This is a genomic window from Pedobacter africanus, assembly GCF_040548825.1.
GTDB classification, from domain to species: Bacteria; Bacteroidota; Bacteroidia; order Sphingobacteriales; family Sphingobacteriaceae; genus Pedobacter; species Pedobacter africanus_A.
The window spans coordinates 634,144-864,829 of record NZ_JBEPSL010000001.1 but is presented as its reverse complement, the minus strand read 5'-3'; the positions used below and the strand labels follow the sequence as shown (position 1 = coordinate 864,829).

The window sequence follows — 230,686 nt, the reverse complement described above, 5'->3', positions numbered from 1 at the left end:
AGAAAGGTACTTTCCCGGCCAGGATAGAATTGTAAAAAGTTAAATGAATAGATCAACTAACCTTAACCAACGGAATATGAAGCATATTTTACCAGAAGATTGCCTTACTTAACGCAGTATTACTCCTTTAGACAAGAAAGGCCAGAAGTGATTGCAACACAACTGGCCAATATCTGTCAAAATGATAATCAGGAAACCATCAACTTAACAGCCTAAACAAATGTATAAAAATTATATCAACAAACCTGATATACTTAACCGGTATGTCTATAAGATACTGCTTATAATGCGCCTAACCACCGTTATATTAATAATCAGCATGTTACAGGTAAGTGCTTCTACCCTGGCGCAAAAATTCACCTACGTAAAAAAACAGGTGCCTTTATCTCAGGTATTTAAAGAGGTAAAGAAACAAACCGGATACAATATCCTTTGGAACGAGCGAAGTATGAATGCCAATCAGCTTATCGATGCCAATTTCAGGAAATCGAGTATACAGGACGTATTGAACCAGTGCATTGGCAAGCTCCCCCTCTCCTTTTCAATTGACGGCAAAATGGTTTTTATCAAGCAGAAAGAGAACGAACCTTCGCTTGTAGATAAAGTGATGGATTTGTTTAAGTTGATTGATGTAAGAGGTAAGGTTGTTGATGAAAAAAATGAGCCCTTGGTTGGTGCCATAATAAAAGTTAAAGGCGGAACTGCCTCTATAGCTACGAATTCAGATGGAGAATTTCTGTTAAAGAATATAGAAGAAAATACAACGTTACAAATCTCTTTTATGGGCTATCAGCCTCAAGAAATAAAAGCTATAAAAAACATAGGTGTTATCATATTAAAAATCAGCGTTGACAGGCTACAAGAAGTCCAAATAAATGCTGGTTATTATACTGTACCAGATAAAGAAAGAACTGGAGCAATCTCAAGAATAACCTCAAAAGATATTGAAAAACAACCAGTCAACAACATATTACAGGCGATGCAGGCTAATATTCCTGGAATGCAAATAGTTCAAACTACCGGTTTACCGGGCGGTGGTTTTTCAATAAGAATTAGAGGGCAAAACAGTATTTCGAATGGAAGTGAACCATTTTATATTATTGATGGGGTTCCTTTTACCTCAGTTGGTTTGGGAGGATCTAAGGACGGCATTTATTCAACACGAGGAGCTAATCCCCTCGCTAGTATAAATCCTAACGATATCGAAAGCATCGAGATTCTTAAAGATGCTGACGCTACTGCGATCTATGGTTCTAGAGGAGCAAACGGCGTAGTTCTAGTTACAACAAAACGAGGCAAAATTGGAAAGGCTAAGGCTTCTTTTTCAATTAATCAAGGTATTTCAAAAGTAGGCAAGAAATTAGATTTGATGAATACTGATGAATATTTGGATATGCGAAAAGAAGCTTTTGCAAACGATAAGTTAACTCCTTCAACTACAGATTATGATATAAACGGTACTTGGGATCAAAGTAGATATACAGATTGGCAAAAAGAGTTAATTGGTGGAACAGCACCAATTACAAATATTCTAGCATCCCTTTCAGGAGGAGCTAATAACATAACTTTTTTGGTGGGCGCTAATTATTATATCGAAGGTACGGTATTTCCCGGTGAACATTCATATAAAAGAGGGGCAGGTAATTTTAGTTTGCAGTATACTTCGGACAATAAAAAATTGAGGGCATCATTTGACTCAAATTATAGTCAAATTAATAGTAATTTATTTACCACAGATCTAACACAATTTATCCGATTAGTTCCAAACTATCCGACACTTCTCGACGAAAAAGGCCGATTGAATTGGGATTATAATGAAAGTGGTGTGGCTAGAATGTATATGAATCCGATAGCTGAAACCCAAAGACCTTTCAACGCTAAGACAAATAATCTCATAAGCAATGCACTGGTTAGTTACAACATAATCTCTGATTTGAAGGTACAGGCAAGCATGGGGTATACCAAAATGGATAGGCGTGAAATCAGTATGCTACCACTTACAACATTTAGCCCCGCCTTTAATTATGGTTCTGCCCAAAGGCAATCATTTTTCACGAATAATTCGCTCAACAGCTGGATCACAGAAGCCCAGGCCAATTGGAGCAAACAAATTGGAATGGGAAAACTCGATATGTTAGTAGGCACGACTTTTCAGCAAAATATTACGGAAGGACAAGAAGTACAAGGGTCGGGATATACAAGTGATGCGTTAATGGGAAATATTGCGGCAGCATCAATTTTGACAGTGAGCGCTAGAACATATTTACAATATCGGTACACTGCTATATTTGGTAGAGTTAACTATATTTTTCGCGATAAATATATTCTTAATGCAACAGCTAGAAGGGACGGAAGTAGCCGTTTCGGGACTGATAATCGCTTTGCGAATTTTGGTGCAATAGGTGCTGCCTGGCTTGTCAGTAATGAAAATTGTTTTAAAGATAATCTGCCATTTGTGAGTTTCGCCAAATTACGTGGCAGCTATGGTATCACTGGGAATGATCAAATAGGTGATTATGCTTATATTAGTTTATGGAGGCCATCAGGCACATATCAGGGAGTGTCTTCTGTCATTCCTTCTCAGCTACGAAATCCGAATTTAGCTTGGGAAGTTAACAAAAAGCTTGAAATAGCATTAGAATTAGGGTTCCTGAAGGATAAGATCAATCTATCTATAGACCATTATAGAAACCATTCTTCAAATCAACTGCTTTTGACGTCACTTACGCCAAGTACTGGTTTTGCAAGTTTTAGAGATAACCTACCTGCAAAAGTTATTAATACTGGTTGGGAATTTACATTAAATACAAATAACTATTCTAAAGGTAAGTTTACGTGGTCTACTTCAATTAATTTAACTATTCCGAAGAACAAGTTAGAATCATATCCGGGATTAACAACTAGCTCTCAAGCTGGAGCATATGAAATTGGCTATCCCCTTACGATCAAAAAATTATATAACACATATGTTGATGGTCAAAGTGGTTTAAGTGTTATTGAAGATTACGACAAAAATGGTGTTATTGAATTCATTAAAGATGCTCGTAATATACGCTTCATTGGACGCGATTATTATGGTGGCCTCCAAAACTCTCTATCCCATAACGGAATTCAATTAGATTTTTTATTTCAATTTGTAAAGCAATCAGGGCTAAGTTCTGCACATTTTCTTCCTGCAGGAATGTTTTTTGCGTCAAGTCCAGTTGGAAATCAAACAAGTGATGTTGCAGATCATTGGAGAAATCCAGGAGATAATTCAAGATTTCAAAAATACACCACATCATTCTCAGCATTCTCGACTCATAGCAATGCCGTCAGTTCTGGAAGTCTTGCTATCGAAGACGCTTCATTTATAAGACTAAAGAACATTTCAATTTCCTACAATTTACCTACAAAGTTCATACAAAAACTAAAAATAAGTAATGCCAGGTTTTTTCTGCAGGGACAGAATCTATTAACTATTACAAGTTACAAAGGTTTAGATCCAGAAACGCTCAGCGCCAATAACCTCCCATCCCTTCAGGTATTTTCTGCCGGGCTACAGCTCACACTTTAACCACAAAATCATGCAAAAAATCACTAAAAAAAATATGCCTTTTTTAAAATCTTTATTATGCGAGATAGAATGGTCGGAATTAATAAACAAAATCGGTAGAACCCCGATTCTTATCTTATTGATAAATGGTATACTTTTTATGTCATCGTGTAAAAAGTTTTTAGAAATTGATTCACCAAAAGATTCAATTACTCCTAGTGAACTTTTTGCAAATAATGAAATTGCCACTTCTACTGTGACTGGTATCTATAGCCGAATAATGGCAACAACACTTAATCCATTTTCTGGAAGCGAGCAATCCGTAGGTGTATTAGCTGGACTTTCAGCTGACGAATTGAAAAGTCATAATCCTTTACATGAAGCCTTTTATAGAAATGAAGTTCCTTCAAGCAGTGGTTATATTGAAGCCGTATGGAACAATGTATATTCTGGTATTTATTCAGCAAATTCTATATTGGAAGGTCTTCAGAGCCCAAATGGTTTGAGTGATGATGTCAGGAAGCAACTTGAAGGTGAAGTAAAATTTATTAGGGCATTTAGCTATTTCTATCTTGTAAATCTTTTTGGAGACGTCCCTTTAAATCTTACCTCAGATTATAGAGTTAATAAAATAGCATCAAAGGCTTCGAAGCAGAAAATTTACGATCAGATTATCGCTGATTTAAATGATGCAGAAAATCTTCTTTCTTCATCTTATGTAACTAATGAGCGGGTTAGGCCAAATAAATGGGTAGCAAAAGCTATGTTAGCGAGAGTATATCTTTATTTAGAAAACTGGGATCTTGCTGCTCAAAAGGCTAAAGAAGTAATAGATCAAAAGCCCACATACGAATTAATGGACGATTTAGACAAAATATTTTTAAAAAACAGTAAGGAAGCTATATGGCAATTAATGCCAAATGCGGGAAGCAATACTAGGGATGGCGCAGTGTATGTTCTAGTCAGTACCCCAGCCAATATATCTCTTTCCGAAGGGCTTATGAAGATTTTTGAAACTGGCGACAATAGAAAAGTAAAGTGGACAGGAATATATACAAATTCAACGGGTACATACAACTATCCTTATAAATATAAGATCAGAACAACTACAAATGGAATAGTATCAGAGTATTCAATGGTCATCCGATTGGCAGAGTTATATTTAATTAGAGCTGAAGCAAGAATTAATAATGGAAATGTTTCATTGGGCATTACAGATCTGAATGTGATTAGACAAAGGCCATTACCAAACGGAACCCCATCCAATTCAATTCCCGCCCTCCCATTAGACTTGAATAAATCTGATGCTTTATTAGCACTTGAAAAGGAACGACGGATAGAATTGTTTTGTGAATGGGGTCACAGATGGTTGGATCTTAAGAGGAGTGGTCGAGCCTCAACCGTTCTTTCTCCATTAAAGGGAATTACATGGAAAGATACCGATGTATTATATCCACTACCTAATGCTGAAATTACTGGTAATCCAAATTCTGGCCAGAATTTGGGGTACTAGTCTATTACTAAAACTCTTAATCAAACTTATGAAAAAGCTAATCATCCATGTTTTATTTTTTTTGTCCTTTACAAACCATCCAGTATCTGGACAAGTTATAGGTAACTCAAAGGCAGCGATTGTTTTACATCCTTCGGCCAATGAAGAAATGCCTGATAGCATCCTAGTTAAAGTTTTTAATGGAATTGTCGAGTCTAATTTGGAAAATATCGTCTTAAAAAAAAATGCTACCGGTGACTTTCTGCTATACTTACCAAAAAATCAGCCTATTATTCCTTTTCAGATTACCGCTTTTTATGACTTTGAAAAAAGAGACATCCAAAGTTCAGATATTTTGTATGCTGAACCTGCAGACCACTTGGTAATTACTTTCAAAAAAAATTCAAATCCAAAATCGAGTTTTATGAACTTGATTTTGGATTTTTCGGGGCCTAAATCTGAGAAATATAAAGTTCTAACTCTTTTAAATGATAGAAATAGAGATTTTTTATCTAATCAAAAGAAAAAAAACGATCTTCTTAAAGATGATTTAAAAGATTCAGATTTTTATAAATCAACAAAGTTTAGAGAATTTCTAAACGTATTATTCGAAGACATTAAAGTTGATCTTTTGAAAAACAATGCTTCTATAATAGAAAATGAAGCTCTGCTAGGAGCGAATATTTCAACATTTTTCAAATACGAATTAAGTTCTTATAATAACTTCCGCTATTACATTAATTTGCTTCTCGACAGCTTTAACAGTAAAGAGGCAAAACAATTGCTTAGTGATTTCTATTTTTCAAAAATTACTTTTTTACGCCCTATTTCTACTGACCCTTTGATAAAATATAGTCGAAATTACAAATTAAGCAGATCCTTTGATGCTATGTTTGAGGTAAAATTAAAAAAATTAGGAAATTTTTATGCCTTTACCGATCAATACAATGAAATTAAGAAAATGGACAATGGTGCTTTAAAAGAATGTCTTCTAACGCAAATATTTACCTACCCATTACTCAGTCAATATATTTCAGACAATTCCAGCAGAGACTCTTGTTTAAATGAAGCTCTTAAAATTGTTTCTATGCCCGAACTTAAAGAGGCACTCCGTTCACAATTATTATTTTCAAAAGGAAGCAAGATATATGACTTTTCTTTTCAGGATACCTCAGGAAATTTTGTTAGTCTAAAAAGCATGGTAGGAAAAGTCTTTATGATTGACTTTTCATTTCTCGGATGTTCTGGTTGTGCACTTTTTTCGGAAAAGTTTAGAGAGAAAGTTCATCCAGAATTCATCAATAATCCGAAATTTAAAATCCTTAGTGTCAACACCGATAATACTAGAGAAAAATGGTTTAAAGCTATTAGGAGTAAGAAGTTTAGTCAGGAAGGGGCTATTGAGTTAACTACAGGAAATATTTCGTGGAACCATCCTATGCTTAAATACTACAATGCAAACGCTTTCCCTTTTATTCTATTGGTCAATAAAGATGGGAAGCTGATCTCAAGAATAACACTATTGGATATTTACGTAAATAGTGCAGGTGTGGCAAAAATGATCAGAGACTCTTTAACAGCTATTTAGAATTTAAAGGCCAGCCTACTGCTGACCTTTAAATACCTTATCCTACTTATGGTACAATGTTCAGATTGTAGGCTGCATCTTGTGAAGGCACAGCTTGTCCTTCAAGATCACCGATATTGTAGTAAATTGTACCCAATGATGAACATAGAGGGCTTGGATTAGCAAGACAATCAAATGTAGTTCCACCAGTTGGAGTTGAACGGAAAGGTTTTTGAGCGAACGCGCTGCCAACAGCCACTACGGCTACTAATGCAGCAAAAATGATTCTTTTCATTTTGTTTTAATTTATGGTTGTTTACCTACTCTTTTCCAGGTTTTCGGCTTTCCCTGATTTAATTGCGCAATAAATATTTTTTAATAGATTTTTGAATATTCTAAAGGATGTTCACGCTCTGATTTTGTAGACAGCTATTATGTCCTGATAAATAACCGCAATTGTATTTTTAAATATGGCTATATCTGTTAATCTCTTTCTTTCTATTTTAGGTAGATAGAAACTATATTCATATTTTCCTTCTTGCAACCCGTAAACATCAATTACGATTGAATTATCAAAATCACTATCTTTTTCATTATCAGCTTTTAAAGCTGACTGAATAAAGACTAAATTGTTTCCTTGAGCTACTTTTTTGTTTACTTGCCGAGGAGGTTTCAGGTGCGTTGTAACGTTATTAACTTTCTTCAATGACAGGTCCGCATGCGTTACTGTATCGATCGTTTTTGCAAAGTATTTAGCATTTAAATTGGAATCAAGCCTGATAAACTGTCCGCGATAGTAGTAAACATATATCAGTTGTTTAGTATTATCATCATAATTAAAAAAGCCATCTGTGCAAAAAATCCCATCAATTTGTTTCTCTGGAATAAATTCGCTGATCTTTTTCCCATCCCAACTTACTTTTTTCAAAACCTTTCTTTTATTTCCATGATCCATCATTTCGCTGCTAATTATAAAGGAATTTGGCGTAATCGCTTTAGACTGGTAAAAATATTGTGAGTCTATTTCCTTCCTTGACACATTTTTTAAATCGTTACTAAACTTATAGCCCATTCGAGATTTCCCATCTAAAAGAACAATATTAGAACTAGCGAACGTATAAGAAGTGATTCCAGGAGATTTTTCCTTGTCAGATGGTAATTTAACAGAAAACTCTTTTACTTGTGACAAATCAAGAGGAAAATTCACCATTTCGAGGGGATTTCTAAAATCATAAAGGGTTATTTGATTTTGAGTTATATTAGCAAATTGGTAACTATCCTTTCTTAATCGTAACTGCGTTAGATATTTAGTTTTATTCAAGACAAATTTGCGTTCGAATCCGTTCTTTTCACGCTTATCCCATTTTGAATATTGATATAACCCAGTTATTACTACAATACTTAGAAAAAATAATACAGAGAAGATTTTAGCTTTTTTCATAATGAAACTAATTAGTTTTATTTTGTACCAATACTGTGATCATAGATTTATTATGCTTTCGAATTTATTGTTTAATTTAAAATGAGATTTAAATTGTATGCGGGGTCACCATCAGGCACACGCTCTCCTTCCAACGGTCCTGAGTTATAATAAACTGGATAAAATGAAATGCATAAAGGATGTGGTGCAGATATACAATCAAATACAGACCCCCCGGGCGCAGATGTGGCTCGAAAACTCTGCGAAAGAGTGCTATTGGCAGCTACTGTAACTACTAGTATAGCAAAAACAATTCTTTTCATAATTCTATAAATTTGCGTCTAGCCGAGTGTTTTAGGCTTAATTTTAGTTTGTAGCAAAATCCCCAAGATTGCTAATATTATAAAGACAATGTTGAATATAAAGTGCTCAGACCATTTCATATTTTCAAGGACACCTCCGCAAGAACAAGGTATGAAGTCACTAAAGTTCAAAATCGCGTAGATGTAAAAGGTAAACAGTGACATTAACATAAAGGCAGCATAGAGCCCTGCGGTAATTGTTTTTTTAATCAATAGCATAATGGAGATTACAATCTCCAATCCTGGCACCAGCCATACCAATACACTTGCAAAATCCGTTATAATTGGTGACTTACTGATCTGCAGCTGAAATTTATCGTACTCGAGAAGCTTACTAGTAGCCGCATATAAAAACAACAATACAAACAGGTAACAAATTACATCTACCACTACCCTTCTCGTCTTATCCGACATCCATCCTTTCGAGTGCTTATTCAATGTTGTTTCCATTTTAATAATTTTTGTCATTATTTAATTTCACTATTCAAGCTGCGAGAGAGAAAAGTAAACCTAGGCTGGCTCTCGCTACCAGCCTGGCCTACTCTTCAGTAAAGATTAAAAAACAATATAGTGACGGCTTATAAATGGCAGGTTTCATATAGGTGTTGTTTTAAGAATGCGTTAATAATAAGTCAGTTTTTCTTTTCTAATTTATACCTCAAAGTTACTGCATCTTCAAGGGGGGCGTTATCAACAGGATTACAAAAAAATGTAATCCTGTTTACGTTACTTAGCTGGCTTTCTTATTGTTAGACCGGGTCTGCAAAATAATCCCGGTAACAGCAATCAGCACAAATACAACATTAAACAACAGGTGGCCGTTCCAGCCCATGTTTTTCAGCAACCCATCACATGCACATGGAAGGTGCCCGCTAAAATTTAAAATAACAATGATGTAAAGGGCAAACATCACCATCAATCCGCAGGCAGCATAAAGACCTATCAGCTTGGTCCGGGGAATAAACAGCAGCACTGCGGTGATAATTTTTATAGCGGGCCCTGCCAGTGCAATTGCGGCAGCAAAGCCGGTTAATGCTGGAGATTGCTCCAGTTGTAATTTGAACTTTTCAAAGTCCATCAGTTTGTTTATGGCAGCATAAATCCATAACAGAACGAGTAAGAACGACAAGAGGTTAACGATATAATTTTTTTTCATGATTAGGGATAAAAAAATGGTTTTGGTTTGGACTAGCAAAATTACGCCTCTTCTGCAGGCAGCGTTAGCAACAGGATTACAAAAAAGTGTAATCCTGTTTACTGCTAATCTATTTCGGCAAAAGCCATTTTCTTTAATTGCGCATAATATCCCTGCCTGGTCAGGCTTACGTGCATAGCCACAGCTTCTTTGCCTGCAACTTTTATAAACAGCGGGTTTTCAGCTTCAAATTCCTGCACCCGCTGCAACGGCGGCTTGTTTAAAAGCTGGGTACGGTAATGATAGTATCTTTCGTTGCATGCTGTAATTTCCTGCACTTTAGCTTTAATTACAGGATGGGCATCCATCAGTTTAAGCAGATCAGTAAAAGCTATAGAAAGTACTTCGCCCGCTTCCAGTATTTCGATGTAATCTGTACGGGGCTCCTTATGCAAAAAGCTGCTGCTATCGATAGCAAATTCCCGCTTTTTCCAGATACGGGTGCCCCACTTACATTGTTTGTTTTTACAATAGTAATAAGCCTGTACCATCGAGTCGACAGAAAACCATAAACGGCCCTCTTCAAAAGAACCAGGTCTTTCCAATATCTGCCGCCCTATTGCTGTATGCAAATGGCACATAACATATAAACTATTTATTAGTTTTTCATCTGTTGAGGGTTGATTAAAAAATGGAATAATTTGTTCATCAATCAATTGTTTTTTGTAGGTATCCATGGGTTTGAGATTGTTAAGGTGCTTTCTTTTAAAAAGCGAGGGTTAAAAAAATGGAGCGTGATGGATAGATATATTAACAGAATTTTATGCTTGCTTAAATCCTTTGCTGATGATGTGCAATGCGCTATAGAGGGTGTAATTCAATTTATGACAGATCACTTCAGGTGTCGGGCCAGCCTCAATAAACCTGATCAGGTCCTTCATGCGGATGGTGCCAATACAACGGCCATCTCTTTGGAGCGGCAGGGATTTGCAATGGTGCGTAGCCATAATATTTATAGCTTCATAAACCAATTGATCCTGATCAAGTACTATTGGCTTCCAAGCCTTTAACACTTCTACAATGTCCTTTGTCAGATCAGGTCCGTAATTCTTTTGACAGTCAATCATCTTTAGTGTATTTTTTGTAAAAAAATTAGTGTCTCAACAAACTTTAATAAAGTTCAACAGTTTATTTGAGGATAATTGAACGCACTTATAAGATTTTTGCTGAATGCAATTTATAATCTCTTTTTATTTTTAATCTTTTAGTTTACATTTGATTAAGATTATCAACTCTCAATTAATGCTCAAAATATGAAGAATAAATACAGTATGAACTGGGTAATTCCGAATTTAGACAAAGCCAAATGCACAAGTCAGATTGAGGAATTCATCATCGATTTAATAAAAATCAAGAACCTCCAGCCTGGAGACCACCTGCCCGCATACCGATCTTTAGCAAAGCTCAATCAGATTAGTGAAAGTTCAGTAAGAAGGGCTTACATCAAACTAATCGATGGCAACTGGCTGGCCAGCAATCCAGGCTCCGGTACTATTGTTTCCGCCAATAATCCTTCAGAAGATATCCCACACAGAACTTCGGGTTTTACAGAACACTTCCCGGCCGGACTGATATACATCAATAAAAAAGAGGATATTTTCCAACCAGCCTTTATAGAAGCACCATTTGTTGCCGTTGGTACAGATTTTCCCAGCCCTGCGGCCTTTCCTGAAGACAAGTTTTCCGAATATTACAATCGCTTCCGCGAAGAAAGTCGAAAGCTGAGCCAGGCAGAACTATTAAATACCTACGATGCCAGGTATTTGAAAGACAATATGGTAGATTATTTAAACCGTAAACGGGGCTTCGGGTTAAAATACAATATGCTGGATGTAGTTAAGGGCAGAAAAAGTACACTCGACAGGGTGTTTAAAATTCTGATCAATACCGGTGATGTGGTGATCAACACCTCCCCTCACGACTCAAAATTACTAGCTGCATTGTTAAAGCGCAATGCCAACGTATTTACCATCAGCCGCAGAGATCCCGACTTTATAGAACGCATAGAACAGATGCTGAAACACACCAGGGTAAGGGCGATACACATCAGGCCTCAATGCAGCTTTCCTGAAAGTTTTACATTGTCCGAAGATAGCTGTAAACAGCTTGTACAATTGGCAAAAAAACACCGGATGTGCATTATTGAGGAAGAGGATGACCACGAATTCTGGTACAGCACTACCCCCTATAAACCATTGGCCTGTTATGATCACGATGGTTTTGTAATTTATATGGCCGCCCTAAGCAAGGCCACTTCTGATGCGCAATCCTTACGCGCTGTAGTGGCATCGGTTCAATTTATCAATGAACTGCAGACCCTGCCCGCCCAACCTATAGAAGAAAGGGACATTATTAAAGAACAGGCTTTTGCCGAAATGATAGCCAAAGGTGACATGGCCGACTATGCCAGGCAGATCAGGTTACAATCAAAAACCTATCGCGATGAACTGCACCTGATCCTGAACCACTATCTGCACAAGTTTGTAACCTATGCCATACCGGAACATGGCCTTACTTTCTGGCTCAAATTCGATGAGAAGTTTGACCTGAACGTAATGCTAAAAAAGCTGGACGATGGCGGCATCCCTGTACCCTACCATCCCAACAACCAGAAAACTTCCATCAAAACCAATCACATGATGCTGGGTTTTGGCGCTTTTGACATCAACGAAGCAGAAGGCGGAGCAAAGATGCTGAATATGGTATTCAGTGAAGCTTCATCCTGAGACCCAAGCCCCTACCTGTATCTCTATCCTTCGGGCTTTCCTGCGCGTTCTTCTCAAAAGTCCAGGACATTCCCCGAAATATTTTTTGAAAGCCTTGCCAAAGTAATGCGCATCTGAATACCCGCTCAAAGCTGCAATTTCAAAAATTGATTTCCTGGTGGTCAACAGCAGTTCAAGCGCATAGTCCATTCTCAGTTTAATAACCTGCGTGTGGAGCGGCATTCCGAAAGTAACATCGGCCAAACGGGCCATAGTCCTTTCAGAGACAAAAAACCGGGAAGCGAGTTCAGGCATCTTCTCTACCACATCAGAATTAAAGTTTTGCTTTACGAAAGCAGAGATCTCAGCACTTTTCTGATTGCGGTATTGTAACTTACTATAATACTTATTGATACATCCACTGATAAAGTTATAGGCAGCATCATCAGGATCATCGCCAGGCCTGTCCATCTTCCTCAAGGCAGCAAATAAACTTCGGCCAATACCAATGGCCGGAAGACTCATCTGCCTTGCCGCTGGATTGGAAACTGCAGCAGTAATGGCATTCAGCTCGGGTAATTTCTGGCATTTGTACATTAACCAGTCTGTTCTAAAAGTAATCAGCATGATCCGGTTTACTCCGGCGGAGACCTTTCTACGGTAATTTCCCACAGGTTTGTAGCACAAATAACAGCTGTTCTTTTTCAGCTCAACATACATAAAGATTGCCGGTTCGGGTACAGAATAATCTATCTCAATGTCGCGCTTTACCGTACAATCAAACAGTTCAATATGTGCATGGTAATGACTGACAGATTGAACTGTTACTTTGGCTTCCGCTTGAGCAGCAGCCAGGTGAAGTTTGATGGATGATCGCATTTTTTACTTTTATTACGATCAAAGCCCGGCTATGGCCTCGTTTTTTTGAGATTTTTTTACTTACAGATCTCTTTGATGATGATATAAACCCCCATAACCAGCACAAACCAGCCAAAAGCAGGCTTCAGCTTTTTCCCATCTATCCTGCCCGAAATGCTGGTTCCTATAAAAACACCGGCCATGGCAATCAGCGTAACGCGCAGCAGAAAAGCCCAGTCTACCAGGTTGCTGCCAAAAGAAGTAAAGAACCCAAATAAGGAATTCAGCGCTATAATCACCAGGGAAGTTCCAATAGCTTTCTTAATCGGCATTTTTAATCCGTTAACCAATACCGGGATGATCAGAAATCCGCCGCCGGCACCTACCAGGCCGGTTACAAAGCCTACCAAAAGCCCTTGTACAAAAACCTGCAGGTAATTGGGTTCCGTATTTTCTTCTTCCAGATCAGCCAGTTTACGCTGTCTGATCATGCTGTAAGACGCCACAATCATTAAAACCGCAAAAAGTACCATCAGTAAAATGCTCCTGGTTACGGTGAAATCCCCAATGCTGAAAACCTCCTGAGGGATAGCCGGTACAACGTACCTTCGGGTAAAAAAAACAGCCGCAATAGAAGGGATGCCAAATATCATGGCCGTTCTTACGGTGATCAATCCCTTTTTAAAATAGGATATAGAACCAATCGCACTCGTAGTACCCACCACAAACAGGGAATAGGCAGTAGCCAGAACCGCATCTATACTAAACAGATAAACGAGTACAGGCACGGTGAGGATGCTCCCCCCTCCGCCAATAAGCCCTAGTGACAATCCGATAAAGATTGACGAAAAATAGCCAGCGATTTCCATTGAATAATAAGTATCCTGCAAATCTATTCCAATATTTACAATTGGAGGTAAGCTATTTTGTAATTAAACTTAAAAACCTGCTTTCTTATACAAGCCAAATTCGCTAAGTGTAATGCATACAGGCGATTGGGTAATGTTCAGCTTTAATTTATTTGTAGTCACCGGCTGCTCCAGTTTTGCCAGTTTTTTTGCACCTATGCTTTTACCTTCATAAACCGTTTTCCAGGCATTACCTTCCCATATCTGGATATTATAGCCTTCTATGCGCTGCCCTAGCGGGATGTATTCCTGTAAACTGATGATATCGAAAGTCTGAGGGCCTTTCAGGTCCATTTCCAGACTTGCCTGATGCACCGGATCAGTAGTTGCCCAGAAAGTCTGTTTATTGCCATCCAACAACAAAGCGCTATGGTATTTGGCACCCCTGGTATTGCTGGCTTTAATAACGGCTCCCTTGGCCAGGTTGTTGGCAAATGTTGTTTTAACCATAGCGCCAAAATCCTTTAACGAAGCCACATCGTCTTCGTGCAACTGCCCACGGGTATCGGGTGCTAAACCAAGATCCAGTCCGGCTCCACGCCCCACACTTTTAAGGTAAAGGTCAAAAAGGGCCTCGGGGCTCCTGGGCTTTTCTTTAGCATGATAAAACCAACCCTTCCTCAATGGCACATCGCATTCTGCCGGCATCCAGAATTTACCATTCCTGATGCCTTCAGGACTTTGCGGATAATTAGCCTGTCCCGGAACAGCTTCGTTTTTGCCTTCAGGAGCCATCGGGGTAAAGGTAGCCCAGCTGGTTTCGGCAGCCGTTCCTTTTTCATTGCCTACCCATCGTACATCCAGCCCCACATCGCTAAATATATTCGCCATTGGCTGCATTCTCCGGGTAATACCCCAGGTATTTTTCCAGTCGTAATAAACCGTATTGTCTATGCTTCTCTTTTCACGCGCCCCGCCATAGTAACCATCGCCACCATTGGCTCCATCGTGCCAGCTCATAAAAAGCTGACCGTAATTACTGTACAGTTCCTTTAGCTGTGCCTGATAAATGGCCAGGTAGTTTGCCGTTCCGTACTGAGGATTGTTGCGGTCCCAGGGCGAGCAGTAAACGCCAAACTTTAAGCCGTATTTCCGGGCAGCCAGCTGTACCTCTTTAACCAAATCGCCCTTACCATTTCTGAAAGGACTTTTACTGATATTATAGGGCGTTGTTTTGGTAGGCCAAAGTGCAAAACCATCATGGTGCTTGGCCACCAGAATAATCCCCCTCATTCCACCAGCTTTTGCCGACCTCACAATTTGCTCAGCATCAAAGTTACTCGGGTTAAAAATTTTCGGATCGGCATCACCATACCCCCATTCCTTATCTTCAAAAGTAGTAGGTGTAAAATGGATCAGTCCGTAAACTTCTATATCATGCCAGGCCAGCTGCCTTTTTGAAGGGAGCGCACCGTAGGGTTTAATGGTCTGCTGTGCCGAAACAGTACCTGAGATTAACAACAAAATTGTAAGCAATCTTTTCATATTTTCAAATTCAAATGTGTATTCACCTTCAAATTTAAAGGTATTTCCATCACCAGATTCAACAATATTGGCTTTAAATGCTATGATTTTGGCATTAGAATATTCAGCCGCTCTTCTTCCAGGTCAATCTGGTACAATTGCCGCCGGATAATTTCCTCATCAATAGCCGGGTCTTTATTCAGCTCAGCCAGGTACTCCCGCTGGCATTCCAGCAATTCCATAAATACAGTTATCGTTTTTTTGTCCAGCCATTCGTCCTCATCGGCAGCTTTCGACTTTTCTTCCCAATGCTTGAGGATCTTTTGCAGGCCCGCATGATCCTGCAGCTCGCCCTCATATTTATCTTTGAGGTATTTATACACATGTGACCTTAAACCTCTTTTCATCTTTTTGACGGTCTCCTCTTCGGTATTTTCAGCGTAGGCGTCAAACAGCCTGCTGCGTTTGATGAAATAAGGCAGGGTAAGCCCCTGTACCACCAGCGTAAGCAGGATCACCACAAAGGTGATGAATAAAATCAGGTGCCGGTGAGGGAAAGCATCTCCGCCATCCAAAGTAACCGGGATAGCCAGCGCCGCAGCAAGCGAAACCACCCCCCGCATGCCCGTCCAGCCTAGTAAAAGCGGCATCATAAATCGCCGTCTTTTAGAGCCCGCATGAGGCATTACAGATCGGCGAAAGATCAATGTTGCAATCATTGCGCCATAGGAACTGATGATCCGGGCAGCAATCAAGACTCCGGTTACCATCACTCCGTAGCCAATTGCCGTAGAAAGTGGCGTTCCATCGGCACGCAGCCCTGCAACAATCTCGGGGAGGTACAGACCAATGATCAGAAAAACAATACCGTTAAGAATAAACACAAAACTCTCCCAAACACTTGAGCCCTTAATGCGACTGGTACTGTTCAGAAAAAACAACCTTCTGTTAGCCATAAACAGCCCCCCACTTACTACCGCCAATACACCCGAGCTGTGCAGCTGCTCGGCTACCAGGTACATAAAATAGGGTTCTATTAGTGTAAATGCAGTATCGGAGGGTGCATCTGTGGGAAGTCTTTTGTGCGCCTGAACAAATATCCAACCCAATAACAAACCAATGCCTACACCGCCCAGCACCATCCATAAGAAACTGAGTGAGGCATCCTGCCAGATGAACTGCCCCGTACCAACAGCAACCGCCGCGAACCTGAAAATGATCAGTGAAGAAGCATCATTCAACAGGCTTTCCCCTTCCAGAATGGCCGAAGTTGATCTGGGGACCTTTACAAATTTCATGATCGCACCGGTACTTACTGCATCAGGTGGCGAAACAATACCACCCAGCACAAAACCCAGTGCTATGGTAAAGCCCGGAATAAAGTAATTGGTAACCAGAGCTACAGACAAAGCCGTAAAGAATACCACCAGAAAAGCAAAACTGCCAATAATGCGCCACCATTTCTTCATCTCTTTAAAAGAGATAGACCAGGCAGCCTCAAACAACAGTGGCGGCAGGAATATAAAAAAAATCAGATCAGGGTTGATCTTGATGACAGGCAGTCCGGGTATGAAACTAATGACCAATCCGGCTACCACCAGCAATATGGGATAAGCAATTTTTAGTTTGTCGGCCCATATTTCCAGCAGCACAATGGCCGCAATCATCAAGAGTAAAAAGGGCAAGATTGTGTGCATACTAATTCTTAAAAGGATATTGCAGGTAAATGATGACCAGGTTAAGCAATAAAAATGGCAGTTCAATAGCTGCACCTTTTAAATTTTTGTCCAACAGGTCTAAACAGATGATCAGCAAAATTCCCGCAGCCATTATAAAATTGCCCCATACAAAAGTTTTGGGGAACAAAATCAATACCGCGGCAATCATCGTGACGGCTCCATTAATCATAATACCGGCTTTTGAAAAACCCCATTTACCGAACATTTCCAGCATTTCCGGTTTTACCGAAAACATTGCATAGCCTTGTTTAAGCCCCATAAATACGGCCACAAGCATCAGGATAACATTTATAATCTTCAACATAATATAAAAATAACAGTTATCAATCAATTTTGCATCACCTTTGGCACCGAAGCCGGAATTTAATACGAGAATGGATAAAGCCCAAATACACCTGAAAATCTGGGGATTGACATAAAACACCCAGGCTAAAAAAACAATAAAGGGGCCTGTACCGCAATCTTATACATTTCTTCAGAACAAAAAAAACTACCAGTCCGGATCAACCCTGAAGCCCTTGCCGCCAAACCTCGAGATGTTATAACTCAATCCAAAAGTAAATACCCTGGTAACCTGGTTTGTACGCTGATCTATTATGGAACTGCCCGAAACAGACCGGCCCAGGTTATTTCCCTGGTTCAGTAAATCGTTACCATTGGCGTTCAGACTAAGCGACTGGTCTCTGAAAAACTTTCTGCTGATGCCCGCATTGATGATAAAAGGATTGGTGTTGGCCATAGCATAACCCGAATTGATGCTTTTTGTGCCGCTAAAATTCAAATGCCAGGTCTTTTTAAACCTCCATACGCCCGAACAGGACATAGAAAGTCGCTGAACATCTTTAAAATTATCGCTGAGTCCCTCTCCCCTGTTTTTACTTAGGTTATAATTCAGATAGGTATCAAGCGTAAGCTTATCTAAATTCAGGGAACCGTTCATATTGGCAGAATAGCTGTGGCTCCGGTATAAAACCCGACCATTTACCTGACCCAGTACATCGGCTATAGAATTCTGGTTCAGGGCATTGTTATTTGAACTGAAATTATAACTTACCCCGGCCCCGGCCCTTACCCGCTTTAAATTAAATGTTGCATTCAAACGCTGGGCAGCATTAAGGCCCTTACCAAACTCCTTTTTATTGTTAAAAAAAACAGCCTTGTTAGAGATGCCGAAACTACCGGAATAGGAAACCGAATATTTATTCTTTTTAAAGGGCAGGTTTAATGCATAATTGCTGTTCGCATCGTAATTTCCGTTGGTGTTTTCGTAACGCGTTTCCTGTTTTAAGCTATTTAGCGTATCAGCTATCAGCAACACATTGTTCACAATCTCGTTTCGTACAGTGCTAAAACTTAGTCCCGTTTGCAGAGAGGCGCCTGTTGTAATGTTTACATAGTTGTAACTGGCGTTAACACCATGACTAAATGAAGGTTTCAGGTTGGGGTTACCAATTACGGTGTTTTGTAAATTCTCAGCATTTCTGATCGGCCTTAACTGGTTTATCGCAGGGTTGGTGTTTCGGCCGTTATAATTAAGGCTTAGGGATTTGCCTTTGGCAAAGGTTCGGCTCAGGTTAATACCTGGTGAATAGTTCAGGCTGTTATTCCTGATCTTTTGCCCCAAATGGAGATAATTATTGCTGATTAAATTGGGGCTGGCATTCACTCCGAAACTATAACGCATCTTTTTATTGGTATACCCATAATTTAAACCTATGCTCTGGTTAATAAATACAGAATTAAAATCGGTGCTCAATGAATCTACAAATGCCGGCAGCTTGCCCAGGCTATCTAATACATAGGTTTGCACGGTGCCTGCGCTTCTGCCTGCAGAGAGTTTATAGTTTAAGCTTAACCTTTGGATGGCCAAGGTATCTTTTGGTTTCTTTAAAGCCATGCTGTAACTGAAACCAAAACTAAAATTCTGGTTGTTGTTATCGGTAATCAGGTTCCTGTTCAGCAGGGAATCTTTTTCTAAACGCTGGGTTATTTTATCGTAATACAGGGTATTGGTACTAATCAACTGATCGGAATGGCTGGAAGAACTGGAAATACCAAAGTTGGCCGATAAGCTGCTCCCTTTCTTTTTCATGAGTTTGGATAAATTCAGGCTGGCACTAACATTTGGTGATCTGTTGGCCGACTGGTTAACGTTGTTAAAGTCTTGTTTAATTACTCCCCACTGGTTGTTTAATGAAGTGCTGTTGTTTTCGCCATCATTATAGCCGGCCTGTACGCCACCATCCAGGAAAATCTTTTTAGTCCTGTAATTGAGATTCGCGCCAAGGCCATGGTTGTTGTTCCTGTTTTCGCCATTGCCCAAGGTCTTATTGTAAAAAGTACCCGCAGGATTTAAAGTCTCTACAGTTCTTTCGTTGCTAAAGGCATTTCCATTGCGGCCATAGTTGTAATTTACGCCATAATTCAATTTTTCATTGACCCGATCGGAATGAGAAGCATTCAGCTGCATAGACTGCGCTGTTCCGGCGCCGTTGTTCGAAGTTCTGTAGTTCAGCCCCCCACTACTTTGCCTGGTATCTTTCCATAAGTTCATGTTTCCGCCACCTCCAATCTGGTCATTCGTTCCGCTATTCAGGTTTGCATGGCCAAATTTGCCATTGTTCATCCCCGGCTTGGTTACGATATTCAGCATTTTAACAGGTTCACCCATTTTAATTCCTGTAAAATTTGCCTCATCCCCAAAGTCGTCAATAACCTGGATCTTAGATACAATACCAGCCGGTAGCCTGGCAATAAAATCCTTCACATTACTGGTAAAAAAATCTTTGCCATTTACCCTCAGCTTAGTCATCTCCTTACCCATGGTTTTAACGTTGTAATCCTTATCCACATCAAGCCCCGGGAGTTGCTTCAACAGATCGGCCACATTATCGCCTTCCAGCACGTTGTAAGCACCGGCATTATACTCAACGGTGTCCTGCATTACCCTTACCGGATTTGGTTTGCCTTGTATCACCACTTCTTTGAGTGTCTGCGCATCCTGCTTCAGTACAAGTTCTCCAAGTTTCAATACTTTTTTGTCGCCAAAAGAATAGTTTCCTTTAAAAACTTTATACCCAAGGGCGCTGATCCCCAGCACAAAAGATCCGGCCTTTATCTTTGTAAAGCTGAAATTTCCGTAGTCATCGGTAGTTGTACGTAAAGTGTCTTTATCAAGGATCAGTATTACATTGGCATCTTTAACGGCAGTGTTGCTGCTATCGGCAACACTGCCGTTAACCCGTCTGTTATTTTGTGCGTAAGCACTAATGCTGCAGAAAAGCAACATTATTAAAACTGTAGTACTGATGAATTTTTGCGTTAATTCAATCATTTATAAAAAAGCTCAGCCAATAAGCTATCAAATTGGCCTGGCCAATATCTGTATTCTTAAATGATTTTGCATGGTAAAGTCGATAAAAATCTGGTTTAGTAGGTTATTCTTTCAAAACGATATCAATCATGGCCGACAGCTCGTTCAGTACAGAAGCCTTATCTGTACGGCTGTTACTTGCCCTGAACCGGATGAAGCCCTCTTTATCAATCACAAATTTTGCAGGGATGGCTTTTACACCATATTGTTTCACTGCCAGTTCTTTATTTTCGCTGCCTTGCTTGTCGTAAAGCACATTAAAGGTATAATGGTGCTGGTCCATCAACTCCTCCACATTCTTTTCAAAACCAGCTTTGGTTTCCCAGGTATTGATGAATAAAAATTCAACATCCTTGTTGTCTTTATAATGGTCAATTGTGGCCTGCATGCCCGGAAAAGACTGCACACAAGGCACACACCAGGTAGCCCAGAAATCGAGCACAACCACTTTGCCTTTATAATCGGCCAGGTTAACCAATTGCCCCTTGCGGTTATAAAGCGAAAACAGAGGCGCCTTTTCCTTAACCATTGTTGTTTTTAAATGATCGGTCAGCTGCTTTTGTTTTCCGGCAAGTAAACCGCTCAGGTATTCCTCAAAATCAGCATTGCTTCCATTTAACATGGTGTACAGGTCTTTGGCCATTTCCAGCACTGGTGGCGTCTGCGGATTTGCCCTCAGGTACCTGTCCAGCGCCAGAAAAGCATATAATTTTTCTCCTTTGCTCACCCTGGCCTTTGCCAGTGTCAATACCAGTTGCTGGCAGTTCATGCCCGTATAATTGTATTCTTCCAGCAAGTCGGCCGTCAGCTTTACAACTTCGTTATACTTTCCGGATGACAACAACGCTGACGAATAGGTATCTACGATGCTGCCATAGTACATAGCTGCAAAGCCCTTCCTCGTTTTTGGATCGGTCGAAACCTTAGCTTCCCTGCTTAATTTTAAAGCAGGGCCCAGGTATTGTACAGCAGCAGAAACCTGATTGCGGTCCATAAAATCTTTGCCCACATTGTACAAGGCTACGGCTTTTAAGTTCGGTTCCTGCAACAGGTCCAGGTAATGGTCCATTTTTTCTTTATTTCCGGCCTTGGAAAAACGCTGCACAAGGGTCAAAAGCGCAAAATTATAGCGTTCCTGCTGTTTTGCACTATAGGTAGCGGCCGGATAAGCCTTCAACCAGTTTAAATAGCTCTTTTCAACTTCGGCTATAGGAGGCTCCGGTTTTGCCCCAAAAATCTTGTCATAGGCCAGATCGCGCGCCATTACCCCCTTCGGAAATTTTTTAAGCATTCCCTTTTCTACAGCCGCAGCAGTATCGGCACTGCCCATTGCTTTATAAAGTTTTAATGCCAGCAGCAGGTTCTCTTCATCTGCACTTTGCATCAGGGCCTCGGCCTCTGCTTTCAAAATTGCTTTAGATTCCATGGTATTTTCTGTTAGTTTCTGGTTCAGGTAATTCAAAAGGTTATCCCTGCCAACAGATTTATTTAAGGAAACCAGTCCAGAAGTTTTGCTGCCCAGGGCAGTCTCCAGCAGCTTTTTGAGTTCATCACTATGCCCGCTGGTACGGAGCAGGATATTCCCCTTAGGGTCTACCAGGATTTTTGTAGGATAAGAACTGATGCCGAAAAGCTTTACCAGGTTATTTTCTGTTGTATTGAGCACATGTATCCAGTTGATCTGGTCTTCGGCTATTGCCTTCTTCCATTGCTTCTGCTGATTTTCCATAGTTCCGCTTTCAAAAGCAATTCCCAATATTTCCAGTCCTTTTGGTTTGTACTGTTCGTAAATGGCTTTTAGTTCGGGGTGACTGGCCCTGCAGGGCTGGCACCAGCTTCCCCAGAAATCGATCAGCAGGTATTTGCCCTCCAGCTTCCGGGAGTTAAAGGACTTGCCATTGATGTCCTGTACCTCAAACGCCGGGACAACAGCGCCTTTTGCAGTCGCATTGGCTGCGTCCAGTTTTGCATATAAAGCTTTCCATTCCGGACTATCCTTATAGACTGTTGCCATTTGTTTTAACTGCTTAAACGCCGCTTCATTGCCCAGTTCCGTGTAATAGCTTTCAAATACCATCAATGCCGAAAAGGTATTGCGGTGTTGCGCTGTAAACTGCTTTTTAAAGGCCTTCAGTTGGGCCGACAAACCGGCTATTTCCGCTTCTGCCTGGTGTACTTTTTCAGTCCCGGCTGACTGCGAATATTTGATTTTGGTCTGTGCCCAGATCTGCTGGTGCGTTTGCCGTTCTTTGGCAGCATAACTATCGTACAACCTGATTTCAGCATCGCTGGCTTTCAGCGACAGGTCAAGCGGATTGTTAAAATCTGCTGTTACAGTAACCGCTGTTCCTCCTTTGATCAGGAACTGCGGGGCAGGTTGCGGAACAAAGCTCTTGCCCGATTTAATCAGATTATGGACAGAGGTAATGTATAACACAGCTCTACTGTAGCCCTTTAAAGGCAAACGGAATTCGTAAACACCTTTAATGGGTTTCGCACTTAAAACAAATTTGGATTCGTTGTTCGGGCTGTACATCAACCTTACGGGATAGTTCGTAGTATCCTTACTTTTTATCCTTACTACCGCGGTATCCCCGGGGATGTTCTGGCTGGCAGCATAAGCCTGCGCATGCAGGCCTATGCTGATCAGCACTATACTCACTAACTTAATTAAATTAACTGACATGGTTTATGGGTTATCGGGCATAGATGGATTAAAGTTCAGGATCATCGGCGGAATTCTTAGCGTTAAGCGGTTTTTGCTTAAGGTATAGGTTTGTCCTCCTATTGTCCGCGTTCCGCGGATGTTATTGTATTGGGTATCATCAAACAATCGGCGCATATCGAGCCACCTTCTGCCGGTGGCCGCAAATTCAAGGATACGTTCGCGCAGGATGAGTTTAACCAACTCCTGCTGTCCTGTATATTGCACCTGTGCTGTCGCATCAGGCATGCGGTTTTTCCGTAAAGTTTCCAGGTCATTTTCTGCATCTGTAAGTTGTCCGCCACGTGCCTCGCATTCTGCCTTCATCAGGTACAGGTTAGGCAGTGTTGGCCCCAGGTTTACAGATAAAGGAGCTGCTCTCTGATAACCCGGCAACTGCACTGAAGAAGAAAACAGGCTCTTATCGCTAAATGCTTTTCTGCGCTGATCATCTGCTCCAAATAACGCATATGTTTCAGGGGTCAGCATAACCAGGTTACTGAACGCGCTGGAAAGCGGGGCAGTGCTCTGCTTTGCAAAAATGGTTTCAAAGCTGTCAAAAGGAGTTGGAAAACCAGCCAGACCAGAGTTTGGGGCAAGTGCATTGTACCAATCATTAACTTTGGTGTTGTAGTTGTACAATGAAATGGGCACTTTGCTCGAGCCAAGCAGCTCAAATGCTTTATTGAGGGGAGCAAGTGCCTCCTGGTATTTTCCCATATTGAAATAAACTTCTGCCAGGATGCTGTAAGCAGCCAGCTGCCCTATCCTTCCTTTGTTTATGGTATTGGGATTTAAGCTGGGGATTGCCCCGGTAATTTCAGTGGTAATGAAATCATACACCTCTTTTACTGAAGCCCGTTTAAAGCCTTTGGTTTCAGTATCCGCTTCCGTTACAATTGGCACCCCAGGATCTGTAGCAGCTGTAGCCTGGCTAAAGGGTTTGGCAAAAAACTGGGCCGCCCAAAAATGCATATAAGCCCTGGCTACCCTGGCTTCTGCCTGCAAAGCCTTTTTCTCTGCCTCGGTACCATCTTCGGCATTCATTACCCCATTGACTATTACATTGTATACATAGTTATGTGAATAAAAGGCACCCCACTCTGAAGCGTTGGTTTCGGGCAAATAAATATTATCGGCCCATTTGTAGCTGTTCTGATTGATCAGGCTGAAGTTCTGGAAAGTAGCCGGATTGGCTATCATGTCATCAGACATATAAAAAGGGGCTTCTACCTCGCCCATTAGACTGAAAGAAAAGCCCAGCTCACCTGTTACTGCATTGGTGGTGGCCGTTATCCTTAAATTCTGAAAATTATTGATTAAGGAATTGTTGAAAAGACCGTTGTAATGCTCTATTTTTTTGGCCAGGGCTTTTCCTTTAGGTTCTATCTCGAGGAATTTTTTACATCCTGTAAATACAGTGCAGATTAGGATGAGCACCGCTATTTTTTTCATTGAAATATTCATTGGAATATATTTTTTGCTGATCATTAAAAAGAAAGGTTTAGCCCCAGGGTATAAAATGCCGGGTTAACTTTTAACCTCGTTCCTTGCGACAAATCGTAGTACTCCGGATCTATCCCCCTGTCATTTTTTGTCCAAAGCAATACATTGGTGACCTGGGCATATACCCTGGCCTTTTGCAAATGCAGTTTAGACAAGCCTGATTTGAACAGATCGTACGACAAGGTCAGGTCCCTCAGGCGTATATAAGAAGCGCTGATGATATTGACATCGCTCCGGTTATAAAAAGACGTGGTCCTTTGGCTGAGGCTTGTGGTTTCACTTGGGATGTATTTAGGCACATCGGTATTTGCCTCATCGCCAGGGTTCTGCCACCTTTCGTTAAAATTGCTTTGGATATTGCCAAGCAGCCTTCCTGAATAAAACCGGTTCGCATCAGCACGCATTACATTACCCAGATTATACACAATCAGGCCCGACAGCGTAAAATCCTTGTAGCGGAAGGTATTGGTTATCCCCCCATACCATAAGGGTTGCGTACTTCCCTGGTAATAGGTATCGGCTAAAGCCAGCTGGTTGGTAAACATACCGGTACTGCCATCCTGCTTATATACCATTGGGTTTCCGTCGGCATTTAAACCTGCATACTTATAGGCAAACAGGCTGTAGGCAGAGTAGCCTTCAATAAAACCACCGTTTGTCTTCGAATCGACCGTCAACGCAACAGGCCGCTTTAAAGAAACCACTTTATTTTTGTTGTGGGAAATGTTAAAGTTGGTTGTCCAGCTGAACTCATTCTGGCTGATGTTTCTGCTGTTGATTGAAATTTCGACCCCTTTGTTGCGCATTTCCCCCAAATTACCATAAGCGCTGGTCCAGCCGGTTGTTGGATCTAAGGGACGATCACCCAGCAAATTAGGTGTTTTTTTGCTGTAATAATCTACTGTTCCCGAAATCCGCTGGTCGAGCAATTCAAAATCAACACCTAAGTTTAAAGACCTTGTTTCTTCCCATACCAGGCGGTTATTGGCCGGACTGATGATCACATATCCTGTACCCAGGCCGGCATAAGTTGGACTGTTGCTGGCATAAAGGACATCGGCAACCCCGCCTTTGCCCACAGCTGGCGAATTACCTGCAATACCGTAAGTACCTCTTAACATCAGTTTACTGATCAGCTCAGACTTGAAAAAATCCTCCCGATCCATGTTCCAGCTCAGACCCACACTCCAGATGGGTTTATTCTGGCTGCTTTTGGATTTACCGAAAAGGTTAGACTGATCGTAGCGCAAACTCCCATTAAAATTATACCTGTTCTTGTACGCATAGGCTAAATTTCCATAAAAGGAAATAAAGCGAAATTCATCTTCGGCCCTGGTAATTGGTACCGATCTAAGGGTGTTTCTGCTGCTCGTTCCCGCTGGTAATATTGCACCGGTAGCGCCGGTAGCAGGAATACCAGGATTCTCCAGATCTTTTTGGTTATAGGCGGTATAGGTCTGCGTCTGGAAATCATAACCCCTGGTTAAGGTCCGGGTCGCATCAAAAAGTGTACTTTTAACCTCTTGTCCGGCCAGTGCCGTAATCTGGTGATCACCGGTTTGCAGATTGTAATCGAGCTGGTTCCTGATGGTCCTGGCGGTCACATTTAACTTATTGGTAGCATAATGCCCGCCTGTTCTTGGCAAAAGAGATACCGGTTCGGCTCCCGCTGCAGGGATCGGTGTAAACTGCACAACCTCCAAACGTACCCTATAGGCATTCTGATCGTAAAAATTGTAACCATCGTCTATAGTTTTCTGGTACTGGCCCCGGGTTGTAAAACTAAGCCCTTTGTACAGGTTCACTTTTAGTCCAGCATTTACCCTGGCTGCCAAAACACTGTTGTCGTTACGGTTATAATTCAACTCATTTAAAGGAACGTTGTCAAGGCTGATCTTGCTTCTCTGTTCTGCAGTACTTCTGTAAGCATCAGTCATATATAAATAACTATGCGACAAAGGTTTTCCATTTCCATCTGCAAAAAGTGCGTAAGGCACATAGTTATCCAAACCGCTTACAAAAGGCGTTGGATAAGAGATATTGTTCAGCACCCGGTTTTTCTCGTACGACATATTACCGGTCAGATCCAGCGTAAGCCATTTGGCCAGTTTCCATTCTTCCCGTAAATTAAAGTTATACCTGTCGCGTGTCGATTTGTCGGCATTGTCGTACCTGCTATAGGCCAGCGAACCAAAGAATTTATTGAACCTGCCCCCACCAGACAGCGTTACACTGTGTGAACTGAGCATGGCCTGCTGATAAAAATTTTTATCGATCTGCTCCCTGTTGGATAAATTGGCCAGGGAATCCCAGCGCTGATTGGCAAGCGCCTCTGTACCTGGATTGGCTTTCAGATCGTAGAAGATCTTTTCATGCGGATATATCCGGGGATAATTTCCGTTACTAAAGGCATTCACTGTATTGAAAGGAAATGCGGTAAGGTAATTGCTGTTCTGGAACAGTTGTTTGGCAGCAGCAATATACTCCTGGCCCGACATGAGGTTTAAGCTGCTGTAATCTGGCATTCCTTTAAAGGAAACAAAGCCATCGTAAGCGATATTAATTTTACTGCTGTTGTATTCCCCTGATTTGGTCGTAATCACAATTACCCCATTTGCAGCCTGCGCACCCCATATAGATGCTGCTGTTGCATCTTTTAAGACAGTGATATCCTTCACATCCGCCGGGTTCACCAGGGATTCTATGTTACGGTATTCGGCTACAGGCACACCATCCAGTACAATTAAAGGTTGACGGCTAAGATTGACAGAACTCACGCCCCGCAGCACCAGCTTGTCGTTACCCTGACCGTAATTTACAGCAAGTCCGGGGACCAGGCCTTCCAGGCGGTCTACCACATTCATGCCGGTGCTTTTTTGGGCCATTTTTCCCGCATCTACATGTGCAAAAGAACCGGTACTCCTGTCTTTCGGAAGCGTTTGGTAACCGGTCGAGATCACAAATACTTCGCTCAGTTCACCACTGGAAAGTTCCAGTGAAATACGGGGCATGTTTTTAGCTACCTTAACTTCCCGGGTACGATAGCCCAGGTAGGAAATTTCGAGAACTGCATTTTCATCTACATTTCTGAAGTTAAACTCGCCGTTATTATCGGTAACTACTACGCGATTGGTTCCCTTAACCTTAACGGTGGCACCGCTCAGCGCATTCCCATCCGCATCCACCACTGTTCCGCGTACGTCAATATCTGCAAAAGCGCCAAGTACCTTATCCAGAAAGCTGGGGGCCTTCTTTTTGATGGACACGATATTTCCTTTAATGGTATAGGTAATGTCCAGTCCCGCTAACGCCACACGCAGGGCATCGGGCAGACTGGCATTTTTTAAGCTGATGTTAACTGACGGAGCCGATGAAAGCACATTGCCATCGTAGTAAAAATCATAGCCGCTCTGCTTGCGGATTTCCTTCAGCACTGCCTCAAGGGATGCTTTTTTTTTATCCATTGTAATGCGCTGGCCAAATGTTGCTGCACTGACCTGCATCAGGGATGCTATTAATATCACGGTGGTTAGTCGCATAACTAGCAATAGTTTACGGTACAGCCTTAGCGCCATACCCCGGTTTGTGGTATAAATTCTATACATTTGTATTGGTTTGGTTATGCAGTACGCCCTGAACTTTCCACGGTGCGGGCAACTGCGGTTTACATAATTAATTGTGGCCAAACTATAACCAGATCCTTTCCAGGATCTGGTTTGTTCCCCTCCCTCTGGTTTTTTATGGTAAGTTTCTCTGCATAGTTTCCTGTTTTTTCTGGTTATCGGTTATTTTGGATTATTTGAATACAATAACTTTTCGTCCTTCTACCTTAAAGTGCACCTGTTCGGTAGCTTCTATGGACTGTAATATCTCGGAGAGCTTTTTATTTCTTGAAATCCAGCCACCAGCTTCTGTAATATCGGAGACGGAGGCGTCGTAAACCACTTCTACATTGTACCAACGGGCAATTTTACGCATCGCGGTTTTGAAGTTCACATGGTTCAGGTAAAAATCGCCCTGCTTCCAGTCCATCACCTGCTCCAGGTTGGCTTGGGCGACCTTTAGACTGCCTTGCCGATTAATGGCCTGCTGCCCGGGGCTAATGATCACGCTTTGCCCGGCTTTACCCGCTGCAACCCGCACGCTTCCTTCCAATAAGGTAGTAGTCGCCACAGGCTCGTCAGCATAGCTGTTGATATTAAAATGCGTACCCAGTACCTGAACCTCCTGCCCTCCCGTTTCTACTATAAAAGGACTGTTTTTATTTTTTGTTACTTCAAAATAAGCCTCACCTTCCAGCTTTACCCTACGCTCCTGCTGCCCTTTGTTCCCATTTAAGGAAGCGGCATAGGTCAACTTTGAATCTGCATTTAACCAAACCATAGTGCCATCCGACAAACGAACCTGGTAGGTTTCTCCCCGTGCGGTGGCCAGGGTATTTACCTTATGATCATTAGCCCCCGCAGCTACCTCGTATACCAGTTTGCCATCTGCCTGCTTAGTGATCATGACACCGGCTTCCTTAGCCAGCTCTCCTTTGCTGGCATTGCTCAATGCGATTTGTTTACCGTTGGCCAGCGTAAGGGTTGCGCCTACCTTTCCTGGTGCTGCATCAGCCGCGTATACCGAAGTAGCTTTGAAACCTGAATTTTGTTTGTTTAACAGAAAGTACAATCCTGAGCCTGCAATTAAAATAACAGAAGCTGCAACTGTCAGGCGTCTCCAAAGCCTAACCGGTCTTTTTTGCTGGACAACCGAAGTTACCTGCAGGTATATTTTATTTGCTTCTTCTGCAGTCATGGGCTGAACATCCGAATCCGGGGCCATCCAAACTTCCTCCGCGAGATCTGAAAACTCAGCATCAAGGTTAGGGTCATTTACCAGGCTTTTCAATTCAGACAGTTCCCTGGCTGTGATATTGCCAGACAGGTACTGCAAACGCAAATAGCTTAATCTTTCTTTGTTCATGTTTAGCCGGGGCATGCTGCCCATTTAAATTGAAGTCGGACGACAAAAAGAATCGAGGTAATGAGATTCAAAAAAAATTAAAATAATTTCAAAATCACCAGTAAAACGGCTACATCTGTATTTTTGAGCACGTGGGCACGCAGAAATTTTAAAGCTAGCTTCATGTGCGTTTGTACGGTTCCATGAGAAATACCCAATTGCCGGGCGGCCTCTTCATATTTAAGTCCTTGTTGCTGACAAAGCTTATATACCTGCTGCTGCTGGGCCGGAAGCTGGCTGATCCCTTCGGCCAGAATGTTCCTGGCCTCCCGCATCAGGATGCCTTCTTCGGTCTCATTATGCCCGTCAATATAAGCCGTTGCCAATGCCCTTACAGATTTTTCCTGCAATATTTTTGCACGAAAAACATCAATAGCCTTACGCTTGGCAATGGTTTTCAGGTAAGCTTCCACATGGTGAATGTGCTTAAGCTTATAGCCCAGCTCCCAAAGGTGGAGCATCGTTTCCTGCACAATTTCCTGTGCCGATTCTTTGTCCTGTATCCATTTGAAGGCAAAGTTATAAACCTGCCTGTAGTACTGGTCGTAAATCACCTTAAAAGCCAAATGGTCGCCCTCCGCTATTTTAGCCAGTAACTCAGCTTCTTCATGAAGGGGTTTAATTACCATGGTGATCTGCCTCAGCCCTTAATATAGGGATACCGGGGCCAATATTAAGAATTATTAATAAAAAATTAATATACAACTCACATTAAGCAAACGCCATTTTAACAGTTTTGCTCCGGTAAATTTTTTCTGAAGTGGATTACACCCATACAACCGATCATGCATTACTGGAACGTTGTCAGCACGATGATGTTAAGGCCTATAATGAGTTTTTTAGCCGGCATTCCGCCCGCTTATACAAACAGGCCCTGCGTTATATCCCCAACGAAAATATTGCTGAAGAGCTAATGCTCGATCTGCTTTTCGACATCTGGGAGAAAAGACATACCAGGAAAATTGAGGGCGAGGTGGGTGCATACCTTTACCGCTACATGCGCAATAAGATTGTAGATCAGCGCCGTAAAATGGTTACCGCTGTAACAGCTATTGAGCAAACCACACTCACAGAAACCCTGGCCGACCGCAGACTTGCCGATCATCAGCTCATGGCAGCCGATGCAGACGGACTATACCAGGATGTGCTGCAGGCCCTTTCGCCTCAGCGCCGTCGTGTGTTCCAGCTGAGCCGGGAAGAACGGCTTACCTACCCGGAGATTGCCAGAGAAATGAACCTATCGGTAAATACTGTAGAAAACTACATGTCATCTGCACTGGAAACCTTCCGCAGCCGCACAAAAAAATACCTGGCCATCTAGCCTGAATATTTTTTTTCATTTTCCGTAGGTGGTATGCCTCTCCTTTTTACGAGTAGTATCATAAGAAGGATATTTAAAGGCTATGGAAGAGCAAACCAGACTATTATTCATCAGGTTCCTGAACCATCAGTGCAGTACTGCAGAAGAACAACAGGTAAACCAGCTTCTGGAAGATCCAGATATGATGGCGTACCTGCACCAGCTGATGGACGAACAGGATGCCCAGGCAGCGCAGCAAACAGCATTGCATAACGATGTAGCTGCCGCAAAAATGGAAAGCTGGCAGCAGCAGATCAATGAAAGGATTGCTGATGGTTCCGCTGCTGTGCCGTTAATGCGCAGGATATCCTGGTTGCGCTACGCCGCAGTATTTACCGGTTTTGTACTACTGGCAGGTGTGGCATGGCTGTTCACAGGCCCCCAAGCTGCAGATAACAGGGAGCTGGCACAACAAACAGACATCCTTCCTGGCGGGCATAAAGCTACCTTAACCCTGGCCAACGGCTCGATCATCTCATTGGAAGATGCAAAAAGCGGAGCGATTGCCACGGAGGACGGAATGCGGATAGAAAAAACGAAAGACGGCAATATCCTGTATAGTGTAGCCAAGGGTAATACACAACAGGCCCGGACTACAAATACCATCGCTACACCAAAAGGCGGGCAATACCAGGTTACCCTGCCCGATGGGACAAAGGCCTGGCTGAATGCCGCTTCTTCATTGAGCTACCCTTTGCATTTTGATGCAAAAGAACGTCGGGTAAAAATGACCGGAGAAGCCTATTTTGAAGTAACAAAAAATAAAACCAGGCCCTTCATTGTAGAAACCGACCAGCAGGAAATACAGGTTTTAGGTACCCATTTTAATGTAAATGCCTACCCCGATGAAGGTATGGTAAAAACTACCCTGGTAGAAGGCAGCGTTCGGGTACGGGCCAGAAATGGGCAATCTGCACTGTTAAAACCCGGGCAACAAGCCATCTTAAACAGGGATATTCAGGTAAAGGAAGCGGACATTGCTCAACAGCTGGCCTGGAAGAACGGGGATTTTATATTCAGGGGCGAAACCCTCGAAAGCGTATTGCGGCAGGTGTCGCGCTGGTACGATATAGAAGTGGAATACCCGCATCAGCTGGGCAACATGCGCTTTAACGGGATGGTGTCGCGCACACAACCACTTTCTACCATTATAGAAATGATACAATCCACAAAAAAAGCAACAGCAACATTAAAAGGAAGGAGGCTTATCGTGACCGACTAATACCAGCATACGAACGGTAAGCCCAAAAAAAGCCAAAGGTGCTGGGAACACCTCTGGCAGTATTGTTAAAGCTTATCGAAAATATTGAAGCTACAACATCATCAACTCATTTTAACATTAACAAAAATATGAATTTTTATCAATGCATGCGTGTTATGAAAATCACCATGATATTAATAACCTGTTTGCTGATACAGGTCAATGCCGCCAGCTATGCGCAGCGCATCAACCTGAACAGGCAGAACAGCAGTATCCACTCCATATTGGAAGAAATCAGAAAGCAAAGCAAATATGATTTCTTTTACGATACCGAACTTTTTAACGATGCCCGGCCGGTAAGCATTCAGCTAAAAAATGCTACTGTAGAACAGGTGCTCAATGCCTGTTTTGCCAATCAGCCTTATAGCTATACGGTAAAGAACATGCTTGTGGTAGTTACCAAAGCAGAAACGCCGGTAATACCCAATGCTGCAAGGCAGCAACCCGGGCGCATTAGCGGTAAGGTATTGGACAATCGTGGCGAAGCCCTTCCGGGAGCCAGTGTTAAACTGCTCCAGGGCGGCCAGGCAGTACAAAGCAATACCGATGGCAGCTACAATTTCAGCATAGCCCCGGGTACTTATACCCTGGAAGCCAGCTACGTATCCTTTCAGAGCAAACGTATTACTGATGTGGTAGTTAAAGCGGGCGAACTGACCAGGCTCGACATTGTGCTGACTGCCATTACCAGCACATTAGACCAGGTGGTAGTAACTGCCAGCTTCAAAAAAGAAAGCATCAACGCACTATATACCCGCCAGAAAAACGAAGCCGGCATTTCCAATGGTATCTCGGCAGAACAGATTGCTGCGCTGCCCGATAAAAACATTGGCGAGACCCTGAAAAGGATCTCGGGCGTAAGTACCAACGACAACCGCCGGGTAGTGGTGCGGGGGATTGCAGAGCGGTATAACCTGGCCATGATGGACGGTGCTACCCTGCCCAGCACAGATGTGCAGATACGGGATTTCGAGTTTGACATTGTGCCGGTTAACCTGATTGACAATGTGATTGTGTCCAAAACCGCTACACCCGATCTCAGCTTCGGTTTTGGTGGCGGACTGATCCAGATCAATACACTGGCCATCCCCGATAAGAATTTCAATAATTTCAGTTTCGGCGGCAAATACATCAAAGGCAGTACCGGCAAAGATTTCCTGGGTTATGGTCGCGGCAAAAACGATTACCTGGGTTTCGATGATGGCGTAAGGGACCATTTTCCAAAAGACATCATGGTGTTTACCAGCCAGAATTACATCCCTACCAACCCCGGCGCAATACCACCAAAGGGCGTTACCCCCATCACACCGGCCATGATTGCAGAACAGAACAAAAGGATTGGCGGATTGGAAAGAGCGGGTACAAGGGTATATACTGCACTACCCGGCCAAAACTATCAGTTTAGCCTGGGCCGTAGTTACGACCTTAAAAACAGCCGCATTGGTTTTGTGGGCTCGCTGAGTTACCGCAATGAACAATCTAATGAAGACATTTCGCAGTTTGGCCGCGGCAACTGGGAAAAACTGAGCAACAAGATCATTAACACGGAAACAGGCCAGGAGGTTGACCCTACCTTTGCCAATCAATACAATTTCAATACCAGCTGGGGTGCCCTGCTCAATATGGGCTGGAGTTCCAAAAATCATAAAATCACCTCACGTAATTTTTATTCGCGTGTGTTCAGCAACCAGTTCTCGCGCATTGTAGGCTGGGGGAACGAGATTGGCCGCGAAGGGTTTCCCGAAATCCGTGAATACGACCGCCCGAAATTTATTGACCTGCTCCAGAACCGCATCAACGGTGAACATACCTTTGGCGCTTTCCGTTTCGACTGGAATGTTTCCCGAAATAAGCTTGTTAACCTGGAAAAAGATGCCATAGAAGCCTGGTTGGGGCCCACCAAAACCATGAACGGAATCATATACAATGTGATGCCCAGCGCCATCACTAACCCCGGAGGCGGTACTTTTAACAGGGCCCAATACAAATACGATGAAGTAAATAAAGCTGCCGAAGCTGCTTTGAATTACAATTTCAACATTGCAGGTTTAAAGCAGGTGGCCAAAACCGGCTATCAGTACATGCAGCGCGAGGGCACCTACGACTGGACACTGTTGCCTATTGGTTCCGTAAAGCCCGGTGGCATTTACCCTTATGTACCCGTGCAGGAATGGAGCAAGTACCTGGAATTTAAAGACCCGCAAAGCGACCTCTTCTATTATCCGGCAGGATTCTCCTACAATGGTTACCAGGGCAAAAATAAAAACCAGGCGGTATATGCCATGCTGGATAACCGTTTTACAAAATGGCTGCGCCTGGTATGGGGTGCCAGGGCCGAGTACTACAAATACGAATGGATTAAAAACGGTGTAAACGACCTGGCTACCAGGAACCTGATTGAGCAAAGCGAAAAGCGTCAATTTGTAGACCCCGGAACCGGGAAAATTGTATCTGCTTTTGCCGATCCGGAGCATGAAGAAAAGACCTGGCGCTACCTGCCCTCGGCCAGCATGACCATCACCCCGTTAAAAGAGCTTAACCTGAGGGCTGCTTACTCACAATCTGTAGTAAGACCGGCATTGATAGAAAACTCCCGCATGATCCGCTACGATCCGGGTATTGCCGCTTACCGCAGCAACCAGGGTGCTTTATCTACGCTGATAGACCACTATGATGTTCGGGTAGAATGGTACCCTAAGCCTGGAGAGGTATTATCATTCGGTTATTTCTATAAATATTTTGATAAACCTGTTGAGATCTACCGCAATCAGCCCGACAATACCGGAAGGGTATATGTGGTTACACAAAACTCTCAATGGGCAAAGGTAAGCGGCTGGGAATTTGACCTCCGCAAAAGCTTTGGCTTTGTAAAACCGGAATGGAAGTTCCTGGACGACATTTACCTGAGCGGTAACCTTACCCTCCAGAATTCAGAGGTGCAGGCCAGTACCTTTGTTGGAAAAAGCATGACCGATGATAAATACGGCCGAAGTTTTGAGTACCGTACCAGGCAGATGATCCGCGAAAAAAGACCGCTGTATGGCCAGGTGCCCGTATTGTACAATATCGCCCTGCAGTACGATGGCCCTCGTTTCGGCGCCAACATCGCCTTTAACCATATGGGTTACAAAACATTTGCTACCGGAATATTACCCAGCATCGTAGAATATGAACGCCCGCGCAACCAGCTGGATGCCCAGTTGAGCTATAATTTTTTAAGAGACAAAAAATTAAAAGCAAAACTGAACATGAGTAACCTCCTGAACAATCCTTATCGCTTCTTTATCAACAGCGAAGCAACCTATAAACTACTGGATAAATGGAAAGACATGAACCTGTCTGCAATTACCGCAACGGGTGTGTCAGACTGGGCCGATATCTACGAATGGAAATATGGTTTTTCTCAGAAATACGAAGAGGGGTATTACGAGACCTCAGCTGATGGAAAAACCAAAACAAGGATTGGTGACAAGGATACATTTTTCCGTAAAGTAGGCAGCTCGTTCAGCCTGTCGGTTTCTTATGCTTTCTAAACGATTTCAATCATCAAAAATTAAGACCATGAAGATCACAAATATATTTTACGCCGCATGCACAGGAATATTCCTGCTGGCGCAAACTGCCTGCAATAAAGGCGGAGATAACTTTTTATACAAGGGCGATATGCTGCCCGTTACGGTAAAAGGCTATAACAGCGACGGTAAAGACCTCCTGGTAAAACTGGATACTGTAAAGTTTCCGGCGTACATCACCAGCGGCCGTTTCAACATGAGCGGAGCTTATCTGTTTCCGCCAAACCAGAACACCGTGAAGCTGAGCATCACAGAAACGGAAAGCGGAAAACCTGTATTGGAAAAGGAACTGAAAAAAGCAGACGGGGCGGCAACAATCAGCTTCTTTTACATGAACGGCAAGGTAAATGATATGCCTGAAATACCGGCAGCAGAGGAAGGTAAAATTAAAGTAAGCTATATGTTTAAGCCTACGGTTACCAACTATTCAGAACCTGTAGACATTGTACTGGGAAAATACTACTGGACACCTAAGGTATTTGAAGAACTGGGGCGGATTAAAAATGCCAAACCTTACGAATTCAGTAATCCGGTTACCATCCCAACCTTCTCTACTGTTGGGCAGCAGTATAACGGGCAAAATACCATTGTTTCTTTTGTGGTATATATATACAAGGCAGGTACCAACCAGCTTTACACAGAAGGAACAGCTTATACCTGGCATGCCACCTCTTCTACCGCGCCTAAACCGGCATCATCGGCTACTTCTTCCAAGCTGTATATTTTCAGTGAAGGTCCTGTAGGCGACAGCATGCGGTTTAACAAAGATTTAGAACTATAAAAGACAGAAAATGAAATCCATAACCCATTATATAAAAACCACAATACCATTATTATTGCTGCTGACCACATTTTCTGCCTGCAATAAAGAAGACATGACCGGCCAGAAAGCCATACAGGTAGTGATAAACGGCTACAACGGCAGTGCCGACGAACTCGAAATTGTGATAGATACAGCCCGATACGACAAAACCGTTTCGAATGGAAAATTTGTGCTTAAGCCCGCATCAATATTCGACTTTAATGCAGTACACACTTACCCTATGGCAAAAAAACCGGGCATCTTAAGCATCAAAAACCCGGTAAGCGGCAAGGTACTGTTCACTAAGCCACTACCGGAAAGCGGCACAAAGGCCATTTTTAATTTCATCTACATAGATGGTAAAGAAATTGGCCTCAATGCCCCGGCTGCAGATGCCAGTACAAATAAACTGGGTTTTTACATGCACTACACAGAAAACAACGATCCGGTTGATATTTTCCTGTATAGAAAGGACGAAACCAACGGACAGGAGTACCGCGAATATCTGGCGAAGAATGTGTTGCCAGGAACCTGGGTATATTTCAATTATTTGCCAAGCGCAAACTTTGATCATAAAAATGAAGTGGGCAAGGCTGACATTTGTTTTACCAAGGCCGGAACAACAGATCAATGGGCTTTCCAGGACGATGAGAAACAGAGTAAAACTTCAGTTTTTGGAATGGGCTTTCCGCTTGCCGGAGAAAAAGGTCTGGTACAATCTTATTTTGTTACCCCAGGCGCTTCGAGCCTGGACCGGGTGCGCTTGTTTTTCCACCCAGACAGGGTACAGTAGTTTGTCGCTAAGCTTTTGATGAAAACAAAACATCCCGTTGATTTTAGCGGGATGTTTTAAAATTTTAAGTGCACCAGGCTTAAGAAGTATGGCAAACCCGACGGGAGGAGGCCCGGATTATCCTTATTTTATTACAACCAGACCAACAACTGTTAAAAAAATTGTAGTACCAAAAGGAACCAGACTAAACTAAGTATTACTGGGTTTATTGACATCATTCGGTTTTTCCGGGGATGGGTAAATAGCCTATGATACCGAAGCCAAAAACAACTTTCTCCTTTGGCCTCCGGAAAAACAATCTATCGTTATGGATGTTAATAAAAAATGACACAAACTACTCAGATTATCATCCACGCAGCAAGGATCGGCAACATCGAAGTACTGCAGGAACTGATCCGTCAGCATACAGATGTAAACTCCAGAGATGAGAAAGGATACACGCCACTGATTATCGCCTGCTATAACAACCAGTACCAGGCTGCCAGATTATTGCTGGAAGCAGGTGCAGATGTAGATGCACAGGATTATGGCGGCAATACGGCTCTAATGGGCGTTGCCTTTAAAGGCTACAAGGAAATTGCTGCGCTTTTAATCAGTAAAGGGGCAAGTTTAAACCTACAGCATGGCAATGGCGGAACAGCATTGATGTTTGCCGCTATGTTTGGCAGAAACGACCTCTTGCAACTCTTATTGGACAATGGGGCAGATAAAACCCTGCTGGACGTTCGCGGACTTTCTGTTTTAGACCTGGCCGCCCAGCAGGGCAATGAAGCCGCTATTGAAATACTTCAGCGCTAAGCAGGAACCTGGCGTGGTTTTTCCCGCTCCCAGAAGCGATGCTGCGCTATGGCCTGAATAAATTGCTTGGCCAGTTTAGCAGGGTCATTTCCCATAACTATACCTTCTTTAAGCACCGTTTCATCTGAAAAATCTTCGGGCAGTTTTCTAGAAAAATAGGTTGCCTCCAGCACCTGTATGGCATGGTCATCTGCAGCGATAGCCTTACAGTGCTTAAACGCTTCGTTTAAAAAATGGACTGCATTTGCTTCTGCCTCCAAAGTGGCTACGCTATTTGTTCCTCCTGGCACATACACTGCATCATAAAGCACCGAAGCTGCGGTCAGAAAGCTCTCATCAACTGGAATCTCAGCATTATCGGCGGCAACCAGCAGCCCTAATTTTGGCGCAATTACCTGAACTACCCCACCTGCTGCGATGATTGCAGATTTAACTGTTGTTAATGAATTTGCATCTACCCCATCGGCAGCCAAAATCGCAATTTTACGGCTCTTAATGCTATTTTTCACTGTTCCGGCCATACTCAATGCGGCAGAGGTTTTAAGTTTACCCTCAACCATTAAAGGCTGGTAATCCAACGGATCGCCATCAGCAGGGATACTATGGTTAATCGGCTGCTCTGGCTTCTTTGGTTTTTTCAAGCCAAGTGCAAAAGCCACCTGGGTGGCCAGTCCTTCATCCACCAGAGACAAAATCCCAATCATACGCTGTCGGATGGCTACTGTTTTTACTTTACCCAGCTCAAAACTAAGCGCATCAATTATATGGTTCTTTTCAGGATCAGACTGACTGTTAAAAAATAGCTTGGCCTGACTGAAATGATCAAAAAAACTCTTGCTTCTGGCCCTTACCTTTTTGGCGTCTATGCGTTCCTGGTAGGAAGTAAAACCTCCGTCAGCAGCCTTGACCTGCTGAGGATCATTATTGCTAAGAGAGTTTGGTCCGTAACTGGTTTTACCTCTGTTGATCGTTTGACGCATGTAACCGTCCCTTTGGTTATTATGGACAGGCACGACAGGACGGTTTATGGGAATTTCATGGAAATTAGGTCCGCCCAGGCGGATCAGTTGCGTATCTGTATAGGAAAATAACCTACCCTGCAATAAAGGATCGTTGGTGAAATCTATACCAGGTACAATATGGCCCACATGAAAAGCTACCTGTTCTGTTTCGGCAAAGAAATTCTCCGGGTTTCTGTTCAGTGTCATTTTGCCTATACGTTGTACCGGAACCAATTCTTCGGGAATAATTTTGGTAGGATCAAGCAAGTCAAATTCAAACTTAAACTCATCTGCTTCTGGTACAATCTGCACACCTAGTTCCCACTCTGGAAAAGCACCGCTCTCGATTGCTTCCCAAAGATCTCGGCGATGAAAGTCAGGATCCTTTCCGGATATATTCTGCGCTTCGTCCCAGGCCACAGAATGCACACCAAGCAATGGTTTCCAGTGGAATTTTACGAAACTTGCTTCCCCCTTATCATTGATAAAGCGGAATGTATGTACCCCAAATCCTTCCATCATACGCAAACTGCGGGGGATGGCCCTGTCGCTCATCAGCCACATGATCATATGTGTAGATTCAGGCATCAGCGAAATAAAATCCCAAAAAGTATCGTGCGCAGACGCGGCTTGCGGTATTTCATTGTCAGGTTCAGGTTTAACCGCATGCACCAGATCAGGAAACTTCATCGCATCCTGAATAAAAAATACAGGCATATTGTTGCCTACCAGATCAAAATTCCCTTGTTGTGTATAAAATTTAACCGCAAAGCCACGCACATCTCTTGCCAGATCCGTAGACCCTCTGGACCCGGCAACGGTGGAAAAACGTACAAATACCGGTGTCTCGGTTTCTGTATCATTTAAAAAGCCGGCTTTGGTAACGCTTCCGAGGGATTTATACAGTTTAAACACACCATGGGCACCGGACCCCCTGGCATGCACAATACGTTCCGGAATACGTTCGTGATCAAAGTGTGTGATCTTCTCTCTAAGGATAAAATCCTCGAGCAAGGTAGCCCCGCGTTCTCCTGCTTTAAGAGAATGCTGATCGTCATTGATCTTTACGCCATGATCTGTTGTCATAGGTTCCCCTGCTGCATCTGCTGTATGCCCCTGCAGGGATCTGGTTTTTTCATTTTCAGGTTGATTTCCAGGTTTTACCTGAGTATCTTTTTTTGCCATTGAATTAGATTTAAAAGTGGTAGATTTTTAATGCAGTGCTAATTCAACATATTGAAATAGAGATTGTTTAGTTTTTTTTTGTTTAATTTTTTATTGTATTTTCTTAAACAATCTTATCACCTTACTGTTGTATACATACTCAGGTTTTAAAAAGCTTCTGCTTTTATTTTTAGCAAAAACTTTTCTTTTAATAAAGTCTAAACAAATCTTAAAGTTGCTGGTTAATTAGCCCGCAACGAAGATGTAGCGGGCAATCATTAAAACATAAATACTACTGAAAAAACAAATTGTTTAACTAATGAAAAACTAAAAATTATGGCAACTACAACAAAAACAGGTGCAAAAGGCACCAGCAAATCAAGAACGGGAAAAATGGAAAATTCAGAGTTCCATGAGTTCTTTGTGGACGAACTGAAAGACATTTATTGGGCTGAGAAACATCTTTCGAAAGCACTCCCTAAAATGAAAAAAGCAGCAACCAGCCCAGAGCTTGCTGACGCTTTTGAAAAGCATGCGCAGGAAACAAATGAGCACATCGCTACTTTGGAACAGGTTTTTCAGCTACTGGATGAAAAAGCCCAGGCAAAAAAATGTGATGCGATGGAAGGCCTGGTAAAAGAAGCCGAGAGTATCATTGAAGATACAGATTCGGGTACATTGATCCGTGATGCAGGTCTGATCCTGGCCGCACAGAAAGTAGAACATTATGAAATCGCCACCTATGGCACACTGGTAGTTTTTGCACAAAATATGGGGCATACGGATGTTGCAGAACTACTGCAATTTACCCTTGACAATGAAAAAGCTACGGATGTGGCCCTGACTGAAATTGCAGTTAGCGCGGTTAATGAGCAGGCTGCAGCAGAATAACCGCGATTTCTTTTACAAAAATTAGGCTATTGTTTACCTAGGCTTATGCCCTGGGTAAACAATTTTTGAAACCCAAAGCTATTCAGATTCAGTCGCTATTTCTGAGCAGAGACCAGCAACATCATTGGCCTTCGGAGTTCATCTTTCATTTCTGGAATGTCATTTAGCATTTGCTCATCGGGCATAGGTTCTTTAACCTCCACAATTTTGAACTGCGCATTGATCAGCGTATTTATATAGGTAGCATAGGTTCTATGGTATTTTGTAATTTGTTCCCCTAAAAACACGGTGTCCCTTTTTCCTTCATCAAAGTAATTGTCAACCGGCCAATGGAGTTTCTCGCCAGATTCATCATAAGCCCAATCCTGTGTGCCCTCTGCAGTAAAAACCGGATGCTCAACCGAAAAAACCAACATTCCTCCTGGTCGGAGCCAGCTGTATATATTGTGAATGAGTTTGTCAAAAGATTGGATATAATGAAAGGTAAGCGAACTAAATACCAGGTCAAAACTCTCAGCAGGATACATAGCATCTTCCAAAGCTATCCTTTCGTACTGAATTCCTTCAATGTTGTTGATCTGCCCCGCCTTTTCCAGCATTCTATCAGAAATATCTACGCCTACAACAGATTTCGCCCCGTTTTCCATAAAATACCTGCAATGCCACCCAAAACCGCAGCCCAAGTCAAGCACTGCTTTTTCACGAAGGTCGGGAAGCATAGTTCTTAAAACATACCACTCCCCCGCGCCTTCCAATCCTTTTTGGGAACGGTTCATTTTTGAGTACTGCTGAAAAAAGGCAGGGTCATCGTATTTATTTTCTTTCATCTCATTTTGTTTTCCGTATTCAGCTCAAAAATAAATAAAATGCCTTAGCGACAGGCATTACTTTCTGGCAGTACAGTAGCCAACGGTTTGTGATAAAATATAGTATGCATTTCATGTGCTCCAGGTTCAACAAAACCTCGTTTTATTTCTATTCTGTTCAATGACTTACACTGAACAAAATGAACAAAACTCAACAGACAATAAAACTTATTAGTTTACAACATTTTATCAGCACATCATCCCGTTTATAAGAATATAAGCTTCCTCCTTACAGTTCAAAACTGAACAACATGAACAATAATTAACACCCCTTTCTGGGCTAATTTTGAAAGGACGAAAAAAACTGTCCTAATTGTATCAGGGATGGGATTAAAAGGAAAAATGTTCATGCTCTCACTTAATCTAAAGATCATAACGAAATACTGGCTTTTACTATTGGTTTTAATGGTAATGGTTGGTGGTGTGAATGAGGTTAAGGGGCAAAGAATTTATGCTACAACGGTTACTAAAATAGGAACCACTACAGGGGTAACCATTACCAATGAAACAAAAGCAGCAGCTAGTTCCCCGGGCACTTCACCACCATCGTCAACTCCTCCATTAGCCAATATCTCTGCAACAGGAACAGGTGGATTAACAGGCTCAGCTGTTACAGGCTGGATCGGGCTGGGTTTTTCGTCTATCCCTTCCAATACAATTGTATACATTAAAGTATCAAACATAACTTATCTGAATACTGGCGGTTCAATTACTGCACAGGCCTACAACAATACAACACTTGCGACAGGAAGTTCTTTTAGTGTTATAACTGCTGCTGATGGTTCAATATACTACGCAGTTTCTGCAACCAGCACATTTAATACAGTTCGTTTAAATGTAACAGGGAATGGTGGCCTCATTCCCGGAGCCGGAACTGCGAGTACTGATGTTGTCTATGCTTTTTACAACACTACAAATACAGCTGATTGTGGGTTGGTGTTAGGAACCAATGGCGTTAATGTTTCAACTCCAGAAAGGGCAATAGACGGAAGCAGGACAACCTTTTCTACACTTACACCCGGTGCATTATTAAGTTCAGCGAATCAGAATTTTTATTTCTCCAGTCCATCAAACACTACAGACGAAGTAAAAATGACTATTTCAGCGCCAGCTGCCGTTCTATCAGTGGGTTTGCTAAACAACGTTACTGTTTCTGCATACAATGGAAGTTCAACCACCGCAGTCTGGACAGCCGGTTTGGGAAATCTCCTGAGCGCTGATTTACTGGGCCTTTTAAGTAATGCAACCCCTATTACCTTTTCTGTAGCCCCGGGAATTGCTTTTGACCGGGTAACCATCAACTTCGGATCTGTATTAAATCTGTTTTCGAATTTATATGTTCATGAGATAGAAAGAACACCGCAAAAACCATTATTCACGCCTGCAACTTTACAAAATGTAACCGCATGTCCGGATGTTTCGACAATTTTAGCACCCGATGTACCTGCCGCCGGCAACACTTTTAAATGGTATGATGCAGCAACAGACGGCACTTTATTGTCGACCGGGAACAGTTATACCGTAAATCCCATAGTAAATACTACATACTATGTTGCAACAGCTAAATCGGGCTGTAGCAATGAATCGACAAGGGTTCCGGTAACAGTAACGGTAAATACTATAAACGGTGGTGTAATTGCCGCCAATCAAACCATATGTAGCAATTCTATACCTGCCGCTTTTACCAGCACTACGGCAGCAACAGTTAACGCCGGTGGTAGTGCAGCAACTTACCAATGGCAAAAATCAACAGACAATATTGCTTTTACCAATATAAACCTTGCTACGAATGAGACATTTACTGAAACTGTAGCCCTGACACAAACTACCTATTATAGACGGGTGGCTTCCTCAGCATTAAACAGTATAAACTGTTCGGCCAACAGCAATGTAATTACAATAATGCTAAAACCGCTCCCAGATCTTACAAGTATACTAACCCCTTCGGTTTGCAGTGGAACAAATTTCTCTTATGCAGCTACAAGTAGTCTTGGCAGCACAAGTTTTTCATGGACCAGGGCATTAACAAGCGGAATAAGTAACCCAGCGGGTTCAGGTAGTTCCAATCAAATCAACGAAATACTCGTAAACACAACACAATTGCCCATAAATGTAACCTATGTTTTCACGCTAACCAGCGATGGTTGTCCAAAATCAACTAATGTAATTGTAAAAGTTAACCCTAAACCGCAAGCACCTCACATCGTATCACAATAAAAAAATAAATATTCAACTTAAAATTAAAATCATGAAAAAGACAAGTAGAAAAATCAAATTAATTCTGGCATTTTGCTCAATGTTCCTGTTGCCAATTGCAGCATTAGCCGATCCTGCGATCTATGTTTGTAGTACAGGTACAGTTACATTGGCTTATACAGGCGCTTATACCTTGACTACCGGCGATCAAACTGTATGGCAAAAAGTTGATGCCGGAGGTACCGCCATTTCAGGATCAGCAGCAGTTGTAAAAACGTACAATGGAACCGCTGGTTCTGAAAATTTAACTGTAACCGGGGGCACAGAACTTGACGCAGCCGGTAGTCACTATTGGAGAGTGCATGTCATCAGCGCATCGGGAGCAAGTTGTACCGGTGATCCTTCTGATCCAATCGAGGTATATATGTTACCAGCATATACAGTTACCGTTACGCCACAAACAGCATCTTATTGTATCGACGGAACTACAAACACTACAAAAACAGTTATTAGTTCTTTAGCAACTCCTGCAAATTCAGCTACACTTCCTACTGGTGTTGATTTTAGCTATGCCTGGGTAACGGTACCGGGTTCAGGCGTAGGTGCAGTAGACGGTAGTGATTCCAAAAAATTCAATATGACTACTACAACTGCCGGCAGCTATACTGTTACTTCTAATGTAACCTATACGGTACCAGCAGGTAAAACACTAAAATCACCAGGAGGAACTCCATGTACAGAATCTGCAAATACAACGGTTACTGTAACTGCTAAACCTGCTAAACCAGTTATTTCAGTCTCTTAATGTCTGAATAGCGCCTCCATATTAATTGAACCCTACATGTCTAACAGAAAAACCAATTTTGTGTCAAGTCTGCTGTTGCTTAGTGCAACGGCAGGCTTTGCGCAATCTGGTGGCCAGCAAACAGTAACCGTCCCTCAAGGATCATCTGTAAAGCTAAAGGCCAATTCTGTTAATGCAGCAACCTTCCAGTGGATCAAAGACGGCGCAGCTATTGCCGGTGCTACCGCAGCAGATTATACGGTTTTAGAAGGTGGAAAATACAACGTTGTCTCCTTCAATGCCCAGGGTTGCGCGTCCGACATCTCTGACCCTGTAGTGGTCAATATCGGCCCCGCCCCGGTGCTTACCGCCGATCTGATGATCAGCAAAAATGCCGAATCAAGGGCCGTTACCATCAACGATACTTTTGAATACCTCATTCAGGTTAAAAACAATGGAACTGCAGATGCCACCCAGGTTAAGGTCAGGGATGTCCTGCCCGAGGAGCTCATTTTCCAGCAGCTCATTACTCCCATGCTGGGCTATGCCAATTACAGTCCGGGCAACCGTACCATCCTGTGGGAGATCAGCAAACTGGATAACGGACAAATGGCCGACCTGCGGATAAAGGTAAAAGCTGCCAAACCCGGTGTCATCAAAAATACAGCTACCGTAACCGCATCGGAAACCGATCCCGATCTCCAGAACAACAGTGCAACAGACAGCAAACCTATAGCGGGAATAATCATCCCTAATGTTTTTACACCAAATGGAGATGGCCTGAACGATACCTTTAAAATTCCAGGGCTGGAACTGTATGAGGCTAATGAGCTGACCATAGTAAACCGCTGGGGAGGTACGGTATACGATAAAAAAGGATACACCAACGACTGGGCTGCAACTGGCTTAAATGAAGGAACATATTTCTACCTGCTGAAAGTAAAAACCGCAACAAACAAATGGGAAGTTTATAAAGGCTATGTTACGATACTCCGCAACAAATAACAGGAAACAACTGATCCTGTCGATACTCGTCATTTGCATGGCGCTTAAAGCCAGTGCCCAGCAAGACAGCCAGTTTACACAGTATGTGTTCAATGGCCTCCATATCAATCCGGCCTACGCGGGTTACAAGGAAGATATCTATGTACAGTCTTTCTACCGCTCGCAATGGGAAGGTGTTAAAGGCGCCCCCAAAAGCTTTTCACTGGCTGCCGATGGCGCATTTCATGATGGCAACGTGGGCCTCGGCCTCATCCTTTCCAACGACCAGGTAGGTGCGCAAAGTTACCTTACTGCTTATGCCAATTATGCCTACCGGATCCGGTTGAATGACGATGGTTCATCCAGGCTGGCCTTTGGAATTGCTGCCGGCCTGATGCAGCTGGGCATGGATGGAAACAAGCTCGACAATTATGACCCGGCAGATGGGCTGATCCCTTTTGGTGCGCAGACCAATACCGTACCTGATGCACGTTTTGGGGTTTATTATGCCAGCGAAAAATTCTTCGCGGGCTTTTCTGCCACCAATGTACTGGCCAGGTACATGTCAAAAAAAAATACCGAAAACAGAATGGTCCCCGTACCGCAGCCGCATTTTTACCTTACCGCAGGAACCATGCTGAACCTGAACGAAGACATCCGGTTTAAGCCTGTCATTTTAATTAAAGACGATACCAAAGGGCCTTCTGCTGTCGATTTAAATGCATTTTTTCTATTTAAAGAGAATTTTTGGATAGGTGGTTTTTACAGGACATCCTTTGATCTTTACAAAAAGAATTACCAGCAAACCGATCTTTCCAGGCAAAATGCCATTGGTGCCATTGTTGAAGTTTTTGCTTCTCAAAACCTCAGGATAGGCTATTCTTATGATTATTCCTTAAACAAACTGCGCAGCTACAATTACGGCAGTCACGAAATATCTGCTGGTTTTTACATCAACCGGCGAAACAGCAGTAGCGACAGACAACTAAGATGCTATAAGTTTTAGGCCTTTGTAAAACTATTGAGCGGCTATATTGTATATTTAATCAGATATAGCTTTAACCAATGCCAGCAAAACCTGAAAGCAGCATTATCATTATTGGAGGCGGCCTTGCCGGCTTAACTTGCGCCCTGCATCTGCTTAAAGAGGGCTTTGACGTTATCGTTGTTGAAAAGCAAAGCTATCCCCATCATAAAGTTTGTGGCGAATACATTTCCAACGAGGTACTGCCCTATCTGCAATGGCTGGATGCCGATCCAATTATACTTAAGCCTGCTCCCATCACACGGCTTTCCATTTCCTCTCTTAATGGAAAAGTTATTGGCAGTGCGCTTCCGCTTGGCGGCTTCGGACTGAGCCGCTTTGCCCTTGATAACTTTTTATATGAAAAAGCAGTTCAAAGGGGTTGCAAACTAATAAAGGACCAGGTAACCGACGTTACATTTAAACAAAACGAATTTGAAATAACTACAGCCAGCAACGGCATGTTAAAAACAAAGCTCGCTATTGGCGCCTTTGGCAAACGTTCGGCCTTAGATCAGAAACTTTCCCGCAGTTTCATACAGCGAAAGTCGCCCTGGCTGGCTGTAAAAGCCCATTACAGTGGAATAATCCCGTCCGACCTGGTACAGCTCCACAATTTTACCGGTGGTTATTGCGGGGTTTCGCTCGTAGAAGACAATCGCATCAACATCTGCTACCTCGCGGCTTACCAAAGTTTTAAGCAACACAAAAACATTATGGATTTCCAGCAAAAGGTCCTTTACGCCAACCCTTTCCTGAAAAAGATTTTTGAAGAAAGTACTATGCTGTTTGAGCAACCGATGAGCATCAGCCAGCTTTCTTTCGAAAAAAAAGAACTGATCTGTGCGCATATACTCATGATAGGTGATACCGCAGGGCTCATCCATCCGCTGTGCGGTAACGGTATGGCCATGGCCATACACAGTGCAAAAATTTGTGCTGAACTGAGCACTGCTTATCTGAAAGGTTACCTGAGTTCCAGGCAGGATATGGAACTACAGTACATTAACCGCTGGAACCAAAACTTTAAGAACCGCTTAGTGATGGGCAGGATTTTATCGGGAGTTATGCAAAAGGACAGTTTATTTAAACCCATGCAGGGCATACTCAACAGATTTCCTGCCTTGCTGCCTTCAATTGTTAGGCACACACACGGAAAGCCCATTTATTAGATGATTATAGATACCACCAACAGAAGCGAAGTTGCCGAAACCATGGACGATTTTTCTATGGAAGGAGAAATACTGAAAGATGCACTCGATAAAATTGCCCGGATAAACCAGCTGCTGGGTGGAAATAAAGTAACGTTAAACGGTCTCAAACAACTGATAAACAAACAGAATAGAGAACGGGAAATCAGCATTCTGGATGTAGGTTGTGGCAATGGCGATATGCTCAGGTTCCTGGCTGACTATGCAGGTAAGAAAGGTCTGAAATTTAAGCTGACAGGAATAGATGCCAATGCATTTACCATTGGCCATGCCAGGCAGTTGTCTGTAAACTATACCCAGATCAGCTACCGTTGCGCAGATATATCCGAGGAACTTAAACAAGATCAGACCTATGATGTTATACTCTGTACCCTAACCCTGCACCATTTCAAAAACACGGAATTGCTGCAGCTGATGGCCGGATTTAAAAGCAAAACAAATATGGGTATAGTGGTTAATGATCTGCACAGAAGCGCAATAGCTTATTACCTGTTTATGGCCATTTGTTTTGTGTTCGGGCTCAATAAGATGTCGAGAGATGACGGCCTGATATCTATTTTAAGAGGCTTTAAAAAAAAGGAACTGCTTACTTTTTCCAAGCAGTTAAACCTTAAAAATTATACGCTCCGCTGGTGCTGGGCTTTCCGCTACCAATGGGTAATTGCAACAATATGAAGGTAAAAATTAAAACAGTTAGCAGCCAGAGCCCCCAATATTCCAGGACAACGGCAGAGATACTGCCTTTTCTGGAAGGATGGCTCACGGGGCAAGACCCGCGCTTTATCCGGAAAGTAAAGAAGGTCTTTGAAAATGCGGGGGTAGACAGGCGTTACTCCATCATGTCGCCCGAAGCCGTTTTCAGCGATAGCTCTTTTGAAGAAAGGAACCGGATCTACATCAGGGAAGGCATTGAACTGGCGAAGCTTTGTTTACAGCAGGCCTTAATCAAAGCAGACTGGGCCGCGCAGGATCTGGATTATATCATCACCGTAAGTTGTACAGGCATCATGATCCCCTCCATAGATGCATACCTCATCAATGAACTTAAGTTAAAACAAGACATTGTGCGCCTGCCCGTAACTGAAATGGGCTGCGCAGCCGGGGTTTCAGGAATCATTTACGCCAGGAATTTCTTAAAAGCCAATCCGGGCAGCCGCGCAGCTGTAATTGCCATGGAATCGCCCACAGCAACGTTCCAGCTCAACGATTTTTCTATGGCCAATATCGTAAGTGCCGCAATTTTTGGCGATGGGGCAGCCTGCGTATTGTTGTCTTCACATGAAAATGAAAGCGGACCTGAAATTATTGACGATGAGATGTACCATTTTTACAATGCCACACAAATGATGGGTTTCGACCTGAGCCATACGGGTTTGAAAATGGTACTGGATGTTGCTGTACCCGAAAATATAGAAAAACATTTCCCGGATATCATTCATCCCTTTCTGGCAAAAAACAATTTAAAAATAGAAAACATTGACCACCTGATATTTCATCCCGGAGGAAAAAAAATTATTCAGACAGTTGAAGCCTTATTTGGTAAATTAGGCAAAAATATAAACGAGACTAAAAATATTTTACGCGAATACGGAAATATGTCGAGCGCCACAGTATTGTATGTATTGGAAAGATATATGCATGGAGCGGCAAAGACTGGCGATACCGGCTTAATGCTCAGCTTCGGCCCGGGCTTTTCGGCGCAAAGAATATTGTTAAAATGGTAAAAAAAGCAACATGAACAAACAAGAGATTTTAGCACACCTGCCCTATTCCAAACCCTTTTTATTTGTAGACGAGCTGGAAGAAATTGACGAGAATGGCGTTAAGGGTTCCTATACATTTGATGCCGGGCTCGATTTTTATAAAGGCCATTTTAAAGACAACCCGGTTACCCCGGGCGTAATTTTAACGGAAACCATGGCACAGATTGGCCTGGTTTGTCTGGGTATCTACTTATCCGGAACTGCAGAAGGTGGATTGCCCGGGCATGTCATGCTGACCTCTACCGCCATTGATTTCATGAAACCGGTTTTCCCGGGAGAAAAAGTAACTGTAACTGCCCAAAAGGTATACTTCCGCTTTAAAAAGCTGAACTGTACGGTACAAATGACCAATGCTGCCGGTGAGGTGGTTTGTAAAGGAACCATAGCCGGCATGGTAACCAACAGGATGAATGGCTAAACGTGTGGTCATAACCGGCTTGGGTGTTGTTGCACCAAATGGGGTTGGCTTAACCGCGTTTACCGAAGCCATTAAAAATGGTACTTCGGGCATCAGGCACGATCCGGAGCTGGAGCGGTTGCAGTTCTCCTGCCAGATTGCGGGAAAACCTGAATTGCCCCCGGAACTGGTTGCCAGGTACATGACCGAACTGGAACTTAGAAACTTTAACAGTACAGGCATTCTATATGGCCTGATTGCCGGTATGGATGCCTGGACAGATGCACGGCTGCCTATAGAAAATAAGGAAGAGCCCGACTGGGAAAGCGGGACTATATTTGGCATGGGCACCTCGGGCATTGATAAATTCAGGGAGTCCATTTACAAAGTGGATGACCTGCAGGTGCGTAAACTAGGCAGCAGTGTAGTGGCGCAAACTATGGCTAGTGGCATCAGTGCCTGGCTGGGCGGAAAGCTGGGACTGGGCAACCAGGTGAGCAGCAACTCTTCTGCCTGCACAACCGGCACAGAAAGCATTTTAATGGCTTATGAACGCATCAAAAGCGGGCAGGCAACAAGGATGCTTGCCGGCAGTACAAGCGATAGCGGCCCTTATATCTGGGCCGGATTTGACGCCATGAAAGTATGTACTTTTAAACACAACCAGGAGCCCGAAAAAGGATCGAGGCCCATGAGTGCCAGTGCCAGCGGTTTTGTACCAGGCAGCGGAGCAGCAGCCTTTGTACTGGAAAGCCTGGAAAGTGCAATGGAAAGGGGTGCTTTTATTTACGCCGAAGTAATGGGTGGTAATATCAATTCTGGTGGACAAAGAGGTAATGGCAGCATGACTGCCCCCAATAGCCTTGCCATACAACGCTGCATACAAACTGCCATTCAAAACGCAGGTATCCAGGCCAATGATATTGATGCCATTAACGGGCATCTCACGGCCACAGCAAAAGATGCACTGGAAGTGCAGAACTGGAGCATTGCACTGAACAGAAAAGGCAGCGATTTCCCTTATATCAATAGCCTGAAAGCCATGACCGGGCATTGTTTAAGTGCTTCAGGAAGTATAGAATGTCTGGCTTCAATATTACAATTACAGCAGGGTTTTATTTTCCCATCCCTTAACTGTGAAGACCTGCACCCCGAAATTGCTGCTTTAATAGATAAAAATAAGGTGCCACAGCAAATTCTTTACAAAAACATTGATATATTAGTTAAGGCAAGCTTCGGGTTTGGTGATGTAAACGCTTGTATCATCTTTAAAAAGTACTAAAATGGAGAGAGAAGAGCTCATTGTAAGGCTTAAAGCTATTGTTGCCCCTTACACCCATGATGCAGCCGCCCTGGCAAACATCGGCCCCGATACCGATTTTATTAAAGACCTTAAAATCAATTCTGCCAACCTGGTAGATGTGGTGCTGGATGTGGAAGAGGAGTTCGATATCGAGATCGATAACCTGGAAATGGCACGCATGCTGAATGTAACAGCAACCCTTGAAATTATTGAGGCTAAACTGAAAGCACTTGATAGGTAATGACATCGTTGATTTAGGCCAGGCTGCAAAAGAAAGCAACTGGCAAAGAAAAGGTTATCTTGACAAGATTTTTACGGCCGAGGAGCGCTTCCTGATCAGTACGGCAGGAGATCCGGGGATCATGGTATGGCTGCTTTGGACCATGAAAGAATCTGCCTATAAAGTGCACAGCCGGGAAACAAAGATCAGGACCTTCACACCTGGCTGCATTGCCTGCAGCAACCTTATTCTGCTATCGGAAATTGCTACCGGAAATGTAAACTACGAAGATCAGAACTATTTTACGGCAAGCAGTATCCATGAAAATTACATCCATACCATCGCAGCACAACACAAGACAGTGCTTAAGGAAGCCTGCATCCGGATCAGCCTCTATGACCCCTTAAATGTTGACTATAAAAGTACCCAACCTGACTGTGTAAGCCACCACGGCAGTTACCTGGCCCTTATTTACCTTAATCGGCATCCACCAGGTTCTCCTCAATCAGCAGGCTGATGATCCCGTCTACCAGACCAACCTTTGGCACATAGATCTGTTTGATGCCTGTCCATTTTAGCAAAGTAATGTAGATCTCACAGGCCGGGATAATTACATCGGCACGATCAGGATTTAAGCCAAATACACTGATGCGCTCTTTAAGTGAATGTGAGTTGAGCTGATTGTAAAGGGCTTTCAGCTTGAGGAAGGTAAGCGGCATGCCTTCTTTTTCATCCGACATGCGGAACAGCTTATTGATGTTGCCGCCTGTACCTATGCCAGCCAGGTTTTTGAGTGATTTGGTGTGCTCCTTAACCCAGTTCTTCATTTCCTCCCAGGTTTCGTCCTTATCCTGGTTGTCCAGAATACGGATGGTACCGATATCAAAGGACTTGGAGGCTACGGGAACCCGGTTTACAAAAACAGAAAGTTCAGTACTTCCCCCGCCTACATCAATATACAGGTAGCTTTTTTTAATGTCCAGGTTTTCTTCAATATGATTGGCATAGATGATGTTGGCTTCACGCTGCCCTTCTATGATCTCCAGGTCTACATCTGTCAGTTTTTTGATCTTTTTAATGATCTCGGCCCCGTTCTGGGCTTCGCGCATAGCAGAAGTGGCACAGGCCAGGTATGCAGATACATGATATACTTCCATCAGATTCTTAAAGGCAGTCATGGTTTTCAGCAATTCCTCTACCTTACGGTCTGATATGCGATGGTCAAGAAAAGCGTCATCCCCCAAACGCAGAGGAACCCTTACCAGGGTATTTTTCTTAAATCCATAACCGTTCTCAGTTTTGGAAATATCGGCAATTAATAACCTGACCGCATTTGAACCTATATCTATGGCAGCATATCTTAACATTGGCTTTATTGATGTTTGTTTTTTAAATAATTATAGGTCTGCACCTGCGCCCTAATTTTGGTTTTTAAATTGTTTTTATGGTATTTATTGTTGTTCAGGCGGGTAACGTCACGCGCCTTAACATTGTCCTGCAATTGAAACTCAATGATATCCCTGATCTCCTGTTTCACCTCTTCATCCAGCACCGGGAAACCGACTTCTACCCTATGCTCAAAATTCCGGCTCATCAGATCGGCTGAAGAAAGAAACATCTCCTCCTTGCCGTTATTTCCAAAAATAAACACCCTGGCATGCTCCAGAAATTTATCAATGATACTGATCACCGTGATGTTCATGCTGAAATCCGGAACTCCGGGTACCAGCGTGCAAATACCTCGTACAATCAGCTTTACCTTAACCCCGGCATTACTGGCCTCATATAGTTTCTCAACGATACCTTCATCGGCGAGGCTATTGACTTTCAAGATCATGTAGGCAGGTTTACCCTGTCTGGCAATCTTGATTTCCCGGTCTATCAGGTGATAAAACTTATTTCTCGACTCAAGTGGGGAAACAATCAGATGTTTAAAATCTTTGGTGACGGTCTTCTTGTTCAGTGCCTTAAAGAGTTTGAGCAGATCTGTGGTAATCTCTTTTCTTGAAGTAAAAATACTGTGGTCGCAATACAGCTTGGCGGTCTTTTCGTTAAAGTTTCCTGTAGCCAGGTTTGCATAATATACCGCCCTGCCCTTTTCCATTCTTTTCACCAGGCATATTTTAGAATGCACTTTATAATCCGTAAGTCCGTAGTTTACGTTTACCCCCTCTTCCTGCAAACGGTTGGTCCAGAATATATTGGCCTGTTCATCAAACCTGGCCTTTAACTCTACCAGGCAGTTTACCGTTTTGCCGTTCTTGGCCGCATTGATCAGGGCATTGATAACCCTTGAATTCTCAGCAAGGCGATAAAGGGTAATGTTGATCTCGGTTACCTTAGGGTCAATAGCTGCCTCACGCAGGAAAAGGATAATGTAATCGTAAGACTGGTAAGGCAAATTGATCAGGTAGTCTTTCCCCTGCAATTTGTTAAAAATGCTTTCTGTGCGGTGCAATCCATGCACTTTAAGCGGTACATTCGGTTTATATTCCAGGTCCTGGCTCCCTACATTCGGAAAAGCGATAAAATCACCAAAACGATGGTACCTGTTTCCCGGAATAAGGCCCTCGGCCTCAATTTTCATTTTACTGATCAGCACGGTCAGCATTTCAAAAGGCATTTCCGTATCATACAGTAAACGCATCGGCTTACCTTTTTTACGTTTATCCAGGCTGGCCTTCAGCTCTTCAATAAACTTGTCGCTGATGTTTTTATCGATATCCAGTTCAGCATCCCTGGTCAGCTGTATAGAAAAGGCATCCAGGTTATCGTAATTGAACACATAAAAAATATCGTCCATACAATATTTAATGATGTCTTCTGCAAGGATAATAAACTTTAACCCATTGGTTTCAGGCAGTACAAGAAAGCGGGGAAGGTCTGGAGGGAGTTCTACCAATGCATATTTTTCACTCTTTGTTTTACCACCTGATGTTTTGGACAAGCGTACAAAAAAATACAGGTAGCGGTCCTTAAGCTCCGGAAAGGGCTTATCCAGGTCAATCATGATGGGTACCAGGTTAGACAAGATCCTGTCCCTGAAATGATTTCTGACAAATTCTCCCCTGGAAACATTTAATTGGGTATCGTTTAGGATAAAGATGCGGTTCTGGGCCAGCTCATTGATCAGCGTGGCCTTAAACAGCTGCTCAAACTTCCGCTCCTGTTTTACAACAATGTTTTTGATTTCATTTAAGATCTTTTTAGGGTTGAAGCCCAGCAATGCTTTCGATTTATCGTTCAGATTGCTCAGCCTGCTTAACGTAGCCACCCTTACCCGGTAAAACTCTTCCAGGTTAGAAGAAAAAATAGACAAGAATTTTATACGCTCTATCAAAGGAACGGTTTCATCCGCTGCCTCCTGTAAAACGCGCTCATTAAAATATAACCAACTGATCTCTCTGTTTAGAAATGGAGCCTTCTTCTTTGTCATTTAAAAAATCAAAAAAATCCCTGTTAAAAACAGGGATGCTCAAAACTGCGAATTCTATTGTTAAGTAATTGTTAATTATCAAGTAATTATGCAATTCTTAATTAACATCTGCTATTTCTTTTCTGCGTCAGTCTTTACCGGAGCTACAGCAGCAGCTCCATTGGTAGCTGGTGCAGCAGTGGCAGTAGGTGCAGGTGCTTTTGCAGGAACAGGTTTTGCCGCTGCTGCCGAAGATGCTGCAGGCTTAGCAGCTACAGGCTTGCTGGCAGCCGGACTTGCTTTTTTAACAGGTGCTTTTGCTCCAGCTGGTTTGGCCGCGGCAGGCTTAGCCGCTGCTTTAACCACTGGTTTTGTGGCGGCTGCTTTTTTTACAGGTGCTTTTGCAAGAGGTTTAGTGGCAGGCTTAGCCGGGGCTTTCACAGCAGCGCTAACTTCTTGTTTCACCGTTGCAGCTTTTGCTGCTACTGCCGAAGCTGCTGTTTTAGCTTTGGCTGCTACTTTAGCTGCTGGTTTTGCAATGGCACTGGCGGCTTTCTCTTCTGTAGCAATGGCCGCAACCTTAACGCTTTGGACTACCGGTTTAACTCTGGCTACCGCAGCTTTTACGGTCTTCTGCGCTTTCTTTGCGTCCTTAGCCACTACTTTTTTAACAGCAGTAACTTTCTTTTCCGCTTTTTTTACGTTTTTTTTATTCGCAGCCTTGGCTTCTTCTATCGTTTCGTTAACCGCGGCTTTAACACTTTTAAACTTCTTACTTAACTTCTTGGCAACAAATTTACTTACTATAGCAATATCCTCTCCTATCTTCTCTGCATCCTGTCCTAAATTTTTAACAGTTTCCATGATCTTTTCTGTTAAACTTTTCTCCAATTGCTTCTTCGCAGTTTTTTTTGCTGCTGCTTTTTGTGCTCTGGCTTTTTTGGCTTTCATAATTACAGGTTTTAGTTTGTTAGTGCTTATGCTAACAGGGGTTTTATGAATTTGTTTTTTATATATTTGTGCTTTTTACCCTAAAGCTATAATAATCATGCCCACTTTCGATATTGTAAGCAAAGTAGACGCGCAAACATTTGATAACGCGATGAACAATGCCAAAAAGGAGATCCTCAACCGTTACGATTTCAGCACTTCAAAAAGTACGATCGAGCACGATAAAAAAACCAATGTGATTACCGTAGTGACGGAAGATGACATGCGTTTAAAGGCTATTCAGGATGCCATCATCTCACGGATGATCAAACAAAACCTGGATGCCAAAAGCCTGGACTTTGGTAAAGAACAATATGCATCCGGCAACATGATCCGCAAGGAAATCTCAGTAAAAGAAGGCATAGATAAAGAAACAGCAAAAAAAATTGTGGCAAAAATTAAAGCAAGCGGACTAAAAGTTCAGGCCTCTATGATGGAAGACCAGGTACGTGTACAAAGCAAAAGCATCGACGATTTGCAAAAGGTTATTGCGCTTTGCAGACAGGAAGATTTTGGTCAGCCTTTACAGTTTATCAATATGAGGAACTAGCCTGTGTTGGTAAACCTTTCAGCCTGTTTAACCCATAAGTAAAAAAATAATTACACAGACAGTTCTGAACAAGACTGACCCAATTGCTATACAGCTGTATTAAACGGTTTTTACATCGCTTTCGCTGTAGTCTTCAATATCGGTGATATAGCCGTTCAGGATTAAGAAATCGAACAGTGGTTTTGCATCGGGTGTTACCGGCATATTGGCGCTGGTAATTACAGCATTCGTCTTTTTATCGAGGAAAGGATAGGCAAACAATTTCACGTTTTTGCTGAACATATCGCTCACATAACTCAGCAGCTGACTGGAATAATTCTCGCCGAAATTGCTGGAATTGAACACAAATTTTAAGTTGTTGATATTGGTCGATATCCCGACGCTTTTTGGCCTGCAGCGGTCCAGATATTTTGCCAGCTTATTGTGCCGTGCAAAATTGGATACTATAACCTTGTTTCCGGTTTTACACATCTCCTCGGCCCGTTTGGCAACTGCGCGCAGGTCTATATCGTGCATTTCCTCGCCGGCAGATAAAACATTAGACATCAATACCTCGATCAGCACGCTCAGGTTGTCTTCCTGCACATTTTCGGTACGTACAAACTGGTCTACCGCCTTGTTCAACATACTGAAGTTAGGATTAGATTTCTGTGCATATTTGGTGCGCAAAATCATGATGTCCTTTTTATACAGCAGGTCTTTAGGCAAACAAGGTTTACCATTGGCATCAAATATCGCAGCATCCGAAAAATCCTTAACAATCAGGTACAGGTTAAGCAGGATGTTATCTGCATCCTTAAATATAGGGCCGTTGACAGAGATCAGGTCAATCTCAACCGAACCAACCGTTAAATTATCGGCCAGCGATTCAATCATCGCTTTGCGGTCGTGGTTATAATAATAAGCTGCATAGACCAGGTTTACCCCTATGATTCCCAGCACATTCTGCTGCAGGGCAGCATCGGTATCCAGTAAACGGACATGAAAAAAGATCTCGTTTGGTTCCCCGCCCGGCTCGGCCTGAAAGCGGATGCCGATCCAACCATGCGGATCGTTGGATTTGTTGTAGTTTAAGGTGGTAACCGTATCGGCAAAAGCAAAAAAAGCTCGTTCCTCGTACTTCTCTGTATTTAAACGTTCAGTAAGCAGGCTGAATTCATGGCTGAGCATCTTTAACAACCTCGACTGGCTTACATACCTTCCCGAAGGTTCCACACCATAAATCGCATCACTAAAAGTCATGTCGTACGCCGACATGGTTTTAGCTACCGTACCTGATGCAGCACCAGCAGTAAAAAAATTACGGGCTACCTCCTGCCCCGCACCAATCTCCGCAAAGGTTCCGTAAATCTTAGGGTTTAAGTTAATCTTTAAAGCTTTACGCTTGGTATCAAGGATCTCTCTTTCCATACTGCAAAATTAAGCAAACAGGCCGGATTTCAGCGAGTAATTTTGCTTTCTTAAATTCGATGGGTTTCGTGCTAAATCACTACCTTGGTTCTCAGATGCTAAAGGTTAAAAGTCTGGACATACAATTCTTAAACAAGGAAGACAAATCCTGGTTTAAGGCGGTCAATAACGTAAATTTCGGGGTTGAAAAGGGTAAAGTGCTGGGTATAGTAGGCGAATCGGGCTCAGGAAAATCTGTCACCTCCTTCTCTATCATGCGCCTGCACGACCCACAGGGAACAAAAACTGAGGGCAATATTGATTTTGAGCATATCAACCTGCTCAATTTATCTGCCGAAGAGATCAGGAAATACAGGGGCAATAAAATTGCCATGATTTTCCAGGAGCCCATGACCTCTCTGAACCCCGTTTTTACCTGCGGTTACCAGGTAAAAGAAGCCATCATGCTGCACCAGAAAGTAGATAAAAACATCGCAAAGGAAAAAACCATTGCTTTGTTTAAAGAGGTTCAGCTGCCGAGACCGGAACAGATATTTGACAGCTATCCGCACCAGCTTTCGGGCGGACAAAAACAAAGGGTAATGATTGCCATGGCCCTAAGCTGTAACCCCGAATTGCTGATTGCCGATGAACCGACCACAGCGCTGGATGTTACCGTTCAGCAAACCATACTGCAGCTGCTGCTAAAACTTAAGGAAGAACGCGGAATGGCCATGATCTTTATTTCGCATGACCTTGCAGTGATCAGTGAAATTGCAGATGAAGTTGCAGTAATGTATAAAGGACAGATTGTTGAACAAGGGGCAGCGGCAACCTTATTCAACACACCCCAGCACGCCTATACCAAAGGTTTGCTGGCCTGCCGGCCTTCACCACAGCGCCTGCTGAAAAAACTGCCGGTAGTGGCCGATTTCCTGAATGACGATAAGGATACGGCCCTGGCCCACCTGCTGGAAGTTAACAGCTATACCTCAGCAGAAATTGTTCGGCGACGGGAAGAACTTTACAACCAGCCCCCTTTGCTGCAGGTAAAGCAGCTTTGCACCTGGTACCCTATAAATAAAGGCCTGTTTGGCAAAACAAGCAGTTATGTAAAGGCAGTGGACGACATCAGTTTTGATGTGTTCCCAGGCGAAACTTTAGGCCTTGTAGGAGAATCTGGATGCGGAAAAACAACTTTGGGCCGGAGTATATTGCGGCTGGTGGAGCCTACCTCGGGCCAGCTGCTGTTTGATGGGACCGACCTGGGCGCACTGAATACATCAGCACTCCGGAAAATGAGAAAAGACATACAGATCATCTTTCAGGATCCCTATTCCTCACTTAATCCCCGCTTAACAGTTGGCAATGCGCTCATGGAACCCTTACAGGTGCATGAAATGTTCGAAAACAATGAGCAGCGAAGGGCACACGTATTGAATTTACTGAACCGGGTAGACCTGAAGCCCGAATATTTTAACAGATACCCACATGAATTTTCGGGTGGACAACGCCAGCGTATTGTGATTGCGCGCGCACTGGCTTTACAACCCAGGTTTATCATCTGCGACGAGTCGGTATCTGCCCTGGATGTTTCGGTTCAGGCCCAGGTGCTCAATCTGCTCAGGGAACTGCAGCAGGAATTCGGGCTCACCTATATTTTTATTTCGCACGACCTGGCTGTGGTAAAACACATTTCAGACCGCATGCTGGTGATGAACAAAGGCAGGATTGAGGAACAGGGCTTTCCCGAAGATATTTACCATAATCCACAGGCAGATTACACCAAACGCCTGATTGCCGCCATCCCCGGAAACCGAGCTTTAGGATAGTTTGTTTTCCTTTGTGCCATGAAGTGTGGCAGATAACCTGATCAGGGCAGTATTGATGGCTCTCCTGATTTCCCGCTCCTTTACCTTATCGTACCTTTTCAGCAGGATCATCACCTTAAATATGACCACATCTTTATTGATGGCAATCGTTTTAACGGTTAGCCCCCCTTCCACTACGTTTTCAGAATAACTGTGGATCACCTTATTTAAATGGTTTTCCAGGTATTCCGGTGTAAAGCCATTGGCCAGCGACATATCGAACTCTATGCTGAGTTTTTTGGTGTTTTGTTTAGACTGGTTTACAATCACCGAACTAAAGGCCAGTGAATTGGGAATGATCACCATATCGCTGTCCTCGTTCTGCAGGATCATATTGATCAGCGTAATGTCCAGGATTTTCCCTTCATGGTCCCCTATTCTGATGTGATCGCCCAGCGAAAGCCGGTCAGAGAACATAATGATCAACCCATTGATCATGTTATTGATATAGTCTTTAAAAGTAACGGCAATAGCAGCCGCAACGATAGAAACGCTGAAGATAAATCTATCGAGGGTAATATCAAATAAAGTGACTGCCGCAACAACCATAAAAACAGTATTCAGTATGGATTCAATCCTGTTGATCCCCAGTATAAAATTATCCTTTACATTGCTTTTAAATTTATGCTTGCGGATGTACCAATAGATGATAATCAATCTTACAACTGATATGATCAGGCTCGGCCCTAGAAATACCATTACTGCCCCGGCTGTTTTTTCGATACCCGGATAATTGATATATAACAAAGGTTTGTTGATGTAAAAATAGACCAGAAATAAGTAGACAACAGCTTTACCAAAAATCATCAAAAGCTCCTTGCCCGTTTTTCTTTCTCTGTCTTCAATCATTTTTAGTCGTTTTAAGTTAAACCATGTACAGGTAATCAAAGGTACAAAATACAACAATACTCGCTTCAAATTGTTACCTTCGGGAGATTCATAAATAGATTATGGCAAAAAAGAAATCCTCTCATCTGGAAGTCGTTTTAATCCAACTGATTAGCGATGTATTGCAGAAAAGCAATAAAGAAGCCCTGAATTACAAACAGGTTTCGGCGAAACTGAACATCACCGACGCTGAATCCAGGGAAACCATACAGGACATACTTAAGGCCCAGGCCCGCAAAGGTGTATTTGCCGAACCCGAAAAAGGTAAATACAGGTTAAAAGACCTCAAAACATTCCTCACTGGTAAGGTAGATATGACAACTGATGGTTCCGCATTTGTGATTCCTGACGATGAGTTTGAAAAAGATGTATTTGTTTCGGCACGAAAACTTCACACTGCCCTGCATGGCGACAAGGTAAAAGTTTATATCTACGCCAAGAAAAGCGGGCGCAAAAATGAAGGAGAGGTTGTAGAGATCATTGAACGTGCAAAAACCGATTTCATAGGGGTTATCCGCATATCGGAACGTTATGCTTTTGTAAACATAGACGACCGCAAAATGCTGCACGATATATTTGTTCCGCTAAGCGATCTTAACGGGGCAAAGAACGGGCAGAAAGTACAGGTGAGCATTGCCGAATGGCCTGAAGGGGCCAAAAACCCAATCGGCAGAATTATGCACATCCTGGGCGAGCAGGGTGAGAACAATACCGAGATGAATGCCATCCTGGCCCAATACGGCTTTCCACTCAGCTTCCCGGCCGAAGTGGAAAACGAGGCCAATGCCATTCCCGAGCAGGTAAGTGCAGCCGAAATCAAAGGTCGCAGGGATTTCAGGAACACCGTTACCTTTACAATAGATCCGGCAGATGCCAAAGATTTTGACGATGCCATTTCCTTTAAAACCCTTGACAATGGCAATTACGAAGTAGGCGTACACATTGCCGATGTTTCGCATTACGTAAAACCCAACAGTAGCCTGGATAAGGAAGCCTATGCCAGGGCCACCTCGGTATACCTGGTAGACCGCGTAATCCCGATGCTGCCTGAACGTTTAAGCAATGGGGTCTGTTCTTTACGGCCAAATGAAGACAAACTTTGTTTTGCGGCTGTATTTGAGCTCGACGATAAGGCTAACGTGGTGACCGAATGGTTTGGCCGAACGGTGATCCATTCCGACCGCCGTTTTAGCTATGAGGAGGCCCAGGAGGTGATAGAAACCAAAACAGGGGATTATGCTGCAGAAATTCTTAAGCTCAATGAGCTGGCCTATATACTGCGCGACAGGAAATTCAAAAACGGGGCCATCAGTTTTGAAAGTACGGAAGTAAAATTTAAGCTTGATGAGCATGGCAAACCCATTGGCGTGTATGTCAAAGAACGCAAAGATGCCCATAAGCTGATAGAGGATTTTATGCTGCTGGCCAATAAAAAAGTAGCTGAATTCATCGCTAAAAAAGGCAAGGGCAAACAGAAATATACTTTCGTTTACCGCTCGCACGATTCGCCAAACCTGGAAAACCTGGGCAGCTTTGCCCTGTTTGCCGCACGCTTTGGTTACAAGATCAATATGAAATCGGACAAGGAGATTGCGAAATCCCTGAACTACCTGATGGAAGATGTGGAAGGTAAGAAAGAACAGAACGTGCTGACCCAGCTGGCCATCAGATCTATGGCCAAAGCCATTTACACCACCAAGAAAACAAGTCATTACGGCCTGGCATTCGACCACTATACCCACTTTACTTCGCCTATCCGCAGGTACCCTGACGTGATGGTACACCGCCTGCTTGCTGCATACCTGAACAACGAAAAATCGGCCAATGAGGAAGAATACGAAGTAGCTGCCTCGCATTCCTCAGCTATGGAAAAACGCGCTGCCGATGCAGAACGTGCATCCATTAAATACAAACAGGCTGAGTACCTGGAAGAAAATGTGGGCAATATTTATTCCGGCATCATATCGGGCGTTACCGAATGGGGAATGTATGTGGAGCTGACCGAAAACAAGTGTGAAGGTATGATCAGGTTAAGGGACATCACAGACGACTTTTATGTGCTCGACGAAAAAAATTACTGTATAGTTGGTCAGCGTAAACAGAAGAAATACCAGCTGGGCGATGAAGTACAGGTAAAAGTAAAAAAAGTAGACCTCTCCAAACGTCAGATCGATTTCTCTTTAATTCAACAATAAAAAATGCCCCGGGCAAACCCTTTTTAAGCTAATGTATACCCCAAACCGATTGCAGGAAAATATAGAAAACGCTATTCAGAACATCCAGTACCCGGCCCAACCGGAAAGACTTTATCAGCCCATACGTTATATCATGAGCCTGGGCGGCAAAAGGATAAGACCCGCATTGACCTTAATGGCAGCCGATCTGTTTGGAGCGGCTATAGAAAAAGCAATGCCCGCTGCCCTGGCCATTGAAACCTTTCATAATTTTACGCTGATCCATGACGATATCATGGACAATGCACCCCTGCGAAGGGGCAGACAAACCGTTCATGAAAAATGGGGCGTAAACAACGCGATCCTGAGTGGCGATGTGATGATGGTAGAGGCCAACAAACACCTCTCGATGTTGGACAGCGCAGTATTGAAAGATGCACTGGCAACCTTTAATACCACTGCACAGGGTGTTTGCGAAGGGCAGCAGCTGGATATGGAATTTGAGGAACTGCAAACGGTAAGCATTCCCGAGTACATCAACATGATCCGTCTCAAAACTGCCGTACTATTGGGTGGGGCCATGAAGTTGGGCGCTCAGGTGGCCGGAGCTACCAGCATACAGGCTGGTCAGCTGTACCAGTTCGGGGTCAACCTCGGAATCGCTTTTCAGCTGCAGGACGACATCCTGGATGTATATGGCGATCCGGAAAAATTTGGCAAACAGGTTGGCGGGGATATCATCGCCAATAAAAAAACACTGATGCTCCTGAAACTTAAAGAACTGGCCAATCCTGCTGACCTGGCTGAACTGGAAAGCCAAAGCAACAATAAAAACCATGCAGAGAAGATAAATAACATCACAGCACTTTACGACAGGTATAACATCAGAGAACTGGCCAGCATAGAAATGAGACACTACTCCGATCTGGCATTTAACGCATTAAGTAGTCTGGATGTGCAGGAAGACAGAAAGTCGCAGTTGTATGAACTTGCAGACCTGCTGATGAGCAGGGAACACTAATTCTGCTTGTCATTCTGTGCAATGATTTCCACAATTGATGCCCCAATTGCGGGCTTTTTATCGGAGTAAACCATTACAACAATCAGCTTTTCTTCAAAAAAGATGGAGTATTTGACAATATATTCCACTTTTCTATAATACACGGATATAAGATAGATTTTATGGAGCCATATTTGCGAGACGAATATGGGAGCAAATAAACTATTACTTATGGAAGAAATTCTATCAAAGAAAGACATCGGCGAACGTATCAGGGTTTTGCGGATAACAAATGGTCTTTCGCAAGCATTCATTGCCAATATATTGAATTTATCAAGAAGTAATTATTCACAGATAGAGCTAGGCAATCAGTACCCTACGTTCAACACTTTACATGAGATCGCCAGGTATTATAGCAAAACTTACGAGTGGCTGTTGCACGGCGAAGAACCTCCTAAGTCAGCGACTGAACACCCTGCGAAAATAGACCTGATTATAAATGATCTTGAAACCTCGTTCCGGAGTTTTTCCATGTCTTTAAAAAGGCTGGAGCAGGAACTAAACCACATTAAATCAAGAAGGGCCAAAGTAAGGGCCTGAGCATTTACTAAAATAAAAAAAGGGTCATAACATTTGTTATGACCCTTTTTTATGACGTAATGCCAGTAATTATTCTGCAGGAGTTGCTTCTGCTTCAGTACCTTCAGTTTCAGCTTTAACAGCTTTCTTTGCAGGTGCTTTTTTAGCAGGTGCTTTTTCAGCGCTCTCAGCTTTAACTTCTTTAACAGGAGCAGCAGCTTTGGCAGCTTTAGCAGCAGGTGCTTTTTTCTCTGCAACCGGAGCAGCTACAACTGCAGGTAATACAGAAACATATGATTTATTGTCTTGTTTCTTTTTGAAAATTACAGTACCATCTACTAAAGCGAATAAAGTATGATCTTTACCGATACCTACTCCTTTATCAGGATGATGTTTTGTACCACGCTGACGTACCAAAATGTTTCCGGCGATAGCTTCCTGACCACCAAAGATTTTGATACCTAAACGTTTGCTATGCGATTCACGTCCGTTTCTGGAACTACCGGCTCCTTTTTTATGTGCCATCTTGTTTTATATTTTATCAACTACCTTATGAGGTAACCTTATGTTTAACAATAATTATAAACTGATACCAGAGATCTGGATCTTAGTGAAATACTGACGGTGACCATTTTTCTTTTTGTAACCTTTTCTGCGTTTCTTTTTGAAAACGATTACTTTATCACCTTTTAAATGAGACACGATTTTAGCTGAAACTGTTGCGCCTTTCAATGCAGGAGCTCCTACAGAGATTTTACCACCGTCTTCAACCAACAATACATTGTCAAATTCAATACTAGCGCCTTCATCCCCTTGTAAACGGTGTACAAAAAGGTGCTGGTCTTTTGCAACTTTGAATTGCTGTCCTGCTATATTTACTATTGCGTACATTGTTAATTAATTATTATTTTTAAATTGTTTATTTTTATCGAGGTGCAAATATAGAACTTTATTTTCTAAATACACAACTCATTTAGTTTTTTAAAGCTTCTTTCTTTCCGTACCGTTCTTCCGCATCATTAATACTCTGCATCAGCAGGGTTTTCATCTGCTCGGCCAGCCCTTTCAGTTTCTGTATTTCTGCATAATCTGTAAGATACACTACCTTTTTCGACTTGGTCTTGTAATTGAACACCATCACATAGCGCAATACTTTAGAAGAGTCCAGGTTGGTACCCGAATTGGCAATCAGGTCCGGAAAATTCCAGAAACCCAGCTCACTTGCCTTGGAATGTAAGTAGAGGATATCGTCCTTCCTGAGTTTTACATTGGTTTTGATCAATGAATCCTGGGCATTTACATATTGATAGTCACCAGTAGCCGAATTGTAGGAGTTTTCAAGGTTATTTCCCAATCCCCATTTAAATTCTATCGACTCAAATTCTTTCAGTTTAAAGGGCGCATTCCTGAACATAGGCACATAATAAATAATGCAGTAAGCCAGAAAAGGGACAATAATAGTTAGTGCTAAAAATATTTTTTTTGCGTTGGTACTCATATATTATGCTTCTTTAATTTCAACCTGATCCGGGTTGTACTCACCCTCCCATTTGGCAATCACTACCGTGGCCAGACAGTTTCCTATAACGTTTAAAGAGGTTCGGCCCATATCCATCAGCTCATCAATCCCCAGAATGGCGGCGATAATAAATGTTGGCAGGCCAAACTGGTCTGCAGTTGCAATCAAAATAATTAATGATGCCCTCGGTATTGCGGCCACCCCTTTGCTGGTGATCATCAATGTAAATACGATCAGCAGCTGCTCACCAAAACTCAGGTGCATCCCTGCAGCCTGCGCCACAAATATAGAGGCAAGCGATAAGTAAAGTGTGGTTCCATCCAGGTTAAAGCTATACCCTGTGGGAATTACAAATGATACGATTTTACGGGGCACACCAAATTTTTCCATCTGGCTCATGGCCTTAGGCAGTGCAGCATCAGAACTGGTAGTCGCAAAAGCAATGGAAACCGGCTCCTTAATAGCGCTGATGAACTTCATGATCGGAAGTTTGATGTACAGGGCAATTGGCAGTAATACGATAAGGATAAAGGCTATTAAAGCCATATACAAGGTAGCAACCAGCATAAAGAGGTGCTTCAGGATATCTACCCCCATATGCCCTACTGTATAGGCCATGGCAGCACCTACCCCGATTGGGGCAAAATACATGATGACATTGGTAAACTTAAACATGGTTTCCGACAGGCTTTCACAGAAATCAACCATAGGTTTGCGTTTCTTTTCATCAACCATCGCCAGACCAACACCAAAAATAACCGAAAAGATCACGATCTGCAGGATTTGCGCATCGTAAACAGACTTCACAATATTCTCCGGGAAAATATTCCTGAAAAAAGCCAGGGTTTTGTACAGCCAGTGCACACCTTCAGGCAAGGTGCTGAGTATGCTTTCATCGGCCACATCTTTTACAGGCTTTGGTAGTTCATTATGCGGCATATTTTGAATATCTACGCCAACACCGGCCTGGGTAAGGTTGATGGCAGCCAGTCCGATAAACAGGGCGACTGTAGTGGCAAAATAGAAATACAACATCGATTTCCAGGCCATACGCCCTACCTGTTTCAGGTCGGAATGACCGGCAATACCATACACCAGTGTTCCAAAAAGGATAGGTCCCACAATGGTTTTAACCAGTTTGATAAAGCCTTTACTCAAAGGCTGCAAGGCTACGGCCACATGCGGATAATCGATTCCCACGAATACGCCCAGCACCATACATACCAGAATCCAGGTAGTCAGGTTTTTCCTTATTATTGCATAAGCTACCAGCTCAATGGCCAGCAGCCAGCGGGTTGCCATCATCACGTTTTCCGGAACATCAACAATGTTAAAGTCCTTTAGCACACCTAGCAATGCTGCAATGGTGATGAACAGCAAAGTGATTAACCCGGCCCGGTTTTGTTTCATATACAAGGTTTGTTTGATTTGCAACAAAAGTAATTAATTGCGCCAAGCCCGCAAACATTTATTATTTTTGCCCTTGTTAACGCTGTAACATTTTTAAACCGCAGCCATCTAAACACCATTAGCCTTTAATTAATGGAAAAAAAGGATCAGTTATTTAAACAAATTTTCGATACAAATTCTAAAAAGATATTCCATTTGTGTTATGGCTATACGGGAGACGAAGATGCGGCCAATGATCTTTTGCAGGAAACCTTTTTAAAGGTCTGGCAAAATCTGGACAAATTCAGGAACAAATCCCTGATTTCAACATGGATCTACAGAATTGCGGTAAATACCTGCTTAACTTATTTAAGATCAGAAAAAAGACAGGCAAAAGACGAACTTACGGATAACATCATAGAGAACAGGCCGGAAGAACTTTCAGAGAAGAACGAACAGATTGCATTGCTTTACAAGTCGATATCCAAACTGGAAGAGAACGACCGCCTGATCATTACAATGGTACTCGACGAGCTGCCGTACAATGAAATTGCAGACATTTCGGGTATCAGCGAAGGCAACCTAAGGGTAAAGATTCACCGCATTAAATTAAAACTTACAGAATTATACAATCAGCATGCAAGAATTTGATCACATACAATCGCTTTGGCAAGCACATACTGTTGAGGTTAAAATCTCGTCGGATGAAATGCTGAAGCAGGCAAAAAAAGAGGTAAACGCCATCCGCAGCAAATCCGTATTGAACATTGTGGGCATGGGCATATCTTTTGTAGCCGTAGCCAGCTTATGGTTGTTTTTCGATTTCAGTTCCTGGACTACCCATGCAGGCATCACATTATTTCTGCTAGCCATTGCCATATCGGTTTTTATGCTGTACCGTAGCCACAGACTTATAGCGGGTAACGACTTTACCACTCACCCCAATGAATTCCTTGCCAGCTTAAAACTTTACCAGATCAGTCGCTTTAACTTATACAACAAGATGTACTGGGTATATGCGATTGGCTTAAGTCTGGGTATTGTTTTCTACTTTTTTGAAATCCTTACTTATTTCGACACCTGGTTGCAATATTTAATTATATTCCTGACTTTCGGCTGGATGATTTTCTGCTCTACCTTGGTTCGGAGAGCGGTGATGAAAAAAGAAAAAGAGAGGATTGCCTTACTGATTGAAAAATTTGAGCGTCTGAGAGAACAATTTACCTCCCACTAAAATAAAAAAAGTCATCCGGACTCATCGGATGACCTTATTATTAACTAACCCAAATTAAATTCATCCAAATTTATATAGTGGGCTTCCTGGTTTCAAATTTAAGGGAACAGGCCATCTGTCGATAAGCGAAAATCACCATAATTTTTACTAAACATTAAATCTGTTGATATTTACGACTTTCCAATTGTTATCTTTATCCTTCTGGATGGTCAAAAAATTCTGCTGTGTAAAATGGTCGAATTTAAAGTCGACCCTGGATAGGATCACATTCTCACTTTCTGAAAGGATTTCATAGTTGGCTTTACAGTTGAGGGTCACATAACCGATTTTTTTATAGAAACTCAGCAGTTCCTTTTTTGTGTGCTTTATGATGGTTTTGCCCCTGCTCACGTTGACCACTGCATCGTCATCCAGGATCTCCCTTATCAGTTTTGCATCGTTATGCATTTGCGCATCAATAAAGGCATCAATAACCAGGTCGGGCTTTGCAGTAAGGCCTTTAACAGGATCAATTGATGAGGTGAATGCGACCATACCCAGTACAGCCAGACTCCTAAAAATCGTTGTTCTCATGGTTTCTTTTTTTATTAAATTTCCAGGAATCCGATAAGAAACGATGTGCCAATAACACTTTTAAATGTAAGAAAATCAATACATTAAACTACCTGTACTGACCTGGAGTGATGTTAAAAGAATTCCTGAAAAGCCGAATGAAAGAACTCGGGCATTCAAAACCGACAATGTCTACAATTTCATTTACAGGGTAATCCGTATTTCTCAATAGATGCTTCGCCTGTTGGAGCCTTACTTTGGTTAAAAACTGGTGGGGCGACTGCTGATAGGCTTGTTTAAAGGTACGCAGCAAATGGTTTACCGACAGACAAGCCATTTGCGCAATGTCGTCCAAACGTATGTTCTGATTGTAATTGCTGATCATGTAATCCCGGGCAAGCGATAAACGTCTTAAGATCTCTGTTTTTGTGGTACAGCTCAGAAATTTCAGGGCATCTTCCCTTCTGATGATTTCGGAATGGTAAAGACTATAGTAATTGATGAGGCAATGGTTAAGGTATTCATTCAAAAGGAGCTGGTCGTTAGTACCTTTTTCCAGGTGCCTGGCCAGGTGCAGCAAATTGAATTTAATGTCACCATTTAAGGTATATATCGACTCGATAAAACGGGGTTGCTCCTGTTTAAACATTTCCGGACAATCCAGTAAAGTTCTTTCATCCGAAAAGTTGGCATACTCAAAATCACGAACAAATTCAGGATCAAACCAAACCGACAAAGTATTTACCTCTACCGGCGAATCGATCCTGCTGGAATAACAGGTATCGTGGTTCAGGAAAATAAAACTACCAGGCACCAGTGTAACGGCGCGTTTCTCGATGGTATAACTTACCTCGCCCGTAAAAACTGCGTTAAATGCGTACTTACCGGTAAGCATTGGATAATAAGCACCACAAGTAACTTCACTTATGATCTCGTTCTTATTTACCAATATCCTGTTGTACTTCATTTAATTTATTCCTTATAAAACTGGTTCAGGCATCCGTGTAGTCACGCTCTTCGAGCATGATAAACTGATTACCGTTTGGATCTGTAAAACAGAGCTCAAGCCCTTTAGCCACATATCTTGGTTTCATCAGACTTGCAATACTTTTCTGTTTAAATAAATAGTAGTCCCTCAGGCAGTCATCTGTTTTTAAAACTATTGTCTCCTTTTCTGCACATTCCTTTTCAACAAGCATCACAAAATCATCATTGCTTAGCTTTAAAATAGGACATTCTTTACCCTGTATCTCGATGTTCTCATAAAAGGCAAAGCCAGGAACATTCATAAAGAAAGACAATGAAGTTTCTTTACACTTAACAAAAACTACCCTATACCCTTTATTAAAGTCCATATCTTTAAATATATGCTAGCCCCTACAACTAACTGAACATGAAACAAATTTAACGGAATACCAGTACAAAACACTAACCCTTCAGGGGGTATTTTTATTTTTAGCTGATTATCTTTTTTTCTTATGTAATTATAGATTTGACTTGAACTCAAACAAATTTGTTACAAAAACCACCCCTTAAAGGGTGATGTTTATCTGTCTGCTGATAAATATATTTACAGTTGGATAAAACCGCTTACCTTTAAACCGTGCATTTTGTCAAAATAGTTTTCATTGCCCTTTTCTGCTCAGGCATCTGTCTGCAAGGCTTTGGCCAGAGGTACAACTTTGAGCAATACGACATTCAGGACGGACTGATACAGTCGCAGGTCACTTCCATTGTACAGGACCAGAAAAGAAGATTGTGGATAGCCACCCTGGGCGGGCTCAGTTGCTTCAATGGCAGCAGCTTTGTCAACCTGGGCAAAACCAACGGGTTGAACAGCAATTTCATTCTTTCCCTGGCCCTCAACAAACAAAACAATTTATTTATAGGCTCCGACCGGGGCCTGTCGCATTACAGCAATGGTACCTTTTACAATTATAAAGGCCACAAAAACTGGACGGGCGACCTGGTCCGCAGCGCTTCAGGCGAGATCTATGGCATAGCTGAAAGACGGATTTTTAAAACAAGCGGCTTAAAAACACAACCTGTAAGGGTTACGGCTGATAGCACCGAAATGGTAACCGCATTAGGTACCGATGGTTCTGGGAATGTATGGGCCGCTGTATACCAACGTGGATTGTTTTACCTGAAAAACCACAAATGGCATGCGAAATTATTAAGCAAAGAGGTAAACAACCTGATCATCGCCGCTTTCCTGGTGGACCGGCAGAAAGCAGACAAAATCTGGCTGCTGACTACAGAAGGTATATTCATTGCCGAAAAAGGACAGCTCAGCAGGGTCTATACCGATATCATCAAAAAAGGCACTGCCATTGCCCAGGATGCCAGGGGAAACATCTGGCTGGGCACCAATAAAGGGGCCTGGTACCTTAGCAAAAACCTGCAGATCCATTTCAATGCAAAAAATGGTTTTACCGACAATGAGGTCAAACACATTTTTAAAGATGCCGAAAACAACATCTGGCTGGGGACAGATGGCTCGGGTATCTTTAAGTTTAACAGCGGAGGTTATGTTTCCTACGACGAGTCGCAGGGCCTGCAAAACAGCATTGTGATGAGCATCATAAACGGTCCCGATCCTGATGAGATCTGGATGGGAACTTACGACGGGCTTTTTGTACATAAAAACGATCAGATCAAAAGGCTGGTCATCCCTTCAGATAATGAAGACACCCGGCGCATTAACTTCCTGCTCAAAGATAGTCAGGGCAGCATCTGGATCGGTACCGTTGGCGGGGGGCTCTGGATATACAGCAATAAACGCTTCAGGCGTATAGACAATGGCAGTCGCGGTGTAGCCTGCAACAGCATTATGGAAGACAGCAGCCGGAACATCTGGCTATCTACCAATTACGGGTGTTTTATAATGGAGCACCAGACCAATAAAATTAGCCGTATTACCGGACATTTTGCCAGCAGCCTGCTCGAGATCGGTAAAGATTCTGTACTCTCCGGCACCCAGAATGGGGTTTACCTCATCCGCAACAAGAAGGAAGTACTTCCCTTAAAACCCAAAGCCCTTTCCGGTTCAAGCATCCTGTCCATGCTCAAACGCGGACCGTACATACTTTTTGGAACGGCCGACAACGGACTGGTCATCTGGAACCGGACAAACAACACTGTTAAACAACTGAGTACGAACGATGGTCTGTTTTCTGACCATATTTATGCCTTACTGGCCGACAGCAAAGGGGTCATCTGGGTGGGAACAGGCCGGGGCATAAACCGCCTCAGTTCAAAAGATTTCAGCCTGATCAGGAACAGCAATGAGAATGCGCTGGTAGTAGAATGCAACCAGAATGCCATTCTGGAACATCAGGACAACATATGGATCGGTACCACCAAAGGCGCCATCGTTTACGACAATACAGCCAGTCCTTCTGCCAGCAGCAGGCCCTATGTTTTCATCAATTCTGCTGGCGTGCTGTCTCAAAACAAAAAAGGGGGACAAAACAACCTTCAAGCTACCTATAACGAAAATGAGCTGCACAACAACATCTCCCTTCCTTACAACCGCAATCACCTCAACATCAATTTCACGGGCATTTATTTCAGCAATCCCAAAGCGGTGCTGTATCAGTACCGGCTCATAGGCCTCGACACCAAGTTTGGCCATCCCACCAGCAATTCATCTGTTAATTATACGGCCCTGCCCCCCGGCAAATATACTTTCCAGGTAAAGGCAGTCACCCCTTCCGGCATAAGTTCGGCAAAGGTTGCAGCTTTCAGCTTCGAAATTACACCGCCTTATTACCAGACCACCATTTTCAAGATCTTTATACTTTCTATTATTGTTTTGATGATCATACTTTCCGTATATGTGATCATTAACCTCAATGAGAGACAACGTAAACTGAGGCTGAAAATAAAGCTGGAAGAGCAATTTAAGATCAGAAAACAAACCGCCGAAGATTTTCATGACGATCTGGGTAACAAACTTACCCGAATATCAGTCTTATCAGAAGTACTGAACAGTATGATGGATAACAACGACACCGAAAAAAAGGCGATCATTCAAAAAATAAAAACCAATGTGAACGAACTGTATACCGGCACAAAGGATATATTGTGGTCTTTAAACCCGAAACACGACACCTTATATGAGCTGCTGAGCCGCATAAAGGAATTCGGACACGAGATGTTTAACGAAACCAGCATCTTTTTCGAGGAAGATCTTCCCCTGGCAGACATGGACAAAAGGCTTCCTTTAGAGCTTAGCCGGAATATTTTAATGATCTTTAAGGAGGCGATACACAATGCTTTAAAACATTCAAAAGCCGACCATGTCCAGTTCATTGCAAAAATCGATAAGGATATACTGGAAATTCAGCTTGAAGACAATGGGACAGGTTTTGATCTCGAATCTGCAGGCAATGGCCATGGCATCAACAATATGAATGTGCGCGCAGCCCGGATCAATGGTAAATTAAACATCAGTTCAAATCAAAAAGGTACAATTATAGCGCTCTCGGTTAAAACGCTCTCGGTTAAATCTAATAAATCTAAACCGTCAAAAGATGCATAACCAGACAGAAGCCAGGGTGGTCATTATAGAGGATGACCAGACCATCAGGGAAGGCTATAGCTACCTGATCAACAATACTTCGCCCTACCAGGTGGTAAATACTTACCCCTCTTTTGACGCTGCCAGACAAAAGATCGTTAAAGACAATCCGGATGTCATTATCCTGGACATACAAATGCCCGGAACCAATGGTATAGACGCACTTCCTGTTTTGAAGAAATTATTGCCCGAGGTTTACATCATCATGCTTACGGTGCATGAAACGGAAAAAATAATCCTGGAGGCACTGGCCAACGGGGCTTCCGGTTACTTCACTAAAAATACCCCTTCGGCAAAAGTGATCGAAGCCATTAAAGAGGTACTGCAGGGCGGCGGCCCGATGAGCCCCAATGTGGCAAAAAAAGTGATCATTTCCCTGCAAAAGAACCCGGATTCACCGCTCACCAAAAGGGAAACACAGATCCTGAGTTTAATTACCCGGGGCAAAGACCGCTCCCAGATTGCTACCGAGCTGTTTATAGAAATAGAGACCGTTAAAACACATATAAAAAACATCTACCTGAAGCTCAATGTGAACTCCAAGGCAGATGCTATAAAAGTTGCTAAAAGCAACCGTTTGGTATAAATTTATTATTCCTGTTTCACTTCATTTACAGAGAAACTGTTACCGTTTAGGCTGTACTGGATCATTTTTACCTCACCTGCCTTAACTGTAGTATCTTTTGGGTTTACAACAGGGAAAGAACGGAACAGTTCGCCATTTTTGATGAGGAATTTATCATTTCCTGCATAGCTCTTTTTCATGTTGCTGCTCAGGGGCGGAAAAGTAATTTTACGAAAATCGCCGCCTGAATATTCATAGACATTCAGGTCGAGTACGTTTTTCTTACTCAGCAGTTCAATATAAATCTCCGGATTACCGTCGTTGTCCATATCCATGTTCCAGACATCGGTGATGATCCCTTTACGTTCATTGGAAAAAGAGTTGTAATTGTTCCTTACCGAATCAGACATCAGGATCAGGTAGCCGCCTATGCTGTCTACCCCTTTCCCCCAGCTTACCACCTCAAAGTTCAGTCCGGGCTTTACATTGATGTCCTTATAAAAAGGAAATTGTCCGCTCTTTTTTTCAGCAGTTACCGTCTGCTGTTTCACTACGGTTTTTTCTTCTTTGTTCTCGCTGCAGGAAGCCATTAAAATAACTCCGCCAAGCAGGAAGGCCAACTTTGTTAAATATCTCATTGCTTTATCTGTTTATTTTCAGACTTCCCTTTTATTTGGTTTTTACGTCGGGATTGCCGTTGTTCAATATCGTTTCGGTTACCACGCTGCTTTTTCCGCCCTTGGTGATAACAATGGTTTTCAATATCTGTTTTTGTCCCTTTGGCACCTTAATTTTAATCGGCTTGGTATAAAGCTCAGCCAGTTCAGAAGGACGGGTAAGGTCAAACGTATAATATATTTTCGATCCCGGTATCGGCTCCTTTAAAGTGATGTTAAAATCTTCTCCGTTCATTACCTTCTGGTCCAGCCCCAGCGGCGTAAGCACCCAGTAATTTGTACCGGTCTTATCTAACCTGGCCAGGTGCAAGGGCAGGCGTTCTTCCGAAAAGTTTTTAAGGTCTTTACGTGCTGCAGGGCTCCAGGCTATTTCAGCCAAAGCATACATCCTTGGCAGGACCATATATTCCACTTTTTCTGCAGACTGTATGTATTCCGTCCATAGGTTTGCCTGTACGCCGATTACGTATTTCTGCTGATCGGCATTCAGCTCTTTCGGCATAGGGTCATAAGCGTATGCCAGGGAATAGGGGGCCAGTCCACCAATATTAGTAGGCTCATCTGCTGAATTAGATTGTTTATGATCGAAATACAAACCAACAGGACCGCCCGGGGTCATGATTACATCGTGATTTTGCTGGGCAGCAGCAATCCCGCCCTGCGTGCCCCTCCAGGACATCACGGTAGCATTCGGTGCCAGGCCGCCTTCCAGGATCTCGTCCCAGCCAATGATTCTGCGTCCTTTCGAGTTGATGTATTTCTCCATGCGCTGAATGAAATAGCTCTGTAGTTCATGCTCATCTTTTAGCTTCAACTTTTTCATCAGGTTCTGACAGAACTCACTTTGTTTCCAGTATTCTTTAGGGCATTCATCACCGCCAACGTGGATATATTTGGAAGGGAAAAGTGCAATTACTTCATCAAAAACATTTTCTAAGAATGTAAAGGTATTCTCGCTGGGCACAAACACATCGTCAAATACGCCCCAGGTTTGCTGTACCTGCTTGCCTTTACGCGAACCGGACCAGGGGGTTTTGGCGTCTACAAAAGTATCGCGGTCAGGAAAACAGCTCAGTTCCGGATAAGCGGCGATAGCTGCCGAAGCATGCCCTGGTAATTCTATTTCGGGTACAACATTGATGAACCTGGCCGCAGCATAGGCCACCACTTCTTTTACCTCATTTTGTGTGTAAAAGCCTTTATACTCCTCTCCATCGGTATTTACACCGGGGTGGTGACCAATAATCGTTCCGTTGCGGGATGCTCCTATTGTGGTCAGCTTAGGGTATTTTTTAATTTCTATCCTCCAGCCCTGATCGTCTGTTAAATGCCAGTGAAAGTTATTGATCTTATACTGGGCCAGCAAATTGATGTATTTTTTAACAAAAGCTACAGGAAAAAAATGACGCGACACGTCAAGGTGCATGCCCCGGTATTTAAACCTTGGATAATCGTTGATTTCAGCGGTGCTGATCAGGATCTCATTGTTCTGCTTTTCAGGCATCAGCTGTATTACCGATTGTACCCCATAAAACAGGCCTGCATCTCTACCGGTAATGGTAATGTTCTTTGGTGTAATGTTAATGGTATACCCCTCTGCCGGAAGTTTATCAGCTCCTTCGCTATTCAGAATAATCGCACGTTCATTGGCAGCTGCAGCTTTAACTGTGCGGAGGGCGAAACCACCATGGCTGGTCACAAAGGCATTTAACAGGTCGGCCGATCTGGCGTTCTTCTGGTCGTTCGAAACCAGCACAACGGTTTTATCGAGCTTAAATGTTCCTGAACCCTTTTTTACAGACACCGGTACGGGAATAATTCCCATATTGCTGTCGCTTTGTGCCTCAGCATTCACATATAAAAATGCAAGCAACACAATAGATAGTAGTTTTTTCATCAGTGTGATTGATATTAGATTGATTTCAAGCCTAAGGTAAAAAAAAAGGGACAGAATCTGTAAAAGACCCTATCCCTTTTTATAATTTGTTATTAATTATTAAACCGACTTCAAAACGTGTTCTTTAGCGGCTAAGTAACGTTCTGCATCCAATGCGGCCATACAGCCCGATCCGGCTGCAGTTACCGCCTGGCGATAATAGCTATCCTGAACATCACCGCTTGCAAAAACACCTTCAATATTTGTTTTTGTTGACCCTGGAATGGTTTTCAGATAACCGGTTTCGTCCATATCCAGCTGTCCTTTGAAAATATCTGTATTTGGTTTATGACCAATGGCCACAAAGAAACCTTCAACAGGCAGGTCTGTCTCTGCGCCGGTCTGGTTGTTCACCACTCTTACTGCAGTTACGTTTTTGCCGTTGCCCAATATTTCTTTGGTTTCAGTATTGTAGATCACCTCAATGTTTGGTGTATTCAACACCCTGTGTACCATTGCTTTTGAAGCCCTGAATTCATCCCTGCGCACCAGCATATATACTTTTTTACACAGTTTGGCCAGGTAGGTCGCTTCTTCAGCGGCCGTATCACCGGCACCAACAATGGCCACATCCTGTCCTTTAAAGAAAAACCCGTCACAAACGGCACAGGCAGAAACACCAAAGCCATTGTATTTTTGCTCACTTGGCAGTCCCAACCATTTGGCGGTAGCACCTGTAGAAATGATCACGGTATCAGCAGTAATGGTTTTGATGTCATCTACTACTACTTTATGCGGCAGCGAAGAGAAATCAACCGCACTAACGTAACCAAAACGGATATCGGTACCAAAACGCTCCGCCTGTTTACGGAAATCTTCCATCATCTCAGGGCCCATAATCCCGGCCGGGTAACCAGGGAAGTTGTCTACATCAGTAGTTTGTGTCAACTGTCCGCCAGGCTCCATACCTGTATACATAACTGGTTTCAGATCTGCCCTTGCTGCATAGATCGCAGCAGTATATCCGGCAGGTCCTGAACCTATAATTAAACATTGAACGTGTTCTGTTTCTTGTTCTTGTGACATATATTTATCTATTGTTATACAAAATTACGCTTTATCCCGCTATACACAAACAACATTGATGTAACAAATGCAACATTGTGATGTATAGATTATAATTACAATCAGGTCTGGATCACTCCTACGTTAAACTGTTTTTTTATGGGCGACTGGTTTGCGGCCTCAATGCCCGTAGAAATCACCTTACGCGTATCTTTTGGATCTATGATCCCGTCTACCCACAGGCGGGCAGCGGCATAGTAGGGTGTAGTCTGGCTGTTATACCTGTCGGTAATTTCAGACAGCAATGCAGCTTCCTTTTCGGGGCTGATCGTCTCCCCTTTGGCTTTAAGGGATGCTTCCTGGATCTGCAGCAAAACCTTTGCCGCCTGCGCGCCGCCCATTACCGCTATTTTAGCACTTGGCCAGGCATAAATCAACCTCGGATCATAGGCCTTGCCACACATGGCATAGTTACCTGCTCCATAAGAGTTGCCTACCACTATGGTAAATTTGGGTACTACAGAATTGGCCACAGCATTTACCATTTTAGCCCCGTCTTTAATGATGCCCCCATGCTCAGACCGGGAGCCCACCATAAAGCCGGTCACGTCCTGCAAAAATACCAGTGGTATCTTTTTCTGGTTGCAGTTCATGATAAAACGTGTGGCTTTATCGGCACTGTCAGAATAAATTACCCCGCCAAACTGCATTTCCCCTTTTTTAGATTTCACTACTTTACGCTGGTTGGCCACGATGCCAACTGCCCAGCCATCTATCCTTGCCAGTCCGCATATAATGCTTTGTCCGTACAGCTTTTTATATTCTTCAAAATCAGAATCATCTACCAGGCGATGGATGACATCCAGCATATCATAAGGTTTTTCCCTGTTTTCAGGCAAAATACCATAAAGTTCTTCCTCATCCAGTTTGGGCAAAGCAGGTTTGATCCTGTCGAAACCTGCCACCTCAGGCGCTCCCATTTTACTGATAATGTTACGGATACTGTCTAAACAGGCCTGATCGTTGGGATGTTTATAGTCGGTAACGCCCGATATCTCGCAGTGCGTAGTGGCACCGCCAAGTGTTTCATTGTCTACATCTTCCCCTATGGCCGATTTTACCAGGTAAGAACCGGCCAGAAATACCGACCCTGTTCCGTCAACGATCATGGCCTCATCGCTCATGATAGGCAGGTAGGCCCCTCCGGCAACGCATGACCCCATAATGGCGGCAATCTGCACAATACCTTCAGACGACATGATGGCATTGTTCCTGAACATCCTGCCAAAGTGTTCCTTATCCGGGAAGATCTCATCCTGCATGGGCAGGTAAACGCCGGCACTGTCTACCAGGTAAATTACCGGCAACCTGTTTTCCATAGCTATTTCCTGGGCCCTCAGGTTCTTTTTAGCCGTCATCGGAAACCATGCCCCCGCTTTAACCGTCGCATCATTGGCCACAATCATACATTGCCTGCCCGAGACATAGCCTATACCGCAAATTACACCGGCTGAAGGGCATCCCCCCTGTTCGGCATACATGCCCTCGGCAGCAAAAGCCCCTATCTCCAAAAATTGGGATGCGGTGTCGATCAGGTAGGCAATCCGTTCACGAGCCAGCAGCTTGCCTTTTTCCTTTTGTTTGGCTGCGCTTTTCTCTCCTCCGCCCGCAAATATTTTTTTAAGCCGTGTTTTTAATTCATAAACAGACTGCTTGTTCACGTCCTCGTTCTTATTGAATTCTATGTTCATATCGGCAAGTTAGATTTTATTTTTATGGAGAGCAAAAGTCCATTTCGGGCTTTGGTATAGCAGCATCATAAGTAAAGGGCCCGGCCGTTAAAAAAACAGCCGGGCCCTTCGTATCATTCCGGCTGCGTTTATTCTGCCGTATATTTTTTAAAGATCGACGTTGCCGTATGGCCGCCAAAACCAAAGGTATTGTTCAATACATAATTTACCGGTTGGTGAATCGATTTCCCTATAACCAGGTTCATCCCTGCAGGAATTTCAGGATCAACATTTTCCGTATTGATCGTTCCCGGAATAATGCCATCCTTTATAGCCATCACACTGATGATACTTTCAATGGCTCCCGCACCACCCAGTAAATGCCCGGTCATAGATTTGGTGGCACTGATGGCAACCGGTAAATCCTTAAATATCTTTTTAATTCCCTGCAACTCGCCGATGTCGCCCAGTCCGGTAGAAGTAGCATGTGCATTGATGTAATCAATTTTTTCAGGCCCGATACCTGCATCAGCCAGTGCTTTGGCAATACCTAAAGATGCACCCAATCCATCCGGAGGTGTACCAGTTAAATGGTAAGCATCTGCAGCCATACCGCCGCCTACCAGCTCAGCATAAATGGTGGCGCCCCTGGCAATGGCATGCTCCAGTTCTTCCAGGATCAGGGCCCCGGCACCTTCACCAATCACAAAGCCATCGCGGTCTTTATCAAAAGGTCGTGAAGCACCCGCAGGGTCATCATTTCTTTTCGACAAAGCATGTGCAGAGTTGAAGCCGCCTACAGATGATTCTGTAATGGCCGCTTCCGAACCTCCGGCTACCATGATGATGGCCTTACCCAAGCGGATGGTATCAAAAGCACTGATAATTGCAGTATTGGATGAAGCACAGGCAGAAACTGTGGCATAATTAGGGCCATGTAATTTATGACGGATAGAGATCACACCTGCAGCAATATCAACGATCATTTTAGGAATAAAATATGGACTAAACCTTGGTGTCCCATCGCCCAGATGGTATTCTTTAAGCTGCTGCTCAAAAGTACTGATCCCTCCATTGCCCGATGCCCAGATTACGCCGACCTCATAGCGTTCGTTTTCGGGCATATTTTCAAAATCAAGACCGGCATGTTTTATAGCCTGATCGCTCGCTGCTATCGCATATTGCGTATACAGATCATATTTTTTAACTTCCTTTTTATCAATATATGCTTCAACATCGAAGTCTTTCACTTCAGCAGCAAAATTGGTTTTGAATTTGGAAGTATCAAATTTTGTAATCGCTGCAGCGCCGCTTTTACCAGCCACAATGTTTTTCCAAAAGTCATCTACCGTATTCCCTAATGGGGTTATAGCGCCTAAACCTGTTACTACTACTCTTTTCATATTTATTTTGTCAACTATTTCCTAATTTATGCGATTAAAAGCCAAAAATAACATAGTTTACCGACTAAAGCTCAATTTAAGTATTAAACATTTCAAACATTGCTCAGGCTGAGGAGGTTAACTTCAACCAAATCGTTAAGCTTCAGGGGCATAAAATAAACAAGGTCGGCATCCACCGACCTAAGTTTAATTATTAACTACCTATTTTCGTTTTTTTATGAATAGGCTCTTTATTTCCCCTTTTTATAGGCATCTACACCACTTTGCAGGTAAGCAGCATATTCTTTGGCATCGAATATGGCACCCTGTGGTTTTACCAGAGGAACCAGGTCATGTCCGGCCAGCACATATAAAGGCTGGGCGTTTGACCCGTATTTTGTAGCCTGAAAATCAAGGTTCCAGTAACCCAGATCGTCAGTCTTGCGTTTCAGTATTTCAGAATAATGGATCTTGCCCGGCTCCATTTTGATGTTGCGGTCGTCTGCATACAACTGGATCAACACATATTCTTCTTTGATCAACCTGCCTACCTCTTTGTCTATCCAGACCAGGTCTTCCATTCTACGGCAGTTCACGCAGGTATGACCGGTAAAATCAAGCATCACAGGTTTACCTACTTCTTTGGCATAAGCCAGACCTTCTTCCAGTTCAAAGAATACTTTGAAACCTACTGGTGGTTTTAAGGATTCACTGTACTTCACTTTTGCCGGGAAACCTTTGGTCCCTGCAACCGAAGGGCCACTGCCGCCTGCAGTCAGGATAAAATCCTGGGTATTCATTGGCGGCGCCAGTCCGCTCAGCACACTTACCGGTGCACCCCATAAACCTGGTACCATGTATACGGCAAAGGAGAAAGACAAAATGGCAAAGAACAAACGTGGTACCGATACATAAGGCACATCACTGTCGTGCGAAAACTTGATCTTGCCCATCAGGTAAACACCCATCAGCACAAAGATCACGATCCACAGTACCAGGAAGATCTCACGGTCGAACCACTCCCAGTGCCAGGCCAGATCGGCAGAGGAAAGGAATTTTAAGGCCAAAGCCAATTCCAGGAAACCCAGGCATACCTTTACACTGTTTAACCAGCCGCCCGATTTTGGCATGCTGCTCAAAAAGCCAGGAAAGATGGCCGACAAGGTAAATGGCAGCGCCAAAGCCAGTGAGAAACCAAACATCCCAATGGCCGGGCCCAGCAGCTCTCCTTTTGAGCTGGCATCTACCAGTAAGGTACCGATAATAGGTCCTGTACAGGAGAAAGAAACCAATGCCAGTGAGGCTGCCATAAAGAAGATCCCCAGCAAACCTTTGCTGTTATCGGCTTTGCTGTCTATTTTATTGACAAATGAGCTGGGCAGGGTAATTTCGAAAGCCCCGAAAAATGAGATGGCAAATACCACCAGCAAAATAAAGAACAGGAAATTGAACAACCCGCTTGCACTCAATGCATTCAATCCGGCCGAACCAAAGATCACGGTGATCAGCAATCCGAAAGCCACATAAATAACAATGATGGACAATCCGTAGATCAGTGCCTGACCGATCCCTTTACCTTTGCTGCCTGCCCTTTTGGTAAAGTAGCTGATGGTAAGTGGTACCATCGGGAAGATACATGGCATCAGGAAGGCCAGAAAACCACCTACAAGACCGGCAATAAAAGTTTCCCAGAGGGTCTTTGATTTTTCAGCCGATGGCGCTGCAGCTTTGGTATCCGCCTTAACGGTGGTAGTATCACTGCTTACACTGTCTTTCGTTGTGTTTGCAGGGGCCACAGCAGCTGTATCTGCAGAAGCAGGCGTTGTTTCCGGCGTAATTTCTGTAAATTCAATATCGGCCATACTCGTGTCGGCCTCTTGTGCCCATACAGCAGTACCTGTACCCAGGAACAAAAACAATGCTAAGGTCAGCAGTCGTATATTAAAAAATTTGGTGTGGTTTAGTTTCATATTTCTTTTCTAAAAACAAGCTATTTTAAACGGCAGATTGGCTGGTACCCGGTAAATACAGTATCTGTAGATACGAACGAATCTTTAATGGTCTCTTCTTTTACCAGGTCGGTGCTCAGGTATTTTTTGTTACTGTCGCTCAGTATGGTCACTACAATGGCATCATCGCCCATTTGTTCCCTCAACTTGATGGCCCCTATTACATTTGCGCCAGATGAAATCCCAACGGCAAGCCCCAGTTCTTTGGCCAGTTTTTGCGCCATAATAATGGCATCACCATCGTTGGCCTGTATCACCTCGTCCAGTTCGTCCAGCTTTACGATCTCAGGAATAAATTCATCAGAAATCCCCTGGATACGATGACTGCCCACTTTATAACCGGTGGTCAATGTCGGGCTTTCGGCAGGCTCCAGCGGGTGGATTTTGATTTCAGGGTTACGGGCCTTTAAGCCTTTTCCTACGCCCATTACCGTACCTCCGGTACCTACACCGGCAACAAAAGCATCAGGTTTAAGACCATTCAGCTTCAATTGTTCCCAAATCTCCATTCCGGTAGTTTTTTCATGCGCTTCCTCATTGTACTGGTTTTCAAACTGTCTTGGTAAAAACACCCCACCTTTGGCGGCCATTTCTTCGCAAAGTCTGATGCTGCCTAAAAAGCCGCCCTGTTCTTTACTGATCAGGATCACTTCGGCGCCCATGCTCCTGATGATATCTATACGTTCTTTACTTAACCAGTTGGGCATGATAATTTTAACCGGATGCCCCAGGGCCCTACCAATAGCGGCAAATGCAATACCTGTATTGCCGCTTGTAGCTTCAATAATGGTATCACCAGGTTTTATGGCACACGATTTATAGGCGTGGTACATAATGTTCAAAGCCATCCTGTCTTTCACACTCCCTGTAAGGTTGTAATGCTCACACTTCACAAAAACTTTCCCGGCTTTTCCTTTATAGGTATATTGCAGCTCCAGCATTGGGGTATTCCCAACCAGGTGCCACAGGTGTTGAAATTTGTTGTTCAGGTCGGGCGATAAACAAGCCTGCTCCAGATTTTCAGTTAACATTTTTATATTAAATAATTTTCAGTAAAACTCTTTAATACAAGTTATAATAACAATACGCCCTTTTATTTCCGAAAATTTTTCAGAAAAAAGGCCATAAACAACAATTTCTTTCAGCCAGACTTTCGTTTTATCCTGAGCTATTGTATTTTTTTACAGCTGTGTGATTTTTAAGTTCCGGAAATGAATCTCAGCGCCTTCCGATTCCAGGCACAAATAACCCTTTTTTACAGTTGACCTGCTGATACCGTTTACAAATTTGCCGTTTACCGACAATTTAATCGTCCCATCTACACAAACCACACGGTAACTGTTCCATTCTCCCCTGCCTTTGCAGCGGTTTTCTACAGATTTACTGCGTTCACCTCTCGGATTATCAGGAATGGTGGTTACACCGCCAACACCAAACAGCTCGCCATGCACATAGGCTATCGGCTGTTCCACACCATCTTTGGCGTTCAGCTTTACCCAGTCCAGCTCCAGCATCTGCACTTCTACCCCACCCGGCAGGCGGTTCTTTTCGCCCGGTTTGGCATCGCTCCATACAAATATCCCTGAATTGCCACCGGCCTCCAGGTGTTTCCACTCTACTTCAAGGATAAAATTATCGTAAAGCTTTTCAGAACGCATTACCCCGATGGGTTTACCGGTGCAGATCAGCAGATCCTTCTCCAGCCGCCAGGTATCCGGGTCTGTATTTACGTTTATCCAGCTGATGCTTTGTTTTTTGGCTTTCCCGGCAGGGCCCGGCAATTCGGTTTCCTGCCCGAATTGTATGGGTTTTACCTGTGCGTACGCAGTTACAACATACAGCAATAACTGCAAAAAGGCCACAGCCATTCCTCTAAATACATTCATGATATATAAATGCAGGTGCTTAAATCACTTTGGTTATACCTGGTAAAGCTACCGGCTGGTCGTCCCATTTCATATCCCAGCTGTAATCTTCAAATTTTGGTCCCAGGGCTACATTTGAGTTCAGGGCATCTTCATAACTGATGGTTTGTCCGCTATAAGCTGCCATACGGCCCCAGATAGACAATAAAGTACTCTGCGTCATGAACTCGCCATTGTTGATCGGCGTACCGTTCCTGATGGAAGCAAACAGCTCGTTGTGCTGTATCTGATACATATTTTTCTTTTCGCCCTCGTATTTCCAGTTGTTCTTGCCGCTCAGTTCATATTTCATACCCACGTTGATATAGGCGCTGCCTTCTGTACCGAGCACATCGACTGTATTGCGGTGCGATGTTCCCTCCTGCTGCCTGCAGAAATGGAAACCTTTGGCACCGTTGGCATAGCCAAACTCTACAGCAAAATGATCGTATATGTTTCCGTAGATCTCGTTTACCCGCACCTGCCTTCCACCGGTTGCGGTACAGGTTAGCGGCATTTTATCGCCCATGGCCCATGACATCATGTCCAAGCTATGCACAGCCTGTTCCACAATAAAATCGCCCGAAAGCCAGTTGTGGTAATGCCAGTTGCGCATTTTATAGGTAAGGTCGTTCCAGTCGGGCTGGCGCGGGTTAGACCAGTTGCCTGAGCCGTTCCTGAAGGTAGAGATGGTTTTGATCTCCCCTACATCACCATTTAAAACACGGCTAAATACGCCCCTTGAGGGCAGGTCGTACCGGAAGCAAAAGCCCGATACCAGGGCAAGGTTTTTCTCCTGCGCCTTTTTTGCTGCTGCCAGCACTTTACGGATCCCCGGCGAATCAACCGCCACAGGCTTTTCACAGAACACATGTTTACCGGCGTTTATTGCCGCAGTTAACTGATCTGGCCTGAAAGCAGGCGGGGTGGTTAACAATACCACATCCACTCCTGAATCTATGACCTTCTGATAAGCATCAAAGCCTATGAATTTTCTTTTTTTATCTACCTTAACCCTTTTTGCGTCAATATTGGTAAGCGCGCTCAGGGCCCCTTCCAGACGGTCTTCAAAAACATCACCCAGGGCGGTTATGACCACATCAGGATCGGCAGCCAATGCCTGCGCTGCAGCCCCAGTCCCTCTTCCGCCACAACCGATTAAACCTGCCTTAAGGGTTTTGGCAGAACTGAACAACGGCGATCCGAAGCCGGTTTGGGAAGCCAGTGTGGCACCCAGCACAACTATACCCGATTTCTTTATAAAAGACCTCCTGTTTGTTAAATTTAAATCATTCATCATATTTGGTTTCATTTGATATATAAAAATAGAAATTATATTATGAATGACCGAATTAATGTTATTTTTTAAAAAGTATAGCGCATTGATTTTTAGCCAATTTGCCCGGTAATGAAGTTTGCCCTTTCCAAAACCGGGAATTTTGGCAATTCTATAAGTACATACCCAAGATCGGCATATACGACTTTCATGACCTCGTAGGTAGCCACCGCCTCATCAAACGACTGCTTCCTTTCCGCATCGTTCCTGTAAATTTCGGCCCATGGAGGTGTAATAAATACCTTTTGGTTGTACCTCAGTGCTTTTGCCGCACGCAACATATCATCAGGAACCGGAAGTCTGCAAAGTTGCAGGTAACCAATTACATCAGGAATGCCCCGGTCAAAATATACGGGGCCCTGGCCTGCCGTATGGGCTTTGAAATCATTTACCGCACAATTGAACATTGCCCTGGCAAAAAGAGCCGGGTCTTTCCAGGGTAGGGCTTTTCTCCCACGCAACTGTTCATCTATAATGATCTTGCGGCCCGACTCTTCGATGCAGGTATAACCCAGGTGTTCCAGTTCCTTAAGCAATGTGGTTTTACCCATGCCCGGCCCGCCAGTGATCACATAAAAACTATCTTTGAGCATCGGTAACATCAGCAGCCGCTTACGCAGATTTCTTTTTCCCCTCAATATTAGGCAGAAACCCGGTAATGATACCAATCAGGGGCAGGAAAGCACAGATGTGGAATACATATTCAATACTGGTGCTATCGGCAAGTTTGCCCAGCAAAGCAGAACCAATTCCGCCCATACCAAATGCAAAACCAAAGAAAAGGCCAGCAACCAGGCCTACCTTACCCGGGATCAATTCCTGGGCATACACCAGGATGGCCGAGAAAGCAGAAGCAAGGATCATCCCGATGGGAACGATCAGCACGCCTGTCCAGAATAAATTTGCATAAGGCAGCATCAATGCAAAGGGAGCGGTACCCAGGATAGAGAACCAGATGACATATTTACGGCCAAACCTGTCGCCCACCGGGCCACCCACCAATGTACCTGCAGCAACTGAAAACAGGAATACAAACAGATAAAGCTGTGAAGTTTGCACCGATACATGGAACTTATCAATTAAATAGAAAGTAAAATAACTGGTTAAACTGGCCATGTAAAAGTATTTTGAAAAGATGAGCACCAGCAAAATAACAACTGCAGTTACCACCCTGGTTTTCGAAAAATTATTGGTCACAACAGTCAATTTACTGCCATGTTTAGCCCTTAAATTTACCATATAGCCTTTATACCATTTGCCTACCCGGGTCAATATCATAATGGCCAGCAAGGCAATGATAGAGAACCAGATCACACTAAACTGCCCGTTGGGCACAATAATCCAGGCAGCCAGCAATGGTCCTATTGAACTCCCGGCATTTCCGCCCAGCTGAAAAATAGATTGTGCCAGCCCGCGGCGCCCGCCGGATGCCGCATGTGCCATCCGCGAAGCCTCAGGATGAAAAATGGAGGATCCGGTACCAATTAAGGCTACCGAAAGCAGCATAAAATAAAATCCGGTAGACAGGGATAAAGTGATCAGACCTATCAATGTAAAACCCATTCCAATGGCCAGTGAGTAGGGCTGAGGTTTTTTATCGGTATACAAGCCTACAAAAGGCTGAAATAAAGAAGCAGCCATCTGGAAGGCAAGGGTGATGAGGCCAATTTGCGAGAAGCTAAGGTTATAATTGTCTTTAACCAACGGATAGATAGCCGGAATGAGCGACTGTATGGTATCGTTCAGTAAGTGGGAAAAGCTGATGGCAAACAGTATGGGAAATACGGTTTGCTGTGCAACTTGTTTGGGGTCAATGGTACTTGTACTTGTTTCTTTCATGTTGTTATTGAGATACGTGTCCTAATATTTTTGCGGCAATGCTCCAGGCTTTCTTGGAATCGCCGGCGATGATGCTTTTCAGCAGCTGTTCGTGAATGGGGTAAGTTTCTTCAAAAATCACTGTGTCGGGGTATATGGTCATAAACCAATTCTTCAGGTGTATGGCGGTCGACTTATAAAGTTCGGCCAGGATCTCATTTTTTGAGGCTTCGGCAATGGCCATATGAAATTTTACATCTGCATCAATACAGGCCTCTTTTAAGCCCATGATCGCGGCGTTCTTCCTGTCCTCGAGGTGACCTTTAATGACCATGATATCGACATCTGTCCTGTTTCGTGCGGCGAGTTCGGCAATCTTCATTTCCAGCAGCTGCCGCACCTGGTCCAGGTCCTGCACGTTGGCGCGTTTTAGGCGCTGCTCCATAGGTTCCCTGGTGCCGGTTACCTGTTCTACAAAAGTACCAGCCCCCTGCTGTACCCGCAATAAGCCCGTATTGGTCAGGATTTTTATGGCTTCACGTATGGTAGAACGGCCAACGCCAAAGCTTTTCATCAGTTCGGGCTCTATAGGTAGCTTATCGTTTAACTGGTATTTGCCCAATAAAATCTGCTCCTGAATTTTGGATGCTACTTCATCCGCAAGAGACTTTTTAATGATTCTGTTTCCCATGTACTATTCATCATATCATCAGATGAATTGCAAAGGTAAAACTTTATGATCAAAACGCAAGGCTTCGGCCTAATATTTGTTAGGATACAGACAATCGTACTATGAAAAAAATTTTATCTGTTTTACTGATTATCCTCACAAAAATTGCTTTTGCACAAAGCATTTCCGTAAAAGATTTTGATACGATAGTAGTCAAACAAAAACATCCAAAATCGTTAAGCGGGGATACCTACCGGTTCATTGAACGAAAGATCCCTTTCTATTCCATTTCAGGTAGTGCTCCTTACAACCAAAACGGAAACATACAGGTTACAGCCGAAACATTCAGAAACAACAGCACGCAGGAAATCTTACAGGTGTCTGTTCGGGAAACCGATTCCATCAAACACATCATCAGTATTGAAATACGCTATACTGCACCCAAACCTGTTATTCAGGAAATGGAGAAAAGCTTTCGTGAAAATGGATACAGATACAAAAAGAGAAAAAAACAGTATATCAGAAAAAAAACACGAAAGGAGTATCAAATGATCACAACGAGAGCAAATTGCCTTTATGTATCTGAATTTGATCAGCAGCCCGAAATTGTTTTTACCACCCACAAGGACCTTCCAAAATCAACAAAATAAAAATTCCACTATGGCACTTCAGCAAATTCTTCCAAAAGTATTTTATTCAGATATTCATGTAGGACTGAAATTTTTCATTGATGGCATGGGCTTTACACTCGGTTACCATGACGATTCCCTATACATCGTTAACCGGGATGACATTACTTTTCTGCTGGTAGACAGCAAAGAATTTGCAGAGGGTGACCGGCCTGAAATCAGAATAGCGACCAATGATATTGAGGCCATCTACCGTGAGATCAAAGATCGTGCACCGGAAATTCTGCATCCCAATTCCAATAGAGTGATTACCAAACCCTGGGGACTTAAAGAATTTGCCACGCTTGACCCTACTACTGTCTGCATTATATTTCAGCAAGCTATATGATCCTTTGCTAAAGCTTACCTGCTGCGCCTGTTACCCCAACCTTATACCATTTGCCCTGATTGTATAAAGCACCTTCATGATGCCCTTTATGCTGGTTTACATCAATCCCCAGCACTTTACCATTGTAATAAAAGCCAACATTGGTATCGGTAATGGTATGGCCTACAATAATGCGTTTAACCTTATAGAGCGAAAGGGTTTCATCAACCTCCTGTTCTGTTGCCTTTGGTTCATGAAAATATCCCCGGTACCAGAACAAGGACGATTTTGTCCCATCAAAAAATTTCCATATGGTTTTATCTGCAAACAAATCCGGCTTTTTGGCTTTATCGTAATAAGGTCTGCAGCTTTCATTGATCTGCTTTAAGCTCATGTTAAGCTTATTGATCTCGGGTGCCACGCCGGCATGCAGACAAAGGTTATCACCTATTTTCTCTACCAGGTTCTTACTGCGCAGCCAGCGCCCCAGTTCGGTATCCGGCCCGTAAAGTTCCATATAGTCGTACCCCATCAGCTTTGCATTGCTGAAATACTTTTCTTTAACGTAACGTACGTCTCCGCTCAGGTTCATGATGTCGTGGTTGCCCAGAATGGTATGCAAATAACCACCTTTTGTTTTAGCATCCTGCTCCAGTTTATACAAAAGCCATATGGTTGCCGGCACATCCAATCCCCGGTCAAACAGGTCGCCGCAAATAACCAGGTGTCCCTTGCCAAAGGTCCAGTTGTAATGTTCGTCCATCACCCTGTTGGCCAGCAGCAGCTTCCTTAAAGCTTCAAACTCGCCCTCTATATCCGAAAGTGCCAGCAATTTATCCGGCTGCCTGAATTCGGAAGGTTCATTAACAAGCGTAGTTTGCAGTTTTACTGTAAAGTCCCAACCGGGATGATCGGAAAAACGGACCACAACGGGTACTTTATCTTTTCCTTTCAGCGGATAGCGCTCAGTTACAGCTTGCGCGCCTTTGTCTTTACCAGGCTCGATCCGGCTAATTACCATAGCCCCGCCACGGTACAGTACGTAAGGGCCGTCGTTCTTATTTCCGGCCTGCTGTGCCTGCAGGTTTACATTAAAAAAAAGTAAACCTGCGGCAAGCATTGGCATCATGCGAAACAGCATCATCATTTAATTGGTTTTATAAGCCTCATTCTGTTCCATATTCGGGTTGGAGTTCATCTCGGCCAGCGGAATAGGCAATATGGTCCGTAACGAAGTATTGGGAACAGCAATGGTAGCCCCATCTGCACGGTATTTGGTGAAATTCTGCTTGTTGCGCGTAAGATCGAACAAGCGGTGTCCTTCAAAAGCAAATTCCTTACGGTTTTCCAGCAAAATCAGGGCCTGCAAAGCTGTTCCTGTTTCGGTAGTGGTTGGTTTGGCGGTATCGGCACGTTTGGCTACCGCATCCAGATCGGCTGCTGCCAGTGCATCCTTACCTGTTTGTCTGGCCCTTGCTTCTGCCCTGATCAGGTATGCTTCCGATAAACGTATCACCTTAACCCCCTCTTCATAAGTGGTGGTATTGTTGTATTTGTTGATGATCACTGCAGGATCCTCACCACCCGATCCTGATCTTTTACTTTTGGCCATAAAGCCACGGCGTACATCTGTAGCGGTATATTTGTTATACAGGTCGTCGGTGGCCAGGCCATCGCCATAACTGGCACCCTGCAGCAAAAAGGCTACCAGGGCATCTGTACCCAGGTTACTGGTCGTATTGTACACAATCTCAAAAATCGTTTCGCTATTGTTCTGGTTCCTAAAATTGGTAGCACCACTTACATAGTTGGCATTGCTCAGTAAAGTATATTTATTACCGGTAATTACCTCGGTGGCCAGGGTTTCGGCATTTGCCCAGTCTTCCATATATAAGTATACCCTGGCCAGCAATGCTTTTGCTGCGTAATGTGTAATATGCCCTTTATTAGAAGCTGCAAAACCCACCGGTGCTGCGGCAGGCATTAGGGTAGCCGCCTTTACCAGGTCGTTTACCACCTGGGTATAGCCCTCTTTTACTGTATTGCGTGATGGCGAGATCACATCTTCCTTGCTGGTACCGCTTTTGTTTACAACCGGGATACCAATATGGCCTGCAGCAGCAGTAGCATTGTAAGGCAAGGCATACAAACGCAACAGGTCAAAATGTGCCAGCGCCCTTAAGGTATAAGCCTCGCCAATCAGGTGGTTTACTTCTGCTTTCTGGGTTTCAGGAACATTCAGCAGTTCGCCTTTGGAAATAATGATGTTTGCATTCACAATGGTACGGTACAAGATGTTCCAGGTTTCAGCCGAACGGCTGTCGTTCGCTGCCGCATTATACTGGTCATAAGCCGTATAACGGTTAGAATTACGCCTGCTGATATACAAGTTATCGGACATCACTTCCGGATAGATCACCATGCTCCGTCCGTAATAAGCAGCACTTTGCAGCAGTGCATAAGTACCCATTACCGCAGCCTTGGTACTAGGCAAATCTATCACTACCATATCCACAGCGGTTTGCTGTTGAGGATCAACCTCAAGGAATTCCTTTTTACATGCACTGAATGACAGAACCATCAACAGCACAGCTAGTATTTTATATGATTTTTTCATTGCTGTATCGATTAAAATTTAAGATCAAGACCAATTAATGCAGTTTTATAAACTGGTATATTTTTATCGGCCAAACCATCTATCCCTACCTCAGGGTCGAAATTGACACGTTTGTCTTTGATATAGGTATACAGGTTGTTTGCCCTGAAATAAATACGGGCGCTGCTCATACTGATGCTTTTGATCCATCTTTCCGGAAGCTGATAACCCAGGGTTACATCGCGCAGGCGGATATAGTCGCCATCATACAGGAAACGGGTAGAACCCTGACTGGACAAGCCAGACTGTGTACCTGTAAAAAACATTTTAGGCTGATCGGTCACATCCCCCTGTTTTCGCCACCTATTCTCGTAGGTATAGCGGGTCATCCGGGTGGTAGGCGTAAAACCGCCCGAACCATCTGAATTGCCTGTTGCACCCCAGTTGTCGTAAATCTTGTTACCGAAGTTAAAGTTGAACTGGAAGCTCAGTGAAAAGCCTTTATAGGTAAAGGTATTGGTTAAACCGCCAAAAAAATCGGGTAAAGCACTGCCCTGGTTAAACTGGGCGGCCGATCCATAAACATTGGTGGTAGCGGTTTTTGTTCCGTCGGTATACCATAACGACTCCCCGTTATCGGGGTTTACCCCTGCATAGCCCACCATGTACAACTGATAATAATCGCCGCCTACAAAGCGGTTGTAGCCACCTGAAATGATCGGACTGCTCAAAGCAGTGATCTTGTTTTTCATGGTAGAGATGTTGAACTCTGTAGTCCAGCCAAAACCATTGCCTGCCGCCCTGACATTTACGCTGTTCAGGTCGAACTCCAGACCACTGTTTTTGATGGCACCAACGTTATCGGTAAAACTGGTCAGGCCATTGGTAGCCGAGATGGGCCTGCTCAGCAACAAATCGGAAGTAGCACGGGTGTAGTATTCAACTGTGGCCGTAATCCTGTTGCTCAGCAGCCCAAAATCAAGACCGATATTAAAGGGTTTGTTCTTTTCCCAGGTGAGCAGGTTATTGCCATAATTGGAAAAAACCAATCCTGGTGCATTATCGTACGAAGAACTGCTATACAAAGCCCTGGAAAGGAAATTGCTGATATCCTGATTTCCGTTTACCCCATAGCTGGTACGCAAACGCAGGTCAGAAAAAACTTTCTGTCCTTCCATAAACACTTCTTTGCTGATGTTCCATGAGGCACCTACCGACCAGAAATTACCGTACGGCCTGTCTGCTCCAAACCTTGATGAACCATCGCGCCTAACCGAAGCACTTAAATAATAACGCGATTTGTAATCGGCCGTGGCATTCAAAAACACTGAGTTCAGGGTATTCCCCGTAGCGTTCGATCCTCCGTCCATCAATATAGATGCGTTGTCTAAGGTATAGGTATTGGGCAAAAAGTTGCGTTTTTGCACGCTGGTACCCACCTCTTTTACCTCCTGTGTCTCATAGCCCAGGTAAGTTTTCAAACCTAAATCGCCAAAGGTTTTGTTGTAACGCAAAATGGCCGTATTTACCCAGTTGATGTACCGGCTGGTACTGGCCGTGGCCCTTCCGCCATCGGTACGTGAAGTACCTACGCCCGATTTATTGTATTCTGTCCTTTCATTGTAGCCGAAGCTGATGTTCGACTGGTTTTCGATGGACAATGAAGGGAGGATCTGATACTTGGCTAAAAAATTACCAAGCATGCCAAAAGTAGTGCTTTCGTCATAGCTTTCTTTTACCTGTGCAATTGGATTATACCTGTTAAAATAACTGAAATCATAAGTTCCATCATCGTTATAGGCCCTTAACCAGGGTTGATAGATGGAGTACATCCTTACCGGGTTGCCAAAAGTACCGGCATCGGCCTGGCTGTGGTTGCGGCGGTAGTTTACCTGTAATCCACCGTTTATGGAAAGTTTCTCTGAAACCTGGTTGCTCAGCCTTAAATTACCTGTGCTGCGCGAAAAATCGCTGCCCAGTAATGCGGCCTTGGCTACATAGTGGCTACCAGAAACGTAAAATTTTGTTTTCTCTGTACCACCGCTTGCCGAAAGATCGAGCTGGGTATGGTTCCCGGTACGGGTAAGGAGGTCGAACCAGTTGGTGTTGATATTGGCATCCACCCCATTATCGGTCACTGCCTTGTCGAACAAAGCCGGATCACTGCCTTTATTTACCCAGCCTTCTCTCAGCAATTCCAGCATTTCGGCAGTGCTCAGAGGCTTATTGTTTTTAATCGGGGTAACGTTATTGACGCCCGATTGTATGGATGCGCTGATCACTGTTTTTCCTGCAACGCCATTTTTGGTGGTAATGATAATGACGCCATTGGCTGCCCTTGACCCATAAATAGAAGCCGCTGCTGCATCTTTCAACACCGTTACGTTTTCTATATCGAAGCTGTTCAGGCTGCTGATCTGGCCGGATTCTAGTGGAATTCCGTCGACCACATATAGTGGCCCGCTGCCCGCATTTACAGAGCCTATACCACGGATACGTACATTAGGCACCGCGCCCGGCTGGCCCGAGCCATTGGAAGAGATCAATCCCGGTACATTTCCCTGCAGGCTTTCCTGTAATGATACCCTTGGCGCCCCGTTTACAACGACAGGTTTCAGCACCTTGGCCGATCCGGTAAAGGAGGCCTTGGTTTGTGTACCATAAGCCACTACCATAACTTCCGAAAGGTCTTCATTGGAAGGTACCAGGGTTACATTGTGGCTGATATTGTCTTTATTCAGTTCCAGTGTAATGACTTGCTTGTTATAACCAATGGAACTCACCGTTAAGGTAAAGGTACCCGCCATTGACGCACTAAAGGAATACTCACCACCAGAATTGGTTTGTGTGGTTTGTCTGTAATCGGCCCCACTCAGGGTAACGCTTACCCCCGGAACCGGCTTTCCGGTTTCGTCAAAAACCTTTCCTTTTACCAGGATAGCGGCGTACTGCTGATCGAAGCCGGGAATGGCTGTGTCCTTACGTTTCAACAACACGTTGTTCCCTACAATTTTAAAGGTAAGTGGCAATACCCGGGCACACTCGGCCAGCACATCGTTCAAACTGGCATTGTTGACATTGATGCTGATCCGGCTGAGCCTGATGTCCTTACTGTCGTAAAAAAAAGCATAGCCTGTTTGTTTTTTGATGGATTGCAAAACGCTTTCAAATGTCACATTGTTTTTTTTCAGGGTAATCTGGCTATACCCTTCCGCACTGGCCTGCAGCAGTGCTAAAAACAAAAGAAGTGTGGTGAGCTTCATAATGAGTAACAGTCTAGGGGGCAGCCATGGTTTGGACATAGCTGTAGTAATCGTATTAAAATTCATACTTTTGTGGTGTTTGGGTTAATACAGTAAATAGTTTTCGAAATTGTTTTCCCGGATTTCCGGGCAGGGTTAACTCAGATATTGCCGCAGTTGTGCTCCAACACTTCTGCGGTTTTTTCTTTCCCCTGATCTGTCTAGCATTGTCGGAGTCTGATTTTCATTGCGTTTTAGTTTGGTTATGTAGAATTGGTTAATTTCTGATAGGTTATGGTGTTACGGTTATTTTTTTCCCTTCAACCCTGAAATGCACTTTGTAAAAACTCAGTACACTCAATACCTGGTTAAGGTCAAGATTGCGGTAAATATCACCCGAGAATTCTTTATCCGGAAGTGTGCCTTCGTACTGCACCTCCACATCGTACCACCGGGCTATGGCACGCATTACGGTCTTCAGATCGGCATCCTTAAACATGAACATTCCGTTTTTCCAGGCAATGGCCTCTTCGGTATTTACGGCGACTACATTTAGCTGGCTGCCGGCTATACTACTCTGCTCACCGGGTTTTAATACCAGGGCAGTTGCCGGAGCAGCGGTCCGGTTTACCCTAACTGCACCTTCCAGCAGGGTGGTTTTTACAACCGGTTCATCAGTATAAGCGTTGATGTTAAAATGGGTACCTAAAACAGTAACCTGCTGTTTGTCTGTCAGGACAATGAAAGGGGCCTGCACTCTTCTTTGAGGGGCATTACCGCGTTGCGACAGCGCAGCGCTGTATACCTTTGCAATTTCAAAATACGCTTCACCGGTTAAGGTAACCCTGCGTTCTGCACCTGTAAAGTAGACCGGGTAACGCAGTGAAGAAGCAGCATTGAGCCAAACCCTGCTCCCATCAGGCAGGTTAACCTGGTATTGCCCCCCTTTTGGTGTGGTAATGGTATTGATCGTTTCTTTGTTACTGCCGGCTGCCCCATTGGCGATGGTATAAACCAGCTGCCCGTCTTTTGTTTTGGTAATGCTGACCCCAGCCTGCTCGGCGAGCTTTCCACTACCGGCATCGTCCAGCGCAATTACTTTACCATTGGCCAGAGTTAGGGTGGCGCGGTTGCTGCCCGGCTGAACAGCTGTTGTGAAGGACGATTGGGGCCGACTTGTTTTACTTTCTTTTTGGTTGTAGAAATAGAATCCTGCCCCAAAAACCAGCAATACGGCAGCTGCCGCACCAAGCTTTTTCCACCATACAATTTTATAGGTTTTCTGCATAGGAACAGCAGTATTTGAGCTGATCGTTTTCCAGATCTCCTCCAGGTTCTGATCGAGCTCTCCCTCTTCAAGATCAAGTTTATTGCTGTACGACAAGCCCAGATACCAGTCTTCCAGCAGGTGCTGTTCTGCCTGGTTCAATGTGCCGGATTTATATTTTTCTAGTATCGCTTTAGCTTTGCTGTTGTCCATTACCTTAAAAAGCTTTTTTATCTTTTATGCGGTTATGACAAATGAAAGTTACCCTGGTAGTAGAAAAAAATAAAATATTTTACAGGAAAGGGAAAACAAGTAAAATGGTATTGATTTTAAGCCGCAGGATTTTGATGGCATTGTTGATCTGCTTTTTTACGGTTTTATCTGAAATGTTCAACTTTTCGGCGATCTCTTTATGGGAGAGGTGATGCTTGCGGCTCAGTTCAAAAACCTCGCGCATTTTTGAGGGAAGCTGCTCAATTTCCCGCTCTATCATTGCAATCAACTGCTTTTCCCTGAGCTGCGCTTCCACACTGGTTTCGCCAAGATCGATGACCTGCTGCAGAGAATTGAGGTAATTCATTTCAAATTTACGATGGGCCAGCAGGTTAAATACCTTATTGCGGATGCTGGTATATAAGTAAGATTTAATGGAGGTGCTGATGACAATATCAGCCCTTTTGATCCACAATTGTGTAAATACTTCCTGGATCACATCCTTGGTCTCGTCTTGATCGGCCAGCATCCGTTTGGCATGGAGGTAAAGTACTACTTTGTAACGCTCGTACAGTTCAGCGAACGCGGCATGGTCATCAGACCTCAGGAGGTCCAGCAGTTCAAAATCGCTGATGGTATCATATCCCTGCATAGCAATCAAAGCTACATTAAATTTAATATTGCTTTACCAGGTTTTCCAATTTTTGCATAAGATTGCATATTAAATACTAAATTTAACTGACGGATAACTGACAATATGAAAAATCACAAACTGCTTTCTGATGAAGAACTTTTTGTCCTGATAAAGCAAGACAGCCAAAGTGCTTTCAGCACATTGTTCGACAGGTACTGGAAAAAAATGCTGGTAAAGGCCTCCTACCTCCTGCGGTCTGACGACGGTGCCGAAGAAGTTGTACTGGACGCTTTTGCCAACCTGTGGAAGCGAAGGCATAGCACAGAGATCAGAAATACCATGCATACTTACATTGCCTCTGCAGTTAAATACGAGGTATTCAACAAAATATCAGACAGGAAAAAAAGGCACCCTTTTATTGAAGATGTAAAACCAGCGCCCGTAGCCGATGATGCCACCCGGCAATGGCTGGATTTTACCGACCTTCAGCAAGACCTGGAGCGCGCCATAGCTGCACTTCCCGAAAAATGCAGACTTGTGTTTAAACATAGGAACGATGGAATGAAAGGAAAAGAAATTGCCGGATTGCTTAAAATTTCACAAAAAACGGTAGAAGCCCATATAGAGAAAGCCCTAAGGACACTCCGGGAAAAGTTCTATCGTTATATATATTATATTTTTTTTCAGTTCAACTAAGGGTATCACCTCCTTTTTACTGGCTATGTATAAAAAGGATTTGATATCATGGCCGCAATAAACACTGAACGATTAAAAGAACTTACAAAAAAAAAGCTCCGAGGAACCATCAGTAAGGAAGAATCTGAGCAACTGGATGCCTGGTATAACCAGCCCGTACCAAAAGTAATTGAGTGGAATTCCGGGGACAGAAACGAACGGGAATTAAAATTTAGGCTATACCGGCAGCTCCTACGGACAATTGGCTTACCTGATAATACTGTTGCAGCACAGCCCGGTTACAAACTATGGCCCCGGCTTGTGGGTGTAGCTGCCACAGTCGCTGCAATTGTGTTTTGCATCTGGTTCTTCAAGCCAGACCAGTCCTTAGAAGAGCGCGGCAGACAAATTGCTGCGCGCAATGATATTCCGCCGCTACCGAATACAGCAACCTTAACACTGCCCGATGGCGACATCATAGCGCTTAGTAATACAAAAAAAGGAGTTATAATTGGCAGTTCCGGTTTAAAATATACGGATAGTAGTAAGGTAGCAAATCATCCTGGGCTTGCAACAGAATTGCTGAATAACAAAGCTATAGTGCTTACCGCCAATACCCAACACGGTAGCACTTATTACCTCACTCTCCCGGATGGGAGCAAAATATGGCTTAACGCCGCCAGCACTCTTAAATTCCCTTCAACCTTTGACAAGTTAAATACAAGAACGGTTGAGCTGCGCGGTGAAGCCTATTTTGAAGTAGCTAAAAATGCGGCAAAACCCTTCCTTCTACAATCTGGCAACCAATTACTTAGGGTACTAGGCACACATTTTAACGTGAATACCTACGATTACGGGACCGAGGTGAAAACTACTTTGCTGGAAGGCTCGGTGCAGGTAAACCTGCTGCAGGAACCTGATCTGAAAAAAACCTTAAAACCAGGCGAACAGGCCAATTCATCTAAAGGGATTTTACATGTAGTTAAAGCAGATACGGCGGCCGTTATGGCCTGGAGAAGAGGTGATTTTGTTTTCGTGGACGATGATCTGGAAACCATACTACAGCGGCTAAGGAATTGGTACCATGTAGAATTTGAGTATGTAGGCAAAAAGCCAAGCTTAAAAATGACAGGGGTGATGTCCAGAGCAGTTAAGCTCTCTAAGGTACTAGCCCAGATTGAAGCCTCGGGTAAAGTTAAATTTAAAATCGAAGGGAGAAAAGTATACGTTATGAATTAGAGTTTACCACAATCATTCCCTGTAAAAGGAAGACCTGATAAAATGAAGATCAGAAGTGCTGGACACACCCCTGATCAATGTTCAGTTTATCCAGGTATTGCATGTCACAATCAACTATTTAAACGAACTAACCAAATGTACAAAATTTACACAAAATTATGGTACTGGCGAAGCTGCCATGCTATACAATTTTTGAGGATCATGAAGATTACAATAGTACTTATGCTGGTACTTTTTATGCAGGTCAGTGCATCCACATTTGCGCAGAAAATAAGCCTCAATGCGCGTAGGAGCACACTGCAAAGCGTACTCAATAAAATCAGTGCACAGACCAGCATCAATTACCTGATTGATAATGATTTGCTACATAAAGCAAAACCAGTAACCCTGGTAGCACACAACCAGGAGCTGACTTTGGTTTTAGCGGCACTGTTTGCAGACCAGCCTTTTGACTACCATCTGGAAGGAAATACCATAGAAGTAAGGCCAAAAACGGAGCTTTCTGATGCACTTGGCAAATTCCTGTCCTATTTTAAAGCCATAGAGGTAAACGGTCAGGTGATCGATCCTGAAGGCCAGCCCCTACAAAGGGCAACCGTGAGGGCAAAAACCGGGCAGCATACTAAAACCGACAAAAACGGCAGGTTTTTCTTTAGCAACATTGAAGAAGGTACTGAACTGGAGATCAGCTATGTCGGCTATAAAAACTTCACCCTTAAAGCCACTGAAAAATTAGGCATTATAGCGCTTCAGCTAAGTGATGCGCGACTGGATGAAGTAACCGTGCAGGCCTACAGTAAAGGCTCCCGGCGTTTAGCCACTTCCAATATTTCCGGCATCAGTGGAGATGAGCTGGTAAAACAACCGGTATCTGACCCCATGCAGGCCTTGATTGGCCGCATACCTGGTATGGTGGTAAGTCAGAGCACGGGCGTTCCGGGCGCCCGTTTAAATATACAGATCCGCGGAAGGGCTAATTTCGACAAATTACTGAGTTCAGACCAACCACTATTTATTTTGGATGGGGTGCCTATGGCCGCAGGGAATGACAAGGTAAACCAGGTAACCGGACCATTCGGTGTCACAGCGCTTGATGGCTTATCCGCTTTATCGGGCCTCAACATGGCTGATATCGAAAGTATAGACGTGCTTAAAGATGCAGATGCCACAGCCATCTATGGCAGCAGAGGGGCAAATGGTGTAATACTCGTTACTACCCGTAAGGGGAAACCCGGAAAACTGCGTATGGATATAAATCTGTATTCTGGTATCAGTGAGGTATCTTACTTACCAAAAATGCTGAACACAGAACAATACATCAACATGCGAAACGAAGCTTTTACCAATGATAAAATTGTAAAAACCAATAGTAATGCTTACGACCTGCTACTATGGGATATCAACCGTTATACCAATTTTCCCAAGCTTTTAATCGGCAATACCGCCCATACCAACGATGCCCAGCTTAGCTTTTCGGGCGGCAATAAAAATACCCGATACCGGATCAATGGAGGTTATCATAAAGAAGGTACTGTGTGGCATGGCAATATGGGAACAGAGCGTGCCTCGATGAGCGTGAATGTTGGTACCCTGAGTGAGGATGGAAAGTTCAGTGTAGAATTCTCGGGAAATTATATAGCCAGTAAAAATAACTTGCTGGCGGTTGATCTTGCCACATACACGGTACTTCCCCCTAATTTCAGGCTTTATGATGAAAAAGGTGAACTGGCCTGGAATGAGACTGGTTTATATATACAAAAAGACAATCCTCTGGCCATATTTAAACAAAAGTATCTGGCCCAGCTGGGCAATCTGAATGCAAATACACTGATAAGCTATAAGCTGTTTGGGGGTTTGGTGATCAGAAGTACTTTCGGGTATAACCTTACTCAAATGGATGAGAAAAAGTTCATCCCCATCGCTGCACAGAACCCCAGGCTTTCCAATTTAAGTGGCCAGGCCTATTTTGGCAACAATCAGCTCAAAAACTGGATTATAGAGCCACAACTGGAATATAGCAGCCATATCAAAAACGGCAATTGGGGCAAACTCGATGTATTGCTGGGTGCAACTTACAATAAACGCGGTGTCGAAGGTGATGTAACAAGTGCTACAGGTTATACTAGTGATGAGATGCTCGGCTCGTTGAAAGGCGCACCAGGTACCGGCATTACGGCCAGTAACACATTAACCCACTACAAATACCAGGCTTTTTTTGGCAGGGTCAATTATAACCTTGCAGACAAATATATTGTTAATTTTACCGGACGAAGGGATGGCTCCAGTCGTTTTGGCCCGAAATTCCGTTTTTCTAACTTTGCTGCCATCGGGGCAGCATGGATATTTGGCGAAGAATCCCTGCTGAAGAAAAACAAGGTACTGAGCTATGGTAAACTGAGGGCAAGCTATGGTGTTACCGGCAACGACCAGATTGGCGAATACGCTTACCTTGATGCCTGGGCCTCCGCGGGAAATTATGCAGATTCATCAGCAATATATCCTTCCAAACTCTATAATCCCAACCTGCACTGGGAAAGCAATACCAAAACCGAAGTTGGCCTGGAACTCGGCTTTCTGAACGACAGAATCCTGTTTACGGCATCAGCCTATCAGAATATTTCCTCAGAACCACTGGTAAGCTATTTGTTGCCCAGAACGACTGGTTTTATAACCATTAAGCAGAATTTGTCCGGAGTAAAAGTCAGGAACAGAGGCCTGGAATTTACTGTAACCACCCAAAATATCAAAAGGGCGCTTACTTGGAATACTGATTTTAACATCAGCATTCCACAAAACCAGCTTATAAAATTCCCTGATCTGGAAAAATCAAGCTATGCCAGAACCTACACCATCGGCGAATCACTAAACAGGATATACCAGGCGCAGTATACCGGAGTAGATCCGGCTACCGGACTTTATACCACAAAAGATGTAAATGGCGACAACAGGTTGAATTCTAGCAACGATTATGCAGTGTCAGGAACGCTTGACCCTAAATTTTTTGGCGGTTTAAACAATACCTTTACCTATAAGGGCTTTACTCTGAGTTTTTTCCTACAATTCAACAGTCAGATGGGAAGGGACTGGCGAAGCGGCAATTCCAGTTATCCACCAGGAACCGCTTACAATGTACCTACGCTGGCTTTGAAGAGATGGCAAAAAGAGGGTGACATTACAGATATTCAGAAATTTACTACAAACTCCGGTCCCATAACAGGTATCACAGGCTTCTACGCCATGACCTTTTCTAACCGGGCATATACCAACATCAATTATCTGCGGCTAAAAAATATTTCTTTTTCTTATACCATTCCAACAAAGCTGGTAAACGCAATCCGTGTCTACGCACAGGCACAAAACCTGTTTGTATTTACGAATTACGAAGGTGCGGATCCTGAAACACAAAGTTACACCCGAATGCCTCCCCTGCGCATCATTACGACAGGCTTACAAATAACACTTTAAAATGACAATCATGAGCTTAAATAAAACCTATATAAAAAACAACCTGCTTTTACTTGGCTGCCTGTGGCTTGGCTTTTCCAGCTGCAAAAAATTTGTGGAGGTACCCGCCCCGATAGACCAGATGACCTCAGACATAGCTTTTGACAGTGATGCCAAGGCAGCTTCAGCCGTAAGAGGCTTATATGGTTTACTCATAGGCAGCTACCTTGGGCCTACTCCTGCCATAAATGCATATGGAATACATCTGCAGACAGCTATGGGAGTAAGTGCGGATGAAATGGAACCCAGCACTACCAGCAACAGCTATAACGAATTCTATATCAACGCCATAAGTTCCACAAACAGCATTAACAGCATTGGCATCTGGGGAACGTTGTATAATTTTCTGTTCAATTCAAATGCGGTTATAGAAAATCTGGAAAAATCCAAGGGGGTTACCGACGCATCCAGAAAGCAATTCCTTGCCGAAGCCAGGTTTATACGGGCAGCCAACTTCTTTTACCTCCTTAACCTGTATGGTGATGTTCCGATGCCCACTGGTACGGATTACCGCGTAAATGCCAATTTACCCCGGGTTTCTGCCGATGAAATTTATAAACTTATAGTGGAAGACCTGAAATATGCGGTAAATAATCTCGGTCCCGCTTATCTGGGCACGCAGCGTCTGCGTGCCAATAAATATGCTGCGTGTGCGCTGCTGGCCAGAGTATACTTATACATGGAGGAATGGGCAAATGCCGAGGTGCAGGCGGGCGCTGTAATAGATGTTGCCGGTAAAACCATGTACGATATGGAAAATGATCTGAAAAAAACCTTTTTAACCAGCAGCAAAGAAGTTATATTACAGCTGCAGCAGCCCGGAAATGTCCTGTACACTTGGGATGCATATAATTTTATTCCCTCTTCTGTAATTACCGTCCCCACTTATCTGCTTACAGACAAGCTATATCAGTCATTTGAGCCTGGCGACCAGAGAAAAGTGGAATGGATCCGGACAAATACGATTACAACCGCAGGTATAACCAAACCCTATCATTATCCATACAAATACAAAATCAATAGTGGTACCGGTACGACAAAAACAGAATCCAATGTTTTCCTTCGCCTCTCTGAAGTGTACCTGATCCGTGCAGAAGCCAGGACCATGCAAAACAAGTTGAGTGGGGCCATCAGCGATCTGGATGCAGTCAGACAACGTTCGGGCATCTCTTTAATTTCGGATAAAAACCCCGGGGCCACACAATCGCAGCTTTTAACCCTGATTGCACAGGAACGCTTTGTTGAATTCTTCAGCGAATACGGCCACCGATGGATGGATTTAAAACGAACCGGCAAGGCAGACGAAATATTGAAAGATAAACCAAACTGGCGGCCGGAAGCTAAACTGTTTCCTATTCCATTAGATGACGTCAATAGAAATCCTTTTCTTACACAAAACCCTGGCTACAATTAAAGTACCTGAACAAATCTTATACGTATGACCTCAAAATATATAAAAGCAATATTAATGTGCATAACCATGCCCATAATTGCATCGGCACAACTGCGTTCCTTTACCATAAAAGGTAAACTCAGTCTTTCTAATGACGGAGAAAAGGTACACTTATATTACACCAAACTAAATGAAAGCAAGCATGACAGTACTCTTATTCACAATGGCACATTTACACTGGAAGGTGAGGTTGATGCGGCCGGTATAGCTTATCTGATTGTAGGACCCGTGAATTCTTCAAATGATATTGATTTTTACCTGGCCCCAGGTTTTACCAGCATAGCTACAACTGATTCCCTGAAACATGCAAAAATAGGAGGCAATGAGATTGCTGCCGATTATTACCGGCTCATGGAGCCTTCGCGGCCACTGCAGGGACAAAAAATGAAGTATATGCTAAAATATCACCGCATTCCAAAAGCAGAAAAGGAGCATCCCCCGGCGCAGGAACTTTTGAACAAAATAACTATGCTGGACGCTCAAATAGCCCAAACAACCAACGAATTTATGAACCACAATCCTGATTCCCATATCACATTGGATTTACTGATAAAACAATCTGGTGGCCTCATAGATCATGCAGTAGTATACCCGAGGTTTCAGAAATTAAGTGACAGGATAAAAAACAGCAATAAGGGAAAAATGTTTGGCGAGCGAATTGCCAAAGCCAGGAGAATGGTTGCCGGAGCAAACGTACCTCATTTTGAAGCATTGACCCCGGAAGGTAATACCTTAAAGCTGGAGACTGTACTAAACAGTGGTAAATATACCATCCTGGATTTCTGGGCTAGCTGGTGTAGTCCTTGCCGTAAGGAAAACCCTTACCTGGTACAGGCTTACAACACTTATAGCCGCAAAGAGTTGAATATATTGAGTGTGTCGCTGGACAGCGACACAGGGAAATGGAAAGCAGCTATCGAAAAGGATGGCTTGTTATGGCAACAGGTGTCTAGTTTAAAAGGCTGGGCAGATCCGGTTGCTGTACTTTATGGCATTACAGCGCTACCTCAAAATCTGCTACTGGATGCAAAGGGTGTAATACTAGCAAAAAACCTGCATGCTGAAGATTTAATGAAGAAGCTGGCAGATTTAACGAAATAAGCCGAAAGCCGGGCTACAGCTCGGCTTTCAGCTTTTTCCATACATTTTCGGCCAGGATTTGCTGCCCCTCTGCTGTGGGATGAATGCCATCTTCCTGGTTAAGTTTGGCAACACCTCCTACCCCTTCCAACAGGAATGGCACAAATACCATCTGGTTCTTTTGGGCAAGGTTACTGAATACTGCTTTAAAATCGGCTGTATATTTTGTCCCCATATTCGGCGGCATCTGCATTCCGGCCATGACCATTTTTACGTTCGGATATTTTGCTTTCACCTTGTCAATTACAGCCTGCAGGTTTGTAGAAGTTTCGGTTACAGATAAACCTCTTAAACCATCGTTTGCGCCCAGTTCCAGCACAAAAACAGCAATTGGCTGTTTCAGCAGCCAGTCGATCCTGCTTTTTCCTGCAGCAGAGGTTTCGCCGCTTAAACCGCCATTGATCACCTTGTAAGGCAAATCAAGTGAATCGATCTTTTTTTGTATGAGTGCCGGATAGGCCTCTGCAGGGTCTAAGCCATAACCTGCAGTAAGGCTGGTACCAAAAAACAGGATGTTCTGTACTTTTGCCTTTGTGTCTGTAACTGTTGGTGCAGCCTCTGAAGGTTTTGCATTAGTTATCGTCCCTGCTGTTTTATCTTTGTCCTGGTTGCCTCCGCAGGCACTGAGCATGCCTAGCAGAATTATTGAACTCATAAATTTAATACGTAACATATATATGATATATAAATCTAAAAGTAGTGAATACTTGTACATTTAACAGCAATTCAACCGTTAAGTTTAAAATATTGCAAACCTCCTATAAATCCATTTTTGCATGCCCATCCAAAACATTCTCGATATTCAGAACGTCAGTAAAACCTACAAAAGTGCAGGCAATGCCCTTACCGTATTAAGCGACATTAGTTTTTCTGTTGAACAAGGTGCTACCGTTGCCATTACCGGCCCCTCTGGCAGCGGAAAAACAACTTTACTGGGACTATGTGCCGGCCTGGACAGGGCAAGTTCGGGCAGTGTGGCCCTGAACAATGTAAAGCTTGACCAGCTTACGGAAGATGAACGCGCAGCGGTAAGAAACCGCTATGTAGGTTTTATTTTTCAGAACTTTCAGCTCATGCCTACGCTTACCGCCCTTGAAAATGTAATGGTACCCATGGAATTGCGCAGAGAGAAAGATGTACGTGCCAGGGCAGTAGAGTTACTGGATAAGGTAGGCCTATCGGCCCGGGCAAATCACTACCCCATACAGCTTTCGGGCGGGGAGCAACAAAGGGTATCCCTGGCGAGGGCCTTTTCCAACCGTCCTGCTATACTTTTTGCCGATGAGCCTACCGGCAATCTGGATGGGGAAACCAGCGAAAAGATTGAAAAACTGATGTTCGACCTGAACCATGAGGCAGGGACCACGTTGGTTATTGTAACGCACGATCTGGAATTGGCCTCACGTACCAGTCGCATCATCAGGTTAAAAAGCGGGCTCATTCAATCAGACCAGCATGCCTGAAAATCCATCCCCTATAAATCGCCCTGTAGCCAGTAGCTGGCTATTTAAAATGGCCTGGAGGGATAGCCGGCGCAACAAAGCGCGTCTCTTCCTTTTCATTTCGGCTATCGTGCTGGGTATAGCTGCATTGGTTGCTGTTTATTCTTTTAAAGACAATTTACAGCGGGATATAGACAACCAGGCTAAAATACTCACAGGTGCAGACCTTATCATTGAGGGCCGCAAACTGCCTGCCAAAAAGACAATGATACTGCTGGATACGCTGGGTATAGAGCGGGCAACAGAAAGGAACTTTGTGTCTATGGTCTATTTTACAAAAAACCAGGGCAGCAGACTGGTTCAGATCAGGGCATTACAGGGCAATTATCCCTTTTACGGTGAAATTGAAACTACGCCCGCAAGTGCAGCTCAAAGCTTCAGGCAAGGCCAGAGAACAGCATTGGTAGATAAAACCCTCATGCTGCAGTTCAATGTAAAAAGAGGCGATTCCATTAAAGTAGGTGAATTGTCTTTTTCAGTTGAAGGGGCAATAGATAAAGCACCCGGACAAACAGGGATTTCATCTACCGTTACCCCTATCGTTTATATTCCGCTCCAATACCTGGAACAAACAGGCCTTACCCAAAAAGGGAGCCGCATCCAGTACAAATATTATTTCAGGTACAGCAGTGCATCTGCAGTGGAAAAAACCATAAAACAACTGCAGCCCCTGCTCGAAAAGGAGAACCTGGACACAGAAACTGTAGCGTCCAAAAAAGAAGATACCGGCAGATCGTTCAAAGATGTAAACCGTTTCCTGGCCCTCTCCGGGTTTATTGCGCTATTACTGGGCTGTATTGGTGTGGGCAGCGCGGTGCATGTGTACATCAGGGAAAAGCTGAGTTCAATAGCGACCCTGCGTTGCCTGGGGGTAAAATCTGCCGAGGCTTTTCTGATTTACCTGATCCAGATTGTGGCCATTGGTTTCATTGGGGCTGTTATAGGTTCATTGCTGGGCACGCTGATCCAGTTTTTGCTGCCTATGGTATTGAAAGATTTTATCCCTGTTGAAATTACCATGCAGGTATCCTGGCGGGCTATCGGGCAAGGTATTTTGCTGGGGCTCATCATTTCAGCATTGTTTGCCCTCCCATCTTTACTTGCAGTAAGGCATATTTCGCCTTTAAATGCCCTGCGCCTTTCCTTCGAAAAGGCAGGAGAAGCTTTCGACCCGCTGAAATGGCTGGTATACCTGCTCATCCTGCTTTTTGTACTTGGTTTTACCTGGATGCAGATGAGCAGCTGGATACAGGCCCTTGTATTTACCGGGGGAATTTTGATTGCCTTTGCCTTACTTTTTGCCCTTTCAAAGTTATTGATGTGGCTGGTGCGCAGGCTGCTGCCGGGTTCTGCCAGTTATTTATGGCGACAAGGCTTTGCCAATTTGTACCGTCCGAACAACCAAACGTTGATGCTTACAGTATCCATTGGCCTGTCGACCGCCTTTATCTGCACCCTGTTCTTCGTACAGGGCATCTTAATGAACCGGGTTACCTTATCTTCGGGTTCAAACCAGGCCAATATGGTGCTCTTCGATATACAAAGTGAACAAAAAGAGGCAATGGCTGCGCTGGTGAAATCACAGAAACTACCGGTAATGAGCCAGGTTCCCATTGTAACGGTACGTATTGAAGAGATCAATGGTAAAACAGCCAATGAACTGGCCAAAGCCGACAGTATAGACAACCGGGAAGCCAGGGGCAGCAAACAGCAGGAACCCTCGCAACGGGCTTTTAAAGGAGAACTGAGGGTAACCTGGCAGGATAGCCTTACTTCGGCCGAAAAGATTGCCGCTGGTAAATGGGCTGGAAAGGTGGCGGCAGACCAGATCGTATACGTATCCCTGGAAGAGAATTATGCGAGAAGGATTCATGTGGATGTGGGCGACAAGATCGTATTCAATGTGCAGGGCATGCTGGTACCTACCGTAGTAGGCAGTTTGCGGGAAGTAAACTGGAGCCGGATGCAAACCAATTTCAGGGTGGTTTTTCCGGCTGGTGTGCTGGAAGATGCGCCCAAGTTCTATGTGCTGATGACGCGTGTGCCTTCTGGTAAGGCATCTGCAGCTTTCCAGACAACCGTAGTGCGTAATTTTCCAAATGTTTCGGTCATAGACCTTGAGCTGGTGCTTAAGATACTGGATGAACTGCTGTCCAAGATCGGCTTTGTGATCCGTTTTATGGCTATTTTCAGCATGGCCACTGGCTGGGTTGTATTGCTCTCAGCAGTGCTGACCAGCAAGGGCCAGCGCCTGCGCGAAAGTATATTGCTCAGGACCCTGGGTGCCAGCCGCAGGCAGATCCTGGTCATCACTGCCTTAGAATACCTGTTTCTGGGTGCTGTTGCCGCTGCCGCGGGGATGATCCTTGCACTGGGCGGGAGCTGGGCATTGGCAAGGTTCAGTTTTGCAACCAGTTTCACACCTGCCCTATGGCCAGTTGCAGCATTCTTTATCACTATCGTTTTGTTGGTAGTAATTACAGGTGTATGGAGCAGCCGGAACGTGCTCAACCACCCGCCACTTGAAGTGCTCAGGAAAGATACTTAAGCCGGTCAGTAAAATTACAGCTTACCTTCCTTTTATTCCGTATTTTGTTTACATTAGGCACAAGTCCTTATTAAAATCGTATGCGCCTGCTCAGCCTGTTTATCCTTCTTTTATGCCATTTCAGTTTTCATACAAAGGGGCAGCCTATACTGCTGGATAGTAGCTACACTTATGGTAATATTGGTAAACAGGTAAGCTATTTTGAAGACAAGGGGGCCAACCTTAGTTTTGCCGAAGTTAAAACACTGGAAAACAATGGGGAATTTCAGCAAAGTAGAAGCGAGATCCTCAATTTAGGAAATACAAAATCTGCCTTTTGGATAAAGATCAGTTACCAGAGTGCTACAGCTGGCAGGGATTACCTGGTAATAGATGTACCAAACATCGAACATATAGATTGTTATGTTGAAGCCGATGCGCGGTTGGTCCATAAAAGCGCAGGGTCAATACAAGCCTCGGCCCCAGGGGTAATTACCAGGAACAACTACATCATTCCCCTGCCCGAACAGACTAAATCTGCTGGTGTTTCGACCATCTGGCTCAGGGTTAAGAGCAATAACATTTTGCTGCTGCCTATAAAAATGGCCACTTCCGAAAATTTTGTACCTGGCTTATCTGTTAAAAACAGTATGCAATCTGTTTACATTGGCATACTGCTTACCCTGTTTGTTTTTAATATCTTTCTTTTTTTCAGCATAGGAGACCGGACTTATCTTTATTACAGCATCTATGTGATTTCCCTGGCGATGTATGTGGTGGGTTATTTGAGGGGCTACAGCTATTTATTGGGCGACGAATTCAGGATCATGCTGAACCTTTACCCCCACCTTTTTCTCAGCATATCCATCATTTCGGGTATCCTGTTTTCCAGCAAATTCCTGAACCTGCACACCCTGCTTCCTTCGTTCAGCAAAGTCTGTACAGCACTGATCGGGTTTAGTGTAGTTATGCTGCTAACCAGCGCTGCCGGTCTTAAAAGCATATCAGCCATCCTGGCCCAGTACCTTTCCATAAGTTCGGCCGTCATTTTATGGACCTATGGTGTTTTGGCCTACCGTAAGGGCCATGCACCGGCAAAATATTTTATCCTGGCCTGGACCTTTATTGCCTTTACGATAGTCCTGGCCGTAATTAGTATGGAAGGGATTTTACCTTTCCGGGATTTTAGTTTTCAGCTGGTACCGATAGGCTCTACCATAGAACTTTTACTGCTTGCCTTTGCACTGGGCGATCGTTACCGCACCATTATCCGCAACGAGCAGCTGGTACGCGATGAGAACCTTTTATTGGTTCAGACACAGAACCAGCGACTGGAAAAACTGGTGGAAGACCGCACGCTTAAGCTCAGTGAGAGCATTGTACAACTTGAGGCCTCCAATGCGGTAAAAAATAAGCTGTTCTCTATCATTGCGCACGACCTGAGAAGTCCTTTCAACAGCCTGGTTAGCATTTTCTCTTTAAAAGACATGGACATGCTTAGTCTTGATGAGTTAAAAATGCTGCTGAATGAGAACAAAAAAAATATCGACACCATACACAATACCTTGAATAACCTGTTGTACTGGGCCAAGAGCCAGATGGAGGGTGTAGTAAACCAACCCACGATGTTTGACCTGAAACTGATGGCAGAAGACCTGATTCTGGTGTATTCGCCCCTTACACAAGCTAAAGGAATTGCAGTTAACCTTCAGGCTGTGCAAAATCCGATGGTCTACGCCGATGAAAACCAGATCCAGCTGGTATTGCGGAACCTCATCGATAACGCCATAAAATTTACCCCGCCCTCGCACAGCATTGGCATCAGTTTGACGAAAAATAAGACCGGTATAGAAGTCTGTGTAAGCAATACGGTTTCCAATTCGAATGAGCTCAATATAGAAAGTATTACCAACACCGGCGCATTTGAGGCCACTTCCGGTACGGGGCACGAAAAAGGAATTGGACTGGGCCTGCACCTTTGCCGCGAATACCTGAAAGGGAACAATAGCGAATTAAAGGTAAATGTAAGTGGCAGGCTGGTTTCATTCTGCTTTCAATTACCCAAACCCGGTGTTACCGACACTATTTCGGCATAACTTTCGTTTACCCATTGATATGAGAACTAAACTGATTGGCTTTCTTTTACTTTGCCATACCGCCTTACATGCCCAAACCTTTAAATTCCCCCTGGTTCCGGAACAAGGAAAAACCATCGCTTCACTGGTACCATCAACCTGGAAAGTAATAGACAGCGTACGGGGCGACCTGAACAATGACAACATCAGCGACCTGGCCCTGGTGATGGAATTTTACAGGCCCGTTAAGGAAAACCGTGCTTACGGCGACAATGAAACGGAAATCATTACTGAAGTGCAAAAACCCAGGATACTGGCCATATATTTCAGGCGTTCGGCTTCGGGCGCTTACAAACTGGTTACACAGAACAATAATTTCATTTTACGGTCTGAAGAAGGGGGCGGTATGGGCGATCCCATAAGACCTTTGAGCATTGATTCCAATGCGCTTTCATTGAGCTTTGAAGGTGGGGGCAACTGGCGCTGGAAACTATTTTACACCTTTAAATATCAGGATAAGGAATGGCAGCTGACAAAGGCCAACAACTATACCTGGCACACAGGTTCAGGCGAAATGAACGACAAACAATACGATTTTGTGAATAAAAAACGTACCGTTACCAGTGGTAGTATTGACAACAAAGCATCAGCAAATGAGACCTTTGAGCAGCCCTTAGCCCTGAAGAACCTCCGTACATTTACCAGCTTTAAAAAACCCTGGACCTGGCAGATCAGTCCGGACGAGTTTTTGTAAAAAAAATTCCCCGCTTCTCAGCAGGGAATTCCATATCGTCAATTAGAATTATCTCGAATAATTTGGTGCCTCTTTAGTGATAGAAATATCGTGCGGGTGACTTTCTCTCATACCTGCAGCAGTAATTCGTACAAATTTGGCTTTCTGAAGATCGTCGATGGTAGCTGCACCACAATAGTGCATACCGGCCCTTAAACCGCCAACATACTGATAAATAACCTCGGCAAGTGTTCCTTTATAAGGCACACGGCCTACAATACCTTCCGGTACCAGTTTGGTCACTACATCGGTCTCATCCTGAAAATAACGGTCTTTAGAACCTTGCTGCATGGCTTCTACAGAGCCCATACCGCGGTAAGACTTAAACTTACGGCCTTCATAAATGATGGTTTCGCCCGGTGATTCTTCTACACCTGCAAATAATGAGCCTGCCATGATTGCGTTTGCACCTGCGGCAATAGCCTTAACAATATCGCCTGTTTGTTTGATCCCTCCATCTGCAATTACGGGAATTCCGGTTCCGATAAGCGCTTGTGCGCATTCAAAAACGGCATACAATTGAGGTACCCCTACTCCGGCAATGATGCGGGTAGTACAGATAGATCCTGGACCGATCCCTACTTTAACGGCATCAGCACCAGCCGCGGCCAAAGCAATCGCTGCTTCTGCAGTGGCAATGTTTCCGGCAATGACCTGTAAATCCGGCCATCTTTGTTTGATGGCCTTTACCATGTCAATAACCCCTTTGGAATGGCCATGCGCTGTATCAACAGTTACCACGTCTACTCCTGCCTGTACCAAGGCGGCAACACGGTCAATGTTATCGGCAGCAACACCCACAGCAGCACCAACACGTAAACGTCCGCGCTCATCTTTACAGGCTTTAGGGTAATTTTTATATTTCTGGATGTCTTTGAAAGTGATCAATCCGGCAAGGTGACCACCCTTATCCACTACAGGGAGTTTTTCAATTTTATAGTCCTGCAGAATTTCTTCGGCCTGTAAAAGGGTGGTTCCTTCAGGAGCAGTGATCAGGTTTTCGCGGGTCATTACTTCCGATACCTTGCGTTGCATATCTTTCTGGAAACGCAGGTCGCGGTTGGTAATGATACCTACCAGTTTATTTTCGTTGTCAATAACCGGGATACCACCGATCTTAAAATCTTTCATGATCTGGAAAGCATCGGCAACCCTGGCATTTTCACTCAGGGTAACCGGATCCTGGATCATCCCGCTTTCCGAACGCTTAACCTTCCTTACTTCTTCTGCCTGACGTTCTATGCTCATGTTTTTATGCAACATGCCAATACCGCCAGCCTGAGCGATAGCAATAGCGAGACCGGCTTCTGTTACGGTATCCATTGCAGCAGAAACGATAGGAACATTCAGGCGTATTTTTTTGGTTAAGAAACTCCCGGTATCCACATCACGTGGCAGAACTTCAGAATAAGCGGGTACTAATAATACGTCATCGTATGTAAGACCTTCGGCGATAAATTTGTTGGGATCGAGTTGCATAGCAAATAATTTAAGAGTTACTATTTGCCGGGCAAAAGTACGATTATTATTGAAACTGTGCAATAGTATTACGAATAAAGCACATTGAAAGTAAAACATTACACTCAGATAACGATTGGCACAAAAAAACTGTAAATTGGGCCATGACAAATGTGACCACACTATGAAATATAGCTTTTTTTTCATTTTACTGACCTTATGCTTTTTAAACAGCAATGCTCAGACCTTTAAATACGCTTTTGTAACCGATACACATGTGGGTACTGCAACGGGTGAGGATGACCTGCGAAGGACGGTAGCTGATATCAATAAACAGACCGACCTGGATTTTGTGCTGGTTACCGGTGATGTAACAGAAATGGGCACTGGGCTCGAAATTAAGCTGGCCAAATCTATACTGGCTTCCCTCAAAATTCCCTTTCATGTGATCCCGGGCAATCACGATACCGGCTGGTCTGAATCGGGAGGGGTAGATTTCATAAAGGAATTTGGCAGTGATAAGTTTACTTTTGATCATAAAGGTTACCGCTTTATCGCCTGTGCATCGGGGCCTTATGTAAGGATGTCGGACGGCCACATTCCAAGAGATGCGGTTGTTTGGCTGGATAAAGTTTTAAAGCATACATCTGCAACCATGCCGGTTGTATTCATTAACCACTACCCTGTGGACAACAGTCTCGACAACTGGTATGAAGCGACAGACAGGATCAAAAAATACAATATACAATATGCCATATGCGGGCATGGCCATGCCAACCAGGCCTTAAATTTTGAAGGTGTACCGGGCACTATGGGCCGTTCCAACTTAAGGGCAAAAGACAGCATCGGCGGTTATAACATTGTAACCATGCGCCCTGATTCTGTTTTATTTGCTGTTAAAAGACCTGGCATGGAACTGGAAAGGCCATGGAGAAAAATTGCGCTGGGTAAATTTACTGCAAGCAGTACAGAAAAAATAGAACGGCCATCTTACGGGATCAACAGCAGCTACCCTCAGGCAAAACAGGTCTGGAATTACCATGCTGCGGCCAATGTGATATCCACTCCTGCAGCAACAAAGGATCTGGTCATATTTGGTAACCACATTGGTGAAGTAGAGGCTTTGTCTATCAAAAATGGCAGCCGGAAATGGGTTTATAAGACCAAGGGGGCGGTCTATTCTTCTCCGGCAATAAGCGGTAATACGGTTGTACTGGGCTCAGGAGATGGTTTTATTTATGCTTTAAACGTGGGCAGCGGCAAACAAATCTGGAAGTTTGAGACTAAAGCTTCAGTACTGGGAAGTCCGGTTATTGAAAACGGGATTGTTTACATTGGCGGAAGCGACAATAATTTCAGGGCTCTAAACCTGCAGACAGGTAAACAACTCTGGACATTTGACGGTGTGGAAGGAACGATAGTGGGAAAACCACTATTATACAAAGGCAAAATCTTTTTTGGCTCCTGGGGCAGGCATTTGTATGCCCTGGACCAACGCAATGGTGCCTTGTTGTGGAAATGGAACAATGGGAGTGCGAACCGCATGTTCTCGCCGGCCATGTGTACTCCGATGGCACACAATGATATCGTCTATTTTGCGGCGCCCGACCGGGTACTTACCGCAGTGGATGCCAATAATGGGACCACACTTTGGAGAAATAAAGAAGCAACTGTACGTGAATCGGCGGGGATAGCGGAAGATGGAACTATGATTTTTGGAAAAACCATGAACGATGAGGTGGTGGCTTATAAAACGCAGGCTACCGATCCGGGGATTTTATGGCGGTTAAACCTGGGCTTTGGTTATGAACATGTACCATCAATGCTGATAGCCAAAGACAAGCAGGTATTTTTCGGCACACGAAACGGTGTGGTGTATGCCTTTGACCCTGCCTCACGCAAAATAGTATGGGCGCATAAAATAGACAATTCGATGGTAAACACGGTAAATGTAATTGACAAAAACACCATCCTGGTAGCTACCATGGATGGTGTGGTTACATTACTGAAAGTGAATTAGTTTTTCCCCACCACTACCCTGGTAAAGGTATCTGTATTGAGGTATTTGTTGGCCAGTGCTTTCAACTCGGGGGCGGTAATGGTCTTTACCGTTTCGATATAGTTTTCGTAGTAGCTGTAATCTAGTCCCGAGAAGTACACATTTTTGAATTTATCGGCATGAGAGAATGCATTTTCCAGGCTACCCAACATAGCACCCAGCATGTAATTGCGTACCAGAGCCAGCTCCTCGTCTGCCACCAGTTCGGTTTTAAGCAGGCTGATCTCCTTTTCGATTTCAGTAAGGGCGCTACTGCAAACATTAGCACCAACTTCTGTTGCAATAAAAAAGTATCCGGCGTTTTTTAAAGAAGCTACCGCAGAACCGATACCATAGGTATAACCCTTATCTTCCCGGATATTAGCCATTAACCTTGATCCGAAATAACCACCAAGTACACAGTTCAGCACCTGGAACCCTGGGAAATCAGGATGGTTCCTGTTAATGGCCAATGTGCCCATTCTGATGGCCGATTGAATGGCATCAGCTCTCTCGATAAGGACATCTCCGCCCGGTACTGCAGCAAAGCTGAATTTATTAATGACAGAGATTTCGGTATTGTTCCAGTCTTTCCCGATGATACCGTTTAGCGTATCAAATTCTTTCTCTTCGAACTTACCTGCTACAAAAATGGTACAGTTTTGTGGTTTGTAGGCAGCCTTAAAATAACTGATCAGTTCAGCCCTTGTTAATGCATCATAATCGGCGGCACCGATATTAGAGCCATAAGGTGTTTCTCCAAAAAGCGTATTCGCAAATTGTTTACGGGCCAGGAAATCATTCTTTTGCAGGTTTACCTGTAAGGATTGTTTTTGGTTCTGAACAAAAATAGCCAGCTCCTGTTCAGGAAAAATGCTTTCGTTAAGGATTGACCTGATGATGGGCAATACGGAAACCAGGTGCTTGTTCAGGGTGTATAGTTTTACACAGGTTTGATCGGCGCCATATTCCGTCTGCAAAAAAGCGCCATAATAATCTACTTTATCTGCAATTTCCTTTGCACTTAGCAAGGCTGTTCCATTGTTGACCAGGTGACTGACACCGATGGCCTGCAAAGGTTTTTTGGCATCCCAGTTGACGTTTTCGAATATAAATTCTATGCGGACAAGCTCCTGTTTACCGGCATTGATGGTAAAAACCGGTATCCCATTGTCCAGTATTTGTTTTAAAGGTTCGATGAAATTGATGTCATCTACCTGTTTAGATTCCGGGGCTAGTGTACGGTTAAGCATTGTTGGCGGTTAAATAATATAAAGTTGAACATTGCGCTTTCACAAAAGTAGTTTTGGCAGCCTGTTGAATGCGCTCCGGGCTAACAGCAAGGTATTTATCGATCTCGGTATTCAGTCCCCCGGCATCCCCTAACAATTCATAATAAGCCAGGTTCATGGCCTTGTCCAAAAGGTTCATTTCGGCAAACACCATTATAGATTCTGATTTGTTTTTTACTTTGGTGATTTCCGCTTCAGTAACCGGCTCTGCCCTAAGCTTATCCAGTTCCGTCCAGATAGCTGCCTCTGCCCTTTCCATATTTACACCTTCCACCAGTTTACCTTCAATAATAAAGAGTCCTTCGTCTATGCTGCTGGTGATGTAGGCATGAATATCGCTGAATAATTGCTGCTCTTTGAGCAGGCTATTGTACAGCCGGGATGACTGCCCCTGCGACAATACGTCCGACGTCAGGTCGTATACCTGGTAATCGTTATCACCCCGCGCCGGCATTTTAAAGGCCATATAAATGGCATTTAAAGGCACATCGGCTGTTGCTGTTTCTTTTCGCTCCGCTGTTTGCAGGGGCTCTTTCGGCAGGTTCCTCAGGTATTTTTCGCCAGCCGGAATTGGTGCGAACCATTTTTCGGCCAGAACTTTTATCTCTTCTGTTTTTACGTCTCCGCCTACCACCATAATGGCATTTTGAGGGTTATAGTGCTTCTGGAAAAATGCTTTTACATCCTCCATTTTTGCATCCTCAATTTGCTTCAGGTCCTGGCCAATGGTTGCCCAGCGGTAAGGGTGCGTGGTATAGGCCAATGGCCTTAGTTTTAACCATACATCGCCATAAGGCTGGTTCAGGTACCGTTGTTTAAATTCTTCGCAAACCACATTTCGCTGTGTTTCCAGGTTTTTCTCCGAAAAAGCAAGGCTCAGCATCCGGTCGCTCTCCAGCCAAAAAGCAGTCTCGAGGTTAACAGCCGGCAGGGTAATGTAATAATTGGTAATGTCGTTACTGGTGAAGGCATTGTTTTCGCCCCCTACCCTTTGTAAAGGTTCATCATAGCTGGGAATGTTTACAGAGCCGCCAAACATGAGGTGCTCAAACAAATGGGCAAAACCGGTTTTTCCCTCTTCTTCGTCCCTCGCACCAACATCATATAAAATATTCAGTACTGCCATTGGTGTAGTATCATCTTCATGTACCAGCACACGTAAGCCATTACTCAGTGTAAAACGATTAAAATCTACCATAAATTGAAAATAATTGCGCCAAAGATAGGAATTATGCGCTTGGAAATAGAAGTGCCGCTAATTAAGACAAACAAATTATATTGATCAAAACAACTTATGGTATATTTGTACCATGAATACTGCCGAATTACTACAAAGGGCCTTGAATTTCGACTTTTTAACTAAAGAAGAGGGTGTTTTTTTATATCATCATGCAGCTACTGCCGAACTGGCCTATGTGGCCAATGAACTGAGAAAAAAACAGGTGCCCAGTGGAAAAGTGACCTGGCAAATCGACAGAAATGTGAATACAACCAATGTTTGTATTGCCAACTGTAAGTTCTGTAATTTTTTCAGAAGGCCCGGCCATGAGGAAAGTTACATCACTGATATTGAAACTTATAAACAAAAGATAGAAGAAACGTTCAGACTGGGGGGCGACCAGCTGCTCTTGCAGGGGGGGCATCATCCCGACCTGGGCCTGAAGTTTTATGCAGATTTGTTTAAACAATTGAAGGAATTGTACCCGGATTTGAAACTTCATGCTTTAGGCCCGCCCGAAATTGCACACGTAGCAAAGCTGGAAGGCTTATCGCACACCGAAGTTTTAAAGGCCCTGAAAGCAGCGGGTATGGATTCTCTTCCTGGCGCCGGTGCAGAGATCCTGAACGACAGGGTAAGAAGATTGATCTCGAAAGGAAAGTGCGGCGGGCAGGAATGGCTGGATGTCATGCGTGCAGCGCATCAATTGGATATCACCACTTCGGCCACTATGATGTTTGGTCATGTCGAAACCATCGAAGAACGTTTTGAGCACCTGGTATGGATCAGGGAAGTGCAAAGTGAAAAACCTGCCGATGCCAAAGGCTTCCTCGCATTTATACCATGGCCTTTTCAGGACGATGGTACTTTACTGAAACGCCTGAGAGGCATCAGCAATACTGTTTCCGGTGATGAGTACATCAGGATGCTGGCGCTGAGCAGGATCATGCTGCCCAACATTAAAAACATACAGGCCTCCTGGCTCACGGTAGGTAAAAATGTGGCAGAACTTTGCCTGCATGCCGGAGCAAATGATTTTGGCTCTATCATGATCGAAGAGAATGTAGTATCGGCCGCAGGTGCCCCGCACCGCTTTACAGCAAAAGGAATACAGGATGCAATCAGAGAAGCTGGGTTTGAGCCGCAGTTGCGCGGACAACAGTACAATTACCGCGACCTGCCCGATCATCTGGAAGAACAAGTGATCAATTATTAGCGGCATAAAATGGGGATATGGCATTTTTTTAATAAATTCACCTTATTAAATTAAAGCCGTGCTGAATACAATTATTGTAGATGATGAAGAATTTGCCCGCTCCTCCCTGTACTTTCTGTTACAGGAGAATTGCGAGGATGTACACATATCGGGTATTGCAAAGTCAGTATCCGAAGCAAGGAACTTACTGACACAACATTCGATAGACCTGATTTTTCTTGACATTGCCATGCCCGGCGAAAACGGGTTTGAACTCATCCCCTATGCGCAATCCAATAAGGCACATATTATTTTTACGACCGCTTACGACCAGTATGCTTTAAAAGCGATTAAAGCCAATGCCCTTGATTACCTGCTCAAACCCATTGACATTGATGAACTCAAAGTAGCGGTAGATAAGGCAGTAAGGTTTATCGCATTGAACAAAAACGAAAACAACCGCAACGAAAGTCTGCAAAATCTGGCAGTAAACCTTTCTGAACGAGCTGAAATCCGTAAGATCAGTCTGCCCAACGGACAGGGCTATACCCTGGTCAATATTGACGATATCATTCACATTGAGGCCGATAGTAATTATTCTGTATTTTACTTTGCCAACAGGGAAAGGATCACTGTATCAAAGGTATTGAAGGAATATGAGGAAATATTGCCTGACCATCAATTTGTCAGGATCCACAAATCCAGTATTGTTAACCTTAATTACCTGAAGGAGTACAATTCCAGGAACGGATTGGAAGTGATACTGAAAAATGGTGAAAAACTTGCCGTATCCCGACGCCGGGCCAGTGATTTTGCAGAACGGATCAAATCCTATACACGCCTTGACAATGACAAATAACATGCTGAGGCCGGCATTGCTTTTTTTTGCACTCACAGCACTGTTTTTGAGTTCTAAACTGCCTGGCTATGCACAGACAACCTATTTGCAGCACTTCAGCACAAAAAACGGTTTACCCAGTAACAACTGCTATTATACACTTCAGGATTCAAAGGGTTATATCTGGATCAGCAGCGATGCGGGAGTAAGCCGGTTTGACGGCAAACTGTTTGAGAACTTTTCTATAGACGATGGATTGCCCGACAACCAGATCCTGCAAATGAAGGAAGACAAGAGCGGAAAGATTTGGTTCCTTGCATTGAATGGTCAGCTCAGCTACTATTTCAACGGAAAAATATACAACGAGACCAATAACCAGTTGTTGAAATTATTGAAATTTAATGCTGTGGTGGTCTCTTTTTTTGAAGACAGCAAAGGCCGTATCTGGTTTGGCACCAATAAGAACCTGCTGGTGATGTACGATGGGAAGTCAATTATGAAATACATGTCGGCCAATGCCAGTCTGCAATTTATCAATACCTTTATTCATGAAGATAGGGCCGGAAACATCTGGGCCTTTGGCAAAGCCTGTGTAAGAGTCTTTAAAAATAAACAATTCCAGATTGTACCCCATGTTACCCTGCCCCTCTCCTATAAAACTTCTTTAAATTTACCAGACAAAACCATGGCTTATCTTGGGCGCAATGGCTTGAACATACACAATGGTTTAAGGCAGTACACCAGGCTGAAGATAGACAGCACCTTACTGACAAACGACCTGGGTTTTTTCTTTCTGGATAAGAACAATGACATATGGCTAAGCAACAGCAATGGCATTTACCATACTGAGCCCTATGGTAAAACAACACGGTATTTACCTAACATATCCAGCAGTCAGGTCATAAAAGATTCTAAAAACAACATGTGGTTTACCACCAATACAGGTATATACATGCTGCCCAGGAAAGAAGAACGCCTATACCTGATCAACAGTGGCAATGGCTTAAATACAGACGGGGTAAAAAGTGTAATGAAAGATGATCAGAACAGATTGTGGTTGGGCATGGACGACGCGAGCATCAATATTCTGCAGCCAAACAGTTACCAGGTCAGTAAAATCCAGTTACCCGAAAGAAAGAAATACGCCACCATTAAACAGCTTGATTTAGATACGCTCAACGATGCCATGTATTTTGCATCCGATTACGGGATAGGAAGGATAACGGGGATTCATGGCAAAAAACCACAAATTGAATATCTAAAGGAAACCAACGATTCTTTATACGTAGTCAAATCTTTTAGTATTGGCAAGGACAATAGCCTGGCCCTGGCCCTTTCTTCGGGTGTTTTCATTTTGCCCGACCGGATCCATAAATTTGAGTTCACCTCGCTGTACTTCAGGCAGGGAGTTGGTTTTTTTAACAACAGGTCGTACCGTGTATTTTATGACAAAGGGGAGAATTTGTGGTTTTCCAATATCAATGGCCTTTCCGAATTTTCGAAAGGGAACCTGTACAGCTATTACGGGAACAACCAATTGCTCACCAAACGGATAAATGACATTTGTGAACTGGATGATGGAACTATTGTATTGGCAACGGACGGTTATGGTATCCTCTTCCTGAAGGACAAGAAGCTTTTTAAAGTGATTACACAAAAAGAGGGCCTGGCAGATAACATCTGCAAGCGTCTTTTTATCAAAGACAATTACATTTGGGTAATTACCAATAATGGAATCAACAAGCTGTTTTTAAATGATACACAGGTTAAGGTAGAAGCCTTTGAGTACACCAACTCCCTGCTGTCTGACGATGTGAACTGCCTGTATATAGACGATCGTTATGCTTATTTTGCCACCAATAACGGACTGATTTATTTTTCTTATAAAAATGCAAATCAGACCAATGAGCCGCCTGAAGTGTTCATCTCATCGGTAGCAAACAATAAGGTAAAACTGGGACTAAATGATCCGTTGTATACACTGCCCCCTGCAAACAATAACATCACATTTACCTACAGTGCCATTGATTTTCAAAATAAAAACATCACCTATCGGTATCGTTTAAAAGCAGATGCCAATTGGACGGAGACCAAAAACAGACGACTCGAGTTTTCATCTATGGAGCCTGGTGATTATGTTTTTGAGATCAGTGCAAGGTCCAATAACAGCAGGTGGAGCGTACCTGCCAAAGTAAACTTCTCTTTAAAAAAACATTTCTGGCAAACTTACTGGTTCCTTGCAGGTGTTTTTGTTTTGGCAGGCTTTGCCTTTTATAAGGCTGCAGTAGTAGTAACAAAGCGACAAAAAAACAAGGAGCAACAGCAGTTACTGCTAAAAAACCAAATTCTGATGCTGGAACAGCGTGCACTCCAGGCCATGATGAACCCGCATTTTGTTTTTAATGTGATGAATTCTATACAACATTACATCAATACCAAAGACACCAATTCGGCCAATAAAATATTAACGGGTTTTGCCAGACTGATCAGAAAAAACCTGGAAATATGTACCAGGAGTTTCATTAGCCTGGATGAGGAGCTGGAATACCTGGAGCTTTACCTGAGTTTAGAGAAAAAGAGATTTGGAGAAAAATTTAAGTATAACATCCAGATAAACCCCGCCATTGATAAGGAAGAAACGCTGATTCCCTCAATGATTTTGCAGCCTTACATAGAAAATGCCATCTGGCATGGCTTAATGCCTAAAGAGAAGGGCGGAAAGATTGACATCCGGATTGATTTGCAGGGCACTGCGCACCTGCTGATCGAAATTATCGATGATGGTGTAGGTATTGAGAATTCCCTGCGCAACAAAAAAGGCCAACACCAGAGCAAAGGCATGAGCCTGACCAATGAGCGGATTAATTTGCTGAACCAGGTTGAAGTAAATCCGGTACGGATTGAGATCAGGCAGAACGGCATTTCGGGCACATACGTGTCTGTTTTGATCCCTTTAAAACAGTAAATTACCGTTTACTCAATTATTCCTACCACTTACTAACTTTAAATGAATCGTACTGGAAATAGCATTAAACTTGTTATAGATATTAAAACAAACAGAAGTTTGTAAAATGCGTTCTTATAGGATTGATCAAAGATATTTTTACCTAACCTAAAACTATATCTCAATTCAGGTTTCATTTGTGTGTTAAAAAATGGTAAAGTTCATAGCTTTACCATTTTTTTTTACGCGGTATTGTAGCTATTTTGTCCAACAATATCCACATAAAAATTGTGCATATTTTTTTTTAAAAAATTCTTTGTGGAATTCCTTTTTGTCTTACTTTTGAGCAGCTGAAAATTAAAAAAAACATCGTTCTTTTGATTTAAAAAGATTTTTAGTAAATTTAACATATCAATAAAACACTTTACGGAATTATTTTTTTTGTAATGAAAACTCCAAAAAAACCAATCAACAAAAGTCAAGCAGAAGATCCAGAAGAAGAGCTGGAAGATTCGTATGAAGGAACAAGTAAAAAGAAGTCATATGATGACGACGATGATGACTTTGACATGCCATTAGATGATCTGGACTCTTTTGACAGCTTTGGTTCGGACGATGACGATGACGACAATTATTAACAGTTAAAAACAGAATATTAAAAGGCATCCTTATGGGATGCTTTTTATTTTAACCCCAGCCCTATTCGCCTAAAATGCAGATAACTACAGTATCCGGAAAACATTCAGAAAAAGATTTTTTAGCTATTGCCCGATTGATTTACAAGGATGACAAAAACTGGATTTGTCCGCTGGACCAGGATATTGAGCAAATATTTGACCCCAACAAAAATCCTTTCTTCGGACACGGCAAATGCGTCCGATGGATATTAAAAGACGAAAACGGAAATGGTATTGGCAGAATTGCTGCTTTTATAAACGATAAAAAAGCATACCAGTACGCACAGCCAACAGGGGGAATTGGCTTTTTTGAATGCATAAATGATAAAAAGGCAGCTTTCCTGCTGTTTGACACCGCGAAAGTCTGGCTCGAAGAAAACGGAATGAAAGCCATGGATGGCCCCATTAATTTTGGGGAGAACGATTCTTTCTGGGGCTTACTGGTAGAGGGCTATACCCCTCCATCCTATGGAATGAATTATCACCTTCCATATTATCATGAGCTGTTTACCGCATATGGCTTCAAGAAAGAATATGAACAGATCACCAATCACCTTGCGGTAAAAAAACCTTTTCCGGAACGTTTTACTAAAATTGCGCACTGGGTGGCCAATAAACCAGGCTATACCTTTGAACATTTTTCCAAGAAAAAGGCGGAAAAATATGTATCCGATCTGATGGAAATTTATAACGATGCCTGGAAGGATTTTGAGAACTTTGTTCCGATAAAAAAGGAAACGCTGGAGGAGAGTTTTGAAAAAATGCAAACCATTATGGATGAAAAGCTGATCTGGTTTGGTTATGTGAATGGAGAGCCCGCATCATTTGTTGTAATTATACCGGATGCCAACCAGATGATCAAAGGCTTTAACGGCAAACTGGGCCTCATAGAAAAGCTAAAATTTGTTTACAGGCGCTGGCTGGGTGTAAAACGTATGCGCGCAATAGTTATGGGAACAAAGTCTGCTTATCAGAAGCATGGCCTGGAATCGGCATTGTTCATTAAGTTAAAGGAGTATGTGTTGCCAATGAATCAGTATGAGGAACTGGAACTGTCGTGGGTAGGCGATTTTAACGATAAAATGTTGGCTATTCATCAAGCAACAGGTGCCACTTTTGGAAAGCGGCACCTGACTATGCGAAAGATCTTTTAAATTATTTTTCTCTGATTTCTTCGTAAAGATCGATTACTTTCTTCTGAAGTTTGATGATCTCTTCTTCTCTTTGCGCCAGCTTTTCTTTTAAGCCATTGATTTCTTCAAAATTAAGTGACTGAGGATTTTCTCCTTCTTTGGATATGATATCCATAGTGGATACCTCGAAAAGATTAGCGATTTGTGCCAACCGTGAAATGTTAATATCAGTGATACCAGTTTCGATTTTTGAGAACGCCGGGATTGAAATATTTAGACGTTTAGCCACTTCCCCCTGGCTCCAGCCATTTTTTTGGCGCAGCTGTCTAATGTTTTTTCCAATGATATTCATATTATTAATTTAGGTGTGTAATCTTGTATTAAATTCCTTGCTCAACTGTATTCAACTCACGTGCCAATTTAACGAGATCAACTCCCCCAAAATTTCCAGAACTCATCAAAAGTAAGTTCGTACGATAAAAATTTACGTTTAACAAATAATCCTGCAATAGTGCTGGGTTGTTAAAAAAGTGCAATTGTTCACTTTTAAACGCCCTTTGAACATCTTTTTTACTAAATGGTTCTAACTTTTTATGCTGAAAAGTTTTTTCATCGATGTAAACAATTGCCACATCCGCAGCTTTCATGGTATCAGCATATTGAACTAAAAAGTCTTTATTCAGACTGCTAAATGTATGTAACTCTATACACGCTACTAATTTCCTGTTGGGAAACTGGGCTTTAACTGCCTCGATAGTTGCTTTCAGTTTGGAGGGTGAATGTGCAAAGTCCTTATATACATTTGTTTCATTTTCATTCCTCAGGAGCTCCAGCCTTTTTGCAGCACCGGTAAAGGAACATATAGCGGCATCAAATTGTTTGCTGTCAATATCCAGTTGCGCACAAATTAATTTAGCTGCGTTAAGGTTCATGAGGTTATGATCTCCAAATACTTTCAGCGGCACTTCTTCCGGCATTAGGTAGGTAATTCCATCCTTCACCATATGATCAGGAATTTCATAGGCAATTTTTTCTATTGCCGCGGTGGCATTGTTAACTACCTCTTTTAGGTCCTTATCTGCACTGCAATAAATTAATTTACCGCCTGGCTGGATCGTATCTATAAACAGTTCAAACTGCCTGACATAATCAGCATATGTCTTAAATACATTGATATGGTCCCAGGCAATTCCGCTGATCACTGCAAGATTTGCTTTATAAAGATGAAATTTAGGTCTCCTGTCTATTGGAAAGGCCAGGTATTCGTCTCCTTCGATAACGATCAGTGGTGCTTCGCTGGTAATTTTAACCATGGTATCAAAACCGGCCAATTGCGCTCCTACCAGGTAGTCAAAATCCCGTTTATAAAAATTGAGTACATGAAGGATCATGGAAGTAATGGTGGTTTTTCCATGGCTTCCACCTATGACAACCCGCAGCTTATCTTTGGTCTGCTCATAAATATACTCCGGGTATGAATATATTTTAAGCCCGAGCTCCTGCGCACGAAGCAATTCCGGATTGTCGGTAAGCGCGTGCATACCCAGAATTACCGCGTCCAGATCAGGTGTAATATTGGCTTCGCTCCAACCCATCTGTGCTGGTAAAATACCATATCTGGCCAGCCTGCTGCTTGAGGGTTCAAAAATAACATCATCTGATCCCGTAACCTGGTATCCTTTTTTATGCAATGCTATAGCCAGGTTGTGCATGGCACTCCCTCCAATGGCAATAAAATGTATACGCATTTTTTTTAATTTACTATCGTCTGTGGTTTAATCCTTTTTAAAGTAAGCGGCTACCCATTCTCCTGTCTTTTTATGGTTAACGTAGCGGATACCGAAAGTCGCGCAGGCCTGTTTGATCATATCGAGATCGGGCGATTCATAAAATCCACTAAAGAAAATACTGCCGCCTGGTTTCAGCACATCGTTATACGAGGGAATCTGGTCTAACAGGATATTCCGGTTAATATTAGCCAGAATCACATCAAATGTCTGATCCGGAATAACCTCCTTACCGCCACACAAGGCCGCTATATTGCCGATGTTATTCAGCGCCGAATTTTCGATTGCACTGAGGTAACAGACTTCATCATTATCTATGGCCACCAGGTCCGAAGCACCTTTTTTTGCAGCAAGAATAGCAAGAATAGCCGTTCCACAGCCCATATCCAACAATGTTTTACCTTTGACATCGGTATCCAGCAGATACTGGATCATCATGGTTGTAGTTTGATGGTGCCCGGTGCCGAAAGCCATTTTGGGGTCTATCACAATCTCGTATGGGTATTGAGGCTGGGGTTCATGAAAAGTTGCACGTACGTAGCATTGATCGGAAATGATCAAAGGCTCAAAGTTCTTTTCCCATTCCTCATTCCAGTTTTTCCCTGCAATTTCTGCCACTTCATAGCTGCATTGAAATTCGCCTTCAAACTCTTCCAGCACTTTTTTTAACTGACCTTCGCTGTAAGCAGGAAAATCAATAAATGCTACAAAACCCGCTGCTGTATCTTCAAAAGTATTGAAGCCGATATCGCCAAGTTCAGCAATTAAAAGATCCTGCTGGTATTCTTCTATCGCTGTAAAACTGAAACTTACCTGTATATAGTTCATCTAGGAATTAAAAACTTTAACGATATCCACAAAGTCCCTCGATTTCAGGGAAGCTCCGCCGATTAATCCTCCATCAATATCTTTTTGGGCAAAAAGTTCTGCTGCGTTTTTAGGGTTGCAGCTTCCGCCATATAAAATCGTCGTTTCCTCTGCTATAGTATCGCTGTATTTGGCTGCAATTTCTTTTCTGATAAAAGCATGTACCTCCTGGGCCTGTTCTGATGAAGCGGTAAGACCGGTACCGATAGCCCATACCGGTTCGTAGGCAATAACTATTTTAGAAAAATCTGCGGTACTTAGTCCGAAAAGGCCTTTTTCCAACTGCGCTTTAAGTACTTCAAAATAGCTGCCATTATTTCTTTCTTCCAGTGTCTCGCCGATACAGAAGATTGGGGTTAACCCATTTTCCAGTACTTTCAGTGTTTTTTGAGCAAGCAATTCATCACTTTCAGCAAAATACTGACGTCTTTCTGAATGCCCGATGATGATATAGGCGCAGCCAACGGATTTGATCATACCGGCCGATATTTCACCAGTATATGCACCACTATCACTCTGGTGGCAATTTTGCGCACCAATCTTCACTACATCGCCACCTAATTTAGCCAGGCTGTTTAAATGAATGTATGGTGCACAGATGATGGCCGTCTGATCGCCTTTTTTTTCATCCCTTACCATATTGACTATTTCTGAAAATAAAGATATGCCTTCTGCATAATCCAGGTTCATTTTCCAGTTTCCTGCAACTATTTTTTTCCTCATCGTTATTATATATTGTTATTTTAGGTTTTACTTGAAAGATTTCAGGCGGCGCAGCTGTCTAGAAGTGCCTGTAATTTCCGGTCATGTCAAAAACAGCCTGCAAGATATCTTTTTCTGTCTGATCAAAGGGTATATTTCTACGTTCATATACTTTTTCCGCAGTTTCAAACATCTTATCCAGTTTGTATACATCAAATCCCTGTGCACCTCCCCAGGCAAAATCGGGTATAAAATTTCTGGGAAAGCCCGGCCCGAAAACATTAGCGCTGACACCTGTCACCGTACCGGTATTGAACATGGTATTGATTCCGCATTTGGAATGATCGGCCATGATAAGGCCGCAGAACTGCAAGCCGGTTTTCCGGAAGCCTTCCGTTGCATAATCCCAAAGCCTTACTTCTGCATAATTGTTTTTCAGGTTGGAGTTGTTGCTGTCGGCCCCGATATTGCACCACTGTCCCAGCACCGAATTACCCAGATAGCCTTCATGTCCTTTGGAGGAATAACCCCAGATCACGGCATTGTTAATTTCTCCGCCAACCCTGCTGTACGGGCCAATGGTGGTTTGTGCGTAAACCTTTGCACCCATTTTAATCTGCGAATTGTCGCACAGCGCAAAAGAACCCCGGATATGGCAACCTTCCCAAACCTGACTGTTTCTGCCTATATATATAGGTCCGTTTAAACTGTTAAAAGTGGAACACTCTGCTCCTCCGCCTTCTTCTACAAAGATATCGTTACCCAATAAGGTATTGGTAGTACTCAAAGTTCCGGAAGTTCGTCCCTTTGTGATCAGCGCAAAATCCTTTCTAAGTTCAACATCGTTATTTCTGAAAATATCTTCAGGGACAACAATCCTGATAAAATCTCCGTTGTATTCCTTCGGTTTTAACTGATCTGCTGTTTTCATTACATCAGTTGTTCCGGCATCGGTTTTAAAGGCGATCAGAAGTTCACCTTTTTTTAGCGATTCACCGGCTTGCAATGCTGCAACGGCTTCGAGTAAGGGTCCATCCGGACAAACAGAGCCATTGATATACAAACAGCCCTCTTTTAATGATGGATATTTAACGGATAAGTGCGCTAAAGTGATAAACCCGCATTCGGCATTCAGATGTTTCTTCCATTTCTCTGCAATCGTTAGGATTCCTACACGAAGATCTGCAACAGGTCTTGTAAAAGATAATGGGCGAAGGGACTGCCAGGCATTATCATCAAATAAATTGATCATCATAAGCTACAAAAATAAAAAAAGTCCCGAAGCAACAGCATCGGGACTCAAATAATTTCTTATTTCCGTGGAATTACTTTTTAGCGTAACGGGTTTTGAATTTATCGATACGACCAGCTGTATCTACCAATTTCATTTTTCCGGTATAGAAAGGGTGAGATGTGTGAGAAATCTCTAATTTATATAAAGGATACTCGTTGCCATCTTCCCACTGGATAGTTTCTTTCGTATCTACACAAGATTTTGTTAAAAAAGCGTAGTCGTTTGACATGTCTTTAAATACTACAAATCTATAGCTTGATGGATGCAGATCTTTTTTCATATTATATTATTATATCTTATTTGTCGCTTATTTTTAAGGATGCAAATATCAGAATTTTATTTTTTAATAGCAAGTATGTGTGGAAAAAATTATCCGGCATCCTGACAGAGTTCTACAAGCACCCCGTTTGTGCCCTTAGGATGTACAAAACAAACCAGTTTATTATCTGCCCCCCTTTTGGGTTTTTCATTTAACAGGATAAAACCTGCTGCTTTAAGCCTGGCCATTTCCGACACGATATCTGTCACGTCAAATGCGATGTGATGTATCCCCTCTCCTTTCTTCTCCAGAAACCTGGCAATGGGGCTTTCTTCAGCGGTAGCTGTCAGCAACTCAATCTTATTTTCACCTGTTCTAAAAAAGGCTGTATTCACCCCTTCAGATTCCACCAGTTCCTTTTTATAACAAGCGGTACCCAACAACCGTTCGTAGAGTGCACAGGAAGCATCCATGTCTTTTACGGCAATACCAATGTGTTCAATCTTATTCATATCTGCTTAAAACGTTAGAAGAATGTAAAAATGCATGTTTTAACTATACCGTCATAGCTATTATTTATAATTGTTGGCAATCTTTTTTTGTATCTTTGTCTGTTAATAACAACATATATATTATAATGGAACTTCCTATTTACTTAGATAATAACGCAACTACCCCCCTTGACCCAAGGGTACTGGAAGCGATGCTGCCTTATTTCACCAACAAATTTGGCAATGCTGCAAGCCGTAACCATGCATTTGGCTGGGTTGCTGAAGAGGGTGTAGACTACGCACGCGAGCAGGTTGCAAAGCTGATTGGCTGTACTGAAAAAGAGATTATTTTTACTTCAGGTGCTACTGAAGCAGACAACCTTGGCATCAAAGGTGTATTTGAGATGTACCAGGAAAAAGGTAATCACATCATTACCGCTACTACTGAACACAAAGCGGTTCTGGATACCTGCAAACACCTGGAAAAACAGGGTGCAAGAGTAACCTACCTAAAAGTAAAGGAAGATGGATTAATTGATCTTCAGGAACTTGAAGCAGCAATGACCGAGCAGACCATCCTGGTTACCATTATGTATGGCAACAATGAAATCGGTGTAATCCAGCCCATTAAAGAAATTAGCGCTATTGCGCATAAGCATGGCGCACTGTTCATGACCGACGCTACACAGGCTGTTGGTAAAATACCGGTAGATGTAAATTCCGATGGAATTGACCTGATGGCTTTTTCTGCACATAAAATGTATGGTCCAAAAGGTGTTGGTGTATTGTATGTACGCCGTAAAAACCCAAGGGTTAAGGTAACTGCACAGATAGACGGCGGTGGTCATGAGCGCGGAATGCGTTCAGGCACCTTAAATGTACCTGGTATTGTTGGCCTGGGTAAAGCCTGTGAGCTTTGCCGCCTGGAAATGGAAGAAGAAGCCAAACGTTTATCGGCCCTGCGCGACAAGCTTGAAAATGCACTTACCCAGCTTGAAGAAAGTTATGTAAACGGAAATACCCAGCACCGCTTACCACATGTAGCTAATATTTCTTTTAAATATGTAGAAGGTGAAGGCTTAATGATGGCCATGAAAGACCTGGCGGTATCTTCGGGTTCTGCCTGTACTTCTGCTTCTCTGGAACCTTCTTATGTATTGAAAAGCTTAGGCTTGTCTGACGACCTGGCGCACTCTTCTATCCGTTACGGATTGGGACGTTTTACAACCGAAGAGGAAGTAGACTATGCAATAGAAAATACTAAGAAAGCAGTAAACCACCTGAGAGACCTTTCGCCGCTTTGGGAAATGTTTAAAGAAGGCGTGGATTTGAGTAAAATTGAGTGGGCAGAACACTAAAAAAATTTAAAACAGAATAAAATGGCATATTCAGAAAAAGTAATAGATCACTATACCAACCCAAGAAACGTTGGTACCTTAAATAAAGACAGCAAATCGGTTGGTACCGGACTTGTTGGCGCACCTGAGTGCGGCGACGTGATGCGCCTTCAGATTGAAGTAGATGCAAACAATGTCATTACAGATGCTAAATTCAAAACATTTGGCTGTGGCTCTGCAATTGCATCTTCATCGCTGGCAACAGAATGGCTGAAAGGCAAAAACATTGATGAGGCACTGACCATCGACAATATGGATATTGTTGAGGAATTGGCTTTACCACCGGTAAAAATCCACTGTTCGGTATTGGCAGAAGATGCAATCAAATCGGCCATCAACGACTACCGTGTTAAAAATGGCATGGAGCCAATTGAATTGCCAAAATCTCATCACTAATCAGTCTTACTGGTTTTGAATAAGGTATAGTTTTTGTATGACCTTAGACAGGTCTAAATAGTAAAGAAATGATTACGATCACTGATAAAGCAAAAAGCAAAATCGACCAATTGATGGAAGAGGCGCAGATGGATACAACTTATTTTTTGCGTGTGTCTGTCAAGGGCGGTGGATGTTCAGGACTATCTTACAATCTGGATTTCGACAATGAAGAAAGTGCCGGAGATCAGTTTTTTGAAGATAAAGGTATCAGGATTGCCCTGGATATGAAATCTTTCCTCTATCTGGCAGGTACAGAGCTTGATTTTACAGATGGTTTAAACGGAAAGGGTTTTAATTTTAATAACCCGAATGCAAGCCGCTCCTGCGGTTGTGGCGAAAGTTTTTCTGTTTAAATACAATTATTATATTTGCATAGGCCGTTACAGTTCAATCTGGAGCGGCCTATTTTTATAATAACCAAACCAGCAGTCATGGAATTATTTAACGAGCGCTCCACCATACCCAGCCTACTGCGCAATGTGGTAGAAAACATCCATAAACCGGAAGAAACATTTCTTATCCACAAAAAAAATACGATTTGGGAGGAAATATCTTATCAGCAAACCCTGGATTGTGCAGATGCTGTCTCGGCCTTTTTCATGCAAAAAGGGATTGTTAAAGGCGACCGTATGGGCCTGATGATAGAAAATTCGCCGGAATATGTTTATTACGACCAGGGTATACAGCAATTGGGCGCCATTAACGTATCCATCTATCCTACCCTGTCTGAACATGAAGTGGCCTATATTGTAAACGATTCGGGCATGCGTGCCCTATTGATCGGCAATACCTTCCTGTATAAAAAAATATTGAAAATTGCGGCCAACTGCAGGCACCTGGAATACATCATCCCCGCATTTCCGGAATATCAGAAAATAAGTATTCCTGAGGATTTGAAAGCACAGATCATCAGCTTTGAAGAAGTGCTGGCTGCTACGGGCAAACTGGGAGCAGAACAGTTAGCGGCAATAGCAAGGATACGCCATACTGTAAAACCAGCTGACATTTCTTCATTGATCTATACTTCGGGTACTACAGGAACGCCAAAAGGAGTAATGCTTTCTCACAGTAATTTTGTAGAAAACGTAAAGGTCTGTCTGCAGCAAATTCCAGTAATTGATCAAACGGAAACCTTCCTGTCCTTCCTGCCGCTATCGCACGTTTTTGAGCGTACAGCTACCTACCATGTATGTTGTGCCCAGGGCTGTAAAATAGCCTATGCGCAAAGCCTGGAATTGCTGGCCAGAAATATGGCTGAAATAAAACCAACGGTAATGAGCTGTGTCCCGCGGCTATTGGAAAGAATTCACGACAAAGCCATTAAAAGTGGTACTGCCGCTGGTGGTGTAAAGGCAAAAATCTTTTTATGGGCACTTGAAGCAGGCCAGGACTACAGGCGGGTAAAAGAAGCAGGAAACACCCCTGGCATCGTCCTCAGTGCAAAAAAGGCCCTTGCCGAAAAACTGGTATTCAGCAAAATCAAAGAAAAAACAGGTGGACGTTTAAAGTTCATGATCTCTGGTGGTGCAGCCCTTCCCAAAAATGTAGGTGAGTTTTTTGGAAACCTTGGTATTAAAATATTAGAAGGTTTTGGTCTTACGGAAACATCGCCGGTAATGGCTGTTACAGAGTATCACCGGCAGGTGTATGGTACCGTAGGCCGGGTAATTCCGGGGATAGAAATTGGCATACAGGATGTGGAGAGCAAACAAATGATCAGCATTCAGACCCATGAAACCTTTGAAGAAAATTTTGAATGTGCCGAGGGGGAAATCATTGTAAGGGACCATTGTGTAATGCAGGGTTATTTCAATAAACCCGCCGAGACGGCAGAGGCAATTGATAAAGACGATTGGTTCCATACCGGCGATATCGGCCGTTTTTACAAAGGGAACCTGCAGATCACAGACCGGCTTAAAAACATGATCGTAAATGCCTACGGAAAAAATGTTTACCCTACCCCGGTAGAAAATATTTACTTAAAAAGCCTGAAAATAGACCAGATTTTCCTGATAGGCGACAAACGTGAATACCTTACGGCGATCGTTATTCCGAGCAAAGAAAACATGCAGGAAGCGTTTAAACTTCCTGAATCCTTTTTCGAAAAACCCGAAGTCTTTATCGCAGAAAAAGAAATCACGGACTGGATTGGCCAGGACCTGAAAAAGCTATCTAACGAACTGGCTAAATTTGAGCGCATTAAAAATTTCAAGGTTAAGCGTAACCCTTTCAGTATTGAAGAAGGTGAAATCACTCCAACATTAAAAGCAAAGCGCAAAATCATAGAAGCGAAGTACGCAGATGCCATCAACGAGATGTATGCAGAGGCTGTAGATGCCGATTAAAATCCCTATTTTTGCCTAATTTTAAATTATTATACAATTAAGCTATCTGGTCATAAGGCCGATACAAAAAAATATATGAGTACAGGACTATCAGAATTAGAAGTATTGCGCCGTAATTCGCTGAACCAATTACGTGAGCTGGGCATCAATCCCTACCCTGCCGAAGCCTTTGAAATTACTGCCAACGCAGCAGACATTTTAGCGAACTACGAACGCGATAAAACAGCCTATAAAAACATCAGCATTGCAGGGCGGATCATGAGCCGCAGGATCATGGGCAGTGCTTCTTTTGTAGAGCTACAGGATTCAACCGGCAGGATCCAGGTCTATTTGAAACGCGATGATCTTTGTCCTGACGAAGACAAAACCCTGTACAATACTGTATTTAAAAAATTAATGGATCTGGGCGATTTCATTGGTGTAAAGGGCTACGTTTTCACCACCCAGACCGGGGAAATCTCGCTGCACGTCACTGAACTGACCCTGCTGTCCAAATCCTTAAAGCCGCTGCCTATTGTTAAACGCGACGAAGAGGGCAATATCTACGATGGCTTTACCGATCCTGAAATGCGCTACAGACAACGTTATGTTGACCTTACCGTAAACCCGCATTTCAAACAGATCTTTATGAACCGCTCCAAGGTCATCAATACCATGAGAGGTTATTTTGACGATCAGGGCTGGATGGAAGTAGAAACACCTATCCTGCAGCCGATTCATGGTGGTGCCGCGGCCCGTCCTTTTGCAACCCACCACAACACACTCGACATGCCTTTATACCTTCGTATTGCCAATGAGCTATACCTGAAAAGGCTAATCGTAGCGGGCTTTGACGGTGTGTATGAGTTCGGTAAAATGTTCAGAAACGAGGGCATGGACCGCACGCATAACCCTGAATTTACTTCAATGGAGATCTATGTGGCTTATAAAGATTATATCTGGATGATGGCCATGGTAGAAGAATGCCTGGAAAAAGTAGCGGTAGCTATTCATGGTACACCTGTGGTAAAAGTTGCTGAGCATGAGATCAATTTTGAAGGCCCATACGAAAAACTGACCATGTATGAGTCTATCCAGAAATATACAGGCATCGACGTTTCAGCCCTTTCAGAAACCGAGATCAGAGAAGTCTGCAAAAACCTGAACATAGAAGTAGATGCTTCTATGGGCCGGGGTAAACTGATTGATGAGCTTTTCAGCGAAAAGGTTGAAGCAAACCTGATCCAGCCAACATACATTACGGATTATCCACTGGAAATGACCCCGCTGGCTAAAAAGCACAGAAGTAAGGATGGACTGGTAGAAAGGTTTGAACTGTTTGTAATGGGTAAAGAAATTGCCAATGCCTATTCAGAACTGAATGACCCGATCGACCAGCGCGAGCGTTTTGAAGATCAGCTGAAACTTGCAGCAAGAGGCGATGATGAGGCTATGGCCATGGACGATGATTTTATCCGTGCCCTGGAATATGGTATGCCGCCAACATCCGGATTGGGTATAGGCATAGACCGTTTGGTGATGCTGATGACCAACCAGTCGACCATCCAGGAAGTATTGTTCTTCCCCCAGATGCGCCCTGAAAAGAAAGCTAAAGTAACTACAGACGAAGATTTTATAAATGCAGGTATCCCGGCCGAATGGGTACAGGTGATCAGAAAAATGAACATCAACACCATTGATGAATTGAAAGGCGCTAATCCCAACAAGGTATTTAACGACCTGGGCGGCATGCGCAAAAAGCTGAAACTGGAATTGAATATGCCTTCAAAAGAAGAAGTTATGGCCTGGTTTGCTTAACATATAAATAACAAAAACTTAAAGGCTTGCTGCAATTTTTGCAGCAAGCCTTTTTTATTTTTATGCAGATTTAAATGATAACGATTATGAACAGTTCAAGTCTGGAAATTACCGAAAAAGAATATTGCATCAAATTAAGCAAGGAGGCGTTTGATCTGACCTTAATCCGTCAGCTGATCACCAGGATACAATCCGAGCAATTGTTCTTCAGCAGAAGCAAAGATTACCTGGAAGATGACATCATCAGCAGAACATCTTATGCAGAAGCAAGTGAAAATTTTGACAGGTTAAGCGATAAATAAAAAAGCCACATTTTCATGTGGCTTTCGTTTATCTGTACCTTACCTGTTGCTGCTTATCCAGCATCCCCATCTGGTCTTTCATTTGTTTGATCTGATCGGCCAGTAATTTGTTTTTATCCGCTTTCTTGGCTTCTGATAAATACATTTGAGCTTCACGTTTGTTCCGCTTCGCCATTGCAATTCCTGCAAGGCTCAATTTAGCCAGGGCAATATTGTGGTCCATATGCAAACCTAAAGAAAGTGATTTCTTGAAATATTTCTCTGATTGCATCGGCGCTTTTCTCGACTCAATTAAGCCAATTAAAAGGTTATAATAACCGTGCTGAACCCTGATGAGTTGTTTCTCATAATTGGTGATCCTTCTTAAATAAGCTTCGGCCTTCACCATATTGTCTTTTCTTAAGAACCACTGGGCCAGCAGCATATTTTCATTGAAGAAAAAAGTAACAAAAATTAAAATACTGATAAAAAGGGCCAAAATCCCCCAACCCCAGAATCCAAAGACCATTAGGGCAATTGAACCTCCCAACACTGCAAAACCTAAAATCAAACGAACTACATTTGGCATACGCTATTATATTTTTTTTGCAAATATCGTGTTTAAATACCAGAAATTAGATTTAATTTATAATTTCAACAAAAAAAGAAGGGCCAGGTTACAGGCCCGATCTCTATAAAAAACAGAATCATTAACAACATTATTAATTCCAAAATAAAACATGTCTGCTGCATTAGAAGAAAGCTGGTTGAAGGTACTTCAGGGGGAGTTCGAAAAGCCTTATATGAAATCACTTAAAGCCTTTTTACTGGAAGAAAAACAAAAAGGCCATACCGTTTACCCTAAAGGTGCAGACATATTCAATGCCTTAAACCATACGCCTTTTGATAAAGTTAAAGTAGTAATTTTAGGACAAGACCCTTATCATGGGACCGGACAGGCCCATGGTTTATCGTTTTCTGTACAAAAAGGAGTTGCGGTACCACCATCCTTAAAGAACATTTACAAGGAACTGGCAGATGACATTCCCGGATTTTCCGTTCCAACCCATGGAAACCTTACACAATGGGCAGATGAAGGTGTTTTACTGCTCAATGCTACGCTTACGGTAAAAGCACACGAGGCCGGCTCCCATCAGGGCAAAGGCTGGGAAACCTTTACCGATAAAATCATTACAGAACTGTCTGAAAAACGAAATGGACTTATCTTCCTGCTATGGGGCAGGTATGCACAAAATAAAGCTGCATTGATTGACAAAACAAAGCATACCATTATTGCCGCTGCACACCCCTCGCCCTTTTCGGCCTACAACGGCTTTCTCGGCAGCAAACCTTTTTCCAGGGCAAATGCAAAGTTAATTGAACTGGGGCAGGAGCCCATAAACTGGCAGATTACCTAAAAATAAAGCGGCCTGTAGACAATACAGGCCGCTTTATTTTCAATTCTTATCAATACTCCAAAGGCACGATTGGTTCCTTCTTGGTCGTCGACATGATCATCATGGTCTGAAAAGTCTTTACTACAGAGATCTTACTGATCTTATCCATAATCAGGCGTTCATAAGCCTTGATGTCGTTGACGTATACCTTTAATAAGAAATCGGCCTGACCAGTTACGTGGTGGCATTCTGTAATTTCTTTGATCTGGTTTACCTCATCCAGAAAAATCTGTATCGTGTTGTTTTTGTGAAAATCCAGCTGAACCTGTATAAAGGTTTTGATGCCCAAACCCAGCTTCTCTTCATCAACCAAAGCATGGTAACTCTTGATAAAACCAGACACTTCCAGCTTCCTTACCCTTTCCAATGTTGGCGCGGGTGACAGGCCTATCTCCTGCGACAACAACAGATTGGTCATCCTGCCGTTTTCCTGTAATAATTTAAGAATCTTAAAATCCGTTTTATCTAGTTCTGCTGCCATTATCTTAAAAATATCTGCCAAAGATAGAATAAGAACTGCTTACCTGCCAAATTTTATTCTAAATAAAAACAAAAAAATTACAGATTATTTCTTAATATTTTTTTAGATTTGTCTAAATATTTAGTTAGACAAACAAAAATGCAATCGTTTACTGAAGAGAACTACCTGAAAACCATATACCATCTGTCGCAAAACCAGGATACCCCTGTACAAACCAATGCCATTGCAGAAAAAATGCAGACAAAAGCGGCCTCCGTTACTGACATGATGAAAAAGCTGGCCGACAAACAGCTGGTAGATTACAAGAAATACCAGGGGGTTCAGCTTACGGCATCAGGAAAGTCTGCGGCCGTGAATATTGTCCGTAAACACCGCCTCTGGGAAGTTTTTCTCGTAGAAAAATTAAATTTCAAATGGGATGAGGTACATGATATTGCTGAAGACCTGGAACATATCCAATCCGCCGATCTGGTAGAACGTCTGGATGAATTCCTGGGTTTCCCTAAAAGTGACCCACACGGTGATCCCATACCGGACAAAAGCGGAAATTTCATTGCCGTTCCATTTGTTAAACTGAATAAGCTTAAAGCTGAAGATCAGGGCTTGATTATGGGGGTAAGTGAACATTCTTCTGCATTTTTAAAGCACCTTGAAAAATCCGGCCTCACCCTCGGGAAAAAGGTTAAAATTATGGAGATCAATGATTTTGATGGCTCCATAGAATTGAACCTGGAACAAAAAAAGATCAATGTAAGTCGCGAAGTAGCCAAACATATCCTCATTAAACTATAAGTATGAAAACCGCTCAACAGCATAAAGACACCCAATCCTTAAGCGAAGTACACCAGAGTGTAGATACCAGCAAACGCAGCGGCTGGCGTCGCATCCTCTCCTTCATTGGGCCGGCTTACCTGGTAAGTGTAGGTTATATGGATCCCGGAAACTGGGCAACAGACATTGCCGGGGGGAGTAAATTCGGTTACCAGCTGATCTGGGTATTACTTATGTCTAACCTCATTGCCCTGTTGCTGCAGTCGTTAAGTGCACGCCTGGGCATCGTAAGAGGACTTGATCTGGCACAGGCTTCCAGAAATGCTTATCCTAAATGGGTCAATATCCCCTTATTCGGACTGGCACAAACGGCAATTGTGGCCTGCGACCTCGCAGAAATTATTGGGATGGCCATAGGTCTGAAACTTTTATTCGGGCTCCCACTCATCTGGGGCATCAGCATCACCATTTTTGACACCGTATTATTGCTGTTCCTGCTCAATAAGGGCATGCGAAAAATGGAGGCCTTCATTGTATCTATGGTATTCATTGTAGGTGTTTCTTTTCTGATAGAAATGTTTATTGTGGAACCTTCAATTAAAGAGATAGCCCGTGGATTTGAACCTTCAATCTTATCCGGCGAAGCCTTGTACATCGCCATAGGTATTATAGGGGCTACGGTGATGCCGCACAACCTGTATTTACACTCGTCCCTGGTACAAACCAGAAAATTTGAACGCGATGATAAAGGCATCCGCGAGGCCATAAAATTCAATTTCATTGACACTGCAGTAGCCCTGAACCTGGCATTTTTTGTAAATGCCGCTATCCTCATCCTTGCTGCCGCAGCTTTTTATAAAAATGGATTACATGAAGTAGCAGAAATACAGGATGCCCATAAATTACTTCAGCATATATTTGGCAATGTCGCCCCTGCCCTTTTCGCTATCGCACTGATTGCGGCAGGACAAAGCTCTACCGTTACGGGTACCCTGGCCGGACAGATTGTAATGGAAGGTCACCTGAAACTACGCATTCAACCCTGGCTGCGCCGGTTAATTACCCGTTTGCTTGCCATCATTCCTGCATTCTTCACCATATTGATATTGGGCGATAACGCATTGGGTGGATTGCTGATTCTTAGCCAGGTGGTTTTAAGCCTGCAGCTTGGTTTTGCAGTAATCCCCCTGATCCACCTGACCTCCGACAAAAAGACCATGAAAGGTTTTGCCATCAAACCCTGGGTAAAGACCCTGGCCTGGGTAAGCTCGCTCATCATTGTGGGCTTAAACGTAAAACTGGTGATTGAAGAGATCAAAGGCTGGGGAGCCGGGGGCGGATGGTATGTATATGCCATTATAGTACCTTTGGCCATCTTAATAGGCCTGTTGCTCCTTTATATTTTTATCTACCCTATAGTAAGCCGTATTAAACGCGAGCATAACAACGTGCCCCACGGCGAAGCCCTCGATATAGAACAGGTAGAAAAAATCGACTATAACCGCATCGGCATTACGGTCGACTTCTCTAAAAATGACCGCAATACCATCCGTCATGCCCTTATCCAAGGGGGGAAACAGGCGCATTATTACCTTATCCATGTGGTGGAAACAGCAGCGGCCAGGTATTATGGCGACTCGGCAATGGACCATGAGACACAAAGTGATACGGAGAACCTCCAGAAATATTGCGATAATCTGGCCAACCTGGGTTATAAAGCCAGTCCGCATATTGGTTTTGGCGGCACTGTTAAAGCCATCGTACAGATCAGTAACGAAACGCAGCTGGAGTTATTGGTAATGGGCGCGCATGGGCATAAGGGTTTAAAGGACCTGATACTGGGTACCACCGTAAATTCCGTCCGGCACAAAGTATCCATTCCCGTACTGATTGTAAGATAAAATTCGGATATTAGCAGGCCTTTATGAAGAACGACATCCAGATAAAAAATAAGAGAGCCTACTTTGACTACCACATTATAGATAAATATAATGCAGGACTGGCCTTGCTGGGCACCGAGATCAAAGCCATCAGACAAGGCAAGGCCAATATGACCGATGCTTTCTGCATGTTTATAGGTAATATCCTTTATGTAAGAAACCTGCACATCTCCGAGTATAGCCACAGTTCCTTTCACCATCACGAGATCAAGCGCGACCGTGTGCTGCTGCTGCATAAAAAAGAGTTGAAAAAACTAAAGGTAAAGAGTGAAGAAAAGGGCTATACCATTGTACCCTTACGCATATTTACCAACGAAAGGGGCTTTGCCAAAATAGAAATCGCACTTGCGCAGGGTAAAAAAGAATTCGATAAAAGGGACAGCATCAAAGACCGGGAATCTAAACGGGAGATGGACCGGGCCATGAAGGTTTAACTACCTTACCAGGCCTGATCGCCTACCAGGGGTACAAACCTGAAGGTATCCAGTTCTATTCTTTCAAAATCTGTTTCACTTACCCTGATCACGGTCACCATTTTCTGCGAATGCTCATCACCTACCGGGATCACCAGGATACCACCTATTTTAAGTTGTTTCAACAGGATTTCGGGCACAAAGGGGGCACCTGCGGTTACAATGATCTTATCATAGGGTGCATGTTCTGCAATGCCCTTCGATCCGTCGCCAAAAAAGAAATGTGCATTATATCCCATACCGGGTAAAACCCTGATGGTATGCCTGTAAATGCTTTCCTGTCGCTCTATGGTATATACATTTGCGCCCAACTCCATCAGGATACAGGTCTGATAACCAGAGCCGGTTCCAATTTCCAGTACTTTATCGCCTTTTTTGATGTGCAGAAGCTCGCTCTGATAAGCTACGGTATAAGGCTGGGATATGGTTTGCCCATCACCTATCGGAAATGCAATGTCTTTATAGGCCTGGTTCCAGAAGGTCTCATCAAAAAAGAAATGCCTTGGCACCTTGCCAATGGCTTTCAGCACTTTCTTATCCGCAATTCCCCTCGATTCAAGATGGGCTACCAACCGTTTTCTGGCGCCCTGCTCTCTGTAATTATCAACAAACTTATATGCCATTTCAGTTCAAAAATAGCTTTTTGAACGCTAATAATTGAATGTTTTTACCGTTAAATACAATTGAAAAGCCTAATCGGCACAGAATCAATCCCAATAAAATTTAGTAAGGATCAACGTCTACCTGGATGTTTACAGACCTGTAATCCTTTTCACTCAGAAATTCGGTAATTGTATTTTTTAAAACTGATTTTACCTTTTGAATGGAAGTGTCCTTATCACTTTTAACAATTACCTGTCTGATGTAATAATTCCTGATACGCGATACCATAGGCTGCTCAGGTCCAAGCACCCGATGCCCGAGCTGCCCCCTAAGTGCGGCAGCAAATTTTTGTGACGCTGCATTTAAAAGGTCCTGGTCTTTATGCCTGATGTTGACAAAAATAAGCCTTGTAAAGGGAGGGTAATGAAACTGTCTGCGCTCAGCCAGTTCTTCATTGTACATTTCCTGGTATTGGTTTTCTATTACCTGTTTAATGATGCGGTGCGAATCATCATAGGCCTGGATAATCACCTTGCCCTGTTTATCTCTTCTACCTGCCCTTCCTGCTACCTGGGCCAGCAGTTGGTAACTGCGCTCAAAGGCCCTGAAATCAGGGTAATTCAATAAAGTATCCGCATTGATGACCCCTATTAAGGTTACATTATCAAAATCGAGTCCTTTTGCCACCATCTGGGTGCCAATCAGAATATCGGTTTTCTTTTCCTGAAAATCAGAAATGATCTGCTGCAATCCATTTTTCGTCCGCGTGCTGTCTACATCCAATCTGGCAATGTTCACTTCCGGAAAGATCAGCTTGAGTTCCTCTTCCACCCTTTCTGTTCCAAAACCTTTTTGTTCTATGTGCACTGATCCGCAGGCCGGGCATATGCTGATGCTGCTTTGATGGTAACCGCAATAATGGCAATGCAGTTTGCCGCTGGTTTTATGATAGGTTAAGCTTACATCACAATTCACACATTTAGGCGCATAACCACAAGTGGCGCAAATTAAAATAGTGGCGTAACCCCGGCGGTTCTGGAACAGGATCACCTGTTCCTTTTGTTCCATAACGAGGGCGATTTCAGCTACCAGCGCTGAAGAAAAGTAAGAAACCATTTTTTTCTTCTTGGTCTCTTCCGAAATACTGACCACCTGATGCAGGGGCAGGGATACCCCTCCAAAACGTTCGGTTAACTTAACCAGCCCATACTTGTTGTTTAAGGCATTATAATAACTCTCAATGGAGGGCGTAGCCGATCCCAAGATGGTCTTTGCCTGATGCAGGTGCGCAAGGTACACGGCCACATCCCTGGCCTGGTAACGTGGCGAAGGATCTTGCTGTTTATACGATTGTTCGTGTTCTTCATCTACAACAATCAGCTTTAATTCTTTAAAAGGCAGGAATACAGCCGATCTTGCGCCCAGCACCACCCGGTATTTACCGTTCAATACCTTATTCCAGATTTCTACACGCTCATTGTTGTTGAATTTAGAATGATAAACGCCAATGGCATCTCCAAAGTAGCGTTGTATGCGCTGAACGATTTGGGTAGTCAATGCAATTTCCGGGAGTAAAAACAATACCTGTCCACCCTGTTCAATGGCTTTTTCGATGAGTTTGATATAGATCTGCGTTTTTCCTGAAGCAGTAATACCATGCAGCAGTACCACATCTTTTTGTTCAAATTCCGCTTCAACCTCTTCCTTTGCCTTCTGCTGTGCAGGGCTCAATTCAAAATTCAGGACAAAATCGTCATCATTTTCCTTTAGTCTGCTTACAGGCCGCTTTACAACCGTAAAGATCTCTTTATCCTGTAATGTTTTAAAAGCGGCCTGTCCACAGTCGCTTTCTTCCAGCAACTGATGTTTTGGGACCAGCCCCTGCTGTCGCGACAGTTTTATAAAAGTGAGCAGTGCATTCAGTTGTTTTGGAGCCCTTTCCAGTATATCAAACAACTGGCGCAGGTTTTCTTCCTCCTGGTAAAAGGGACTGAGTGAAACGAAAGACTTGAGCAGGGGCCTGTACTTTTCCACTACTTCTTCGGCAATATATACCAGGCCTTTCCCCATCAGTGAATTGATGATCGGATATACCCTTTTTTGCCCGAGTAAGCTGGAAACATCCTCAACGGTTAAGCGTTTCTGATGGCTAAGTGCATTGATCAGGATACTTTCCTTTTCAGTTAAAGGCTCTTCCGGTGTTACTTCTTCTTTTAACACAATAATGGTTTCACTGGCAAGTTTTAAGCCAGTAGGCAAAGCTGCTGCCATGACATCACCTTCGTTGCACAGGTAATAACCGGTTATCCATTCCCATAGCTGTAGCTGTATGCCCGTAACTACGGGATGCTCATCTACCACGTCAATAATGTATTTAGCCTCGTAATGCTCTGGTGCTATATAACCGATGTTTTTAACCAAAGCGGTATAGATCCTGTTTTTCCCAAATTGCACCACGACACGCTTGCCAACCTCGATCTGATCGTTCAGGTCGAATGGAACGCGGTAGGTATAGTTTTTTGCAAGGGATAAGGGCAAAACAACCTCGACAAACAAAGTCTCCCTTTCCCTGAATTCAAGCATTTCGGCGTCCATCATTACTTAGACCTGAAAGCGGCAAAAAACAACAATAACCAGCCTAAAATAAAGCACAGCCCGCCAAGCGGGGTAACTGGTCCTATATAATTTACAAAACCAATGTTCAGAATGTCTCGGGTTGCCAGCAGGTATAAGGAGCCGGAAAAAAGCAGGATACCCAATGTAAAAAAACGGTAAGACCATTTCAGCAGTCCTTCATTGTTACCGGCATACAACGCCAGAAACAATAAGGCAAAAATATGATAGAACTGGTACTCTACGCCCTTGGCCCATATCTCGAGCGAACCGGCCGCTAGCACATTTTTTAAACTGTGTGCACCAAAGGCACCAAATATAACGGCAGTAGCGCCAAATAATGCTGCGGTCAGGATAATTCTTCTGCTCATAATAGATCGGCTTTTATGTTACAAAATTAACAAAACGACGGTATTTACGGTTAAAATCAAGGATTAAAATAAATAACCAAAGTATTCAGTTAAATTTGTAGGGATAACATCTGAAACCCATTTGCATACACCCCTGTACTAATGAAAAAGATCCTGATTAGTATTGTTATTCTTTTTGCTGCCATTGTGACTATGGCTTATTTATATTTTTCGAGGCTCAACAAAGATCAGAATATCACCGACATGGGTTTGCATGCTGCAGCTGCCAGCTCCGGCTTTATTTTCTCCTTTCAGAATGATAAAGGCGTAACCGATATCTTAAAAGAGCAGCAGTTGTTTGAAGAAATACTTGGAGCAGATAAATATAAACTCCTGACCACGCTAAAAAAACACCTGTTCAATTTACCTGGCGTCAGTCAGGCTTTAGACCAGCAAAAAGTTTACATCAGTTTTGTGGCGGGCAACAAACAGGAAATCGATTTTTTATGCAGTACCCAGTTGGGTAACCAGGAAAACATGAAGCAACTCTTCGCTTCGCTGCAAAGAGGCAAAATTCAGGTACAAACTACAAAGGAGATCAGCAGGTTAGTTTTACCTGACAGCACGGTGTTCTACCTGGGCCTGAAACAAAATCTGGCGATCCTCTCCCATTCCGAACAGCAGGTACAAGCCGCGCTGACCAAAGACACTGAAAAAAAAGCCGACAAATTTATCAGCTATATACAGGAAAACAACAGGTTCACTAAAAACAGTCTTGCCCAGCTGTACATCGATTTCAATCATGTACCAGAGTTGCTCAAAAATATCATCGCTGGTAAATTAAATGGAGAGCTTGCCGTTTTAAACCGGCAAAACGCTTTTGCTTCCCTGAGTTACAACTTCAGCAGGGACAAAGTACTGCTCACCGGAACAACCATAGTGAACGACCAGAATAGCTATTACAATTTATTTTCGTCGCTTCAATCCAAAAAAATCAGTATCCAAAACATTTTGCCTGCCAATACCTCCTCCTATACCATTTTTGCGATAGATGCCTACGCTCCCTGGCGCGAGAAGTTAAACGGCTGGTTCCTCAGCCAACAGGAAGACAAAAAAATCAGCAAACGCATCAGCGATATCAACGCCGGTTATCACTTGAATCTGGACGACCTGTTCCCGAAATATTTTAAAGACCAGTTCATTACCTTCCAGCTCAGTACTTCGGAAAAAATAGGCGCAATCAGTCTCACTAACGGCGATAAAATGATGCAACTTTTACTCGACCTGAGCGAAGATTACAACGAGCACATCAAAACATTTAAAGAAGCGGATCTGCTGTATGTTTATTTCGGATTACCTTTTAGCAATTTCAAAAAACCCTATTATACCATAATAGACAATTATATGATCTTTGCAAACAATGTGGGTACACTGGAATCGTTTTTAAACAGCTATACCAACAACCATCTGCTCATCAGCAATCCGGCTTATATCAGCGCCAGCAATCAGCTTCCTGAAAGCTCCAATCTTATTTTTTACATAGATCACCACAATTCAGCAACTATCTTCCAAAAGCACATTTTTCTGCCGTATTACAACCATTTCCTTGCCGAAAAAGGCTTAAAAAAATATGAATCCTTTACCTGCCAGCTTAGCGGCGATAAGGGTAAATTTCAGACCAATATTTTAATCAACAAACAGCCCGACGTTTTACAAAAAGATTCTTTAGCTTTATAACTCCAATTATCCCATATGCTAAAAAAGTATCTTATACTTTACTTTTTATTGTTTAGTGCACCCCTGCTTTTAAAGGCACAACAGTACGGTCTGTTCAATACCAGAACCCTTTTTGACGGATTTGAAAACCCTGCGCAGAAAACTTTTGTACTGGACTCTTCCCGAAAATTTGCCTCCAACTTTTTACTGCCCTATTTGGGTCTGAATGCTGCAAACAAAGGCAATAACGACCTCATCAGGAGGGCCATAAATGAAGGAACTTATAATGCCAGCAGCCTGCCGTTAAGAACAGGTGCCATCAATACCGTACACGAAAATATAAACATATACCTCCTCACTTTCAGGATATTTCAGTCCTACAAATGGCAAAAGGAGCTGGGCTTTTCCTGGCAACTCCGTAGCGATGGCCATGTAGATTATACGAATGAAACCCTTGCTATACTGGATTCTTACAAGCGATTTGACAATAACCCTTACGATGATGTGTTTAATAACGACGGCTATGCACAATCTTATCATCAGTTTAGCATGACCTACAGGGAAAACTACAATAAGAAACTTGCCTTTGGCGTTAAACTGAGCCTGTTAAGTGGCATTACCTATAATAAACTGAATATTTCCGATTCTTATCTGCATCAGGATTTTGCAAACGACCTCATCTCCTTACGGGTTAAAGGAATTTACCGGTCTACGTTTCAGGACGCAGATGAACTCTCGGCCCGCAACCTGGTGCCAACCTTTAGAAACCCCGGTATGGCGCTTAGCTTTGGTACCAGTTACCATGCCAGAAGTGGTGTGTTTATGATGGCCAATATCAAAGACCTGGGTTTCATTAAATGGCGAAAAAAAGCTTTCACCAATAAAATCAACACCCAGGTATTCATCGAAAATCTGTCGCAGAAATCGGCTAATCAGGTGGCCAATGAAATTGCAGACATTGCTATAGACGAGGCTGATACCGGCAGCTTCTATAGTGCAACCAATGCCAAAGTAGATTTTATGCTTTCTAAAGCATTTACCCTATCTGCACCCGATTTTACCTATACCCCCAGCCTTATAGTTTCCAAAAACCTGTTTTATAAAGGCGGGGAGGCCGCTTTTGTCAGCAAGTTCAAATACAAAGACCTGTCGTTAAGTGCAATTCCTGCCTACAATTTCAATAACCTGTTTTTCATGGGTCTTCAGGGAATGTACCAGACCCCGAATTTTGAAGTCTTCCTGGGCTCTGACAACCTGTTTAAAACGGTAAGTCAGGCAAACGGTGCCATCAAGGGGGATGCGGCTGTTGGCACAGGATACAACGGCGCATCATTTTATATGGGACTAGGCTTTAAATTCGGCAATACGGTAGAACATCCGCAAAACAGCAGTACCATGCCTGGTATAGATGATGAACAGAAAGGCTTCTTTAAACGCCTGTTCAGTGTGTTTTCGAAAAAACGATGATTATTTATTTTTGGGGCTTGTCGCCACGAAGTCTTTCAGGTAAAAAGGTTCAAAATAGGCTACATCTTCAAACTGTCCTTCTGCGTAAGCAGCATTGGCCAGCTGGCTCATATTTGCTGCGGAATTGAAATTATCGGACATAAAAACGGCATTTGCCTGCTGCAATACATTTTCGCATTTCATGGCGCCATCTCCTATAAAGGTAATTTGCGCCAAATCCAGTTCAGCAGCAAAGCTCTCTGTATCAATAATCTTTGCCTCGATGGGTCTTACCGGCTTTAGCCTGGCATCAAAAACAGCAGTAAACACTTCCATCCGCCGGGCATCTATCATAGGGCAAACCAGCCCTTCATAACCCGCATTTAGCTTCAGGAAACCGTCGGCCATCATTTTAAGTGTATCGATGGCTATAAGTGGCTTGTCCAATGCGAAACATAAGCCTTTCGCAGTTGACACCCCTATCCTTAAACCGGTATAAGACCCGGGCCCTTTACTTACGGCTACCGCATCCAGGTCCTTAAACTGTAAACCTGCCGTGTCCATCGCAGCTTTTATAAACAGGGTTAAACTACCCGCGTGGATATTGCTGGCCATTTGTTCTTTTAAGGCGATGGTTTCCCCATTTCTGGAAATAGCAGCAGAGCAAACTTGTGTAGCGGTTTCTATTTGAAGTATCGTAGCCATAGCGGGTAAATTAAGGAAAATAATGTTATGGAACAGGATCATGCCCGTGCCTGCCCCAGGGGTGACAGCTGCCGATCCGTTTTAAAGTGAGCCAGCCCCCTTTAAAAGGGCCATGTTTTTTGATGGCCTCTATCCCATATTGAGAACAGGTAGGTGTAAACCTGCAATTTGCTCCAAGTAAAGGTGATATGAACCATTGGTAGAGCTTAATGAGCCCTAAAAAAAGCCAGCCGATGAGCAGTTTAATCAGTCCCATCAGCTTTTCCTGCGTTTTTTCCTTCCAGCTCGGCCAACAGGCGTTTTAAAGCACCTGCAAGTTTTTTTTCCAGGAAAGAATAATCGTAAATCTTTTTACCTACAAATTGTACAGAAAGCAGCAGCAACTGATCGGCATCTTTCAGCAGGTTACCATAAAGCGCAGTTTCCTTTTGCAGGCGATAGGCTTCGCGGGTACGGCGTTTGATCAGGTTCCTGTCTACCGCCCTTTTGTACCGTTTTTTAGCCACATTAATCACTACCTGTACCGGAAACTGCTGTGCTTCGGTTACAAATAAATAAGAAATACGATAGGGGTATAATAAAAAAGAAGAACCGTTTTTAAATAGCAGGTCTAATGATTTCCTGCTGCATAACCGTTCTTCTTTATTGAATGTGTTCATCTTTTTGATTGCAAATCTGCAGATATTCTGATCTGCCGGTACCGGAAGTACCGCAATCAAAAATTATGCTTTGTGGCGGCCTTCGCTAGAAACCGTTAATCTTTTTCTTCCTTTTGCACGGCGTGAAGCTAATACTCTTCTACCGTTTGCTGTAGCCATTCTTTCGCGGAAGCCATGCTTGTTTCTTCTCTTTCTTTGCGAAGGTTGGAATGTTCTTTTCATAACTGTATTATATCTTGACTAATCTTTTTTAATAAGAGGTGCAAATATAGGGCGATTTTTATTTAATTGCAAATACAATTTGCTATAGTTTAATTTTCTTTTACATCCCAAGGGCTGCTTTCAGTTTTATATAGCCGGTTTTACTTACAGGCAGCCAGATATCTGATTTCAAAAGCACCACATAGCTGTCTTTTTCTTTCAGTTCAATACGGGTAACCTGTGCCAGATTGATGATATAAGAACGATGAATCCTGATGAACTGCTCCTGGTCAAGTGTGCGTTCAAAAAAACTCATGGTTTTGTTCTTATGGTAAATTCCTTCGGCCGTACTCAGCTTTACATAATCATCATCAGCCTCCAGGTAATGAATATCTGCTACCGCGATAATTTTGATCACCCCGTTCTTCTTTACCACGACCCTGTTGTTTTGGGCCGGACTTAAACTGGCCACTTCCAACAGTTCCTGGGTAACCACCTCTGCGTTATTTAACCGGGCAGGAAGTTTTTGCATCGCCTGTTCAAACCTGTTCTGCTCAATCGGTTTTAACAAATAATCAATCGCATTTACTTCAAAAGCTTTAATGGCATATTCGTCAAAAGCTGTGGTAAATATTACTGCAGGAGGTTTTTCTACCAGTTCGAGCATCTCGAAACCGCTGATCTTCGGCATCTGTATATCCAGAAAAATAAAATCGGGCTGATGCTGCCCTATGGCTTTTATCCCTTCAAAACCATCACTGCACTCGGCCACGACCTCAACATCAGGGAAATTACTCAGGTAATGTTTTACAACATCCCTGGCCAGGGGTTCATCGTCAATCAGTATTGTTCTCATCATTCTGCTGAGGTATTTTAAGCGTGGTTATAAACATATTATCCGGGGTGGCTTCTGTACGTAACAGTTTTTCATCTGCAAAAAGCAAATACAATCTGCGTCTGATGGCCGATAGCCCAAAACCCGTTCCGCCTGTTGCCTTCAATTCAGGATCAAAGGGGTTCTGGACCGTAATCACCAGATGGTTGTGCTGCAACTTCACTTCCATCGAAATGGTAATGGCCGCTGCAGTGTTGTACAATCCAAATTTTATCGCATTTTCCACAATAGGTTGCAAAAGGGTTCCCGGAAGGCATAAATTTAAGGTTTCTTCGGCTATTTTCACATCAATATTTAAGCGATGGCTAAACCGTACCTTTTCTATATCGAGGTAAAGCCCGATGTATTCCATTTCCTCTGCTACATTGACCCAAACCTCATCATCTCTTTTTAAGGTACCCCTTAAAAAGGAAGCAAGCCTGGTGATCATTGTTCCTGCCTCCTTTGGGTTCACTATGGTTAGGGCATAAACTGAGTTTAAACTGTTGAACAAAAAATGGGGCTGTAACTGGTGACGCAGCTTGTTCAATTCGGCCTCTTTGGACAGGTTTTGCGCCGCAAGCAGCCTTTCCTGTGTAGCCGATTGCTCTTCCAGGCGATACCACAAAATATTAGCCAGGGCACACCAGGCTATAAAAACAAAGAGGATCAGGAAACGTACTGTAAGCGAAAATTTCAGAAAATTGATATAAGTCTGCTGATCGGAGAAAAGCGCCAGCAGCAGAAACTTGCTGGCAAAGGTGATGAACAGCGCCAGGATAAAGGTAAGCGCCAGTACAAAAACGATGGTCTCATTTTTAGGCTGATAAAACCCCAGCAGGTTGCTCAGGATGATACAGGCCAGTGCCAGTAAACCATTTGTAATTACACTATCGGCAATAGAAATGGGCCAGCTAAAATTCAGCGTTGTGTTAAAAAGAACAATAAATACCACTACCCATCCCAGAAAAATAAATGAGGCAATTTTTTTAATCCGGCGAATGGATAAGGGTGTATTCGTCAAAACAATTTAATTGAAGGAGTTGAAAATGGTAAAAGTTGTTGTAAGAACGACTTATGTTGATTTACATTGTCTAAAAAACCATTAACATCATCTGGTTCGTGCAATACAGAGGCGAGTTCAGCACCATCCGTGGGCGACTGTATCTCGTAAAGATCAGCCACACAAATAAAGTTCCAGGTTACCAGATCACCTCTGCAGTTCCTGAAAGGGTTATGAAAACTGTCGGCCTGACTTTCGGCTTTGCAAAGTGCTTCATTGCTATCTGTCGAAACGATCAGCCTCAGCTGCTCATCAAACTGCGGTGCATGGTTACCCTCTCCGGTAATTATCTGATAAATGTATCGTGCTACAAACCATTTCATGATCATGTATTTTAAAAGTTTCTGATATCAACCCCACCAAACATAGTCACCCCCTCAATAATTAATACTTTACGCGGTTCATCGGCAGCAGGGGTACCAAGTGCTCTTTTATCGTCAATGCCCCCAAATATCGCAGTAACTTCCGATTTGATTTCCCAGCTTGGGGGGATAACAATCTTTACACCGCCAAAAACAGCCACTACGTCAATTTTAATCACCCCTTCAAAATCGGCCTGGCTAAGGTCCACATCAGCCCCGCCAAAAACTGCTACTACTTCTCCCCCTTTAAAGTTCTTTGAATAAACCTTGTGCTGGTTCCCGGCAAAAATACTCACCGATTCAATAACGTCGTTTCTATCGCGACTGGTGTAAGGATCTTCAGCAGTCTCATCTCCGGGTATATTTAAATTACCCATTTCAGCATATTTACGCTTCATCCTGCTTTTCCATTTGCCATGCCACCTGTCGTGCTCTGTCTTTGACCTCGCAGGTTTAAAAAGAAGGACCAGGCCCAGCACGATAAATATCATGGCAAAATAGTACCTGGACACATCAAAGTCGACTATATTTTTGACTGTAAAAAACACCCCCACAAGGGTAAGGATCATCCATCCCGGTCCATTATAGTTTCGCTTGTAGCCAATCAGCAAGCCAATCACGATTAATAAGGTAGGCCAGCTGAAAATCCAGTCGGGTACCTCTACCCCCACATTCCTTAAAAGAAAAACCAGCCCCACACCTATAATGATCAGCCCGCCGCATACCCTGCTAGAATTACTTCTTACTTTTTCCATTTTTTTATATGCTTAATAATATTGTTAAAGGTACAGTACCTCTTTTTTTTAATTCAATGCAGTTTTTCGTTTAATCTGCATGGTCAAAAGTAGACAGCTCAGCGCAATTTCGGAATACCAGGTGTATATATGAGGGTCTTCTGCCGGTAAACGTCCGTATTTTGCCGGTAAAACAAAACACCCGGATAGTTTAAGTCTATCCGGGTGCAAAAAAAATAAGTTCTTAATTATTTTGCTTTCAGCAAGTCCCTGATTTCTGCAAGCAGTACCTCTTCTTTTGAAGGTGCCGCAGGCGCAGCAGGCGCTGCTTCTTCCTTACGTTTCATAGCGTTCATTGCCTTAACGAGCATAAACACCGCCAAAGCAAGCAACAGGAAGTTAATGGCTACAGTAATAAAATTACCATAAGCAAAAATTACAGTATCGGGAACCTTTTTGGCATCCGCAAGTGCCAGTCCTTCAGTTACTGTCCCTTTTAAAACCACATACATATTGCTAAAATCAGGAGATCCTATCACCGCTGAAATTAAAGGCATAACCAAATCGTTCACTACACTGTCGATGATTTTACCAAATGCCCCCCCGATGATCACACCGACAGCCAGGTCCATTACATTGCCTTTAATGGCGAATTCTTTAAATTCTTTTACAAATCCCATATCATAGTTGTTTTTAGTTTAAACTAATTTATAAAAATCATACCATAAATCCGGAAAGCTATGTTAAAAAAGCATTAACCTTAAAAAATTTTCCAGTGATTATCCAGTAATTGTCCAGTGATCGTCCAGTGATTGTCCAGTCTGAACTGTATAATTATTGTTTAATTATCGATTGATGAACTTATAACTTTTTTCTGTTATGTAAGGTTTGCAGCAGATTTTAACAATCCTGAAAAGGAATATAATTTTCCGGATTACTTTTATCTGTCCGAAATGTGTATTTTTGGAGCGGGTACATAAATACCTGCTCATCATTTTATGCTAAAACAACATCTACAACAAAAATTACTTCAGAAGTTATCGCCACAGCAAATTCAGTTTATTAAGCTGCTGCAGGTACCAACGGTTGCTTTAGATACACGCATAAAGGAAGAACTGGAAGAAAACCCAGCTCTTGAAGATCCCAGCTTGATGATTGCTGAGGAGCCGAAAGGAGAATATGATGATCTGAACGATACCCCGGAAGATTTTGAAGCCGGCAGCGGTGAAGAAAGTGCCGATGAGTTTAACGTTGATGATTACCTGCAGGACGATGATGTAAATGATTACAGCACTTCGTATAATAACGGGGATGACGATGAAGAAAAAAAGGAAACGCCTATAGCTATAGAAAGCACGTTTTTCGAAAGCCTTCAGGAACAGCTGGACTTAGTCCCCCTCTCCGATCAGGATTTTATTATCGGCAAGCAGATTATAGGCAGCCTGGATGACGATGGTTATTTAAGGAGGCCTGTTACTTCCATGATAGATGATCTTGCCTTCTCGCAAAACGTAATGGTTGAAGAAGAAGATGTACTGGAAATGCTGAAAGTAATCCAGAATTTTGATCCTCCCGGCATTGCTGCCAGAGACCTTCAGGAATGCCTTACCTTGCAGTTGAAACGTAAGGACCCAAATAACCCCATCATTCAGAAAGCAATTCTCATCGTTGAAAATTACCTGGATGAATTCACCCGTAAGCATTACGACAAACTTGAAAAATCTTTAAACCTGAGTAGTGAGGATTTAAAAGAGGTGGTTGCCGAAATCCTGCGTTTAAATCCAAAACCCGGTGATTCTAACCAGGTTACTACGAAACAACTGCAGATCATCCCCGATTTCCATGTCAGCAATAATGATGGGGTGCTGATCCTGACCCTGAACTCAAAAAATGCACCCGAGCTTAGGGTAAGCCGCTCCTATATCGATATGTTTGACCACTACGATAAGGCTGCGCAAAAAGACAAGAAGATGAAGGAAGCCGTTCAGTTTGTAAAACAGAAGCTGGATTCGGCAAAATGGTTCATTGATGCCATCAAACAAAGACAGCAAACCCTTCTTAAAACCATGAATGCCATTATGCAATACCAGTATGAGTATTTGCTGACCGGTGACGAGCGTAAGATGCGCCCAATGATCCTGAAGGATATTGCAGATAAAATAGACATGGACATTTCGACGGTCTCACGTGTGGCCAACTCCAAATATGTACAGACCGAATTTGGTACTTTCCTGCTAAAATCCTTCTTTTCGGAGGCCATTCAAACAGAGAGCGGCGAAGAGGTATCCAATAAAGAGGTGAAAAAGATCCTGGAAGATTGTATCGGAAACGAAGACAAACGTAAACCACTGGCAGACGAAAAGCTAACTGAAATCCTTAAAGAAAGAGGTTACAACATTGCAAGGAGAACAGTAGCCAAGTACCGCGAGCAGATGAACATTCCGGTGGCCAGGTTGAGAAAGGAACTTTAACCCCTTACCACATCCTGGTACCGCTAAAAACCTCATAAACATTATTTAACTGCAGGCCCAACACAATTTCATGGCTCCCGTTGCTTACCTGGTTCAGTCCCGATGTGGTAAAATCGTAGGCATAGGTAAGGTTAATGAGTTTACTGATGTTAATTCCGGCCAGGGCAGAAAAGGAATCGTCTTTACGGTAGCTCCCTCCTACCCAGAACCTGTCTTTAAAGGCCATTTTAAGGTTTACATCTATTGAAGCCGGAGTTGGGCTAACCTGTTTAAACATAATTGAAGGGGTAGCGCTAATCACATCATCAATGTACATCCGGTAACCTGCAGTTACAAAAAAGTGTGGCACCTCTTTGCCGCTGTTATAATTAGGATCACTGGTAAAAGACAACTTTTGCGAGAGTACCTGCTGAACGGAAGCCCCCGCAAACAAACGTCCGCTATATAACCAAAGTCCAAAGCCCAGATCGGGCTTAAGCTGACTCAAAAGCTGGTTGGATACTGCCCTTTCATTGATCTGATCTTCAAAATGTAACGCATTTGCATCCAGCGCAATCCTGCTGATCCCTGCTGCAATACCTACAGAAAGGTTAAACGTGTTGCTGAGTTGCAGATGATAGGCATAGGTTAAACTGGCATCCAGGCGCGAAAGCGGACCGGTTTCATCGTAAACCGCTGTAACACCCATACCATGGTGGGCTGGAGAGGAGGTGTAGTTTTGCATGTAGTTTCGGCTCATGGGATCATCGCCCTTATCGGGCAGTGACAAGGCATTACGCCAAAGGTATCCACCTCCCAGGTTCCAGTGCGCGGTGAGAAATGAAGTTTGTGGTGCACCTTCAATACCCGCCCATTGCTTGCGAAAACCTGCTTTTACATCGGCATAATTTTCAATGCCGCTGATGGCAGGGTTCAATAGGTAGTTGTTGAACAAATACTGGGTATATTGAGGGCGCTGTTGAGCGGTGCATAAAACACCGTACGTCATTAATAATGTAATAAAGTAAATCCTAGCGCTCATTTATCGTACCAGTGTCAATGCACCCTTAATTATTTGTTTCCCGTTTTTTGGATCGATCATATAATAATATGTACCAACCGGCAATTGTTTTCCATTATAATTACCATCAAAAGGTATTGAATATCCCTGACTTGAAAAAATTTTTTCGCCATATCGGTTAAAAATATCAACTGCAACACCAGGATAAGTTTCGATATACTTTAAAACCCAGGTATCATTTACACCATCGCCATTCGGGCTAAAGGCATTGGCAGCATTTATGGAACTGACCAGATGTACCTTTACTTTAGCGGTAGTACTGCAACCCGATCCAGTGGTAACGGTTAAGGTATATTCGCGGTCTTCATCAATTTTAACCGTAGGGTTCAACACATCATCGCGGTCTAAACCGGCAGCCGGCAGCCATTTGTAACGCAGATTACTTCCGCTGGCCCGGGCATCTATCCTGATTTCGCCTCCCGAAAGCAAATAGATATCCCGCTTAAGGTCCAGTTCTGGTAAAGGATTTACCCTGATGGTTTGTGTAATGCTTTCTTCACAGCCTGCAGCAGAACTGTAGTGATAGGTTAAGGTATGGGTACCGACCCCTGCAAGCCGGGGATCAAAATCTCCATCAACACTAATGATACCCGGGCCAGAGTAGCTTGAATTTTGAGGAGGAATACCCAGGGTTTCTCTTGCGCTTTGTATCCGGAATACTGCAGAATTCAAGCATACAGGGGCAATAGGATCAAAAACCAATGCCGGAGCGGGATAAAGTGTAACATTCTCAATAAGGGGTTCAACGCAATTATCGCCCGAGTAGGCCAACAGCTTAATGGCTATGTTTTTGGGCATAGAACTGGTGGCCGGGGGCGGGCTAAGCTCATAAAACGCATCCGGTTCAGGGTCGTTTACGGTCAGTTGCGCTGCATCATCTATAAGCCAGACCAGTCTGATTATTTTCCCGCTGTTTATTGTCGATTTGTTTTGAACAGTAATTTTTCGGCTGCTGCAAAGCGCATTTCTGTTCACAACATCAAACACAGGTGTAATATGCCCTCCATTTACCGTAAACTGTTTGGAAACAGAAAATGAACAGCCATTGGCATTGGTTGCTGTTAATGTTACAGTATAATTGTTGCCTATGCGGTATTGGTGACTCCCATTGGTCTGGGTCGATACATTATCGGCAGCCAAAGCAGCCCCATCACCAAAATTCCAGGAATAAGTTAAACCTGTAATGCTGGCATCGGCATTTACCGATTTATTAGTGAACTGAGCTACATCATTAACACATACTGTTGGCAAGGTAAAATCAACAACAGGCAAACTGTGAATGACGACCTCCCTTTTTGCCGCCAGGCTCTGACAGCCATTGGCGGTTTGGGTAATCAGTGTAATGGTAAAAGTACCTGCGTTCTGGTAAGTATGTTTAGGGTGCTGTAGGGTTGATACCGCGGAGCCGTCACCGAAATCCCACTGCCAGGAAACCATCGGACCTGCAGCAGAGGATGAAGCATCAATAAAAGCAATTTCCTTGTTGACGCATCCGGTTGCCGGAGCAGAAAAAGCAGCATTGATTTTAGGACGGATACTAATTGTAAATGTTTTAACATCCGACATGCAAGCTTCATCAAGGCCGGCAGAAAGTTTTACTTCAAAGGATCCCGAGGAAGTATAAACATGTTTAGGGTTCTGCTCTGTTGAAGTACTGTTATCACCAAAATCCCATAACCACTTATTTAAAGCCCTGTTGTCTGGCAGATTTGAAGTACTGAGGTCCGTAAACTGGATTTCTGTGTCCGGACAATTGTCGGCAGCCACATTGAAGTCTGCTATAGGCAACGGAAACACGTCAAATGGATAGGTGAATTCAGCACCTTCACTCAGGCAGCCGCTCCCATTGTTGGGCAATTCTATTTTGATGACCACCTCATGTTGCCCCAATGCATAAAATGTAATGTTTTTATCATAGGTATATTCATAAGACAAACTGCCATCCGATGCCGTAATGATCCTTGGATTTAAAGTTCCTTCTTCTTCCGTTCCATCATCCAGTTTCCAGGTAATTTTAGACACCAGGTAGGGCAGGATGACTTTAAAATCTGACTCCTGTCCAACACAGGCGTTCTGGGCATCCCGTTGGGTAATTTTGTTGCTTACCAGGAAATAAGTATTGGCTGCAAGGTTGGTGCCAGCCGAATAGGCATAAGATTCATGAGCTCCAAAACCATAGGCTACAGCATTAAAACCTTCATTGGCGGTAAGGTAGGAACTGATATCTGTGATTTCGATCTGCGTGTAGGAATATGTTGGATTGGATGGTACAGGGTTCCAGGTTGCATTTACCGCCTGACCGTTAACCTTAAAAGTTGAGGTAGCAGTCGTTTTCATCAATACATTGATGTACCTATGATCAATATTCTGTTGATCGGAAGAAAATAGTGTGGTTGACTTGACGTTAAATTCGACAGGATTAAGGAGCACCATTTCCGGGTCACCAATTAACTCCTCGCCACTGCCAGATGAGCAAGCCTGGGTAAGCGAATACTGGGCCACACTTATATGCTTATTGGCTGTTATAAAAGAAGCCTCGGTAAGTTCCTGACTCGTGAAAAACTCTCCTTTACTTAAGGAAATTGCCTGGCCGTTAAACTGTACATTGGTGTTGTCTTGCCCGGCAAGTATCCTTACAATATAGCGCCGGTCTTTAAAAGGCGCAACGCCATAATTTTTGCCCCAACTACCAGGCGGGTACAATTGCTGGAAGAGCGGATCACGGGAGCCATTACAGCCTATGATGAGTGAGGTACTGCCCGAATAGGCGGCAAAACGTTTATTGCAGTTATCGGGTGAAGCGGGATCAATTTCTGCGTAAACACCAGTCAGGTCTTCGCGGTTGGCGGGCATGTATTCATATACATCTCCGGCATTTGCCAGGAGTACAGGAAAGGTGGTACCGTCCTTTCTATGAACAATAAGCCTGGTATCAGGATTTGCAGCAACCAGAACCAGGAAATTTTTACTGGTTTCCCTGTTGCTTTGGTCCTGTGTATAATTCATGGAATAATATTCCCTCCCCAAAGCTTCTATGGGAAGAATAAGTGAAGCTGCAGAACGTGCACCGGCATAGATGTGTTCAAATACGGCTACTTTTTCATGCCCAGGCGTAACCTGAACATGAATGCCTTTATTAGGAACACTTCTGTTAATATCAGTTATTTCGTCAAGATAGGCATCGGTCCTGGGCACATCAACCCATACAACCGTATTTGCCGGGACAGTTATAGGCGCAGTATTAAATGTCCCACAACTAACAGTTACTTCAGAAGCAACTTTAGCGGTGATATAAATACGTACATTAGCCAGGGCAGGTACTCCTGTATTGCCATTCCTGGAGGGGTCGTGACTGGGGAATACAGCCCAAAAATCTTTCCCTTCATTGGAAATGTTCTGGGCTTCCGCAGCAAAACACAGGAAGCAGGAGAGCATCCATAGTATTAAACCCCATCTATACATAACTTAGATATCCCTTAATAGGATATCTAAGATAACAGATTTTGTCGTAATAAAAATTCAAGTTGCTGGTTTGCAAGCAATAATTTTGCGGTCAGGTCCCTGTTCTCCTTGCGAAGCATGTAAATTTCATATGCCTTTTCAATATTGATCTTCAGATCTGCCTCCATCCATGGCTTTTGAATGTACCGGTAAACCTGCCCTTTGTTTATCGCATCAATTACGGCATCAATATCCGTATACCCCGTTAAGATCATCCTTATCGGATCAGGATGTTTCTCCAATATCGAAGCCAGGAACTCTACGCCCGTTGTTTTAGGCATTCTTTGGTCGGTGATGATGATATGAATTTCTTCTTTATCTAAAATAACTCTGCCTTCATCAGCAGACTCAGCGGTAAAAACATTATACAACCTCCTGTAAGTAGCTTTAAAGGCACTTAAATTATGAGGTTCATCATCAACATATAGGATATTCACATTCATTTGTTTGGAAATAAAAGTTAAAAATACTTTTTTATTATTACTCTTAAAAGCCTATTTTTAGTTCTTTCAATAATTTACCTATTTTTTTTTAATTTTATCGCATACATACATAAAGAAATGCAGTTCCAAGCTTATTCAGATACCAATTTTGAAGCACGAATCCATCAAACAAAACAACTCAATACCAGCTACAAACCCCTATTATTTAACACCAAAAACAGTACCGAAAAGCAAAATCTTGCAGATCTTTTAATTAAAAACCCGCACATACAGATTTTTGATACCATCCAGGCCCAGGTAACTGAACTGGTAAAATGCCTAAATCCCGGTATTGCCCCTGCTGCTGCAGGGCAACTGAGCAAAGCTCATTTTGGAAATATCCCTGCTGAAGACTACGGCCTGTGGGTATATTATCCCTGGTCCGAAAAACTGGTACACCTGCTGGATGAAGAAGAGTTTGCCGTTGTAAGAACAAACAGGAACAAACATAAAATAACTGCAGAAGAACAGCTGAGCCTTTCTAGTAAAAGGATTGGTGTAATGGGGCTTTCGGTTGGACAATCTGTTTCGTTGACCCTGGCTATTGAAAGGGGATTTGGAGAATTGAGGATTGCAGACTTCGATGAACTTGACCTTTCCAATTTAAACCGAATCAGAACGGGGGTACACAATATCCATCTTCAAAAAACAGTTATTGTTGCCCGTGAAATTGCAGAAATTGACCCCTACTTAAATGTAGTGTGTTTCCATGAAGGCATTACCGACCAGAATATAGATGCTTTTTTAACAGAAAATGGCAAACTGGATCTATTAATTGATGAATGCGATAGTTTTGATGTAAAAATTAGTGCCCGCGAAAAAGCGAAAGCACTGGGCATCCCTGTTTTAATGGAAGGCAGCGACCGCTGTACTATAGATATCGAGCGTTTTGACCTTGAGCCGGACAGACCCGTTTTACATGGTTATGTCGCACACATGGACATGGCTGCTTTCAAAAATCTGAAAAGCCTGGATGAAAAACTACCCTACATAGCCCCTGTAACGGGCGTAGAAACACTGTCTCCACGCATGAAGGCCTCTGCAATCGAAATCATGACTACCATTTCTACCTGGCCGCAGCTGGCCAGCGCGGTAACTTATGGAGGCGGAATTACAGCCGACCTTTCGAGAAAAATATTGCTTGGTGGTTTACGGGTATCCGGAAGGTTCTTTATTGATATGGACGAACTGATCTCTGATGAAAGTCCGGAGATAAAAACAAACGAGGAAAAAGCAGTTAAACAGCTGAATGTTTCGGAGGTTGAACAATTTTTATCAGACAGACAGATCGGAAGCGGGGCAAGTGGTGATGCGCTGTCTGAAGAACTTATCGGAGCGCTGATTGCAGCAGCTGGCAAAGCACCTTCGGGAGGCAATAACCAGCCATGGCACTGGCATTACCGGCAAGGAACATTGCATCTGTTTATGAACAGGAAAGTATCAGGTGCTTATTTAGACCCGGATTACATTTCCAGCTATACATCACTCGGTGCAGCCATTGAAAACCTGCTGCTGGAGGCAGCTGTAAACGGGCTGACTGTAACCTGGCAATTCACTCCCGAACATTTCCCGGAGCATATTGCGCTGTTCAGCTTTAAAACAGACGGACAAGCCAGTGAACAGGAAAAAAATCTGGCGGCACAGATTGCCAACAGACATACCAACCGCAACACCGGCCAGACTCAGGAAATCAGCGAAGCCGACCTTCAGGAGCTTCAAAATACAATTGCCGGCAGCGAAATTAACCTGCAATGGCTCAAAGGAGCCGAGGAAAAAACGGCACTGGGCGAAATCTCAGGCGAAGCTGATCTGCTTCGGATGTTTATTCCGGCAGCACATCATGATTTTATTGTAAAAGAGATGCGCTGGACCAAAGAAGAAATTACAGAAACTGAAGATGGTATAGGTATCAATACCCTTGACCTGAGCAATAACGATCAGATTGGATTAAGATTGATGAAAGATGAAAAGGCAGTTCAGTTCCTGAAAAAGATAAAAGGTGGCAGCGCCTTCAAAAAACTTGCATTAAAGCAATTCCAATCATCCCCCGCAATTGGCTTAATTACACTACCCGAAAGCAATCCTTTAAATTACCTGAAAGGTGGCATGGCGGTAGAGAAAATGTGGCTGGCAGCCACGGCATTAGGCTATCAAATACACCCCGTAAATGTTCCTTTAATCTTCTTTTACAAGAATAATTTTCAGGAATTAAACGATCTGCCGGAAGAAAATAGAAAGCAAATTTTCAATTTACATCAAAAATTCAAGCATTTGTTTAAAATAACTGATAATATTGCAGAAATATTTTTGTTTAGAATTTTTAAAGCAGAATCATCACCACAACGTACAATTAGAAAACCTTTAAATAAAACTTTGTCCATTGGAACAGCATAAACCGCAGATCAATAAGCTTTATTTTAAAGCTTTCAGGGCCGTAGACGATCGGGCGGCCTGCATGAAATTTATTGAGGGGCATACACACGTATTAGAAATATTTGGCATTACTAAAATTACTTCGGCAAAAATAGACTGGGTGCTGAATCCCGATGTTTATGCTGTACTGGTAAGCGCTGAGGAAAACGGCAAGGCCCTTGCAGGGTCCCGGATCCATCGCGCAAACGGCATCAACCCACTTCCTATTGAAGAAGCTGTAGGTTATATGGACGACAAAATACATACCATGGTAAGCGACCGGACGGCCAACGGCACAGGTGAGCTTTGTGGCGTATGGAATTCATGGGAGATTGCAGGTCTGGGTGTCGGCAGTCTGTTTTTAAGTCAGGTAAGTGTTGCCCTGTCCAGTCTTATCGGTTTAACCACGCTTTTTGGTTTAACAGCCCCCGCAACTCACCGGAATGCTGTGCGGGGTGGCTTCAGGGTGATTACCGAGATTGGAATAAATGGCCGTTTTTACTACCCGAAAGAAGATCTGACGGCAACAGCAGTAATTACTGATGAACTGGAAACTTTACCACTGGCGATTGATGAAGTACGCAACAACATCTTCTCTTTCAAAGCTAACCCGAAACAAATATTCCAGATCCCCAATAAGGCAAATGATGGTTTTATAGACGTCCACATCGATATTGCATTATGATCCTGAAGCACATTAGAAACCTGGCTGTATTAAGCCTAATGCTGCTCTCCGCATTTTTTAACCATGCCTCTGGACATCATATCCTGCTTGCAGACACAGACGATGCATCGAATGCACAGGCCCATAAACAGGATTCACTGGTAAACATCCTGCACTTTTCAAAGCTTTATATCAGTAAGTCTGATGCTATTGGTATCCATGCGGTAATTGCTAAAGATGCAGAGTTTCGTAAGCCGGCATCTAATATTATCAATATCGGTAATTATCCTCATCCGGTTTGGATAAAAACAGTTGTTCCATCTTATATAGACCTCACAAAATATGTAAATATCCTGATTGATCAACCCCGGTTAAAACAGGCAGAGGTTTATTTTGTAAAGGACAATAAAGTTTTAAAGAAATTTGAATACAACAATTATACCCTGGTTGCTTCCATGGAAAATTCAGGCAACCTCAAAACATTCAAAATCCCTAAGGACATTATCGCATCAAACCCTGTCATTTACATAAAACTGCATTCAGATGACGTGGTAATCTCCCCCGTTTTTATAAGTAAAAGCAGCAATCTATTAGAGCTTTTTTCACTAAGAGACGTATTTTTTGGGATTTACACCGGCATCATGATGATCATGTTTGCCTATAATCTCTTTCTTTTTTTTAGCGTAAAGGACGTCAGTTACCTGAATTACATATTTTGTATTCTGTTTACCTGGCTTACCCAAACTACTATACAGGGATATTTTGACAAATACTTTTACATAAACAGCCTCTGGTTTAACAGCATTTCAGTTATTCTTTTTTCCAACCTGGGGCTAATTGCTTCGATCCTGTTTACCAAATCGTTCTTAAACACGAAAAAAAACACGCCAAAGCTGCACACCATATTAAATATAATGCTCGTATTAACCGTAATCAGCACTATAGTATTGTTTATGGGTTATAAGAAGGTATCCTTTATTGGCATGCAGGTTTCTATTTTTGGAGGATCCATCGTTACCTTCATCAGTGCCTTAAATGCATACTTTAAGAAGAACTTTAAACCAGCAGGTTATTACCTGGCCTCCTGGTCGTTCCTGTTTATAGGGATGATGATCTTTATTCTGAAAGATTACGAGATCATTAAATATTCTATTTTTTCTACTTATTCTGTTCAGTTTGCATCGGTCCTGGAAGTGTTATTGTTATCATTTGCATTGGCCGACAGGATCAATTTCTTTAAAAATCAGAATGAATTAGCGCAGAAACAAGCTCTGATGGCACTTAAAGAAAATGAACGCCTGGTAAGAGAACAAAATATTGAACTGGAAAACAAAGTAAATGAGCGTACCATCGAATTACAAAATACCAATTCGAGTTTAAATGTGGCGCTCACCAATTTAAAGGATACCCAGTCACAGCTGGTTGATGCGGAAAAAATGGCTGCATTAGGTCAGTTAACTGCCGGTATTGCACATGAGATCAACAACCCGATAAATTTTGTGACCTCTAACATCAAACCATTACAACTGGATATAGACGACCTGAAAGAGATCATCCATCGGTATGAACAGGTTGATTATACTTCAGCTAACGCGGCCGAGCAGTTGCAGGAGATTGATGCCTTTAAGAAACAGATAGACCTTGACTTTATCAATAACGAAATAGAGAGTTTGCTGGTTGGGATAACAGACGGTGCTAAAAGAACAGCTGAAATCATCCGAAGCCTGAGAAACTTCAGTCGTTTGGACGAAGATGACCTGAAACCTATCGACCTGAACGAAGGGCTGCAATCTACCCTGGTCCTTGTAAAAAACACGATGCCAGACAACCTGACTGTTGTTAAAGATTTAGGGAACCTTCCAAAAGTGGAATGTCTTCCCGGAAAAATAAACCAGGTATTTATGAACCTGATTTCCAATGCCATTCAAGCCATCAAATCGAACGGCAAGAACAGAGAGGAAGAACAGCTGACCATCCGTACCTGGTATGAAGAAAATATTGTTAAAATAAGCATCAAAGATACCGGAACCGGTATGACAGATGAAGTTAAACATAAAATATTTGAACCTTTTTTCACTACAAAAGAAGTTGGAGAAGGAACAGGCCTCGGTTTATCAATTGTTTTTAGTATTATTGAGAAACATAAAGGTCATATCGATGTTCTCTCCGAGGTAGATCAAGGTACAGAATTCATCATTACATTACCTGTAAATACTAAATAACAACGCCCGTACTATGAGTGCACCCAATGTAAGAGTTCTATATATTGATGATGAAGAAAACAACTTGCAGGCATTTAAGGCAAGTTTTAGAAGGCAATATGAAATATATACCGCAATATCTGCTGCTGATGGTTTAAAGATTCTGGAAAATGTTTCTGTACATGTTATCCTGGCCGATCAGAAAATGCCCGGCACCACTGGGGTAGAGTTCTTTAAAAGCATTACAGATACCTATCCTGATCCCATCAGGATACTTTTGACAGGATATACAGATATTGAAGCACTTGCCGATGCCATTAACCATGGGGATATCTACAGATATATCACAAAACCATGGAATGATCTGGAGTTGCACAATTCCATTAAAAATGCTTACGACGCATACCGGTCTAAAATTGACCTCAGAAATAAAATGGCCGAACTTGAAAAAACAAATGATGAACTCAACAGGTTTATTTACAGTATATCGCATGAACTGAGGGCACCATTGGTTTCGGCGATGGGTATTGTTAACCTGGTAAAGATGGAAGGCATGTTCGAATCAAGCGGTGAGTACTGGAGTCTGATTGAAACCTGTTCCAATAAACTGGATTACTACATCCAGAAAACACTTCAGTATTATAAAAATAACAAAACTGTTTCTGAACATACCCTGGTAGATTTTAATAAACTGGTACCCGAATTGATCGACCTGTATTCGTATGCCGATAAAGAAACTACGTTTAGTACTAATATTGAGCAGGAAGTTCCTTTTTACGGGGATGCGTTCCGGATAGAAGTGATACTTGGGAATCTGATTTCGAATGCCATAAAGTATCAGAAAGAAACCGAGGCAAATAAAAAGGTAAACATACATATTGAAGTAAGAAAAGATCTGGCTGAAATTTCCATTCACGACAATGGAATGGGTATCCTGAACGAACACCTGGAAAAGATATTTACCCAGTTCTTCAAAAGTAAAGTTAACCATGGTAGCGGATTAGGCTTATTCATTGTCAAAGAGGCATTAAATAAGATTAATGGAAAAATAGCCGTAAGCTCTGATCCAGCTGAGGGCACTACCTTTAAAATAACCATCCCCAATGTTAAATAGCCATAGAACAGTATTATTGATTGATGACAATGACGTAGATCTCACTATCAATTCAAAAATCATTAAGATCTCAAACCTCTTTGACGAAATTGTAGTATGTCAATCCGGAGACGAGGGGCTTGCCTATTTAAACAGGTGCCTGAGTGAGGAGAAAAAACTACCAGATTTTATTTTACTGGATATACAAATGCCCGATATGGATGGCTTTGAGTTTTTAGAACTTTATAAAAAATTGCCTAAACAACTTACCGGGAAATGCCTGATTGCAATGCTTTCATCAACCCTTGATTTTGGGGACATAAAAAAAGCTGAAGCCAGCCTGCACGTGGTAAAACTATTGAGGAAACCGCTGTTCCCAAAAGAACTGGAAGATCTTTTAAAGAAACACTTTAGTTCTTAGAAGCCTCTGGTAGAGGCTTTTTTTATGCATATTAAACTGCCCACTTGTATTCTTTTTTGTTATTTTAGCTACAGAATAATATTGAACTATGAGCGAAGAACCGGTTAACGAATCATTTGGTATTTTAAGAAGTTTAAAAAAACTAATTTTTGTGGATAGCAACGAGACTACCGATCCGGAACTAAAACCGGGAGTAACTACACCAGTACCTGAAACAAAATCAAAAGAAAATGTAACTACTGCCACACAAACTGATCTAACGCAAAATACGGCGGAGTTACCAGCAACAGATTTGAAACAAATGAAGATTAAGGTATTGGAAATCCTGGAACAAATGAACCAACCAGGGATCGACTTTTTTGAAGTTTGGAATGCTGCCGCAGAAATGGGCAGTGTTGACGCTGGCTCCATTAAAGCAGCTTTCACTTCTTTGAAGTATGTAGACAAAACCCTGGACAAGAACAAACTGATCAGATCAGCGCAGTATTATTCGACTGAACTTAAACAGGTTATAGATAAGGAAACTGAGCAAAAACAACAGCAAAAACAAAATATCGAAAAAAATCTGGTTGCAGAAAAAGCAAACTTAAGTGATGAGATACAATTGCTTGAAAAAAACATTGCTGAATTACAGCTGAAATTAAGTACAAAACAAAAAGACCTGAAAGAAATCAATGTTAGGTATACTCCGCAGCTCCAGGACATTGACCATAAAATTGCGATTGGCAACACTGCTGTAACCGAAGTAATTAATGATATCAAAAATGCCTTGAGCATCATTGAAAGTAATATAAACTAAAACCCTACTATGGAAAACAAAAATCAATATGTAAACATTCCGGCCGAATTGAAAAGCCAGCTACCTATATTTCAGGTACTGGGAGATCATTTACCAAGCCAGATGCAAACACCCCAGGCAAGAAAAACCATTTCAAGTATCTTGTTCTGGGTTATCATTCTGGGTGGTTCCTATGCTTTTTTTAAGTTTCTGCCCACCATGTTGCTTTATGCGGGAAAAAGCATCCTGTTTGTTATTTTCAGCATTATTCTGATTACGCTGCTGTTACTGGCTCCCAAGATAATTGCCCTGCTCCACCGTTTGGGTACTGTCCTTCTTTTTAAAGGCGAAAAAGCAGTGATAAGAAACAACCCTATTGAGACACTACAGCTGCTTTCAAGAGATGCCAAGGACACCTTAAAACGCGTTAAAGACAAAATTGCAAATGTAGATGGTGTAAGGATTGACATGATTCAAAGCGGGGAGACTGCACAAAAGACCGCGGAGGAGAAGTATACTTATGCCAAGAGGTTTACTGTTGAAGCGGCGAATCTGGATGAAAAGGCAAAACAGGAAAATACCAATAACAATAATGAAAAGGCTAATGAATACGGTCGGGACGCCAAAGAAACCCGTACCAAAGCATTCCTGCTAGGTAAAGAAGGCGAAGCTGAGGAACAAAATGCCAGAAGCTATGTACAATATGCAAACCAGTTTGCCAAAGTACTGGAAGTTTTAAAAGACAACGAAAGTGCTGCCCGGATCTATGTGAGTACACTTGACAGCAGTATTTCCATTATTTCCAAGAAGCTGGAAGCTACACAGAAAATGAAAAATGCTACTGACGGTCTTGCTGAAGTGTTTAATATCAAAGATGGCTGGGTATTTCAGGAAGCAATGAATGCCGCCACCGGTGCCATCAGTCAAAACATTGCATCAATCCGGTCTAATCTTGATTTTCTGGATCAGAATAATAACATTACCGTTGGTGGTGCACCTTCACAAAGCGAACTTGAAGAGTTCATCCATAAAGTTGACGAACGTAACCTTAAGATGCTTAACGTAAGTCAAATGGCCGATTCATCATATGAACTTAAAGCGGAAGAAAAAGTAGACAAGGGCTTTACCCTGCTGGATTAATCAAACAATCAACTTATTATAAAACAAAAAAATGGAAGAACAATCAACCTGGGCCAGACTACGTTGGCCAATAAAAGCATTAATTATAGCTGCTCCCATTATTGGTGCAGGCTATTGGGCGGTTCAAAGTGGGAAATTTGATGCCGTACCTGGTGGCAGTGGCCCTGGTGGCGATACCACCAACATCAGCGTACCCGCCCCTGCTGTAAAAGGTGGCGACGAAGAAAGGACTTTTAATTATACACCCGAAAAACCGGTAAACGGTGAATACAAAGGCGTAGTAGAGGTAGGTGCTTCAGGCTTTAATTCTTTTGTGGTTAACATTGACAAAGAGAAACGCTGGGAGATTATTTCTAAAGACTTCGGTAAGTCCTTCGTATATGAAGGCATGGCCAGTACTGCAGACATACGTACCGGCCTGAAAGATTATATTGGTGCGATGTTCGACAAGGGGGTAAAATCCAGGAACATTCATTTTGTAATCAGCTCCGGCGCCCAAAAGGAGCCCAAAACTGCCATCATCTCCTCGGAATTAAAAAAAATGGGCTATGTGGTTAATCTGGTTACTGCCGAGCAGGAAGGAAAACTGGCTTTGAAATGCGTATTACCTGCAGCCTACTACGACAATTCTTTTGTAGTAGATATAGGGTCTGGCAATACCAAGATTTCGTGGATGAGTGGTGATGTTCAATCGGCGGAAGCACCGGGTGCCAAATACTACGAAAAAGACATGAAAGATGAGGCCGTATATGCGCAGGTTAAAGCTGTAGCGGAAAAGATCCCGGTATCAAAAAGAGAAATTTGCTTCATTATTGGTGGTGTTCCATTTGAACTTGCAAATCAAACCCGCAAAGGTGAAGAAAGGTTTACAGTTTTGAATGACCCTGATAAGTACAATACCGATAAAATAAAAGTTAAAAGTGGCGTAAACATTTACAAAGCCATAAAAGATGTGACCAAATGCGACACTTTTGTGTTCGACTGGGATGCCAACTTTACTATAGGCTTCCTGCTGTCTATCAAATAAGGGAATTAATATTTCAGAGAGAAAAAAGGTGTTTCATTAAAATGAAACACCTTTTTTCTCTCTTATACTTTTTTCCTGGTCCGACGGTACACACAGGGGCATGCTAACCATAAATGTACTGCCAACATTCAACTCACTTTCAAAGCTGATACTCCCTCCCTGCAATTCGGTGAACTCTTTGCACAGCATTAAACCCAGGCCTGCACCCCGTTCATTTCCTGTTCCAAAGGTTGGTTTTAGTGCCGGAGAAAAAATGGAGGGTTGCTGCGCTGCAGGAATACCCGAGCCCGTATCTTTAACCTTGATCAAACAATTTGTTCCATCTTTTTGCGCAGAAACTGTGATATCCCCTCCCGGGAAAGTAAACTTAATGGCATTGGTGATGAGGTTTCTGACCACAAGCTGCAGCATATCCGGATCTCCAAGTACACAATGTTCGTCTGTAATGTCACTCTGTAGTTCTATCCCTTTTTCTTTTGCAATAGCTTCCAGCACATCAAGTGTACTTGCCAATGTTTGTTTCAGGGGTAAAGATGTTAAACTGATCTGGACAGCATCCATCTGGCTCTTTGTCCAGGACAGCACATTGCTAAGCATAAAGGCCGTGTCTTTGGTCCTGCTGAGCAATTGTTTTTCCATATTCAGTCGCTCCGACTCTTCCAGTTTATATTCAGTGAGCAGTTCAAGGTATCCCTGTATGGATACAAGCGGCTCTTTAAGGTCGTGTGCCAATATAGATAGTAGTTTATTCTTGGTGTTGTTACTGATTTCCAGTGCCAAGTTCTTTTGAGCAGTAGCTTCTCTTTCGCTATAATAGGAATTGCGGATGAAAGATGTAATGAGCAGAATTATGGCTACGCAAAGCAGGTAGGTAAAAGCAATATCTATAAATTTACTTTCTGCATCCGGGTAGGTGTTTTTTACAGCCCCCGGGGTATTGAATTCAAAAAACAGTAAGCCTAATACAATGACAATGTTTACAGGAAGCCATATCCAGAAATGCCTTTTAGGAACAATAGATACTGTTATTAAAAAAGATAAGGCAAATACTACCGAACTGGGGCCATTTATCCCAGAATTATAATAATAGTTAACCATGAGCAAGGTATTGTTCATTAGAAGCAGGATAACAATACCCACACTTGTTCTATGCCTGAACCTTGAAAAGTAATATATGATCAGTACAACCACCAGAAGACCACACATTAAGATAGAAAGACCAGTAAGGCCTAGCGAAGCGTTAAAAGGAATACATGCCAGCAAGCCCATCAGGGCCACCAGACAAACAGAATGAAATATTCTGCCTTCCAGGGTAAATGCATCTTTTTTTCCGATAAGATAGTCCCGAAATCTGGTCATGTAAAGGGGCTAGTTTGCGTTAAAAATAAATAAACCAAAGTTGGTGCCGACAGGTACCAACGAGCAATTACGAGAGCCTAAGATACCTATTTATTTTATAAAACAACCTAAAACTTTTCGGGTACGCAACAAGCAGTGTTGTAGCCCTATCTTTTTTCGTAGTGCAATCCTGTTACACCACAGGCAAAGGTTTTGGCTTCCAGAAAGTTCAGTTTTACCCTTTCGGTAATGTCTTTAAACATAGGGATGCCCTGCCCCATCAATACCGGGTTTACAAACAGCCAGTATTCATCGATCAAATGCTTATGCGTAAGGTAATGGACTACCGATGGGCTTCCAAATATCAGGATATCTTTACCTGCCTGCTGTTTGATCTGCTCAATTTGCTTTGCGATATCCGCTCCTATAAATTGCGTATCAGGGCTATCCTGCCCCGACATAGTAGCTGAAACTACCAGCTTAACAACGCTTTTATACCACCTGGAATGTGCGATATCGTGTTTTGAGGCATGTGGTTTTTCTGCCGCAGTAGGCCAGTAACTGTCCATCATCTGGTAAGTAACCCTTCCGTATAGGGCCGTATCGGCTTTAGCGGTAAAACGCTCTACGAAATCAAATAATTCGTCGTCAAAACTGATCCAGTCCATTTCGCCATTTGGCCCGGCCACAAACCCATCGAGGGTAATGTGCATGGATACTATAATTTTTCTCATATCTTTTTACCTATCAGGATAAACTTTTCTTCTCACAATTTGTTTAATCAAATATAAAAACTTCAGACAAATGGGACTATTTAAAACAGCATTAATTGGCGCCGCAATATACGGTGTGGTTAAATATGTTACTAAAAAAGACATCAATGGGCGCTCTATAGCAGATGATATCCGTGATAAAGCTCCAGAATGGATGGAAAAAGCTAAAAATTTAAAGCAGGAACTTAAAATTGAACTGGAAAAGCAGCGGTACTAGCGCTCAGCCGTGCCTACAATGTACCCGGACCAATATAGTTTTTAATCACAAACTGTGTTTCAAATCCCAGTTTGTCATACAGGCCCTTGCCCATGTCTGATGCCTGGAGCATTGTGTACCGGGCGCCCATATCAATGGCACGATTAAGTACAAACTTCATGATTTCTTCGGCATAACCACTTCGCCTGGCATCCGGACTAACTCCTACCCCATGTATCCCGATAATTTCTCCTGTCTGAAACATTATCGCCGTGCCAACCGGCTGATTTTCAAAACAGGCAAGATAATAATGAATTTCAGTGAAAGTATTAACCAGAATAGTTTCACTGATGCTGTAGCCAAATGCCTGTGGATAGAGTGCAGCCCATTCCTTCATGTCTTTACTGCTGGTTAGGCGTTTAAAATCCAGGCGCTTTTGCTCATCAAAGCGGTTTCCCAATTCCAGGCACATGGCAATTTGCCTGCTTTTTTCGGTAAAGCCACCCGCTTCAAGATTTTTGAGGGAAGAAGTTCCGTATAAGTCCCAATATGGTATCACCAAATTGGTATCGGAAGCTGAATTTTGCGCTAAAACCAGCTCAGCATCCTGCCTGGAAATTTCCCTGTTAAACCAGATTTTATTGGGCCATTCCGAACCAGGTATTTGAACATATTCATAATCACCTTTATTGAAATAAGCTTGAAAGGCTGCCCCCGCAGTTTTCCAAAGTGTAACCAGGTTATCAATATTTCCTATAATCAGCTGATCTTTTGTCATCATTTTAAATTAATTAGTAAAATTCCCATCATCATTGCCGCAATTCCGGCTATCCTTTGTACAGTTATGGGTTCCTGTGGCAAATTAAGCCAGCCAAAATGCCCTGCTATCAGCGCAAAAATCAATTGTCCGCATAGACCAAGAGAGATCATCGTGGAAACACCAAGTTTTGGAATGGTATAAAAATACAGGCTGATTCCGAATACACTAAACAGCCCACCCGTAAACCACAAATAAAAAGGCACCTGTTTAACCGTGCTGAGTGCCGGCATATTTTTCATGGTCAACAATACAACAATTAAAGCAAATACCGTACTGCTCAGGGAAGTGGCAATTGCGGCCAGCAGGGGCTTTTTTAACAGCACCCCGAGATGACTGTTAAAGCCTGCCTGTATGGCTAAAAAAATACCTCCTAAAAAGGCCAGGGCTGAAAGTGCAATTTGATTCATAGGACAAAAGTAATCCCGTCCTTTTTCAAAATGCTTTACATATGTTAATTTGGGTATTTTATTTTTTGAGTGTTTGTCTGATCCGGCTCAATTGAATTGGGGTTATGCCCAAATGTGAGGCAATGTGCTGTAACGGAATTCTTTTATCAATACCCGGATGCCTTTGCAGCAATTTCAAATACCTGGTAGTTGCAGTGTCCATTACCAGCGAAATTTCTCTTTCCTCTTTATCAATAACCCAGTTTTTTTCGAGATAAGCAATGTAAAAATCTTTAAAATCGGGTCGTTCGTCAATCAGTGCTTTATATTTTTTGAAATTCAGACTGATAATAATGGTTTCCTCCAAAGCCTGTAACGTGAAACCCGATGGTTTGCCCAACATCATCGACACTTTGGAGCCTGCAAAATACCCCTCAAGAAAAATATTTTTATTGTAGGTATTTCCCTTCTCATCACCAAAATAAGCCCGCATTGCCCCTTTAACAATAAAATGCAGGTTTTTAGCAACTTCGCCGCTATGCAGTAATATTTCGCCCTTTTTAAGCGATTGAAATTGTGCCATCGCTTCAATTGATGCTAAAGTCTCAGCTGCCAGCGGTGCATAACTCAAAAAAGCAGATTTCAATAGTTCTATATATTTCTCCTTGTCTTCTGGGGTCATATCTATCGCTTATTTACCAGGTAACTGCCTACTTCTTTTCCGGAATCGTCCAGCATACTTACTGTTATCTGTTTTCTGCTCGCCTTAACGCGGGTCAGAGTTCTGCTCCCCTCCTTTGGCCCCCCTCCAATAATGATCGGATACCGGTTCAGCCCTTCAGCCGGCGGGTGAACCTTATAGCGATGGGTATGGCCACTCATGACCAGGTCTACTTTCGCGCTGTTCATGATGGGTTCAAAAAGTTTTGTACAATGAACAGCTCCATGCGCATCACCAGAATAACGAGGGGGAATGTGCATCAGCACCACACGAAAGGCAGCATTTTTAAATTCTTTTTTGTTTACTTCCTGCTGCAGCCAAACAGCTTGTTCTTCGCGGTATTGGTCAAAATCAACAATCCCGGCATATACCGGATGTACATCTTCCTTATCTTCTCCTGTATCCAGGATTACAAAGCGTACCGGGCCCAAAGTGAATGCGGTATAACCTACATGATCAAAGTACCCGGCCATATCCCGTGCAAATTTACCCCTGGTTTCATGATTGCCACGTACGTAAACGAATGGAGTTGTTTTTGCAAAGTAATCCACACAAGGCTGCAATAAGTGATCAATGATCTGTTTTTCATCGGTATGATAGTCAAAAACATCACCATTAAAAAAAACAAAGTCCCGCTTATTGCCCTTATCCAGGTCTAAAAGTGCAGCAATCGATTTCGGACGATCGTGTATGTCATTCATCATTACAAAAGAGATCTCATCCTTAGTGCTATCGGTGTTTAAAAAGCTTTCAATAGCTCCGGAAATTGTTTGACCATAGGTTAATTTATAAGGCTGAAAATCCAGAATCTCTTTGGAAACAATTCTATAATAATATTTGACACCGGGTTTTAAACCTGATAGTTTTACACAGTTTAGTCTCCCGGCAGGCTTCAGGCCAAGCTCACTTTTTCCATAAGACTTATTGGTTAACTGCTCAGCCGATTCTCCATATTCAACCCAACTATTGCTGTTTTTATTGGTAATCCATAATATGGAAATCCCATTTCCAAAATTGGTTTGTAAGTAGGGCCCGGTAAGGATACTGAATTTTTCTTCGGACAAATTACCAGGATTGGAAATTGCCAGCTGAGGGTTTAAAAGCGCAAGTCCGCCTAATGCAAACCCTCCTTTAAGGAAGGTCCTCCGGCTTTCGGTCTGTAAATTTCTGGGCATATCTATTAATTTGCTTGGTTGTTAATTATAGACGATTTAAAGCCCTTAAAGTAGTAGATTATTTTATTATTCTTTTAACCTCTTTTGGATTGCAGCCTCACAAACTGGATGTAATCTGTATTAACAGGTTTAACGTTATATAGCTTCATTTCTTTGGCTATCTGCGCGCGGTGATAGGTACCATGATTAAAAACGTGTATCAAGATATCAGAAACAGATGTTTCATAATAATCACCGGTTGAGACAGTGTACTTAATAATAGGGGATTCTGTGGCCTCAGGGTATTCTATTTGCGACAACTCATTTGCACTGTTCTCAAGGAGTACTTTACATAATTCCAGATCATGTAGCTGCCAAACACTCACTTCAGGCACTATGCCTTTTATTCTGCAAACCCATATCGTTTGGGCATTTACAATATGACTGAACAATGAAATACAGGATTCGGGAAGCGAGCTGGAATTGGCTGTTAAGGCATCCAACAAAAGTGAATTTGCCCAATTGTTATATTTTCTCAGTTGGTTCAACATAATTTTTTTTATTCAAATTTATGTTTCTAAACCTACATTCTTAAACGATACTGGTCTTTTGCAAATGCTGATCTTTACATAGTCCTGATTTCCATTAAAAAACAATATTCCCTTTGTACATCAGTGATTTTACAGGTGATATCCGGGAAACTGCTTCAGCTGAACAACTTGCGTCAATAAAAACCAAACTCGCCTCATCTCCTGCTTTTGGCCATTGCTGAACACCCTTATCGTCCAGAGGCAAGGGACCTGTGGTTGCCAGTTTTAAAATTCTTGAGAGGCCGAATTCCGTAGAATATCCGTACAATTGTGCCGCCAGATTGGCTTTTTGCAAAACACTCCCCGTCCCAAATGTATTCCAGTGGTCAACAATGCTGTCGTTTCCTGTCATTACCTTCACACCTGCTTTCATCAATGTCGGGATTGGCATAATTAATCCGCCAAAAGGAATGGTAGAAACGATACCAATCTGCGCAGCAGCTAATTTCTCAGCCATTTCTTCCTGTTTTGCTTTGTCTAAACGGCCCAGGGCAAAACAATGACTGAGGTAGGTCTTTCCTTTCAGCGCCGGATTTTCATTTACCTTATCCATCAGATAGTTTATCGTTTTTAAGCCAGATTCTCCGGATTCATGCAGATGGATATCTATCCCTTTGTGATGATCTAAAGCCAGCTGAACCGTAAAGTCTATCGTTTTTTCGATGGCGCCATCAATGGAATAAGGATCGACACCACCAATAAAGTCGACATTCATTTTCGCAGCCTCTTTCAGGTAAGGCACAGACTCGGTATAAAAAACACCGTGCTGTGGAAATGCCACCAATTCGGCACCAAAAACATTCTTTTTGTTTTCTAAAGCTTTCTGCAAATGCGCTAATGATTCCAGTTTAGAAGTAGGCTCAATATTCACATGGCTTCGTGCAAAAGTGCTTCCTTTGGACTGCAGCAATTCTATCATTTTTTCCGCCTTGTAGGTAGAAGTTTTTAGCATTTCCGGCAGTATCTTCTGTTCAAGTGCAATCATTCCCTTTACCCCTCCGGCTCCCCGCCTTATTGCCTGCCAATGACCACCATAAAAGGTCTTGTCGAGATGAATGTGCATATCCTTAAATGAAGGCAGCATCAACATGCCCCTGGCATCAATAGCATTTGCATTGGCTTGATTAGGGCCAACGTTTTTGATTTTCCCGTTTTCTATTTCTACAGAAAAAAGTCCTGTTTTTGTAGCAATAACATCCTCTCCTTCGTAAGTAAAACCTGTTTCCAATCTGACATTTTTAAATACCAGGCTTTTCCTCTTAAAGGTTGTTGGAGCCGCAGCGTCTTCCTGAACGGGCTTCGCACTCAAACTAGGGCTGCCAGCCACTATACCTGTCAGCGCAATTGAAGAATTGCGGATGAATTTTTTTCTTGTGATTGATTCCGAGACCATAAAACTAAAAATAGTATCCAACAAAATTACCTGGTGCAGGAGACATAGTTGTGGATAATTTATCTCAATGCTTGTAGGATTTATTACTTTCCAGAAGAGTCAATTCAAAATACAATTGCGTAAAGCCAATTTTGCAGGCCATCACCATAGCGGAATTTTGGGAACCATGCCAACACTTTTACCCTTGAATTTCTAATATACTTTTAACACATCAGGATTTTCAGAGCGAAAAGGCCCACACCAACCGGTTGGGAAATCGGATAAGCCAATAATTAGTTTTTTTTTAACGCTTCCATATGCGCCAAAGCATAGCTCCATAAAGAGCTACCACAAATGCCAGCAGCAAAAACAACTCAAAGCTTGTTTCCGGAAAATCGCTGGATTGTGATAAAAAAGCAGCTGTAAGTAGAAAAGTGAGCAGTCCGGTTGTAACGCTAAAGATAAGTTTTCCGGTTTTGCCGGCCTGCCTACCAACCGGTGCCGAATTTAAAAGAGTCGCTTTCTGAAGATCATTACTGAATCCTAATGCATCCAGATCCAAATCCAATTGTTTGGCCAGGAGATTAAGGTTATAAGCTCTCGGCAATACCTCCGCCTTTTCAATACGTTGTACCGAACGCAGGTTAAGCTGCGCAAGATCTGCAAGTTGCTGTTGCGAATAGCCCTTACTTAATCGCGCATTTCTAATCAGGCCCGCAATTTTTTCTTTTTCCGTGTTATTGGTCACTTTGACTTACGACATTTTACGACGTATGTAAATGTCGTAAACTAAAGCGGTTTCATGCATATACTTTTACAGAAAAAACTCATGATCGCCATTGCTTTCGAATTATTATTCTCCTGGCTGCTGTTAAAATATAGCTTCGGTCAAAACCTGAATGCCTTAGGTTTTCACATCACTACCAAACGCCTCCTGTTGATGCTGTATGGCTTCGTCCTGCCATTGGTTTACTTATCTGCGCTTTACCTTGGCATTTCCCTGTGGGTACAAAACCCATATCAGCTCAATCCGCATTATACTGCCGGCGACTTCATAAAAGGCCTATTTTATGTATTAAAGGCAGTAGTTTTTGAAGAATTGATCTTTCGCGGAGCACTCCTGTACTTTCTTCTCAAAAAGCTGGGTACCAGGAAAGCAATTCTAACATCTGCCCTCGCTTTTGGTGTTTACCACTGGTTTTCCTATAACCTCTTCGGGCAACCGGTTCAGATGCTGACCGTATTGATTTCCACCGCTGCAATGGGTTATTTACTGGCCCTGGCATTTGTAAAAACTTGTAGCGTACTGCTCCCTTTTGCCTTACATTTAGGATATAATTTTACTTCAATGATCTTATTCTCGAAAGAAAAAAATATTGGCCTGCAGCTTTTTATAAAGACATATGCTGTAGATCCCGTTAAACCGGAAGGTATATTGCCACTGCTTATTGTCGTTATTTATCACATCGGGTTTCCCCTGCTTGGCTTTGCTTATCTTAAATTACTAAGGGCTGCAGCAACCGGTTAGTTTTGCTCAATCTCTTTCAGACTGTTCATTTTCTTGTAAGCAAGGAAACCTTTAATGTCTTCAAAATGTTCGCGCACGCGCTTATTACCAAACTCGAATACTTTCTGTGCCAGCCCGTCCAGAAAATCCCTGTCGTGTGATACCAAAATCAGGGTGCCGTCAAAATCCTGCAATGCCCCTTTGATAATGTCTTTGGTCTTCATGTCCAAATGATTGGTTGGCTCATCCAGTATCAGCACATTTACGGGTTCCAGCAACAACTTGATCATCGCCAAACGTGTCTTCTCACCCCCGGAAAGCACTTTCACTTTTTTGGTAATATCGTCGCCGCTAAACATAAAGGCCCCTAACAAGTCTTTGATTTTTACCGTCCCATCGCTTAACGGGATCTGGTCAATAGTTTCAAATACTGTTAAATTCTCATCCAGCAATGCAGCCTGATTTTGGGCAAAGTAGCCAATCTTCGCATTGTGCCCCACTTTTAAACCTCCCTCAAAATCGATTTCGCCCATGATGGACTTGATCATGGTCGACTTACCCTCACCATTCTTACCTACAAAAGCCACTTTTTCTCCCCGCTCAATTACCATCGATGCCTTTTCGAATACCACATGATCACCATACTTTTTGGTCAGTTCCTCAACAATTACCGGGTATTGACCAGAACGTGGCGAAGGCGGGAACTTCAGACGCAATGCCGAAGTGTCGACCTCATCGATCTCAATGACTTCCAGTTTTTCGAGCATCTTTACCCTTGACTGCACCTGTAAAGTTTTGGAGTAAGTGCCTCTGAAACGATCTATAAATTCCTGGTTATCGGCAATAAAACGTTGTTGCTCTTCATAAGCTTTCAACTGATGCACACGGCGGTCGGCCCGCAATTGCAGATAGTGGCTGTATTTAGCCTTGTAATCGTATATCCGCCCCATGGTAACCTCAATTGTACGATTGGTGATGTTATCTACAAAAGTACGGTCGTGCGAGATCACCATCACAGCCTTTGCCGAGTTGATTAAAAAGTCCTCCAGCCATTGGATACTTTCAATATCCATGTGGTTGGTAGGTTCATCCAATAAAATCAGATCAGGTTTCTTCAATAAGATCTTGGCCAGTTCAATCCGCATGCGCCATCCGCCCGAAAACTCAGAAGTCTGACGGGTAAAATCCTTACGCTCAAAACCCAGGCCTTTTAATACCTTTTCTACCTCAGCGTCATAATTGACTTCTTCAGCCGAATAGAATTTCTCGCTCAGTTCCGATACCCGCTCAATTAACTTCATGTAATCGTCGCTTTCATAATCGGTCCTGATGGTAAGCTGTTCGTTCAGCTCGTCCAGTTCCTTTTGCATCTGGTGCATCTCCTGAAAAGCTTTTAAGGTCTCTTCAAATACGGTAACATTGTCCTCTGTAAGCAAATGTTGTGGCAAATAGGCAATTACGGCATCCTTTGGCCCGGTTACATTACCCGAAGTAGGTTTTGCAGCATTGGCAATTATTTTTAGGATGGTCGACTTACCTGCACCATTTTTACCCATCAGGGCTATTTTATCATTTTCATTAATTGAAAAGGTTACATCACTGAACAGGGTAGTTCCGCCAAATGAAACGGAGATATTATTTACATTAATCACGAAATGGGGGTATTAAATTGAGCCGCAAAGATAGTGGAATACAATCCGGATGTATAAGAAATTCAGGAAAAAATAAATGGGCATAGGGGTAAAACCGAAGTGGCGCGTAACAAGAGTATAAAACAAAACAGGAACAAGTACGCAACCCACTTCAACTATGAAAACATCAGCTAATAATTATTCAGCATTAAAAATACTCATCACAGCATTTTTACTTACCTATCTTGTAACCGACATTTCTGCCCAGGAAAAACGAGTTAAATACAACATCATCCGGAATGACAATGTGATAGGACAAATGCAGTTCTCCCAAAAGAACGAATCAGGAAATCTGTACCTGACCATGACCTCCTTAACAAAAACAAGGTTTGTGTTTAATATAGAGGTAAATATAGAAGAAAGGGCCCATTTCCAAAACGGGCAGCTGATCAGTTCAAGCGTACAACGTCGTGTAAACGGGAAAGAAAAGGCAAATAAACAAACCCGTTTGGTCAACAATAGTTATCAGCTTCATTCTAACCAGAACATTTCCAGGCTTAACCAGCCAATTCGTTACAACCTGATGATGCTCTATGCAAATGAACCCTCCGAACTGGAACAGGTCTACTCAGATAACTACCAGCAATTTCTTGATATTAAACGCACCGGTGCCCACACTTACCGGATCCAGTTACCCGACGGAAATTATAACGATTATCATTTCGCGAACGGCCTGTGCCATGAGATCATCATTCACAACACCTTGTATACCATTAAAATGCAAATGGCCTAACTCCCGCCACTAATCCCATTACTTATTCAAATCCTTAATCATGAAACTTATGCAACACATTGCTTTCCGTATTCAGCAGATATTTGCCGCCCCTCAAATTGACTTCACAGAGATCAGCAGCCTTGAAAAAAAAGCACCAGATCTTGTTGTCTATGTACTGCCCATAGTCATTATGATCACCATCATCGAACTCCTGGGCTCTTATTTTCTGGAGCGAAAAAACTACGAGTCCAAAGAAACCATCGGCTCACTGCTTGTCGGAGCAGGAAACCTGATGATCAATCTAGCCATGAAAACCGTTATGCTTTACGGAACCGTATGGTTGTATAATGTACTTCCCTACCGGATGGCGCTCAACTGGTGGACTTTAATACCTTGCTTCATCATTTACGATTTCTGTAGTTACTGGACACATCGGATCTCTCATTTTTGCCGTTTTTTCTGGGCCTCCCATGTGGTGCATCATTCAGCAGATCATTACAACCTGACAGTTAATTTCAGACAAAGCTGGTTCCAATACACAAAAGTGATCTTCTTCATTCCCCTGTTGCTCACGGGGGTGCACCCTGTTATCTTTTTTGTCGCCAATCAGCTCAGCTTACTTTATCAGTTCTGGGTACATACCGAAGTTATTGGAAAGCTCAATCCCTTCATTGAAAAATACCTGGGCACCCCCTCTAACCATCGTGTGCACCATGGCAGCCAGGAAAAGTACCTGGATAAAAACTTCGGGGCAGTGTTCATGGTATGGGACCATTTGTTCAAAACATTTCAGTACGAAACAGAGAGACCTATATATGGAATTACCAGTTCCTTAAAAAGTAAAATAGACCCTCTTTATCTAAATACACATGAATTTCAGGATATTGTAGCAGATGTCAGACAAAGTAAAAGCTTTGGCAGTAAGCTGTATTACATCTTTGCAAGTCCCGATCGTATAGCTAAAAGAAAATCTGCGAAAAGAGCCCATGTTTAAATATCTTAGCATTCCCTATGGATTATAACGGAGATCACAACCTTCTGGAACGTATCCGGGCAGGAGACAAAAACGCTTTTCAGGAAATCTTTCATAAGTTTTACCGAAAACTGCGGGTCTATGCGTATACTTTTGTTAAAGAAAATGAAGATGCCGAGGAAATTGTACAACAGGTATTTTGCAGGATATGGGAACGCAGGGACCAGCTCCGGCCCGAGGGCTCCCTTCAATCATTGCTCTATCGTTCCGTATACAACGAAAGCTTAAGTCAGCTCCGGCACCAAAAAGTCAGAAATACCTTTCAGGTCCATCAAACCAAACAAATGGAAAATACAGACCGCGATGCAAGTCATCAATTGATCGCTTCAGAATTAAACCGGCAAATTCAGCATGCAATTGCAAAACTGCCTGAACAATGCCGTACTATTTTTCAGATGAGCCGTTTTGAGCAACTCAAATATCAGCAAATTGCAGACGCGTTGAACATATCTATAAAAACAGTTGAAAACCAGATGGGAAAAGCATTGAAGGTTATGCGAATCAAACTTATTGAATTCCTTCCCCTTATCGTCATCTTATTACATTTAATATCATGAGCAACGAAAATACAATAAACGATGGCCTGCTGGTCAAATATCTCATGAATGAAGCCGATGCGGCAGAAACAAATGAGATAGCGCTATGGCTTCAGGAAAGCTCAGAACATCAAAAATATTTAGCTCAGCTGAAGCTCATCTGGGAAGAAAGCCTTAGTCTGACTGAAGGAAACCAGGAAGAGCAGGAAGCAGCTGCATGGCACAAACTGGAAACCCGCCTCCAGTTCAATGAACAGGGTAATCCGGGAGTCCGGCGCTTAAAACACCGTTGGCTTAGCATAGCAGCTACTGTTGTATTGATTAGTGGCCTTACCTGGTTTGGCCTGCAATATTATAACAGCACCAGGCTCATTACGCTAAAAAGCAATGCCAAAGTTATGAACCAGATATTGCCTGACGGTTCAAAAATCACCTTAAACAAAAACTCTGAAATTACCTATCCAGGTGCATTTAAAGGTAAAACCAGATCAGTAAGTTTACAGGGGGAAGCCTTTTTCAAGGTGACCGCCGATGCAGCAAAACCCTTTGTAATAAAAGTAAACGACGTTACAGTTAAGGTAGTGGGCACTTCATTTAATGTAAAAGGCAGGAACAATACTACCGTTGTGGTAGTTGAAACAGGCATTGTACAGGTGAGTAAAGCACACCGGAGTGTAGAACTGCATCCGGGAGAACGAACAATAGCTAACGCTAAGCAGGAAAACCTGTCTGTAGAAAATACCCAAAGCAGGTTATACAACTATTACCGTACAAATGAGTTGATATGTGACCATACCCCGCTGCAGGAACTGGTAGATGTTTTAAATGAAACCCAGCAGGCAAACATCAGCATCCTTACACCAGCATTAAAGCAGAAAGAGATCACTGTAAATTTTAAAAACCAGTCGCTCACTGAAATTCTGGAAGTGATTAAAGGGACATTTAAAATTCAGGTTGAGTATAAAAACCAGCAAATTATACTCAAATAAAGTTTTTTATGCGTCTTTTTACTAACCGCCTCTTACTGCTTGTCTGCATATCCCTGCTTCATCTGAACAGCTATGCCCAGTCTATACTGGGCCGCAGCATTTCCATTAACTGCAATACACAGCCCCTGGGTATAGTCATGGATCAGATCGAAGAAAAGGCCGGATTCCGGTTTTCGTATCAAAGCAGGATCATACCAAGGGATAGTCTGGTTAGTCTTCAGGTTACAGCAATCAGTGTAAAGGATGCATTAGACCAGCTGCTTAATGAACGGTACGACTACCTGGAAACAAAAAATTTTCTTATCCTGCGTTACGCTCCGAAACGTCTAACCTTAATTCTGGATAAAGCATCGGGCGACCAGGAACATTACACCATACAAGGTTATGTGGTTGACGAACAAACAGGTGCTAAAATACACAATGCCAGTGTTTATGAGCGGAATCTTGCCCAGGCCACTTTAACCGACGAAAACGGATATTTTAAGATCGATCTGTCGCATATCTTTCAACCCCTTGCCCTCAGCATCAGCAAAGAAGAATATAAAGAACTTACTACCTATTATTTATTGGAAGTTGACATCAGGCAAGCAAAGAGATCTGTCCGGAAAAACGATATTTCTCAGGATCCGGGCACGCTTCTTGAAAACGGACTGGCAAAATTTCTTATTTCATCAAAACAGCGTATACATGCATTAAATCTTGGGACCATCATTTCCAAAGCACCTTATCAGGCTTCTTTAACACCCGCAATTAATACTCATGGCAATTTCAGCGGACAAATTGTGAATCAAATAGCGCTCAATGTGATTGGTGGTTACAATGCAGGTGTAAATGGTGTTGAAGTCGGCGGTATATTCAATCTCAATAAAATGAACATGCGCGGTACTCAGGTAGCAGGTATTTTTAATATTAACGGAGGTGGAACAGACGGGGTACAACTTGCAGGCATCTATAATATAGTAAAGAAAAATGCTTCAGGTCTGCAGCTGGCCGGTATATTCAATACCGTTCATGGAAAATCAGAAGGTCTGCAAATGTCGGGAATTATAAATCGGGCTGACCAGCTTAATGGGTTACAGTTCGGACTGATCAATATCGCCAAAGCCTCTACAGGTTATAGTTTCGGATTGCTGAATTTAATTGGCGATGGTTTTCAGCGGATAACGCTGAGCAGCAACGAAACTACGGACCTCAACCTGGCGCTGAAAACCGGCAATAATAATCTTTATACTGCAGTCCTTGCCGGTGCGAACCTAAGAGAAAAAAATCAACAATATAGTTTTGGATTTGGCTTCGGAACAATGATGTGCCCTGGCGCCCCTCTTAGCTTTAGCCCCGAATTGAGCTGTCGTTACCTTTATTTGGGCAACTGGAGAGACCTTAACTTTCTGAACCGCCTGGATCTGGGATTAAACCTGCGTATAGCAGATAAGCTTAGACTTATAGCAGGTCCTTCAGTAAATATTTACTATAGTGATCAGTCTGCCGTTTATAAAGGTTATGCTGATCTGCTCCACCGTAAAGATCAGTTTAATTTGCATCATACCAAACTGAAGGGCTGGATTGGCTGGACGGCTGGAATTATGATATTTTAAATGAGTACAGGTTGCCGCAGCATAGCCGGCCCCCAGGGGCAATAAAAAAGCCGCCTCTAAAACATTAGAAACGGCTTTTTGACTGTGCGCCCACCTGGGCTCGAACCAGGGACCAAAAGATTATGAGTCTTCTACTCTAACCGACTGAGCTATAGGCGCAGTGAAAATCTTTTCGATTTTGCGAGTGCAATGTTACATATTTGTATTCAATTATGGAAACAGTTTTAGCACAAAAAATAAAAAATATTATTTTCGATTACGGCAATGTAATCTTCGAAATTGACTTCAAAAAGGCTCAAGAGGCTCTATTACAACTCGGTATTGCCAATAATACAGAATTCTTTTCGCACAAAAGCCATCATCAGCTTTTTAATAATTTTGAGACCGCAGCCATCTCTCCGGCCCAGTTCCGGGAAGGGATCCGTGAAGCGGCAGGTAACAATGACCTCACAGACCAGCAAATTGATGATGCCTGGAACAGCTTACTGATTGGTGTACCTCCCGGAGTTCATGATGTATTGCTTAAAGTAAAACAGAAATACCGCACATTTTTACTGAGTAACAATAATGAAACGCATTACAATTACATCGTAGATTACCTGAAAAGAGAATTCAATATGGAAGACAATGCCGCATTGTTCGAAAAAGCATACTATTCCCAGCAAATGTTTTTGCGCAAGCCTAATGTAGAAATATTTGAACAGGTCATTAAAGAGAATAAGCTGAACCCAGACGAGACCCTTTTTATAGACGATAGTCCGCAGCATATCGAAGGCGCAAAATTAGCTGGTCTGCATACCCTGTTGATGACCAGGCACCCCAGAGAACTGGAACAGGTTTTGGCAGAAAACCACATCCTATAGTCAATCTCCATTTATTGAAAGAGATTAAATAGAAAACCTCTATACCTTTATAGATATTTGCTGTTTGCATCCTGATCTGATTATCCATAAATTTATAACAATGCCTGAAATAACTAACAAAAGTGCATTGTTATAGCTTAATAATTTAATGAAGAAATATGGAAAACAATTCTAATGACATCAGTAAATGTCCGTTTCATAACGGCAGCATGAAGCATAATGTTGGCGGTGGCGGTACACGAAATAACGATTGGTGGCCAAATCAGTTAAAACTAAATATTCTCCGCCAGCACTCCTCCCTTTCGAACCCTATGGATGAGCAGTTCGATTATGCAGCAGCCTTTAACAGCCTGGATCTGGAAGCGGTAAAAAAAGACCTGCATGCACTCATGACTGACTCTCAGGACTGGTGGCCGGCAGATTTTGGCCACTATGGTGGCCTGTTCATCCGCATGGCATGGCACAGTGCAGGCACTTATCGTGTAGGTGATGGACGCGGGGGTGCAGGTGCCGGACTCCAGCGCTTTGCACCATTAAACAGCTGGCCTGATAATGTTAGTCTGGATAAGGCCCGGAGATTACTTTGGCCAATCAAACAAAAATATGGCCGCAACATTTCCTGGGCAGATTTGATGATCCTGACGGGTAATGTTGCATTGGAGTCAATGGGTTTTAAAACCTTTGGTTTTGCCGGCGGACGTGAAGATGTCTGGGAAGCAGATGAATCTGTATACTGGGGTGCAGAAAAAACATGGCTGGGCGGCGATCTACGTTATGCACATGGTTCTTCGGGGGTAGAAGGTGAAAGTGTATTGGTAGCGGATGACAATGCCGATGGAGACATTCACTCCAGAAAACTGGAAAAACCACTTGCAGCTGTACAAATGGGGTTGATTTATGTCAATCCGGAAGGACCAGATGGCAATCCCGACCCGGTAGCTGCAGCCAGAGACATCCGTGATACCTTTGGACGAATGGCCATGGACGATGAAGAAACAGTAGCGCTGATAGCAGGCGGCCATAGTTTCGGCAAAACGCACGGCGCAGGTGACACAGCACTGGTGGGTAAGGAGCCCGAGGCTGCAGGTATTGAACAGCAGGGCTTTGGCTGGGCCAGCAAATTTGGCAGCGGTAAAGGTGCCGATGCCATTACCAGCGGATTGGAAGTTACCTGGACCAGAACCCCTACCCAATGGAGCAATAACTTTTTTGAGAACCTGTTTGGCCACGAGTGGCAGCTCACTAAAAGCCCTGCCGGTGCACATCAATGGGTTGCCAAAGATGCAGAAGCAATCATTCCGCATGCATTTGACAGTTCGAAAAAGCAGCTTCCTATGATGCTGACAACCGACCTTTCATTGAGGTTCGACCCGGCGTATGAAAAAATATCCCGCCGCTTCCTTGAAAATCCTGATGCATTTGCAGATGCCTTTGCCCGTGCCTGGTTCAAACTGACACATCGCGATATGGGGCCTCGTTCACGCTACCTGGGGCCGGATGTGCCGGAAGAAATACTGTTGTGGCAAGACCCAATTCCAGCTGTTGACCATCAGTTGATCGCTGAGGATGATGTTAGCGCCCTGAAAGCAAAAGTACTGGCATCAGGGTTAAGCACATCTGAGCTGATAGCTACGGCATGGGCCTCTGCTTCAACTTTCCGCGGTTCCGATAAGCGCGGTGGTGCCAATGGTGCCCGAATCAGGCTTGCCCCGCAAAAATACTGGCAGGTAAACAATCCGCCACAATTACAAAAGGTACTGGACGTGCTGGAAAATATCCAGAAGGAATTTAATGCGGCACAGGCAAACGGCAAAAAAATTTCCCTGGCAGATCTGATCGTACTTGCAGGCTGCGCAGGGGTTGAAAAAGCAGCAGCAGCCGCAGGCCATAAGCTTACAGTTCCTTTCAGCCCGGGCCGTATGGATGCTGCCCAGGAACAGACCGACGTAGAATCCTTCGGTTACCTTGAGCCTATTGCCGATGGTTTCCGAAATTACCGGAAAGCAAAAATTCCGGTATCGACAGAAGAATTGCTGATCGACAAAGCTCAGCTGCTCACACTTACAGCGCCAGAGCTGACTGTACTATTGGGCGGTATGCGTGTGTTGAATACGAATTACGATGGCAGTAAACATGGTGTGTTTACCTCACGTGCCGGGCAGCTAACCAATGATTTTTTTGTAAACCTGCTGGATATGAATACCTCCTGGAAAGCGGCATCAGAAGACAGGGAAATTTATGAAGGCAGCGACCGTGCTACAGGGGCAAAAAAATGGACTGCCACCCGAGCAGACCTTGTTTTTGGTTCCAATTCCGAGCTTAGGGCAGTAGCAGAGGTATACGGAAGTGCAGATGCGCAACAAAAGTTTGTTACCGATTTTGTATCGGCATGGAACAAGGTGATGAACCTGGACAGGTTCGATCTGGCTTAATTTTTTAATGCTACATAGAAAAGGCTTTTGCACATGCAAAAGCCTTTTCTATGTTGTTAAACTTTGTTAAAGCCTTCTGCGCTTTTTTTCCTTAATGATCAGGCCAAGCTCCCTGCTGGTTGCACCGGCAATAGAAGTATTTTCCTGCGCCCTTCTGAAAAGATAGGGCATCACCGCCTTAACAGGCCCATAAGGCACATACTTGGTAACGTTATATCCTGCATCAGATAAATTGAAACTTAAATTATCGCTCATGCCCAGCAATTGCGCAAAATAAACATGCGGATGGTTGTGGTTAATGTTATGCTCATCCAGCAGCTGTGCAAGAATACGGCAGCTTTCTTCATTATGGGTACCGCAAACAAAAGCAATTTCGGCTATGTGTTCCATACAGTAGTGCAAAGAAGCATTGTAATCCCTGTCGGACGCCGCCTTATCGGGCTGTATAGGCGAAAGATAGCCCATTTCCTCGGCACGTTTCCTTTCCTTTTCCATATAAGCACCACGTACCATTTTTACCCCCAGTATAAAGCCTTCAGCTTTTGCAATCAGGTGATCAGCCTTCATATCGACCAGTTTATCGTGGCGGTACATCTGGTAGGTATTGTATACAATTATCCGCTCCCTGTTAAACAGGCGCATCATGTCCATAGCCAACTCGTCAATCGTATCCTGTATCCAGGTCTCCTCTGCGTCCACCATAATCGGTACATTTTTTTCAAATGCAGCACGGCAGATCTTCTCGCAACGTTTTCTGACCTTATCGAATTCAGCCTGTTCGGCAGCGCTCAGCTCCTTTTTGGCGTCCAGCTTTTCCAGCAGGCCAAACCTGCCTATACCTGTCACCTTAAAAACCGTAATGGGAATACGTGGATCACCTGCTGCACGTTCAATCGTCCGGATGATTTCCTCACAGGTAAAGTCAAAAACGGCTTCTTCCTCTTCCCCTTCAACAGAATAGTCTAAAATAGTACCTACATTGCCCGAATGCAGCTGTGCAATGGTATGCTCACATTCTGCGATGGTTTCCCCGCCACAAAAGTGTTTAAATATAGTGGCCTTAATGATGCCTTTGATCGGCAATCCTATGTTAAGGCTAAAGTTGGTAATGGGCGGACCTATTTTTGTTAAAAAATTACTGCTGATGATCTTAAAAAGCCAGTAAGCCGCGTTTAATTCGGCATTTGACTTATTGCGGAATGCAATTTCGGTATCATCAAAATTTAATGATTTTTTGGGGGGTGTTTCCATTTACGAATGTCAGTTAGTCATTTTGCATGCAAAAGTATAAATTCCCTTGCTATTGGTGGTAAAACACTTTATAATTAATTGTAAGTTTGCCATGCGATGATAGAATTTAAATTAGAGGGCGAGTTTATCCCGCTTATTCAATTGTTAAAAGCGACCGGACTGGTACAAAGTGGCGGAGAAGCACAAACCGTAGTTGAAGACGGCCTGATCAAATACAACGGAACGGTAGACTACCGCAAGAGACTGAAAGTCCGCGTTGGCGATGTAATTGATTTTATGGGACAAAAAATAACAGTAATTTAATGAACAAATTAGACAGTGCCGGTCACAGCATTTATTTTGAAACCGGCCTCGAATCCTTAACAAACATTGTTGAATCGGGCAAATACAGCAAGATCTTTGTCTTTGCAGACAGTAATACTTCCGAGCTATGCCTGCCGCTTTTCCGCGAAATGATGGACGACTTCCATGGTTTTGACCTGATAGAAACGGATCCCGGAGAGGAAAACAAGAACATCGATTTTTGTATAGGTATCTGGAAAACCCTGCTTGATTTTGGTGCCGACCGCAAATGTTTAATGATCAATCTGGGTGGCGGTGTAATTACCGACATGGGTGGATTTGTGGCTTCTACCTATAAAAGAGGGATCGATTTCATCAATATCCCAACCACTTTATTGTCGCAGGTAGATGCCTCTGTTGGCGGCAAAACCGGCATTGATGTAGATAATGTTAAAAACATGGTGGGTACATTTACCCTTCCGCAATGTGTTTTTATTGAAACGGCCTTTTTAAAAACACTGCCACCAAGGGAACTGCTGTCTGGCTTTGCTGAAATGATCAAACATGGCTTAATTGCAGACCAGGAATATTATAAGCAATTAAAGAACAGCGATTACCTGCAGGTTTCTGCCCAGGCCATCTACCGTTCGGTTGAAATAAAGAATGAAGTGGTAACCGAAGATCCACATGAAAAAGGACTGAGAAAGATTCTCAACTTCGGGCATACCATTGGCCATGCTGTGGAGACTTATTCGCTCATCAACGACGCACAGCCGCTTACACATGGCGAAGCCATTGCTATAGGGATGATCTGCGAGGCCTTCCTGTCCTCAACAAACAACACCCTTAAGGCCGGGGAACTGGAAGATATTACTGCTTATATCAGCAAATTGTACCCTGCTTATACCATTAAGGAAGAGAGTTTTGCCCAGTTAATGGAATTTATGCAAAGCGATAAGAAGAATGAAAACGGACAGATCATGTTTTCGCTGCTGAGCAGTACCGGTAAATGCGATTACAACTGCAGGGTATCGGAAAAAGACATTTTAGAAAGTTTTACTTACTTTAACCGGATCGGCAATTAACCCATTTGGCTAAAGTTTTAAGTCTCAATTGATAAACCGGGAACAACAAAAAAATATTTTTTTTATTTAAGTATTGACAAATAAAATTTTGTTAGTACATTTGGCAAAATGAAATAAAGATGGGTTCTGGCAACAGCTGCTCATCACAACGAAGAAAAATGAAAAATAATATCACTACATATTGGTTTGGTTACTTTTACTACTTTAGTAAGAGCCGGGACTAATATGCACTGATATCAACACGATAATTGTATACGAAAGTCCCGGCCCAACGCCGGGACTTTTTTTTGTTTAAACATAGCCAGAATTAAAAAAAAGGATAAAATTAAACCAATGAAAAAAGGACCAAGAGTAGCAATACAAGGCATTAAAGCATCTTTCCACGAAGAAGCGGCCTTCAAATTTTTCGGAAAGGACATTCAGACTATCGAATGCAATTCTTTTAAACAAACCTGTGAGAGTTTAGAAAAAAAAGAAGCGGATTTCGTTGTCATGGCCATCGAAAATTCTATTGCCGGAAGCCTTTTGCCCAATTACACCCTCATCCGCGAATATAATTTTGCAGTGGTAGGTGAAGTATACCTGCCCATTCAATTGCACCTGATGGCTTTGCCTGGTGTTAAATTTGAAGACGTAAAATATGCTACCTCCCATCCTATTGCCCTGCGCCAGTGTGTCGATTTTTTCTACGATTACCCACAGATACAGGTAATTGAGGGTAGTGATACTGCCGCCTGTGCCAAACGTATCAAAGAAGAGCAGCTAACAGATACAGTGGCCATAGCCAATACCCTTGCTGCCGAAATGTATGGCCTCAACATCATTGAAAGAAGAATTGAATCGAATAAAAAGAACTTCACCAGGTTCCTGATCCTTAAACTTGACAAAACCGAGGAATTGAAAGACATCAATAAAGCCTCCATCTGTTTCCAGACAGGAAATCATGTAGGCGCCTTATCCAAAATCCTGAATATTTTTGCCGAGCAGCAGTGTAACCTTACCAAAATCCAGAGCATGCCGGTTTTAGGTAAACGCAACGAATATTACTTCTATGTAGATATGGAGTGGAGCAATATGGAAAACTACGATAAAGCCATTCGCCAAGCTTTAAAATACACAGCTAACTTCAACATTATGGGCGAGTACCAAAAGAACGATAAAGTATAAATTCTGAAAAATAGTCTTCGTAAAATAAAAATTTAAACCCCAACAAAATGAAACTAAAATTGAACATTCAGCCATTAAACACATGGCTTAACACCAACAACGAGCCCCTGATCATTTCCGGTCCATGTAGTGCAGAAACCGAAGAACAGTTGTTAACTACTGCACATTTACTTGCTGCAACCGGAAAAGTATCCGTATTAAGGGCCGGTATATGGAAACCACGTACCCGTCCGGGAGAATTTGAAGGTATCGGCAGCATCGGGCTGGAATGGCTGAAAAGGGCAAAAGCAGAAACCGGATTACCAACTGCAGTAGAGGTTGCCAACGCAAAACATGTTGAAGAGGCTTTGGCTGCAGGAGTAGACATCTTATGGATCGGTGCCCGTTCAACCGTTAATCCTTTCACTGTTCAGGAAATTGCGGATGCCTTAAAAGGTGTGGACATTCCTGTGTTGGTAAAAAACCCGGTAAACCCTGACCTTCAATTATGGATAGGTGCCTTAGAACGCATCAACGGAGCTGGTATTACCAAACTGGGTGCCATTCACCGCGGCTTCTCTTCATTCGAAAAAAGCTCGTTCCGTAACGAACCAATGTGGGAACTTGCCATTCAATTGAAAACATTATGCCCTGAATTGCCCATCATTAATGACCCAAGCCACATCTGCGGTAACCGTGAACTGATCCCTTACATCTCTCAGAAGGCGCTTGACCTTGACATGCAAGGCTTAATGATTGAATCGCACTTAGACCCATCTGTAGCCTGGACTGATGCCAAACAGCAGGTTACCCCGGCCGCACTGAGTGAATTGGTAGACCGCCTGACCGTACGTGAGCCTGAGTCTAAAAACGAAGCCTTTACTGATCAACTGGCAGAACTGCGTAAACAAATCGATAAAATAGATGACCTGCTGTTACAAAAACTGGGCGAGCGTATGGCCATTGTTGCTAAAATAGGTGAATTTAAACGCGACAACCAGGTAACCATTTTACAGGTAAACCGCTGGGAAGCCATCGTTAAAAAAGGTGCTTCATTTGCAAAAGCATTGAAATTAGATTTAAACTTTACTGAAAAATTCCTGGAATTGGTACACGGAGAATCTATCCGTAAACAAACAGAAATTATGAATGCAGGCAAAGCAGAAAAAGGTATTGCCGCAGAAGCACATACAGAAGTTAAATCTTAACAATGAGTAAGAACGCAATTGTTTCTTTTAAAGGGAATAAAGATATAAATGCTGAAATAGCCTTAACGGGTTCAAAAAGCGAAAGCAACAGGGCACTGATCATCAGTGCCTTGTCTGGTGGCCTGATAAGCGTGGGCAACCTTTCTGATGCCGTAGACACCGTTACGCTGAACAACATCCTCAAAGCCATCCGGGAAGAAAATGATCCGGATACCTTTTTCTCTGTCGATGTTGGCCATGCCGGCACAGCAATGCGTTTTCTTACCGCCTATCTAACCATTACCAAAGGGATGTTTCACCTTACCGGTTCTGGCAGGATGAAAGAACGCCCGATAAAATTACTGGTAGAGGCCTTGCGGGAGCTTGGTGCTGAGATCAGGTATGCCGGTCAGGAAGGTTTTCCTCCTATCGATATCAGCAAGCATTTTGCACAAAGCAGCCGCAAGGTTAAAATAGCCGGAAACATCAGCAGTCAGTACCTATCTGCGCTGTTAATGGTCGCCCCTTCCCTACCTCTAGGTTTATCCCTGGAAATTGAAGGTGAACTGACTTCACGCCCATACCTGGAGATGACTCTGAGCATGCTCGAAGAAGCAGGAATCAGCTACAAATGGGAAGGACAAACCATCCATATCGATCACCAGCCTTTTGAGTCCTGCAACTTAATTGTTGAGCCCGACTGGAGCGCGGCCTCTTACTGGTATAGTATTGTTGCCCTGGCCGACCATGGAAGCATCAGCCTGCCGCATTTAAAAGAAAGGAGCCTGCAGGGCGACAGCAGGATCAGGGATATTATGGTGCCTTTTGGGGTACGCACATCACAAACCGCCAACGGAATTGCCTTAAAGTCCGGCACCTCGGTAGCCATCCATGAAGTGCTGAACTTAAAGGACTGCCCCGATCTGGCACAAACCATTATCGTGTGTGCTGCTGCCAAAGGCTTAAACCTTTCATTTACCGGATTGGAAACACTGAAAATAAAAGAGACCAACAGGGTTCTGGCCCTACAGCAGGAACTGGCCAAAATTGGTGTGGTATTGACAGAAGATAATGAAGTATATACCTTAAATTGCAAGCAGCTTAGCTTTCCGGAAAAGGTAACTTTTGCCACTTACGATGACCATAGAATGGCCATGGCGTTTGCCCCTTTGAGTCTGTTTATTAAAGAAGTGGAGATGGAAGACTACCAGGTGGTAGAGAAATCTTATCCAGATTTCTGGAAAGATTTGGAGAAAGCAGGTTTTACAGTAAAAGAAATTTAAATATGGCAGGCAATACATTTGGTCAGTTATTTCGCATCAGCACCTTTGGCGAATCACATGGAACAGCCATAGGCGTTATTTTAGACGGTTGTCCGGCACAGTTGCCTATTGACCTGGAATTTATCCAGTCGGAACTGGACAAACGCCGGCCGGGACAATCAAAAATTACCACACAGCGTAAAGAAAGCGATACAGTCCAGATTTTATCCGGAACATTTGAAGGGAAAAGTACAGGAACCCCTATCGCGATGCTCATTCCTAACGAAGACCAGCGGAGCAAGGATTACAGTCACAATACTGATGTTTACCGCCCTTCTCATGCAGATTATACCTACGATGCCAAATATGGCATCCGCGACCATCGCGGTGGCGGACGTTCTTCGGCAAGGGAAACAGCCGCAAGAGTAGCTGCCGGTGCCATTGCCAAGTTGTTGCTCAAACATCATGGTATTGAAATTTTTGCCCATGTTGCTGCAGTAGGAAAAATCACGGCTCCCAATCTGGATGGCGATAATATCGCTGAATTGCTGGCAACCAGGGAAGACAATATCGTACGCTGTGCAGACCCGGCAACTGCACACCAGATGATCGAATTCATTGACAGTGTGAGAAAAGACGGAGATACTGTTGGTGGAAAGATCAACTGTATCATCAAAAATTGCCCGGTTGGTTTAGGCGAGCCGGTGTTTGATAAACTCCATGCCGATCTGGGCAAGGCCATGCTCAGCATCAATGCCGTACATGGTTTTGAATATGGATCTGGTTTTGCTGGAAGCGAAATGAGAGGTTCGGAGCACAACGACATTTTCCTGGCTACCGGGGGGGCACCTAAAACACTGACCAATTTCTCGGGAGGTATTCAGGGAGGTATCTCTAATGGCATGGAAATCAATTTCACTGTTGCTTTCAAGCCTGTAGCTACCATTATGCACAACCAGCAAACCATCAACGCAGCAGGAGAAGCTGCTGAAATCAAAGGAAAAGGCAGACACGATCCTTGTGTAGTACCAAGGGCAGTAGTTATTGTAGAAGCAATGGCTGCGCTGGTGCTTGCAGATCATCTGCTCAGAAACAAAACAAGCAGGTTATGACCTGCTTGTTTTGTTTAACAATATCTGGTGATGATTTAGAATATCGCCGGATATTTACCCGGATTGCTCTCATGCATCATGCTATATACCGCTTCGATTACATCATCTACAGAAGGCTTACTGAAATAATCCCCGTCAGAACCATAAGGAGGCCTGTGTGCTTTGGCACTCAGTGTTTTAGGCTGCCCATCCAAATGGTAATAACCTTTTTGCTCTTCCAGTATCTGCTGCAGTAAAAATGCGGTTCCGCCTCCCGGCACATCCTCATCCACCACTAATAATTTATTGGTTTTGGCCAATGATCCGGCACAGATCTGTTCCGTATCAAAAGGCAGTAAAGTCTGCGGATCTACAATTTCAACCGATATCCCCATCTGGGCCAGTTCTTCGGCAGCTTCTTCTACAATCCTTAAGGTAGAACCATAGGAAACCACCGTAATATCAGCACCCTCCCTTACAATTTCAGCTTTTCCAAAGGGAACTGTGTATTCACCAACGTTTTCCGGCAATTTTTCTTTCAAACGGTAGCCATTCAGGCATTCTATGATCAGCGCAGGTTCATCAGACCTGAATAAGGTATTGTACATTCCTGCTGCCTGGGTCATATTTCTTGGTACAAGAATGTGCAGGCCCCTTAGCGAACCCAGGATCATTCCTATAGGCGATCCGGAATGCCATACCCCTTCCAGTCTGTGCCCGCGTGTCCTGATGATCACAGGTGCTTTTTGTCCGGCTTTGGTACGGTAAGACAAGCTGGCCAGATCATCGCTCAATACATTCAGCGCAAAAACCAGGTAATCCAGGTACTGGATTTCGGCGATAGGGCGCAAACCACGTAAGGCCAAACCAATTCCCTGCCCTACTATGGTCATTTCCCGGATACCGGTATCTGTGATCCTCAGATCACCGTATTTGGCCTGCAAACCGGCAAAACCCTGGTTTACATCACCTATGGCTCCCAAATCTTCTCCAAAGGCTACCAAACGCTGGTCACGGGCAAAATTCGAGTCGAAGCAGGCATTCAGCAATTCACGGCCATCAACCATTTTGCTTTGCTCTGTGTATACCGGTTTCAGTTCATTGATCAGCGAGGGGCTTTCACTGCCGTCTGTAAATAATTTTGAATTGTAGCGATCTATATTGAGTTCATCCTGTTCATTATACCAGGATAAAAGCGCAGTCCGTTCTGCTGACGACTGGCTAACAGATAAGCGCAAAGCTTTTCTTGCCGATGAGATCACTTCTCTTCTTTGTGCATCCGGTGTATTGGCCAGTTGAGCTGCAATTTTGATTAACGTAGGATCACCCGCTGCCAGGTTATTGATCATAGCAATCACCTGGTCTTTTTCAGTTTTAATAGAACCCAGGAATTCATTCCAGGCTTCTTTCTGGGTTTCACGTACCAAATTCTTGGCTGTCACCTCCAGTTCGGTCAGTTCTTCCTCGGTAATGATAGCCGATTCGAGCATCCATTTACGCATCTGAAGAATGCAATCGTATTCTTTTTCCCATTCCAGCCTGGCTTTATCCTTATAACGTTCGTGCGAACCGGAAGTAGAATGACCTTGCGGCTGTGTAACCTCTGTTACGTGGATCAGGACAGGAATATGTTCGGTACGGCAAACATCAATTGCACGCTGGTAAGTTTCGCAAAGCGCCGGATAATCCCAGCCCCTTACTTTATAAATTTCGTAGCCCTCGCCTTTTTCATCGCGCTGAAAGCCTTTTAGTATTTCAGAAATATCTTCTTTGGTAGTCTGGTATTTTGCAGGAACAGAAATGCCATAAGCATCGTCCCAGATAGACATCGCCATAGGGATCTGTAAAACACCGGCGGCATTCATTGCTTCAAAAAACACACCTTCCGAAGTTGAAGCATTACCGATGGTACCAAAGGCTACCTCATTTCCGTTTACAGAAAAATTCTTCAGGTATTCCAGTTCGGGGTTTTGCCTGTATAGCTTTGAAGCATATGCAAGCCCCACCAGTCTGGCCATCTGACCACCTGTAGGTGCAATGTCTGAAGAACTGTTTTTAATTTGTGTCAAGTCTTTCCAGCTGCCATCTTCGTTGATGGAGCGGGTAGCGAAGTGACAGTTCATTTGCCTGCCTGCCGATGCAGGATCAGCCTCCACACTTGGGTTGGCATACAACTGGGCAAAGAACTCCTTAATGGTACAAATCCCCGCAGCAAAGGCAAAGGTCTGGTCACGGTAATAACCCGAGCGCCAATCGCCATTTTTAAAGGCCTTGGCCATTGCAATCTGCGGCAACTCTTTGCCATCTCCAAAAATGCCGAACTTTGCTTTTCCTGTTAAAACTTCCTTTCGCCCAAGTAAACTCGCCTGTCTGCTTTCATAAGCTATTTTATAATCATTTATAACAATGGTTTTGAAGTCGTCAAAACTTAACTCAGCGGCATCAATAGGGTTGGTAGTGAGTTTAACATTTGGCATCATAAGCAAAAAAGTTATGCGGCAAAGATACACAAAATCTAAAGTATGACTTAACAGTGTTGATTAATTTATATGTTGGAATACTTTTTGTTTTACCAAATTAAAGATTAAATTTGCTCATAAACCATCCAACAGGACGAATTCAAGGCGGTTATTGAACTGATCAATACATTTGGATTTTTGTCCACAACGAATTAAAAAAAGACACTGATGAAAAAGCTATTATTATTGTTTACGCTGACTTTAGGACTAAGTGTTGCTGTTAACGCCCAGTCAAAACCTGCCGAGTTCAAGTTTGATAAAGAGAGTCATGATTTCGGAAAAATTCCTTTGAACAAACCAGCAAGCGTAGAGTTTAAATTCACCAACATTGGTGATCAGCCGCTGATCATTACCAAAGTAGAGACTACCTGCGGCTGTACCGTTCCGGAGTATACCCAAACGCCTATTAAAAAAGGTGATGCAGGTGTAATTAAAGTAACCTACAACCCTACAGGCGCTGCTTTGCCGTTCAGCAAAAGCATTACCATTACGTCCAATGCTAAAACCACTACCAAAGTATTGTACATTAAAGGAGAAACTGTAGCTGCAGCCAGCAAATAGGGAACCTGAAAGATATTTTGATTAAAAACCTCGTTAATCAACGAGGTTTTTTAATTTTGTGCCCATAGAAAAACTAACTTATTCATTCACATTCTTGCATTTATAACATGCCTAACATCTCGGAAAAGGGGCTTCAAATGCCCGCTTCACCAATAAGAAAACTAACTCCTTATGCCGATCAGGCAAAAAAGGAGGGTAAAAAAGTGTACCATTTAAACATCGGGCAGCCAGATATTGCGACCCCGGAAGGAATGCTGAATGCCATTAAAAATATAGACTTTAACGTATGGGCTTATACCCCATCGGAAGGTACTTTAAACTACCGCAGCAAGCTGGCAGAATATTACAACAAACTGGGCTATAACATTACTCCTGCCGATATATTGGTTACCGTAGGTGGTTCAGAAGCCATCACCATAGCCATGCAAACCTGTGTAAACGAAGGTGATGAAATCATTATCCCTGAGCCTTTTTATGCAAACTACAACGGCTTTGCCTGCATGAGCAATGTGGTGGTTAAACCTATCCTTTCTCATATAGAAAATGGCTTTGCCTTACCTCCTATTGCTGAGTTCGAAAAGCTGATCACCGAAAAAACAAAGGCCATTATCATCTGCAACCCGAACAACCCAACCGGTTACCTGTATTCAAGAGAAGAGCTGGAGGCCTTAAAGGCACTTTGTTTAAAATATGACCTGTTCCTGTTCTCGGACGAAGCCTATCGTGAATTTTGTTATGATGGCCGTGAATTCATTTCACCGGCACACCTGGAAGGTTTAGAGCAGAACGTGGTGGTAATGGATACCGTTTCTAAAAGATATAGCGCTTGCGGTGCCAGACTGGGTTGCTTGATCACCAAAAATAAAGAGGTGATACAGGCAGGTTTAAAATTTGCACAGGCAAGGTTAAGTCCGGGAATGGTAGAGCAGATTGCCGGAGCTGCTGCTGTAGATACGCCAGACAGCTATTTTGAAGAAGTGAATAAAGAATATACTTTACGCAGGGATACCCTTGTACAAAGACTAAATGCCATGGAGGGCGTATTTTGCCCTAACCCGGGCGGTGCATTTTATGTAGTTGCCAAACTGCCTATTGATGATGCCGATCAGTTCTGTCAATGGATGCTGGAAAGCTTCAGCAACAATGGCGAGACTGTCATGATGGCACCTGCTACAGGTTTTTATTCAACCGAAGGTTCAGGAAAAAATGAAGTCAGAATGGCTTATGTACTGAACACAGCGGACCTTAACAAGGCCATGGATTGCCTCGACATTGCTTTACAACAATATCCTGGCCGTAAAATGGCATAATTTTCGTATCTTTGTATGCTGATGGGCAAGGAAAAGTTTAATCCCTGAACATCAGCATATTTAACATGGGGCCGTTTTGGATTTGACAGGGTGACGTTGGGTATGTAAGCATGCAGTGCGTTGTACGGAGAGCACTTAAAAGAGAACGTTCACACTATAATTGGCGAAAATAACTACGCCTTAGCTGCCTAATTTAGAATTAGCCTAGCTTTTGTCCCTCTAACTGCTGCGATGTTAGGTTAGAATATGGGGCATCGAAATAACAACGCTGGCAACTGTAAGGTGTGGTACAGTTGTGAGATAAAGCACCTAAGGTGAAAGGTTAGGTCGGTTTCCAGCCCGCCAGATCCCTACAATTAATTGGAAAATAAGCATGTAGAAGGCATAATTTATCGCACAACTGGACAAGGGTTCGAACCCCTTCGGCTCCACAAAACCCTGAAAAGTATTTTTTTCAGGGTTTTTATTATTTATAGGCACCTAAAAACAAGCCATTGTATTGTTATAAAACTTGCCAGTTGGTGATGTCAAGATGTTTAAATGGTCAGTCAAATTGCTAAAAGTTAAACCCAAAATGAAGCCCGGGTTCAAAACCAAAGTATTTAGGCCATTTACTTTCCTTTTCTTCAAAAGATTGTGGTGTGTTGGTTTTTATGGGCCAATGCGTCAAACCGATAGATGGTTCTATAAAGAACCGGTTTTTAAATAGTTTAACCTGGTAACCCAAACGGTAGGTCATAAATAAAGTGAATCCATTTGTAATCTTTTTATCATCCTCATCATAATATCTTTGAAAAGCATTCATTGCATGAATGGCTGTATATAATCCTTTCCACCAAAAACGATTGTATGCCAATCCAATTACATTTTGGCGTACATGTCCGGGATAGTTTTCGCCTGGTGCATCAAATGATTCTCCCCAGGGGATACCTAAAGGGTAAGCAAACCTTGATCTTTTTAATTCCAGGAAAACAACATCTTTAGGTGTGATCCTATAGCCAACATTTAGTTGTATAAAATGAGGTGGATTTCGGTCGTTAGGAATAAAATTTCCTAACATCAGGAATGTACTCCCAACAAAATACTTTTTATTAGTACTGTCTTGTGGGGCATGCTGTGCCTCCACCTGTAAACTGCCTGCCAACGTTAGGGCAAGCCCAATCCATAAAATCTTCTTTTGCATATCAATATGACTAATTGTTAAATGATATGCAAAGGTAGATTGGCGAGAAGCCATAACTCCTTTACTTAAGTCAAGAAATAAGCCCTTTATAATTTCCTTTGCTCCTGCCCGCCTCTTCTTCGCGTTTTGGTTGGATACGGCCCCTCAGGGCTTTTCAATCTCCTATTTTTATGCCAGCAAAAAAGTAAAATAACTTTACGTAGGATAAGTTCATTGGTGGTTAGACCTAATTCCCCAATTTTTATTTGCTTTTGGTCCCATCACAAATTCCAGTTTTCCGCCATTCATAATTTGTTTATGATCTAACCAGGGCCTCGTAAGTTCTACGCCATTTATTTTTGCCGATTGAATGTACTTATTGGTGTCTGAAGTGCCTTTGGCGACTATAACAAATTCCTTTCCGCTTTTAAGTTTAATCGTAGCTTTTTCAAAAAATGGAGTTCCAATAGTATAGGTAGGGTTCCCCGGAGTTACAGGGTAAAATCCCAGCTGCGAAAATACAACGAATGAAGAAAGACCGCCACCGTCTTCGTCGCCTGGAACTCCCATAAGGTCATTTCTAAACCACTGATTTATCAAAGTTCTGATCCTTTTTTGAGTTTTCCATGGTTGTCCGGCAAAATTGTACAAATACGGAATATGTAATGATGGTTCGTTTGCCATAGAGTACTGGCCAACATTTCCTGTATGATCTGGCAATTGAGAATAAAATGCGAATTTTGCTGTTCCCAATGAAGCATTAAACATCTCATCCAGGTATCCAACAAACTGCCTGCTGCCACCCATTAACTGAATCAAATCATTGATGTTATGCTGAACGTCCCAGCGATAAATCCATGCATTGTTCTCCCCATAATATTCCCTTGCCCCCAACCCTCCCGAGAAAACATAATCAAATGGTTCTATAAATTTACCTGAAGAATCTTTAGGATGGAAAAATTTAGTCTTTTCGTTAAACAGGTTCCTGTAACTGAATGCTTGTTTCGAAAAAAGCGCATAGTCATCTTCGTAACCAAGTATTTTTGCCAGCTTTGACAGACACCACAGGTCATAGGAGGTTCCTAAGGTTACGGCCACAGGTTGTCTTTTTTCAAAGGAATGAACTTCTGGAATGGTTTCTCTTTCTTCCGGACGTAATGCCGGGATATAGCCATTTTTAGTGAAAAATTCTTCCAGTTTTCCTTTGGGTTTAGCCGACCATGGTGCCAGTGTTTTTTCTGTCAACGCTCCTTTTGCAGCCTTGTAAGCTTTCTCCAGGTCAAAGCCACGAATTCCTTTTTCATATGCATCTAAAATAGAAGCTACTCCATGATTCGAATTCATTCTTCTGCTATCCCCGTTGATCTCTGGAAAAGTGGGAAGCCAGTACGCGCTCATTTGTTCTGCCATTCTAACAAAGGAATTCAATACGTAAGACTCCTTTTCCGGATCGATAAGAACGTTCAGCGGATGGTGTGCACGATAAGAATCCCAGATCCAGTCATCTGTAAAAAAGGGCTGTCCGTTATCATTATGGATCTTACCATCGAATGCACTAAAGTATTTTCCATCTTCCGAAATATTAACAGGCCGTTCAAATGCCCTGTAAAGTGACGTATAAAATATATGTTTTTCATTTTTTGTCCCCCCTTCAACTTTGATTTTGCCTAAAACATCGTTCCAGATTTCTTTACCCCTACCGATCACACTTTTCAAATCAAAGTTCTTTATTTCACGTCTGAGATTAGCTTTGGCTTGTTCTTCACTAATGAATGAAATTCCATATCTAACTTTTATATCCGACTGATTTTTGTTAAAACTCAATAGCAAACAGGCATCTTCACCCTTAACGGTATTAGCAGGAAATAACTGCCCTCTTTTAAGACCTTGAATGGCCATGGGCTTCACATTGGGCTCGGCATAAATATATACTTTAGTATTATTCCCAATTTCCTGGCTTCCAGATAAAGAATTTCCGTCCCATTGTAAGTGCCCATTTCTTGAATTGAATAAGAGTGACCTCGCCGCAGCACCCTTAAAATTAAAGCCATAGATTGCAGACTGATGCGACACACCGAACTCAACGGATATATCATCTTCGTCCAGATAAACATGGTAAGAAAATGGAGTAACCTTTTCGTCGTCGTAACTGTAATCCATAACAGGCTGCTCAATTTTAGCATTTCCCTGTACTGGACTAAGATTAAATGCAGAACTGCCCCGGTGGCTCGTTACCACAACAGGCAAACCGTGAATTTTATCTGAGGTAAAATCTGATCGTTCGGGATAAACCCGCAGCAAACTATTGGGAAGATGAACTGTAGGGTATGTAGGGACAAGCAGATGACTAATATTCCCCATATATGGATTTACATACGCTACGGGTGAAAATTCAATAGGTTGCTTCTGAGCAAAACAGCTCAGGGACGGACCAGCAATACTGCCAATACAGACAAGAGATAAACAATAACCTAATTTAAGAGCGCACTTTTTTATGAGCATTTTTTATATTTTAATTTCAATAAAAACAACTGTCTATCGCTTGTTGCCATTCAATGGATTTTTAAGTGTGGTATACGCGCTATACTCGCCGTTGAGCCTGACCTTAATTTTTTCTGGCTTAGCAGAATATATGGCATATCTGATAATCTTACCATCTTTCCACTTCATATCTACGGTATAATTGCCTCTTGCTTTGAACCCTTTCACCTCACCATTTTCCCAGACAGCAGGTAAAGCCGGTAATAAATCTATATAACCATCATGGCTCTGTAAAAGCATTTCAGCAATACCAGCTGCAGCTCCAAAATTACCATCAATTTGAAACGGAGGATGTGCTGAAAATAAATTTGGATAAACCCCTCCTCCACCGCCCATATTATTCGGGTCAGCAACCGGTTTCAACATCTCTCTGATCAATTTGAATGCCCTGTTACCATCATGTAACCTTGCCCAAAACAGCATCTTGTAAGCAATAGACCAGCTCGTGCTGTTATCACCTCTTACTTCAAGCGTTTTTTTTGCTGCTTCTGCCAGTTCAGGAGTAGATGAAGGTGTGATCAATCCCGCTGGGTATACCCCATATAAGTGAGAAATATGGCGGTGAGTTGGTTCAATCTCCTTATAATCTTCCAGCCATTCCTGTATACGCCCGTCTTTGCTGATTACTCCGGCAGGAGGTATTAACGTCAGCATATTCTCCAGTTCTTTTCTAAATGCTGCATCAATTTTTAATTGTTTTGATGCACTGATCACATTACTAAAAAGTTCTCTCACAATTTGATTGTCAATAGTAGGCCCCATACAGAGACTTGCGACCTTGCCATTGGCCATATAAAAAGAATTCTCCGGGGAAACCGAAGGAGAAGTAACCATCCAGCCTGTTTTTGGGTCTTTAACCAACACGCTTTTATAAAATTCGGCGGAGCCTTTCAATACCGGATAAATATCATTGAGATAGCCCAGGTCTTTCGTAAAAGCATAATGATCCCATAAATTGCTGCATAGCCAACCTGAACCTGCATTTGACGCTCCCCATGATGCATTCTCACCAGGTTCTGTAAATCCCCATACGTTGGTGATGACATGCGCAATCCAGCCGTCAGCATTATAATATGCTTTGGCCGTTTTCTTTCCCGGTTCAATGAGGCTTTTTACCAGGTCTGCAAGCGGCAGGTTCAGTTCCGAAAGATTAGCCACCTCAAGGGGCCAGTGATTCATCTGCACGTTTACATCCAGATGGTAATCGCCATTCCATGGCGTATTGATCTCCTGTGCCCACAGGCCCTGCAAATTTGGCGGCAACAACCCCACTCTTGTGCTGCTGATGCTCAGATATCTTCCATATTGAAAAAACAGGGAAGCAAGTGATGGGTCCTTATCAAAATTGCTGTAGAAATTAGCGATCCTGCGATCTGTTGGCCAATCTGCTGTCGGGCTTTCACCAAGATCGAAGTAAACCCGTTTGAAGAGCCTGCTAAATGCAGCTATATGTCCGCGTTTTTGCAGATCATAACTTTTTTTCATTGCCTTAGCCAAAAACTGAGCTGTCTTTTCTTCGAAGGCAAAACCTTTGAAATCAGTTCCCGCGGAAATATAAATCAACACCTCTGTAGCATCTTCAATTACTAAATTATTATTTTCCGGATGGACAGTCCCACCTTTCAATTTTGCCTGGACCCTGGCCAAATAACGCATCCCCTTGCCGTCAGTACCATTGTTGAGCTGGCCTGACATCTGCAACTCGTTGCCCGTTGTTTCCACACGGTAACGTTCCGGCCTGTTCATGGCAATCCGGCAATTAAGCTGTCCGGGTTTATCAGCTGTTAGCCGGATCACACTGACATCATCGTCAAAACTTGTAAAGTACTCTCTTTTATAATTTACACCGCTACGTGTAAATGTACAGTTTGCAATCGCCTGATCTAATAATAGCTCCCGACGATATGCCCCGGTCTCTTGTTTCCCCGCACGATCTGCTTTGTAGGTAAAATCGATTTCCAACGCCCCCATCGTTTGAAATTTACCCCATCTCTCACCCGCTGAACCTTCACCTTTACAAACAAAATTGCTGTTCACCAGTGCCTGGGCTTCATCGTTCTTCCCTTGCACAAGTAATTCTCTTATGGCAGGCAGCTTTTTATATGCCTCATAATTGTTAGCATCCTGCGGACTGCCTGACCATAAAGTGATATCGTTGAGAACGATTTTTTCTTTTAAAATCCCGCCATCAGGAGTCATTCCCAACCTGCCGTTGCCAAGCGGTAATGTGGCCTCCCAAATTTCCGCCGGTTTATCATACCATAATTTTAGAGGCTTTTGTTGGGCGAATACATTTGTTAGTGCGAGGTAGCAAAAATAAAATACCGCTAACAGTTTCTTCATGATATATATTGTTTCGAATCCATATTTGTCCTATTATGAAGATAATTAATCTCCGTAAACCTTAAATTCATAAATACTTGCTATTGTCTTATCTTTTGATGGTAAAAGTGTCAATCGCACCCAGCGGGCATTAGCATTGCCTTGATCTGCAAAACATGGGATTGATGTGCTGGTATTAGCCGTTCTATCTGCAAACACCGACCATTTTACGTTATCAGTTGAATATTCAATTTTGTATTGCACACCTTTATCTACGAAATCCGTAAAGGTTTCACATCTTTTGATTTTCTTTACAGCCCCCAGATCAACTACCATATGCTGTTCCGTACCATCAGCTTTTGGGCTCCATTTGGAAAGGCTATTGCCGTCAAAAGCACCGATCAAACTATGGCCAACGGGATCAACTGGAGAGGTAGCAGGCTTCCATGCCGACAGCAATTTGCCCGAAGCCGGCGTATAGTTTAGCACCAGGTTGTCAAATCCGGCAAAATTAAAGCCCGAAACATAACCTGCAGCCCCAATTGAGTAAGTATCATCCACTATATCAACAACTAACTTACCATCTATATAACCTTTAATATTGTTTCCTTTTCCAGTGAGGCTCAGTTTATGCCATTTACTGGCATCTACATTTCCACTCGCAAGCGTCTTTTTCTTTGTCTCAAGTTTCCAGGTGCCATTTTTATAGATATTAAAACGGTAACCGTATGGAATATTTGACTGGTTGGCTTTATCGTAGGCTCCCCTCAAAATTAGTCCGGCATAACCAACCCCATTGAATGCATCATTTTCTACAAAAACATCAGAAGAAATTTCTCCCTGATCCCATTCTGTATTCTGCGCAACAAAAGTATAGGCGCACTCATCAGGAATCCAATGGGTAATGTCATTTACAAGCAACTGCCGCAGATATTTATTGTTCCCCTCACCCAATGTTAGCTCGAAAGCACCTGAATTGTCGTAAAAGTATTTGGGAGAAAGTGGTGCCTGCGCTAAAGAGTAACGGTCAAAATTATCACTATACTTTGTTGGAAAGGCCTTTTCCTTAGGTATAGCATGTGTTCCTTTTTGCTGACCGCTGGTAGTCGTTATCGTGTAAATACTTTCCGGATCAACCGATAAGGTAACGACACCGTCGACTGCAGCTATATCCTCTTGTTTCTGAAACTGATTTTTACTGTCCGACTTCCATACATTGAGTTTGTTTTTAGGAAGGTCAGAAATACGGAATGATAATTTTTGTGCATCAGCGCCACTCACCACAACAATGCTATAATCATTGCTGCCATCCATATTTTTATAGGTACAATAGGCACCGTCGCCGCTCAATTCACCACAGCCGCTGTCTATATATTTCCATCCGGGTTTGGCAAACTGGTTAAAGTGCGCTACAGCCCAAATGGTCGGCCAAACTTCATAATTACCCGACCATGGCGTAACCCCTTTCATAATACCAACATTCGAAAAGCAGGAAATATCAGGCATGGAAGCAATAGGGCACCACATATTCACCTTCACAATTTTCCATTTGATATAGCACTTTAAAATATTTTTTGCAAGGTATGTTGTGTTTCTCCAGGATGCTCCGGGCAACGAAAAATCCTCGCCCGACCACAATGGCAAATCGGTTAAAACAGAGTTGGGGTTTGGCTCTTCACCTCTGTATCCCCACATATAGGAATCCGGATAATGGTAACTGATTGATGAAATTGTATTCCTGAATACAGTATCCTTAACCAGCAAATCACTGATTTCCCAGGCCTTACCTGCGCCTTCCGGTGCATTTATTTTAATATCTTTAAATCCCTTTCGATCCAATGTAGGTCTTAAAACGTTGACAATCCAGTCTCTGTTATAATCACGTTCGTTCCAGCAGCCGGAAATATATTTCATTTTGAGTCCCCAATGTTCTGCGCCTTCGATAAACTTGACCAGATAATCAGCATTATCCTGCGACCAAACGCCTTTAAACCATCCGGGCATACTCCATTCCAGGGCATCAAGTTCAATACCCGGGTTTCTGTTTACTGCTTCCCGCATCAGCCAGTATTCGAAGCCCCTATTGTAATGAGGTTTTTCCATTTCTTCCCTTGTTCTGGCAATGCTTGGTTCCGAGCCGCAGGTCGTATTGCCATCCCCCCCAATTTCAGTTTTGAGATAGGTAAAACCAGCGCCAAAGTTTGGTTTAAAGAGGTAATCCAATATATCGCTCCTTGATTTATCGGGATAATCGATTAACAGCCTCGAAGAAGAACCGGCACTAACAGCACCTATCCCGTCAAAAAGTCTTCCAGCGCCACTTCCGTCGATTTTAATAATTTTAGAAGATGAAACATTACTTTGTCCAAACGTTGCCTGAACTGCAAGAGCTAAGCAGAGTGTTGTCATCGTACTTCTAACCATAGTTGATTTCATTATATTTTGCCAGTTTAAATTTCGCATAAATTTCCAGAGCAGAGTCAATTTACTTTGTTCTGGCTTGTATTCTCATTGTAATTCGTTAAAATTGATATTATTGGGCCATTCGATCACTTGTCCAGAAGCTAAGTTCTCCCATCGTTGTAAATGAACCATTACCCCAGGTTTCCAAAATCTTTATCCGAATATATCTAACTTTAGGCGTTCCTGCAGAAAGTTTAAACTCTTCTCCTGCCCTTGCATAATCGGCGTCACCCGCAGTCATTTCTGTACCAGGCAGGCCGGAAGGTTTTACAGACTGGCAATCGGCCAGCTTTGCCCAACCGGCCCAGGATCCATCGGCGGCAGGATTATTACTGCCCCACAACTCAAATTTCTTTACATTCTCTCCCCTGTAAAGCCTGTCGGAAGCCTGCCAGGTTTTGAACCTGCTGATGGAAACAGACTCCCCCATGTCAAAGGTAAACCATTGTGGTATCCCATTGGTAGTGGCAAAGCCTGGTGTATTGTATTTTTCGTCCCACAGGTAAGGCATCAGCCAGCCCCAGGCATCCCGGGCATCTGTAGGCAGTACATATTCTTTAAATTTTGACTTATCCAGCTGCCGTTCGAATACGGGGACCCCTACCTCAGTATAGTCTACTGAAAACTCATCTATAGCCTCGGGCTCAGGAAGAAAAACAGACCGGTAGGTGAGTTTAGTGTCACTTTTATACCCCGATAACTCCGTCTTTAAGGCTCCTCCCGGAACAATTAAGGTCTTTGTTGCCCCTGCTTCATCTGTATATTTCAGTTCTATGGATTTCTCGCCATCAAGTGCGGTATTCCAGTCTATCACAAGATTTTTTCCATCCAGCGAGTAGCCAATAGTTTTAATAGTACGGTTAGACAGTACTTTCAGGTAATTATCACCATATACCATCCCGGTAACTTTTTTTACTATCGATTTAGCATTTTCGGCAGTATACGTATACACATCGAAGGAATAAGTACCCTGATTGAGATTATTGATCAGCAGATCTACAATATCCTTACCGGTTGTTTTCACTACGTTGACTACCGCCGAATCGGAATTGTTGTTCCAAAATGCCTTAACCCTGGTTACCAGCGGGTCGTTCCCCAAATGGACCTGCAATTTAATCCTCTTGTTGCCACCATGAGCAGCTACACTGTCGGCCTTTCCCGGGTAGTAAATCTCGCCGTCTTTAGTCATTTCTTTATAATCATCTTCCTTTGTGCAGGAACTGATACATGCGCCTGCCAGGACCAGAAAAAAGCAGGGCAGATATTTTATCATTTTCATAATTTTTGCTGTTAATTATAATTATACCAGATTTTACTGTGGATTACCCCATAGGGCCAGCTCCGTGAAATTTACATAGACACCATCAGACCAGTTTCTTAATGTCTTGAACCGAATGTACCTTACTGCAGGCGCATCTATTGGGATAGTAACGGTTTCACCCAGAAGTGCCGCCTCGTTATCTGCATTGGAGTTTTGTCCGGGCGGTAAGCCGGATGGTTTAATCTGTTCGTGGGTAGCTAACAATACCCAGTTGGTGAAGCTTCCATCATCAGCGGGATTGTTTGAACCCCATATTTCCACTTTTCTAGGATTATGAAGCGCATAAAACCATCCTGGTCTCATGAACCAGGCCAAACGACTCAGTTTGGCTTTTTGGCCCATATCGAAAGTAAACCACTGCGGCATGCTCACCGGATCGATTGTATGGTATGCAGTATTGTTACTTACATCACCATCAAAAAGATACTTAACTTCATTTCCAGGGTAATTTTTCGCATCCGTCTTATTGATGTTTGCGTCTACCATTTTTGTCCTGTCCAGTCGCACCTCGTAAAGCGGCGTTAGGGTTACATAAGTGGTATCTGACAGATTGCCCCAGCGATCCCTTACCACAAGTCCAAATCTGGTTTCAACCGCCTGAAGGTCCCTCGCCCCAAAACTACCGGTCTTCGACTTCGTATTCAATGTCCTTATCGGAACAAAATTACCCAGTTTGTCATTTGTTAAAATCACAATAGCCAGATCCGATTCTGTTTGGTTCTGATAGCTGACATCAAGCCCCCCAAAAGCAGCTTTGGCCGCAAGCTGGTCATGAACCAATTCAAAAGGAGGCGTTTTTGGCTGCACTTTTACAACCAATGGCACAGATTCATTTTCACTCTTATCCACTGCATATAACCTGGCTTCGTAAACATCCGTATCTCCAAAACCTTCTAAGGTTAAATTATCCAGGTACCTGCTCGCTTTTGTTTCGCGAACCAGGCCCTGCTTATTGGTATACTCGGCCCTGATATACAGCAAATCCCTGTCCTTTGGCAGGCTGTAAGTTATTTTTGCCGCCCCATTTAAGTTTTCAACCTGTGCGTTGCTAACCGGACCAGGCGCCTGATGATCGTTTTTATCAATTGTGCCCACTTCAGTTTTTTTACAGGATTCAGTCGTTCCCACGAATAACAATCCCGCACATAACACATATATTAATCGTTTCATTTTCGTTGTTTTCAATGATTAAGCATTCAATTTTCTATAGCTATAATTACCAGCCAGGGTTTTGAACCAGATTTTGATTTACCCTTATACTATTGTCTTTTATAGGCCAGAAATAATCTCTTGGACTGTTAAAGCTCTGATTGAACAACAGTACCCTTCGGTTGTAATCTGCATAGTCTGAACGGATCACGTCCCAGCCATAGACCGGTTGGTTCAGGAGTTCACCTGCTTTTTTCCAGCGTCTTAAATCCCAGAAACGACTGCCCTCAAAGGCCATTTCAATCAAGCGTTCCTGTTGTATAATATCCCTTAAACCATTCTTATCGGCATATTTACCCGGATTTTTTGAAAAGCTGGTCCAGGAAGATTCCACAGATTTGAGTCCGGCCCTGTCTCTGATCAGGTTCAGATATTCCAATGCCTGCGGCCTGTTATCTGTTTCATTTAATGCCTCGGCATATAGTAAATAAAGGTCGCCCAAGCGCATTACCGGCCATGGATACCGTTCTACCGTTATGTTTGTTGCACTGGCCACCATTTCCCAGTTCACGAGTTTCTTGGTGTAATAACCTGTTACAGAATAGATACGGCTTTGTTTTTTTCCGGAATACTGCCCCGATTTAGCTTGAATATTGAAATTCCCATTTTCCATAAACCATTTGGAACCGTCAAATGCCATATCTGCATAAAAACGGGGTTCTCTGTCAAAATGCAGGCTTACCGACTGGTAACCATTCTGTATGCCAACATCTGCAGCGGTGCTTGTTCTGAGCTGGAACCTGTTGGCATAGTCCCAGGTTTTATCCTCGGTAATGGGCACGCCATTTTCAGTATAAAACAGCTCAGCCATTTTTAAGGTAGGTGCAAGCTGTCCCTTTAATCCGGAGTTGGCAACGTTCTGTTCCAACTGCGGGGCGGCATACAATTGCAGCGTCCAGGTATCGTTTGGTTTGGTGGTTGTTCCCCAGATCAGTTCTGTGTTCCACTTTTCACATACCGCATTCCGGATGCTCATCTCTATTTTCGTAGCCTCATCCACTGTAGTGGTGGCGGAATTAAAACGGTACAGATTTGCACCAGCATTCTTTGCCGCAAGAACAGCTACCCTGCAGGCCTCTACTGCCTTTTCCCATTTTTTCTGGTCATAAGTTGTGTTAAACAGCGCTTTTCCATCCAGGTTCTTCAGGCTGCCAAAATCCGGATTTCCATTAAACAAAGGACTGGCAGCGGTTACCAGCACCCTCGCTTTTATCGCAAGTGCTGCAGGCTTGGTAATCCTTCCCAGTTCAGTACTTAAATTCAGAATTTTATCGGGTAATCCTACATTTTCTTCGCCCGCCGCTGCCTGGTCTAACAGATTAACGATATAATTTACTACCGAATCTGCAGGTTGCCGGCTTACTTTTACCTCCTCAGGCGATGCGGAAATCGGCAGGTTCTTATCTACAATAGGAATCGGCCCGTACATTCTGAATAAATACCAGTGAAAATACGCTTTCAGAAATTTAACCTCTGCAACCCAACGGTCTTTCATATAGGGTTCCAGATCTTTAACCTTATCAATATTCTCCAAAAATATGTTGCAATTCCGGATTCCATGCCACATAGACCGGCCATCAAAGCCGTCCCAGTAATTCAGTTCAGGCTCGTCTTTATTCTGAAGCCCTCTTGCAATGTTATAAGGAGATAAGCTTGCATAGTCCTCACCAGTAGGCATTGGCCAGTAGATCCATAGTTCATCACCGGTATTCATACCGGCGTTCATTTCCGGATGTCCTTCCCGCGGCAAGCCGTCGTAACAGGTGAACAAAAATTTCTCTGCTTCGTTGCGATTGGAAAAAGCATGGTCTATAGTGGATACATTGTCTGGCACCACATCCAGAAACCCTTTCTTGCAGGAGTTCATCATTAACATCAGCAATACCACCGAAAGCGTTAGACGAATAGTATATCTTTTCATATCGAATTTCTTATTTGTTTAGAATTGTACATTTAGTCCGAAATTGTACACCTTTTGAACGGGATACCTCAGGCCATTGCCCCCCATCTCCGGATCCCATAGATCGAAACTGCTTTTAACAAACAGGTTGCTGGCATTACAATAAAGCCTGATTGATCCCAGTCCGATTTTACTTAGCGATTTACTCGAAAGATTGTAGCCCAATTCAACTGTTTTTAGCCGCAAGAAAGAACCATTGCGCATCCACCAACTGGAAGGTTGCAGGTTATTCCTGTTCAGATTGGGACTCAGACGTGGCCAAAAGGCATAAAGGTCCCTTTTTTCTTCCGACCAATGATCTTCAGCTACTGCTTTTAAAAGTCCGTGCTGGTAAGCGCCATTTAAAACAAAGGGACTGATTTTGTCGGGATCAATCCAGAAAGAAGACCTGCCAGAACCTTGAAAAAAGCCGCTAAGGTCAAATTTTTTATAGCCAACAGACAATCCAAACCCATAAATGATCTCGGGTGTTGTGGGTAAACCTAATGGAACATAGTCAAGAGAAGAGATAATACCATCCCCGTTGATATCCCGGTATTTAATATCCCCGCCCATCACCTCTCCGAAACTCTGAACAGGTGAATTTTTCACTTCTTCATCATCAATAAATAACCTTTCGGCAATTAACCCATAATTCTGGCCCAGGGAATTACCAACTTTGGATAAGTAAGCTAAGTTGGCAGGGTAATTGGGTTCTTCATTCACCAATAACTTACTGGTTGCATAGGTAAATGTTCCTCTGCCCTGTACCCACAGGCTTCCGAAATCTCTTTTGTAATCTACAGAAAGGTCCACTCCCTGCCCTTCAGCTTCGCCCACATTTGCCTGTATACCGGCCGAAAGCCCCATGGTGGTGGGAATAAAGGTCCTGTCCATTAAGATATTGCTCCGGTGTTGCTTGTAGACATCCAAAATAATATCCATGCTGCCGAAAAGACTCAGATCCATCCCCACATTGATCGTTTTTGCCTCTTCCCAGGTAATCGATTCATTGGCATATCTGGAAATGGATACACCTTCTTTACTATAACTGTAATCTGTCCCAAAAGCAGATCCTCGGCTGCCGTTCCGGAGATTAACATTTGATAAATAAAAGAAACGGTCGCCGGTATTTCCAATCTGGTCATTCCCCACCAATCCATAAGTTGCCCTGAACTTTAACCTGGTTATCGCATTTTTTAGCGGACCAAAAAACTTTTCGTTGGAGGCATTCCAGGCCACACCTACAGAAGGAAAAAAGCCGTACCGGTGATTTTTTGCGAACCGCTCAGAACCATTCAACCCAAAATTCGCTTCCAGCAGGTACCGGTTATCAAAACCATAGGTAAACCTTCCGGACAAGCCCTGGTTCCGGAAAGGCAATGAGGACTGAAGATCACCAGCATTACCCGTCAGGAAGTTCCGCATCTGGGTAACTAAAAGCCCACCAATATTGTGCTTTTCTGAAAAGGTACGGTTATAGTTAACCGCAGCCTCCAGATAAGCAACTGTATTTAAAACTTTTCCACCTTCCGAATAATTTAAATATTCGGTCGCAGTTTTCTCGTTCAGCAGTTCCAGGTTATATTTGTCGCCCGCAGCAGTGGTTGCATTTGCCCGGTAAAAGAAAGGATTATATCTTCTGCTGACATCAAAAAAAGAAAAGCGCCGTGTATAAGCCATTACCCTTGCCGTAAGCCCGGGTGTAAGGAATTTGAAATCCTGCTTAATTTCAAGTTGTACATTTAATGTTGAAGAATTTGATTGCTGAAACCCTGATACCATTTCGGCGTAAGGATTAAAGTACAAAGCCTCTCCTCTTTCGTTAATTTTGGCATTTCCAAATAAGGGATGCTGCGCATAGGATAGGTCGGACGCAGGAAAGGTGGCAGGAAATTTTACCGGATTTGCGGCTATAGCACCTTGAAATATATTTCCCCCGCCGCCTATCGGCCCCTGAAAATCATCAAAACTTCCTGAAGTTCTGACAATACCCTCTGTGGTAGGGGTAAGTTTAATGTTGACATTTGAACGGACTTCATAGCTTTTCAATTTGATGTTATTGTTAAACTTGTTTCCATGTTCAGATTTTAACACCCCGTTATCTACATTGAAGGTACCTGCAATATAATACTGTGCAGTTTTTCCACCACCACTCATGTTCATGTTAAACCTCTGGTTGTTTGTATAATCTTTGATCAACATGTCAATCCAGTCGTTATTGGGATAAAGCAGGGGATTGTCTCCGGCTATGGTCCGGTCGATCTGGTTCTGCTGATAAGGCAATTCTCCAAGGCGATCCCGCGTCAGTACCGCTTCATTTGCCATTTTCATGTACGTGATGTTATCGGCCAGTTTGAAGTTCTGTGTATTGGAAGAAAGTGAATTTTCTGCCCGCACATTAAAACTGGTCTTCCCTTCGGCACCAGATTTGGTGGTCACCATTACAACCCCATTGGCACCTCTTGCCCCATAAAGTGATGATGCCGCTGCATCCTTCAATACAGAAAAACCCGCGATATCATCTGGCTGCAACCTGGCCAATGCATTTGAACTGGATTCCATACCGTCGATCAGGATCAATGGGTCTACTTTACCAGATCCGAATGTAGTAATCCCACGAATAAAAAACTGAGCGTTGTCAGCCCCAGGTTCACCACTCCTCTGATAGGCTACCACGCCCGCCAACCTTCCGGCCAGCATAGTGGTAAGGTTACTTGTAGGTCCTTTTAACTCTTTAGGGTTAATGGTGGTAATGGAACTGACCAGACTTTCCTTTTTTTGCTGCCCGTAGGCCACCACAACAACTTCGTTTAGCTCTCCTTTATCGGCAGGCAGCAAAACATCAATCTTATCACGACCCTTAACCTCGACCTCTGTTTTTAGGTATCCCACAAAGGAAAAAACAAGTGTTCCTTTCAGGTCAGTTACTTTAAGGCTGTAATTACCCTGGCCATCTGTACTCGTCCCCCTTGTGCTGTTTTTCAATACAACACTCACACCAGGCAATCCTAGGCCCTCTGCATCTTTCACCTTCCCCTTGATGACGATGTTTTCAGTTTGGGCTACAGCCATTTGCGCACCGATACCCAGTAAAAAAATACATAAGGTATATTTCAATCTTATGTAGGAAAAGATACTTTCATTCATAATTTATTTGGTTTTAGTTTGGTTTATTTCTTTATCGTAGTTCTGTTTTCTAGCAATTGCATTCTGTGTAAGTTTCCCTTAACACAAGACATTTTTTTATTTTCCCATACGTTTGATTTTCAATTACTTACACTATTCAGTTAAGACAGTAGAGGACTGCTCAAAAAACACGCGCATTTTTTGATGGATTAATGCCCCCTGATGGCTTACGCTATATTTTAATACTTCATTAAAATGTTGCTCAGCCAGTTCAAACTTCTTCAAGCCCAACTGTCCGAGTCCCATCATGTAATGGCAATGCACCCGGTTCATTGTATCCAGGTTCTGATCAAAAAGTACGAGGTCTGGTAGCGAAACGGCAAAATAATCGATTTCTATTTCGTCATATTCATGTTGCTTACCAAAATTGATCAGCTTTTCTAACAAATAATTGGCCTTCTCCTTCTGCCCCAGGGCAAGCAATGCCAGCGCTTTATAAAACAATTGATCTGGCTGTACATCATTGTAAAAGAAGGCCTGTACCGGCTCTTCACCACCAAGGGTGGCCCGTTCAAAAGCGTCTTTTGCCTTCTCTGCAGCGCCCTGCATTTGATAAATACTTCCCATCAGGTAATGGATGTCATTCATCGCCATGTTATAGAGTTTACCCTCACCAAGATGGTCGGGATAATGCTCCGTAGCCCTTAAGGCCGTCAAAGCGCCTTCATAGTTCTTTTCCATTAAGAATTCCTTTGCCCGTTCGATATGGCAAATCAGGTACTGCTTGATGACCTTTCCTTCGCCTCCTTCCCAGGGGTGAAACTTCCTAACGGCTAACAATCCCTTCGCCAGATCAAAGGCACCTAAACTATTCAAAAGGGTGATCTTTTCAAGATATAAATCGTCCCTGTCCACAATAAGCTCAGGGTATTTATTTAAGAAGTCAAGCCGCACCTGTACCGGATAGTTTAACAGCTTATGCAACTGGTCTAACTCCATTAACACTCTTGAATCGCTTTGATTACAGGCAAAAGCCTTTTCCATCTCTAAAAGAGCCATTTTATGATCTTTTAGTTTATTGTAATAGGCTAAAGCTAAATTCCGGTGTACTATGGCAAAACTATCATCCATGGCTGCAGACCTTTCCCAGCAATCTATAGCTTCCGTGTATTGTTGGTTTGCATACCAGAAGTTTCCCAAATAATACCATGCTTTTGTGTCCTGAGGACAAACTGCAAGGGCCGTTTTCAGTATGATCATTTCTTCAACCCTGTCTGGAAAACAATAGTCTGGCAACTGCATTCCCGCTTTTTTAAACAACTCGGCAGCCATTAATGAATCATCCAATTTTGAATACAGCCATCCCATGGTATAATAGATCATCGGATAAACTTCCTTCTTAAGGCCTACGTACAGCTGTAAAAATTGAATTGCCTCTGCATAAAAACCTGCAGACGCATAATCAAGTGCATATTCCAGGTAATTTTGATGAGCGTCGTGCATCAATCGGATCAGGAGCGAAAGTACAGCCTCTGCCTCTCGCTGTGCCCCCTCATTACTATAGCCCAGGTATTGTTCAAACAGGCAGCCATAATTAAAAGGATCATATTCCAGGGCATCCTTAAGCACAGATTTTGCCTGGTCGCCCCCCCCCCTTTTCCTAAGCAAGACCGCTTTAATATGCCTTGCGGTTGGACTATTGTAATTCCTAAGCAAGGATTTTTCTACCAGATCCAGGGCTTCCCCAAAGGCAGCTCTGCCTGCAGAAATTCTGGCCAGGGCGAGATATGCGATATGCTGAAATGCATCATTCCAGGTTGCTTTGTAAAACAGATCAAAAGCCTCTTCCTTTCTATCTTGCAACACCAGGCAATAGGCCAGGTTATAATGGGCCTCCCCACTATAGGGATTGTTATTTCTTAACGTGATGGATTGAACCGCCGTTCTAAAATAGCCTTCAGCTTTTGAAAACTGACCTTTTCTAAGCCACAATAGTCCGGCAGCCAGATTACACCTGATATCCTGAGGCTCCCTTTTCAAGGCCTCCTCATAATAATCCATGGGATTAAATGTAGCATGACGATACTGTTCTAAATGAAGTCCATTCAAATAAAGCATTTCTGTACTTTTGATATTTTCCGGTTTTTCTGCCGCTGTAGCCGCAGGAGGAAAAGGCTGTTCATTATATTTCTCCGGCTTGTAACTTACCAAAATGATCCCCTCTGTGTCTTCTAGAATCACTTCCAGGTCTTCCAAGGCGGTATCTGAGGCTATATCTACTCTTTTTTCAAGTACCTGTTCAGGGTTCAGATCCAAACGGGAGTTCAGTACCTCCTCGTTTTTCACCAATATCCTTAACGTTGCCTGTTGGTAAATTGCCGTTACATAAACCCTTACTACGAGCGCGTTTGATTCCAGTTCGATATTTACCATGGCCTCCTTAGTTGCATTTTTTACCATACCCACTCCTACATAAGGCATAAAATACTGTTCAAAAGTTTTCTCCTCATTAGGCTGCAGCCAGGCAAAATCAGGCTGATTTTCTGTAAAAACACCAGTCATTAACTCTATGTACGGCCCATCCTCGTCTGTTAAATTCCTATCCCACGAATGTCCGAATTCACCATCTCCCCATGTCCATTGTTTTTTTCCGGGAGAAATATGATGACTGGCAACATGTAACATTCCAGCTCCGGTATCGTGTTCATAACAGCCAATAAAATCAAATTTAGAGGGGATGGCCATATAAGAAGTTGGAACAGGTATATTTTTATACATAGAAATATCTGTTCCAGGAGCGTAATCTACTTTATAATAGGTACCTCTTGCAATTGGGAATTCAGAAACATCTCTTTTGCCATGGTCAAAAACAGCATACACATCAGGGGGAAAAACTGATTGGTAGTAATCGTTTACCTTTACTGCCGGATTTGCCCACCACAAGAACGTTTGGGGCAGACTGGTGCGGTTATAAACCTTCGCTTTAATCTCCAGGTAAGCTTTATCGGGATACAGTGCAAATCCGACCGTCCCTTTAGTATGCGACATCCGTTCCACTTCATTGATCCAGATGATCTTACTGCCCTGATCCCCCTCCTTTATGGTGTAGTCCAATCGCTCAAAAGTACTCGGACGATGGTGCTGCGGCCAGTTAAACTCAATTCCACCTGAGATCCATGGGCCACACAAACCTACCAGGGCCGGTTTGATAACCTGATTGTAATAAATAAAATGCCGCTGCCTTATTTTATCGTAGGCCATCTGAACCCTTCCACCTAACTCGGGCAGGACCATAATTTTCAGGTATTTATTTTCGAGAAATAAACCAATGTATTCTTTATCTTCTTTCTCATCGGCTATTTTTTCAATTACTGCATTGGGATAAACCCTGCCACTGCTACCCTGATAAATCCGCTTTTCAAAGAACATTGGATTTTTATTGGCTTCTCCTGTCACGTAGGTTGGAATGATCACTTTTTCTTCCCAAGCATTTACATACATATCGTTCATAACTTGTTATTAATAATGGCAAATACCAGACTAGGCCTGGCATTACTTTTAAAGGCTTCAAACCAACTGTTCGTTTTGGTAAAAAAAAATCATACGTTTACAAAGTTTGGTTAGAATTGAATTTGTGCTTGAGTGTAAAACTATAAACAAACGTTTGTGCAAAACATGGACAGATATTTTATAATGATGGATTATTTTACGATAATCAATTCCGCATGACAGAGAAGAAAAAAGACGGTTTTCATGGCCAAAGGGCCATAGTTCTGCCCCGAACCATACTTTCTAAATATTGCTGTCACAATCCATTGATAGCAGGTGCCTATCTTACTGATATCGGATACTATCCTAAGGCTAAATTTCACTACAGGGTACGCTCACAGGGCATAGACCAACATATCCTTATCTATAATATAGAAGGCTCTGGCTGGGCAGAGATAGGTGACAAAAAATATCAGATCAATCCTGGTGATTTTTTCATCGTTCCGGCAGGAAAAGTCAATCGATATGCCTCAGAAGAAAAAAATCCATGGTCTATTTATTGGATTCATTTTAAGGGAGAGACAGCAGATGCTTTCATAAAAACCTATTTTCAGCGTACCGGAACCTATACAGGAACCCTGTCTTATAATGAACACCGCATTCAGCTCTTCGACGAATTATACAAACATTTAGAGCGGGGTTACAGCCATGATAACCTGTGTTATGTAAACATGTTATTGCTGCATTTTTTATCTTCTTTTTTATTCGATTCCATTTTTAATGAGACTTCTTCAGATGATAATGAAACCGATATTGTACATCAAACCATTCTATATATGCAAAAAAATATGTCATCTGTACTTTCTCTTCAGGAAATTTCTGCATATGTAAATACATCTGTCTCTCATTATGCTTACCTGTTCAAAAAGAAAACCGGCTTTTCCCCTATTGAATATTTTAATCACCTTAAGGTACAGAAAGCTTGCCAATATTTACAATTTACCCCCATGAGGGTAAAAGAGATTGCTCATCAGCTGGGCATTGAAGATCCTTACTACTTCTCAAGACTATTTGCCAAAGTAATGAGCATGTCGCCCAAGGAATATCGGAACAAGTTTATTATTAAATCATAAGATAATCTATCGCTTCCATAAAATAATACATTTTTTCATTTTCCTGCCCTGATATCTTTGCTTACAGGACTACATGACCTGAATCTCTAACCAAACATTTTCATTTAATGGATAAAAAACCGAATTATTCAATTCTAATTAGTTTGATCGCTGCGCTTGGCGGATTGTTGTTTGGCTTTGATTTTGCCATATTTTCCGGTACCATTCCTTTTATTAAACCCTATTTTAATTTAAGTGAGGCTGAACTTGGCTGGACAAGCAGTTCTATCTATATTGGCTGCATCCTGGGCACCCTCATTACAGGTTATTTTGCAGATCGTTTTGGCAGAAAAATACCTTTAATTGCATCGGCTTTTATTTTTGCCATTTCGGCATTGGCCATGGGCTGGGCACCAAACTATCATTTACTCATCATTGCACGCATTGCGGCGGGAATCGGCGTTGGAGCGGCGTCTATGCTCTCTCCGTTATATATCGCCGAAGTATGCCCGGCCCACATCCGTGGCCGGATGGTGTCTATCAACCAGCTGACCATTGTATTAGGTATCCTCCTGGCTTATACTTCCAGCTATTTATTAGCCGGGATATCCAATAACTGGCGATGGATGTTTGCTTCGGCTGCCCTGCCTGCTACTGTGTTTTTTATTTCTGCTTTGTTTTTACCCGAAAGCCCAAGATGGCTAAGCGGAAAAGATCAGGAGACAGAAAAAGTTCAGCTTTCCGATCTTATCAAGCCGGGAATACTCTTTATTGTGAGCATTGGCATAGTCATAGCGATATTTCAACAAATATCCGGTGCAAATGTCGTTTTTGTATATGCCCCGATCATTTTCGCAAAGGCTGGAATGAACGTGAGCGATCAGCTGTTTCAGCAAATCCTAATTGGCCTTATTAACCTAATTTTCACATTATTATCTATGAAACTGGTAGATCGGATTGGACGCAGAAGGCTAATGCTCCTCGGAAGTATAGGCATGTCTGTTTTACTGCTGCTTATTGGTGGCGCGTTCTACTTTAACCTATTGCAGGGCCCATTGGTAACCATTTTGGTTCTCATTTTTATAGCCATTTATGCCACTACCCTTGCACCTGTTACCTGGGTATTGATTTCAGAAATCTTCCCAAATAAAGTGAGAGGATTGGCGATGTCTGTAGCTACTACAGCGCTTTGGCTGGCCTGTTTTGCCGTAGTTTATATTTTCCCGGTGCTGGTTGACTATTTCGGGCACAGAACTTATATGAACTTCCTGGTATTCGCAGTGATCTGCTTTGTTTACTTCCTTTTTCTCTTAAGATATGTTCCGGAAACCAAAAATAAAACCCTGGAAGAAATTGAAGAAAAACTTCTTTTTCCAGAAGGCAGAAATCGGAAATAGTTTTTTTTAAAATCTCCCCTTAACCATTAAACAACTTATTTCTTTTAATTGGCTTGCCCTTTCGGATCATCACCGCATGATAAAGACTTGGCACATCATTCTCCCATTTCCTGATGATAATGAGAATAGCAATGATCTCCATCCTGGTAATCATTCCGATGTAAAAGCAAGTCATAAACAGCCAGCCAGAATCGCAGGTAGCCATAATCTGTACCAATGTAGCAAGAATAGTCAGTGTCCAGAACTTTGAAGAAATGGCATGTGTAGCCACTTCTTTTCTGAATTTCAGGTAACTTACTACATACGTCAGGGCTTCTGCAGCCAGCAAGGTAAGCAGCAGGGGTCCATTTTCTTTAAAAAAATCAGTACAAATTACATAGGCTGCAGTCAATGCACTTAACCAGAAAATCTGGTCTATAAATGAGTCCAGACGGCGAAGTTTAACCGTAGAAATTTTTAATTTTCTGGCGATAATCCCATCAAAAACATCAGAGATTAAGCCAATTATCAGCAACATATTGATAACCGGTCTGAAATGCGCCGGTTGTACAAAACTCAGCGATAAAATCACCACACTAAACAATAAGCGGCTGTAAATTAGTAGAATTGGAATGTGTTTTAAATATTTATTCATTTCCAGATGGCTTGCATTACATTAACGAATGTACAAATTAATTGTTCAGCAGCGCCAGGTCTGAATTTCCAGCATTACTAAGTTTCTTTATCTTTAAGCCAGATATCCTCAAAAACAAAAAATGAAAAGTCATGCTTTCCAGGCCAGGCTGGAAATAATTGGGATCAACCCCTATGTTCAGGTTCCGGAAGCTATCCTGGCCGAAATTTTTGATCAGGCCGACAAAAACAAAGGGCCTATTCCAGTAGCCGGAACTATAAACGGCATGCCCTACCAGCAAACGTTGTTAAGGTATAGCGGACTTTGGCGACTTTACATCAATACCACAATGCTCAAAGATTCACCCAGGCGCATCGCAGAAAACATTAAAGTGACCATTAAATTTGATCCTTCCGACAAAACAATTGCACCTCACGCTGACCTGGTTAAAGCATTAAAAGAGAATTCAGCAGCCAAATCTAAATTTGAGCAGCTCAGTCCTTCCCTGCAAAAGGAGATCGTAAGGTACATTTCTGGTTTAAAAACCGAGGAAAGCAGAAACCGGAATATTGAAAAAGCAATTCAATTTTTACTGGGTAATGGTCCGTTTATAGGAAGAAAAACACCTTAACTGCGGTTACTCTTCCGATGTTTCTTCCAGCTTACCCTCTTTGTTCCGCTTAAGGGCTACTTTTGGATTCTCCTGTGAACCGGTAATGCTCAAAGGGATACCCAATATACCAAATGGCGGCAGGCCTAAACGGCCGCTCATGTTCAAGCGCCCATCAAAACTCACCTGTCCTTCAAAACGTGGCCTGAAACCGGCTACACGCATTTTAAACCGCTCTATATTGATGATGTTATTGGCTATCTTACTTTTGATCTGTACCTCTGAAACATCCGGATTAGTAAGGCTGTCGCGCTTTGTCGCCTTGCTTACCGCATTCATTAGCTTAAAGCCCATCAGGCTTACTTTTTTCACAGAAAGCACGCCTTCCCCTTTTAAAGAAGGATATACCGGCATCATATCTTTGTTCAGCTTACCCGAAAGCTGGTAATCCAGGCCTATTACCCCCTTAACTTTAGCAGCCGAGGTAGCCATATCCCTGAACAGTTTAATCTCCTTATAGGCTTTTGCAATGTCAAATTCCTTTGCCTGGATATGGTAATCAAATGTAGCTGCAACCGGGCTCAGGCTTTTGTATTTAGCGTCCATGCTCACCGCAGCATCAATCAGCTTAAACTGCGTTTGGTTCAATTCCAGCATCCCATTGTTGAGTGTAACTCCAGCCTTTGCATTTTTTATGACCAGGCCATTGTAATACACTGAACCTGCGTCTGCTGTTAAACTTACATTTAAATTATCAGGGATGATGATTACCCCACTGGCAGCACTGCCTTTTGAAGCTGATGCTGGCGCGGCATCATTATAAGCCATAAATTCATCTGCATAGAGTTTTCCGCTTTTCAGGTTAAAATTACCCGTAAGTTTGGCCTTATCTGAAAGCACATAGTTCACTACATTTCCGAGAAAACCTTCCATGCTAAAGTCAGACTGCCCATAGCTGCCTTTAAACTGCTCAAATTTCATTTTATCCTGTTTGAAGGAAAATACCCCATTTTTTACCAGGAAGGATTTCGGGAAAAGGTCTGAATTAAAGGTCATTTCCTTAATCACTACCCTACCCTTGTTGTCCAGTTTGTTATATCTTCCGGCCATGGCATCGCTTTGGCGACCGCTAAATGAAACATCCGTAAAAACAGATCCCTTTACATCGTAACCCCTCACCGCAAAAATCCGGTACATCTTACCGATATCAATGCTGCCTTTAGAGGTAATTTTGTAGCTGATATTTTCCAGGTTCTGTACCGCAGCCCGCAGCTGAAAAGGTTGTCCGCCCATTTCAAAAGACACCGGCTTAATGTTCATTACCGTACTTTTTAAACTGCCGTCGCGGTTGGTGAGTACGCCATCAATCGTAATCCGTTCCAGGGCCTGATCAAAATGTGCAGTTTTAATCCTGCCATCATTCAACAGAATAGCCGCTTCGGTAACCGGAAACTGTTTTCTCTTTTTGTTATAAGCACCCCTGCTTTTCAGGTTCAGGTTTAACTTACCATTCAGTTCCAGGTCTTTTATGGGATAAAACTCCTTAATTTCCGCCAGGTTCAGCAGTCCGCTCAACTGCACATCAATAGGTGTATTGCCCGAGGTTTTCAGCTTTGCAAATCCCCTGATGTAATTGGATAGTGCCTGTATGTTCAGGTTATTCAGTTCAAATTCGGTATGCTTGTAATCGCCATCTTTGTTATGGCCATTGATGTTAAAATTGATTTTATCGATAGCCGCCGGAAGCGAAGCGTACTTAAAATAGCCATTGCTCAGGCTTGAAGTTAATTTAAACACAGGAACGGTAGCGATTACCGTATCTACCTGCCTGATGCCACTCCGAACCACCTTTTTGGTGTACTTACCTTCGCCATGCAGGTCCATTAAAAACCTGCCCCTGAGCTGTTCCAGGCTAAAGATCTTCGCCCATTTCTCCAGGTCTATATCTGCCCGGCTGTTTACATAAATCTCCGGTTCTTTCAAGCCCCTGAAATTGAGCATGGCGCCTACATAATCCTTTCCTATATTGAAATATAAGCTATCCATGTTGATGTACAAGCTATCCGGGTCTAAAGAAGGGAGCTTGGTCTGCAGGTTAATGTACAGCTTACTGATGGGTTCCGGAGCTTTAGGGTTAGAAATCTCACCCTCCCTGATCTTTAAATCAAAAGACAGCGTAGGCATAATGTGCTGCCCCGCAAGGTATTTTCCGATTAAAGAGGCCTTGATCTCTGCATAGCCCTTGATATTTGTCTTTTCCATTCGCTCTGCAATTGCAGGGGGCAGGGCCGTAAATATATTGTGCAGATCGGTTTCCTTCGCCTTTGTCCTGAACTTGATGTCGTACCCGCCTTCTATAAAAGAAAACCTGCCCACAAAATGAATAGGCAAAGAATTGATCTTCAAGTCATTTTCATCAAACATCAGGTCCAGTGAGCTGGTATTGATCTTGGTAACCAGCCTTGCATTGATCTTTTTATTCAACAGATAGGGTTCATTGTTATAATAAACATCCAGTGAGCCGATCTCTGCCTTACTGCTGAGGTCGAATATCGCCTTGCTCAAATCGCCCTTACCCGAATAATTCAGGTTCCTGGCACTGATCAGCATCGGAACGGAATGATCGTTATAAACCAGCTTGCTTTTGTTGATAAAAATACCTTCTATCTTTATCGCTGTAGCAGCAGTATCGCTTTGCGGGGCAGCTTTTTCTTTGCTTTCGTAAACATCATAATTGGCATTCCCTTTTTTATCAACCTCAATATTGATCACCGACTCATCCAGGTATACCTGGTCTATTTTTATTTTATCGGAGAAAATACTGGCCAGGTTTACCCTGAATGCAAGCGCTTTGCTATACAGCAGGGTATCTCTTTCAAACGGCGCTGCGCCTTTCAGCAAAAAATCATTCAGGTTAAGTGTAAGCGACGGGAAATGACTAAAAAAAGACAGTCCTATACCACTGAACTTAACTTCGCCCTTAATGCTTTTATTGATGGATTGCTGGACTTCCCTTGAAATGGTTTCTTTAAATAAATAGGGTGCAGTGAATAACATCAGCAATAAAACGCCAAAGCTTATTCCCGTAATTTTTAATGCTTTTTTCAATCTGATAATAAGTTAATGCAGAACGCCGCTGTAAAGATATTATATTTCTTTAACATCGGCCGAGCGCATCCAGCCTGAGTTGCCGTCCGGCAGTTCAACATTGATCCAGTCGTTGCTGCTTTCCCTGATATTTACCTTGGTTCCGGCATGAATCACAAACAAGGTCTTTTGCTTGGTGTCGGGCCCGCTTTTAACATCTGTGGCGCCGCTAAAAACAATAGCCTCCCGCTTGCCCATATAGGCCGACTGTACATTGGCCATTACAAAACTGAGCAGTCCGAGTGACAAAAGCACAATACCTGCATAAAAAGCAGTCTTTTTGCGGAATACATCAATCAGGAACAGGTAAGCGATGAGCAGGGCGAAGCCCAGAAAAAAACAAAGGATATTGAATACCGACAAGGTGCTGGCGGAAAAAAAGAAAATAAACCCCTTCCACCAGCTGTTCAGGAAAAACTCCGGAACCTGCTCTATCCGGTCCGTTATTTTAGTGTTTGCCAGTTTCAGGTTCAGTTTCAGGTCCCGGTCGCCAGGCGTTAATTTAAGTGCCTTTTCGTAGTTTAAGATTGCCAGAGGCATTTCATTTAGCTTATAATTGGCATTGCCCATATTGAAATACAGGGCAGCAGATTCGTACCCTGCATCCAGCACCTGCTGGTATGCCGTAACTGCTTCTTTATACTGTTCCCTGGCATAAGCAGCATTGCCCTTTTTCAGCAAAGTCTCCGGCTGTTCATTTGCCAGGGAAAGCAGGGGCATGGCCAGAAACAAAAGCCAGGCATATAAGATATTTTTTAGTTGTCTATGCATTGGTCTCGATCTCATTAATGGTGTTTTTTGCTTTATCAAATACCTCCTGCTCTGATATACCGGTTACCGGGGCATACCTGGCCATCTCGCAAAGGTCAAGCGTTTCTTCCAGCTGTTTGATCAACGGCTCCCCTATGCCCCTGTCCCTAAGCTGTGTACGGATATGCGCTTTATTCAGCTCGGCGGCAGCAATATTGAATTTATCGCTAAGGTATTGATACAAACCTTTATAAACATCCTGATAAAACAGCTTTTTGTCACCGTCCTGCAATTGTCTTTTTGCGTTTGCTAGGTGTCTGGCAGCCACTTTATTCGCATTTCTGCCTTTCACTGCCACCTGATCGCGGTTGTTTTCCCTGTACCGTTTACGATAGGCAAATGCGGCAACGAACAACAAAGGTCCTACACACAATAACAGGTAATAGGCCAGCGACCCGTAGAATGAACTGCCTTTCTTATACAATCCGCCAGTATTCGTTTTGATATAGCTGATGTCTTTAGCCAGCATTTTAATGTCTTGCTGGTTGGCCGAAGAATAAGCTGTAACGTTAGAACCAGGTGCACCTTTGGCCACCTTTAAATCAAATGATCCGGTAGAAAGTGTCACATACCTTTGCGTTGCCGGATTGAAATACGAGAACTGGTAAGGTTCAATGGTATAATTCCCTTCATGCCGCGGAATAAGCAGGTAGCTGTACTCCCTGCTTCCCGATACACCGTTCAGGCTTTCTGTCAGATGATCTGTGAGCTTAGGGTCGTATTTCTCCAGATCGGCAGGAAAATTAACCGTCGGTGCCTTCAGCAGCTTTAAATTACCCGAACCGGTTATCTTTAAAGTATAATTAACCGCCTCATTTGCCTTTAACGCATGTTTATCTACAATAGCCGCTATAGAGAAATTCCCTACGGCCCCTTCAAAACCTGCAGGTTTACCAGTTTCAGGCAATGGCCTTACATTGATGTTGATGGGCGAACTCTTGATTTTGTATTTAACGTCCTTATAAGAACCAAAGAACATATCAAAAGGGTCACTTGAATTGCCTGAGGCAACAGGCTGCCGCACCAGAAAGGTCATGGCCAAAGGGTCCAGGCTCAACTTTCCGGAACGTTCAGGGAACAGGATCATTTCTTTCAGTACAGCCACATTATACCTGCTGCCTTGATAGGTCTCTGTCTCCCAGCGAACATTTGGATCGTTGTTTTTGATCTCCTGGCTCCAGAATCCGTTGAAATCAGGCAACTTGTCAAGTGCATTGTCCAGCAGCTCAATATTGGTATACAACTTATAGGTTACCGAAAGGCCCTCCCCCTGAAATACATTATTTTTACTGGCCACTGCCCGGATGAACAAACGCCTGGAGATATTCGAAGCTTCCCCTTCCACCCGCTGGTCCTGCTGCCGGCTGCCACCAGTGTTGCCCTGTGGGTTCTGGGGAACCGCACTGCCTTTTATGACCTTTAGTTTAACTGCATTGGTTTTATAGGTTTTGCCATTGATCACCAGTGAAGCTCCTCCTATCGTAAATTCTCCTTCCCTTACCGCCATCAGGTCGTAACTTAAGGACATACTGGACGTTGTCCTTCCGTTTATGGAAGTAAAACTCGACGATTGGTTTGGACCGCCCAGCACCTGGAAACCATTGAATGCGGGAGGGTTA

At 43.0% G+C, this 230,686-nt stretch carries 190 protein-coding genes, 1 tRNA gene and 1 other RNA gene (1 of these 192 cut by a window edge); 90 read left to right on the top strand and 102 right to left on the bottom strand.

Going from position 1 to position 230,686, the window contains the following annotated elements; all coding sequences use genetic code 11:
- Positions 1 to 319: 319 nt before the first annotated feature.
- Genes ABIE26_RS03445 through ABIE26_RS03435 form a run of 3 tightly spaced genes read left to right on the top strand, consistent with a single transcriptional unit; the run spans position 320 to position 6,615 of the window.
- Positions 320 to 3,556 (top strand): SusC/RagA family TonB-linked outer membrane protein, encoded by a 3,237-nt coding sequence (locus tag ABIE26_RS03445; RefSeq protein ID WP_310139987.1) that lies wholly within the window; start codon positions 320 to 322, stop codon positions 3,554 to 3,556.
- A 10-nt stretch (positions 3,557 to 3,566) separates the two neighbouring features.
- Complete coding sequence (locus ABIE26_RS03440; RefSeq protein ID WP_310139988.1) at positions 3,567 to 5,048, top strand: RagB/SusD family nutrient uptake outer membrane protein; 1,482 nt, start codon at positions 3,567 to 3,569, stop codon at positions 5,046 to 5,048.
- Positions 5,049 to 5,076: 28 nt separating this feature from the next.
- Complete coding sequence (locus ABIE26_RS03435; protein WP_310139990.1) at positions 5,077 to 6,615, top strand: TlpA family protein disulfide reductase; 1,539 nt, start codon at positions 5,077 to 5,079, stop codon at positions 6,613 to 6,615.
- 46 nt (positions 6,616 to 6,661) lie between these two features.
- Here the strand turns inward: ABIE26_RS03435 and ABIE26_RS03430 are convergent, their stop codons facing one another.
- The 6 genes from ABIE26_RS03430 to ABIE26_RS03405 form a co-directional block, all read right to left on the bottom strand.
- Positions 6,662 to 6,889, bottom strand: a complete 228-nt coding sequence (locus tag ABIE26_RS03430) for a hypothetical protein (RefSeq protein ID WP_310139991.1) — start codon at positions 6,887 to 6,889, stop codon at positions 6,662 to 6,664.
- A gap of 111 nt (positions 6,890 to 7,000) precedes the next feature.
- Entirely contained in the window at positions 7,001 to 8,035 is a 1,035-nt protein-coding gene (locus ABIE26_RS03425) for a hypothetical protein (RefSeq protein ID WP_310139992.1), read from the bottom strand.
- A 320-nt stretch (positions 8,036 to 8,355) separates the two neighbouring features.
- Positions 8,356 to 8,826 (bottom strand): MauE/DoxX family redox-associated membrane protein, encoded by a 471-nt coding sequence (locus tag ABIE26_RS03420; protein ID WP_310139994.1) that lies wholly within the window; start codon positions 8,824 to 8,826, stop codon positions 8,356 to 8,358.
- 280 nt (positions 8,827 to 9,106) lie between these two features.
- Positions 9,107 to 9,532 carry a MauE/DoxX family redox-associated membrane protein gene (locus ABIE26_RS03415; RefSeq protein ID WP_310139996.1) on the bottom strand — a complete coding sequence of 142 codons (426 nt, stop codon included), beginning with the start codon at positions 9,530 to 9,532 and terminating at the stop codon, positions 9,107 to 9,109.
- A 104-nt stretch (positions 9,533 to 9,636) separates the two neighbouring features.
- Positions 9,637 to 10,248 carry a hypothetical protein gene (locus ABIE26_RS03410; RefSeq protein ID WP_310139997.1) on the bottom strand — a complete coding sequence of 204 codons (612 nt, stop codon included), beginning with the start codon at positions 10,246 to 10,248 and terminating at the stop codon, positions 9,637 to 9,639.
- Positions 10,249 to 10,332: 84 nt separating this feature from the next.
- Entirely contained in the window at positions 10,333 to 10,638 is a 306-nt protein-coding gene (locus tag ABIE26_RS03405; protein WP_310139998.1) for a CBS domain-containing protein, read from the bottom strand.
- A 186-nt stretch (positions 10,639 to 10,824) separates the two neighbouring features.
- On the opposite strand from ABIE26_RS03405, the gene ABIE26_RS03400 reads away from it, so the two are divergent.
- Complete coding sequence (locus ABIE26_RS03400; RefSeq protein ID WP_310140000.1) at positions 10,825 to 12,297, top strand: PLP-dependent aminotransferase family protein; 1,473 nt, start codon at positions 10,825 to 10,827, stop codon at positions 12,295 to 12,297.
- Here the strand turns inward: ABIE26_RS03400 and ABIE26_RS03395 are convergent.
- From ABIE26_RS03395 to ABIE26_RS03345, 11 genes are all read right to left on the bottom strand, one after another.
- Entirely contained in the window at positions 12,289 to 13,155 is an 867-nt protein-coding gene (locus tag ABIE26_RS03395; protein WP_310140002.1) for a helix-turn-helix transcriptional regulator, read from the bottom strand. The two genes, ABIE26_RS03400 and ABIE26_RS03395, sit on opposite strands and share 9 nt — an antisense overlap.
- A 56-nt stretch (positions 13,156 to 13,211) precedes the next feature.
- Positions 13,212 to 14,003 carry a sulfite exporter TauE/SafE family protein gene (locus ABIE26_RS03390; RefSeq protein WP_310140004.1) on the bottom strand — a complete coding sequence of 264 codons (792 nt, stop codon included), beginning with the start codon at positions 14,001 to 14,003 and terminating at the stop codon, positions 13,212 to 13,214.
- A 69-nt stretch (positions 14,004 to 14,072) separates the two neighbouring features.
- On the bottom strand, positions 14,073 to 15,527 hold the full coding sequence (locus ABIE26_RS03385; RefSeq protein WP_310140006.1) for an alpha-L-fucosidase: 1,455 nt from the start codon (positions 15,525 to 15,527) through the stop codon (positions 14,073 to 14,075).
- An 80-nt stretch (positions 15,528 to 15,607) separates the two neighbouring features.
- The gene (locus ABIE26_RS03380; RefSeq protein ID WP_310140007.1) at positions 15,608 to 17,203 is read right to left on the bottom strand and encodes a Na+/H+ antiporter; all 1,596 of its coding nucleotides are present in this window, start codon (positions 17,201 to 17,203) and stop codon (positions 15,608 to 15,610) included.
- A gap of 1 nt (position 17,204) precedes the next feature.
- On the bottom strand, positions 17,205 to 17,549 hold the full coding sequence (locus ABIE26_RS03375) for a hypothetical protein (protein WP_310140008.1): 345 nt from the start codon (positions 17,547 to 17,549) through the stop codon (positions 17,205 to 17,207).
- A 186-nt stretch (positions 17,550 to 17,735) separates the two neighbouring features.
- Positions 17,736 to 20,579 (bottom strand): TonB-dependent receptor, encoded by a 2,844-nt coding sequence (locus ABIE26_RS03370; RefSeq protein ID WP_310140009.1) that lies wholly within the window; start codon positions 20,577 to 20,579, stop codon positions 17,736 to 17,738.
- A 103-nt stretch (positions 20,580 to 20,682) separates the two neighbouring features.
- Complete coding sequence (locus ABIE26_RS03365) at positions 20,683 to 23,304, bottom strand: TlpA disulfide reductase family protein (RefSeq protein ID WP_310140010.1); 2,622 nt, start codon at positions 23,302 to 23,304, stop codon at positions 20,683 to 20,685.
- 3 nt (positions 23,305 to 23,307) lie between these two features.
- Positions 23,308 to 24,777 carry a RagB/SusD family nutrient uptake outer membrane protein gene (locus tag ABIE26_RS03360; protein WP_310140011.1) on the bottom strand — a complete coding sequence of 490 codons (1,470 nt, stop codon included), beginning with the start codon at positions 24,775 to 24,777 and terminating at the stop codon, positions 23,308 to 23,310.
- Between the two features lie 35 nt (positions 24,778 to 24,812).
- The gene (locus ABIE26_RS03355) at positions 24,813 to 28,433 is read right to left on the bottom strand and encodes a SusC/RagA family TonB-linked outer membrane protein (RefSeq protein WP_310140013.1); all 3,621 of its coding nucleotides are present in this window, start codon (positions 28,431 to 28,433) and stop codon (positions 24,813 to 24,815) included.
- Between the two features lie 190 nt (positions 28,434 to 28,623).
- Entirely contained in the window at positions 28,624 to 29,796 is a 1,173-nt protein-coding gene (locus ABIE26_RS03350; RefSeq protein ID WP_310140014.1) for a FecR family protein, read from the bottom strand.
- 77 nt (positions 29,797 to 29,873) lie between these two features.
- Positions 29,874 to 30,464 (bottom strand): RNA polymerase sigma factor, encoded by a 591-nt coding sequence (locus tag ABIE26_RS03345; RefSeq protein WP_310140016.1) that lies wholly within the window; start codon positions 30,462 to 30,464, stop codon positions 29,874 to 29,876.
- A gap of 131 nt (positions 30,465 to 30,595) precedes the next feature.
- Here ABIE26_RS03345 and ABIE26_RS03340 point away from each other — a divergent pair, with 131 nt between their 5' ends.
- From ABIE26_RS03340 to ABIE26_RS03315, 6 genes are all read left to right on the top strand, one after another.
- Positions 30,596 to 31,156 (top strand): sigma-70 family RNA polymerase sigma factor, encoded by a 561-nt coding sequence (locus ABIE26_RS03340; protein WP_310140018.1) that lies wholly within the window; start codon positions 30,596 to 30,598, stop codon positions 31,154 to 31,156.
- 82 nt (positions 31,157 to 31,238) lie between these two features.
- Positions 31,239 to 32,417: a FecR family protein gene (locus tag ABIE26_RS03335; protein ID WP_310140020.1), complete on the top strand. Its 1,179-nt coding sequence runs from the start codon at positions 31,239 to 31,241 to the stop codon at positions 32,415 to 32,417.
- Positions 32,418 to 32,584: 167 nt separating this feature from the next.
- A complete protein-coding gene (locus tag ABIE26_RS03330) occupies positions 32,585 to 35,989 on the top strand; it encodes a TonB-dependent receptor (protein WP_310140021.1) in 3,405 nt (1,134 codons plus the stop codon).
- Positions 35,990 to 36,017: 28 nt separating this feature from the next.
- Positions 36,018 to 36,809: a hypothetical protein gene (locus ABIE26_RS03325; protein ID WP_310140022.1), complete on the top strand. Its 792-nt coding sequence runs from the start codon at positions 36,018 to 36,020 to the stop codon at positions 36,807 to 36,809.
- 10 nt (positions 36,810 to 36,819) lie between these two features.
- The gene (locus ABIE26_RS03320) at positions 36,820 to 37,623 is read left to right on the top strand and encodes a hypothetical protein (protein ID WP_310140023.1); all 804 of its coding nucleotides are present in this window, start codon (positions 36,820 to 36,822) and stop codon (positions 37,621 to 37,623) included.
- Positions 37,624 to 37,947: 324 nt separating this feature from the next.
- Positions 37,948 to 38,421: an ankyrin repeat domain-containing protein gene (locus ABIE26_RS03315; protein WP_310140024.1), complete on the top strand. Its 474-nt coding sequence runs from the start codon at positions 37,948 to 37,950 to the stop codon at positions 38,419 to 38,421.
- On the opposite strand, the gene ABIE26_RS03310 is transcribed toward ABIE26_RS03315, so the two are convergent.
- Complete coding sequence (locus ABIE26_RS03310) at positions 38,418 to 40,607, bottom strand: catalase (RefSeq protein ID WP_310140025.1); 2,190 nt, start codon at positions 40,605 to 40,607, stop codon at positions 38,418 to 38,420. The two genes, ABIE26_RS03315 and ABIE26_RS03310, sit on opposite strands and share 4 nt — an antisense overlap.
- Positions 40,608 to 40,922: 315 nt before the next feature.
- Between ABIE26_RS03310 and ABIE26_RS03305 the strand changes: the two genes are divergently transcribed.
- Positions 40,923 to 41,477, top strand: a complete 555-nt coding sequence (locus tag ABIE26_RS03305; RefSeq protein ID WP_310140027.1) for a ferritin-like domain-containing protein — start codon at positions 40,923 to 40,925, stop codon at positions 41,475 to 41,477.
- 95 nt (positions 41,478 to 41,572) lie between these two features.
- On the opposite strand, the gene ABIE26_RS03300 is transcribed toward ABIE26_RS03305, so the two are convergent.
- Positions 41,573 to 42,304, bottom strand: a complete 732-nt coding sequence (locus ABIE26_RS03300) for a class I SAM-dependent methyltransferase (RefSeq protein WP_310140028.1) — start codon at positions 42,302 to 42,304, stop codon at positions 41,573 to 41,575.
- Positions 42,305 to 42,691: 387 nt separating this feature from the next.
- Between ABIE26_RS03300 and ABIE26_RS03295 the strand changes: the two genes are divergently transcribed.
- From ABIE26_RS03295 to ABIE26_RS03245, 11 genes are read left to right on the top strand one after another with little or no spacing between them, the layout of a single operon-like run.
- Entirely contained in the window at positions 42,692 to 44,560 is a 1,869-nt protein-coding gene (locus tag ABIE26_RS03295; RefSeq protein ID WP_310140030.1) for a PKD-like domain-containing protein, read from the top strand.
- 31 nt (positions 44,561 to 44,591) lie between these two features.
- Positions 44,592 to 45,344, top strand: a complete 753-nt coding sequence (locus tag ABIE26_RS03290; RefSeq protein WP_310140032.1) for a hypothetical protein — start codon at positions 44,592 to 44,594, stop codon at positions 45,342 to 45,344.
- Between the two features lie 36 nt (positions 45,345 to 45,380).
- Positions 45,381 to 46,328, top strand: a complete 948-nt coding sequence (locus tag ABIE26_RS03285) for a gliding motility-associated C-terminal domain-containing protein (RefSeq protein WP_310140033.1) — start codon at positions 45,381 to 45,383, stop codon at positions 46,326 to 46,328.
- On the top strand, positions 46,303 to 47,313 hold the full coding sequence (locus tag ABIE26_RS03280) for a PorP/SprF family type IX secretion system membrane protein (RefSeq protein WP_310140035.1): 1,011 nt from the start codon (positions 46,303 to 46,305) through the stop codon (positions 47,311 to 47,313). Before ABIE26_RS03285 ends, ABIE26_RS03280 begins: the two co-directional genes overlap by 26 nt.
- A gap of 59 nt (positions 47,314 to 47,372) precedes the next feature.
- Positions 47,373 to 48,503, top strand: coding sequence for an NAD(P)/FAD-dependent oxidoreductase (locus ABIE26_RS03275; protein WP_310140036.1), 1,131 nt, complete (start codon positions 47,373 to 47,375; stop codon positions 48,501 to 48,503).
- Positions 48,504 to 49,217, top strand: coding sequence for a methyltransferase domain-containing protein (locus ABIE26_RS03270; RefSeq protein WP_310140038.1), 714 nt, complete (start codon positions 48,504 to 48,506; stop codon positions 49,215 to 49,217).
- A complete protein-coding gene (locus tag ABIE26_RS03265) occupies positions 49,214 to 50,266 on the top strand; it encodes a type III polyketide synthase (RefSeq protein ID WP_310140039.1) in 1,053 nt (350 codons plus the stop codon). The genes ABIE26_RS03270 and ABIE26_RS03265 overlap by 4 nt, the downstream gene beginning before the upstream one ends.
- 10 nt (positions 50,267 to 50,276) lie before the next feature.
- Positions 50,277 to 50,723 carry a 3-hydroxyacyl-ACP dehydratase FabZ family protein gene (locus tag ABIE26_RS03260; RefSeq protein ID WP_310140041.1) on the top strand — a complete coding sequence of 149 codons (447 nt, stop codon included), beginning with the start codon at positions 50,277 to 50,279 and terminating at the stop codon, positions 50,721 to 50,723.
- Positions 50,716 to 51,984, top strand: coding sequence for a beta-ketoacyl-[acyl-carrier-protein] synthase family protein (locus tag ABIE26_RS03255; RefSeq protein ID WP_310140043.1), 1,269 nt, complete (start codon positions 50,716 to 50,718; stop codon positions 51,982 to 51,984). The genes ABIE26_RS03260 and ABIE26_RS03255 overlap by 8 nt, the downstream gene beginning before the upstream one ends.
- Before the next feature lies 1 nt (position 51,985).
- Positions 51,986 to 52,246, top strand: a complete 261-nt coding sequence (locus tag ABIE26_RS03250) for an acyl carrier protein (RefSeq protein ID WP_084240290.1) — start codon at positions 51,986 to 51,988, stop codon at positions 52,244 to 52,246.
- Positions 52,236 to 52,742: a 4'-phosphopantetheinyl transferase family protein gene (locus ABIE26_RS03245; RefSeq protein WP_310140047.1), complete on the top strand. Its 507-nt coding sequence runs from the start codon at positions 52,236 to 52,238 to the stop codon at positions 52,740 to 52,742. The genes ABIE26_RS03250 and ABIE26_RS03245 overlap by 11 nt, the downstream gene beginning before the upstream one ends.
- Here ABIE26_RS03245 and ABIE26_RS03240 read toward each other — a convergent pair.
- The 3 genes from ABIE26_RS03240 to ABIE26_RS03230 all read right to left on the bottom strand — a co-directional run bounded on the left by ABIE26_RS03240 (position 52,702) and on the right by ABIE26_RS03230 (position 56,591).
- The gene (locus tag ABIE26_RS03240) at positions 52,702 to 53,592 is read right to left on the bottom strand and encodes a Ppx/GppA phosphatase family protein (protein ID WP_310140049.1); all 891 of its coding nucleotides are present in this window, start codon (positions 53,590 to 53,592) and stop codon (positions 52,702 to 52,704) included. The genes ABIE26_RS03245 and ABIE26_RS03240 overlap by 41 nt on opposite strands.
- 5 nt (positions 53,593 to 53,597) lie before the next feature.
- Positions 53,598 to 55,661 (bottom strand): polyphosphate kinase 1, encoded by a 2,064-nt coding sequence (ppk1, locus tag ABIE26_RS03235; RefSeq protein WP_310140051.1) that lies wholly within the window; start codon positions 55,659 to 55,661, stop codon positions 53,598 to 53,600.
- A 111-nt stretch (positions 55,662 to 55,772) separates the two neighbouring features.
- A complete protein-coding gene (locus ABIE26_RS03230) occupies positions 55,773 to 56,591 on the bottom strand; it encodes a hypothetical protein (protein WP_310140053.1) in 819 nt (272 codons plus the stop codon).
- Positions 56,592 to 56,688: 97 nt separating this feature from the next.
- Here ABIE26_RS03230 and ABIE26_RS03225 point away from each other — a divergent pair, with 97 nt between their 5' ends.
- On the top strand, positions 56,689 to 57,180 hold the full coding sequence (locus ABIE26_RS03225) for a YajQ family cyclic di-GMP-binding protein (protein WP_310140056.1): 492 nt from the start codon (positions 56,689 to 56,691) through the stop codon (positions 57,178 to 57,180).
- Positions 57,181 to 57,279: 99 nt separating this feature from the next.
- On the opposite strand, the gene ABIE26_RS03220 is transcribed toward ABIE26_RS03225, so the two are convergent.
- Positions 57,280 to 58,590: a nicotinamide mononucleotide adenylyltransferase gene (locus ABIE26_RS03220; protein ID WP_310140060.1), complete on the bottom strand. Its 1,311-nt coding sequence runs from the start codon at positions 58,588 to 58,590 to the stop codon at positions 57,280 to 57,282.
- 95 nt (positions 58,591 to 58,685) lie between these two features.
- Between ABIE26_RS03220 and ABIE26_RS03215 the strand changes: the two genes are divergently transcribed.
- A complete protein-coding gene (locus tag ABIE26_RS03215) occupies positions 58,686 to 60,401 on the top strand; it encodes an ABC transporter ATP-binding protein (RefSeq protein ID WP_310140063.1) in 1,716 nt (571 codons plus the stop codon).
- Here ABIE26_RS03215 and ABIE26_RS03210 read toward each other — a convergent pair.
- Positions 60,393 to 61,289: a mechanosensitive ion channel family protein gene (locus ABIE26_RS03210; RefSeq protein ID WP_310140066.1), complete on the bottom strand. Its 897-nt coding sequence runs from the start codon at positions 61,287 to 61,289 to the stop codon at positions 60,393 to 60,395. The genes ABIE26_RS03215 and ABIE26_RS03210 overlap by 9 nt on opposite strands.
- A 101-nt stretch (positions 61,290 to 61,390) precedes the next feature.
- Between ABIE26_RS03210 and rnr the strand changes: the two genes are divergently transcribed.
- The 3 genes from rnr (at position 61,391) to ABIE26_RS03195 (ending at position 65,102) form a co-directional block, all read left to right on the top strand.
- Entirely contained in the window at positions 61,391 to 63,523 is a 2,133-nt protein-coding gene (gene rnr / locus ABIE26_RS03205; protein WP_310140067.1) for a ribonuclease R, read from the top strand.
- Positions 63,524 to 63,554: 31 nt separating this feature from the next.
- Entirely contained in the window at positions 63,555 to 64,523 is a 969-nt protein-coding gene (locus ABIE26_RS03200; RefSeq protein WP_310140070.1) for a polyprenyl synthetase family protein, read from the top strand.
- Positions 64,524 to 64,733: 210 nt separating this feature from the next.
- Entirely contained in the window at positions 64,734 to 65,102 is a 369-nt protein-coding gene (locus ABIE26_RS03195; RefSeq protein WP_310140072.1) for a helix-turn-helix domain-containing protein, read from the top strand.
- Between the two features lie 69 nt (positions 65,103 to 65,171).
- On the opposite strand, the gene rpmA is transcribed toward ABIE26_RS03195, so the two are convergent.
- The 4 genes from rpmA to ABIE26_RS03175 form a co-directional block, all read right to left on the bottom strand.
- Positions 65,172 to 65,606 carry a 50S ribosomal protein L27 gene (gene rpmA, locus ABIE26_RS03190; protein ID WP_310140075.1) on the bottom strand — a complete coding sequence of 145 codons (435 nt, stop codon included), beginning with the start codon at positions 65,604 to 65,606 and terminating at the stop codon, positions 65,172 to 65,174.
- A gap of 54 nt (positions 65,607 to 65,660) precedes the next feature.
- Positions 65,661 to 65,972, bottom strand: coding sequence for a 50S ribosomal protein L21 (rplU, locus tag ABIE26_RS03185; RefSeq protein WP_008241463.1), 312 nt, complete (start codon positions 65,970 to 65,972; stop codon positions 65,661 to 65,663).
- Between the two features lie 82 nt (positions 65,973 to 66,054).
- Positions 66,055 to 66,579 (bottom strand): hypothetical protein, encoded by a 525-nt coding sequence (locus ABIE26_RS03180; protein WP_310140085.1) that lies wholly within the window; start codon positions 66,577 to 66,579, stop codon positions 66,055 to 66,057.
- Positions 66,580 to 66,582: 3 nt separating this feature from the next.
- The gene (locus tag ABIE26_RS03175; RefSeq protein ID WP_310140088.1) at positions 66,583 to 68,010 is read right to left on the bottom strand and encodes a dicarboxylate/amino acid:cation symporter; all 1,428 of its coding nucleotides are present in this window, start codon (positions 68,008 to 68,010) and stop codon (positions 66,583 to 66,585) included.
- A 132-nt stretch (positions 68,011 to 68,142) separates the two neighbouring features.
- On the opposite strand from ABIE26_RS03175, the gene ABIE26_RS03170 reads away from it, so the two are divergent.
- A complete protein-coding gene (locus tag ABIE26_RS03170) occupies positions 68,143 to 68,640 on the top strand; it encodes an RNA polymerase sigma factor (RefSeq protein WP_084240278.1) in 498 nt (165 codons plus the stop codon).
- Positions 68,627 to 69,223 carry a hypothetical protein gene (locus tag ABIE26_RS03165; RefSeq protein WP_310140090.1) on the top strand — a complete coding sequence of 199 codons (597 nt, stop codon included), beginning with the start codon at positions 68,627 to 68,629 and terminating at the stop codon, positions 69,221 to 69,223. The genes ABIE26_RS03170 and ABIE26_RS03165 overlap by 14 nt, the downstream gene beginning before the upstream one ends.
- A gap of 147 nt (positions 69,224 to 69,370) precedes the next feature.
- On the opposite strand, the gene ABIE26_RS03160 is transcribed toward ABIE26_RS03165, so the two are convergent.
- The 3 genes from ABIE26_RS03160 to ABIE26_RS03150 all read right to left on the bottom strand — a co-directional run bounded on the left by ABIE26_RS03160 (position 69,371) and on the right by ABIE26_RS03150 (position 71,130).
- A complete protein-coding gene (locus ABIE26_RS03160; protein WP_310140092.1) occupies positions 69,371 to 69,796 on the bottom strand; it encodes a hypothetical protein in 426 nt (141 codons plus the stop codon).
- Between the two features lie 88 nt (positions 69,797 to 69,884).
- Positions 69,885 to 70,742 (bottom strand): AraC family transcriptional regulator, encoded by an 858-nt coding sequence (locus ABIE26_RS03155; protein WP_310140094.1) that lies wholly within the window; start codon positions 70,740 to 70,742, stop codon positions 69,885 to 69,887.
- A 25-nt stretch (positions 70,743 to 70,767) separates the two neighbouring features.
- Positions 70,768 to 71,130, bottom strand: a complete 363-nt coding sequence (locus ABIE26_RS03150) for a hypothetical protein (protein ID WP_310140096.1) — start codon at positions 71,128 to 71,130, stop codon at positions 70,768 to 70,770.
- Positions 71,131 to 71,378: 248 nt separating this feature from the next.
- Here ABIE26_RS03150 and ABIE26_RS03145 point away from each other — a divergent pair, with 248 nt between their 5' ends.
- Complete coding sequence (locus tag ABIE26_RS03145) at positions 71,379 to 74,321, top strand: ligand-binding sensor domain-containing protein (RefSeq protein ID WP_310140109.1); 2,943 nt, start codon at positions 71,379 to 71,381, stop codon at positions 74,319 to 74,321.
- Positions 74,314 to 74,946 carry a response regulator transcription factor gene (locus ABIE26_RS03140; protein ID WP_310140111.1) on the top strand — a complete coding sequence of 211 codons (633 nt, stop codon included), beginning with the start codon at positions 74,314 to 74,316 and terminating at the stop codon, positions 74,944 to 74,946. Before ABIE26_RS03145 ends, ABIE26_RS03140 begins: the two co-directional genes overlap by 8 nt.
- Before the next feature lie 5 nt (positions 74,947 to 74,951).
- On the opposite strand, the gene ABIE26_RS03135 is transcribed toward ABIE26_RS03140, so the two are convergent.
- The 12 genes from ABIE26_RS03135 to ABIE26_RS03080 form a co-directional block, all read right to left on the bottom strand.
- Positions 74,952 to 75,563: a hypothetical protein gene (locus tag ABIE26_RS03135; protein ID WP_310140113.1), complete on the bottom strand. Its 612-nt coding sequence runs from the start codon at positions 75,561 to 75,563 to the stop codon at positions 74,952 to 74,954.
- 31 nt (positions 75,564 to 75,594) lie between these two features.
- The gene (locus ABIE26_RS03130; RefSeq protein WP_310140116.1) at positions 75,595 to 77,499 is read right to left on the bottom strand and encodes a beta-N-acetylhexosaminidase; all 1,905 of its coding nucleotides are present in this window, start codon (positions 77,497 to 77,499) and stop codon (positions 75,595 to 75,597) included.
- Positions 77,500 to 77,598: 99 nt separating this feature from the next.
- The gene (trxB, locus tag ABIE26_RS03125) at positions 77,599 to 78,564 is read right to left on the bottom strand and encodes a thioredoxin-disulfide reductase (protein WP_310140119.1); all 966 of its coding nucleotides are present in this window, start codon (positions 78,562 to 78,564) and stop codon (positions 77,599 to 77,601) included.
- A 101-nt stretch (positions 78,565 to 78,665) separates the two neighbouring features.
- Positions 78,666 to 80,294 (bottom strand): acyl-CoA carboxylase subunit beta, encoded by a 1,629-nt coding sequence (locus ABIE26_RS03120; RefSeq protein WP_310140122.1) that lies wholly within the window; start codon positions 80,292 to 80,294, stop codon positions 78,666 to 78,668.
- A gap of 128 nt (positions 80,295 to 80,422) precedes the next feature.
- Positions 80,423 to 81,676, bottom strand: coding sequence for a beta-ketoacyl-ACP synthase II (gene fabF / locus ABIE26_RS03115; RefSeq protein ID WP_310140125.1), 1,254 nt, complete (start codon positions 81,674 to 81,676; stop codon positions 80,423 to 80,425).
- A gap of 230 nt (positions 81,677 to 81,906) precedes the next feature.
- A complete protein-coding gene (locus tag ABIE26_RS03110) occupies positions 81,907 to 83,625 on the bottom strand; it encodes a protein-disulfide reductase DsbD family protein (RefSeq protein ID WP_310140128.1) in 1,719 nt (572 codons plus the stop codon).
- 20 nt (positions 83,626 to 83,645) lie between these two features.
- Positions 83,646 to 84,695, bottom strand: coding sequence for a PLP-dependent cysteine synthase family protein (locus ABIE26_RS03105; protein WP_310140130.1), 1,050 nt, complete (start codon positions 84,693 to 84,695; stop codon positions 83,646 to 83,648).
- 150 nt (positions 84,696 to 84,845) lie between these two features.
- A complete protein-coding gene (locus ABIE26_RS03100) occupies positions 84,846 to 85,550 on the bottom strand; it encodes a 3-keto-disaccharide hydrolase (RefSeq protein ID WP_310140131.1) in 705 nt (234 codons plus the stop codon).
- A 19-nt stretch (positions 85,551 to 85,569) separates the two neighbouring features.
- Entirely contained in the window at positions 85,570 to 86,868 is a 1,299-nt protein-coding gene (locus ABIE26_RS03095) for a Gfo/Idh/MocA family protein (RefSeq protein ID WP_354375003.1), read from the bottom strand.
- A gap of 89 nt (positions 86,869 to 86,957) precedes the next feature.
- A complete protein-coding gene (locus tag ABIE26_RS03090; protein WP_310140134.1) occupies positions 86,958 to 87,506 on the bottom strand; it encodes an AAA family ATPase in 549 nt (182 codons plus the stop codon).
- Positions 87,507 to 87,516: 10 nt separating this feature from the next.
- Positions 87,517 to 88,743: an MFS transporter gene (locus ABIE26_RS03085; RefSeq protein WP_310140136.1), complete on the bottom strand. Its 1,227-nt coding sequence runs from the start codon at positions 88,741 to 88,743 to the stop codon at positions 87,517 to 87,519.
- A gap of 4 nt (positions 88,744 to 88,747) precedes the next feature.
- Complete coding sequence (locus tag ABIE26_RS03080) at positions 88,748 to 89,413, bottom strand: FadR/GntR family transcriptional regulator (RefSeq protein ID WP_310140137.1); 666 nt, start codon at positions 89,411 to 89,413, stop codon at positions 88,748 to 88,750.
- Positions 89,414 to 89,514: 101 nt separating this feature from the next.
- On the opposite strand from ABIE26_RS03080, the gene ABIE26_RS03075 reads away from it, so the two are divergent.
- Both ABIE26_RS03075 and ABIE26_RS03070 read left to right on the top strand, forming a co-directional pair.
- Positions 89,515 to 90,042 (top strand): hypothetical protein, encoded by a 528-nt coding sequence (locus tag ABIE26_RS03075; protein ID WP_310140139.1) that lies wholly within the window; start codon positions 89,515 to 89,517, stop codon positions 90,040 to 90,042.
- Positions 90,043 to 90,052: 10 nt separating this feature from the next.
- Positions 90,053 to 90,409, top strand: a complete 357-nt coding sequence (locus ABIE26_RS03070; RefSeq protein ID WP_310140140.1) for a hypothetical protein — start codon at positions 90,053 to 90,055, stop codon at positions 90,407 to 90,409.
- 7 nt (positions 90,410 to 90,416) lie between these two features.
- On the opposite strand, the gene ABIE26_RS03065 is transcribed toward ABIE26_RS03070, so the two are convergent.
- The 5 genes from ABIE26_RS03065 to ABIE26_RS03045 form a co-directional block, all read right to left on the bottom strand.
- A complete protein-coding gene (locus ABIE26_RS03065) occupies positions 90,417 to 91,535 on the bottom strand; it encodes a metallophosphoesterase (RefSeq protein WP_310140141.1) in 1,119 nt (372 codons plus the stop codon).
- Positions 91,536 to 93,005, bottom strand: coding sequence for a RagB/SusD family nutrient uptake outer membrane protein (locus ABIE26_RS03060; protein WP_310140143.1), 1,470 nt, complete (start codon positions 93,003 to 93,005; stop codon positions 91,536 to 91,538).
- A gap of 11 nt (positions 93,006 to 93,016) precedes the next feature.
- On the bottom strand, positions 93,017 to 96,313 hold the full coding sequence (locus tag ABIE26_RS03055; protein WP_310140145.1) for a SusC/RagA family TonB-linked outer membrane protein: 3,297 nt from the start codon (positions 96,311 to 96,313) through the stop codon (positions 93,017 to 93,019).
- Between the two features lie 205 nt (positions 96,314 to 96,518).
- Positions 96,519 to 97,706 carry a FecR family protein gene (locus ABIE26_RS03050; protein ID WP_310140146.1) on the bottom strand — a complete coding sequence of 396 codons (1,188 nt, stop codon included), beginning with the start codon at positions 97,704 to 97,706 and terminating at the stop codon, positions 96,519 to 96,521.
- A gap of 79 nt (positions 97,707 to 97,785) precedes the next feature.
- Positions 97,786 to 98,358: an RNA polymerase sigma-70 factor gene (locus ABIE26_RS03045; protein WP_310140149.1), complete on the bottom strand. Its 573-nt coding sequence runs from the start codon at positions 98,356 to 98,358 to the stop codon at positions 97,786 to 97,788.
- Positions 98,359 to 98,463: 105 nt separating this feature from the next.
- Between ABIE26_RS03045 and ABIE26_RS03040 the strand changes: the two genes are divergently transcribed.
- From ABIE26_RS03040 to ABIE26_RS03020, 5 genes are all read left to right on the top strand, one after another.
- On the top strand, positions 98,464 to 99,036 hold the full coding sequence (locus tag ABIE26_RS03040; RefSeq protein ID WP_310140152.1) for a sigma-70 family RNA polymerase sigma factor: 573 nt from the start codon (positions 98,464 to 98,466) through the stop codon (positions 99,034 to 99,036).
- Positions 99,037 to 99,084: 48 nt separating this feature from the next.
- Positions 99,085 to 100,254, top strand: a complete 1,170-nt coding sequence (locus tag ABIE26_RS03035) for a FecR family protein (protein ID WP_310140154.1) — start codon at positions 99,085 to 99,087, stop codon at positions 100,252 to 100,254.
- Positions 100,255 to 100,455: 201 nt separating this feature from the next.
- Positions 100,456 to 103,719 (top strand): SusC/RagA family TonB-linked outer membrane protein, encoded by a 3,264-nt coding sequence (locus tag ABIE26_RS03030; RefSeq protein WP_310140156.1) that lies wholly within the window; start codon positions 100,456 to 100,458, stop codon positions 103,717 to 103,719.
- 10 nt (positions 103,720 to 103,729) lie between these two features.
- Positions 103,730 to 105,172 carry a RagB/SusD family nutrient uptake outer membrane protein gene (locus tag ABIE26_RS03025; RefSeq protein WP_310140159.1) on the top strand — a complete coding sequence of 481 codons (1,443 nt, stop codon included), beginning with the start codon at positions 103,730 to 103,732 and terminating at the stop codon, positions 105,170 to 105,172.
- A gap of 66 nt (positions 105,173 to 105,238) precedes the next feature.
- Positions 105,239 to 106,312 (top strand): TlpA disulfide reductase family protein, encoded by a 1,074-nt coding sequence (locus ABIE26_RS03020; protein ID WP_310140162.1) that lies wholly within the window; start codon positions 105,239 to 105,241, stop codon positions 106,310 to 106,312.
- Positions 106,313 to 106,325: 13 nt separating this feature from the next.
- Here ABIE26_RS03020 and ABIE26_RS03015 read toward each other — a convergent pair whose 3' ends face one another.
- Positions 106,326 to 107,006: an arylesterase gene (locus tag ABIE26_RS03015; RefSeq protein ID WP_310140164.1), complete on the bottom strand. Its 681-nt coding sequence runs from the start codon at positions 107,004 to 107,006 to the stop codon at positions 106,326 to 106,328.
- A 121-nt stretch (positions 107,007 to 107,127) separates the two neighbouring features.
- Between ABIE26_RS03015 and ABIE26_RS03010 the strand changes: the two genes are divergently transcribed.
- From ABIE26_RS03010 to ABIE26_RS02995, 4 genes are all read left to right on the top strand, one after another.
- On the top strand, positions 107,128 to 107,814 hold the full coding sequence (locus ABIE26_RS03010) for an ABC transporter ATP-binding protein (RefSeq protein WP_310140166.1): 687 nt from the start codon (positions 107,128 to 107,130) through the stop codon (positions 107,812 to 107,814).
- A complete protein-coding gene (locus tag ABIE26_RS03005) occupies positions 107,807 to 110,401 on the top strand; it encodes an ABC transporter permease (RefSeq protein WP_310140170.1) in 2,595 nt (864 codons plus the stop codon). Before ABIE26_RS03010 ends, ABIE26_RS03005 begins: the two co-directional genes overlap by 8 nt.
- Positions 110,402 to 110,481: 80 nt before the next feature.
- The gene (locus tag ABIE26_RS03000) at positions 110,482 to 112,476 is read left to right on the top strand and encodes a sensor histidine kinase (RefSeq protein ID WP_310140173.1); all 1,995 of its coding nucleotides are present in this window, start codon (positions 110,482 to 110,484) and stop codon (positions 112,474 to 112,476) included.
- Positions 112,477 to 112,495: 19 nt separating this feature from the next.
- Positions 112,496 to 113,209, top strand: a complete 714-nt coding sequence (locus ABIE26_RS02995) for a hypothetical protein (protein ID WP_310140176.1) — start codon at positions 112,496 to 112,498, stop codon at positions 113,207 to 113,209.
- 48 nt (positions 113,210 to 113,257) lie between these two features.
- Here the strand turns inward: ABIE26_RS02995 and guaB are convergent, their stop codons facing one another.
- Positions 113,258 to 114,727, bottom strand: a complete 1,470-nt coding sequence (gene guaB, locus ABIE26_RS02990) for an IMP dehydrogenase (protein WP_310140177.1) — start codon at positions 114,725 to 114,727, stop codon at positions 113,258 to 113,260.
- Positions 114,728 to 114,890: 163 nt separating this feature from the next.
- On the opposite strand from guaB, the gene ABIE26_RS02985 reads away from it, so the two are divergent.
- Entirely contained in the window at positions 114,891 to 116,726 is a 1,836-nt protein-coding gene (locus tag ABIE26_RS02985; RefSeq protein ID WP_310140180.1) for an outer membrane protein assembly factor BamB family protein, read from the top strand.
- Here ABIE26_RS02985 and ABIE26_RS02980 read toward each other — a convergent pair.
- Complete coding sequence (locus tag ABIE26_RS02980) at positions 116,723 to 117,997, bottom strand: M16 family metallopeptidase (RefSeq protein WP_310140182.1); 1,275 nt, start codon at positions 117,995 to 117,997, stop codon at positions 116,723 to 116,725. The two genes, ABIE26_RS02985 and ABIE26_RS02980, sit on opposite strands and share 4 nt — an antisense overlap.
- Complete coding sequence (locus ABIE26_RS02975; RefSeq protein ID WP_310140184.1) at positions 117,990 to 119,234, bottom strand: M16 family metallopeptidase; 1,245 nt, start codon at positions 119,232 to 119,234, stop codon at positions 117,990 to 117,992. Before ABIE26_RS02975 ends, ABIE26_RS02980 begins: the two co-directional genes overlap by 8 nt.
- A gap of 112 nt (positions 119,235 to 119,346) precedes the next feature.
- On the opposite strand from ABIE26_RS02975, the gene mqnC reads away from it, so the two are divergent.
- From mqnC to ABIE26_RS02950, 5 genes are all read left to right on the top strand, one after another.
- A complete protein-coding gene (gene mqnC, locus ABIE26_RS02970; RefSeq protein WP_310140187.1) occupies positions 119,347 to 120,471 on the top strand; it encodes a cyclic dehypoxanthinyl futalosine synthase in 1,125 nt (374 codons plus the stop codon).
- Between the two features lie 58 nt (positions 120,472 to 120,529).
- Positions 120,530 to 121,309 (top strand): LytR/AlgR family response regulator transcription factor, encoded by a 780-nt coding sequence (locus ABIE26_RS02965; RefSeq protein ID WP_310140190.1) that lies wholly within the window; start codon positions 120,530 to 120,532, stop codon positions 121,307 to 121,309.
- Positions 121,299 to 124,253, top strand: a complete 2,955-nt coding sequence (locus ABIE26_RS02960) for a ligand-binding sensor domain-containing protein (RefSeq protein WP_310140191.1) — start codon at positions 121,299 to 121,301, stop codon at positions 124,251 to 124,253. Before ABIE26_RS02965 ends, ABIE26_RS02960 begins: the two co-directional genes overlap by 11 nt.
- Positions 124,254 to 124,678: 425 nt before the next feature.
- Positions 124,679 to 124,870 carry a hypothetical protein gene (locus tag ABIE26_RS02955; protein ID WP_310140192.1) on the top strand — a complete coding sequence of 64 codons (192 nt, stop codon included), beginning with the start codon at positions 124,679 to 124,681 and terminating at the stop codon, positions 124,868 to 124,870.
- Positions 124,871 to 124,944: 74 nt separating this feature from the next.
- The gene (locus ABIE26_RS02950) at positions 124,945 to 126,063 is read left to right on the top strand and encodes a GNAT family N-acetyltransferase (RefSeq protein WP_310140194.1); all 1,119 of its coding nucleotides are present in this window, start codon (positions 124,945 to 124,947) and stop codon (positions 126,061 to 126,063) included.
- A gap of 1 nt (position 126,064) precedes the next feature.
- Here ABIE26_RS02950 and ABIE26_RS02945 read toward each other — a convergent pair whose 3' ends face one another.
- The 7 genes from ABIE26_RS02945 to mce all read right to left on the bottom strand — a co-directional run bounded on the left by ABIE26_RS02945 (position 126,065) and on the right by mce (position 131,463).
- A complete protein-coding gene (locus ABIE26_RS02945; protein ID WP_015807399.1) occupies positions 126,065 to 126,394 on the bottom strand; it encodes a helix-turn-helix domain-containing protein in 330 nt (109 codons plus the stop codon).
- A 28-nt stretch (positions 126,395 to 126,422) separates the two neighbouring features.
- Positions 126,423 to 127,790, bottom strand: coding sequence for a UDP-N-acetylmuramate--L-alanine ligase (locus tag ABIE26_RS02940; RefSeq protein WP_354374993.1), 1,368 nt, complete (start codon positions 127,788 to 127,790; stop codon positions 126,423 to 126,425).
- Positions 127,791 to 127,817: 27 nt separating this feature from the next.
- Entirely contained in the window at positions 127,818 to 128,657 is an 840-nt protein-coding gene (gene prmA, locus ABIE26_RS02935; RefSeq protein ID WP_310140209.1) for a 50S ribosomal protein L11 methyltransferase, read from the bottom strand.
- Positions 128,658 to 129,419, bottom strand: coding sequence for a triose-phosphate isomerase (tpiA, locus tag ABIE26_RS02930; RefSeq protein ID WP_310140210.1), 762 nt, complete (start codon positions 129,417 to 129,419; stop codon positions 128,658 to 128,660). It abuts the gene before it with no gap.
- 58 nt (positions 129,420 to 129,477) lie between these two features.
- Positions 129,478 to 130,653, bottom strand: a complete 1,176-nt coding sequence (locus tag ABIE26_RS02925; RefSeq protein WP_310140213.1) for a GlmU family protein — start codon at positions 130,651 to 130,653, stop codon at positions 129,478 to 129,480.
- A gap of 70 nt (positions 130,654 to 130,723) precedes the next feature.
- Positions 130,724 to 130,972 (bottom strand): type B 50S ribosomal protein L31, encoded by a 249-nt coding sequence (locus ABIE26_RS02920; RefSeq protein ID WP_084241178.1) that lies wholly within the window; start codon positions 130,970 to 130,972, stop codon positions 130,724 to 130,726.
- A gap of 89 nt (positions 130,973 to 131,061) precedes the next feature.
- Entirely contained in the window at positions 131,062 to 131,463 is a 402-nt protein-coding gene (gene mce, locus ABIE26_RS02915; RefSeq protein ID WP_310140218.1) for a methylmalonyl-CoA epimerase, read from the bottom strand.
- A 125-nt stretch (positions 131,464 to 131,588) separates the two neighbouring features.
- Here mce and ABIE26_RS02910 point away from each other — a divergent pair, with 125 nt between their 5' ends.
- The 6 genes from ABIE26_RS02910 to ABIE26_RS02885 all read left to right on the top strand — a co-directional run bounded on the left by ABIE26_RS02910 (position 131,589) and on the right by ABIE26_RS02885 (position 137,721).
- Positions 131,589 to 132,800 carry an IscS subfamily cysteine desulfurase gene (locus tag ABIE26_RS02910; RefSeq protein ID WP_310140220.1) on the top strand — a complete coding sequence of 404 codons (1,212 nt, stop codon included), beginning with the start codon at positions 131,589 to 131,591 and terminating at the stop codon, positions 132,798 to 132,800.
- Between the two features lie 21 nt (positions 132,801 to 132,821).
- Complete coding sequence (iscU, locus tag ABIE26_RS02905; RefSeq protein ID WP_310140223.1) at positions 132,822 to 133,235, top strand: Fe-S cluster assembly scaffold IscU; 414 nt, start codon at positions 132,822 to 132,824, stop codon at positions 133,233 to 133,235.
- A 68-nt stretch (positions 133,236 to 133,303) separates the two neighbouring features.
- Positions 133,304 to 133,630, top strand: coding sequence for a HesB/IscA family protein (locus ABIE26_RS02900; protein ID WP_310140226.1), 327 nt, complete (start codon positions 133,304 to 133,306; stop codon positions 133,628 to 133,630).
- A 78-nt stretch (positions 133,631 to 133,708) separates the two neighbouring features.
- Positions 133,709 to 135,622: an AMP-dependent synthetase/ligase gene (locus ABIE26_RS02895; protein WP_310140229.1), complete on the top strand. Its 1,914-nt coding sequence runs from the start codon at positions 133,709 to 133,711 to the stop codon at positions 135,620 to 135,622.
- A 75-nt stretch (positions 135,623 to 135,697) separates the two neighbouring features.
- A complete protein-coding gene (gene lysS / locus ABIE26_RS02890) occupies positions 135,698 to 137,419 on the top strand; it encodes a lysine--tRNA ligase (RefSeq protein WP_310140232.1) in 1,722 nt (573 codons plus the stop codon).
- A gap of 86 nt (positions 137,420 to 137,505) precedes the next feature.
- Positions 137,506 to 137,721 carry a hypothetical protein gene (locus ABIE26_RS02885; RefSeq protein ID WP_200815708.1) on the top strand — a complete coding sequence of 72 codons (216 nt, stop codon included), beginning with the start codon at positions 137,506 to 137,508 and terminating at the stop codon, positions 137,719 to 137,721.
- Positions 137,722 to 137,749: 28 nt separating this feature from the next.
- Here the strand turns inward: ABIE26_RS02885 and ABIE26_RS02880 are convergent, their stop codons facing one another.
- Positions 137,750 to 138,289, bottom strand: a complete 540-nt coding sequence (locus ABIE26_RS02880; RefSeq protein WP_310140235.1) for a DUF2892 domain-containing protein — start codon at positions 138,287 to 138,289, stop codon at positions 137,750 to 137,752.
- Between the two features lie 151 nt (positions 138,290 to 138,440).
- On the opposite strand from ABIE26_RS02880, the gene ung reads away from it, so the two are divergent.
- A complete protein-coding gene (ung, locus tag ABIE26_RS02875) occupies positions 138,441 to 139,118 on the top strand; it encodes a uracil-DNA glycosylase (protein WP_310140236.1) in 678 nt (225 codons plus the stop codon).
- Between the two features lie 49 nt (positions 139,119 to 139,167).
- Here ung and ABIE26_RS02870 read toward each other — a convergent pair whose 3' ends face one another.
- The gene (locus ABIE26_RS02870; protein ID WP_084241168.1) at positions 139,168 to 139,638 is read right to left on the bottom strand and encodes an Lrp/AsnC family transcriptional regulator; all 471 of its coding nucleotides are present in this window, start codon (positions 139,636 to 139,638) and stop codon (positions 139,168 to 139,170) included.
- A 138-nt stretch (positions 139,639 to 139,776) separates the two neighbouring features.
- On the opposite strand from ABIE26_RS02870, the gene ABIE26_RS02865 reads away from it, so the two are divergent.
- Genes ABIE26_RS02865 through smpB form a run of 3 tightly spaced genes read left to right on the top strand, consistent with a single transcriptional unit; the run spans position 139,777 to position 142,783 of the window.
- Positions 139,777 to 140,430: a metal-dependent transcriptional regulator gene (locus tag ABIE26_RS02865; RefSeq protein WP_310140239.1), complete on the top strand. Its 654-nt coding sequence runs from the start codon at positions 139,777 to 139,779 to the stop codon at positions 140,428 to 140,430.
- Positions 140,431 to 140,432: 2 nt separating this feature from the next.
- Positions 140,433 to 142,310: an Nramp family divalent metal transporter gene (locus tag ABIE26_RS02860; protein ID WP_310140242.1), complete on the top strand. Its 1,878-nt coding sequence runs from the start codon at positions 140,433 to 140,435 to the stop codon at positions 142,308 to 142,310.
- 23 nt (positions 142,311 to 142,333) lie between these two features.
- Entirely contained in the window at positions 142,334 to 142,783 is a 450-nt protein-coding gene (gene smpB / locus ABIE26_RS02855; RefSeq protein WP_310140244.1) for an SsrA-binding protein SmpB, read from the top strand.
- A gap of 5 nt (positions 142,784 to 142,788) precedes the next feature.
- On the opposite strand, the gene ABIE26_RS02850 is transcribed toward smpB, so the two are convergent.
- From ABIE26_RS02850 to ABIE26_RS02840, 3 genes are all read right to left on the bottom strand, one after another.
- Positions 142,789 to 143,445 carry a protein-L-isoaspartate(D-aspartate) O-methyltransferase gene (locus ABIE26_RS02850; protein WP_310140246.1) on the bottom strand — a complete coding sequence of 219 codons (657 nt, stop codon included), beginning with the start codon at positions 143,443 to 143,445 and terminating at the stop codon, positions 142,789 to 142,791.
- Positions 143,446 to 143,545: 100 nt separating this feature from the next.
- Entirely contained in the window at positions 143,546 to 146,020 is a 2,475-nt protein-coding gene (priA, locus tag ABIE26_RS02845; protein WP_310141489.1) for a replication restart helicase PriA, read from the bottom strand.
- Between the two features lie 2 nt (positions 146,021 to 146,022).
- Positions 146,023 to 146,409 carry a DUF423 domain-containing protein gene (locus ABIE26_RS02840; protein ID WP_310140249.1) on the bottom strand — a complete coding sequence of 129 codons (387 nt, stop codon included), beginning with the start codon at positions 146,407 to 146,409 and terminating at the stop codon, positions 146,023 to 146,025.
- Positions 146,410 to 146,550: 141 nt separating this feature from the next.
- On the opposite strand from ABIE26_RS02840, the gene ABIE26_RS02835 reads away from it, so the two are divergent.
- Entirely contained in the window at positions 146,551 to 148,125 is a 1,575-nt protein-coding gene (locus ABIE26_RS02835) for a hypothetical protein (protein ID WP_310140251.1), read from the top strand.
- 15 nt (positions 148,126 to 148,140) lie between these two features.
- The gene (locus tag ABIE26_RS02830) at positions 148,141 to 149,571 is read left to right on the top strand and encodes a DUF5723 family protein (RefSeq protein ID WP_310140253.1); all 1,431 of its coding nucleotides are present in this window, start codon (positions 148,141 to 148,143) and stop codon (positions 149,569 to 149,571) included.
- Here ABIE26_RS02830 and tsaB read toward each other — a convergent pair whose 3' ends face one another.
- From tsaB to mscL, 9 genes are all read right to left on the bottom strand, one after another.
- Positions 149,572 to 150,255, bottom strand: a complete 684-nt coding sequence (gene tsaB / locus ABIE26_RS02825; protein WP_310140256.1) for a tRNA (adenosine(37)-N6)-threonylcarbamoyltransferase complex dimerization subunit type 1 TsaB — start codon at positions 150,253 to 150,255, stop codon at positions 149,572 to 149,574.
- Positions 150,256 to 150,280: 25 nt separating this feature from the next.
- A complete protein-coding gene (gene yidD / locus ABIE26_RS02820) occupies positions 150,281 to 150,511 on the bottom strand; it encodes a membrane protein insertion efficiency factor YidD (protein ID WP_310140257.1) in 231 nt (76 codons plus the stop codon).
- Positions 150,498 to 150,914, bottom strand: coding sequence for a ribonuclease P protein component (gene rnpA / locus ABIE26_RS02815; RefSeq protein ID WP_310140259.1), 417 nt, complete (start codon positions 150,912 to 150,914; stop codon positions 150,498 to 150,500). Before rnpA ends, yidD begins: the two co-directional genes overlap by 14 nt.
- Before the next feature lie 63 nt (positions 150,915 to 150,977).
- Entirely contained in the window at positions 150,978 to 151,136 is a 159-nt protein-coding gene (rpmH, locus tag ABIE26_RS02810) for a 50S ribosomal protein L34 (protein ID WP_015807371.1), read from the bottom strand.
- A gap of 100 nt (positions 151,137 to 151,236) precedes the next feature.
- The gene (locus tag ABIE26_RS02805) at positions 151,237 to 151,974 is read right to left on the bottom strand and encodes a LytR/AlgR family response regulator transcription factor (protein WP_310140273.1); all 738 of its coding nucleotides are present in this window, start codon (positions 151,972 to 151,974) and stop codon (positions 151,237 to 151,239) included.
- A complete protein-coding gene (locus ABIE26_RS02800) occupies positions 151,952 to 153,013 on the bottom strand; it encodes a sensor histidine kinase (protein ID WP_310140276.1) in 1,062 nt (353 codons plus the stop codon). Before ABIE26_RS02800 ends, ABIE26_RS02805 begins: the two co-directional genes overlap by 23 nt.
- A complete protein-coding gene (locus ABIE26_RS02795) occupies positions 153,010 to 153,375 on the bottom strand; it encodes a DUF4288 domain-containing protein (protein WP_310140278.1) in 366 nt (121 codons plus the stop codon). Before ABIE26_RS02795 ends, ABIE26_RS02800 begins: the two co-directional genes overlap by 4 nt.
- A gap of 11 nt (positions 153,376 to 153,386) precedes the next feature.
- Positions 153,387 to 154,169: a LiaF transmembrane domain-containing protein gene (locus ABIE26_RS02790; protein ID WP_310140280.1), complete on the bottom strand. Its 783-nt coding sequence runs from the start codon at positions 154,167 to 154,169 to the stop codon at positions 153,387 to 153,389.
- Positions 154,170 to 154,396: 227 nt separating this feature from the next.
- Positions 154,397 to 154,828 carry a large conductance mechanosensitive channel protein MscL gene (gene mscL, locus ABIE26_RS02785; protein WP_310140282.1) on the bottom strand — a complete coding sequence of 144 codons (432 nt, stop codon included), beginning with the start codon at positions 154,826 to 154,828 and terminating at the stop codon, positions 154,397 to 154,399.
- A 318-nt stretch (positions 154,829 to 155,146) separates the two neighbouring features.
- On the opposite strand from mscL, the gene rpoN reads away from it, so the two are divergent.
- Positions 155,147 to 156,619, top strand: a complete 1,473-nt coding sequence (gene rpoN, locus ABIE26_RS02780; protein WP_310140285.1) for an RNA polymerase factor sigma-54 — start codon at positions 155,147 to 155,149, stop codon at positions 156,617 to 156,619.
- 4 nt (positions 156,620 to 156,623) lie between these two features.
- Here the strand turns inward: rpoN and ABIE26_RS02775 are convergent, their stop codons facing one another.
- Genes ABIE26_RS02775 through ABIE26_RS02765 form a run of 3 tightly spaced genes read right to left on the bottom strand, consistent with a single transcriptional unit; the run spans position 156,624 to position 161,623 of the window.
- On the bottom strand, positions 156,624 to 157,640 hold the full coding sequence (locus tag ABIE26_RS02775; protein WP_310140288.1) for a PorP/SprF family type IX secretion system membrane protein: 1,017 nt from the start codon (positions 157,638 to 157,640) through the stop codon (positions 156,624 to 156,626).
- A complete protein-coding gene (locus ABIE26_RS02770) occupies positions 157,641 to 161,141 on the bottom strand; it encodes a PKD domain-containing protein (protein WP_310140291.1) in 3,501 nt (1,166 codons plus the stop codon).
- Between the two features lie 26 nt (positions 161,142 to 161,167).
- Positions 161,168 to 161,623, bottom strand: a complete 456-nt coding sequence (locus ABIE26_RS02765; protein WP_200815707.1) for a response regulator — start codon at positions 161,621 to 161,623, stop codon at positions 161,168 to 161,170.
- A 117-nt stretch (positions 161,624 to 161,740) separates the two neighbouring features.
- On the opposite strand from ABIE26_RS02765, the gene ABIE26_RS02760 reads away from it, so the two are divergent.
- The 8 genes from ABIE26_RS02760 (at position 161,741) to ABIE26_RS02725 (ending at position 171,398) form a co-directional block, all read left to right on the top strand.
- Positions 161,741 to 164,056 carry an Rv1355c family protein gene (locus ABIE26_RS02760; RefSeq protein WP_310140294.1) on the top strand — a complete coding sequence of 772 codons (2,316 nt, stop codon included), beginning with the start codon at positions 161,741 to 161,743 and terminating at the stop codon, positions 164,054 to 164,056.
- On the top strand, positions 164,043 to 164,759 hold the full coding sequence (locus ABIE26_RS02755) for a hypothetical protein (protein ID WP_310140296.1): 717 nt from the start codon (positions 164,043 to 164,045) through the stop codon (positions 164,757 to 164,759). Before ABIE26_RS02760 ends, ABIE26_RS02755 begins: the two co-directional genes overlap by 14 nt.
- A complete protein-coding gene (locus tag ABIE26_RS02750; protein WP_310140299.1) occupies positions 164,756 to 166,960 on the top strand; it encodes a sensor histidine kinase in 2,205 nt (734 codons plus the stop codon). Before ABIE26_RS02755 ends, ABIE26_RS02750 begins: the two co-directional genes overlap by 4 nt.
- A gap of 13 nt (positions 166,961 to 166,973) precedes the next feature.
- Complete coding sequence (locus ABIE26_RS02745; RefSeq protein ID WP_310140302.1) at positions 166,974 to 168,053, top strand: hybrid sensor histidine kinase/response regulator; 1,080 nt, start codon at positions 166,974 to 166,976, stop codon at positions 168,051 to 168,053.
- The gene (locus ABIE26_RS02740; RefSeq protein ID WP_310140304.1) at positions 168,043 to 168,453 is read left to right on the top strand and encodes a response regulator; all 411 of its coding nucleotides are present in this window, start codon (positions 168,043 to 168,045) and stop codon (positions 168,451 to 168,453) included. Before ABIE26_RS02745 ends, ABIE26_RS02740 begins: the two co-directional genes overlap by 11 nt.
- A gap of 88 nt (positions 168,454 to 168,541) precedes the next feature.
- The gene (locus ABIE26_RS02735; protein WP_310140306.1) at positions 168,542 to 169,252 is read left to right on the top strand and encodes a hypothetical protein; all 711 of its coding nucleotides are present in this window, start codon (positions 168,542 to 168,544) and stop codon (positions 169,250 to 169,252) included.
- Between the two features lie 9 nt (positions 169,253 to 169,261).
- Complete coding sequence (locus ABIE26_RS02730) at positions 169,262 to 170,371, top strand: hypothetical protein (RefSeq protein WP_310140309.1); 1,110 nt, start codon at positions 169,262 to 169,264, stop codon at positions 170,369 to 170,371.
- 31 nt (positions 170,372 to 170,402) lie between these two features.
- A complete protein-coding gene (locus ABIE26_RS02725) occupies positions 170,403 to 171,398 on the top strand; it encodes a hypothetical protein (protein ID WP_310140312.1) in 996 nt (331 codons plus the stop codon).
- A 36-nt stretch (positions 171,399 to 171,434) separates the two neighbouring features.
- On the opposite strand, the gene ABIE26_RS02720 is transcribed toward ABIE26_RS02725, so the two are convergent.
- Both ABIE26_RS02720 and ABIE26_RS02715 read right to left on the bottom strand, forming a co-directional pair.
- Entirely contained in the window at positions 171,435 to 172,757 is a 1,323-nt protein-coding gene (locus tag ABIE26_RS02720) for a sensor histidine kinase (RefSeq protein ID WP_310140315.1), read from the bottom strand.
- 146 nt (positions 172,758 to 172,903) lie between these two features.
- Positions 172,904 to 173,470, bottom strand: a complete 567-nt coding sequence (locus ABIE26_RS02715; RefSeq protein ID WP_310140317.1) for a dihydrofolate reductase family protein — start codon at positions 173,468 to 173,470, stop codon at positions 172,904 to 172,906.
- Between the two features lie 70 nt (positions 173,471 to 173,540).
- Between ABIE26_RS02715 and ABIE26_RS02710 the strand changes: the two genes are divergently transcribed.
- Positions 173,541 to 173,726, top strand: coding sequence for a YtxH domain-containing protein (locus tag ABIE26_RS02710; RefSeq protein WP_310140319.1), 186 nt, complete (start codon positions 173,541 to 173,543; stop codon positions 173,724 to 173,726).
- A 13-nt stretch (positions 173,727 to 173,739) separates the two neighbouring features.
- On the opposite strand, the gene ABIE26_RS02705 is transcribed toward ABIE26_RS02710, so the two are convergent.
- The 7 genes from ABIE26_RS02705 to ABIE26_RS02675 all read right to left on the bottom strand — a co-directional run bounded on the left by ABIE26_RS02705 (position 173,740) and on the right by ABIE26_RS02675 (position 179,496).
- Positions 173,740 to 174,486, bottom strand: coding sequence for a GNAT family N-acetyltransferase (locus ABIE26_RS02705; RefSeq protein WP_310140321.1), 747 nt, complete (start codon positions 174,484 to 174,486; stop codon positions 173,740 to 173,742).
- A complete protein-coding gene (locus ABIE26_RS02700) occupies positions 174,483 to 174,932 on the bottom strand; it encodes a DMT family transporter (protein ID WP_310140324.1) in 450 nt (149 codons plus the stop codon). The genes ABIE26_RS02705 and ABIE26_RS02700 overlap by 4 nt, the downstream gene beginning before the upstream one ends.
- Before the next feature lie 58 nt (positions 174,933 to 174,990).
- Positions 174,991 to 175,593, bottom strand: a complete 603-nt coding sequence (locus ABIE26_RS02695; protein ID WP_310140326.1) for a Crp/Fnr family transcriptional regulator — start codon at positions 175,591 to 175,593, stop codon at positions 174,991 to 174,993.
- Between the two features lie 2 nt (positions 175,594 to 175,595).
- Complete coding sequence (locus ABIE26_RS02690) at positions 175,596 to 176,807, bottom strand: FN3 domain-containing metallophosphoesterase family protein (protein ID WP_310140328.1); 1,212 nt, start codon at positions 176,805 to 176,807, stop codon at positions 175,596 to 175,598.
- Positions 176,808 to 176,881: 74 nt separating this feature from the next.
- Positions 176,882 to 177,337, bottom strand: a complete 456-nt coding sequence (locus tag ABIE26_RS02685) for a DinB family protein (protein ID WP_310140331.1) — start codon at positions 177,335 to 177,337, stop codon at positions 176,882 to 176,884.
- Between the two features lie 94 nt (positions 177,338 to 177,431).
- The gene (locus ABIE26_RS02680; protein ID WP_310140334.1) at positions 177,432 to 178,769 is read right to left on the bottom strand and encodes an amidohydrolase family protein; all 1,338 of its coding nucleotides are present in this window, start codon (positions 178,767 to 178,769) and stop codon (positions 177,432 to 177,434) included.
- Positions 178,770 to 179,052: 283 nt separating this feature from the next.
- Positions 179,053 to 179,496, bottom strand: coding sequence for a helix-turn-helix domain-containing protein (locus ABIE26_RS02675; RefSeq protein WP_310140338.1), 444 nt, complete (start codon positions 179,494 to 179,496; stop codon positions 179,053 to 179,055).
- A 54-nt stretch (positions 179,497 to 179,550) separates the two neighbouring features.
- Between ABIE26_RS02675 and ABIE26_RS02670 the strand changes: the two genes are divergently transcribed.
- On the top strand, positions 179,551 to 180,276 hold the full coding sequence (locus ABIE26_RS02670; RefSeq protein ID WP_310140340.1) for a CPBP family intramembrane glutamic endopeptidase: 726 nt from the start codon (positions 179,551 to 179,553) through the stop codon (positions 180,274 to 180,276).
- Here ABIE26_RS02670 and ABIE26_RS02665 read toward each other — a convergent pair.
- Entirely contained in the window at positions 180,273 to 181,907 is a 1,635-nt protein-coding gene (locus ABIE26_RS02665) for an ABC-F family ATP-binding cassette domain-containing protein (RefSeq protein ID WP_310140342.1), read from the bottom strand. The genes ABIE26_RS02670 and ABIE26_RS02665 overlap by 4 nt on opposite strands.
- Before the next feature lie 157 nt (positions 181,908 to 182,064).
- On the opposite strand from ABIE26_RS02665, the gene ABIE26_RS02660 reads away from it, so the two are divergent.
- Genes ABIE26_RS02660 through ABIE26_RS02640 form a run of 5 tightly spaced genes read left to right on the top strand, consistent with a single transcriptional unit; the run spans position 182,065 to position 186,814 of the window.
- Positions 182,065 to 182,679 (top strand): DUF6134 family protein, encoded by a 615-nt coding sequence (locus ABIE26_RS02660; RefSeq protein WP_310140344.1) that lies wholly within the window; start codon positions 182,065 to 182,067, stop codon positions 182,677 to 182,679.
- Positions 182,680 to 182,719: 40 nt separating this feature from the next.
- Positions 182,720 to 183,655, top strand: coding sequence for a sterol desaturase family protein (locus tag ABIE26_RS02655; protein ID WP_310140345.1), 936 nt, complete (start codon positions 182,720 to 182,722; stop codon positions 183,653 to 183,655).
- Between the two features lie 17 nt (positions 183,656 to 183,672).
- The gene (locus tag ABIE26_RS02650) at positions 183,673 to 184,251 is read left to right on the top strand and encodes an RNA polymerase sigma-70 factor (RefSeq protein WP_310140347.1); all 579 of its coding nucleotides are present in this window, start codon (positions 183,673 to 183,675) and stop codon (positions 184,249 to 184,251) included.
- Complete coding sequence (locus tag ABIE26_RS02645) at positions 184,248 to 185,219, top strand: FecR family protein (protein WP_310140350.1); 972 nt, start codon at positions 184,248 to 184,250, stop codon at positions 185,217 to 185,219. Before ABIE26_RS02650 ends, ABIE26_RS02645 begins: the two co-directional genes overlap by 4 nt.
- An 8-nt stretch (positions 185,220 to 185,227) precedes the next feature.
- The gene (locus tag ABIE26_RS02640) at positions 185,228 to 186,814 is read left to right on the top strand and encodes a hypothetical protein (protein WP_310140351.1); all 1,587 of its coding nucleotides are present in this window, start codon (positions 185,228 to 185,230) and stop codon (positions 186,812 to 186,814) included.
- Between the two features lie 85 nt (positions 186,815 to 186,899).
- Here the strand turns inward: ABIE26_RS02640 and ABIE26_RS02635 are convergent.
- Positions 186,900 to 186,973, bottom strand: a tRNA-Ile gene (locus ABIE26_RS02635).
- Positions 186,974 to 187,026: 53 nt separating this feature from the next.
- Here ABIE26_RS02635 and ABIE26_RS02630 point away from each other — a divergent pair.
- Together ABIE26_RS02630 and katG are read left to right on the top strand one after the other, a co-directional pair.
- Positions 187,027 to 187,677 (top strand): HAD family hydrolase, encoded by a 651-nt coding sequence (locus tag ABIE26_RS02630; protein WP_310140355.1) that lies wholly within the window; start codon positions 187,027 to 187,029, stop codon positions 187,675 to 187,677.
- A 158-nt stretch (positions 187,678 to 187,835) separates the two neighbouring features.
- Positions 187,836 to 190,109, top strand: coding sequence for a catalase/peroxidase HPI (gene katG / locus ABIE26_RS02625; protein ID WP_310140357.1), 2,274 nt, complete (start codon positions 187,836 to 187,838; stop codon positions 190,107 to 190,109).
- A gap of 66 nt (positions 190,110 to 190,175) precedes the next feature.
- On the opposite strand, the gene ABIE26_RS02620 is transcribed toward katG, so the two are convergent.
- Complete coding sequence (locus tag ABIE26_RS02620; protein WP_310140362.1) at positions 190,176 to 191,360, bottom strand: proline dehydrogenase family protein; 1,185 nt, start codon at positions 191,358 to 191,360, stop codon at positions 190,176 to 190,178.
- A 96-nt stretch (positions 191,361 to 191,456) separates the two neighbouring features.
- On the opposite strand from ABIE26_RS02620, the gene ABIE26_RS02615 reads away from it, so the two are divergent.
- The 6 genes from ABIE26_RS02615 to aroC all read left to right on the top strand — a co-directional run bounded on the left by ABIE26_RS02615 (position 191,457) and on the right by aroC (position 197,434).
- The gene (locus ABIE26_RS02615) at positions 191,457 to 191,663 is read left to right on the top strand and encodes an RNA-binding S4 domain-containing protein (RefSeq protein WP_310140365.1); all 207 of its coding nucleotides are present in this window, start codon (positions 191,457 to 191,459) and stop codon (positions 191,661 to 191,663) included.
- Positions 191,663 to 192,727: a 3-dehydroquinate synthase gene (aroB, locus tag ABIE26_RS02610; protein WP_310140367.1), complete on the top strand. Its 1,065-nt coding sequence runs from the start codon at positions 191,663 to 191,665 to the stop codon at positions 192,725 to 192,727. Before ABIE26_RS02615 ends, aroB begins: the two co-directional genes overlap by 1 nt.
- Before the next feature lie 333 nt (positions 192,728 to 193,060).
- Entirely contained in the window at positions 193,061 to 193,894 is an 834-nt protein-coding gene (locus ABIE26_RS02605; protein WP_084241127.1) for a prephenate dehydratase, read from the top strand.
- Between the two features lie 47 nt (positions 193,895 to 193,941).
- A complete protein-coding gene (locus tag ABIE26_RS02600) occupies positions 193,942 to 195,081 on the top strand; it encodes a chorismate mutase (RefSeq protein WP_310140370.1) in 1,140 nt (379 codons plus the stop codon).
- 2 nt (positions 195,082 to 195,083) lie between these two features.
- Positions 195,084 to 196,343: a 3-phosphoshikimate 1-carboxyvinyltransferase gene (locus ABIE26_RS02595; protein ID WP_310140373.1), complete on the top strand. Its 1,260-nt coding sequence runs from the start codon at positions 195,084 to 195,086 to the stop codon at positions 196,341 to 196,343.
- Between the two features lie 2 nt (positions 196,344 to 196,345).
- The gene (aroC, locus tag ABIE26_RS02590) at positions 196,346 to 197,434 is read left to right on the top strand and encodes a chorismate synthase (RefSeq protein WP_310140375.1); all 1,089 of its coding nucleotides are present in this window, start codon (positions 196,346 to 196,348) and stop codon (positions 197,432 to 197,434) included.
- A gap of 35 nt (positions 197,435 to 197,469) precedes the next feature.
- On the opposite strand, the gene ABIE26_RS02585 is transcribed toward aroC, so the two are convergent.
- Complete coding sequence (locus ABIE26_RS02585; protein WP_310140376.1) at positions 197,470 to 199,893, bottom strand: alpha-ketoacid dehydrogenase subunit alpha/beta; 2,424 nt, start codon at positions 199,891 to 199,893, stop codon at positions 197,470 to 197,472.
- A gap of 207 nt (positions 199,894 to 200,100) precedes the next feature.
- Between ABIE26_RS02585 and ABIE26_RS02580 the strand changes: the two genes are divergently transcribed.
- From ABIE26_RS02580 to ssrA, 3 genes are all read left to right on the top strand, one after another.
- The gene (locus ABIE26_RS02580; protein WP_310140377.1) at positions 200,101 to 200,493 is read left to right on the top strand and encodes a DUF1573 domain-containing protein; all 393 of its coding nucleotides are present in this window, start codon (positions 200,101 to 200,103) and stop codon (positions 200,491 to 200,493) included.
- 107 nt (positions 200,494 to 200,600) lie between these two features.
- The gene (locus ABIE26_RS02575) at positions 200,601 to 201,803 is read left to right on the top strand and encodes a pyridoxal phosphate-dependent aminotransferase (RefSeq protein ID WP_310140378.1); all 1,203 of its coding nucleotides are present in this window, start codon (positions 200,601 to 200,603) and stop codon (positions 201,801 to 201,803) included.
- Positions 201,804 to 201,870: 67 nt separating this feature from the next.
- Positions 201,871 to 202,237, top strand: a transfer-messenger RNA (tmRNA) gene (gene ssrA, locus ABIE26_RS02570).
- A gap of 122 nt (positions 202,238 to 202,359) precedes the next feature.
- On the opposite strand, the gene ABIE26_RS02565 is transcribed toward ssrA, so the two are convergent.
- From ABIE26_RS02565 to ABIE26_RS02525, 9 genes are all read right to left on the bottom strand, one after another.
- Complete coding sequence (locus ABIE26_RS02565) at positions 202,360 to 203,040, bottom strand: hypothetical protein (protein ID WP_310140379.1); 681 nt, start codon at positions 203,038 to 203,040, stop codon at positions 202,360 to 202,362.
- Between the two features lie 156 nt (positions 203,041 to 203,196).
- On the bottom strand, positions 203,197 to 205,467 hold the full coding sequence (locus ABIE26_RS02560; RefSeq protein WP_310140380.1) for a GH92 family glycosyl hydrolase: 2,271 nt from the start codon (positions 205,465 to 205,467) through the stop codon (positions 203,197 to 203,199).
- A gap of 33 nt (positions 205,468 to 205,500) precedes the next feature.
- A complete protein-coding gene (locus ABIE26_RS02555; RefSeq protein WP_310140381.1) occupies positions 205,501 to 207,849 on the bottom strand; it encodes a glycoside hydrolase family 95 protein in 2,349 nt (782 codons plus the stop codon).
- 45 nt (positions 207,850 to 207,894) lie between these two features.
- Positions 207,895 to 210,264 (bottom strand): discoidin domain-containing protein, encoded by a 2,370-nt coding sequence (locus ABIE26_RS02550; protein WP_310140384.1) that lies wholly within the window; start codon positions 210,262 to 210,264, stop codon positions 207,895 to 207,897.
- A 97-nt stretch (positions 210,265 to 210,361) separates the two neighbouring features.
- Complete coding sequence (locus ABIE26_RS02545; RefSeq protein WP_310140386.1) at positions 210,362 to 211,570, bottom strand: DUF4998 domain-containing protein; 1,209 nt, start codon at positions 211,568 to 211,570, stop codon at positions 210,362 to 210,364.
- A gap of 33 nt (positions 211,571 to 211,603) precedes the next feature.
- Entirely contained in the window at positions 211,604 to 212,782 is a 1,179-nt protein-coding gene (locus ABIE26_RS02540) for a DUF5000 domain-containing lipoprotein (protein ID WP_310140388.1), read from the bottom strand.
- A gap of 46 nt (positions 212,783 to 212,828) precedes the next feature.
- Positions 212,829 to 214,742 (bottom strand): RagB/SusD family nutrient uptake outer membrane protein, encoded by a 1,914-nt coding sequence (locus ABIE26_RS02535; protein WP_310140391.1) that lies wholly within the window; start codon positions 214,740 to 214,742, stop codon positions 212,829 to 212,831.
- 18 nt (positions 214,743 to 214,760) lie between these two features.
- On the bottom strand, positions 214,761 to 217,910 hold the full coding sequence (locus ABIE26_RS02530) for a SusC/RagA family TonB-linked outer membrane protein (protein ID WP_310140394.1): 3,150 nt from the start codon (positions 217,908 to 217,910) through the stop codon (positions 214,761 to 214,763).
- Between the two features lie 132 nt (positions 217,911 to 218,042).
- On the bottom strand, positions 218,043 to 221,399 hold the full coding sequence (locus tag ABIE26_RS02525) for a DUF5107 domain-containing protein (protein ID WP_310140396.1): 3,357 nt from the start codon (positions 221,397 to 221,399) through the stop codon (positions 218,043 to 218,045).
- 215 nt (positions 221,400 to 221,614) lie between these two features.
- On the opposite strand from ABIE26_RS02525, the gene ABIE26_RS02520 reads away from it, so the two are divergent.
- Both ABIE26_RS02520 and ABIE26_RS02515 read left to right on the top strand, forming a co-directional pair.
- Entirely contained in the window at positions 221,615 to 222,511 is an 897-nt protein-coding gene (locus ABIE26_RS02520) for an AraC family transcriptional regulator (RefSeq protein ID WP_310140398.1), read from the top strand.
- A 107-nt stretch (positions 222,512 to 222,618) separates the two neighbouring features.
- On the top strand, positions 222,619 to 223,887 hold the full coding sequence (locus ABIE26_RS02515; protein WP_310140400.1) for a sugar porter family MFS transporter: 1,269 nt from the start codon (positions 222,619 to 222,621) through the stop codon (positions 223,885 to 223,887).
- Between the two features lie 19 nt (positions 223,888 to 223,906).
- On the opposite strand, the gene ABIE26_RS02510 is transcribed toward ABIE26_RS02515, so the two are convergent.
- A complete protein-coding gene (locus ABIE26_RS02510; protein ID WP_310140402.1) occupies positions 223,907 to 224,521 on the bottom strand; it encodes a CDP-alcohol phosphatidyltransferase family protein in 615 nt (204 codons plus the stop codon).
- Positions 224,522 to 224,642: 121 nt separating this feature from the next.
- Between ABIE26_RS02510 and ABIE26_RS02505 the strand changes: the two genes are divergently transcribed.
- A complete protein-coding gene (locus tag ABIE26_RS02505) occupies positions 224,643 to 225,131 on the top strand; it encodes a YdeI/OmpD-associated family protein (RefSeq protein WP_354374962.1) in 489 nt (162 codons plus the stop codon).
- 6 nt (positions 225,132 to 225,137) lie between these two features.
- Here ABIE26_RS02505 and ABIE26_RS02500 read toward each other — a convergent pair whose 3' ends face one another.
- The 3 genes in view from ABIE26_RS02500 to ABIE26_RS02490 are tightly spaced (at most 39 nt apart) and all read right to left on the bottom strand, a layout consistent with a single transcriptional unit that may run on beyond the window.
- Positions 225,138 to 228,218, bottom strand: coding sequence for an AsmA family protein (locus ABIE26_RS02500; RefSeq protein WP_310140406.1), 3,081 nt, complete (start codon positions 228,216 to 228,218; stop codon positions 225,138 to 225,140).
- Positions 228,219 to 228,257: 39 nt separating this feature from the next.
- Complete coding sequence (locus tag ABIE26_RS02495; RefSeq protein WP_310140407.1) at positions 228,258 to 229,028, bottom strand: SH3 domain-containing protein; 771 nt, start codon at positions 229,026 to 229,028, stop codon at positions 228,258 to 228,260.
- Positions 229,021 to 230,686 carry the 3' portion of a BatD family protein gene (locus ABIE26_RS02490; RefSeq protein ID WP_310140410.1) on the bottom strand. Its footprint extends 176 nt past the window's final position, so the window shows 1,666 of its 1,842 coding nt (coding positions 177-1,842); its start codon lies beyond the right edge, outside the window; it ends in the stop codon at positions 229,021 to 229,023. The genes ABIE26_RS02495 and ABIE26_RS02490 overlap by 8 nt, the downstream gene beginning before the upstream one ends.

Bases quoted from the DNA above. Each gene is read 5' to 3' on its own strand.
- ABIE26_RS03445 (WP_310139987.1), top strand. From the start codon at position 320: ATGTTACAGGTAAGTGCTTCTACCCTGGCGCAAAAATTCACCTACGTA.
- ABIE26_RS03440 (WP_310139988.1), top strand. From the start codon at position 3,567: ATGCAAAAAATCACTAAAAAAAATATGCCTTTTTTAAAATCTTTATTA.
- ABIE26_RS03435 (WP_310139990.1), top strand. From the start codon at position 5,077: ATGAAAAAGCTAATCATCCATGTTTTATTTTTTTTGTCCTTTACAAAC.
- ABIE26_RS03430 (WP_310139991.1), bottom strand. From the start codon at position 6,889: ATGAAAAGAATCATTTTTGCTGCATTAGTAGCCGTAGTGGCTGTTGGC.
- ABIE26_RS03425 (WP_310139992.1), bottom strand. From the start codon at position 8,035: ATGAAAAAAGCTAAAATCTTCTCTGTATTATTTTTTCTAAGTATTGTA.
- ABIE26_RS03420 (WP_310139994.1), bottom strand. From the start codon at position 8,826: ATGGAAACAACATTGAATAAGCACTCGAAAGGATGGATGTCGGATAAG.
- ABIE26_RS03415 (WP_310139996.1), bottom strand. From the start codon at position 9,532: ATGAAAAAAAATTATATCGTTAACCTCTTGTCGTTCTTACTCGTTCTG.
- ABIE26_RS03410 (WP_310139997.1), bottom strand. From the start codon at position 10,248: ATGGATACCTACAAAAAACAATTGATTGATGAACAAATTATTCCATTT.
- ABIE26_RS03405 (WP_310139998.1), bottom strand. From the start codon at position 10,638: ATGATTGACTGTCAAAAGAATTACGGACCTGATCTGACAAAGGACATT.
- ABIE26_RS03400 (WP_310140000.1), top strand. From the start codon at position 10,825: ATGAAGAATAAATACAGTATGAACTGGGTAATTCCGAATTTAGACAAA.
- ABIE26_RS03395 (WP_310140002.1), bottom strand. From the start codon at position 13,155: ATGCGATCATCCATCAAACTTCACCTGGCTGCTGCTCAAGCGGAAGCC.
- ABIE26_RS03390 (WP_310140004.1), bottom strand. From the start codon at position 14,003: ATGGAAATCGCTGGCTATTTTTCGTCAATCTTTATCGGATTGTCACTA.
- ABIE26_RS03385 (WP_310140006.1), bottom strand. From the start codon at position 15,527: ATGAAAAGATTGCTTACAATTTTGTTGTTAATCTCAGGTACTGTTTCG.
- ABIE26_RS03380 (WP_310140007.1), bottom strand. From the start codon at position 17,203: ATGCACACAATCTTGCCCTTTTTACTCTTGATGATTGCGGCCATTGTG.
- ABIE26_RS03375 (WP_310140008.1), bottom strand. From the start codon at position 17,549: ATGTTGAAGATTATAAATGTTATCCTGATGCTTGTGGCCGTATTTATG.
- ABIE26_RS03370 (WP_310140009.1), bottom strand. From the start codon at position 20,579: ATGATTGAATTAACGCAAAAATTCATCAGTACTACAGTTTTAATAATG.
- ABIE26_RS03365 (WP_310140010.1), bottom strand. From the start codon at position 23,304: ATGTCAGTTAATTTAATTAAGTTAGTGAGTATAGTGCTGATCAGCATA.
- ABIE26_RS03360 (WP_310140011.1), bottom strand. From the start codon at position 24,777: ATGAAAAAAATAGCGGTGCTCATCCTAATCTGCACTGTATTTACAGGA.
- ABIE26_RS03355 (WP_310140013.1), bottom strand. From the start codon at position 28,433: ATGTATAGAATTTATACCACAAACCGGGGTATGGCGCTAAGGCTGTAC.
- ABIE26_RS03350 (WP_310140014.1), bottom strand. From the start codon at position 29,796: ATGAACAAAGAAAGATTAAGCTATTTGCGTTTGCAGTACCTGTCTGGC.
- ABIE26_RS03345 (WP_310140016.1), bottom strand. From the start codon at position 30,464: ATGGTAATTAAACCCCTTCATGAAGAAGCTGAGTTACTGGCTAAAATA.
- ABIE26_RS03335 (WP_310140020.1), top strand. From the start codon at position 31,239: ATGGAAGAGCAAACCAGACTATTATTCATCAGGTTCCTGAACCATCAG.
- ABIE26_RS03330 (WP_310140021.1), top strand. From the start codon at position 32,585: ATGATATTAATAACCTGTTTGCTGATACAGGTCAATGCCGCCAGCTAT.
- ABIE26_RS03325 (WP_310140022.1), top strand. From the start codon at position 36,018: ATGAAGATCACAAATATATTTTACGCCGCATGCACAGGAATATTCCTG.
- ABIE26_RS03320 (WP_310140023.1), top strand. From the start codon at position 36,820: ATGAAATCCATAACCCATTATATAAAAACCACAATACCATTATTATTG.
- ABIE26_RS03315 (WP_310140024.1), top strand. From the start codon at position 37,948: ATGACACAAACTACTCAGATTATCATCCACGCAGCAAGGATCGGCAAC.
- ABIE26_RS03310 (WP_310140025.1), bottom strand. From the start codon at position 40,607: ATGGCAAAAAAAGATACTCAGGTAAAACCTGGAAATCAACCTGAAAAT.
- ABIE26_RS03305 (WP_310140027.1), top strand. From the start codon at position 40,923: ATGGCAACTACAACAAAAACAGGTGCAAAAGGCACCAGCAAATCAAGA.
- ABIE26_RS03300 (WP_310140028.1), bottom strand. From the start codon at position 42,304: ATGAAAGAAAATAAATACGATGACCCTGCCTTTTTTCAGCAGTACTCA.
- ABIE26_RS03295 (WP_310140030.1), top strand. From the start codon at position 42,692: ATGCTCTCACTTAATCTAAAGATCATAACGAAATACTGGCTTTTACTA.
- ABIE26_RS03290 (WP_310140032.1), top strand. From the start codon at position 44,592: ATGAAAAAGACAAGTAGAAAAATCAAATTAATTCTGGCATTTTGCTCA.
- ABIE26_RS03285 (WP_310140033.1), top strand. From the start codon at position 45,381: ATGTCTAACAGAAAAACCAATTTTGTGTCAAGTCTGCTGTTGCTTAGT.
- ABIE26_RS03280 (WP_310140035.1), top strand. From the start codon at position 46,303: ATGTTACGATACTCCGCAACAAATAACAGGAAACAACTGATCCTGTCG.
- ABIE26_RS03275 (WP_310140036.1), top strand. From the start codon at position 47,373: ATGCCAGCAAAACCTGAAAGCAGCATTATCATTATTGGAGGCGGCCTT.
- ABIE26_RS03270 (WP_310140038.1), top strand. From the start codon at position 48,504: ATGATTATAGATACCACCAACAGAAGCGAAGTTGCCGAAACCATGGAC.
- ABIE26_RS03265 (WP_310140039.1), top strand. From the start codon at position 49,214: ATGAAGGTAAAAATTAAAACAGTTAGCAGCCAGAGCCCCCAATATTCC.
- ABIE26_RS03260 (WP_310140041.1), top strand. From the start codon at position 50,277: ATGAACAAACAAGAGATTTTAGCACACCTGCCCTATTCCAAACCCTTT.
- ABIE26_RS03255 (WP_310140043.1), top strand. From the start codon at position 50,716: ATGGCTAAACGTGTGGTCATAACCGGCTTGGGTGTTGTTGCACCAAAT.
- ABIE26_RS03250 (WP_084240290.1), top strand. From the start codon at position 51,986: ATGGAGAGAGAAGAGCTCATTGTAAGGCTTAAAGCTATTGTTGCCCCT.
- ABIE26_RS03240 (WP_310140049.1), bottom strand. From the start codon at position 53,592: ATGTTAAGATATGCTGCCATAGATATAGGTTCAAATGCGGTCAGGTTA.
- ppk1 (WP_310140051.1), bottom strand. From the start codon at position 55,661: ATGACAAAGAAGAAGGCTCCATTTCTAAACAGAGAGATCAGTTGGTTA.
- ABIE26_RS03230 (WP_310140053.1), bottom strand. From the start codon at position 56,591: ATGAAAGCCAAAAAAGCCAGAGCACAAAAAGCAGCAGCAAAAAAAACT.
- ABIE26_RS03225 (WP_310140056.1), top strand. From the start codon at position 56,689: ATGCCCACTTTCGATATTGTAAGCAAAGTAGACGCGCAAACATTTGAT.
- ABIE26_RS03220 (WP_310140060.1), bottom strand. From the start codon at position 58,590: ATGGAAAGAGAGATCCTTGATACCAAGCGTAAAGCTTTAAAGATTAAC.
- ABIE26_RS03215 (WP_310140063.1), top strand. From the start codon at position 58,686: ATGCTAAAGGTTAAAAGTCTGGACATACAATTCTTAAACAAGGAAGAC.
- ABIE26_RS03210 (WP_310140066.1), bottom strand. From the start codon at position 61,289: ATGATTGAAGACAGAGAAAGAAAAACGGGCAAGGAGCTTTTGATGATT.
- rnr (WP_310140067.1), top strand. From the start codon at position 61,391: ATGGCAAAAAAGAAATCCTCTCATCTGGAAGTCGTTTTAATCCAACTG.
- ABIE26_RS03200 (WP_310140070.1), top strand. From the start codon at position 63,555: ATGTATACCCCAAACCGATTGCAGGAAAATATAGAAAACGCTATTCAG.
- ABIE26_RS03195 (WP_310140072.1), top strand. From the start codon at position 64,734: ATGGAAGAAATTCTATCAAAGAAAGACATCGGCGAACGTATCAGGGTT.
- rpmA (WP_310140075.1), bottom strand. From the start codon at position 65,606: ATGGCACATAAAAAAGGAGCCGGTAGTTCCAGAAACGGACGTGAATCG.
- rplU (WP_008241463.1), bottom strand. From the start codon at position 65,972: ATGTACGCAATAGTAAATATAGCAGGACAGCAATTCAAAGTTGCAAAA.
- ABIE26_RS03180 (WP_310140085.1), bottom strand. From the start codon at position 66,579: ATGAGTACCAACGCAAAAAAAATATTTTTAGCACTAACTATTATTGTC.
- ABIE26_RS03175 (WP_310140088.1), bottom strand. From the start codon at position 68,010: ATGAAACAAAACCGGGCCGGGTTAATCACTTTGCTGTTCATCACCATT.
- ABIE26_RS03170 (WP_084240278.1), top strand. From the start codon at position 68,143: ATGGAAAAAAAGGATCAGTTATTTAAACAAATTTTCGATACAAATTCT.
- ABIE26_RS03165 (WP_310140090.1), top strand. From the start codon at position 68,627: ATGCAAGAATTTGATCACATACAATCGCTTTGGCAAGCACATACTGTT.
- ABIE26_RS03160 (WP_310140092.1), bottom strand. From the start codon at position 69,796: ATGAGAACAACGATTTTTAGGAGTCTGGCTGTACTGGGTATGGTCGCA.
- ABIE26_RS03155 (WP_310140094.1), bottom strand. From the start codon at position 70,742: ATGAAGTACAACAGGATATTGGTAAATAAGAACGAGATCATAAGTGAA.
- ABIE26_RS03150 (WP_310140096.1), bottom strand. From the start codon at position 71,130: ATGGACTTTAATAAAGGGTATAGGGTAGTTTTTGTTAAGTGTAAAGAA.
- ABIE26_RS03140 (WP_310140111.1), top strand. From the start codon at position 74,314: ATGCATAACCAGACAGAAGCCAGGGTGGTCATTATAGAGGATGACCAG.
- ABIE26_RS03135 (WP_310140113.1), bottom strand. From the start codon at position 75,563: ATGAGATATTTAACAAAGTTGGCCTTCCTGCTTGGCGGAGTTATTTTA.
- ABIE26_RS03130 (WP_310140116.1), bottom strand. From the start codon at position 77,499: ATGAAAAAACTACTATCTATTGTGTTGCTTGCATTTTTATATGTGAAT.
- trxB (WP_310140119.1), bottom strand. From the start codon at position 78,564: ATGTCACAAGAACAAGAAACAGAACACGTTCAATGTTTAATTATAGGT.
- ABIE26_RS03120 (WP_310140122.1), bottom strand. From the start codon at position 80,294: ATGAACATAGAATTCAATAAGAACGAGGACGTGAACAAGCAGTCTGTT.
- fabF (WP_310140125.1), bottom strand. From the start codon at position 81,676: ATGAAAAGAGTAGTAGTAACAGGTTTAGGCGCTATAACCCCATTAGGG.
- ABIE26_RS03110 (WP_310140128.1), bottom strand. From the start codon at position 83,625: ATGAAACTAAACCACACCAAATTTTTTAATATACGACTGCTGACCTTA.
- ABIE26_RS03105 (WP_310140130.1), bottom strand. From the start codon at position 84,695: ATGTTAACTGAAAATCTGGAGCAGGCTTGTTTATCGCCCGACCTGAAC.
- ABIE26_RS03100 (WP_310140131.1), bottom strand. From the start codon at position 85,550: ATGAATGTATTTAGAGGAATGGCTGTGGCCTTTTTGCAGTTATTGCTG.
- ABIE26_RS03095 (WP_354375003.1), bottom strand. From the start codon at position 86,868: ATGATGAATGATTTAAATTTAACAAACAGGAGGTCTTTTATAAAGAAA.
- ABIE26_RS03090 (WP_310140134.1), bottom strand. From the start codon at position 87,506: ATGTTACCGATGCTCAAAGATAGTTTTTATGTGATCACTGGCGGGCCG.
- ABIE26_RS03085 (WP_310140136.1), bottom strand. From the start codon at position 88,743: ATGAAAGAAACAAGTACAAGTACCATTGACCCCAAACAAGTTGCACAG.
- ABIE26_RS03080 (WP_310140137.1), bottom strand. From the start codon at position 89,413: ATGGGAAACAGAATCATTAAAAAGTCTCTTGCGGATGAAGTAGCATCC.
- ABIE26_RS03075 (WP_310140139.1), top strand. From the start codon at position 89,515: ATGAAAAAAATTTTATCTGTTTTACTGATTATCCTCACAAAAATTGCT.
- ABIE26_RS03070 (WP_310140140.1), top strand. From the start codon at position 90,053: ATGGCACTTCAGCAAATTCTTCCAAAAGTATTTTATTCAGATATTCAT.
- ABIE26_RS03065 (WP_310140141.1), bottom strand. From the start codon at position 91,535: ATGATGATGCTGTTTCGCATGATGCCAATGCTTGCCGCAGGTTTACTT.
- ABIE26_RS03060 (WP_310140143.1), bottom strand. From the start codon at position 93,005: ATGAAAAAATCATATAAAATACTAGCTGTGCTGTTGATGGTTCTGTCA.
- ABIE26_RS03055 (WP_310140145.1), bottom strand. From the start codon at position 96,313: ATGAATTTTAATACGATTACTACAGCTATGTCCAAACCATGGCTGCCC.
- ABIE26_RS03050 (WP_310140146.1), bottom strand. From the start codon at position 97,706: ATGGACAACAGCAAAGCTAAAGCGATACTAGAAAAATATAAATCCGGC.
- ABIE26_RS03045 (WP_310140149.1), bottom strand. From the start codon at position 98,358: ATGCAGGGATATGATACCATCAGCGATTTTGAACTGCTGGACCTCCTG.
- ABIE26_RS03040 (WP_310140152.1), top strand. From the start codon at position 98,464: ATGAAAAATCACAAACTGCTTTCTGATGAAGAACTTTTTGTCCTGATA.
- ABIE26_RS03035 (WP_310140154.1), top strand. From the start codon at position 99,085: ATGGCCGCAATAAACACTGAACGATTAAAAGAACTTACAAAAAAAAAG.
- ABIE26_RS03030 (WP_310140156.1), top strand. From the start codon at position 100,456: ATGAAGATTACAATAGTACTTATGCTGGTACTTTTTATGCAGGTCAGT.
- ABIE26_RS03025 (WP_310140159.1), top strand. From the start codon at position 103,730: ATGAGCTTAAATAAAACCTATATAAAAAACAACCTGCTTTTACTTGGC.
- ABIE26_RS03020 (WP_310140162.1), top strand. From the start codon at position 105,239: ATGCCCATAATTGCATCGGCACAACTGCGTTCCTTTACCATAAAAGGT.
- ABIE26_RS03015 (WP_310140164.1), bottom strand. From the start codon at position 107,006: ATGAGTTCAATAATTCTGCTAGGCATGCTCAGTGCCTGCGGAGGCAAC.
- ABIE26_RS03010 (WP_310140166.1), top strand. From the start codon at position 107,128: ATGCCCATCCAAAACATTCTCGATATTCAGAACGTCAGTAAAACCTAC.
- ABIE26_RS03005 (WP_310140170.1), top strand. From the start codon at position 107,807: ATGCCTGAAAATCCATCCCCTATAAATCGCCCTGTAGCCAGTAGCTGG.
- ABIE26_RS03000 (WP_310140173.1), top strand. From the start codon at position 110,482: ATGCGCCTGCTCAGCCTGTTTATCCTTCTTTTATGCCATTTCAGTTTT.
- ABIE26_RS02995 (WP_310140176.1), top strand. From the start codon at position 112,496: ATGAGAACTAAACTGATTGGCTTTCTTTTACTTTGCCATACCGCCTTA.
- guaB (WP_310140177.1), bottom strand. From the start codon at position 114,727: ATGCAACTCGATCCCAACAAATTTATCGCCGAAGGTCTTACATACGAT.
- ABIE26_RS02985 (WP_310140180.1), top strand. From the start codon at position 114,891: ATGAAATATAGCTTTTTTTTCATTTTACTGACCTTATGCTTTTTAAAC.
- ABIE26_RS02980 (WP_310140182.1), bottom strand. From the start codon at position 117,997: ATGCTTAACCGTACACTAGCCCCGGAATCTAAACAGGTAGATGACATC.
- ABIE26_RS02975 (WP_310140184.1), bottom strand. From the start codon at position 119,234: ATGGTAGATTTTAATCGTTTTACACTGAGTAATGGCTTACGTGTGCTG.
- mqnC (WP_310140187.1), top strand. From the start codon at position 119,347: ATGAATACTGCCGAATTACTACAAAGGGCCTTGAATTTCGACTTTTTA.
- ABIE26_RS02960 (WP_310140191.1), top strand. From the start codon at position 121,299: ATGACAAATAACATGCTGAGGCCGGCATTGCTTTTTTTTGCACTCACA.
- ABIE26_RS02955 (WP_310140192.1), top strand. From the start codon at position 124,679: ATGAAAACTCCAAAAAAACCAATCAACAAAAGTCAAGCAGAAGATCCA.
- ABIE26_RS02950 (WP_310140194.1), top strand. From the start codon at position 124,945: ATGCAGATAACTACAGTATCCGGAAAACATTCAGAAAAAGATTTTTTA.
- ABIE26_RS02945 (WP_015807399.1), bottom strand. From the start codon at position 126,394: ATGAATATCATTGGAAAAAACATTAGACAGCTGCGCCAAAAAAATGGC.
- ABIE26_RS02940 (WP_354374993.1), bottom strand. From the start codon at position 127,790: ATGCGTATACATTTTATTGCCATTGGAGGGAGTGCCATGCACAACCTG.
- prmA (WP_310140209.1), bottom strand. From the start codon at position 128,657: ATGAACTATATACAGGTAAGTTTCAGTTTTACAGCGATAGAAGAATAC.
- tpiA (WP_310140210.1), bottom strand. From the start codon at position 129,419: ATGAGGAAAAAAATAGTTGCAGGAAACTGGAAAATGAACCTGGATTAT.
- ABIE26_RS02925 (WP_310140213.1), bottom strand. From the start codon at position 130,653: ATGATGATCAATTTATTTGATGATAATGCCTGGCAGTCCCTTCGCCCA.
- ABIE26_RS02920 (WP_084241178.1), bottom strand. From the start codon at position 130,972: ATGAAAAAAGATCTGCATCCATCAAGCTATAGATTTGTAGTATTTAAA.
- mce (WP_310140218.1), bottom strand. From the start codon at position 131,463: ATGAATAAGATTGAACACATTGGTATTGCCGTAAAAGACATGGATGCT.
- ABIE26_RS02910 (WP_310140220.1), top strand. From the start codon at position 131,589: ATGGAACTTCCTATTTACTTAGATAATAACGCAACTACCCCCCTTGAC.
- iscU (WP_310140223.1), top strand. From the start codon at position 132,822: ATGGCATATTCAGAAAAAGTAATAGATCACTATACCAACCCAAGAAAC.
- ABIE26_RS02900 (WP_310140226.1), top strand. From the start codon at position 133,304: ATGATTACGATCACTGATAAAGCAAAAAGCAAAATCGACCAATTGATG.
- ABIE26_RS02895 (WP_310140229.1), top strand. From the start codon at position 133,709: ATGGAATTATTTAACGAGCGCTCCACCATACCCAGCCTACTGCGCAAT.
- lysS (WP_310140232.1), top strand. From the start codon at position 135,698: ATGAGTACAGGACTATCAGAATTAGAAGTATTGCGCCGTAATTCGCTG.
- ABIE26_RS02885 (WP_200815708.1), top strand. From the start codon at position 137,506: ATGAACAGTTCAAGTCTGGAAATTACCGAAAAAGAATATTGCATCAAA.
- ABIE26_RS02880 (WP_310140235.1), bottom strand. From the start codon at position 138,289: ATGCCAAATGTAGTTCGTTTGATTTTAGGTTTTGCAGTGTTGGGAGGT.
- ung (WP_310140236.1), top strand. From the start codon at position 138,441: ATGTCTGCTGCATTAGAAGAAAGCTGGTTGAAGGTACTTCAGGGGGAG.
- ABIE26_RS02870 (WP_084241168.1), bottom strand. From the start codon at position 139,638: ATGGCAGCAGAACTAGATAAAACGGATTTTAAGATTCTTAAATTATTA.
- ABIE26_RS02865 (WP_310140239.1), top strand. From the start codon at position 139,777: ATGCAATCGTTTACTGAAGAGAACTACCTGAAAACCATATACCATCTG.
- ABIE26_RS02860 (WP_310140242.1), top strand. From the start codon at position 140,433: ATGAAAACCGCTCAACAGCATAAAGACACCCAATCCTTAAGCGAAGTA.
- smpB (WP_310140244.1), top strand. From the start codon at position 142,334: ATGAAGAACGACATCCAGATAAAAAATAAGAGAGCCTACTTTGACTAC.
- ABIE26_RS02850 (WP_310140246.1), bottom strand. From the start codon at position 143,445: ATGGCATATAAGTTTGTTGATAATTACAGAGAGCAGGGCGCCAGAAAA.
- priA (WP_310141489.1), bottom strand. From the start codon at position 146,020: ATGGACGCCGAAATGCTTGAATTCAGGGAAAGGGAGACTTTGTTTGTC.
- ABIE26_RS02840 (WP_310140249.1), bottom strand. From the start codon at position 146,409: ATGAGCAGAAGAATTATCCTGACCGCAGCATTATTTGGCGCTACTGCC.
- ABIE26_RS02835 (WP_310140251.1), top strand. From the start codon at position 146,551: ATGAAAAAGATCCTGATTAGTATTGTTATTCTTTTTGCTGCCATTGTG.
- ABIE26_RS02830 (WP_310140253.1), top strand. From the start codon at position 148,141: ATGCTAAAAAAGTATCTTATACTTTACTTTTTATTGTTTAGTGCACCC.
- tsaB (WP_310140256.1), bottom strand. From the start codon at position 150,255: ATGGCTACGATACTTCAAATAGAAACCGCTACACAAGTTTGCTCTGCT.
- yidD (WP_310140257.1), bottom strand. From the start codon at position 150,511: ATGGGACTGATTAAACTGCTCATCGGCTGGCTTTTTTTAGGGCTCATT.
- rnpA (WP_310140259.1), bottom strand. From the start codon at position 150,914: ATGAACACATTCAATAAAGAAGAACGGTTATGCAGCAGGAAATCATTA.
- rpmH (WP_015807371.1), bottom strand. From the start codon at position 151,136: ATGAAAAGAACATTCCAACCTTCGCAAAGAAAGAGAAGAAACAAGCAT.
- ABIE26_RS02805 (WP_310140273.1), bottom strand. From the start codon at position 151,974: ATGATGAGAACAATACTGATTGACGATGAACCCCTGGCCAGGGATGTT.
- ABIE26_RS02795 (WP_310140278.1), bottom strand. From the start codon at position 153,375: ATGAAATGGTTTGTAGCACGATACATTTATCAGATAATTACCGGAGAG.
- ABIE26_RS02790 (WP_310140280.1), bottom strand. From the start codon at position 154,169: ATGGAAAAAGTAAGAAGTAATTCTAGCAGGGTATGCGGCGGGCTGATC.
- mscL (WP_310140282.1), bottom strand. From the start codon at position 154,828: ATGGGATTTGTAAAAGAATTTAAAGAATTCGCCATTAAAGGCAATGTA.
- rpoN (WP_310140285.1), top strand. From the start codon at position 155,147: ATGCTAAAACAACATCTACAACAAAAATTACTTCAGAAGTTATCGCCA.
- ABIE26_RS02775 (WP_310140288.1), bottom strand. From the start codon at position 157,640: ATGAGCGCTAGGATTTACTTTATTACATTATTAATGACGTACGGTGTT.
- ABIE26_RS02770 (WP_310140291.1), bottom strand. From the start codon at position 161,141: ATGTATAGATGGGGTTTAATACTATGGATGCTCTCCTGCTTCCTGTGT.
- ABIE26_RS02765 (WP_200815707.1), bottom strand. From the start codon at position 161,623: ATGAATGTGAATATCCTATATGTTGATGATGAACCTCATAATTTAAGT.
- ABIE26_RS02760 (WP_310140294.1), top strand. From the start codon at position 161,741: ATGCAGTTCCAAGCTTATTCAGATACCAATTTTGAAGCACGAATCCAT.
- ABIE26_RS02750 (WP_310140299.1), top strand. From the start codon at position 164,756: ATGATCCTGAAGCACATTAGAAACCTGGCTGTATTAAGCCTAATGCTG.
- ABIE26_RS02745 (WP_310140302.1), top strand. From the start codon at position 166,974: ATGAGTGCACCCAATGTAAGAGTTCTATATATTGATGATGAAGAAAAC.
- ABIE26_RS02740 (WP_310140304.1), top strand. From the start codon at position 168,043: ATGTTAAATAGCCATAGAACAGTATTATTGATTGATGACAATGACGTA.
- ABIE26_RS02735 (WP_310140306.1), top strand. From the start codon at position 168,542: ATGAGCGAAGAACCGGTTAACGAATCATTTGGTATTTTAAGAAGTTTA.
- ABIE26_RS02730 (WP_310140309.1), top strand. From the start codon at position 169,262: ATGGAAAACAAAAATCAATATGTAAACATTCCGGCCGAATTGAAAAGC.
- ABIE26_RS02725 (WP_310140312.1), top strand. From the start codon at position 170,403: ATGGAAGAACAATCAACCTGGGCCAGACTACGTTGGCCAATAAAAGCA.
- ABIE26_RS02720 (WP_310140315.1), bottom strand. From the start codon at position 172,757: ATGACCAGATTTCGGGACTATCTTATCGGAAAAAAAGATGCATTTACC.
- ABIE26_RS02715 (WP_310140317.1), bottom strand. From the start codon at position 173,470: ATGAGAAAAATTATAGTATCCATGCACATTACCCTCGATGGGTTTGTG.
- ABIE26_RS02710 (WP_310140319.1), top strand. From the start codon at position 173,541: ATGGGACTATTTAAAACAGCATTAATTGGCGCCGCAATATACGGTGTG.
- ABIE26_RS02705 (WP_310140321.1), bottom strand. From the start codon at position 174,486: ATGATGACAAAAGATCAGCTGATTATAGGAAATATTGATAACCTGGTT.
- ABIE26_RS02700 (WP_310140324.1), bottom strand. From the start codon at position 174,932: ATGAATCAAATTGCACTTTCAGCCCTGGCCTTTTTAGGAGGTATTTTT.
- ABIE26_RS02695 (WP_310140326.1), bottom strand. From the start codon at position 175,593: ATGACCCCAGAAGACAAGGAGAAATATATAGAACTATTGAAATCTGCT.
- ABIE26_RS02690 (WP_310140328.1), bottom strand. From the start codon at position 176,807: ATGCCCAGAAATTTACAGACCGAAAGCCGGAGGACCTTCCTTAAAGGA.
- ABIE26_RS02685 (WP_310140331.1), bottom strand. From the start codon at position 177,337: ATGTTGAACCAACTGAGAAAATATAACAATTGGGCAAATTCACTTTTG.
- ABIE26_RS02680 (WP_310140334.1), bottom strand. From the start codon at position 178,769: ATGGTCTCGGAATCAATCACAAGAAAAAAATTCATCCGCAATTCTTCA.
- ABIE26_RS02670 (WP_310140340.1), top strand. From the start codon at position 179,551: ATGCATATACTTTTACAGAAAAAACTCATGATCGCCATTGCTTTCGAA.
- ABIE26_RS02660 (WP_310140344.1), top strand. From the start codon at position 182,065: ATGAAAACATCAGCTAATAATTATTCAGCATTAAAAATACTCATCACA.
- ABIE26_RS02655 (WP_310140345.1), top strand. From the start codon at position 182,720: ATGAAACTTATGCAACACATTGCTTTCCGTATTCAGCAGATATTTGCC.
- ABIE26_RS02650 (WP_310140347.1), top strand. From the start codon at position 183,673: ATGGATTATAACGGAGATCACAACCTTCTGGAACGTATCCGGGCAGGA.
- ABIE26_RS02645 (WP_310140350.1), top strand. From the start codon at position 184,248: ATGAGCAACGAAAATACAATAAACGATGGCCTGCTGGTCAAATATCTC.
- ABIE26_RS02640 (WP_310140351.1), top strand. From the start codon at position 185,228: ATGCGTCTTTTTACTAACCGCCTCTTACTGCTTGTCTGCATATCCCTG.
- ABIE26_RS02630 (WP_310140355.1), top strand. From the start codon at position 187,027: ATGGAAACAGTTTTAGCACAAAAAATAAAAAATATTATTTTCGATTAC.
- katG (WP_310140357.1), top strand. From the start codon at position 187,836: ATGGAAAACAATTCTAATGACATCAGTAAATGTCCGTTTCATAACGGC.
- ABIE26_RS02620 (WP_310140362.1), bottom strand. From the start codon at position 191,360: ATGGAAACACCCCCCAAAAAATCATTAAATTTTGATGATACCGAAATT.
- ABIE26_RS02615 (WP_310140365.1), top strand. From the start codon at position 191,457: ATGATAGAATTTAAATTAGAGGGCGAGTTTATCCCGCTTATTCAATTG.
- aroB (WP_310140367.1), top strand. From the start codon at position 191,663: ATGAACAAATTAGACAGTGCCGGTCACAGCATTTATTTTGAAACCGGC.
- ABIE26_RS02605 (WP_084241127.1), top strand. From the start codon at position 193,061: ATGAAAAAAGGACCAAGAGTAGCAATACAAGGCATTAAAGCATCTTTC.
- ABIE26_RS02600 (WP_310140370.1), top strand. From the start codon at position 193,942: ATGAAACTAAAATTGAACATTCAGCCATTAAACACATGGCTTAACACC.
- ABIE26_RS02595 (WP_310140373.1), top strand. From the start codon at position 195,084: ATGAGTAAGAACGCAATTGTTTCTTTTAAAGGGAATAAAGATATAAAT.
- aroC (WP_310140375.1), top strand. From the start codon at position 196,346: ATGGCAGGCAATACATTTGGTCAGTTATTTCGCATCAGCACCTTTGGC.
- ABIE26_RS02585 (WP_310140376.1), bottom strand. From the start codon at position 199,893: ATGATGCCAAATGTTAAACTCACTACCAACCCTATTGATGCCGCTGAG.
- ABIE26_RS02580 (WP_310140377.1), top strand. From the start codon at position 200,101: ATGAAAAAGCTATTATTATTGTTTACGCTGACTTTAGGACTAAGTGTT.
- ABIE26_RS02575 (WP_310140378.1), top strand. From the start codon at position 200,601: ATGCCTAACATCTCGGAAAAGGGGCTTCAAATGCCCGCTTCACCAATA.
- ABIE26_RS02565 (WP_310140379.1), bottom strand. From the start codon at position 203,040: ATGGCTTCTCGCCAATCTACCTTTGCATATCATTTAACAATTAGTCAT.
- ABIE26_RS02560 (WP_310140380.1), bottom strand. From the start codon at position 205,467: ATGCTCATAAAAAAGTGCGCTCTTAAATTAGGTTATTGTTTATCTCTT.
- ABIE26_RS02555 (WP_310140381.1), bottom strand. From the start codon at position 207,849: ATGAAGAAACTGTTAGCGGTATTTTATTTTTGCTACCTCGCACTAACA.
- ABIE26_RS02550 (WP_310140384.1), bottom strand. From the start codon at position 210,264: ATGAAATCAACTATGGTTAGAAGTACGATGACAACACTCTGCTTAGCT.
- ABIE26_RS02545 (WP_310140386.1), bottom strand. From the start codon at position 211,570: ATGAAAATGATAAAATATCTGCCCTGCTTTTTTCTGGTCCTGGCAGGC.
- ABIE26_RS02540 (WP_310140388.1), bottom strand. From the start codon at position 212,782: ATGAAACGATTAATATATGTGTTATGTGCGGGATTGTTATTCGTGGGA.
- ABIE26_RS02535 (WP_310140391.1), bottom strand. From the start codon at position 214,742: ATGAAAAGATATACTATTCGTCTAACGCTTTCGGTGGTATTGCTGATG.
- ABIE26_RS02530 (WP_310140394.1), bottom strand. From the start codon at position 217,910: ATGAATGAAAGTATCTTTTCCTACATAAGATTGAAATATACCTTATGT.
- ABIE26_RS02525 (WP_310140396.1), bottom strand. From the start codon at position 221,399: ATGAACGATATGTATGTAAATGCTTGGGAAGAAAAAGTGATCATTCCA.
- ABIE26_RS02520 (WP_310140398.1), top strand. From the start codon at position 221,615: ATGACAGAGAAGAAAAAAGACGGTTTTCATGGCCAAAGGGCCATAGTT.
- ABIE26_RS02515 (WP_310140400.1), top strand. From the start codon at position 222,619: ATGGATAAAAAACCGAATTATTCAATTCTAATTAGTTTGATCGCTGCG.
- ABIE26_RS02510 (WP_310140402.1), bottom strand. From the start codon at position 224,521: ATGAATAAATATTTAAAACACATTCCAATTCTACTAATTTACAGCCGC.
- ABIE26_RS02505 (WP_354374962.1), top strand. From the start codon at position 224,643: ATGAAAAGTCATGCTTTCCAGGCCAGGCTGGAAATAATTGGGATCAAC.
- ABIE26_RS02495 (WP_310140407.1), bottom strand. From the start codon at position 229,028: ATGCATAGACAACTAAAAAATATCTTATATGCCTGGCTTTTGTTTCTG.